The organism is Streptosporangium canum (assembly GCF_900113865.1).
Classification (GTDB): Bacteria; Actinomycetota; Actinomycetes; order Streptosporangiales; family Streptosporangiaceae; genus Streptosporangium; species Streptosporangium canum.
The window spans coordinates 112,732-303,495 of record NZ_FOQY01000008.1; the positions used below are offsets into that span (position 1 = coordinate 112,732).

The window sequence follows — 190,764 nt, forward strand, 5'->3', positions numbered from 1 at the left end:
AGGAGCGCAGGGTCTCGACCGAGACGGGATCCACGGGGATCGGGGGGAGCGGGCCGCCTCGCTCCGGGGTGTCCGGGCCGGGCCCCTCGTCCAGGGCCGTGCAGACCAGGTCCTCCAGGACCGTCAGCACGTCTCTGGCACGGTGCCCGCCGGTGCGGCCCTCGCTCATCATGGCGAGGGTGCGCCAGCGCATCGACGCCGCCGTGGCCGCGGCGGCGATCTCCTCCCGCGAGGCTCCGGCCGGCAGGCCGAGCTGCTCGGCGGGATCGTCGTGGCGGGCCAGGAGGAGGAGCTCGGCGGTCATCTCCTCGTTCAGCACCAGCGTCCCCCGGCCGAGGGCCTCGGCCGCGGCGAAGATCCGCAGGCCGCCCAGGGCGGTCGCGATCGGCCGGTTCTCGTCGAGCTGGGCCGCCAGCGCGTCCAGGGTCGAGCGGTCGGAGCCCATCGCGGGAGAGCGGGCGATCCGGCGGAGCCGGGTCAGGGCGTCGAGCGCCTTGAGCTGGTCGGCGCGGCGGGCGAAGTGGGCCAGGCCCGCCGCGACGGAGCCGGTCGCGGCCTGTCCCGCCGAGGCGTATCCCGAGCGTTCCAGCAGGTGGGCGGCGAGCCGGGCGGGGTCGGGGGCCTCGCCCCGCCGCAGCGCGCCGATCGCGGTGGCGATGCCGTAGCGGTGCAGCCGTTCCACCAGCCGCTGCCGAATCCCGGCGGGCACGGGGAGGTCGGGCGCCGTGCGGAAGTCGTTCAGGTCCAGGAGGTAGTCCTCCAGGTCGTCCTCGTCGAGGTCGGCCAGTTGCGACAGGGCCTTGACCTCCTCGGCGTCCAGCGGGCACGCGCGCGCGGTCTCGGCCAGCAGGCCGATCACCGGGACCACGTCGAAGACGGAGGTGCGCAGGTCCCGGTAGCCCTTGGCCGCCAGCCGCCGCGCGGTCGGCCAGGGATCGTCCTCGTCGCCGCGCCGGTCGACCTGGCCCAGCACGGCGAGGGTGTTGACGCAGCTCATGCCGCACGCGTCGGTGAGGCCACGGAACTCGGCGAGGGCGTTGTCATCGAATTTCTGGACATAACGCAGTACGTAGATCATCGCCTGTGCGCGGTCGTCCTCCTCGCCGGAGCCGAACAGCATGCTCCTGGCGGCCCGCTCGTTGGCGGCCGTCACCGTGTTCATGCCGGGGGTGTCGATGATGGTGACCGTGCGCAGGGACGGCAGGTCCAGCGTGACGCGCAGGCGCCGGATGCGGGCCACGTCGACGCCGAGGTCGGCGGGGAGCCGGTGGCCGGGCAGCAGCCGGGAGTGGGCCACGCCGCCGTCCAGGAGTTCGACGGTGACGCGGCCGTCGTCCTCGCCGTACTCGTACTGGGTGACCACGAAAGTGCACTCGCCCGCGTCCACGGGGGCGACGGGCAGCCCGAGCAGCGCGTTCACCAGGGTGGACTTGCCGCTGCTCACCGCGCCCGCCACCGCGACCCGCAGCGGCGCGTCGAGGCCGGCGCGTACCTGACCGACCCGCTCGCGCAGCTCCGCCCCGGCCAGCCTGGCCGAGGTGGTGTCGCACAGGCGGCGCAGCAGCTCCGCCGGGCCGGCCCTCACGCGGCACCGCCGCGGAGCGGGTCCTCGCGGTGGACGGGGAGGCCCGGACCGGGCGGCGGATCGGGCAGCAGGGAGAGGTCGCCGCCGTCGGACGAGAACGTCTGGTCGAGCATGTGCCGGTACTCCTCCTCGGTCGGTTCCGGGATCGTCTCGAAGAGGAGTCGACGCAGCTCAGTCAGGCCGTCTGACTCCTCGCGAGGAGATCCGAGGTCCGAATTGTCACGGTCCAATATCATGACGTGTCACCTCATGCCGGATGATCGCGCGGCGTGGTGTCATTGGCTGATTTCCACCCCGGGAGGATGTGTGGCCGATGACGAGCGGGTCGCTGAGCAGTACCGCCGAGGACGAGGGTCTTCTCGTCGCCGCAGCGCGGGCGGGTGACGAGCGGGCCTTCGCCGAGCTGTGGTCGACCGCGCAGCGCCAGGCCTTCGGCGTCTGTTATCACCTGACCGGAAACCGCGCCGACGCGCTCGACGCGCTGCAGGAGACGCAGCTCGCCGCGTGGAAGGGACTGGCCTCCTTCGAGGGCAGGGCGTCCTTCCGGTCCTGGGTCCTCGTCATCGCGCGCAACGCCGCCCACGCGGCGGTCCGGCGCCGCTCTCCCGGCGGGGTGCTCTTCGCCGAGGTGGCCGAGGAGTCGGTGCTCGCGGCCCCCTTCGAGGACGCCGTCGCCCAGCTCGCAGACCTGCGCCGGGCGCTGGCCACGCTGCCGGCCTCCCACCGGGAGGCGCTGCTGCTGTGGGCGGGCGGCCTCACCTACGAGCAGGTGGCGGCCTCGCTGGAGGTGCCGCTCAACACGGTGAGGGCCTGGATCCACCGGGCCAGACGGCGGCTTCAGGCCGGGCTCGCCGGCGGCTGAGCGCCTCACGGCGCCGTCCCGGCTCCGGGGGCCCCGTGCCGGTAGACGGCGACCTGCGGCACGCGGATCACACGGTCACCGTCGGCATACCCCCGCTTGACGGTCTCCGCGACGACGTCGTGCAGCTCCGGCCGCTCGGTCGGCTCGATGCCGAACGCCTCGTGCACGCGCGGGTCGAAGCGCTGCCCGTCCGCGACGATCTCCCGGACCCCGGCCCGGTTCAGCCCGTCCAGCAGCGTGCCGGCCAGCCGGGGATGCCGCTCGGCGATCTGGTCCCGGCAGCCGATGCAGGCCTCCACCAGGGCCTCACGCCCCGGAGGACCCTCGGCGAAGAGGCGCTCCACCTGCTGGGCGAGCGCCTGGCTGATCCCGCTCCCGGCGACCTCCGCCAGCGCCTCGGCCATCGGGCCGGACGCGGCGGGGGCGGCCCGCCGCGGCGGCGCCCCGGAGGCCGCGGGCGCCCTGGGTCGGTCTGTCATCGATCGTCTTCCTCGTCGGCGGGCCCGTGTGAACCCGAGTCCGGGTTCCCCCCTGGTGAGATCACACGGGCGCGTGCCGGATCGGGTGATCAGGCGGTCGGGAAGGGCCCCTGGGTCTGGGTGTAGTCGGAGACCCCGTCGCCGTTGACGTCGACCCGGGCCTCGTCGATGTAGCCGTCGCCGTCGTTGTCGAGGTAGACGATGTCGGTGACACCGTCGCCGTCGACGTCGTAGCGCTCCTCGTCGGCGATGCCGTCCCCGTCGATGTCGATCAGCTGGGCGTCGGCGCTGCCGTCACCGTCATAGTCGATCAGGTCCGTGGAGGTCACGTCGAAATCGCTCATTTTCCGATCCTTTCGAATGGTGTTCGTCAGCGGAGAGTCGTGGCCGCGACGGATTGTTACACCGGGACCGGAGAATTCTCGCCGGACGTCCGCCCGGGGACCGCGCCGCCGCCTCAGCTCAGCTCAGCGCGCGGGCGGTGTGGATCAGCGGAACGTGGCTGAAGGCCTGCGGGAAGTTGCCGACCATGCGGCCGTAACGGGGGTCGTACTCCTCGGCGAGCAGGCCGACGTCGTTGCGCAGGGTCAGCAGCCGCTCGAACAGCTCCACCGCCTCGTCCTTGCGGCCGATCATCGACAGGGCCTCGGCCAGCCAGAAGCTGCACGCCAGGAACGCGCCCTCGCCGCCGGGCAGGCCGTCCACGTCGTTGTCGGAGGCCATGGGGTAGCGCAGTACGAAGCCGTCGACCATCAGCTCGCGCTGGACCGCCTCCACGGTGCCGATCACGCGCGGGTCCTCCGGTGGCAGGAAGCCGACGATCGGGATCAGCAGCAGGGAGGCGTCCAGCTCATGCGAGCCGTACGACTGGGTGAAGGTCCGGCGCGTCTGGTCGAAGCCCTTGTCGCAGATCTCGGCGTGGATCTGGTCGCGCACCTCCTTCCAGTGCTCCACCGGGCCGGTGCGGCCGAAGCTCTCCGCCTGCTTGACGGCCCGGTCCAGGGCCACCCAGCACATCACCTTGGAGTGGGTGAAGTGGCGGCGCGGACCGCGGACCTCCCACAGCCCCTCGTCGGGCTCGTCCCAGTGCCGCTCCACGTATTCGATGAGCTCGCGCTGGATGGTCCAGGCCCGATCGTCGGGCTCCATGCCCGACACGCGCGACAGGTACAGGGCGTTCATCACCTCCCCGTAGACGTCCAGCTGGAGCTGGTCGACCGCGCCGTTGCCGATCCGGACCGGCCGGGAGTCCTCGTAGCCGGGCAGCCAGTCAAGCTCCAGCTCCGTCAGCCGGCGCTCACCCGACACGCTGTACATGATCTGCAGGTCCTGCGCCCGGCCCGCGATGGCCCGCAGCAGCCATGCCCTCCAGGCGCGGGCCTCGCCCAGGTATCCGCCGCCGATGAGGGCCTCCAGCGTCATGGTGGCGTCGCGCAGCCAGCAGAAGCGGTAGTCCCAGTTGCGGACCCCGCCGAGGTCCTCGGGCAGGGAGGTGGTGGGGGCGGCGACGATGCCCCCGGTGGGCTCGTAGGTGAGCGCCTTGAGGGTGATGAGGGAGCGGACCACGGCCTCGCGCCACGGGCCCTGGTAGGTGCACTGCTCCACCCATTCGGCCCACAGCGCCTCGGTCTCGGTCAGCTGCTCGAAGGGGTCGATCTCGACCGGCCTGGACTCGTGCGAGGGGTGCCAGGTGAACACGAACGCCAGGCGCTCACCGGCCGAGACCCGGAACCTCGCCTTGTGCGCGTAGTCGCCGCCCTGGAGGGGGACGGGGGAGTGCAGCCACGCGGAGTCGGGCCCGCCGACGGCCTGCAGCAGGCCGTCGGTGCGGCGCACCCAGGGCACGATCCGGCCGTAGTCGAAGCGGATGCGGATCTCGGTGGCCATCTCCACCGTGCCGGACACGCACTCCACGATCCTGACCAGGTCGGGGTTGGCCTGCCGCGCGGGCATGAAGTCGGTTACCCGGACCGTGCCGTCCGGGGTGTCCCACTCGCTCTCCAGCACCAGGGACTCGCCCTTGTAGCGGCGCCGGGTGGCGGCGGTCCGCCCGGCGTCGGCCGGGCCGAGCCACCACTGCCCGTTCTGCTTGTCGCCGAGCAGCGCCGCGAAGCACGCCGGCGAGTCGAACCTGGGCAGGCAGAGCCAGTCGATGGCGCCGTTCCGCCCGACCAGGGCGGCTGACTGCATGTCTCCGATGAGCGCGTAATCCTCGATCCGCATGTCCTTGACGCTAATGCCTCCCTGCGGCCGCCGCTCAGCCCTTGGGGCGCATCCGCGGCATGAAGAACTGGGTCAGGGGTCCGATCGCCAGGGCGAACACCACGGTGCCGATCCCCACGGTCCCGCCGAGCAGCCAGCCGATGGCCAGCACCGTGACCTCGATGCTCGTGCGGGCCGTGCGGATGGACAGGCCGAGGCGGTTGAGGCCGGTCATCAGCCCGTCGCGCGGGCCCGGGCCCAGGCCCGCGCCGAGGTAGAGGCCGGTCGCCGCGCCGGTGGCGACGACGCCGAGCAGTAGGTAGGCCCAGCGCGCGGCCAGCGGTTCCGGGGTCGGGACGAGCCACATGACGGCGTCGGCGAACACGCCGAGCAGGACGACGTTGCTGATGGTGCCGATCCCGGGCTTCTGCCTGAGCGGGATCCACAGCAGCATGACCAGGGCTCCCACCAGGATGATCCAGGTGCCGATCGACAGGCCCAGGTGGATGGACAGGCCCTGGTGGAACACGTCCCAGGGGCTGCCGCCGAGGTGCGACTCGATCTGCAGGCCGATCCCGGCGCCGTAGAGCGCCAGGCCCGCGTAGAGGCGCGTGAGCCGGCTGGGAAGGGAGCCAAGAGTCGGGAGAGAAATTTCGCTCATAATGGCCTTAATCATCTAGGCCACTGGCCTGAACCAAAAGGGCCAATCATGGAAAGTGGCCTTATAGTGGTCGGTATGGACCGGTACCTGAGCGGGCCCCAGCTCGCCCGCCTCGTGGCGATCGACCCCGACACCAGGCCGTACTACAGCGCGCTGGCCGGGGCCGTGCGGCTGTTGATCCTCGACGGCCGGCTGCCCGTGCGGATGCGCGTCCCGGCCGAGCGGCACCTCGCCGAGGCCCTGGGCGTCAGCCGTACCACCGTGACCGCCGCCTACGACCGGCTCCGCGAGCAGGGATACCTGGAGAGCAGGCAGGGGGCGGGGAGCTGGACCGCGCTGCCCGACCCGGGCTCGATGGGCGCGGAGAACCCGTGGATCGCCGCCAACGACGACGGGCTGCTGCCGCTGCACGCCGCCGCCCCGCTGGCGCCCTCGGCGCTCGCCCCGGCGGTCGCCTACGCCGCCGAACACTACCAGCGCCACGCGCTCGGCATCGGCTACGATCCGCTCGGGATCGCGCCGCTGCGCGAGGCGATCGCGGCCCGCTACACCACGCGGGGGCTGGCCACCCGGCCCGAGCAGATCCTGGTCACCACGGGGGCCCAGCAGGCGCTCCACCTGCTGGCCGCGATGCTGCTGCCGGCGGGCGACGCGATCTTGCTGGAGTCGCCCACCTACCCGCACGCGATGGACGTGGCGAGGATGCGCGGCGCCCGGATCGTCCCGGTCGGCATCCCCGACGACGGCTGGCACCTGGACCTGCTCACCTGTGCGATGCGCCAGTCGGCCGCCCGCCTCGCCTACCTGATCCCCGACTTCCAGAACCCGACCGGGCACCTGATGGACGACGCCACGCGGGCCGCCCTGGTCGGTGCCGCCAGGCGGTACGGCACCACGCTGATCGTGGACGAGACCTGGAGCGAGCTGGCGATCGACGAGGTGCCCAAGGCGGCCCCGCTGGCCGCCTTCGACACCGACGGGCGGGTGATCAGCATCGGGTCGGCGTCCAAGCTGTGGTGGGGCGGGCTGCGCATCGGCTGGATCCGCACCACCGCCGCCATGGTCCGCCGCCTGGCCGTGCTCCGCGCGGGCGTGGACATCGCCAGCCCGCTGCTGGAGCAGCTCGCCGTGGCCCGGCTGTTCGAGGACATCGAGGAGACCAGGGCCGAGCGTCGCCGCACCCTCCGCGCCTCCAGGGCCGCCCTGGTGGCGGCGGTGCGGGAGCGGATGCCCGACTGGGACTTCACCGTGCCCAAGGGCGGAGGCTCGCTCTGGGTGCGGCTGGCGGGCCCGTCGGCCACCGCGCTCGCCGACGCGGCGAGCTGCCACGGGGTACGGCTCGCACCCGGCCCCTGGTTCGGCGTGGACGGCACGCTGGAGGGCCGGCTCCGCCTGCCCTTCACCCAGCCGCCGCAGGTCCTCGCCGAGGCGGTGGAGCGCATCGCCGAGGCCAGGATCAGGGGGCCGTACGGCGTCCGTCCCGCCGAGCCGCTCACCCCCGCGCTGTGAGGCCTACTCCGAGGTGACGCCTCTGGCCAGCGGCGCGCGCAGCCGCAGCCGCATGGCCGCGATCCGCAGTCCGAAGGCGAGCACGGCGGCGGCCAGCGTGGCCGGCCAGCCGTGCAGGTCGACGGTGTAGAGGGCGGCCATGACCGCCGAGCCGAGCATGGCGGGCACCGCGTAGAGCTGGCGGTCGTAGAGCAGGTTCGGGATCTGGCCGGCGAGGACGTCACGCAGGATGCCGCCGCCGACCGCCGTGGTGACCCCGAGCAGCGCCCCGTGCAGCGGGCTGAGGCCGAAGTTCATCGCCTTCTCGGTGCCGACCGCGCAGAACAGGCCCAGGCCCGCCGCGTCGAGCACGTCCACGGCGGGCATCACCCGCTGCACGTGCGGATGCCAGAAGAACACGATCACCGTGGCGGCGACCGGCACGAGCACGTAGCCGGTGCTGGAGAAGGCGGCGGGCCGTACGTTGAGGATCAGGTCGCGCAGGATCCCGCCGCCCAGGGCCGTCATCTCGGCGAGTACGGCCATGCCCACCACGTCCAGCCGTTTGCGGACGCCGACGAGGGCGCCGGAGAGGGCGAAGACGAAGATTCCGACAAGGTCCAGCACCTGGTTCACCAGTGAATCATCCCATGACCGGCTCTATGCGCTCTCCGGCAGGGCTACGGGGGCCCGGTCCCCACCGCGTTCTCGTGGTGCTCGCGCATCATGGCCCGGAGCCTGCCGACGGACGCGAGCAGCGCCAGACCCGCCACGACGGCGATCGCCGCGAGCGTCAGGAAGTACGCGGAATCCGACATGTAGTTCTTCAGGCGGCCCGTCTGCCCGCCCACGGCGTCGCCCACCGAGACGGCGATGAACCACACCCCGAGCATCTGGCCCTTGAACGCCTGCGGGGCGAGCTTGGTGGTGACCGACAGGCCGACCGGGCTCAGCGACAGCTCGCCGAAGACCTGGATGAGGTAGACCAGCACCAGCCACCACACCGAGATCCTCCCGCTCTCGGCCAGCCGGGCGGCCAGGGCCATGACCACGAAGCTCAGGGCGATCATGAACAGCGCGAAGGCGAACTTCTGCGGAGCGGTCACCCGGTTGCCCAGCCTGACCCAGAGCGCGGCGAAGACCGGCACGAAGATCATGATGAACAGCGGGTTGAACGACTGCGTGGTCGCGGCCGTGATCCGGACGCCGAACAGCGACAGGTCGGTCCTGTCCTGGGCGAAGAACAGCAGCACCGTCGGGGCCAGGTCGTAGATCATCCAGAAGACGGCGGCGGCGATGAACAGCCAGATGTAGGCCTTCATCCGCGAACGCTCGTCGTCGGTCAGGTTGTGGCTGCCGAACAGGATGTAGGCGAAGTAGGCCACCGGGACGATGACGATGATCACCGTCACCACGAGCGCGAAGGTGTCGAGGTCGAACGTGCCCGAGGCCACCCAGGCGGCCAGGGCGCCGGCGATCACGGCGGCGGCGGCCAGGGCCGACAGCACGAAGTGCCGGTGCTCGCGCGGGGTCAGCCGGTGGCCGGGCTCCTCGCCCACGCCCCCGAGGTGGCGGCGGCCCAGCACGTACTGGACCAGGCCCAGCGCCATGCCGACCGCCGCCGCGCTGAAGCCCAGATGCCAGCGGTTGTCGGCGGCGAGCCAGCCGACGACGAGGGGGGCGATGAAGGCGCCCAGGTTGATGCCGAGGTAGAAGATGGAGAAGCCCGCGTCCCTGCGCGCGTCGTCGTCCTCCGGGTAGAGCTTGCCGACCATCGCGGAGATGTTGGGCTTCAGCAGCCCGGTCCCGATGATGATGAGAAGCAGGCCCAGGGCGACGAAGGCGCCCGTCCTGACCGGGATGGCCATGCTGATGTGGCCGCACATGATGACGAAGCCGCCCCACAGCACCGCCCTGCGGGCGCCGAGCACGCGGTCGGCGACCCAGCCGCCGGGCAGGGCCACCAGATAGATGAGCGCGCCGTAGATGCCGACGATCGCCTGGGCGGTCTGCTGCGTCAGGCCGAGGCCGCCCATGACCGGGGAGGCGGCCATGAAGGTGGCCAGGATGGCCCGGAGGCCGTACCAGCTGAAGCGTTCCCACATCTCGGTGCCGAACAGCGTGGCCAGGCCCCGCGGATGTCCGAAGAAAGTCTTCTCGCGAGCGCCCGTCCCCGATGTCATGTGGCCCCCCGGCGTCATCATGTGATCGGGTTCTAACTCTACGTACGGGTCCCGGCCGGGGATGAGGGAGGTTGTGCATTGTGACGCTTCTTCTCACGCGCAGGGGCTTGTCCGGGGCAACGCCGTGTGGTGCGATGCATGCCACTCATGCAAGTGAGCACTTTCAGGAGGCGTCATGGCCGGTGTCCTTGAAGAGCGTGCGGCGATCGAGCGGGAGATCGCGGGCCGTACCGTTTGCGAGCAGTTGGCGGAGACGGCCGAGCGCGCCCCCGACGCTCCGGCCTACTCCGACCCGGTCGACGGGGGCTGGGCCACCCTCACCTACGCCGAGGCCCGGCAGCGGGTCCTGGAGATCGCCGCCGGCTTCGTCGCCCTCGGGCTGCGACCGGGCGAGGCGGTCGCGCTGATGATGGTCAACCGCAGCGAGCACGTCCTGGCCGACCTGGGCGCCGTGCACGCGGGCGGCGTGTCGTGCTCGGTCTACGCCACCTTCGCCCCGGACCAGGTGGCCTTCGTCGCCGGCGACGTCGGTGCGAGGATCGTCGTGCTGGGCGGGCCGGCCGACCTGGCCAGGTGGGAACCGGTGCTGGACGGGCTTCCCGGGATCGTCAAGATCGTCATGCTGGAGGGCGCCCCGTCCGGCGACCGCTTCCTCGGCTGGGAGGAGTTCCTGGCCCTGGGGCGCGCGCGGCTCGCCGAGGACCCCGCCTCGATCGAGGAGCGCTGGCGGGCCGTGAGCGCCGGCGACACCCTGACGGTCCTCTACACCTCCGGCACCACCGGCAACCCCAAGGGTGTGCCGCTGACCCACGCCAACGTGTTCTTCGAGGTGGCGGCGACCAGCCGGATGGTCTCGCTGCCCGACAGGGGCACCCAGATCTCCTACCTCACCTACGCCCACATCGCCGAGCGGGTGCTCAGCCTCTACCTGCCGCTGTTCAAGATCTCCCACACCCACTTCTGCACCGACCTCGCCCAGCTCGGCGCCACCCTCGGCCAGGTCAAGCCGGTGCTGTTCTTCGGCGTCCCGCGGGTCTGGGAGAAGATGATGGCCCGCCTGCAGGCGCTGCTGGCCACCCAGCCGCAGGAGCAGCAGGAGAACGTGCGCACCGCCATGGCCGCCGGTCTCGCCCACGTCGAGGCCAGCCAGTACGGGCGGACCCCCTCGCCCGAGGTCCAGGCCGCCTACGAGCAGGCCGACGCCGCGCTGCTGTCGATCATCCGTTCGATGATCGGCCTCGACAACGCGGCCTGGCTGGCCAGCGCCGCCGCCCCGATGCCGCTGGAGGTCCAGCGCTTCTTCGCCGGCCTCGGCATGCGCGTGATCGACGTGTACGGCATGACCGAGACGACGGGCGCGTTCACCGCCAACGCCCCCGACCGCTTCAAGCTCGGCACGGTCGGCCAGGCCGGCCCGGGCGTCGAGGTCCGCATAGCCGAGGACGGGGAGATCCTCACCCGCAGCCCCGCCAACGCCGGCGGCTACCTGAACCGGCCCGAGGCGACCGCCGAACTGCTGGACGAGGACGGCTGGCTGCACACCGGCGACGTGGGCTCCATCGACGAGGACGGCTTCGTCCGCATCGTCGACCGCAAGAAGGAGCTCATCATCACCTCCGGCGGCGAGAACATCTCCCCGGCCAACATCGAGAACTACCTCAAGGAGCACCCCCTCGTCGGGCAGGCCCTGGCCTACGGCGACGGCAGGCCGTACCCGGTGGCGGTCCTCACCCTCGACGGCGAGGTCGCCCCCGGCTGGGCGCAGGGCCGCGGCATCGAGTTCACCACCCTGGCCGACCTCGCCGAGCATCCCGACGTGCTCAAGGTCGTCGAGGCCGCGGTCGCCGCGGCCAACGACAAGCTCGCCCGCGTCCAGCAGGTCAAGCGCTGGCGTCTGCTGCCGGCGGAGTGGACGGCCGAGACCGAGGAGCTCACGCCGAGCCTGAAGCTCAAGCGCCGCGTCATCCACGCCAAGTACGCCGAGATCATCGACGGAATGTACGACAGCTAGACAAGCACCGGCCGTGGACGCCGGTGACGGCGACCCGGTCCGACGGGCTCGAAATGGGCGGGGCCTCGCGGCGGGATGCGAGTCGAGCGGGACTCACATCGGCCGGAGGCCCTCACGCCCCGCCGTGACGTCCCGCCGGCCGAGCCGGGCCGTCTCCACCTGGCGCGTCGCCGGCGTCGCGCGGGCGGCGTTTTGCCCAACCAGACGTGTGTCGTCTCCTCGGTCATTACCGGGTGGTTCCTAGCCTCCTAGCCATGACCATGAGAGTCCTTCTTCCCGTCCTGGCGGCGGGGGCCGCCGCTCTGCCGGTGGGGGCCGCCGCCGCCCTGCCGACGCGGGCCGAGCCGCCCGCCACCGTCAAGGACCTGGCGATCCGCTCCATAACCCTGGCCCCCGAAGCCCCCGTGGTCGGACCGTCCGACACGGTGCGCCTGGTGATCGAGGTGGTCGCCCGCGGGGTCTCGGGCCCGCAGGGGATGACGGTCCAGGTCGAACCGGGCGCGCCGCCCGAGTCCGGGACGGGCGCTCTCCCCGGGGCCGGGCCCGGGGTCCAGACGATCTCCGAGCCGGCCCAGCTCCCCGTGCCGCCCGCCCTGACCTACCTCACCCCCGCGGAGCCGGCCGGCCAGGCGCCTGCCGCCTCCGGCCGCGCCGGCCGACGGCACGCGACCGGGCCGGCCGCGCGTGCCGCCCGGGAGTGGGAGACCTGGCGGTTCCGGCCGGAGAAGAGGCTGAGCCGCTGGTACCCCGCCGGGCGCTGGACCGTCGCGGTGACCGCCAGGGGGACGGACGGCGGCACGGTCACCGAGTACGCCGGGTTCTGGCTGAGACGCGAGGCCAAGTTCAGCGCCGTCCAGGCGGTCAGGAAGGCGACGGGGGTGGAGGTCAAAGGCGTGCTCAACCGGGTCGATCCGCAGGGCTACCTGGACTACGCGCCCTTCCCCGGCCAGACCGTCGAGATCCTGCACCGCACGACGGAGCAGGAGGAATGGACGGAGACGGCCGAGGCCACCACCGACCTGCAGGGCCATTTCCTCCAGACCGTGACGGGTCGCCGGGGAGGCGAGTGGCGGGCCCGGTTCGCGGGGACGGCGCACTACGCCCTCAGGCACAGCCGCGTCCACGAGGCCTCCCGGCGGTGACCCCCGACCGCCGGCCGCACCCGCGCCGCCGGCCGCACCCGCGCCGGGGGCGCGGGTGCGGGTTCGGAGCGGCGCGTGCGTCCCCGCGCTCAGGCCGGTGGGCGCGTCGCCGGGCTCAGGCCAGCGCGTGCACCGCCGCGCCGAACAGGGCGGGCAGCCGCTGGGCCGCGGGGACGATCAGCCGCGCGGACGCCCGGTGCCGGCGGGTCTCCAGCAGAGCGCCGGTGAGCAGCCGATGGCGCCGCGACAGCCGCAGCCAGGCACCCTCGTACGCCTGCGGAGCCCCGGCCCGCAGGCAGCCCACCAGGGCCTGCGCGGACAGCAGGGCCAGCGACACCCCCTCGCCGGTGAGCGCGTCGGTGTATCCGGCCGCGTCGCCGACCAGCAGCACCCGCCCGGCGACCCGGGCGCGCACCCGCTGGCGCAGCGGTCCGGCACCGCGCACCGGGGTCGCGGCCGGTCCCTCCAGCCGGGCCAGGAGGTCCGGGAAGTCCGCCAGGTGCTCCCGGTATCCCCGGCGCCGGGAGCTCAGCACGGCCACGCCGACCAGGTCGTCGCCCACCGGGGTCACGTACGCCTCGCCCTCCGCGGCCCAGTGGACCTCGACGAAGTCCGTCCAGGGCGCCACCCGGTAGTGCCGCCGCAGGCCGTACCGGCGCGGGCGGCGGTCGGGCAGCTCCAGCCCGAGCAGGGAGCGCAGCGGGGAGTGCAGGCCGTCCGCGGCCACCAGCCAGCGGGCCCGCAGCCCCGCCGCCTCGACCCCGCCGCCGCTCTGCCGCACCCCCTCCACCTTGTCGGGGACGACCTCCACCCCCAGCTCGGCCGCCCGCCGTGCCAGCGCGGCGTGCAGCGCGGTGCGCCGCACGCCCAGCCCCCGGCCGCCGCGGAACGCGGCGTCCACCCGGCGGCGGCCGTCCAGGTAGCGGATCCCCCGCAGCGGGCGGCCCTCCACCGGCACGCCCAGCGACCGCAGCGCGGCGGCCCCGCTGGGCATCAGCCCCTCGCCGCACGCCTTGTCCACCGGTGTGGGCCGGGGCTCGACGACCACCGCCTCCATCCCGGCCAGGGCCGCGTGGATGGCGGTGGCCAGGCCCGCCGGTCCGCCCCCGGCGACCAGGACGTCGATCACGTGGCCACCCGTCCGGGCGGCGCCGTGGCGAGCGAGGCCAGGGCGCTCTCCTCACACCGGATCCGCACCACCATCAGTGCGGCGTTGAGCACGGTGAAGGTCACCGCGGTGATCCAGGCGCCGTGCACCAGCGGCAGCGCCGCGCCCTCCACGGCCACCGCCACGTAGTTGGGGTGGCGCAGCCAGTGCAGCCGGTAGGGGCCGCGCGTCACCGGCGGCAGGCCGGGCACCACGATCACCTGGGTGTTCCAGCGGTGGCCCAGCGCGGCGATGCACCACCAGCGCAGTCCCTGTGCGGCGACCACCAGGATGAGCATGGGCCAGCCGAGCGCCGGGACGAAGGGGCGGCCGGACAGGCCCGCCTCCAGCAGGCACCCGGCCAGCAGGCCGGTGTGCAGGGCGACCATCCAGGGGTAGTGGCCCTGCCCGGACACCACCCCGCCACGGGCCGTGCTCCACCGCGCGTTGCGGCGCGCGACGACCAGTTCGGCCAGGCGCTCGGCCCCGACGAGCAGCACGAGCAGCAGATACCACGACGAAAGATGCCAGGTCATCGGCCCCTACCAGCGCAGCAGGACGAGTTCGGAACAGAAGCCGGGCCCCATCGCGATCAGCAGCCCCGGCGTGCCCGGCGGCGGCGGCCGCAGGGCGAGGGTGTCCCGCAGGACGTGCAGCACCGAGGAGGAGGACAGGTTGCCGACCTCGGCCAGCGAACGCCAGGTGAGGTCCAGCGCGCCGTCGGGCAGCCGGAGCGTCTCGGCGACGGCCTCCAGGACCTTCGGGCCGCCCGGATGGCACACCCAGGCCGTCACGTCCCGCGTCGTCAGGCCGTGGTCGGCGAGGAAGCCGTGCACGTCGTCGGCCAGGTAGGTGCGCACCACGTCCGGGACGCTCGCGTCGAGCACCACCTGGAAGCCGGTGTCGCGGACGTCCCAGCCCATCACGCCCTCGGAGCCGGGATACAGGTGGCTCCGGGTGGCCAGCACCGACGGGCCCGCCCGTTCGGGCCGCCGCCCGTCGCCGCAGGCCACCACCGCCGTGGCCCCGTCGCCGAACAGCGCGCCGGCGACCAGGTTGGCGGGGGAGGCGTCACCGCGCTGCAGGGTCAGCGAGCACAGCTCGACCGAGAGCAGCACGGCCACGTGGTCCGGCCAGCCGCGCAGGTAGTCGTGCAGGCGGGAGATCCCGGCGGCCCCCGCCACGCAGCCGAGCCCGAACACCGGGATCCGCTTGACGTCGGGACGCAGCCCCAGGCGGCCGACCAGCCTGGCGTCCACCGAGGGCGCGGCGATGCCGGTCACCGAGGTGAAGAGGATCATGTCCACGTCCTCCGGCGCGAGCCCGGCCGCCTCCAGCGCGCCGCCGACCGCCTCGGCGCCCAGGTCGACGGCGGAGCCGACGAAGACGTCGTTGGCCATCCCGAAGCCGTCGAGCTTGGCGTACTGGTCGAGGGGCAGGGCCAGATGGCGGAACTCGACCCGTGCGCCGGCGTGCAGGCGCTCCAGCAGCCGGCGGTCGGCGCCCTCGGGCAGGCATATCCGCGCGAACGCGTCGGTGATCTCGGCCTGGGAGTGGCGGTTAGGCGGAAGAGCGCCGCGTACAGCGGCGATTCGCGTCATGTGAGAGGTACCTCCCGACGGCGGACAGCGGACATCTGGCTTTTGCCCACCTGCGCCTACGGCATGCCTCACCCGGCCTGGACGGTGATGCGGCGCCCGGCCGCCTACGATCGTTCTGTGACGACGAGTGGGCACGCGCGCCGGGACCGGGTACGGCGGTCCGGGCTCCAGGCCGTCGCGGGGCTGTCGCGGGCCTGCCATCCCGGGCCCACCGCGGCGGTGACCGTCCTGGTCACCGCGCTGGCCGTGGCGAGCGGGCGCGACGCGGCGGGATGCGCCCTGGTGGCCGCCGCCGTGCTGACCGGGCAGCTCTCGATCGGCTGGTGCAACGACGCGGTGGACGCCGGGCGGGACGCCGCGGCGGGCCGTACCGGCAAACCGGTCGTCGCCGGCGCGGTGAGCCTCCGGGCGGTGTGGGTCGCCGCCGCCGCGGCCCTGGCGCTCTGCGTGCCGCTCTCCCTGGCCTCCGGCCTGGCGGCCGGGACCGTCCATCTCGTCGGAGTCGCCGCGGCCTGGGCCTACGACCTGTGGCTGAAGGCCACCGTGCTGTCGTGGCTGCCCTACGCCGTGGGATTCGGCGTGCTGCCGCCGTTTGTGACCCTCGGGCTGCCGGGCCACCCGTGGCCCGCGTGGTGGGCGGTCCTCGCCGCGGCGCTCCTCGGCTGCGGGGCGCACCTGGCCAACGTGCTGCCCGACATCCCCGCCGATCTCGCCGCCGGGGTCCGCGGCTGGCCGCAGCGGCTCGGCCCGGCCCGCGTCCGCGCCCTGATCCCGGTGCCGCTGCTCCTGGCCACCGCTCTGCTCGTCTTCGGGCCTCCGGGGCCGGTCGGCGCCGGGGGCTGGGCCGCGCTCGCCGGGGCCGGGGCGTTCGCCGTCGCCGGGCTGCCGGCGGCGGGGCGCTCACCGCGCGCCCCCTTCGCGGCGGCCGTCGCCGTCGCGGCGGTCGACGTGCTGCTCCTGCTCGCCCGGGGCACCGAGATCACCGCGCTCTGATCCGCTTTCGGACGGCGGGCCCGTGGGAGGCCGGCGGCCCGGCCGTACTAAGAGACTTTAAAGGCATTTTTCCTGATAAAGAGGGCTATAGATTTTTAATTCGGTTGCAGGAACGGTGGATCTCTGACGTCATTGTCGTCGTCGGTTGATCGGCTGGAGGGAGGCGATGTGAGGATGGCATACAACGAGGTGATGGGTGGCCGCGCGCCGATCCGCATGTGGGCCGACCCGGCCGAGGTCGAGCCCCAGGTGATGCAGCAGCTGCGCAACGTCGCGAACCTGCCGTGGGTGCAGGGCGTCGCCGTGATGCCGGACGTGCACCACGGGATGGGCGCGACGGTGGGGTCGGTCATCGCGATGCGGGACGCGGTCTCCCCGGCGGCGGTGGGCGTGGACATCGGGTGCGGGATGACCGCGGTGAAGACCTCGTTCAGGGCCGACAACCTGCCCGACAACCTCGCCTACCTGCGTTCGAAGCTGGAGCAGGCGGTCCCCGTCGGGTTCGGCAACCACAACAGGCCCGTCGACCCGACCAAACTGCACGGGCTGAAGACCGCCGACTGGGCGGCCTTCTGGAAGGACTTCGACACCCTGGCCCCGGCCGTGCGCCCGAAGCGGGAGCGCGCCGAGGTGCAGATGGGCACCCTGGGCGGAGGCAACCACTTCCTGGAGGTCTGCGCCGACGACGAGGGCGTGGTCTGGGTCGTGCTGCACTCCGGATCGCGCAACATCGGCAAGGAGCTGGCCGAGTTCCACATCGGGCAGGCCCAGAAGCTGCCGCACAACCAGGACCTGCCCGACCGGAACCTCGCGGTGTTCGTCGGGGGCACGCCGCAGATGGACGCCTACCGGCGGGACCTGTTCTGGGCGCAGGACTACGCGCGGCGCAACCGGGCGGTCATGATGGCCCTGGTCTGCGACGTGCTCAGGCGCCACCTTTCGGGCATCACCTTCGAACAGCCGATCTCCTGCCACCACAACTACGTGGCCGAGGAGCGGTACGACGGCGTGGATGTGCTCGTCACCCGCAAGGGCGCGATCCGTGCGGGATCCGGCGAGTTCGGCATCATCCCCGGCTCGATGGCGACCGGCACCTACATCGTGAAGGGCCGGGGGAACGCCGGTGCGTTCAACTCGGCCTCACACGGTGCCGGTCGCCGGATGAGCCGGAGCAAGGCCAAGAAGACCTTCACGCTGGCGGACCTCAAGGCGCAGACCGACGGCGTCGAGTGCCGTAAGGACACCGGGGTGATCGACGAGATCCCCGGCGCCTACAAGGACATCCAGTCGGTCATGGCGGCCCAGGCCGACCTGGTCGAGGTGGTCGCCCGCCTCCGGCAGCTCGTCTGCATCAAGGGCTGAGGCCCGCGCCGGGGACCGAACGGCGGGCGGTTGGAGGAATCAACCGCTCGATTGCGATGTTGTCGGCGGAGACGACCTGACTATGGGCACGGGAGGGGGCTGGCCTTAGGCTGGCCCCCTGCCCGGATGAGGATGGACGAGAGGAGGTGACGCCCCATGCTGAGGTTGCAAGACTCGTTCGGCCGGGTGGCGACTGATCTGCGGGTGTCCCTCACCGACCGCTGCAACCTGCGGTGCTCCTACTGCATGCCGCCCGAGGGACTCGAATGGCTGCCCAAGCCCGACCTGCTGACCGCCGACGAGATCGTCCGGCTGGTGACCGTCGGGGTGGAACGGCTGGGCATCACCGAGGTCCGCTACACCGGCGGTGAGCCCCTGCTCCGCCGCGAGCTGGTGGAGATCGTGACCCGCACCACCGCCCTCCGTCCCGCCCCCCAGGTCTCGCTGACCACCAACGGCATCGGGCTCGCCCGGCTGGCGGCCCCGCTCGCCGAGGCCGGTCTGCACCGGGTCAACGTCTCCCTCGACACCCTCGACAGGGAGACGTTCAAGCGGCTCGCCCACCGCGACCGGCTGGCCGACGTGCTCGACGGCCTGGCCGCGGCCGACGCCGCCGGGCTGCGCCCGGTCAAGGTCAACACGGTGCTGATGCGCGGGATCAACGATCACGAGGCCGTCTCGCTGCTCCACTACTGCCTGGAGCGGGGCTACGAGCTGCGCTTCATCGAGCAGATGCCGCTGGACGCCCAGCACGGCTGGAGCCGGGAGAACATGGTCACCGCCGACGAGATCCTCGCGCGGCTGCGAGACTCCTTCGACCTGACCGACGACGATCCGGTGGAGCGCGGCAGCGCCCCGGCCGAGCTGTTCCTCGTCGGCGGCGGGCCGGCCAGGGTCGGGGTGATCGGATCGGTCACCAGGCCGTTCTGCGGCGCCTGCGACCGGGTACGGCTCACCGCCGACGGCCAGATCCGCAACTGCCTGTTCGCCACCGACGAGTCCGACCTGCGCGCCGCGCTCCGCTCGGGAGCCGGTGACGACGAGATCGCCGAACGCTGGCTGGCCGCGGTCCAGATCAAGAAGGCCGGGCACGGCATCGACGATCCGGCCTTCCTGCAGCCCTCCCGCCCGATGTCCGCGATCGGCGGCTGACATCCTCCCCACGGCTGAAGCCCGGGATTTCCTGGGGAGTTGCTGATGACCGCCCGCCACGACGCGTGCATCCTGGCGGGCGGCCGTGCCAGCCGGCTCGGCGGGCGCGACAAGCCGGGCCTGCGCGTCGCCGGCCGCCCGCTGATCGAGTCGGTGGCGGCGGCCGTACCTGACGCCGGGAGGCTCATCGTCGTCGGAGCGCCCCGTCCCGGACTGCCTCGGGGGATCTTCGTCCGGGAGGATCCGCCCGGCGACGGCCCGGTCCCGGCGCTGCGGGCGGGGCTGGCGGAGGTGACCGCGCCGTGGGTGGCGCTGCTCGCGGCCGACCTGCCGTTCCTGACCGCCGGGCACGTGTCGGCGCTGTTCGAGGCGGCGGGAGCGGGAGTGGGAGCGGTGCTCGTCGACGACGACGGGCGGGAGCAGTGGCTCGCCGGAGTCTGGCGTACGGCGGAGCTCGCCGAGGCGCTCGCCCGCTACGAGGGTCGGTCGCTGCACGGACTTCTGGCCCCGCTGGCCCCCGCCGGGCTCCACCTCACGGGGCGGCCGTGGTTCGATTGCGACACGGCGGAGGATCTGCGCCGCGCCAGGAACGGTGAACCGGATGAGGAGTGAGAGTTGAACGTGCTGACGGAGTGGACCGAGCTGGTCTGCCGCGAGCTGGGTGTCGATCCCGAGACGGTCGACCGCGACGCGCTGCTTGACCTGACCAAGGAGGTCGCCCACGGCGTGACCCGCCCGGCCGCGCCGCTGACGGCGTACGTGCTGGGACTGGCCCAGGGCGCGGGCTCGGCCCCGCCGGACGCGGTGGAACGGCTCACCGCGCTGGCGCGGGAATGGGAGAGAACGGCCGCCGAGACGACAGGCGACAGATAAAGGCCGGGAAAAGGGCGACGCCGGGTGGTTACGGGGGCAAACCACCCGGCGCCGCTTCATCGGCGTTCCGACGGGGGCCCGGAACGCCGGCACCAGTGCCCCGACGGGGGACCAGGGCACTTGGCTAAAGCGTACACCTCCTACCCCTGAGATGCGTCAAGACTTAGTCACGACCCGATCTCGCGTCGGTGGAGCGGGATCTCGTTCTGGCCGGTTTCTGCCACGTCAGGGGCGCTCGACGCCTCGCGCCGAGGGGCGTTGGCCCCGATAACGGCAACGTATGGTAAAAAGATCGCCCCGGCGAAGAGGAGCAGTTTGACGGGCAGCGGAGCCGGGACCGTGAAGGCGAGAACGAGGCAGACAAGACGGATCCCCATCTTGATGAAATAGTTTCTCTCACGTTTCCCGATGTCCTCGCTCAGCGACGGCTGGGCATCGGTCACCTGATGGACCGTCTGGTGCTTGCGCCATAGCTTCACAATTCCAACCTAGCCCCCGCACGGGGAGGGGCCGACCCCGCCCCGCGACCCGATGGGCGCCGGAGAGCGTGCGATCATGGCCGCCGGGTAAAGATGACGGCATGACGGATCGCACATACCGGGTGACCGAGATAGTCGGCACGTCCGAGGAGAGCATCGAGGCGGCCATTCGCAACGGCGTCCGCCGTGCCTCGCAGACCCTCCGTCACCTCGACTGGTTCGAGGTGACCGAGGTCAGAGGGCACATCGTCGACGGTGAGGTCGGCCACTTCCAGGTCGGGATGAAGGTCGGATTCCGCCTGGAGGACACCTGATCTTGTACGGCGGAGCCCGGCGGCGCAGACTACGGGGATGGAAGATCTACGCCGGACCACCGGAGCCGCGCTGGCCGCGGTGCTGCTGCTCGCCGGATGCTCCTCCCCGGCGGGCGGCGCCCCGGCCCCTCCGGCCGCCTCCGCCTCCCCGGCGGTCTCCGCGGCCGCGCGCGGCTCCGCGCTCGACCAGACCGCCGCCGACATGCGGCGGACGGTGCAGAGCCTGCGCCGGGTGGACGACCTGCCGATGTACGAGATGACCTTCCACGGCTCCTACGACCGCGAGGCCTCCCTGAGCGAGGAGGATCTCGCCGGGCGTGCCGACGGCTGGGCCTGCTCGCTGTTCCACCTGGCGGGGGAGCGGCCGCTGTTCGGCCGGAACTTCGACTGGGACCCCAACCCGGCGATGGTCGTGCACGCCGACCCGCCCGACGGCTACGCCTCGGTCTCCATCGCGGACCTGTTCTACGTGCTCGGCAGCAACGCCGAGCCCGACCCGGCCGACCCGCGGACCCGCCGCCGGCTGGCTCACGCCGTGCTCACCCCCTTCGACGGGGTCAACGAGAAGGGCCTGGCGATCGGCATGGCCGCGGTGCCCGACGGCGAACTGCCCTCCAGGACGCCCGGCCGCCCCTCCGTCGGCAGCGTGCGGATCATCCGGGTGATGCTGGACAAGGCCGCGACCGTGGACGAGGCGGTGGCGATCATGCGCCGCTACGACATCGACTTCACCGGCAGCCCGCAGATCCACTACCTGCTCGCCGACGCCACCGGGAAGTCGGCCGTCGTGGAGTTCTCCGGCGGCAGGCTCAATGTCATCGAGGACCGGGTGCTGACCAACTTCGCCATGACCGGCACCACCCGCGAGCGGCGCATGGCCGACACCCGCTACGGCGAGCTCGCCAGGGGCCTTCCCGCGGCGAAGACCTGGCGGGACGGGATGGACCTGCTCCAGCGGGTGGCCCAGGGGCACACCCGCTGGTCGGTCGTCTACGACCTCACCGACGCCACGGCCCGCGTGGTGACGGGCAAACGGTGGGAGCGGGTGCACACCATCCCGCTGGTCCGGCGCTAGCTCGCCTGGCTGACCGTCGACATGTTGAAGTCGGGCACCCGGATCGCGGGCATGACCGTGCGGGTGAAGTAGTCGCTCCACTCGCGTGGCAGGGTCTGCTCCGAGGCGCCGACCTCCGTGAGGCGGCCGAGCAGGTCCACCGGGCTCTCGTTGAAGCGGAAGTTGTTCACCTCGCCGACGACCTCGCCGTTCTCCACCAGGTAGACGCCGTCACGGGTCAGCCCGGTCAGGAGCAGGCTCTGCGGGTCCACCTCGCGGATGTACCACAGGCAGGTGAGCAGCAGGCCGCGCTCGGTGGAGGCGATCATCTCCTCCAGCGACCGGCCGCCCTCGGGCCCCTGCATGATCAGATTGTCGATCGCCGGGGTCACGGGCAGCTCGGTCAGCTCGGCCGAGTGCCGGGTCTGGATCAGGCTCCTCAGGGTGCCGTCGGCGATCCAGTCGGTGGGCGCCAGCGGCAGGGTGTTGTCGAACACCGAGTTCTGCCTGCTGGAGGCGTGCGCCACCACGGACGGCGCGCACGCGATGCCCGGTGCGGCCGGATCGCTGTACAGGCGGATCGGGAGAGGGGAGAGGGTCTCCCCGACGCGGGTCCCGCCGCCCGGCTTGGAGAAGACCGTCCGGCCCTCGATCGCGTCCCGGGCGCCGGCCGTCCAGTACAGGTAGACCATCAGATCGGCCACCGCCGCCGGCGGCAGCAGCGTCTCGTACCGGCCCGCGGGCAGGTCGATCCGGTTCTTCGCCCACTCCAGCCGCCGGGCCAGCGAGGCGTCCAGCGCCGCCACGTCCACGTCGGAGAAGTCGCGGGTGGCCACGCCCGTCCACGCCGAGCGCTTCATGTCCGGTGACTTGGCGTTGAGCTCAAGCCGGCCGGTGGGCTGGGTGTGCCGGAGCCGGGCCCCGGTCGAGGTGCCCACGAAAGTGGTGGTGACGGTGTGCTCGGCGAAGCCGTACAGCCTGCGCCCGCCCGCCTCGGCCGTGGCGAAGGCCTCGCCCAGGGCGGGGGCGAAGGCGCCGAACACCCCGATGGAGGTGGACTCCGCCGGCAGGTCCCAGTCCGCCGAGCGACCGCCCTCGACCAGCGGCCGGGCGTCCTCGGACGGCGTCGCGTCCTCCGCGGCGTGATCGGCGGCCGCGACGATGTCGGCGAGCTGCTCGGGGCGGACCGCCGCCCGCGACACCACGCCCACCCCCCGGCCCGCGATCGAGATCACGGTGAGCTGCGACGAACGGCCCACGCCGTTGGTGGTGAGCGTGTTGCCCGCGAAACGCAGGTTGGCGCTGGAGCCCTCGTCCACGATCACGACGACGTCGTCGGCCGTGGAGAGGTCCAGAGCCTTCTCGATCATTTCCTGGGGGCTCATCCCGATCCCTTCCCCACGGCCCGTCGAGGCGTCCGCCGAGGTGTGCTGTTCTCCGGTCCGCTCGCTCATGCGATCTCCCCGCCCCGGGCGCGGAGCCCGCGTCCGCGGACGCCGCCGTGCCTGTCGCCGCGCCCGCTCAATTGCCACTCTCCTGCAGGGTGTTGAGGACGCGCACATCGCGGAAGAGCGCCGACGGGCAGCCGTGGCTGACCGGGGCGACCTGGCCGGGCTGGCCCTTGCCGCAGTTGAACGCGCCGCCCAGCACGTAGGTCTGCGGCCCGCCGACGGCCGCCATCGACTGCCAGAAGTCGGTGGTCGTGGCCTGGTAGGCGACGTCGCGGACCTGGCCGGCGATCCTGCCGTTCTCGATCCGGTAGAACCGCTGACCGGTGAACTGGAAGTTGTAGCGCTGCATGTCGATGGACCAGCTCTTGTCGCCCACGACGTAGATGCCGCGCTCCACCCCGGAGATCAGCCCCTCGGTGGAGGGGCCGTCGGGCGCCGGCAGCAACGAGACGTTGGCCATGCGCTGGATCGGCATGTGGCCGGGGGAGTCGGCGAAGGCGCAGCCGTTGGAGGCGCCGAGGCCCTTCAGGCGCGCCATCCGCCGGTCGAGCTGGTAGCCGACCAGGACGCCGTCGGAGACGATGTCGAACCGCTTGGTCGCCACGCCCTCGTCGTCGTAGCCGATCGTGGACAGGCCGTGCTCCGTCGTGCGGTCGCCGACCACGTTCATCACCTGCGAGCCGTACGCCAGCTTGCCGAGCCGGTCGAAGGTGGCGAAGCTGGTCCCGGCGTAGGCCGCCTCGTAGCCGAGGGCCCGGTCCAGCTCGGTGGCGTGCCCGATGGACTCGTGGATCGTCAGCCACAGGTTGGACGGATCGATGACCAGGTCGTACCGCCCCGCTTCGACGGAGGGCGCCTTCAGCTTCTCCTCGAGGAACTCGGGCAGGCGGGCCAGCTCGCCGGGGAAGTCCCAGCCGGTGCCGGTGAGGTATTCGAACCCCCGGCCGACCGGCGGGGCCAGTGTGCGCATCGACTCGAATCGCCCGTCCTCGACCTTCATCACCTCCAGCTCGGGGTGCACGCGCACCCGCTGCTGGGTGGTGGAGGTGCCGGCGGTGTCGGCGTAGAACTTCTGCTCCTTGACCTGCTGCAGCGAGGCCTGGACGTGGTCCACGCGCGGGTCCCTCAGCAGGGCGTCCGACCAGTCGGCGAGCAGGGCGACCTTGTCGCGCAGCGGCACCTCGAAGGGGTCGACCTCGTAGGCCGAGACCCAGGTGACGTCGGAGTGGACCGGTTCGGGGGCCAGCGTGATGGGTTCGCGGTTGACGGCGGCGGAGATGACGGCCACCTCCACCGCCTGCTCGGCGGCCTTCACCGCGGCCTCGGGGGTGAGGTCGATGCCGGAGGCGAAGCCCCAGGTGCCGTTCTTGACGACCCGTACGGCGTAACCGAGATCGTCGGCGTCGATGGAGCCTTCGAGTGAGGCGTCGGACAGGCGCAGGGTCTCCGCGCGGACGCGCTCAAGCCGGAAGTCGGCGTGCTCGGCGCCGAGGTCACGGGCGCGTTGCAGGGCCGCGTCCGCCAGCCGCCTCATGGGCAGAGCGAGGAAATCGGGATCGATCTGGCGCATGTCAACGATCCTAGCCCTGTGATCTTGTCCCTCACGGACAAGAGGTTTACCCCCCGGTAGCCGATAGCGTCAGCTCTATGGCTCGATCTGTTCTCGTAACCGGCGGCAACCGCGGCATCGGCCTCGCGATCGCCCGCCAGCTCGCCCAGGCCGGTGACGCCGTCGCCGTGACCTACCGTTCCGGAGAGCCCCCCGAGGGCCTTTTCGGCGTGCGGTGCGATGTGACCAGCACGGCCGATGTCGACGCGGCGTTCGGGAAGGTCGAGGCCGAGCACGGCCCGGTCGAGGTGCTCGTCGCCAACGCGGGCATCACCAGGGACACGCTGCTGCCGATGATGAAGGAGGAGACCTTCACCGACGTCATCGACGCCAACCTGACCGGCGCCTACCGGGTCGCCAAGCGCGCCACGCGCGGCATGCTGCGGCTCAAGCGCGGCCGGATCGTGCTGGTCTCCTCGGTGGTGGCCATGCTCGGCTCGGCGGGGCAGAGCAACTACGCCGCCTCCAAGGCCGGGCTGATCGGCTTCGCCCGGTCGGTGGCCCGCGAGCTCGGCTCGCGCGGCATCACGGTCAACGTGGTCTCCCCGGGCTTCGTGGAGACCGACATGACCGCCGGTCTGGATGAGGCCCACCAGGAGCAGATCCGCAAGAACATCCCGCTGGGCCGCTACGCGAGCGCCGACGAGATCGCGCGCGTGGTCAAGTTCCTGGCGAGCGAGGACGCCGCCTACATCACCGGGGCCGTCATCCCCGTGGACGGCGGGCTGGGAATGGGGCACTGACGTGACTCCTCCACTCCCCGGAGGGAGTGGCTTCTCGCCTCCGTCCGGAGGGATGGGCGACGGACACGTCCTGCCCGTTGGAACACACGAACGATTCATCAGTTGAGGGGCGGCACCCATGGGAATCCTTGAAGGCAAGCGCATTCTGGTCACCGGCGTCCTGACCGACGCCTCCATCGCCTTCTCCGTCGCCAAGCTGGCCCAGCAGGAGGGCGCGCAGGTCGTGCTGACCGGCTTCGGCCGCCTCAGCCTGGTCGAGCGCATCGCCAAGCGGCTCCCCGAGCCGCCGCCGGTGATCGAGCTGGACGTGCAGAACACCGAGCATCTCGACTCGCTGGCCGACCGCGTCGGCCGGCACCTGGACGGGATCGACGGCGTGGTGCACTCCATCGGCTTCGCCCCGCAGAGCTGCCTCGGCGGAAACTTCCTGAACACCCCGTGGGAGGACGTGGCGACCGCCCTGCACATCTCGACCTACTCGTTCAAGTCGCTGGCGGTCGCCTGCCTGCCCCTGATGAAGGAGGGCGGCGCGGTCGTCGGCCTCGACTTCGACGCGACCAAGGCCTGGCCCGTGTACGACTGGATGGGCGTGGCCAAGGCGGGCCTGGAGTCGTGCTCCCGCTACCTGGCCCGTGATCTCGCCAAACACGGGATCCGCGTCAACCTGGTGGCGGCCGGGCCGCTGCGCACGATGGCGGCCAAGAGCATCCCCGGCTTCAAGGAGTTCGAGGACAGCTGGCCGGAGAAGGCGCCGCTGGGCTGGGACCTGGGCGACACCGTGCCCGCGGCCAAGGCCTGCCTGGCCCTGATGTCGGACTGGTTCCCGGCCACGACCGGTGAGATCGTGCACGTCGACGGCGGCGTGCACGCGATCGGCGCCTGACCTCTGCCCGGCGGGCCTGGCCTCCCCGCGCCGCGGACCAGGCCCCCGGCCGGCACCGGCGGGTGTCCGGCTGACACCGGGCCGGCCCGCCGCTCGATTGACCGCCGGTCCCCGGCCGGCGGGCTTTCGAGCGCGCCGGCTCGCTATAGTCGCGAGCCGTGACGACGATTGACGGATTGATCCGACTCGTGCCGCCGCCCGCGGAACCGGTCGACGCGCAGGGCGACTGGCGTGAGGTCGAGGCCGCCCTCGGGCTTGAGCTGCCGGCTGATTTCAAGACGCTCATCGAGCGGTACGGGCGCGGCCAGTTCGTCGATCTCATCACGCCGCTGACTCCGTTCGGCGCTCATGATCTGCTCATCCAGTGCGCTCAGCGACTGCTGGACAGAGAGCGGTCCTTCCGTGAGAAGTATCCCGACGAATGTCCCTACCCGTTCTACCCGGAGCCCGGTGGCCTGCTGGAGTGGGCCGGCACCGACAACGGTGACTCGCTCTGCTGGCTGACCGAGGGAGAACCGGACGGCTGGCGCGTCGTGGTCTGGAATCCGCGCAGCGTCGCCTACGACGCGTCTGACGTCGGCGCGGTGGAGTTCCTGTACGGCTGGTTGAGCGGGCGGATCGCCACGCCGATATTGCCCGGCGAGGTCGAGCCGTCGCCGTGGTTCGAGCCGTTTCGCGAGCGTGAACACGTCTACGTCAAGCTGTCCGAGGGCGAACTGCCCTACCACGACCGGCTGCGGATCCTGCGCGACGCGCTCGCGCCCACGGCGGACCGGGGCTGCTACAGCGACGAGGACGGCGAGCGGCAGGACCACTTCGCCGCCACAGACCTCGGCTGGTCGCTGACCTACGAGACGGTCTACGGGCACCAGATCCGGGTCGCCTTCCCGCCTGAGGACGGAGAGCGGGCTCGCGTCACGCTGTTCGACGCGGCCCGCCGTATGGGCTGCCGGGTGTTGTCGGCGGCGACGCGCCTCGGAGAGCCTGTCTGGACCTGAGGTTCTGTTCCGCGGGCCGTTGACCGCTGAGCGCTGAGCGCGCGGGTGGACCTCGCGGGGTCTCCGGACTCCGCCCGCCGCTCGGCCGTCACCGTCGCATGCCTGCCGCGCCGGCTCGGATGAGGGCCGCGGAACCTAGGCCGTCCGCTGCCGCCCCATCCGGAGCGGCTCGAACGGCATCGACTCCTCCGTGCCCCGCTTGGCGTAAAGCAGGCGGACGGCGAGGATCGCCACGACCAGCAGGCTGGCGGTGAGCACGGTGCCCAGTGTGTCGGACGACCGGGTGGGCGTGACGGTCCCCGCACCGGTCGCCCGCCCCTGGAGATCCCGCATGCGCCTTTGGAGCTCCTCCATGCCGGGGCGGGGCCACAGCAGCTCGACCCGGGGCGCCTCGGCGTCGATCACGGGGGGCGGCGGAGGGGCCACCGGCTCGCCGACATCCGTGACGGGCGTCCGGGTCTGCGGCGGGCGGAGGGGCTCGGTCGGCAGCGGCACCGGCTTCTTCCCGGCGGAGTCGGGTCTGCCGCTCCGTGAGGGGCGGGGATGTGATCGCGCGGGCGGCTGCTCCGTCTTCTCCGGGGCGGAGATCGCCGACGGGCTCGCGCATTCGGGGGAGGCCACCAGCGGGAGACAGACGTCGTCCAGGACCTCGGGTAGCAGGCCGTCGTCGGCGGGCTTCTCCGTGGCGGCCTTGGTGTCCGGTGCGGGGGCGGACCGGGAGGAGTCGGCGTCGTCCGCGGACGCTCCCTCGGCGGCGCCGGAGCCGGTGGCGCCGGAGTCGTCTTCGGCCGCAGGCGGGGCGTCGTGGCCCGTGAGCCCGCCCACGACGTCGCCGACGGTGCCCACGGCCTTGCAGAGCCCGCCGGTTATCCCACCCAGCAGCCCGCCGTTGTCGCAGTCCACCTGTGCGGCGGCGCTCGCGGTCGTGGCCGCGATCATGGGGATCCCGCCGCCCAGCGCCAGCGCCAGCACACCGGCAGAGATCGTGGTTCGCAATTGCCCCCCTTGCCCATCAACGATCGGACCTCGCTGACCTCCGGGCGCCCCTCCCGCCACTCACTGACAGTTTTGTAGGAGGGCCGGAGTTTTCCAGGTGAAGTTGCGATTCGGTATCGACTAGTGATACGCGAGATGGATTCTCGTTCTGCCGGCCTCCCGTCATCTCCCGGCGTCTCCCGCCTCTCCGGGCCTCAGTCGGCGGAGACGTCGTCGAGCGCCTCCCTGATCTCCATCGGCAGGGTGAGATCCTCGGCCTGGAGCACACCGGCCAGCTGGGCGTGGGTGCGGGCACCGACGATCGCCGAGGTCACCCCGGGCTGGTCGCGGACCCAGGACAGGGCCACCGACAGCGGCGAGACGCCGAGCCCCTCGGCCGCGGTCGTCACCGACTCCACGACCCGGCGGCACCTCTCGTCCAGGTAGGGCTTGACGAAATCGGCGAAGTGCGGGGTCGCGGCCCGCGAGTCGGCGGGGATGCCGGTGCGGTACTTCCCGGTGAGGACCCCACGGCCGAGCGGCGACCAGGCGAGCACCCCGGCGCCGACGTGCTCGGCGGCCGGGACCAGCTCGCGCTCGGCCTCCCTGGCCAGCAGCGAGTATTCGACCTGGGCCGCGACGATCGGCACCCGGCCGGGAACGGTCCGCTGGCCGACGGCGGCGGCCGCCAGCTGCCAGCCGGCGTAGTCGCACACCCCGGCGTAGGCGGCCCGGCCCGAGGACACGATGGCATCCACCGCGGCCAGGGTCTCCTCCAGGGGGACGGCGGGGTCGAAGGCGTGGAGCTGCCACAGATCCACCTCGTTGACCCCGAGGCGGGTCAGCGAGGCGTCGATGGCGGCGATCAGGTGCTTTCTGGAGGCGTCGCGAGGCCGGCGCCCGGTGGGGGTCAGCACGGCCTTGGTGGACAGCACCAGCTCCGAGCGCGGCACCGCGTCGCGGATCAGCCGGCCGAGCAGCCTCTCGGCCTCCCCGCCCGTGTAGACGTCGGCGGTGTCGATGAGAGTGCCGCCGGCCTCGGCGAACGTGCGGAGCTGCGCCGCGGCCTCCTCGGCGCCGGTGTCACGCCCCCATGTCATCGTCCCCAGTCCGAGGCGGGATACCGACAAGCCGCTCCGGCCCACATAGCGCTGCTCCATGATCCGGCCAGATTACCGGTCGGGCAGTTAAAAGTAGTGGAGTGAGGCCTGCAAGACTTGGCCACGTGACGACCTTGTTGCTGGCCAGACACGGCCTTACCCATCTCACCGGTCCGGTGCTGGCCGGCTGGACCCCGGATGTCCATCTCAGCGAGGCGGGACAGGCGCAGGCCGAGGCGCTGGCCACCCGGCTGGCGTCGCTTGAGCTGGACGCGATCGTCTCCAGCCCGCTGGAGCGCTGCCAGGAGACCGCCCAGGCGATCGCCGGCCGGCGGGACGGGCGGGTGGCGGAGGTGCTGACCGACGACCGGTTCGGCGAGTGCCGTTACGGCGAGTGGACGGGCCGCCCGCTGGGCGAGCTCGCCAAGGATCCGCTCTGGCAGGTCGTGCAGACCCATCCGAGCGCCGTGACGTTCCCCGGCGGAGAGTCCCTGCCCGCCGTCCAGCACCGGGCGGTGAGCGCCGTCCGGGAGTGGAACGAGCGCCTGGGGCCGGAGGCGGTCTATCTCGTCTGCAGCCACGGAGACGTGATCAAGGCCATCGTGGCCGACGCCATGGGGCTCCATCTGGACCAGTTCCAGCGGATAGCCGCCGACCCCGCCTCGCTCACCGCGATCCGTTACACCCCTCTGCGCCCCTTCGTGCTCAGGCTCAACGATCTGGGGGGAGATGTGGCCGGACTGAGGCCTCCGGAGGGTTCGGAGCACGAAGACGGGGGAGAAAACCTCACCGGGAGCGATGCCGCAGTCGGCGGCGGAGCCGGGACCACGTAAGGTCGGGCTATGCCGGTCTTCGACTACGACCCACCCGAGAGGTTTGTGGCCGGTGCCGTTGGGCAACCGGGATCACGAGCCTTCTTCCTGCAGGCCCGGGGGCAGGGCCGGTTGACCACCGTCGGCCTGGAGAAGTTCCAGGTCGCCGCGCTGGCCGATCGGCTGGACGAGCTCCTCGACGAGGTGCTGCGGCGCAGCGGCGGGACCGCGCAGGTGCCCGCCACCGCCCCGGCCGCTCTCGCCGACAACGGCCCGCTCGACGTGCCGATCAGCGAGGACTTCAAGGTCGGCACGATGGCCCTGGCCTGGGATTCCGACACCGCGCAGGTGGTGATCGAGGCCCAGGAGATCGTCGCGGAGGGCGAGGAGCCGGAAGCGCCCCCGCTCGCCGAGCCCGCGGTGCTGCGCGTGCACATCAGCCCTGGCGCGGCCAGGGCCTTCACCAAGCGCGCCATGGCCCTCGTCGCGGCAGGACGCCCGCCCTGCCCGCTGTGCGGCCAGCCGCTCGACGCCGAGGGGCATATCTGCGTGCGTCTCAATGGTTACCGGGGTAGTAGCGCTTCATCGGTTGAAGGAGGCGAATGAGTGCCGAAAGCGAGCCCAGGCTGAGCGCGGCGCCCGCGACGGGGCTGGACGACGAGACTGCTCTGCGTCTGCTCCGCGACGGTCAGTTGGAGGTCGCCGGCCGGCTGGTCGAGGCGACCAACATGACGCTCTACTGTTCGGTCCGGCTGGGCGGGCTCGCGGCGGCCTGCGTCTACAAGCCCGTACGCGGGGAGCGTCCGCTCTGGGACTTTCCCGACGGCACCCTGGCCGCCCGTGAGGTGGCCGCCTTCGAGGTCTCGGCGGCGACCGGCTGGCGGATCGTCCCGCCGACGGTCTACCGCGACGGCCCCTTCGGCCCCGGAATGTGCCAGCTCTGGATCGACACCGATCCGGAGGTCGACCTGATGGCGCTCATCCGCAGCCGCCAGCCCGCCCTGCGGCGAATGACCGTGTTCGACGCGGTCGTCAACAACGCCGACCGCAAGGGCGGCCATCTGCTCCCGCTGATCGACGGCCACATCCACGGGGTGGACCACGGCGTCTCCTTCTCCGCCGAGGACAAGCTCCGCACCGTGCTCTGGCAGTGGCGCGGCAAACCCCTGTCCCGTGAGGCCATGAACGTTCTGGCCCGCCTCGAGCGCGATCTGGAGCAGGGCCGCCTGGGCCGCCGTCTGCGCGAGCTCCTCACCCTGGCCGAGGTCGAGGCCACCTGGTCCCGGGTCCGCAGGCTCCTCGACACCGGCCTGCACCCCCTCCCGTCGCAGGACTGGCCCGCCCTCCCCTGGCCCCCGATCTGAGGTCGTCTCCGGCGGGGGCGTACCCTGCCGGGCATGTGCACGGTTGTCGTCAGCATCGATCCGAGCGCCGAGATCCCCCTCATCCTCGTCGGGGTGCGCGATGAGTTCGCCGGCCGGCCGTGGGTCCCCCCGGCCGAGCACTGGCCGGGCCTGATCGGCGGGCGTGATCTCCAGGCGGGCGGCACCTGGCTGGCCGTCGATCCCGCCGCCAGGCGGGCCGGGGCCCTGCTCAACGGCCGGGGCGTGCTCGCCCCGGAGGAGACGCGCCGGTCCCGGGGCGAGCTGCCGCTCCGGGCGGCGGCCGAAGGCGGCCTTCCGGACCTGGACCTGACCTGCTATGACCCTTTCCATCTGGTTCTGGCGGATCCGGGTGGGGCCCGGCTGTGGCACTGGAACGGGGCCGTGCTGAGCGAGGACGAGCTTCCCCCGGGAACCCACATGATCGTCAACAGTGGCTGGGAGCAGGGCGACGAGAACGAGCGCGTCGCGTTCTTCCGCCCCCTCTTCGCCACGGCCGGTCGGCCCCCGGCACTCGACGCCCCCTGGGGGGAATGGCGGGAGCTCGCCACCGGGGCGGGCCTGCCCGCCGGGGATCCCCGCACCATGATCATCCATCACGAGCTGCCCGACGGGCGGGTCTTCGGCTCCCTGTCGGTGACCCTGCTCGCCCTGGCCGCCGGCGGCGTCCGCTACGACTTCACCGGTGATCCACGTGATCCGGCGGCCTTCCGCCGCGTCCTCCCGGGATGATGAACTGGGTTCCGACGGTTGAGACAAATGCCCCTGTAACCACCGCCCCGGGCTGATCGGGGCGGTCTGTCTGCTGGATAGGCTCAATACATGAGATCGTGGTCTGCGCCGAAGGTCCCTCGGCTCCCTGGTGTTGGTGCTCCGCTGCGGCTGTTCGACACCGCCGCCGGAGAGGTCGGCCCCACCCAGCCCGGCCCTACGGCGCGGCTGTACGTCTGCGGCATCACGCCCTACGACGCCACCCATCTGGGCCACGCCAACACCTACCTCGCCTTCGACCTGGTCAACCGGCTCTGGCGGGACGCCGGTCACGAGGTCCACTTCACCCAGAACGCCACCGACGTGGACGACCCCCTCCTGGAGCGCGCCGAGCAGACCGGGCAGGACTGGCGGGAGCTCGCCGAGCGTGAGATCGAGCTGTTCCGGACCGACATGGAGGCGCTGCGGATCCTCCCGCCGCGCGAATACGTCGGCGTCACCGAGGTGATCGACCAGGTGGCCGAGCTGATCGAGCTCCTGCGCGACAAGGGCGCCACCTACGACCTCGACGGGGACGTCTACTTCGACGTCGCCGCGGCGCCCAAGTTCGGCGCCGTCTCCGGATACTCCGAGGAGCGGATGCTCGACCTGTTCGGCCAGCGCGGCGGAGACCCCGACAGGGCCGGCAAGAAGCATCCGCTCGACTGGCTGCTCTGGCGGGCCGAGCGTCCCGGCGAGCCGTCCTGGCCCTCGCCGTTCGGCCAGGGCAGGCCCGGCTGGCACATCGAGTGCACCGCGATCGCGCTGGCCAACCTGGGCAGCGGGTTCGACGTCGCGGGCGGCGGTTCGGACTTGATCTTCCCGCATCACGAGTGCGGCGCGCACGAGGGCCACGTCGCCGGCGGGGAGTGGCCCTTCGCGAAGGCCTACGTGCACGCGGGCATGGTCGCCCTCGACGGCGAGAAGATGTCCAAGTCCAAGGGCAACCTGGTCTTCGTCTCCCGGCTCCGCCAGGAGACCGACCCGATGGCCATCCGGCTGGCCCTGCTGGCGCACCACTACCGCAGCGACTGGGAGTGGACCGCCGACCAGATGGCTTCCGCCGAGGTACGGCTGGCACGCTGGCGCTCGGCCGTCGGCCTGCCGGCCGGACCCGAGGCGGAGACCGTGCTCGCGGAGCTCCGCACCCGAATGACCGACGATCTGGACGCCCCCGGCGCGCTCGCGGTGGTCGACGCCTGGGCGGACCGGGCCCTGGCCGGTGGCGGCACCGACCCCGGGGCGCCCGCGCTCGTCAGGGACATCGTGGACGCGCTGCTCGGCGTCGAGCTCTGAGCGTCGGCAGCCGCCCTGCCGCCCGCCGCCCTGCCGGCGGGCGCGGTCCCGGGGGCGGGGCGGCTGCCGGCGGCGGCCGGACGCCCGCCCCGCGGAGCGCCTGAAGGCGAGGGCGCCCGGGCTCCGGCGCGCCCGGTGCGAGACCGCATCTCGGGCTCAAACCGACGGCGCCGCCGGAGCGGTTCCGCCAGATCGCACCTCGCCATCCTGTCTTCCGGATCCTGGAGCAGCCGGCTCGCACCGTCTGGCCCGGCCCGCTGCCAGGAGTCCCGGGCCGTCAGGACGGTAAAAAAAATCTGGGCCCGTACCGCCGGAGCGGTACGGGCCCAGATAGGAAGCCTTTAGATCGGGTCAGATGACCTGAACCTGGTCGGCCTGCGGGCCCTTCTGGCCCTGCGTGGTGGTGAAACTGACACGCTGGTTCTCCTCCAGGGTGCGGTAACCACCGGAGTTGATAGCCGAGTAGTGCACGAAGACATCGGCGGTGCCGTCATCCGGCGCGATGAATCCGAAGCCCTTTTCGGCGTTGAACCACTTAACAGTGCCCTCAGACAAAACTACTTCTCCTCATTGGGAGCCTCACCGAACCATCAGGTCGAAGGTTCGGGGCTGCGTTGCGGACCCTACCATGCATCCGCGGAAACCATCCGGAGAAACTGTAACGCCCGCTGTCGGCGGTCTTCCTGTGGAGCTTGAGATGACAAGCGCCGTCGAGAACTACGACTGCAACCATCGAAGTCTACAGGGTGGCAGCATCGCGGGCAAATGTTTCCGCGGCGGGTCGGCGCGTAGCGGGATCCGGTGCCGGATCCCGCGGACCGCGGAGCGAGACGAGGGCACGATCGCGCCCGGCGTTCCGGCCGCGGTCGTGGAGGGACACGGAGGCCCCGCAGGGGTCAGGTGGCGGCGGTCTGGAGGAAGCGTTCCCGCTCGTCGGCCGGCAGGCGGTCGATGAAGAGGATGCCGTCGAGATGGTCGGCCTCGTGCTGGAGGACCCGGGCGAGCATGCCCAGGGCGCGGACGGTGACGGGCTTGCCGAACATGTCGCGGCCACGGGCGGTGACCATGTAGGAGCGTTCCAGCGGCCACCACAGGCCCGGAGCGGACAGGCAGGCCTCGTCGGCCACGATCTTCCGCTCGGACGGCTCCAGGCGCGGATTGATCAGATGGCCCGCCCTGCCGTCCAGCTCGTAGGCGAGAACCCGGAGCGGGACGCCGAGCTGGGGGGCGGCGAGGCCCGCGCGGCCGGAGCCGGCGCGCATGGTCGCCTGGAGGGATCTGACCAGGCCGCGCAGCTCGCGATCGAAGGTGGTCACGGGTTCGGCTACGGTCCGTAGCACTGGATCTGCGAACGGTCGGATCGGCTGGACGGCCACGCGCACTCCCCGAGGCGACGAACGGACATGCACACGATTCCCATTGTCGCATTGCCTCAACCGTGACCGGCGGAATCATCGTGTTTCCAGGACGTTACGTCTGTGCGGCCTGTGCATTGCATATTTCAGAGGTTAGTCACACGTAACCCGTGCACCATCACCGAGCGTGAATGTGCGTAACGCCCCCCTCCTAGGGTCTTCCGAATAATCCCCCTTTTGGAAAACTAGGAGGAACGATGGCGAAGCGCTGGATCAGCGAGTGGCGGCCCGACGACCAGGGCTTCTGGGAGAAGCGAGGACGGAAGGTCGCCCGGCGCAACCTGATCTTCTCGGTCTTCGCCGAGCATCTCGGCTTCACGCTCTGGACGGTGTGGAGCATCGTGACCGTGCAGCTCGGCTCCTACGAGTTCTCCACCGACCAGCTCTTCTGGATGGTCGCGCTGCCCAACCTGGTCGGCTCGGCGCTGCGCATCCCCTACACCTTCGCCCCTGCCAGGTTCGGCGGCCGGAACTTCACGGTCGTCAGCGCGCTGCTGCTGCTCGTGCCCGCCGTGCTGCTGGCCGTGGCGGTCGGCGACCCGGGCACGCCGTACTGGGTGTTCCTGCTGATCGCGGCCACCGCGGGGCTGGGCGGCGGCAACTTCGCCTCAAGCATGGCCAACATCACCTACTTCTACCCCCAGTCCAAGCAGGGGGCGGCGCTCGGTCTCAACGCGGCCGGCGGCAACATCGGCGTCAGCTCCGTCCAGCTCGTCATGCCGCTGGTGATCGGCGCCTTCGGGCTGGCCGCCGCCGGGCTGTTCTGGATCCCGTTCATCCTGGCCGCCGCGCTCGGCGCCTACTTCTTCATGGACAACCTGACCTCCGCCAAGGCCGGCCCGAGGGACCAGCTGAAGATCGTCGGGCGGGCCCAGACCTGGATCATGGCGGTCCTCTACATCGGCACCTTCGGCTCCTTCATCGGCTACTCCACCGCGTTCCCGCTGCTCATCAAGAGCCAGTTCCCCGAGCAGGCGTCCCTGGTCGGCCTGGCCTTCCTCGGACCGCTGCTCGGCTCGCTGATCCGCCCGGTCGGAGGGTGGCTGTCGGACCGGCTCGGCGGGGCCCGGGTGACGCTCGTCAACTTCGCCGCCATGGCGGGTGCGGCGGCGCTGGTCTGGCAGGGGGTGACCCAGCACGGCTTCCCCCTCTTCTTCGGCGCCTACATGCTCCTGGTCGCCACCACCGGCATCGGCAACGGCTCCACCTACCGGATGATCCCGGCGATCTTCCGGGCCAAGGCCACCGAGGGGATCGCCCCCGGCACGCCCGCCTACGACACCGCCCTGACCGTCGGCAAGCGCGACGCCTCCGCCGCGATCGGGATCATCTCCGCGATCGGCGCGTTCGGCGGCTTCTTCATCAACCGGGGATTCGGCAGCTCCATCGCCGCGACCGGGGGAGCGGGCGCCGCGCTGGCCGCGTTCGCCGGTTTCTACGCGATGTGCGCGCTCCTGACCTGGGCCTGCTACCTGCGGACGGCGGGCCCGGTACGGAGTCTGGCGGCCGCCCGGGTGTGAGGGGTTCACACCCGGCTCACCGCGAATGTGAACGGCGTTAGTGGCTTGTAGCACATCGGTAACAGAGGGGACCCAGCGGTGAAACCGCTTGAAAGCACCATCGGAGACGTGCCGATCTCACTTTCCGCCCTGACGCCTGTGAAGGCGGCGACGGCGACGCACTGCCCGTACTGCGCGCTGCAGTGCGGCATGAGCGTCACCGTGGACGAAACGGTCACGATCACGCCGAGGAAGGACATCCCCGCCAACGCGGGCGGTCTCTGCCAGAAGGGCTGGACCGCCGGTGAGCTGCTGAGCAGTGGAGATCGGCTCACCACCCCGCTCCTGTACGGCGAGCCGGTCGGCTGGGACGAGGCGCTCGACTTCGTCGCCGCCCGGATCCGCGCGGTCCAGGAAGAGCACGGCCCCAACGGCGTGGCCGTGTTCGGCGGCGGCGGGCTCACCAATGAGAAGGCCTACCAGCTCGGCAAGTTCGCCCGGATGGTGCTGCGGACCAGCCAGATCGACTACAACGGCCGGTTCTGCATGTCCTCGGCCGCCGCGGCCGCCAACCGCGCCTTCGGCATGGACCGCGGCCTGCCCTTCCCGATCACCGACCTCGCCGGGGCCGACGCGGTCCTGATCGCGGGCGGCAACGTGGCCGAGACCATGCCGCCGTTCGTCCGCCACCTGACCGCGATGCGCGACAGGGGCGGCCGATTGGTCGTCATCGACCCCAGGGTCACCGCGACCGCCCGGCAGGCCGACCTCCATCTCCAGCCGGCCCCCGGCACCGACCTGGCGCTCGCCCTGGGCCTGCTGCACATCGTGATCGCCGAGGGCCACGTGGACGAGGACTACGTGGCCGGCCGTACCAGCGGCTTCGACGGGGTCCGCACCTCGGCCGCCGCCTGGTGGCCCGAGCGGGTGGAGCGGATCACCGGCGTGCCGGTCGCCCGGATGCGGCTGGCCGCGGAGATCCTCGCGGACGCCGGACGCGCGGTGATCCTCACCGGACGCGGCGCCGAGCAGCACGCCAAGGGCACCGACACGGTGAGCGCGTTCATCAACCTCGCGCTCGCGCTCGGACTGCCGGGCCGGGAGGGATCCGGCTACGGCTGCGTCACCGGGCAGGGCAACGGGCAGGGCGGGCGCGAGCACGGCCAGAAGGCCGACCAGCTTCCGGGATACCGCAGGATCGACGATCCCGCCGCGCGCGCCCACGTGGCCGCCGTGTGGGGGATCGCGCCGGAGGATCTGCCGGGGCCCGGCCGCTCCGCCTACGAACTGCTGGACGCCCTCGGCACCGCGGCCGGCCCCAGGGCGCTGCTGCTGTTCGGCTCCAACCCGGTGATCTCCGCGCCCCGGGCCGGGCACGTCACCGGGCGGCTGCGCTCGCTGGACCTGCTCGTGGTCTCCGACCTGGTCATGTCGGAGACGGCCGCGCTGGCCGACGTCGTGTTCCCCACCACCCAGTGGGCGGAGGAGAGCGGCACGATGACCAACCTGGAGGGCCGGGTGCTGCTGCGCCGCCAGGCCGCCGCGCCGCCGCCGGGAGTGCGGAGCGATCTGGAGATCCTCCGCGGCCTCGCCGTACGGCTGCGCGGAGCCGAGGGGTTCCCGGCCGACCCGCGCGAGGTCTTCGAGGAGCTGCGGCGGGCCTCGGCCGGGGGGATCGCCGACTACGCGGGCATCACCTACGAGCGGATCGCCGCCGAGACCGGCGTGTTCTGGCCCTGTCCGGCCGAGGACCATCCCGGCACCCCCCGGCCGTTCCTGGACCGCTTCGCCACCCCCGACGGCCGCGCCAGGTTCGTGCCCGTCGAGCACCGGCCGCCCGAGGAGGACATCGACCGGGACTACCCCCTCTACCTGACGACCGGCCGGGTGCTCGCGCACTACCAGAGCGGCGCCCAGACCCGGCGGATCGCCGCCCTGAACGCGGTGGTCCCGGAGGTCTTCGTGGAGCTGCACCCCGATCTCGCCGAGCGGCTGGAGGTGGCGCCGGGCGACCTGCTGCGGGTGGTCGGCCGCCGGGGCGCCGCCGAGGGCGTCGCCAGGGTCACCCCCGCGGTCCGGCCGGACACGGTGTTCATGCCCTTCCACTGGGCCGGGGCCAACCTGCTCACCAACCCCGCGCTCGACCCGGTGTCGCGGATGCCGGAGTTCAAGGTCTGCGCAGTGAAGCTGGAGCGTGTCGGATGACCCGGCTGGTGATCGTGGGGAACGGGATGGCGGGCGCCCGCCTCGTCAGCGAGGTCCGCGCCCGGGACAGGCACGTCAAGGTGACCGTGATCGGCGCCGAGACGTGGCAGCCCTACAACCGGGTGCTGCTGTCGAACGTGGTGGCCGGGACCATGCTGCCCGACCAGGTGCGGCTGCTGGACCCGGCGTGGTACGCCGACCATTCGGTGACGGCCCTGCTCGGCGTCGAGGTGACCGCGATCGACCGGGAGACCCAGGCGGTGCTCACCGCCGACGGCAGGCGCGAGCCGTACGACGTCCTGGTGCTGGCGACCGGCAGCGAGGCGGTGGTGCCGCCGGTGCCCGGGGCGGCCGGGGCCATGGCGTTCCGGACGCTGGACGACTGCCGCGCGATCCTCGCCGCGGCCGGCGCGGCGCGGCGCGCCGTGGTGGTCGGCGGCGGCCTGCTCGGCGTCGAGGCGGCCCGCGGCCTGGCCGGGCGCGGACTGCCGGTCACGCTGCTCCACCTGGCCGGCCACCTGATGGAGCGGCAGCTCGACGCCGAGGCCGGGATGGTGCTGGGGGAGACCCTCGCGGAGCTGGGCGTGGAGGTGCGGACCGGCGTGGTCGTGGAGGAGATCCTCGGCGACGGCGTACGGCTCGCCGGGGGCGAGACGGTCGGGGCCGATCTGGTGGTGCTCGCCTGCGGGGTCCGGCCGGTGACGGGTCTGGCCGGGGACGCGGGCCTGGAGGTGGCGCGCGGGATCGTCGTCGACGACGAGATGCGGACCGACGACCCGTCGATCTTCGCGATCGGGGAGTGCGCCCAGCACGACGGAACGGTCTACGGCCTGGTCGCCCCCGCGTGGGAGCAGGCCGCCGTGGTCGCCGACCTGGTGACCGGGACGGACAAGACCTCCCGCTACCGGGGCTCGCGCCTGGTGACCAGGTTGAAGGCCAGGAGCGTGGAGCTGGCCGCGATGGGCGAGACCCACCTGACCGAGGACGACGCCGAGGTCGTGCGCTTCAGCCACCGGGCCCGGGGCACCTACCGCAAACTCGTCATCCGCGACGGCCGCCTGGTCGGCGCGATCCTCCTCGGGGAGACGTCCGCGGTGGGCACCCTCACCCAGCTCTTCGACCGCGGGTCCCCGGTCCCCGCGGACCCGTCCGGGCTGCTGTTCCCCGGCATCTCCGGCAGCGCGGTCGCCGAGAGCCCGGTCCGGATGCCGGACGCGGCGAAGGTCTGCCAGTGCAACAACGTGACCAAGGGACAGATCCGGGCCTGCTGGGAGTCCGGCGCCCGTGACGTCGAGGCGGTGGCCGCCGCCACACGCGCCACGACCGGCTGCGGCGGCTGCCGCGACGTGGTCGAGGGCATCGTCGGCTGGCTGTGCGAGCAGGAAGGCATCTCCGTATGAAACTTGTCGTGGTGGGACATGGGCCGACGTCCAGCCGGCTGGTCGAGGCACTGGTCGCCAAGGGGTTCGGCGGCCGGATCACGGTGCTGGGGGAGGAGCCCAGGGCCGCCTATGACCGGGTGGCGCTGACCTCCTATCTCACCGGCAGGAGCGCCGAGGACCTCACCTATCCGGTGCCGGAGGGGGTCGTGCTGCGGCTGGCCTCCAGGATCACCGGGATCGACCGGGACAACCGGACCGTGACCACCGCCGACGGCCATGTGGAGCCGTACGACGTGCTGGTGCTGGCCACGGGGTCCAGCCCGTTCGTGCCGCCGGTGCCCGGCAGGGAGCTGGCGGGCTGTTTCGTCTACCGGACGATCGACGACCTGGACGCGATCAGGGAGGCCGCCGCGGGGGCCGGCAGCGGCGTCGTCATCGGCGGCGGGCTGCTGGGGCTGGAGGCCGCCGACGCGCTGCGCGGGCTGGGCCTTTCGACCCACGTCGTGGAGATGGGCGGCTGGCTCATGCCCCGGCAGGTGGACGAGGGCGGCGGAGCCGTCCTGCGGGGCCACGTCGAGGCCCTCGGCTTGACCGTGCACACCGAGGCCGGGGCCAGGGAGATCGTCGCCGGGCCGGACGGACGGGTCGCGGGACTGGTCAAGCCGGACGGGGAGACGATCGAGGCGCAGGTGGTGGTCTTCTCGGCGGGTGTCAGGCCACGCGACGAGCTGGCCAGGCAGGCCGGGCTGGAGGTCGGCGACCGCGGCGGGATCGCCGTGGACGACGGGATGCGCACCAGCGACCCGGCGATCTACGCGGTGGGGGAGTGCGCCCTGCACGACGGCATGGTCTACGGGCTGGTCGGGCCGTGCTTCACGATGGCCGAGGTCGCCGCCGACCGCATCCTCGGCGGCCAGGCGGCCTTCGCCCGCGCGGATCCGTCCACCAAGCTCAAGCTGCTCGGCGTGGAGGTCGCCCAGTTCGGCGCGATGGACGGCGCCCTGGACGTGACCTTCATGGACCCGGTGGGCGGGGTCTACCAGAAGCTGTTCGTCAGCGACGACGCCCGCACCCTGCTCGGCGGGATCTGCGTCGGCGACGCCACGCCGTACAACACCCTCAAGCCGTTCGTCGGCCGGGACCTGCCGGGCGCGCCGAGCGAGCTGCTGTTCACCGGCGGTCCGGCGGGCATGGACCTTCCCGACGACGCGCAGGTCTGCTCCTGCAACAACGTCACCAAGGGGCAGGTGTGCGCGGCCATCGCCGACCACGGCCTCACCGACGTGGCCGGGATCAAGGGCTGCACCCGGGCGGGCACCACCTGCGGCAGCTGCCTGCCGATGCTCAAGCAGATCCTGATCAGGTCCGGCGTCGAGGTCTCCAAAGCCCTGTGCGAGCACTTCGCGCACAGCAGGGCCGAGCTGTTCGACATCGTCCGGGTGCGCGGCATCACGACCTTCTCCCAGCTCATCGACGAGCACGGCGCCGGCCGCGGCTGCGACGTGTGCAAGCCCGTCGTCGCCTCGATCCTGGCCTCGCTCGGCAACGGGCACATCCTCGACGGCGAGCAGGCCGCCCTGCAGGACACCAACGACCACTTCCTGGCCAACATCCAGCGCAACGGCACCTACTCGGTGGTGCCGCGCATCCCCGGCGGGGAGATCACCCCCGACAAGCTGATCGTGATCGGCGAGGTGGCCCGCGACTTCGGCCTCTACACCAAGATCACCGGCGGGCAGCGGATCGACCTGTTCGGGGCGCGGGTGGAGCAGCTCCCGCTGATCTGGAAGCGGCTGGTGGACGCCGGCTTCGAGTCCGGTCACGCCTACGGCAAGGCGCTGCGCACGGTGAAGTCCTGCGTGGGCTCCACCTGGTGCCGATACGGCGTGCAGGACGCCGTCGGCCTGGCCATCTCCCTGGAACTGCGCTACCGGGGCCTGCGCTCGCCGCACAAGCTGAAGTCGGCCGTCTCCGGCTGCGCCCGCGAGTGCGCCGAGGCGCGCGGCAAGGACTTCGGCGTCATCGCCACCGAGCAGGGCTGGAACCTCTACGTCGGCGGCAACGGCGGCTTCACCCCGCGGCACGCCGACCTGTTCGCCTCGGACCTGAGCACCGAGGAGCTGATCCGGACCATCGACCGGTTCCTGATGTTCTACGTCCGTACGGCCGACCGCCTGCAGCGCACCTCGGCCTGGCTGGAGAGCCAGGGCCTGGAGTACGTCAAGCAGGTGGTCCTGGAGGACTCGCTGGGGATCTGCGCCGACCTGGACGCCCAGATGGACCGGCACGTCGCCTCCTACGCCGACGAGTGGCGGACCGCCATCGAGGATCCCGGCAAGCTGCGGCGCTTCGTCTCCTTCGTCAACGCCCCCGCGACCCCGGACCCCTCGATCGCCTTCACGGCCGAACGGGACCAGATCAAGCCCGTCCTCCTCCCCCTGGAGGTGGTCCGCTCCTGAGGTCTCCTCCACGGCCGGAGCCGGGGCGCGCCGCCGGCACCACGAACCCACCGACGAAACCCGAATGGGGGCTCCACCATGACCGTCCTGAGCGAGGCCACGACGACCGTCTGGACCGCGGTCTGCGCCTACACCGACCTGCTGCCCGAGCGCGGAGCCTGCGCGCTCGTCGGCCGTCACCAGATCGCGCTGTTCCGGACCTTCGACGGCGAGCTGTTCGCCATCGGCAACCAGGATCCGTTCAGCGGGGCCCAGGTCCTCTCGCGGGGGATCGTGGGCACCAGGGCGGGCGAGCCCAGCGTCGCCTCGCCCATGCACAAAGAGGTGTTCTCACTGGTCACCGGAGTGTGCCTGGACGATCCGGCGGTGGCCGTGCCGACCTATCCGATCCGGGTCGCCGACGGCACGGTGGAGGTGGGCGTGAGGTGACCCCGCGGAGAGCCGGGCACGGCGGGCGGCGGTCGAGCCCCGGGCAGGTCCGGCACGGTGAGCGGAGCGGCCGGCGAGGGACGACAGGTCCACATGGTGGACGGGGAGTGGTGGACGAAAGATGAGCATCGCCCTTCTGGACGACCCCGGGGGGTCTCCCGAGACGGCGCCCGACGCGCTGGCCGGGTTCACGATCGGGGTGACCGCGACCAGGCGGCGTGAGGAGTTCTGCGCGCTGCTGGAGCGCCGGGGCGCGAGAGTGGTGCGCGCTCCGGCGATCAGGCTGGTGCCGCTGGCCGAGGACGCCGACCTGCTGGCCGCGACCCGGGCCGGCCTGGCCGGCCCGATCGACGACGTGGTGGTCACCACCGGGGTCGGGTTCCGGGGCTGGATGGCCGCGGCCGAGGGCTGGGGCCTGTCCGGCGAGCTGGCGGCGCACCTGACCGCCGCGCGGCTGCTGACGCGCGGGCCCAAGGCGCGCGGCGCGGTCCGGGCCGCCGGGCTGAACGACCACTGGACGCCGGCCACCGAGTCGTGCGAGGAGGTCAAGCAGTACCTTCTCGCCCAGGACCTGCGCGGTCGCCGCATCGCCGTGCAGTTGCACGGGGAGCCGCTGACCGGCTTCGTGGCCGCGCTGCGCGAGGCGGGGGCCGAGGTCATCGAGGTGCCGGTCTACCGGTGGCTGCCCTACCGCGACACCTCGCCGCTGCGCCGTCTGATCAGTCAGGCGATCTCCGGCGGGGTGGACGCGGTGGCCTTCACCAGCGCCCCGGCCGTGCTGGCCATGCTCGCCGCGGCCCGTGCCGACGGTCTGGAGGACGCGCTGGTCGCGGCCTTCGCCGGGCCGGTCGTCGCCGCCTGCGTGGGCTCGGTCACGGCGGCGCCGCTGCGGGCGCGCGGGGTGCCCGCCGTACAGCCCGAGCGTGCCCGCCTGGGCGCGCTGGCCCGGACGCTCGCCCGGCACCTGCCCGAGCACAGTGTCACCCGCCTGGTCGCCGGCGGCCACGGACTGGAGATCCGCGGCCACGCCGTCGCCGTGGACGGTGAGCTCAAGCCGCTGCCGCCCGCCCCGATGGCGGTGCTCAAGCGCCTGGCCGACAAGCCGGGGCACGTGGTGGCCCGCTCCGAGCTGCGCACCGTGCTCCCCGGCGGTCCCTCCCGGGACTCGGCCGAACACGCCGTCGAGATGGCCATCACCCGCCTGCGCCGCGCCCTGGGCCCCTCCGGCATCGTCGAGACGGTCGTCAAGCGCGGCTACCGCCTGGCCTGCGACCGCGGCGAGGGCAGGTGAGGACGCGCGCCGGCGGCCGCTTCCCGGCGCTGCCGGGTGGGGAGGGGGCGTGACGACGCTGGTCCTGGCCGGGCACGGGACCCGCAGCGCGCGAGGCGAGGAGACGATCGCCGGGCTGCGGGATCTCGTACGGCGGGCACGGCCGGGCAGCCGGGTCGAGGCGGCCTTCCTGGAGATCAGCTCGCCCCCGCTGGCGGATGTGCTCCCCGGCCTGCCGGGCCCGGTGGTCGTGGTGCCGCTGCTGCTCGCGGGCGGCTACCACGTCCACATCGACCTGCCGTCGGTGGTCGCCGGGGCCCGGCCCGACGCGGTGGTGGCGGCCCCGCTCGGACCGGACCCGCTGCTCGCCGCCATCCTGGCCAGGCGGCTGGCGGGCGCCGGGCTGCGGCCTGCCGACTCGGTCGTCCTGGGCGCGGCGGGATCCTCCGACCCGGCCGCGCTGGCCGACGTGCGGGCCGCGGCCCGGCTGCTCGCGGTACGGCTGTCGCGCCCGGTCACGGCGGCCTTCGCCGCGACGGGCGCCCCCTCGCTGGGGGAGGCCCTGAAACGCCTGCGGTCCGGTCCCGCGCCCCGGATCGCCGTGGCGTCCTACCTGCTGGCCCCCGGCTTCTTCCAGAGCCGTCTGGAGTCCTCCGGCGCGGACCTGGTCAGCGCCCCGCTGGGAGTGGACGCCGACCTGGCCGCGTTGGTGTGGGCCCGTTTCGATCAGGCCCGCTGGAGATCCAGCCGCAGCTCGCGGACGATCTCCTCGGCGCTGTCGTCCCGCGAGGGCAGGTAGTCGGCGCCGACGAACATCTCGTAGTAGGCGTGGCGCAGGCATCCGGCCAGCAGCAGCCGGGCGCTGGCGAGGGGGTCCACCTCGGGTGGGATCCGGCCCGCCCGCTGCTCGGCCGCCAGGTACTCGGTCAGCGGGACGACCTCCGCCATCGGCCCCAGCTCGCTGTCGCGCAGCGCCTCGCGGAAGCGGACGGTGACCGAGGGGGAGGTGAAGACGGGAACCGCGGCCGACTGGACCTCGGAGTAGTAGTCGATGCCGGCCCGCGCGATGGGCAGCAGGTTGTCGCTGACCCGCCCCTTGCCGACCAGGTGCATCAGGTCGTCGAGGATGCGGAGCCAGACCGGGAGCCGGTCCTGGAGCAGGGCGAGGAACATGTCGACCGCCTGTCCGGGCTGGGCGGTGCCCCGCGGACGCGGGGAGGCGTTCCCGCCGTCCTCGCGCTTCATGAATACGGCCAGCTCGAGAACGCGGCGTCGCGTCTCCTGAGCTTTCTGGTATGGGTCGAGCTGTGGAATCGCCATGGTCGCCCTAACGTGCGCAGTCACATGGACAATGTGCGGCATGGTGATGGGCCGATCACCGGTGTTTACAGAGCCGTGTTTCTCCTGGGTGTGGAATCGTTGCAGGCCGGTCTCCCAACCTGGTGCGACCCGGACGGACCGGGTGGGCACTGATTATTGCCGGGAAGCGCCGGAAAAGGGGGCGAACAATGGTAACTATGCGCTGTGTGTTTCAGCTGTCGCCGTCACGGTCGCGGCGGCGCAGGTAGCGCTCGAACTCCGCGGCGATGGCGTCGCCGCTCGCCTCGGGCAGTTCGGCGGCGTCCTTGCGCTCCTCCAGCTCCTTGACGTATTCGGCGACCTCGCTGTCCTGCGAGGCCAGCTCGTCCACGCCGTGCTCCCAGGCCCGTGACTCCTCGGCCAGGTCGCCCAGCGGCATCGGGATGTCGAGGAGGTCCTCCATCCGGCTGAGCAGCGCCAGGGTGGCCTTGGGGTTGGGCGGCTGGGCGACGTAGTGCGGCACCGACGCCCACAGGGAGACCGCGTGGATCCCGGCGGTCCCCAGGACGTGCTGGAGGACGCCGACGATGCCGGTCGGCCCCTCGTAGCGGCTCAGCTCCAGGTTGATCGCCCGGGCCAGGCCCTCGTCGGTCGCCGAGCCCACGATCGGCACCGGGCGGGTGTGGGGAGAGTCGTTGAGGAGCGCGCCGAGCAGCACCGCCAGCTCCACCCCCAGCTCGCGGCAGACCACGACGATCTCCTCGCAGAAGGCGCGCCACCGCATGTTGGGCTCGATGCCGCGCAGCAATACCACGTCGCGGTCCACGCCCGGCGGCCGGGCCACCGACAGCTTGGTGGTCGGCCAGGTGATGGAGCGGGTCAGCCCCTCGCCCATCTCGACGATCGGACGGGTGACCTGGAAGTCGTAGTATTCCTCCGGGTCGATGGAGACCAGGGGGGTCGCCTTCCACTCGTCCTCGAGGTGTGCGATCACTCCGCTCGAGGCCTCGCCCGCGTCGTTCCACCCCTCGAACGCGGCGATCAGCACCGGGTCGACGAGCTCGGGTAGACCTTCGAGTTCGATCACGCGCCGCCTCCTTCTGGCCTCGCCGTACTATCCGGCTAAGCCTATGCGCTGAGGCGGCCTTTTCGTCACCTTCCCGAAGTGGTGTGAACGATCAGCACATCACAGCCCGCCCGCTGGGAGACGCTGGAGGGCACCGAGCCCAGCAGCCGCCCGGCGAGGCTGTTGAGCCCCCGGTTGCCGATGACCAGCAGATCGGCCTCGCGCCTGCCGGCGAGCGAGACCAGGACGTCCACCGCGTCGCCCTCCTCGGCGGCCAGCTCGATCGTCCGGGCGCCCGCGGCCACCGCGTGCTCCCGGGCGGCGCGCAGGGCGTCGTCGGCGGGCGTGGAACCGCTCACCTTGTAGGACAGCTCGCCCAGGACGTCGGCGGCCGCGCTGCGCTCGCGCTCGCGCATGGGGGCGTAGGCGCAGGCCAGGATCAGGGTGGCGCCGGTCGCGGCGGCGAGGGAGGCCGCCGAGGTGACCGCGCGGAAGGAGGAGGGGGAGCCGTCGGTGCCGACGACAATCGTGCGGTAGGACGCCATCGGATGCCTCGCAAGGTAATTGGACGATGAGTGCAATTGCCACAAGAACAATCAGAGAGAATAACGCCTGGACGGTTCCCAGTAAGCTTTCTCTCATGACTAGCAGACCGTCTTTCCGTGAAGTCCTGGCCGAGCGCGTGATGGTCGCCGACGGGGCCATGGGGACGATGCTGCAGGCGCACGACGTCACCCTCGACGACTTCGAGGGTCACGAAGGCTGCAACGAGGTGCTCAACGCCACCCGCCCCGACATCGTGCGGGCCGTGCACGACGCCTACTTCGAGGTCGGCGTCGACTGCGTCGAGACCAACACCTTCGGCGCGAACCTCGCCGCCCTCGGCGAATACGACATCTCCGAGCGGACCCACGAGCTGTCCGAGGCCGGCGCCCGGGTCGCCCGCGAGGCGGCCGACCACTGGTCCACCCCCGACCACCCCCGCTACGTGCTCGGCTCGATCGGCCCCGGCACCAAGCTCCCCACCCTCGGGCACAAGCCGTACGGCGTGCTGCGCGACGCCTACTACGACAACGCCGCCGGGCTCGTCGCCGGCGGCGCCGACGCCCTGATCATCGAGACCTGCCAGGACCTGCTCCAGGTCAAGGCCGCCGTCATCGGGGCCAAGCGGGCCATCGCCGACTCCGGCCGCGACGTGCCGGTCATCGCCCAGGTCACCGTGGAGACCAACGGCGCGATGCTGCTCGGCTCGGAGATCGGCGCGGCGCTCACCGCGATCGAGCCGCTCGGCGTCGACGTCATCGGCCTCAACTGCGCCACCGGCCCCGCCGAGATGAGCGAGCACCTGCGCTACCTGTCGCGCCACGCCCGTCTGCAGCTTTCCTGCATGCCCAACGCGGGCCTGCCCCAGCTGACCTCCGACGGCGCCTACTACCCGCTCACCCCGGACGAGCTCGCCGACGCCCACGAGAACTTCACCCGCTCCTTCGGCCTGTCGCTGGTCGGCGGCTGCTGCGGCACCACCCCCGAGCACCTGCGCAAGGTGGTGGAGCGGGTGCGCGGCAACGGGCACAGCCCCCGCCGCCCGCGTCCCGAGGCCGGGGCCGCCTCGCTCTACCAGCACGTGCCGTTCCGCCAGGACACCTCCTACCTGGCGATCGGCGAGCGGACCAACGCCAACGGCTCCAAGGCCTTCCGTGAGGCGATGCTCGCCGAGAACTGGGAGGAGTGCGTCGAGATCGCCCGGGCCCAGGCCCGCGACGGCGCGCACATGCTCGACCTGTGCATCGACTACGTGGGCCGCGACGGCGTCAGGGACATGAAGGAGCTGGCGTTCCGCTTCGCCACCGCCTCCACCCTGCCGATCGTGCTCGACTCCACCGAGCCCGCCGTGCTGGAGGCCGGTCTGGAGATGATCGGCGGCCGGGCGATCATCAACTCGGTCAACTACGAGGACGGCGACGGCCCCGACTCGCGCTTCACCAGGATCATGAAGCTGGTCCGGTCGCACGGCGCGGCCGTCATGGCGCTGACCATCGACGAGGAGGGCCAGGCCCGCACGGCCGAGTGGAAGCTCAGGATCGCCACCCGTCTCATCGAGGACCTGACGGCCAACTGGGGCATGAACGTCGAGGACATCATCATCGACGCCCTCACCTTCCCCATCGCCACCGGCCAGGAGGAGACCCGCCGCGACGGCGTCGAGACCATCGAGGCCATCCGCGAGCTCAAGCGGCGCTATCCGGGCGTGCAGACCGTGCTCGGCCTGTCCAACATCTCCTTCGGCCTCAACCCGGCCGCGCGCATCGTCCTCAACAGCGTCTTCCTCAACGAGTGCGTCAACGCGGGCCTCGACTCGGCCATCGTGCACGCCTCCAAGATCCTGCCGATGGCCCGCATCCCCGACGAGCAGCGCCAGGTGGCCCTGGACATGGTCTACGACCGCCGCCGGGAGGGCTACGACCCGCTGCAGCGGTTCATGGAGCTGTTCGAGGGCGTGGACGCCGCCTCGGTCAAGGCCGACCGGGCGGCCGAGCTGCTCGGCCTGCCGCTGTGGGAGCGGCTCAAGCGCCGCATCGTCGACGGCGAGCGCAAGGGCCTGGAGGCCGACCTCGACGAGGCGCTGGCGCAGCGCCCGGCCCTGGAGATCGTCAACGACGTGCTCCTCGACGGCATGAAGACCGTCGGCGAGCTGTTCGGCTCCGGGCAGATGCAGCTGCCGTTCGTGCTCCAGTCGGCCGAGGTCATGAAGACCTCCGTCGCCTACCTGGAGCCGCACATGGACCGGGTCGAGGGGGAGACCAAGGGCCGCATCGTGCTGGCGACCGTCAAGGGCGACGTGCACGACATCGGCAAGAACCTGGTCGACATCATCCTGTCCAACAACGGCTACGAGGTCGTCAACCTCGGCATCAAGCAGCCGGTGTCGGCGATCCTGGAGGCGGCCGAGGAGAAGAAGGCCGACGTCATCGGCATGTCCGGGCTGCTGGTGAAGTCCACGGTCATCATGCGGGAGAACCTCGAGGAGATGAACTCCCGGGGGATGTCCCAGCGGTTCCCGGTCCTGCTCGGCGGCGCCGCCCTGACCCGCGCCTACGTGGAGCAGGACCTCGCCGAGCTGTTCCAGGGCGACGTCCGCTACGCCCGCGACGCCTTCGAGGGCCTGCGCCTGATGGACGCCTTCATGGCGGTCAAGCGCGGCGAGGCCGGCGCCGCGCTGCCGCCGCTGCGCGAGCGGCGGGTCAAGACCGGTGCGACGCTGGTGCGCACCCCGGAGGCGGAGCTGCCCGCCCGGTCCGACGTGGCCGCCGACAACCCCGTCCCGACGGCTCCCTTCCTGGGGGACCGGATCATCAAGGGCATCCCGCTGGCCGACTACGCCGCGTTCCTGGACGAGCGCGCGACGTTCATGGGCCAGTGGGGCCTCAAGGCCGCGCGCGGCGGCGACGGGCCCTCCTACGAGGAGCTCGTCGAGACCGAGGGCCGGCCGCGCCTGCGGATGTGGCTGGAGCGGATGCAGACCGAGGGCCTGCTGGAGGCCGCCGTCGCCTACGGCTACTTCCCCTGCGTCAGCGACGGCGACTCCCTGATCATCCTCGACGACGCGGGCAACGAGCGGACCAGGTTCACCTTCCCGCGCCAGCGCCGCGACCGGCACCTGTGCCTGTCCGACTTCTTCCGGTCGAAGGACTCCGGCGAGGTCGACGTGGTCGCCCTCCAGGTGGCCACCATGGGCAACCGGGTCTCCGAGGCGGCCGCCGAGCTGTTCGCCAAGGACGCCTACCGCGACTACCTGGAGCTGCACGGCCTGTCGGTGCAGCTCACCGAGGCGCTCGCGGAATACTGGCACGCGCGGGTCCGCACCGAGCTCGGGATCGGCGGTGACGAGTCGCTGGAGGACATGCTGAAGGTCAACGTCACCGGCTGCCGTTACTCCTTCGGTTACCCGGCCTGCCCCAACCTGGAGGACCAGGTCCAGCTCATGGAGCTGATCGACCCCTCCCGGATCGGCGTGAACCTGTCGGAGGAGTTCCAGCTCCACCCCGAGCAGTCCACCTCCGCGCTGGTCGTCCACCACCCCGAGGCCAGTTACTTCAACGTCTGACCGTAAGGGGTTTTCGGGGTAATGGACGCGGTCCTGTTCGACATGGACGGGCTTCTCGTGGACAGCGAGAAGATCTGGTTCCAGGTCGAGTCCGAGGTGATGGAACGGCTCGGCGGCGGCTGGGGGCCCGCCGACCAGGAGCGCCTGGTGGGCGGCTCCATGTCGTCCACCGTCACTTACATGCTCACGGCCTCCGGCGCGAGCGCCCATCCGGACGACGTGGCGGCCTGGATGCTGGAGGGCATGATCCACAGGCTCGCCGGCGGCGTGGAGATGATGCCCGGCGCCGCCGAGCTGCTGGCGGCGGTACGGCGGGCGGGCCTGCCCACCGCCCTGGTGACCTCCTCGGTGCGGCCGATCGCCGAGGCGTGCCTGAAGGGCATCGGCAGGGACAACTTCGACCACGTGGTGACCGGCGACGACGTGATGAGGACCAAGCCCCACCCGGAGCCCTACCTGGCGGCCGCCCGGCTGCTGGACGTGGCCGCGGCCCGCTGCGTCGCGCTGGAGGACTCCCCGAACGGGGTGACCGCGGCCACCGCCGCCGGCTGCCGGGTGGTGGCCGTGCCGAGCGTGCTGCCGATCCCCGCCGCCTCCGGCCGCCTCGTCGTGAACTCCCTGCACGAGGTCGACGTCGACGTCCTCAGGGCGCTGGCGGCCCGCGGCGCGGGCCGCTGAGCCGGACCCTCCGGAAGAGCCCCGAGACCGGCTGTCGCCGCCGCACACCTAGGGGACGGCCCCTTCCCGGCCCCTAGGGGATGATCCCTCCCTGGGGAGGAGGAGCCGTTCCGCCACGGCGTGCCAGGATGGATGGGATAAGCCGAGACGAGGGGCGGTCCGCTATGTCGTTCGACCAGATCGCGTGGTTGCCGCTCTGCGCCGGGGTGACCGGTGTGGGGCTGGTGCTGAGTTTCCTGCTGATGCGCCGCCGGGGGGTCGTGGCGGGGCTGCGCGGCGTCGCCTGGTCGCTGCTGCCGCTCGCGGCCTTCCTGACCGGCGCGCTGCCGACCCTGTGGCAGATCGGCACGGCGATCGTCGGGTTCTTCGCCGGGGTGGTCTTCAACCCCACCGTGTGGGCCGGAGTGGCCGTGACCGGGCTCTCCCTGGTGCTGTTCCTGGTCACCGGGGTGCTGCGCGGCCGCCGTACGGCCGCGTCCGCCGAGCCCCGGACCTCCGCGGCGGGCACGCCCGCGGCGCCGGGCGGGCCGATGACGGCCGGTGGGCCCGTGACGGCCGGTGGGGGCGCCACGCAGCCGCTCCCGCAGCGCAAGGCCGCGCCGGCCCAGAAGCCCGCGCCCGCCCGGAAGCCGGCCGCGGACGACGACTTCTCCGACATCGAAGACATCCTCAAGCGTCGTGGGATCGGGTGACGCTGAGTTACCTGTCAGTGCAATGTCACAAATCCGCGACAGAAGGGGGATGGCTTCGGGACATTCGCCCATGGATCAAAACAAATGAATTGCACGTGAATCACAGTTAAGCCACATAGCGCCCCAGGGGCCTAGTCAGCGCAGATCAGCCCATAGATTCTGCGTCACGGGACCGTGAAACGGACTCGTAGACTTCAGGGCGCGCGCCCCCGACCCGGGGGACGCGTCCAATCGGACAACGTCGTCTGGGATCCAGGGGGCCACTGTATGACCGCACCGCTCGATGTTCCTGGCTCGGCTACGGAGGCGGATCCCGAAGCCGTGCTCGCGGGCGCGGATCGGAAGGCCATCCAAGGTCGTTCTCTCGGCCAGATCGCCTGGATGAGGCTGAAGCGTGACAAGGTCGCTCTCGCGGGAGCGGGAGTCATCATCTTCCTCGTCCTGGTGGCGCTCTTCGCGCCGCTCATCGTGAAGTTCCTCGGCCATCCGCCGCTGGAGTTCCACCGGGAGAAGATCGACCAGTCCACGCTGACGCCCACGGGGGCGTTCGGCGGTATGAGCTGGGACTACCTGTTCGGCGTCGAGCCCCTCTGGGGGCGCGACATCTTCAGCCGGATCGTCTACGGCGCCCGGATCTCCCTGCTCATCGCCTTCCTGGCCACCCTGCTCTCGGTGGTCATCGGCACCGTCCTCGGTGTCGTCGCGGGCTACTTCGGCGGCTGGGTCGACACCGTGATCAGCCGGGCGATGGACGTCTTCCTGGCCTTCCCGCTGCTGGTGTTCGCCATCGCCCTCGCCGGCGTCGTCCCCGACCAGGCGTTCGGCATGTCCGGCGACACCCTGCGCGTATCGTTGCTGGTGTTCATCATCGGATTCTTCAGCTGGCCCTACATCGGCCGGATCGTCCGAGGCCAGACACTCTCCCTGCGAGAACGGGAGTTCATCGACGCGGCCAGGAGCCTCGGCGCCCGCGGGCCGTACATCATCTTCCGTGAGCTGCTGCCCAACCTGATCGCGCCGATCCTGATCTACGCGACGCTGGTCATCCCGACCAACATCCTGTTCGAGGCGGCGCTGTCCTTCCTCGGGGTGGGCGTCCGCCCGCCGACACCCACCTGGGGCGGCATGCTCGCCGAGGCGGCGCGCTTCTACACGGTGCCGCACTTCGCGATCTTCCCCGGCTTGGCGATCTTCGTGACCGTGCTGGCCTTCAACCTCTTCGGAGACGGCCTGCGTGACGCGCTCGACCCGCGTGGCCGTTGACGCTTCTCGATCCCCGTAGTTTCCCTGGTTCCTATCCACAAGGGGTGTAGTAACAGATGAAGAGAAAACCCGCAGTCGCGACGTTCGCGGTCACCGCGGCGCTCGCCTTGGGCCTGTCGGCCTGCGGTGGAACCAGCACCGACTCGCCCAAGGAGAGCGCGGGCGCCGGTGGCGGGTCGGCGGCTCCGGCCCAGGCCGAGTTCAACGCCGCGATGAGCAAGGTGTTCAACCCTTCGACCAAGAAGGGCGGCACCCTCAAGTTCGTCAACTCCGGCGACTGGGACTCGCTGGACCCGGCCGACACCTACTACGGCTACTCGTGGAACTTCATGCGCCTGTACGGCCGGGCGCTGACGGTCTTCAAGGCCGCGCCGGGCGCCGAGGGCGCGACCGTCGCACCCGACCTGGCCAAGGACCTCGGCAAGCCGAGCGCCGACTTCAAGACCTGGACCTACACGCTGCGTGAGGGCCTGAAGTACGAGGACGGCACCCCGATCACGTCCAAGGACGTGGCCTACGGCGTGGCGCGCGCGTTCGACAAGGAGACCTTCCCGAACGGTCCCACCTACCTGAACGAGATGCTCGACTGGCCCAAGGACTACAAGGGCGCCTACAAGTCGAAGGACGTCGACTTCAGCTCGGCGATCGAGACGCCGGACGACTCCACGATCGTCTTCCACCTGAAGCAGGCCTACAGCGGCTTCGACTACATCACCCAGATGTCGCCGACCATGCCGGTGCCGAAGGCCAAGGACACGGGCGCGAAGTACCGCGAGCACGTGATCTCCTCCGGCCCGTACATGTTCGAGAAGAACGAGATCGGCAAGGGCTTCGCCCTCGTCCGCAACCCGAACTGGGACGCGGCGACCGACCCCAACCGCCCGGCGCTGCCGGACCGGATCGAGGTCCAGACCAACGTCAACGCCGACGACCTCGACAACCGTCTCCTCTCCGGTGACATCCACGTCGACGTCGCGGGCACCGGTGTCCAGCCGGCCGCGATGAGCAAGATCCTGCCGGACCCCGCCCTCAAGGCGCGGGCCGACAACCCGACGCTGCAGCGTCTGTGGTACACCTCGGTCAGCCCGACGGTGAAGCCGCTGGACAACATCGACTGCCGCAAGGCCGTCCAGTACGCGGCCGACAAGACCGGCTACCAGGCCGCCTACGGCGGTGAGTTCTCCGGTGGCGCGATCGCGACCAGCCTCATGCCGCCGAGCGTCCCGGGCGCCGCGAAGATCGACCTGTACCCCAGCGGTGCGGACGGCAAGGGCGACATAAACAAGGCCAAGGAGCACCTGGCCGCCTGCGGCCAGCCGAACGGCTTCGAGACCAACATCGCCTACCGCGCCGAGCGGCCGAAGGAGAAGGCGACCGCCGAGGCCCTGCAGGAGTCGCTGGCCCGCGTCGGCATCAAGCTGACCCTGAAGCCGTACCCGCAGGCGGACTACTTCTCGCTGTACGCCGGCAAGCCGCCGTTCGTCGTGGAGAACAAGCTCGGCCTGGCCGTCAACGGCTGGGGCTCGGACTACCCCGACGGCTACGGCTTCCTGCAGCAGATGGTCGACAGCCGGGTCATCCGTGAGACCGGTGGCTCCTCCAACATCAGCGTCCGCATCCCCGACGTGGACAAGATGCTCGACGAGTCCCTGCTCGAGGCCGACGCCAAGAAGCGTGAGCCGATGTGGGCCGCCATCGACAAGCGCGTCATGGAAGAGGCGGTCATCCTGCCGGGTGTCTGGGCCAAGAGCCTGCTGGTCCGCGGCCAGGGTGTGACCAACGTCTTCATCAGCGACGGTCAGCAGATGTACGACTACGTCGCGATGGGCGTCGAGTAACACCGCTTCTCATACAACGAGTAGTTAGGCAGGTGAAGGCAGCGGTGGCCGCCGGGAGCAACCCTTCCGGCGGCCACCTGGGCCGGGCACTGTGGTCACATACATCATCAGACGCCTGATCGGCGCAGTGATCATGCTCCTCATCGTGAGCATGGCCACCTTCGCGATCTTCTTCCTCGTGCCCCAACTGGCGGGGGCGACTCCGGAGGGCATGGCCAGCCGGTATGTCGGCCGTACGGCCACGGCGGAGACGGCCAAGCTGGCGGCCGAACGGCTGGGGTTCAACGATCCCCTGGTCGTGCAGTACGGCAGGTTCGTGAAGGGGATCGTCGCGGGCGCTGAGTACGACTACGGCCCCGGGGTCGAGGAGTGCCCGGCCCCCTGCCTGGGGTATTCGTTCATCACCCGGCAACCGGTCTTCCCCGACCTCATGAACCGCCTGCCGATCACGCTGTCCCTCGCGATCGGCGCGGCCGTGATCTGGGTGGTCATGGGCGTGGGCATCGGCGTGCTGTCCGCGTTGCGCAGAGGCAGCGTCTTCGACCGGGCGGCCATGACCGTCGCGCTGGCCGGAGTCTCCCTACCGATCTTCTTCACCGGCCTGGTATCCCTGCTGGTGTTCAGTTACGGCAACCCGTTCTCCTTCGCGGCGCAGGGCGGCCACTACACCACCTTCCTCGACAGTCCGAGCCAGTGGGCCTACAACCTGCTCCTCCCGTGGATCACGCTGGCCTTCCTGTTCGCGGCCACATATGCGCGTCTCACCCGGGCGGGCATGCTGGAGACGATGAACGAGGACTACATCCGCACCGCCCGGGCCAAGGGGCTCCGTGAGAGCACCGTCGTCACCAAGCACGGCCTCCGGGCGGCCCTGACGCCCATCCTCACCGTCTTCGGCCTGGACTTCGGCCTGCTGATCGGCGGCGCGGTCCTCACCGAGAGCGCCTACTCCCTGCCCGGCCTGGGCAAGTACGCCATCGACGCCATCGTCAACCAGGACCTTCCCAAGGTGATGGGTGTGACGTTGCTGGCGGCGCTGTTCGTGGTCGTCGCGAGTCTGATCGTCGACCTGCTCTACGCGGTGGTCGACCCGAGGGTGAGGCTGGCGTGAGCTTCCTTGAACTGAAGGACCTGAAGATCCACTTCCCGACCGACGACGGGCTGGTCAAGTCCGTCGACGGGCTGACCTTCTCGCTGGAGCGGGGCAGCACGCTCGGGATCGTGGGAGAGTCCGGATCCGGAAAGAGCGTGACCAGCCTGGGCATCCTGGGGCTGCACAAGGGCGGCCACGCCAGGATCTCCGGTGAGATCTGGCTGGACGGCGAGGAGCTGGTCAGCGCCTCGCAGGAACACGTGCGCGGGTTGCGCGGCAAGAAGATGGCGATGATCTTCCAGGATCCGCTGTCGGCGATGCACCCCTACTACACGGTCGGCGACCAGATCGTGGAGGCCTACCGGATCCACCACAGCGTGAGCAAGAAGGTCGCCCGCAAGCACGCGATCGACATGCTCGGCCGGGTGGGCATCCCGGAGCCGGGCCGCCGGGTGGACGCCTACCCGCACGAGTTCTCCGGCGGCATGCGGCAGCGCGCGATGATCGCGATGGCGCTGTCGTGCGACCCGGAGCTGCTGATCGCCGACGAGCCGACCACCGCGCTGGACGTGACCGTGCAGGCCCAGATCCTGGACCTGATGCGGGATCTGCAGCGGGAGTTCAACTCCGCCCTCATCATCATCACCCACGATCTGGGCGTCGTGGCCGAGCTGTCGGACGACATCCTGGTCATGTATGGCGGCAAGTGCATCGAGTACGGCGCGGCGGAGGACATCTTCTACCGTCCCGAGCACCCCTACACCTGGGGTTTGCTGGGGTCGATGCCCCGCCTGGACCGGGAGCGCACCGAGCGGCTGATGCCGATCAAGGGCTCCCCGCCCTCACTGATCAACATCCCGCCGGGCTGCGCCTTCCACCCTCGCTGCCCCTATTCCGACCGGACGCAGGGCAAGGCCGACACCGAGGTGCCGGCCCTCCTGGAGACCGAGGGCGGCCACCTGGTGCGCTGCCACCTGCCTCGTGAGGAGCGGCGGTCGCTCTGGGAGAACGAGATCAAGCCGATGCTGGAGACCACGTGACCACTCCTAATGAGCCGCTGCTGTCCGTCCAGGACCTGCAGAAGTACTTCCCGGTGACGAAGGGGCTGCTCAAGCGGCAGGTCGGCGCGGTGAAGGCGGTCGACGGGATCAGTTTCGACGTCTTCAAGGGCGAGACGCTGGGCGTGGTCGGCGAGTCGGGCTGCGGCAAGTCCACCATGGGACGGCTGGTCACCCGGCTGCTGGAGCCGACCGGCGGCAAGGTGCTGTTCGAGGGGCAGGACATCACGCACATGTCGCAGGGCAGGCTCCGCCCGCTCCGGCGTGACATGCAGATGATCTTCCAGGACCCGTTCTCGTCGCTGAACCCGCGCCACACCGTGGGGGCGATCGTGGGAGCGCCGTTCCGGATCCAGGGCATCAAGACCGAGCACGGCACCAAGAAGGCCGTGCAGGAGATCCTGGAGCTGGTGGGGCTCAACCCCGAGCACTACAACCGCTACCCGCACGAGTTCTCCGGCGGTCAGCGCCAGCGGATCGGCATCGCCCGCACCCTCGCGCTCAAGCCGAAGATGATCATCGCGGACGAGCCGGTGTCGGCGCTGGACGTGTCGATCCAGGCGCAGGTGGTGAACCTGCTGGAGGACCTGCAGAACGAGCTGGATCTGACCTATGTGGTGATCGCGCACGACCTGTCGGTGGTCCGGCACATCAGCGACCGGGTCGCCGTCATGTATCTGGGCAAGCTCGTCGAGCTGGCCGACCGGAAAGACCTGTACGAGTCGCCCATGCACCCGTACACCAACGCGCTGATGTCCGCGGTCCCCATCCCCGACCCGGCCCGGCGCAACGACCGCGAGCGCATCCGCCTCCAGGGTGACGTGCCCAGCCCGCTGAGCCCGCCGCCCGCCTGCCGCTTCCACACCCGGTGCTGGAAAGCCCAGGCGATCTGCAAGGTGGAGGAGCCGCCGCTGGTCGAGCTGGCTTCCCGGCACCAGGTGGCCTGCCACTTCCCGGAGAAGGTTCCCCAGGAAGCCGCCGAAGCCGTTTCCGCCTGACCCCGATCGCCGATCGGATTCCGTCGGCGGCGCCTCCCCCCGATGCCGTGGAAGAGCCGGGGGGAGGGCGGGCGTCCCGTCACCCCAGCGCGGACATGACCGGGGCGAAGAACCGGGTCCGGTCGCCGGGGAGCGGTTCGGTTCCGGCGACCATGTCCGAGGTCCTCATCCCCGCCGCCATGCCGTGCCCGGTCAGCCACCCCGCCAGCTCCCGGCGGCTCTCCTCGACCTCGATCCGGGCCGGACCCCCGACCTGGGAGGCGAGGTCGGCGATCAGCCGCCGGGCGTCCGCCGGATCCGCGGCGATCACCGGTCCGACGACCGTGTTTCCCACATTGCGCCACATACCGGCGTAGCCCGTGACCACTCCTCCGTCCTCGATCACCCGGATCTGCTCGGCGAAGCCGAACAGCCTCGTCAGGAGGGCCGACCGGTCGGCGCCGACGACCTCCGCGTCGAGGTCGGCGATCGCCTTCAGATCCTCGGGGGAGGCGGGGCGGGACGCGCCGGCCGCCTGCCCGGTGAAGGTCCCCAGATGCATGGCGACCGGGCTCGTCACCCGGAAGCCGAGCCGCTCGTACAGGGGGCGGCCCGTCGCGGTCGCGTTCAGGAAGACGGTCGCGCCGCGCGCCTGGTCCAGCACGTGGCCGATCAGGCGGCCTCCCAGCCCCCGGCGCCCGTGACGCGAGGCCACCAGCACCATGCTGATCGCGGCGGTGCGGGCGCCGTAGCGGGTCAGGATGGCGGTGGCCACCAGCTCGCCGCCGGGATCCACCATCCCGTAGCCCTCCCCGCCCTGGAGCAGGAACAGCCACTTGCGCTCCTCGCGCGACCACTGCCGGTCCGCCGCGAGTCGCAGGCAGGCGTCGAGGTCGTCAGGGGTCAGTTCACGGATGATCATATGAATTCTCCAATGGTCACAAGCGCTCCGGCGGCGGTGCCGAGGAGCATGGCGGGCAGGGATCCCAGGCGGTGGGCCGCCACGCCCGCCACGGCGGCGGCGACGACCAGGTGGGCCGCCGGGCGGCCGCCCGGCGCGGCCTGGACGGCCACGACGGCGGCCAGCAGCGCCACCGGCAGCAGCGCGGTGAACAGGCTCCGGCGCCCGTCTCCCCCACCCCGCGCGGCTGTGCTCACCCCGGCCAGCCGGAGCAGGTAGGTCACGACGGCCAGGCCCGCGACGAACAGCACGACGTTCATGCCGCCCGCCCCGCGAACGGGACGGCGGCCAGCGCGGCGACGAGGACCGGCAGACCCGGCGGCAGCCACCACGACGCCACCAGCGCCAGGGCGGCCGCCCCGGCGGCGACCGCCGCCTCGCGGCGGCTGCGGAGCAGCGGGACGAGCAGCGCGGCGAAGGCGGCCGCGGCGGCGCCGTCCACCGCCTCCCGCGCCCCGTGGGGCAGCACCGAGCCGAGCACCGCCCCGGCGGCCGTGCCGCCCACCCAGCCGGTGAACAGCAGCGACCCGACCACCAGGAACGTCCGCCTGCGCGTGGCCGGGGTCCCACGCGAGACCGCGGCCGCCACCGACTCGTCGGAGACCAGGTGCGCGGCGAGCCACCGGCCCCACCGGGTCCGGAAGACGTCGCCGAGCGCCAGCCCGAACGCGGTCAGCCGCAGGTTGACCAGCGACGCGGCGATCACCGCCGCGATCACCGCCCCGGTCGCCTGCGACGCGCCGCCCGGGGCTCCGGGGACGCCGCCGCCCAGCGCCGACAGCCCGACGATCTGGCTGCCCCCGGCGTGCACCGCGACGCTGGCCAGCACCGCCTCCCAGGCGGACCAGCCCTGCTCCACCGCCGCCGCCCCGAACACCGCCGAATAGGTGGCCGCCCCGGCCGCCGCGCCCAGCGCGAGCCCGAGATCCGACCGCGTGGTAGCAGGATCGGCCGGATCCCGCGGCCCGGTCTCGAACGCCCGCGCGTTCGGCTGATCTGTCATGGGTGAATCGTGCGGCAGGGACCGCGGCCGCGTTCAATAGTTTACGGCTATGCCGATAGGCGATGGCTATCCTTGCTGGATGGACGTTACGCTGCCGGCCGTACGGGCGTTCGTCGCCGTGGCCCGGACCGGGTCGTTCCGGGACGCGGCCACCTCGCTCGGGGTCAGCCAGCCGACCGTGAGCGCCGCCGTGAAACGCCTGGAGGCCACCGCCGGACGGCCGCTGCTGATCCGCGACCGCGACGGGGTGCGCCTGACCGAGCTGGGCGGCCGGGTGCTGGCCCACGCGGCGGCGGTGACGAGCGCCGCCGACGAGTTGGAGGACCTGCTGGCCGGGGACGCCTCCGGGCTGACCGTGGGATTCATGGGCGAGGCGGCCGGCGCGCGCACCTCCCGGCTGTTCGACGGGGTACGGCGTGCCTCCGGCGGCGAGCTACGGCTGCGCCGCTTCGACTTCGACGACCCGTCGTGCGGCCTGCTGGCCGGGACCAGCGACCTTGCCGTGGTGTGGCCTCCGCTGAGCACCGGAGACGCTCTGGAGGTGCTGGTCCTCGGCAGTGACCGGCGGGCCGTCGCCGTGCCCGCCGGCGACCCGCTCGCCCGGCTGGCCGCGGTCGACCCCGCCGACCTGGCCGGCCGCGTCTGGGTGGTGCCCCGCAGCCCCGACCCGGTCTGGCGGGCCTTCCGTCACCCGGGTTCCATCGGCGTCAGGGACATCGCGGGGGAGGTGGAGTCCCGCGCGATCGAGGAGACCCTGGAGCTGGTCGCGGCCGGCCAGGGCATCGCCCTGCTCTCGCAGAGCACCGACGACCACTACGCCCGCGCCGGAGTGGTGTTCGTCCTGCTCTCCGACGGATGCCGCTGCACCGTCGCCGTCGCCTGGCGACGCGCCGACACCCGGCCGGTGATCGCCCGGATCCTCGCCGGACTCTGATTCGGATCCCTTAGGGAATGGCGCCCGGGGTGATCAGGCCGGTCTCGTAGGCCAGGACCACGGCCTGGACCCGGTCGCGCAGACCGAGCTTGGTGAGGACGTTGCCGACGTGGGTCTTGACCGTCGTCTCGCTCACCACGAGCTCCGCGGCGATCTCCGCGTTGGACATGCCCCGGGCGATCAGCCGCAGCACCTCCATCTCACGCTCGGTGAGCCGGTCCAGGCGGGCCGGGGTGGACTGCTGGTGCGCCGAGGGCAGGCGCGCCCCGAACCTGTCCAGCAGCCGCCGGGTCACGCTCGGCGCGACGATGGCGTCCCCCGCCGCGACCACCCTGATGGCCTGCACCAGCTCGTCCGGCGGCACGTCCTTCAGCAGGAAGCCGCTGGCCCCGGCGCGCAGCGCCTCCACGATGTATTCGTCCAGGTCGAAGGTCGTCAGCACCAGGACCTTGGGCACGTGGGCCCCGCCCACGGCCTCCCGCACGATCCGGCGGGTCGCCTCTATGCCGTCCACACCCGGCATCCGGATGTCCATCAGCACCACGTCGGGCATCAGCGCCCGCGACTGGTCCTGAGCGGCCTTGCCGTCCCCGGCCTCGCCGACCACGGTGACGTCCGGCTCGGCCTCCAGGATGAGACGGAAACCGGTGCGCAGCAGTGGCTGGTCGTCCACCAGTAACACTCTGATCGTCATCACACGTCCTTGAGGGGAAACCGGGCATTGACCTCGAATCCGCCCTCCGGACGCGGGCCGATCCTCAGGCTCCCACCATAGAGGGCCACGCGCTCGCGGATGCCGACCAGCCCGTGGCCGGTCCGGTCGCCGGCCGGTCCGGGGGTGCCGGAGCCGTGACCGTCGTCCTCGACCTGGACGGCCAGCTCGCCCGGCTCCTGCCGTACGGTCACCCAGGCGCGGGCCTGCGGTCCCGCGTGCCGCAGGCTGTTGGTCAGCGCCTCCTGGACCAGCCGGTAGACGGCCAGGTCGACGCCGGGCGGCAGCGGGACGCCCCGGCCCTCGATCCACAGCTGCGTCCGCAGGCCCGCCTCGCGCATCTGGTCGACCAGGGTGGGGATCTCCAGCACCCCCGGCTGAGGGTTGCGCTCGGCGGGCCCCGCGTCGGTCCTGAGCACGCCCACGATGTTGCGCATCTCGGCCATCGCGGTCCGGCCCATCTCCTCGATCGCCGACAGCGCCTCACGGGCGCCGTCGGGGTTGGTGGCCAGCACCCGGCGGGCCGCGGAGGCCTGCACGGTCATCACGCTCACGTGGTGGGCGACCACGTCGTGCAGCTCGCGGGCGATGCGGGAGCGCTCCTCGGCCCTGGCCGCCCGCGTGTCGGCCTCCCGGGCCCGCTCCATCCGCCCGGCCCGGTCGCGCAGCTCGGCGAGGTAGGCCCGGCGCAGCCGGACGCCGCGCCCGGCGATCCACAGGGTCATGGTCAGCAGGGCCACGAACAGGTGCGCCGTCCGGTCGCCGAGGCCGGCGGCCGTCACCGCGAAGACGGCGCGGCAGGTGAGGCTCAGCACCAGCGCGCACAGGCTGAGCGCCAGGCCGCGGTGGGCGGCGATCGTGTAGACCAGCACCAGCGCGGCGACCCAGAGCAGGGAGCCGCTCCGGTTCAGTGACGCCAGCGTCATCTCCGTGACGCCGGCCAGGAAGAGCATCGTGAACGGCATACGCCGGCGCAGCGCCGTGGACAGGCAGCCGGCCACGATCAGGGCGAGCCCCAGCGCGTCGGGCCTGACCGCGCCGGCCGGGGCGTCGAAGCCGGACAGGGAGGTGACGTAGGCGCACGGCACGGCGGCGGCCGCCAGCGCCACCGCCAGGGCGGTGTCGGAGATCAGCGGGCGTCCGTGGAGCCAGGCCCGCAGGCCGCCTGGGGTGTTGCGCACACAATCAATTTAGGCGTCCCATTCCCGCAGCCACCCTGCTACGGGGGGATATCGCCCTCATCCCCACGGATGACCCGCGGGCCCCGGGGCCGTGGAGAGGGGCCGGACATCGCCTCCGGGGGCTCGGTGCCGGGGAGGCGGCGGCCGGCGCCCCCCCGTGACCGGCGGCGGAGTCCCGTGCCCGCGGGCCGCTCAGAGCTCGTCGGTCGCCGCCCTGGACGTGCGGCGGGTGCTGCGCACGGTGTCGCCCGGCTGCCGCTCGGGCAGCGGCGGGGGAGTGCCGCCGAACTGCGGGCACAGCTCCTGGTAGCTGCACCAGTCGCACAGGCGGCTGGGCCGGGGAGGCCACTCGCCGGTCTCCATCGCCCGCTCGATGGCCGTCCACAGGGCCCGCACCTTGCGCTCGGTGGCACGGAGATCGGCCTCGTCCGGGGCGTAGCGGAGCACCTCGCCGCCGCCCCCCAGATACATCAGCTGCAGCAGGCGCGGCACCGAGCCGTGCAGCCGCCACAGCGTCAGCGCGTAGAACTTCATCTGGAACAGGGCCTTGGCCTCGAAGGCCTGCCCCGGCGCGCTGCCGGTCTTGTAGTCGACCACGCGCACCTCGCCGGTGGGCGCGACGTCCAGCCGGTCGATGTAACCGCGCAGCATCAGGCCGTTGTCGAGCACCGCCTCCACGTACAGCTCCCGCTCGGCGGGCTCCAGGCAGGTGGGGTCCTCAAGGGTGAAGTAGCGCTCCAGCATGGAGCGGGCCTGGGCCAGCCACTGGGCCCGCTCCCCGTCGTCGGCGAACATCCCGCCGTAAGCGGGATCCTCGGCCAGCAGCCTGTCCCACTGCGGCTCCAGCAGCTCCTGGGCCGCGGCGACCGTGCGCGCGGTGGCGGGGAGGTCGTAGAGGCGCTCCAGCACCGAGTGGACCATCGTGCCGCGCACCGCGGCGGGCGACGGCGGCTCGGGCAGCCGGTCGATCACCCGGAAGCGGTAGAGCAACGGGCATGTCATGAAGTCACCGGCGCGAGACGGCGACAGCGCTCCGATGATCGTGGGCTCGGTCAGTGACATGTCCGCACTGTAGGTCACAGTGGCGACAGTTTGGGCCGCAGGTGGGCTCGCGGCGTCTGCGGGCGCCCCGATGGCGCGTAGCATCAAGGCCTGAAGGCGGAGTGAACGAGGAGTGGTGAGCCAGCGGTGAGCAGCGAGAGCCCGCGTCAGAACAGCCCGGGACTGCGGATGGGGCGGCCGTTCGGCATTCCGGTGTACGTCTCGCCGACCTGGTTCATCGTGGCGGCGTTCATCACCTTCACCTACCAGCCGATCGTGACCGGCCGGCTGCCCGAGCTGAGCGTCCCGGCGACGTATCTCGTCTCGTTCGTCTTCGCGGTGCTGCTGTACGTGTCGGTGCTGCTGCACGAGCTGGCGCACTGCGTGGTCGCCAGGATGTACGGCCTGCCGGTCCGCCGCATCACCCTCTACCTGCTCGGCGGCGTCTCGGAGATCGAGCGCGAGCCGGAGACCCCCGGCCGGGAGTTCATGGTGGCCTTCGCCGGGCCGCTGCTCTCGCTCGGGCTGGCCGCGATCGGCTTCGCCGCCTCCCTGGTCATCGACCCGGGCACCGTCCTCGGCGTGCTGACCTTCCAGCTCTGGTTCGCCAACCTGATCGTCGGGGTCTTCAACCTCCTGCCGGGGCTGCCGCTCGACGGCGGGCGCATGCTGCGCGCCGGCGTCTGGAAGATCACCCGGAACCCGGGCTCGGGCACGATCGCCGCGGCCTGGGTGGGCCGCGTGCTGGCCGTCGTCATGGTCGCGGTGCCCGTCGGCCTGGCGCTGATGAGCGGGCAGACGCCGGGCTGGGAGCTCATCTGGTCGGTGCTGCTGGCCTCCTTCATCTGGTTCGGCGCCACCCAGGCGCTGCGCGGCGCCCGGGTGCGCGCCCGCATCCCGCAGGTGAACGCCCGAGCCCTGGCCAGGCGGGCCATCGCGGTGACCGGGGACGTGCCGCTGGCCGAGGCCCTGCGCCGGGCCGCGGAGGCCCAGGCGGGGGCGATGGTGGTGGTCGACCACGAGGGCCGCCCGACCGGGATCGTCAACGAGGTCGCGGTGGAGGCCACCCCGGAGAGCCGCCGCCCCTGGGTGACGGCCGGTTCGCTGGCGCGCGGCCTCGAACCGTCACTGGTGCTGGCCGCCGACCTGTCGGGGGAGTCCCTGATCGACGCCATGCGCGAGACCCCCGCGGGGGAATACCTCCTGGTGGAGCGCGGCGGCGAGATCTTCGGGGTGCTGGCCACCTCGGACGTGAACCGGGTGTTCAGCGGGGTCTGAGCGAACCGCCGAGGGGTTTCGTGCGTCACACTGAACGTGTGCCGGGACGAAACAGCGGTGCCGGGGGAAGAACGTACCGTTCTGCCCACTCGTTTTCGGTGCGCGCCACGACTAATGTTCTGGCCAACCGAACCGGTTGGCCATGTAGCTAAGGGACGCATCCATTGGCACCCCCCCACGTGCCGGCCTCGGCCGGTGATCTCACTCCGGAGTTGCTCGGCACGTCCGAATGGAGCGATCAGCTGGTCGCAGCCGCCGGCATCCCCATGTACGACATCCCGTTCCTGACGGTCGGCGGTGGCATGGGCTCCTTCGTGACCCTGGACTACCTGCGGATCTACGGCGTGCCCGCCTCCCAGATGCGGGTGGTGTCCAACATCGACACCCCGTGGCAGACCTACGAGTTCCTGACCAGGTGCTCGCAGATCCCCCGCTCCGAGCGGATCCGCTCCGACTCCGCCTCGCGGCCCGACAACATCTGGGGGTTCCCCTCCTACGCGCTGCAGGAGACCTGGACGGACAAGACGCCGGCCTACCTGTGGCAGCTGCTGACCGAGCCGCTCCTGAACGACTACTGGACGCCGCGCGCCGGCACGGTCTTCCAGAGCCTGGAGCGCGAGGCCAAGCGCATCGACTACTGGGACATGCTGGTCAAGGGCCAGGTCCGGATGGTCCGCCGGCGGGCCGGCGGCGGCTACTTCACCGTGGTCACCCCGCCCGAGGGCTCGGCTCCCACCAAGCGCATCATCTTCCGCTCGCGCTTCGTGCACATCGCGATCGGCTACCCCGGCCTGAAGTTCCTGCCCGACCTTCAGGAGTTCCGTACCAAGCACGGCGACTACCAGCACGTGGTGAACGCCTACGAGCCGCACGAGCAGGTCTACGAGTTCCTCAAGACCCGACCCGGCACGGTGGTCATCCGGGGCGGTGGCATCGTGGCCTCCCGCGTGCTGCAGCGCCTGTTCGACGACCGGGAGAAGTTCCGGCTGCAGACCCAGATCGTGCACATCTTCCGGACCTTCGTCACCGGCTCCCACGGCCCGCACGTCTGGGCGCGGCGCAAGGGCGGCGACGGCTGGGCCTACCAGGGCTTCAACTACCCCAAGTCGGTGTGGGGAGGCCAGCTCAAGGCGCAGATGCGCAGGCTGGAGGGCGCCGAGCGGGCCGCGAAGTACAAGGAGATGGGCGGCACCAACACCCCCTACCGCCGGCGCTGGCAGGAGCAGATGCGGGCGGGCCGCAGCGGCGGCTACTACCACCCCGTGCAGGGCACCGTGGACCGGGTGGAACGCGGCTCCGACGGCCGGCTGGTCAGCTACGTGCGCAGTAGCGACGGCATCGTCCGCGAGCCGGTGGCCGACTACATCATCGACTGCACCGGCCTTGAGGCCGACATCGCCGAGCACCGGATCTACGACGACCTGCTCCGGCACGGCGGGGCCTACCGCAACCCGGTCGGCCGGCTGGAGGTGGAGCGCCACTTCGAGGTGAAGGGGACGGCCAGCGGCGACGGCGTCCTCTACGCCTCCGGCTCCGCGACGCTCGGCGGTTACTTCCCCGGCGTCGACACCTTCCTCGGCCTGCAGATCGCGGCCCAGGAGATCGCCGACGACCTGGCGAGACGGGGGTTCGTCCGCAGGATGGGGCCGTTCCGATCGACCTCGCAGTGGTTCAAATGGGCCTTCAACTCGCCGGTGTAAGGAGTGACCCCCTGTGGTTCCGACTTTGGCGGGGCGCATCCAGACGCGCCTCTTCCTGCTCGCCACCGTGGGCGCGATCATCACGTTGCTGATCGTGCCGGTGCTTCCGGGCTCCTCCGGGGCGCTCGGCGACCGCTACGTCACCGGGTTCCTGGTCCTCGCGGCGGTCGCCGTGCTGGGGGTCGCCTGGGAGCTCGTCTACCACTTCCTCATGCAGTTCCGGTGGGAGAAGGACTGGCCGACGCTGTTCGGTTTGCTGACGCTCGTTCCCGAAGGTCTTCTGCTGTACTTTTTGCTACGGTCCGGTGCAGTCGATGTCATTGATCCGGTGCCGTCGGCCGCGTTCTGGACGCATTTCACCGTCGTCTGGGTAGGCGTGTGGCTGGTGGCGAACGGTCCGATGCGCGTGCCGTTCATCCGATGGCGTTTTCGGGGAGGGAGAGTTTTGTGAACGAGCGAAGCGAAGGAACGATTCAGCACAGCACCTCGGTCATGAAGCCGGCGAAGGAGGTTTCATGACCGACGAGGGTTTCGGAGTGGTGCGTCCGCTTCCGGGCAACGGGCTGGTCGCCCACGTGGGTGGTCTGCTGCTGGTGTGCGACGCGGCCGAGGCCATCGTGGAAGACCTGCTGGGGGCGTTGAGGGAGACCGCGGCCTCGGGCGGGGACGGCCGCGCGCTGGCCCGCCGGGTCGCCCAGGTGCTGGCCGTCATGATGGGCGAGCCCGTGGCGTGCGCCGTCGCCGGTCCCGTCACCGGGGGAGTGGCCGTGCTGGTCAGCGGCCCGGCCTTCGCGTCGGTCACCGGCTCGGGCGGCGAGGTCCAGCTGGCCGGACGTGACGCGCTCACCTGGTCCGACCGGCTGGTGCCCGGCCCGGTGACCCGGGTGGAGCTGCGCCTGCCCGAGGCCGGCGAGGCGCACCCGCTCGCCCGGCTGGACGGCGGTGTCATCGTCGGCGGCGGCGTCTGGTGCGACCTGACCGAGGGCGGCGCGCCACCGGCCGTCCAGCGGCCCGCGCCCCGGACGGAGACCGCTCCGCCGGCCGTCCAGCCGTCCGCGCCGCAGCCGTCCGCGCCCCGGGCGGAGACCGCCTCCCCGGCGGAGCCGTCGCTCCCGCCGGCCTCCGCGCGCCCCGAGTGGTCGGCGCCCCCGGCGGACAGCGCACCGCCGGCGCCCTACCCGATGAGCTCTCCCGAGCACTACCCGCCGGTCCCCGTCCCGACGCCCGCGCCGGAGCCCCAGCTCTCCGCGCCGCCGGCGTGGCAGCCCGACCCCATGCCGGTCCCTCCGCAGGGGCCGCCCTCCGGGCCGGTCCCGCAGGAGGAGGTGGAGACCGCCAGGGCGAGCGGGATCGGCGGTGATCCCGTCGACGTCCGCGACCAGCCGTTCGAGTACGAACTGCTGACCCCTGGCGGTCCGCAGGCCGCGCCCGAGCCGCCGGCCGGGCCGGAGCCGCAGCCGGAGTCGCGACCGCTGGTCTACGGGGTGGACTGCAAGAACGACCACTTCAACGACCCGCGCGTGCCGTACTGCGCGGTCTGCGGCATCGCCCTGGTGCAGCGCACGCTCGTCCCCTACAAGGGGCCGCGACCGCCGCTGGGCGTGCTGCTCCTCGACGACGGCATGACGCTCCGCCTCGACACCGACTACCTGGTCGGCCGCGACCCCGAGCGGGCCCCCGAGGTCGCCGACGGCTCGGTGCGTCCCGCCAAGGTCACCAGCCCCGACGGGTCGGTCTCCCGCCGTCACCTGCGGGTGGCGCTGGACGGCTGGGACGTCAACCTGGTCGACCTGGGGTCGGTCAACGGCACCCAGATCCAGCCGCCGGGCGACCCCAACTTCTACGACATCCCGCCGAACGAGGCGGTCGCGATCCTGCCCGGCACGACCGTGCGGATCGGCGTCTCCCGCACCATGCGCTACGAGTCGCACCGCAACCGCTAGCGGACCCGTCCTTCCGGGCGGCACGGCCGGCGCCGTGCCGCCCGTCCGTTTCCCACAGGCCCCGCGACGCCCCGGTCAGGGGTGGGGGACCGGGGCGCGCAGCGCGGAGACGGCCGCCGCCCAGTCCACCGGGTCGGCGTCCTGCTCGGCGCGGACCAGCAGGTGCGCACCGTCCACGGCGGTGCCGGTGTCGGGAGCCACGACGAGCGCGCCGGCCGGGACCGCGCCGGAGGTGGCCGCCACCCCGAGCCTGGCCAGCCGCTGGGCCAGGGCGGAGGCCCGGCCGCCGCCGACGACGACCAGCGGGCGATCCCGCAGGAGCGCCAGGGTCAGCGCCACATGGGCGGCGGCGTCGCCGCCGGAGCCGTGGTGCACGGCGATCGGCCCCGTCGCGGATCCGGCCGCGGAGGTCCGGGCGGCGGGATCGGCGGAGCCCGGGGAGGTCGCGGCGGTCCGGGCGGGGGAGTCCTGGAGGCCGGAGGCGGCCGCCGGGGAGACGGTCACCACGCGGCAGACGGCGCCGTCGCGGATCCCGGCGTAGCCGCTGACATCGGCCGGCAGCACGACCAGATCGGGCTGCGCGCCGGTGACCAGCTCGGGCAGCTCGGCCGCCACGTCGCCGCTGAACCGGCTCACCACCCTGACCTCCGGGCCGTGGGCGCGGACGGTGCCGGCGAGCCCCTCCAGGTCGTGGAGGGTCTCGGCCAGCTCGGCCAGCTCGGAGGAGAGGCCGCTGCCGACCTCCAGGCGGCCCTGAGGGTAGGGCCGCAGGTGGGCGAGGACCACCTCCGACGGGGACGTGGCCCGCGCCAGGACGGACGCCAGGTCCACCAGCGGAGCCTGCTCGGCGGGGGAGCCCGGCACGACGGTCAGCACCCGGTGGGCGGCGGCCACGCCGAGGGCGGCGCGCTCGGCCTCGGCGATGTCGCGGGCCACGCGCCGGTCGGGGTAGATCCTGCGCAGCAGCGGGCCGGTCATCGCGGTGGTGACGAGGGCCATCACCACCATCAGCGAGTACAGCTCGTCGTCGAGCACGCCCTTCTGCAGGCCGACGGTGAGGATGACGATCTCGGTCAGTCCGCGGGTGTTGAGCAGGACGGCCATCGCCCAGGACGGCCGGTTGGGCAGCCGCTGCGCCCGCGCCGCCGCGTAGGAGCCGAGCAGCTTGCCGCCGACCGCCACCGCCAGGATCGCGGCCAGTGTGCCGAGACTGGACAGGTCCAGCGCGCGCAGGTTGACGTTGAGCCCCGCCACCACGAAGAACATCGGCAGCAGCAACAGCACGGCGAGCTGCTCCAGCCGTTCCAGGATCTCGTGGTTGAGCCGTTCCGCGCCCTCGCGGGGCATCACCGCGCCGAACACGAACGCCCCGAAGATGAAGTGCACGTGCATCCACTCGGTGGCCCAGGCCGAGCCGATGAGGCCGATCAGCACCAGCGACAGCAGGCTCGGCGTCAGCCGTCCCGCCTTCTCGTAGGCGGGCACCAGCCGGGCCAGCAGCGGCCGGACGACCAGGAACATCACCAGCGCGTACGGGACGGTGAGCAGGACCTTCCACTGCCCCTCGGCGTCACCCGCGCCGGCGATGCCCACCACCACGGCCAGCACGGTCCAGGCGAGCACGTCGATCACCGCGGCCGCGGCCAGGGACAGGCCGCCGAGCGAGATGCGCTGCATCCCGCGGTCGGTGAGGATACGTGCCAGCACCGGGAACGCGGTGGCGGACATCGCCGCCCCCATGAACAGCACGAACGGCAGCGTCCTGTCGCCGCCCACGTGGTCGCCCGCGATACCGAGCGCGAGCACGCAGCCCAGGACGAACGGCACCAGGGTGGAGCCGAGCGCCACGGTCACCGCGATCCGGCCCTTGCCCCTGACCAGTTTCTGGTCCAGCTCCAGGCCGACGACGAACATGAACAGCACCAGCCCGACGTTGGCCAGCGCCTGCAGCGGGGGGCGCATCTCCGCGCCGAACAGCTGGTCGCCGATCAGCGGTCCGAGGAGGGTGGGGCCGAGCAGGATGCCCGCCACGATCTCGCCGATGACCGGTGGCTGGCCGAGCCGTCGGGCCACCGCTCCGAGCAGTCGCGCGGCGGCGAGGACGATCACCAGGTCGAGCAGGAGCAGATCTACGTGGAGCACTTTCCAGCACGCTTCCCGTAAGTAAAGAAAAGCCCCGAGAATGACCAGGGCGACGTTACCGCGTGTGGAATGTCGCCGCGAGCGTTGTGAGGCATGGAGGGGAGACGTTGGTGGAAGGCATCGCCGACTACGAGTTCGTCCGCTCGCTGGGGGCGGGTAATCACGGCGAGTTCTATCTGGCGAGGAAACCCGGCCGGCTGCCGGTCGAGGCGGAGTACGTCGCGGTGAAGGTGGTGGGGGGCACCGGGGGTGACGCCTTCCGGCGGGCCACCCGTGAGTTGAAGGCCTTCGCCGCGGTGCGCTCCCCCTATCTGGTGACGCTCTACGACGCGGGGCAGCAGGGCGGTGTCTTCTACTACTCGATGGAGTATCTCCCCGGCGGCTCGCTGGGCCGGCCCGCGGAGCCGCCGTCGAGGGAGAGGGCGCTGCGCTCGATCGCCTGCGTGGCCACCGCCGCGCAGGCGCTGCACGAGGAGGGCATCGTGCACCGTGACATCCGCCCCGGCAACGTGCTGCTCACCGACGCCGGGGGCAAGCTCTCGGATCTGGGCCTGTCGCAGGTGCTGACGCCGGGGGCGACGGTGACCGGGATGGGCGACATCGGATCGGTGGAGTTCACCGATCCGGCGCTGCTGCAGGGGGAGACGCCCACTCCCGCCGGGGACGTGTGGTCGCTCGGCGCGACGTTGCACTGGGCGGTGACCGGCGCCGGCCTGTACGGCGAGCTGCCCGTCCACGACCCGCTGCTGACCCTGCGCAAGGTCTACAGCACGCCGCCGTCGGTCCACGCCGAGCTGGAGCCCGAGCTGTCGGAGCTGGTCCACGCCTGCATCGGGGACGCGGCCAAGCGGCCCACCGCCGGAGGGCTCGCCGACCGCCTCTACGCGCTGGTGGTCTGAAGCCGGTCCAGTTCGGCGCCGAGCAGCCTTTCCAGGCGCTCGGCGCCGAGCCGGTCGGGATAGAGCAGGCTGCGCACGCTCAGCCCGTCGACCAGGGCCAGCAGCCGCTCGGCGACGTCGCCCAGGTCCTCCCCGGTGGTGATCTCCCCGGCCTCGGCGGCCGCGCCGAGCAGGCTGCGCACCAGGTAGCGCAGCTCTCCGGCCTCGGCGCGCTGCGCCTCCAGCATCGCCGGGCTGGTCAGGCTCCGGCTCCAGAAGCCGATCTCCAGCCCGCTCTCCCGGGTGCGTTCGTCGTCCAGCGGCAGGTTGTCGAGCAGGAGCTCACGGAGCGCGGCCAGCCCGCCGCGCCCGGCCAGTTTGCCGCGCAGCCGCTCCACGATGCGCCGGTGCGAGGAGCGCAGCGCCGACAGCATGATGTCGTCCTTGTCGGCGAAGTAGTGGGTGAGCACGCCGTTGGAGTAGCCGGCCTCCTTGGCGATGGCCCTGGTCGTGGCCGCCTCGATGCCCTCGCGCAGGATGATGCGGCGGGCGGCCTCGACGACCTCCTCCCGGCGCTCTCCGTGGTCGACGATCTTCGGCATCCGGCCCCTCCCTCTGCTTTCTCGTTGACATGGTATTCGGGCGCCCGTCTATTATCCGCTGAAGACATGAGGAGGACTCGCTATGACCGTCGTCACCCTCGGGGTGCACATCGTGGACGTGCTCGCCCGGCCCGTGGAGTCGATTCCGGCAGGGCAGGACACCCACCTGCTGGAGCAGATCCGCATCACCGCGGCGGGCGCGGCCGCCGGGACCGCCGTGACCCTGGCCAGGATCGGCGTCCCGGTCGCCTCCGTGGGAGCGGTCGGCGACGACGAACTCGGCGACTTCCTCGTCATGATCATGGAGCGGCGCGGGGTGGACGTCACCGGGATCGTCCGCAAGGGCGGCGAGCAGACCGCCGCCTCGATCCTGCCCATCCGGCCGGACGGGGGGCGCCCGTCCTTCCACGTGCCCGGCGCCAACCTCGGCCTGTCCCTCGCCGACCTCGACCGCGGGCGCGTCACCGGCGCGCGGGTCGTGCACCTGGGCGGCATGGACGTGACCTGGGGCCTGCACGACCCGGCTTTCTTCGCACTCCTGGCCGAGGCGCGGGAGGCGGGCACGATCATCACGATGGACCTACTGTCCAATATGCCGGATCTGATGCAAGGAGCGCGGAGCTTTCTGCCCCACGTGGACTACTTCCTGCCCAACGAGGAGCAGGCGCTCATGATGAGCGGCGCGGCCGACGTGGAACGGGCCGCGCTCACGCTGCTGGAAGAGGGACCCAGGGCCGTGCTCGTCACGCTGGGCGGCGAGGGCAGCCTGATCGCCACCGCCTCGGGGATCACGCGGGTGCCGGCCCTCGACGTCCCGGTGGTGGACACCACCGGCTGCGGCGACGCCTACTGCGCCGGATTCATCGCCGGCCTGGTCGACGGCCGCGAGGTCCTCGCCGCCGCCGGGCTCGGCACCGCGGTGGCCGCCCGGGTCGCGGGCGGCCTCGGCTCCGACGCCGGTCTGGACGGGGCGTCGGAGCTGCGGGCGAGCGGCTGAGCACGCGACCGTCCCCACCTGAAAACCGCGACCGTCCCCACCTGAAAGGGGACACACAGGTGCTCACCCACCGGACGGCCACCGATCACCGAGTCCGCCGCGAGGCGGCTCGCCGACACTGATGAGGACGACACACATGTCCATCGACGCCAACCTCCGGGAGCGGGCCGCCAGGGTCGTCCCCGGCGGCATGTACGGCCACCTCAACGCGGCCCTGCACGGTCCCGGATACCCGCAGTTCTTCGTCGGCGGCCAGGGGTGCCGCCAGCTCGACGCGGACGGCCGCGAGTACATCGACCTCATGTGCTCCTGGGGCCCCGTCGTGCTGGGCCACCGCCATCCCGCGGTGGAGGCCGCCGTCACCGCCCAGCTCGCCGCGGGCGACTGCCTCAACGGTCCGGGCCCGGTCTACGTGGAGCTCGCCGAACTGATGGTGGAGACCATCCCGCAGGCCGACTGGGTGATGTTCTCCAAGAACGGCACCGACGCCACCACCCAGGCGCTGATGGTCGCCCGGGCCGCCACCGGCCGGACCAAGGTGCTCATGGCCCACGGCTCCTACCACGGGGCCGACCCCTGGTGCACGCCCAGCCTGTCGGGCACCACGCCCAGCGAGCGCGCCGACCTGATCGAATACCCCTACAACGACCTGGCAGGCGCCGAGGAGGCCGCGGCCCGGGCCGAGGGCGACGTCGCCGCGATCATCGTGACGCCTTTCAAGCACGACTCCTTCGAGGACCAGGAGTTCGCCGCCCCCGAGTTCGCCCGGGGCCTGCGGGCCCTGGCCGACCGGATCGGCGCCGCGCTGGTGATCGACGACGTGCGCGGCGGCTGGCGGCTCCACCTCGGCGGCTCCTGGGAGACCCTGGGCGTCCGCCCCGACCTGTACGCCTTCAGCAAGGCCATGGCCAACGGCCATCCGATCGCGGCCGTCACCGGAGTGGACTCCCTGCGGGGCCCGGCCCAGACGATCTACTCGACCGGCTCGTTCTGGTTCAACGCCGCCCCGATGGCCGCCGCCAAGGCCACCATCGAGACCCTGCGCGACATCGACGGGGTGGCGCTGATCGAGCGGGCGGGCACCCGCCTGCGCGAGGGCCTCGCCGCGCAGGCCGCCTCCCACGGCTTCGTCATCAACCAGACCGGCCCGGTGCAGATCCCGTGGCTCTCCTTCGAGGGCGACACGACCCTGGACAAGGGCATGTTCTGGTCCTCGGCCTGCCTGCGGGAAGGGGTCTACCTGCATCCCTGGCACAACTGGTTCCTGTCGGCCGCCCACACCGACGCCGACATCGACCGCGCCCTGCAGGGCACCGACGCCGCCTTCGCCAGGCTCAGGGCGGAGTTCGGCGCCGACTGAATCCGCCGCCCGGACCCCGCCGACCGACTCCCGCCGCTCCCCGCCGCAGGCGGGACCGGCGGCGGGGAGCGGCGCGCTCTACGCCCCGGGGCGCAGGCGGTACCACTGCTGGTCGTCCAGACGCGTGCCGTCGGGGCCCGGCAGCATCCCGTGCACGAGGGGGCCCCGGGTGAAGCCGGCGCGCTCCAGCACGCGGTGCGAGGCGACGTTGTCCGGGGAGGTGCCCGCGATGATCCGGGCCAGCGGGGTGTGCTCGAAGGCCCACTCCACCAGCAGGACCACCGCGCGGGCGGTGAAGCCCCTGCCGCGGAACTCCGGCAGCGTGCTGTAGCCCGTCATGGCCTGTCCCAGGGGCGGGATGATCGAGGTGAGCTGGATGTGCCCGGCGAAGGCGCCCGTCCGCGCGTCGCGGACGGCCACCTCGACCCGGTCGCCGGCCAGCCAGCGCATGCCCGCCTCCCGGCAGGACTCCTCGCTCTCCGCCGGGTCGGGGGCCTGCGGCGGCACGCTGTGCGCCACGACCTCCGGAAGGTTCTGCAGCGCGTGGTAGTCGTCGGCGTCGGCCAGGTTCAGCGGCGCCAGCCGTACCACGCCGTCGGACAGCGAGCCGCCGGGGAAGCCGGGCATATACGGCTGGACGCGGTCGCCGGAGTCCTCGGGCAGCCTGGCGAAGGACACCAGGTCGCCGCGGGTGCCGTCGCGCCGGTCCTCCGCCGAGCGCTGCACCCCCTCGCGGCGGAAACCGGCGGCCAGCGCGACCCGCTGGCTGGCCAGGTTCTCCACGGCGGCCAGCAGCTCCATGCGCCGCACCCCGTGGGCGAAGGCCCACTCGGTCAGCGCCCTGGCGGCCGTCGTGGCGACCCCGCGTCCCCGGGCCCACGGCGCGATCAGGTAGCCGATCTCGCCGTTGCCCCGCGGGTCGAGTGCCTTGAGCCCGATGTTGCCCAGCCACTCGCCCGTGCCGGCATCCGCCACGGCGAACGAGGCGCCGCCGCTCTCCCAGAGCCGCTCGGCGACCTTCAGGTAGTGGAGGGCCTCGTCGCGGGTGTACGGCACCGGCACGGTCGGGATGAAACGGGTGATCTCCGGATCGGAGCAGGCACGGGCGATCGGCTCGACGTCGTCGGTGCCGAGCGCTCGCAGGACGATGGGACCGGCGGGAATCACGTCTCGAGGAAACACGCTCCCATTGCTACCAGCTACCCCTATGAGGGGCGAATCGATTTCCGGCCGTCCCGGTAGGGGGGCGGGCCGTGTCCGCGAGGACCGCCGGGCATCCGGAGGGACGGGCCGGGACGGGACGGCTCCACCAGGCCGGAGGGGGGCGCCCGCCCCCGGAGCGGAACCGGCGGCAGCCGTACGCCGATAACCTTGCGGGCATGGGTTTTCGCAGGCATGGGCCGTTTCAGGCCGGGGATCAGGTTCAGCTCACCGATCCCAAGAACAAGCGTCACACGGTGACGTTGAAGGAAGACGGGGTCTTCCACACGCACAAGGGCGGAATCCCGCACAGCGAGCTGATCGGCCAGCCCGAGGGGTCGGTGGTGCGCTCGTCGGGCGGCACCCAGTATCTCGCGTTCAGGCACCTGCTCCAGGACTACACGCTGTCCATGCCCCGTGGCGCGGCGGTCATCTATCCGAAGGACTCGGCGCAGATCGTCGCCATGGCCGACATCTTCCCCGGCGCGCGCGTCGTGGAGGCGGGGGTCGGCTCCGGCGCGCTCACCTGCTTCCTGCTGCGTGCCGTGGGCAGTGAGGGCACCGTCACCTCCTACGAGCGGCGTGAGGACTTCGCCGAGGTCGCCACCAAGAACGTGGAGAAGTTCTACGGCGGTCCGATGGACCAGTGGCGTCTGGTCGTGGGGGACTTCGTGGAGGCGCTCGACGAGAGCGACGTCGACCGGATCATCCTGGACATGCTCGCCCCGTGGGAGTGCGTGGACGCCGCCGCCAAGGCCCTCACGCCCGGTGGCGTCATCTGCTGTTATGTGGCGACCACGACCCAGTTGTCCCGCACCGTCGAAACTCTCCGCGAACACGGGAGTTTCACCGAGCCCCATGCGTGGGAGACCCTGGTTCGCGACTGGCATGTCGAAGGTCTGGCCGTACGACCCGATCACCGGATGGTCGGGCACACCGGCTTCCTCGTCACCGCCCGCCGCATGGCGGACGGGGTGACGCCACCACCTCGTCGCAGACGTCCGGCAAAGGGGGCGCATGGCGAAGAGTCCGGTTCTTCTACCAGATGATGACGATTCGGCCACGACGGTACGTTTACCGGTGACAAGGGAACAGATGGACGTGTTCTCCTGCTCCCAGGACTAAACGCACCATAAGGGATTAATCACTGCCAACTTAATGTAGTCATACGAACACTGCTCGGCCAGGTAAGGGACAGCCCCCAGATGGGTAGGGTTTTGAGTAGTCGGTCTCGACTGGGAAGGAGGTGACGCCGTGGCAGCTCGCGACGACGCTGAGGCTCGAGCCGCGCAGCGCGAACGGGAGGTCGCTGACCTCACAACACAGGTCTCCTTCCTGCAGGAGGAGCTCACCGCGCTACGTCGGAAGTTGACGGAGTCTCCCCGGCAGGCCAGGGTCCTCGAAGAGCGTCTCCATGAAGTGCAGGCGAATCTGGTGGCCGTCACGGGCCAGAACGAGCGTCTGGTGGCCACCCTCAAGGAGGCCAGAGACCAGATCGTCGCGCTGAAGGAGGAAGTCGACCGGCTGGCGCAGCCGCCATCCGGATTCGGCGTGTTCCTCGAAAGCAGGGAAGACGGCACGGTGGAGGTCTTCACCGGTGGCCGCAAACTTCGAGTGAACGTCAGTCCAGCGGTGGACGTCGACTCGCTGAAGCGTGGCCAGGAGGTCATGCTCAACGAGGCGCTCAACGTGGTGGAGGCCCTCGGGTTCGAGGAGCTCGGCGAGATCGTGATGCTCAAGGAGCTCCTTGAGGACGGCCGGCGCGCGCTGGTGATCTCGCACGCCGACGAGGAGCGGGTGGTGAAGCTCGCCGAGTCGTTGGTCGGCCAGCCGATCCGGGCGGGCGACTCGCTGCTGCTGGAGCCGCGCTCGGGCTACGTCTACGAGCGCATTCCCAAGTCCGAGGTCGAAGAGCTCGTGCTGGAGGAGGTGCCCGACATCTCCTACGAGGAGATCGGCGGGCTCATGCGGCAGATCGAGCAGATCCGGGACGCGATCGAGCTTCCCTACCTGCACGCCGACCTCTTCCGCGAGCACAAGCTCCGTCCGCCGAAGGGTGTGCTGCTGTACGGCCCGCCCGGCTGCGGCAAGACCCTGATCGCGAAGGCCGTCGCCAACTCCCTGGCCAAGCAGGTCGCGGAGAAGACCGGCCAGTCCGGTAAGAGTTTCTTCCTCAACATCAAGGGTCCCGAGCTTCTCAACAAGTACGTCGGCGAGACCGAGCGGCACATCCGCCTGGTCTTCCAGCGGGCCCGTGAGAAGGCCTCCGAGGGCACCCCGGTGATCGTGTTCTTCGACGAGATGGACTCGATCTTCCGGACCCGAGGCTCGGGCGTCTCCTCCGACGTCGAGAACACCATCGTTCCCCAGCTCCTGTCGGAGATCGACGGCGTCGAGGGCCTGGAGAACGTGATCGTGATCGGCGCCTCCAACCGCGAGGACATGATCGACCCGGCGATCCTGCGGCCCGGCCGCCTGGACGTCAAGATCAAGATCGAGCGGCCGGACGCCGAGGCGGCCAAGGACATCTTCTCGAAATACCTCATCGAAGACCTCCCCCTCCATCCCGAGGACCTCGCCGAGCACGGCGGAAGCCGCGGGGGCACCATCTCGGGCATGATCCAGCGGGTGGTCGAGCGGATGTACACCGAGAGCGAGGAGAACCGCTTCCTCGAGGTGACCTACGCCAACGGCGACAAGGAGGTCCTGTACTTCAAGGACTTCAACTCCGGCGCCATGATCCAGAACATCGTCGACCGCAGCAAGAAGATGGCGATCAAGCAGTTCCTGGAGTCCGGGCAGAAGGGCCTGCGGATCCAGCATCTGCTGGCGGCCTGCGTGGACGAGTTCTCCGAGAACGAGGACCTGCCCAACACCACCAACCCCGACGACTGGGCCCGCATCTCCGGCAAGAAGGGCGAGCGGATCGTCTACATCCGCACCCTCGTGACGGGCAAGCAGGGCACCGAGGCCGGCCGATCCATCGACACGGTGGCCAACACCGGCCAATACCTCTAGTAACACCTGGCAACGCGCGCGATGGCGCGGTCCCCCTGCCGGGGGCCGCGCCGTCGTCGTTCTCCGGACCCGGCCCCCTGGTTCCCGCCCGTCACAGAAGTGAAGTGACGTCACATGGAACCCAATTGATCAAAATGCCGTCCAAGTGGCGTGCGTGAACATTTCGGCCTGGTCGTCAGGTGACCGGCGCGGGGTCTCGCGGAGCGGCTCGGGGGAGCGGCCGCCTCGCGGAACTCGACCTCCTCCGTTTCGTCGCCGCCATGGCGGTGCTCGCCTTCCACTACTTCATCGCCTTCGCCTCGGTGTGGGGTGATCGCCCGTCCAAGCTGTTCCCCGCGATCTCCACGCTGTCCGGCCTCGGCATCCTGGGTGTCGAGCTGTTCTTCATGATCAGCGGATTCGTCATCCTGATGAGCGTCTGGGGCCGGGGGCTGGGCGCGTTCGCCCTGTCCCGGCTGGTGCGGCTCTTCCCCGCCTACTGGGTCAGCGTCGGGGTGACGGCCGCGGTCTACGGCCTGACCGCCGCCACCGCCCTGGACCCCAAGCTCAGCGCCGGGGAGTACGGGGTCAACCTCACGATGCTCCAGCGGGCCTTCGGCGTCTACGACGCCAACGGCGTCTACTGGTCGCTCTGGGTCGAGCTCCGCTTCTACCTGCTGATCTCGGTCCTGGTGCTCGTCGGGGTGACGCTCAACCGCTGCCTGGTCTTCATGGGCGTCTGGCTGCTGGCCGCCGGGTTCTTCGCGGGCAGCGAGGACAAGTGGGTCGACCTCGTGGTGATGCCCAAGTACGCGGCGTACTTCGTCGGCGGCATGGCCTTCTACCTGATGACCAGGCACGGGCCCAGGCTGATCCTGTGGTGCCTGGCCGGGATCAGCGCCGGCCTGGCGGTCAACTCGGCGATCGACCGGGTCGCCGGGCGGATCGAGAAGGTCGGCTACGCCGCGATGCCCGTGCCCGAATGGGCGGTCGCCGCCACCGTGATCTTCTTCTACGTCCTCATGGCGATGGTGGCGCTCGGCTGGCTGAGCCGGCTGCGCTGGCGCGGCCTGGTCACCCTGGGCGCCCTGACCTACCCGCTCTACCTCTTCCACACCACGGCCGCCGTGGTGATCATCCCCGCCCTGCGGGACACGCTGCCGCCCTGGCTGACCGCCGTGGTCACCACGCTGGCCGCGATGGCCTTCTCCTACCTGGTGTACCGGGTGGCCGAACGGCCCGTTCAGGAATTCGTCAAGGCCAGGCGCCGGCGGCGGGCCGTACCGCCGCCCGCGCCGCCCTCCCCGCCACCCTGGGAGCCCTTCGCGACGGGCGAAAAGGCCTCGGTGCCATAACTGTCCGACCACCGGGCATAGTGAAGGGTCTAGGGTCGGGGATATATACGGCGGAGAAGGCAGTCCTGGATGAACAGAGGGTGCGCATGACGGTACGGCGGGTGATGGGCATCGAGACGGAGTACGGCATCTCCGTGCCCGGACAGCCGGGGGCCAACGCGATGGTGACCTCCTCTCAAGTCGTCAACGCCTACCTGGCCGCCTCGGCGGCCAGGGCGCGGCGGGCACGATGGGACTTCGAGGAGGAGAACCCGCTCCGCGACGCCCGGGGCTTCGACCTGTCCAGGGAGGTGGCCGACCAGAGCCAGCTCACGGACGAGGACCTGGGCCTGGCCAACGTGATCCTCACCAACGGCGCTCGGCTCTACGTCGACCACGCCCATCCCGAATACTCCACTCCCGAGTGCACCAACCCGCGGGCCGCGGTGATCTGGGACAAGGCGGGGGAGCGGGTCATGCACGACGCCGCGGTCCGCGCCTCGGCGATCCCCACCAACGCCCCGATCCAGCTCTACAAGAACAACACCGACAACAAGGGCGCCTCCTACGGCTGCCACGAGAACTACCTGATGCGGCGGGCCACGCCGTTCGCCGACATCGTCAGGCACCTGACGCCCTTCTTCGTCTCCCGGCAGGTCGTCACCGGCGCCGGAAAGGTCGGCATCGGGCAGGACTCCCGGGGCGAGGGCTTCCAGATCAGCCAGCGGGCCGACTTCTTCGAGGTCGAGGTGGGCCTGGAGACCACGCTCAAGAGGCCGATCATCAACACCCGGGACGAGCCGCACGCCGACCCGGAGAAGTACCGCCGCCTGCACGTCATCATCGGCGACGCCAACATGTCGGAGATCTCGACCTACCTGAAGCTGGGCTCCACCGCGCTGGTCCTGGCCATGATCGAGGACGGCTACTTCACCCGCGACCTCGCCGTGGAGAATCCTGTCCAGGCGCTGCGCGCGGTCTCCCACGACCCGACGCTCAAATACGAGATCGCGATGCGCGACGGCCGTAGGCTCACGGCGGTCCAGCTCCAGATGGAGTACCTGGAGCTGGCGCGCAAGTATGCCGAGGAGCGCAGCGGCAACGGCGTGGACGAGCTCACCAAGGACGTCCTGGACCGCTGGGAGTCGGTCCTGACCCGCCTGGCCGAGGACCCGATGCAGCTGTCCAGGGAGCTTGACTGGGTGGCCAAGCTGGAGCTGCTGGAGGGCTACCGCACCCGCGACGGCCTTCCCTGGTCCCATCCGCGCCTGCAGCTCGTCGACCTCCAGTACTCCGACATCCGTCCCGACCGCGGCCTGTACAACCGGCTGGTCGCCCGGGGCCGGATGCAGCGCCTGGTCACCGAGGAAGAGGTCCTGCGGGCCGTCGAGGCCCCGCCCAGCGACACGCGGGCCTACTTCCGGGGCCGTTGCCTGAGCCAGTTCAGCGAGTCGGTCGCGGCCGCCTCCTGGGACTCGGTCATCTTCGACATCCCCGGCCGCGAGTCCCTGCAGCGCGTCCCGACCATGGAGCCGCTGCGCGGTACCAGGGCGCACGTGGGCGAGCTGTTCGACCGCTGCCGTACCGCCGCCGATCTGGTGAACGCGCTCACCGGCGAGTAGCGGCGGTCAGTCCGCGGGGTGGTGGCCGTCAGGGCCGCCGCCCCGCTGTCCGTGCTTCCCGGGACGGCCGCGTGGATCGCGTGTTCCGCCGGGATCTGTCCGGATTGACGGGGGATAGGGAACCGGGATACGTTCCGGGTGTTTTGTGGCGGTGCGAGGGAAATCCGGTGAGATTCCGGTGCGGTCGCGCCACTGTAACCGGCCCTTCGGGCTCGGGAGCCAGGTCACTCGGCCGCCACCGACCTACGAAAAGGGACGCGTCAATCCCGAAGGAGGTGGCCGTGAGCCAGATCTCGGCTCCGCACGCCCAGCCCATCCCATGGATCTCCCTCACCCGCTGGCTGCTCGCCGTACCGGTGCTGCTGCTCATCGCCTACCTGGTCGCCTTCGACCAGGGAGCGATCTCGCAGGCCGGCGACTACCTGCACGAACTCATGCACGACGGGCGTCATCTGCTCGGCGTGCCGTGTCACTGAGCCGCACGTGATCACCAAACTCATCGTCCGGGGCATGCTCGCCGGACTGCTCGCCGGGCTGTTCGCGGCCGTTTTCGCCTACACCGTGGGCGAGCCGCGCATCGACCAGGCCATCGCGCTGGAGGAGGCGGCCGCAGCCGCCGCACCCCACTCCCACCAGGAGGCCGAACCCGCCGGCCACTCCCACGGGGAGGGGGAGGCGCCGGTCAGCAGGGACGGCCAGCGCTTCGGGCTCTTCCTCGCCCTCGGCCTGTACGGCGTGGCCGTCGGCGGGCTGTTCGCCCTCGCCTACGCCGCCGTGCGCGGGCGGGCCGGACCCCGATCGGAGCCGGTGCTCGCGATCACTCTCGCGGCCGCCGCGTTCACCGCGATCGTCCTCGTCCCCTTCCTGAAATATCCCGCCAACCCGCCCGCCGTCGGCGACCCCGAGACGATCAACCAGCGCACCGTGCTGTACCTGGTAGCCGTGGTCATCGGGATCCTGGCCGTCGCCGCGGGCGCCGCCACCCACCGCTACGCCGCCCGGAGCGAGCCCTGGCTGCGCTGGACGGCCACGGGCGCCACGGTGCTCCTCCCGGTGGCGGCGGCCTGGATCCTGCTGCCGGAGATCGACGAGGTGCCCCAGGGGTTCCCCGCCGGCCTGCTGTGGGACTTCCGGATCGCCTCCATCGGCACCCAGGCGGTCTTCTGGCTCGGCGTCGGCGCCCTGTTCGCCTTCGCCGCGCGCAGGCGCAGCCCGGTGTGACGGCCCCCTCGGGGGTCACCCGCCTGCTGCTGGTCTGCCACGCCTCGACCTCGGCCACGGCACGGGCCGCGTTCCCGGGCGACGAACCGCTCGACGGACGCGGCCTGCGCCAGGCCGCCGGTCTGGCCGCGCGGTTCGGCCAGGGCTCCGCGGCCTGCGCCGCCGAGCTGCGCTGCACCCAGACGGCCGCGGCGCTCGGCCTGCGGATCGACCCCGACCCGCTGCTGGCCGACTGCGACTACGGCAGGTGGGCCGGGAAGACGCTGGACGAGGTCGAGGCCGGCGAACCCGAGTCCCTTACCGCCTGGCTCACCGACCCCGCCGCCGCGCCCCACGGGGGGGAGTCGATCGCCGGCCTGCTCGACCGGGTGGCCGGCTGGCTCTCCCGCCGGGCTCCCGGCCGGACCGTCGCCGTCACCCACCCTCCGTTCATCCGCGCCGCGGTCGTCCACGCCGTCGGCGCACCCGCCTCCGCCTTCTGGCGTGTCGACGTCGCGCCGCTGGCCCGCGTCGCGCTCACCGGGCGGAGCGGGCGCTGGCGGCTGAGCTATCCCGCATGACGACATCCAAGGAGATCTCGAAGGTGCGTGACCCGCGCTACCCCTTCACCGCGATCGTGGGATCGGAGGACCTGAAACTCGCGCTCATCCTCAACGCCGTCTCCCCCCGCGTCGGCGGGGTGCTGGTCCGGGGCGAGAAGGGGACCGCCAAGTCCACGATCGTGCGGGCGCTGGCGGCGCTCCTGCCCGCCGTCGAGGTGGTGGATGGCTGCCGCTTCTCGTGCGACCCCGCCGCGCCGGACCCCGAGTGCCCGGACGGGCCGCACGAGGTCCGGACCGGGGCCGTCCGGCCCGCGCGCCTGGTCGAGCTGCCCGTCGGCGCCTCCGAGGACCGCCTGGCCGGCTCGCTCGACATCGAACGCGCCCTCACCGAGGGGGTGAAGGCCTTCGAACCCGGCCTCCTCGCGGCCGCGCACCGGGGCGTCCTGTACGTCGACGAGGTCAACCTGCTCCACGACCACCTGGTCGACCTGCTGCTCGACGCCGCCGCGCTCGGCACCTGCTACGTCGAGCGCGAGGGGGTGTCGGTACGGCACGCCGCCCGGTTCCTGCTGGTGGGCACCATGAACCCCGAGGAGGGGGAGCTGCGGCCGCAGCTCCTGGACCGGTTCGGGCTGACCGTGGAGGTCCGGGCGTCGCGGGAGCCGTCCCAGCGGGCGGAGGTGGTACGGCGGCGCCTGGCGTTCGACGCCGAGCCGGCGGGGTTCGCCACCCGCTGGTCCGAGCGGGAGCGGGCACTGGCGGCGCGCATCGCCGAGGCGCGGGCCCGGGTGGCGAACGTGGTCCTGCCGGACTCCGCGCTCCGGCAGATCGCCACGGTCTGCGCGGCGTTCGAGGTGGACGGCCTCCGCGCCGACCTGGTCACCGCGAACGCGGCGATCGCCCACGCCGCCTGGCGGGGCCGTACCACCGTCACCGCCGACGACGTGCGCGAGGCGGCCAGGCTCGCCCTCCCGCACCGCCGCCGCCGGGACCCGTTCGACGCACCCGGCCTGGACGAGTCCAAGCTGGAGGACCTCCTCAGCCGGGTCCCCGACGAGCCCGACGACGACCCGGACCCCGACGCCCCGGACCCCGGCGGTCCCGGCGGGGGCGGTTGTGCCGAGGACGGCTCCGGCGGTGAAGCCCCCGGAGGGGACGGTTCCGGCGGGGACGGCTCCGGCGGGGAGGGGACCCGTCCCACACCCCCCGGCGCCGCGGACACAGGCGCCGCGCACGCGGGCCCCGGCGCCCCGTCGCCCGACGTCCCGTCGCCCGGGGCCGGGCCGGCCGCGGACCCGGCACGGGAGGCCGGCGCCACCCGTCGCGACCAGGCCTTCGACGCGGATCCGGCGCGGCCGGCCAGGCTGTTCACCGTCCCCGGGATCGGCGCCGGCGCCCCCGGGCGGAGGTCGAGGGCCAGGACCCCTCTGGGCCGGACCACCGGCGCCCGGACCCCCGAGGGCCGTCCCGCCTCCCTGCACCTGAAGGCGACCGTCGGCGCCGCGGCGCCGTACCAGCTCGGCCGCGGCAGGAGCGGCCCCGGCCTGCTGCTGCGGCGCGAGGACCTCAGAGAGGCCGTCCGCGAGGGCCGCGAGGGCAACCTGGTGCTGTTCGTCGTGGACGCGAGCGGATCCATGGCGGCCCGGCAGCGCATGCGCGCCGTCAAGGCGGCCGTGCTGGGCCTGCTGCTCGACGCCTACCAGCGCCGTGACAAGGTCGGGCTGGTCACCTTCCGCGGCACCCGCGCCGACCTGGTCCTGCCGCCCACCTCCTCCGTCGAGGCGGGCGCGGCCCGGCTGCGCGACCTGCCCACCGGCGGCCGCACCCCGCTCGCCGCGGGACTGCTCCGGGCCGCCGAGGTGCTGCGGGTGGAGCGCCTGCGCGACCCCGCCAGGCGTCCGCTGGTGGTCCTCGTCACCGACGGGCGGGCCACCTCCGGCACCGTCGAGGAGTCCCACCGCGCCGCGGGGCTGCTGGCCGGGGTGACGGGCGTGGTGGTGGACTGCGAGAACGGGCACGTCCGCCTCGGCCTGGCCCGTTCCCTGGCGGAACGGATGGGCGCCGAGACCGTGCGCCTCGACGACCTCGCCGACCTCGCCGGGATGATCCGTGAGCGGCGGGCCGCCGCATGACAGTGACCGCATGACAGCGAAAGGTGATTGACGATGCCTCAGGGCAGACCGGTCAGCGTGCCCGAGGACGGCCTGACCACCCGGCAGCGCCGCACCCGGCCGCTGCTGATCGTGCACACCGGGCCCGGCAAGGGCAAGTCCACCGCCGCCTTCGGCCTGGCCCTGCGCGCCTGGAACCAGGGCTGGCCGATCGGGGTGTTCCAGTTCGTCAAGTCCGCCAAGTGGCGCATCGGCGAGGAACGCGCCCTGCGGGTGCTCGGAGACTCCGGCGAGGGGGGAACGGTCTCCTGGCACAAGATGGGGGAGGGCTGGTCCTGGATCCAGCGGCCGGGCAGCGAGGAGGATCACGCCGCCGACGCCCGTGAGGGCTGGGAGCAGATCAAACGCGACCTCGCCGCCGAGACCTTCCGCCTGTACGTGCTCGACGAGTTCACCTACCCGATGAAATGGGGCTGGATCGACGTCGACGAGGTGGTCGGCACCCTGGCCGGGCGTCCGGGCGGTCAGCACGTCGTGGTCACCGGCCGCGACGCCGACCCCCGCCTGCTCGCCGCCGCCGACCTGGTGACGGAGATGGGCAAGGTCAAACACCCCATGGACGCCGGGCAGAAAGGCCAGAAGGGCATCGAATGGTAGCCCGCCTGGTAGTCGCCGCCCCGGCCTCGGGAGCCGGGAAGACCACCGTGGCGACCGGGCTGATGGCCGCCCTCACCCGCCGGGGGATGGCGGTCTCCCCGCACAAGGTGGGCCCCGACTACATCGATCCCGGCTACCACGCCATGGCCACCGGCCGCCCCGGGCGTAACCTCGACCCGTGGCTGGTGGGCGAGGAACTCCTCGCGCCGCTGTTCCTGCACGGCGCGGCCGGGGCCGACCTCGCCGTGGTCGAAGGGGTGATGGGCCTGTACGACGGGGCGGGCGCCAGCGAGTTCGCCTCCACCGCCCATGTCGCCAGGCTGCTCGACGCCCCCGTGGTCCTGGTCGTGGACGCGGCGAAGCAGAGCCGGTCGGTGGCCGCGCTCGTGCACGGGTTCGCCTCCTACGACACCCGGCTCAGGTTCGGCGGGGTGATCCTCAATCGGATCGGCTCCGCCCGGCACGAGGACATCTGCCGCGAGGCCCTCGCCGAGAGCGGCGTCCCGGTGCTGGGCGCGATCCGCCGCAGCGACGCCGTCGCCACCCCCTCCCGGCACCTGGGCCTCGTCCCCGCCGCCGAACGCCGGACGCGCGCCACCCGGGCCATGGACGCCGCCGCCGCCCTCGTCGAGGACTCCTGCGACCTGGAGGAGCTGGTACGGCTCGCACGCACGGCCCCGCCGCTGCGCGCCCGCCCGTGGACGCCCGGTCCGGCCACGGCCCTCACAGGCCCCGCGGCGGCCGGGTCCGGCGCGGCGGTCACGCGGACCGCGCCGGACCCGGAGAGCGCCCGGCCCCCCGGGGCCCCGGTGCGGATCGCGGTCGCGGGCGGTCAGGCGTTCACCTTCGGCTACGCCGAGCAGGCCGAGCTGCTGACGGCCGCCGGAGCGGAGGTCGTCGCCTTCGACCCGCTCACCGACGAGGCCCTGCCCGAAGGGACGCGGGGGATCGTCGTCGGCGGCGGCTTCCCCGAGGTCCACGCGGCCGAGCTGTCCGCCAACGAGCCGCTGCGCGGGGAGGTCGCCGCCTTCGGCGGGCCGATCTCCGCCGAGTGCGCGGGCCTGCTGTATCTCGCCAGGGAGCTGGACGGCCGGCCGATGTGCGGGGTCCTGGACGTGGAGGCCGGGATGACCGGCTCGCTCACCCTCGGCTACCGGGACGCGGTGGCCGTCCGGGACTCGGCGCTGACCAGGGACGGCGAGCGGTATCGCGGGCACGAGTTCCACCGCACCGCCGTACGGCCCGCGCCGGAGCGGCCCCTGTTCCGCTGGCGGGGCGGCGCCGACGGGTTCGCCGACGACCGGGTGGTCGCCTCCTACCTGCACCTGCACTGGGCCGGCAGCCCCCAGCTGGCCGCCCGGTTCGTGCGGGCGTGTCACCGGGTCCCCGCGACCCCCGTGCGCGGTTCCGCGCCCCCCGCGCCGGGGACGAGCCGGCCTACGAGGTGAAGGGCCCGGCGGCGGGGAAGCGCGCCGCCGGCAGCTGCGGCGGCGCCACCGCGACCCCCTCCAGCCGGAGGATCTCCGACAGCAGACGCGCCGCCTGGCCGGCGGGCATGCGGGCCGCCGGATCGCGCCGGAGCAGCCCTTCGAGGACCGTCCAGAGCGGCCCGGCCTTCGCCGGCGGATCCGGATTCCTGGTCATCGCCGTGCTCAGCACCGCCAGTGAGTCGGACTCGGGGTACGGCGAGCGCCCCTCCACCGCGAAATACAGGCACGCCCCGAACGACCACAGGTCGGCCGCCGGGGTGGCCGCCCTGCCCCGCAGCCGTTCCGGCGCCGTGTAGGCGGGCGCGCAGCCGATCGGCACGGTCGTCGACGCGCTCGCCTCCCCGCTCAGCGCCGCGATGCCGAAATCCGACAGCACCACCCGGTCGCCGGTCAGCAGGATGTTGCCCGGGTTGATGTCCCGGTGCAGCACGCCGGCGCCGTGCGCGTGCCGTAGCCCCGACAGCAGCTGGAAGCCGATCCAGGCCGCCCAGTGGACCGGCAGATGACCCAGGTGCCGCACCGTCTCCTTCAGCGTGAGGGCCTCCAGCAGCTCCATCACGATCCAGAGCCGGCCGCCCTCCTCCAGCAGGTCGTGCACGGAGACCACCGCCGGGTGGCTCAGCCGCCCGGCCGAGCGCGCCTCGCGCAGCGCCCGGCGGCGCGCCTCCTCCAGGTCCGCCCCGTGCTCCCGGAAGTACGGCTGAATTTCCTTGATCGCCACATTCCGGCGGAGCCGTGAATCGTGGGCGCGCCACATGATGCCCACGCCGTCCCGGCCCATCGGTGAAGTCAGCTGATAACGACCGCCCAGCAGGCGCGTCTTTCCCGTTCCCGTTCCCATGAACCACCCGTTGAAGTAGAAGCCGGGCCCCTCAGCTGATTCATATTTTCATCTGGAACGGTGCACCATGTCGCCGCGATACGTAATTGCGCATAACGATTGAGTAGCACGGATGTGGTGAAGTATTGATTTGACTTCTTAAACTCCGCACAACAATCGGACGGGCCGCCGGCGTGTCCGCGGCGCGGCGGGGACGGGCCGGATCGGGCCGTCCCCGCCGCGCCGGATCAGGCCGCGCTGGAACAGCGGACACCGGCCAGCATGGCCGAGGTCTGCTCGGCGCTCAGCCGCGCCCTGGGGTCCTTGCGCAGCAGCCCGCGCAGGATCGGCTCCAGGGGGCCCGCCCGGCGCGGCGCGCGCGCCGGCTCCCGCAACGCCTCCACCAGGGCGGCCATCGAGGTGACCGTCCGGAACGGGGTCCGCCCCTCCACCGCCATGTAGAGGGTCGCCCCGAACGACCACATGTCCGCCTCGCGGGTGCCGCCCCGGCCGTGCAGGGCCTCCGGTGCGATGAACGCCGGCGTGCCCCGCATCGAGGTGCTCGCCGTCCCCTCCGGTGCGGCGAAGCCGAAGTCGGCCAGCACCACCCGGTCCCCGGTCAGCATGATGTTGGCCGGTTTGATGTCGCGGTGGATCACCCCGCCGTCGTGCGCGTGCCGCAGCGCCTCCAGCAGCCGGCGTCCCATCGCGGCGACCAGGTCCGCCGGGAGCGGCCCCGCCTGCACCAGCGTGTCGTGCAGGGTCAGGGCCTCCAGGAACTCCATGACGATCCAGAGCCGTTCGGCCTCCTCGGCCAGGTTGTGCACCGTGACGATGCCCCGGTGGCTCAGCCGCGCCGCCATCCGGGCCTCGCGCACCACCCGCCGCCGCCGCTCGGCGGCCTCGGGGCCGGGAGGCAGGGCGATCTCCTTGAGCGCCACTTCCCGCTCCAGTAGCAGGTCGTAGGCACGCCAGACGACGCCGGTCGCTCCGCGGCCGACGGGGGAGGCGAGTTTGTACCGGCTGGCGACGATGGTGCTCACCGGTCAATGATCGCAGTTTCGCACCCCCTCGGCCTAACTGGAACGGTCCGGGCGTGTCAGAAAAGCTCTGAAATATGCGAATCTACATAGTGAAGGCGGTCAGATGAGGCCGATGCCCAGCGTCAGCGTCCCGGCGCCCAGCGACACGCCGCCGAGGGCCACCAGCCAGATCAGCTTGTTCGGCTTGGTGTCCGAGGGGCGCACGACCGACAGGAAGAAGCCGATCGGCATGAGGATCGGCGCCGCCACGATCAGGGCGCGGGTCAGGGTCTTCAGGTCGCCGGACAGGTCGGCCTGGTCGATGTAGACCATCGCGACCAGCGCGAAGAGCACCAGGATGCCCGCGTGGGCGTGCCCGGCCCGCCACAGGCCCCGCCGTACCGGGTTGTCCAGGTAGCCGGGGATGTCGCGCATGATGTGCGCGAGCAGGGAGAGCCCGCCGAAGGCGATGGTGGGCACGGTGATCAGGAGCACGCCGGCGGTGCTCAGCGATGACGGCGACATGGGGGTCCCTTCATTGGATAGTGACGCTAGCCAATTATTGGATAGAGGTGCTATCCAGTCAACTGGGAAGGATTTGCCTCAGGGAGAGGGAGAGGGTTCCCTTGCAGGCAGGACCTCGGGGGCGGCCTCGGCGGGCTCCCGCAAAGATCGCGGGACGATCCGCGCGCAATGTCCGCCGGTTCGGGGAAGATATGAAGCACAAGCGTCCCCCAAGCGGAGGTGCCACAGATGGCGAGCAAGGACACCGGCGGCCAGAAGCACACCAGCCGGAGCGACAAGGAGGTGGAGGAGACCACCGCGGTGGACTCCTCCGACGTCCAGGAGCGCAACGAGAAGCTCTCGGACGACGTCGACGCGATCCTCGACGAGATCGACGAGGTGCTCGAGGAGAACGCCGAGGAGTTCGTGAGGAGCTACGTGCAAAAGGGCGGGCAGTAGAGGAGGAGTCCGCTTTCCGGGGCAGGGGTGGGAGCGGATTCGCCGCCGAGTCCGAAAACCCGTCCCGGCCGCGGGCCGGCCGGCCCGCTCTCCGAGTCCGGGTCCGACACGCGGACGGCGGACGGCCGCGCCCGCTGCCGCGAGGAGTGCGTCAAGAGGCGCCCCGCCGAGAGTCCCGAAAAACGCGCGGCAGGGCAAGGCGAGCCGTCCGGAAACGGCCCGCGGTTTCCGAGGGCACAAATGCCATCCGAAATGCCGAGAGATCAAAACGCGAGCCGAATTCACCGATAAACGATCCCAATCGCACAGACCGGCCGGCGCGCTCAGCCCGCTCTCGTCAGGTGAAGGGTCGCGATCTCGAAGGGGCGCAGCGGTAGCCGTACGACACCGCCGGTGACTTCCAGCCGCTCGCCCGCCACGCCGAGCACGTCGGCGCGGCGGGCGGCATCGAACGGCCCGCGGACGACGGCCTCGGTGACCGAGGGGTGCTCGGCCACGACACGGATCTCCAGCACGTCGCCGCGCTCGCGCAGCGCCGTGAGCACCACGCCCGTGCCCTCGACGGCGAGGGACGCGCCGGCGTGCTCCGGGGACCTGCCCGGCCCCCCGGCGGCCGGGGAGGCGGCCGGGGCGCGGCCCGACCCCGGCACGGCCAGCAGCGCGTGCCGATACTCCTCCGCCAGGCGCGGCAGTCCCGCCTGGTGCCAGGTGCCCGTGTGGGGCAGTACGGCCAGGCGCGTCGTGACCGGTCCGGGGCACTGGGCGGCGGGGGTGGGCAGCTGGGGCCCGGCGGGCTCGTCGCGGTAGGCGTTGCGGTTCCTGGACAGCAGGCCCACCGAGCGGATCAGGGTGAGGGCCAGCTCGCCGCCGGTCAGCTCGTACTCGGTCACCTGGTCCAGCAGGACCGCCAGGCCGCCGGCGGTGACGAAGCCCTCGGCGGGGAAGGTGGGCAGGGGCTCCTCGCCGCAGCCGCCCTCACCGGTCAGGCCGCGCCGTACGACCGACAGCTGCCCTTCGGAGAAGGACTCCGCGGCGGGGGAGGGGAGGGGGGCGTGCCAGCGGACCCGGTGGTCGCGGCAGCGGTTGTCGAAGGACATCTCCAGGCGCAGGTAGGGCTCGCCCGCGCGGAGCTCGGCCCTGGTGGTGACGGTGACGTTCTCGGTGACCGGGGAGCGGCCGTCCGGGGTGGCGCCGGACGGCCAGGCGTAGTCGCGGCGGATCTCCAGCACCGACACCAGCGGTCCGGCGCAGACGCTCTCGACCTCGACCCGGCCGGGGGTGTCGACGAGGGTGTCGGGGCGGGGCGGGGCGTGGTTGTAGGTGTCGCCGGCGTCGCCGCCGTCGACGACGCGGCCCACGCCGTGGGCCTCGGCGCCGTCCGCGAACAGCGACAGGGTGCCGTCGGGGGCGACGGTGACGCGCAGCAGGCCGTTGTCGAGCGTGCCCTCGGCGGGGCGTGCCCAGCCGGGGGAGTCCGGAGCCGGAGCCGGTTGCGAGGCGGGGACGGAGGTGAGGACGGTGCGGCCGAACGGCGCGACGGTGACCTGGGCGGCGACGGTGACGACCGGTTCGGCGCGGGTGCGCACCCGCCAGGGGCCGGGCCGGGCGGCGGCGCCGTCCAGGACCGCCGCGCGCAGGTCGGCGTAGTCGTAGCCGGGGGTGGCGTGGCGGCCGACGACGACGGTGAAGACGTCGCCGTCGGCGGACCAGGAGACGATCTCCTGGCCGAAGAGCTCGCGTTCGTGGATCCGGCCGAGGAGCTGGGTGAGGTCGTCCATGACGGTCTCGTCGAGGAGGGTGGGGGCCAGCTCCAGCCGCTGTGCCGGCACCCGGCCGCCGTCCGGGGCGGACAGGGCGGCACGGCTCTCGGGCAGGTCGGCCAGGACGAGGGCCGTGCGCGGGAAGGGGGAGGGGTTGACGACGACGAGGGCGTCGCGGGAGGCCCGGTCGGCGAGGGAGGCGCTGACCATGTCGACGACGGCCTGGCCGATCTGCTCGGCCTCGGCGATGCGGGCGGCGACCTGCTGGGCGGTCTCGTCGGCGCCGCAGCCGGTGATGGAGTCGTGGCCGCTGCAGGCGATGAGGCGGCGCCAGGCCATGTCGAGTAGTTTCGCGGCGGCGGTGCCGCCGGGCAGCCAGAGCGCAGACAGGGGCTCGGCGTAGCGGGTGACGACGCGCTCGGCGCGGGCCATGGCCTGCTTGGCGGGCATGCGCGCGGAGATGACGCCGGGCAGGATGTTGGCGCGGGCGTGGGAGCGCAGCTCGCCGTGGACGGCCGGCAGGCCCGTGACGGAGGGGTCCTGGGCGGTGACGTAGTCGTGGAGGGTGGCGATGCGCAGCCCGGCGGCGGTGATGTCGGCGGCGGGGGCGCTGTGGTCGGCGCCGTACATGGCGAGCAGGGGGCCGGCGGGGTGCCAGGGGCGCAGGGTCTCGGTGAAGGCGGCGAGGCGGTCGGCGAGGGCCTCCGGGGGGCCGCTGAACAGCGCGACGGCGTTGCCGTACCCGCCGGGCAGGTACTGGGTGCGGACGGCGGTGCCGTCGGCGCCGATCCAGGCGAAGGCGTCGCGGTCGACCGAGGCGGGCACGCCGCGCCACAGGCAGGCGTGTTCGAGGCCGGCCTGGCGCAGGATCTGCGGCATCTGGGCGCAGTGGCCGAACTGGTCGGGCAGGTATCCGACGTGCATGACGCCGCCGAGTTCGGCGGCGCCGCGCATGCCGTACTCCAGATTGCGGATCAGCGTCTCCCCCGAGCAGAGGAACTCGTCGGCGAGGATGAGCCACGGTCCGGCGGCGAAGCGGCCCTCGGCGACGAGCCGCCTGACGGCGGGGAGCCGTTCGGGGCGGATCTCCAGGTAGTCCTCCAGGGCGGCGAGCTGGCCGTCCATGGTGAAGCGGTAGCCGGGGTCGGCGGCCATGGTGTCGAGGACCTCGTCGAGCATGCGGACCAGGCCGAGCCGGAACCGCTGGAAGGGCAGGTACCACTCGCGGTCCCAGTGGGTGTGGGGGACGACCACGATGTCAGGCGTCATGCGCCTCGCCTCCGATGGACGGTCCGGCGACCGATTTGATGATCTTCTGGGCTGTCACGATGTCCGCCAGGCCGCCGGCGAGCCCGGTGAGCGGGGGAGTGCCCTCGGTGACGAGGGCGTGGAAGGCCTCAAGCTGGCGTTCGAAGGCCTCGGACACGTCGCGATGGACCGTCCTGACCTCCGTGGTTCCGTCCAGGGAGCTGGAGGTCAGGACGGTGGGGGCGTTCATCAGGTAGGGGGAGGGGAAGACCAGCTCCAGCGTGCCGTCCTCGTGGTGGACGCTGACGGTCTCCCGGTAGGCGGGGTGGCCGGGCAGGTAGTGCCAGCGCAGGCTGTAGCGGCCCCGCTCCAGGGCCCCGCCGACCTCCAGGGAGGGCCCGTCCCACACGGCGGTGTGCTCGACGGTGGCGGGCGGGCCGCTGAAGGTGCGCATCAGCGCCAGGTCGTGGCTGAGGCTGCCGAGCACGACTCCGGAGTACAGCGATCTGATCGGCGCGGAGGCGGCCCCCAGGGCGGCGTCCAGGGCCTCCTCGTCGGCTCTGAGCCACGGTTCGAGCGCCGCCGGGGAGGGGCGTGAGGGCCGGACGCGGGCGAAGGCGAGCTGTGCCTCGCCGGTGGGGTGCAGCACGGTGACGTCCAGGTGCCGGACGGCGTGGCCTTCCAGGAGCGCGACGGCCCGCCGTACGGCCGGGTCGTACTGCTTCATGTAGCCCACCATCAGCCGCGCCGTGTTCCTCAACGCGCGCGCCTCGGCCTGGCTGTAGGCGAGGGGTTTCTCGCACAGCACGGCCAGGCCGCGCTCCAGCGCGGCGGCCACGAGGGCCCCGTGGGATCCGGCGGTGAGCACGACGAGCGCGTCGAAGCCCCCGTGGTCGAGCATCGCCGCGGGGTCGGAGAACCAGCGCGCCCCGGTCTGCCGGCCGGCGGACTCCGCCTGCGCGGGGTCGAGGTCGCATACGGCGTCCACCTCGAACAGCTCCCGGCGTCTGGCCAGCAGTGGCAGGTAGATGGCCTGCGCGGCGACCCCCAGCCCCACGATCGCGATCTTCATCGGTACCTCCGCAGGATGTCCTGGCCTTCGGGTCGGGTGGCCGCCCCCGCCCTCAGGCGGGGGCGGCGGTCACGTGCACAGGGCCATCACCTCGTTGCGGTGGGTCTCCAGCCGGTGGGGTCCGGGCCGGGCCGGGACGGTGACCCGGTCGCCGATGACGGCCCGCCGCATGTCCGGTCCCCACAGCACCAGCCCGTCGCCGCCGACGATGAGGAAGTCGTCGCCGTGGCGGAGCAGCAGCGGCCCGTCGGGAGTGGCGGACACGGCGGTGCGGCCGGCGCGCAGCCCTTCGAGGGGGTCGTCGGCGAGCACCCAGGTGGTGGGGTCGCCGGGCGGGTGGCCCTCCTCGGGCCGGTGGTAGTCGCTGCCGCCGATCATCGTGGCCCCGGCCGACCAGAGCTGCGTCCAGGCCAGCGGCGCGCCCCAGGTCCGGTCCCACCAGCTCCAGTGCCACACCTCGACGGCGGGCGGCCGCGCGGTCATGGCGTGGCGCCACGCGCAGTCGCCGGCGACGGGATGGTTGATCGACAGCACCCCGCCCCTGTCCCGCACGGTCCGCGCCCACAGGTCGGGGCTGTCGCGGAAGTCGATCCAGCCGATGTCGCCGAAGGCGTTGGCGTGGCCGAGGTCGGTGGTGACCTCCTGGCCGGGGAGGAGGGTGATGGCCGCGTAGGTGGCGGCGGCGGGCAGCTCCGCGTGGTGGCTGACGGTGTTGTGGTCGGTGACGGCGAGGAAGTCCAGGCCCCGGTCGGCGGCCAGGCAGGCGAGCTCGGAGACGCTGAGCGAGCCGTCGGAGTGGACGGTGTGGGCGTGCAGGTCTCCGGCGAGCCAGCGCAGCCCGCCGAGCGGGGGCAGGCCGCGCCTGGTCGCGGCCGGCTCGCGGGGCGGGGGAGGGGGCCGCAGGCCGGGCCGGGCCGGCGGCCTGACGGGCGGGGACAGGTGCGGGATGACGCTCAGCTCGTACGGCAGGCCGCCCGGCGGGACGCGGTGGAGGCCGAGCAGGATCCGCCACACGCCGGGTTCGGGCTCGCCGGACAGGTAGCCGGGGGTGGCCCAGGCGGGAGTGACCGTGTATTCGGAGCGGGCGCCACCGGACCAGCCGCGGAAGCCCAGTGGCCCGTGGCAGCCGAGGTCCAGCACGCCCGCGGAGCGGTCGTAGGAGAGCCGGACGGTGAAACCGCGGGCGTCGGCGGGCAGCTCGAACGGGACGTCGTGGACGGGGGCGGTGAGGCGGTCCTCCAGGGTCCAGCGGCCGGTGACGCGCAGCGCCCTCATGCCTGGCCCGCCAGCCGGCCGTCGTGGTAGACGAGGGCGCGTCCGCGCCGGGGGACCGCCCAGGCGGCCGTGCCGACGGCGGGCTCGTGACCTTCGCCGACGACGGCCTGGACGAGGTGGTCCGGGCCTTCCAGGGTGACGAGGGTGGCGGTGCCGAGGTTCTCCAGGACGGCGACCTCGCCGGGGAAGCCGTCGTCCCGGCGGGTGGCCGACAGGTCGGTGTACTCCGGACGCACGCCGTACACGATCGGTTCCCCCTCGGGCAGGTCCCCGGGTGCGGGCAGTGCGGCCCCCGCCACGTGGAGCACGCCGTCGCCGGCCCTGCCGGGCAGCAGGTTCATCGGGGTCGAGCCGATGAAGGAGGCGACGAAGGTCGTGGCGGGCCGGTGGAAGATCTCGGCCGGGGTGCCGACCTGGACGATCCGCCCGGCGTCCATGACGGCGATCCGGTGGGCCAGCGCCAGGGCCTCGCCCTGGTCGTGGGTGACGAACACGGTGGTGACGCCGAGCTCGTCCTGCAGGCGTTTGAGGAAGGTGCGGGCCTCCAGGCGGAGCCGGGCGTCGAGGTTGGACAGGGGCTCGTCGAACAGGAACACCCGGGGGCGGCAGGCGACGGCCCGGGCGAGCGCGACCCGCTGCTGCTGGCCGCCCGACAGCTGCCCGGGGCGCCTGCCGAGCAGTCCGGTCAGGCTGAGCCGGTCGGCGACCTCGGCCGCCCTGGCCTCCCGCCGGGCGCGGGGCGTCTTTCTGATCCGCAGCGGGTAGGCGATGTTGGCGGCGACGTCCATGTGAGGGAAGAGGGCGTAGTCCTGGAACACCATGGCGACGTCGCGGCGGCCGGGCGCGAGCGTGGTCACGTCGGTCCCGCCGATGCCGATCCTCCCGGAGGTGGGGGTCTCGAGGCCGGCGATGCTCCGCAGCAGCGTGGTCTTGCCGCAGCCGGAGGGGCCCAGCAGCGCGAAGAACTCGCCCTCCCCGATGTCGAGGTCGAGGGAGTCGAGCGCCCGCACTCCTCCGGGGAACACCTTGGTCAGGCCGTGCACGGAGATCACCGCTTGATCCCTCCATGGAAGCGGAAGCCGTACCTGCTGCTGACGAACAGGTACATCAGTACCACCGGCAGCGAGTAGAGCAGGGAGAACGTCGAGATGAGCGAGAGGTTGGGCTGGCCGCCCTCGGTGTAGAGGGTGTAGAGGACGACCGAACCGGGGGATTTCTCCGGGTCGCGCAGCAGGATGTACTGGAGCAGGAAGCCGCCCCACACGTTGGCCACCGCCCACACCGCGATCGTGGCCAGGCCCGGCCGCACCACCGGGACGACGATGTGCCGCAGGATCTGCAGCGGCGAGGCGCCGAAGACCCGCGCGGACTCCTCGTAGGAGGTGGGGGTGGCGTCCATGAAGTCCTTCAGGATGAAGATCGCCGCGGGCAGCAGGCCGCCGGAGACGGTGAGGACGACCCCCAGATGGGTGTCGACCAGCTCCAGCCGGGAGGCCAGCTCGAAGATCGGCACCATCGCCGCGGTCCCGGTGACCACCGACGAAAGCAGCAGCAGCACGTAGAGCAGCGCGTCGCGGCCGGGCACCCTGACCCGGGACAGGGCGTAGGCGGCCAGCGCGGCCAGGACGACCACGAGTGCCGCCGCGCCGCCCGCCTGGATGATCGAGTTGCCGACGGAGCCGAGCGCGTAGGGGTTGTCGAGGATGGCCCGGAAGTTGTCCAGTGTGAACTCCGGGAGCGACACCGTGATGGAGGGGTGCGCGTCGAACGGCGCCGAGGCCAGCCAGAGCATCGGCAGTGCGAAGAAGGCGGCGACGACCGCGAGGAGGACGGCCGAGGCGATCCGGCCGAGCACGTGCCCGACGAGACTCATCCGGAGACCTCCCCGCGGTCGCGGAGCAGGCGCAGGTAGGCCAGGGCGAAGACGAGGTTGATCAGGAGGATGAGGAGGGAGACGGCCGCGCCGAAGCCGAGCTGCCCGTCGCGCAGGGCCACGTTGTAGACGTAGACGGGCAGGATCTCCGTGCGTCCCTCGGGGCCGCCGGCGGTGAGCAGGAAGGGGGTGAAGTCGTTGAACGTCCACAGGCTGGTCAGCAGCACGTTGGTGAGGACGTGGCCCTTGATCCGGGGCAGGACCACGTCGCGCAGCTGCTGGAAGGCGGACGCCCCGGCCAGGCGGGCGGTCTCCAGATGGGACGGGGGCACGTTCTCCAGGGCCGCGGAGTAGAGCATCATCGAGAAGGCGGTGCCCCGCCAGGTGTTGAACACGATGATCGACAGCATCGGGTGGTCGAGCAGCCAGGCCGCGCCGGGGGTGCCGAGCAGGGCGTTGAGCGTGCCGCCGTCGCGGTCCAGCAGGGCGATCCACAGGAACGCCACCACCGAGCCCGGCAGGATCCACGACAGCAGCACCAGTGCCTCGACGAGCCGGCGTACGGGCCCGCGCCGGTCGCGCATGATCCACGCGAGGGCGAATCCCAGTCCCGCCTGCCCGATGATCGCCGACCCCAGCACGAACTGCACGGTCAGCCAGACCGAGCCCCGGAACCGCTCGTCGCCCAGGGCGGTGGCGTAGTTGCCGGCCCCCACCAGCCGGGGATCCGCCGCCGCCGTCCCGGTCAGCCGGTAGTCGGTGAGCCCGAGGTAGATGGTCCAGATCGCCGGGAACACCAGGAAGACCCCGATGAGCACGAGCGCGGGCAGCGCGAACGCGACCGCCCGCCCCCGCCCCAGCCCCGCCGCGTCAGTTCGCGACGTTGCCGGAGCCACCGACCAGCCTCTCCACCTTGGCCCGGTAGGCGGCGGCGGCCTCCTGGACGGGCTTGCCGGAGACGACGTCCGCCGTCGCCTCCTGCAAGGCGGCCGACACCTGGGGGTAGACGGCCAGGCCGGGGCGGTAGACGGTGATCGGCAGGACCTCCTCGGAGACGAACTTCAGCATCGGGTCGGCGGCGAGGACCTCGGCGTTGACGTCGGAGCGGGAGGTGACGCGGGCGGCTCCGGCCAGCTCGGCCTTGACCGCCTCGGCGGAGTGCATGAAGGACAGCAGTTCCCAAGCCTGCCGGGGATGCTCGGAGAAGGGGTTCAGCACCCGTACGGCCCCGCCGGACATGCTGACGAAGTCCTGGCCGCGGACCCCGGCCCCGGGCTGCTTGGCCGGGATCCTGGTGTAGCCCACCACCCGGTCGCGCTCGGCCATCGGGGCCACGCCCGTCTTGGGGTCGACCACCGCCCGCCAGAAGTAGTCGCCCTCCGCCAGGATGCCGATCCTGCCGTCGGCGAACTCGGCGAAGGACTTGTCGCGGCCCTTGGCCTCCTGCTGGAGCTTCGGGTCGCCCAGGCCGCCGGAGTAGATCTGCCGGTAGAACTCCAGCACGTCCTTGACCGCCTGCGAGGAGCCGGCCCACTTGCCGCCGGAGTAGATCTCCGTACCGGTGCCGGCCAGCAGGGGCAGCGCGCCCTGCATCGTGGTCGCCTCACCCATCGCGGTGCCCGCGTTGATCTGGATCGGCGTCACGCCGGGCAGTCTCTTCAGCGCCGCCCCCGCGTCGAGGATCTCCTGCCAGCTCTTCGGCTGCCAGGGCTCCGGCAGGCCGGCTCTGCCGAACAGCTCCTTGTTGTAGTACAGGACCCGTCCGTCGGTCCCCTGCGGCAGCCCGTACTTCCTGCCGTCGAAGATGCCCAGGCCCTGCACGGCCTGGGGGATCTGCTGCCACCCCTCCCACGTCTCGACGGCCGTCCCGCCCAGCTCGGTGAGGGGTTTGAGATACCCGGCCTGGGCGAACTCCCCGACCCAGATCCCGTCGAGGTCGATCACGTCGGCGCCGGTCCTCGACTTCAGGTCCAGTGCGACCTTGGTCTTGTACTGCTCGTCGCCCACGCCGTTCGGCTGGAACAGCACGTGGACCTCGCGCCCCGCCGCCTTCTGCGCGGCCTCGAACCTGGGGATCACCCACTGTTTGATCCATTCGGCGGCTGCCGCGTTCTTGCCGCCGGAGATGGCGTTGGCGGTGATGGTCAAGGTGATGCCGTCCTCCCCGGCGGGGGTGCCGGAGCCGCAGGCGGGCAGCGCGAGGACGGCGGTCGTCAGTGTCGCAATCAGGACAGGTCGGTGGAAGAGTCTCACGGTGACCTCTGCTGGGTGGAGGCATGTCACGACAACTCGACAATTACACGGGCTTACTCGGGCGTAAAGATTCAATGATCCGGTCGGAGGGGGTTCGCGCTGAGCTGATCCAGGGAAGTGCATGCAGCACGGCAAGATGAGTAAGGTCGGGCCTTAAAGGACCGCACCTTTGGAGGGAGTCGCGTGGGATCGCACAGGGACCTGCCCGCCGGCATGGTGAATCACATCTTCACGAACAGCGGCATTTCCTCGTTCACCGAGTTCGTCGGCTCCTACGCGCCGGACTTGTTGCCCGGCCGAAACGAGACCCTGGCAGCCCCGGTCGGCGACCGGATTCCACACGCCACCACGATCGTCGCGGCGACCTGCGCGGGTGGCGTGGTGATGGCCGGTGACCGCCGGGCGACCTCGGGGAACATCATCTCCCAGCGAGACATGGAGAAGGTGTTCCGAACCGACGACTACTCGTGCATGGGCATCGCCGGGACGGCGAGCACCGGCATCGAGATGGCCCGGCTCTACCGGGTCGAGCTCGAGCACTACGAGAAGATGGAAGGCCGCACGCTCTCCGTGGCGGGCAAGGCCAACCGGCTCGCCACCATGATCCGCGGCAATCTCGGCATGGCGATGCAGGGCCTGGTCGTGGTGCCGCTGTTCGCCGCCTACGATCCCGAGATCGACGGCGGCCGGATCTTCGGCTACGACGTGGGAGGCGGCCCCTACGAGCAGCAGCAGTACCACTCGATCGGCTCCGGCTCGATCTTCGCGCGCGGCTCGCTGAAGAAGCTCTACCGGGAGAACGCCTCGCCCGAGGAGGTCGTGCTGGCGCTCATCCACGCCCTGTACGACGCCGCCGACGACGACTCGGCGACCGGCGGCCCCGACGTCACCCGTAAGATCTGGCCCGTCGTAGCGCAGATCACCGCCGACGGCTTCCACCGTCTGTCCGACGAGGAGGTGGGCGGACACGTCCAGACCGTCCTCCAGGAGCGGATGAGTTCCCCCGACGGCCCCGTCGCCCCGCTGCGCTAACACGAGAGGATCACCCCAGGTGTCCATGCCTTTTGGATATGTCTCGCCCGAGCAGCAGATGCGGGACAAGGCGGATTACGCGCGAAAGGGGATCGCGCGGGGCCGTAGCGTCGTCGTTCTGCAGTACGAGCACGGCATCCTGTTCGTCGCCCCCAACCCCTCCCGGGCCCTGCACAAGATCAGCGAGATCTACGACAGGATCGGGTTCGCCGCGGTCGGCCGCTACAACGAGTTCGAGGCGCTGCGTCTCGGCGGCATCCGCTACGCCGACATCAACGGCTACAACTACGCGCGCGACGACGTCACCGCGCGTGGCCTGGCCAACCTCTACGCGCAGAACCTCGGCCAGATCTTCACCGAGTCGATGAAGCCCTTCGAGGTGGAGATCGTGGTGGCCGAGGTCGGCGACTCCTCCGACGAGGACCACATCTACCGCCTCACCTTCGACGGCTCGGTCTTCGACGAGACCGGTCTGGTGGCGATGGGCGGTCAGGCCGAGGCGGTGGCGGGCCGGCTCAAGGAGCGTTACCGCGACGGCCTGCCACTGGCCGAGGCGCTGGAGGCGGCGCTGTTCGCGCTGACCGAGCCGGGCGGTGAGCGCTCCCCGGCCGGCCAGCTGGAGGTCGCGGTGCTCGACCGCAACCGGCCGCACCGCAAGTTCCTGCGGCTCGCCGGCCCGAGGCTGGAGCGCCTGCTGGCCGAGGGGGCCGCGACGCCCCCGCCGTCCGGGGAGGCCGCGCCGTCCGGGGAGGCCGAGGCTCCGGCCACCGCCCCCGAGGGAGACGTCGACACCGGCTCGAACGGCTGATCGCCCACCGGCGGAGCGCCGTCCCCCACGGGGGACGGCGCTCCGCCGGTGTGATGTAGATCACCTGCCCGGCGGACAACCGTGCTCGTGCCGCCGTCGTCGTAACCGACATGAAGCGCTCCCTGACGGCCGCCGCCGCCGTGCTCTCCGTCGCCCTGGCGGGCGCGGTCCCCGCCGACGCCGCGGCGATCCCCGCCTTCCCCGTGCCGAAGATCTTCGGTACGGCGTTCCAGCCCGACCCGGGCCACGATTTCACCAAGCGCATCAGTTCCCGCAAGGACGGCGTCCTGCGCGGCTGGATCACCCATGTGGCCCCCGGCCAGGTGGAGTACGAGCCGATCAAGTGGGTGAAGGACAAATACAGCGAGGGCCACTTCGTGGGCCCGGCGGAGGGGGACGTCGCCGCTTACGCCTCACCCGTCGCCAAGAACGTCGTCTTCCTCAGCGCCCTGGGCTGTTCGGCCACCCTGGCGGGCTTCACGGTGAACAAGCAGGGCCTGGGGAGCAAGCGCTGCTCCCGCACGGCGTTGCTGACCAGGGCCAAGAAGTACCAGCGCCCCTCGCTGATCACGGTCTACCGTAGTGAGATCGTCAAGCTTCAGGAGATCTACACCCCCTGAGCCCTCCGAAGGGGCCTCGCCGGGCGGCGGAGCCTCGCACGTGCCGCGAGACGTCCGCCCCATGATTGCGATCACATTTTTCCGGGCAGCCGAATCGAGGCCCCGGCGGTCTGACGCGGTGTGCGCCGCGCCGCTCCCCGGCCCGGTCCCGGCGGCCACGGCCGCTCCGCGGCCCGCGACGGCCGGATCGCCGGGGGCGTCGAGATCTTCCGGCGGGGCGGCTGACGCGCCCGGGATGCCCGGGGATCCGGTACGGCTCGCACCCCGGAGGACCCGGGTGTGAGCCGTGCTCGCGCTTAGCAGTTCATCGCCGGGGGCATAAGCCGTACGACCGAAAACCCCATTGATCCCTCCCGCAAGAGGGGTTCGGCGAATAGTGTGAGGCAATGGATCGTCGCATCTTCGGGCTTGAGAACGAGTACGGCGTCACCTGCACGTTCAGGGGGCAGCGGCGGCTGTCACCCGACGAGGTCGCGCGTTATCTATTCCGCCGGGTCGTCTCCTGGGGCCGATCGAGCAACGTCTTTCTGCGCAACGGCGCCCGCCTCTACCTGGACGTGGGCAGCCACCCCGAATACGCCACCCCCGAGTGTGACAACGTCGTGGAGCTCGTCACCCACGACAAGGCGGGGGAGCGCATCCTGGAGGGCCTCCTCGTCGACGCCGAGAAGCGGCTCCGCGAGGAGGGCATCGCCGGCGACATCTACCTGTTCAAGAACAACACCGACTCGGCCGGAAACTCCTACGGCTGCCACGAGAACTACCTGGTCGGGCGGCACGGGGAGTTCGGCCGCCTGGCGGATGTGCTCATCCCCTTCCTGGTGACCCGGCAGATCGTCTGCGGCGCCGGGAAGGTGCTGCAGACCCCCCGCGGCGCGGTCTACTGCGTCTCCCAGCGGGCCGAGCACATCTGGGAGGGCGTCTCCAGCGCGACCACCCGGTCGCGCCCGATCATCAACACCCGTGACGAGCCGCACGCCGACGCCGAGCGCTTCCGCCGCCTGCACGTCATCGTCGGCGACTCCAACATGAGCGAGACGACCATGCTGCTCAAGGTCGGCGCCACCGACCTGGTGCTGCGCATGATCGAGGCGGGCACGGTGATGCGCGACCTGTCGCTGGAGAACCCGATCCGGGCGATCCGGGAGGTCTCCCACGACATGACCGGGCGGCGGCGCGTGCGGCTGGCCAACGGCCGGGAGGCGTCCTCGCTGGAGATCCAGCAGGAATACCTCTCCAAGGCCCGCGACTTCGTCGACCGCCGCGGCGGCGACGAGACCAGCCACCGGGTGCTGGAGCTGTGGGAGCGGACGCTCAACGCCGTCGAGACCGGCAACCTGGACCTGGTCGCCCGGGAGATCGACTGGGTGACCAAATACCAGCTGATCGAGCGCTACCGCAAGAAGTACGACCTTCCCCTGTCGAGCCCCCGGGTCGCCCAGCTCGACCTGGCCTACCACGACGTGCACCGCCGCCGTGGCCTGTTCTACCTGCTGCAGAAGCGCGGCGCGGTGGAGCGGGTGGCCTCCGACCTGAAGATCTTCGAGGCCAAGTCCGTGCCGCCGCAGACCACCCGGGCGCGGCTGCGCGGGGAGTTCATCCGCAAGGCGCAGGAGAAGCGCCGCGACTTCACCGTCGACTGGGTGCATCTGAAGCTCAACGATCAGGCGCAGCGCACCGTGCTGTGCAAGGACCCCTTCCGCAGCGTGGACGAGAGAGTGGACAAACTGATCGCCGGAATGTGATGGTCACGCTTCGGCAAGATCGGTCTGCGGCTTAACTCATCCGTATGTCCGGACGGGTAGTGTGGCGCGAACCTGACGTCTGCTAGAGGGATATCTATGCGCCGCCGCAGCCTGGCCGTACTGGCCTCAGTGCCTTTGTTGTTCGCCGCAGCCTGCGGCTCCGGAGGGGGTGCCGGCACCGCTTCCACCGCCTCCAGCAGCCCCGCCGGTGCGGTTCCGGCGCTGAAGGTGACGGGCGCGGCGAACGCGAAGCCCACTGTGGCCTTCCCCGCCAAGGTCGTCGAGACCTCCTCCTACCAGGTCATCACGCCCGGCACCGTCGGCGCCGCCGCCAAGGACGGCGGCAGCGTGGTGGCCAACTTCACCGTCTACACCTGGGACGGCAAGGAGAACAAGCTGGCCGGCTCGACCTACGACGAGGGCGGCCCGCAGCTCATCACGATGAACGAGCAGGTCCCCTCGATCCTGCGCAAGGGCTTCGCCGAGACCAAGGGGGGCGGCCGGTTCCTGTCCGTCGTCGGCAAGGACGCGTTGCCCGCCGAGCAGCAGGCGCAGGCGCCCGCGGGCCAGTCGCAGGTCTTCGTGGTCGACGTCGTCGGCGTCCCCGAGGGCAAGGCGGCCCAGGGCGCGGCGGCCGACCCGGGCGTCAAGGGCGTCAAGGTGGAGAACCCCGGCGGCGACGCCGCGCCCAAGCTGACCACCAAGACCAAGGAGAAGGCGCCCAAGGAGCTCGTCGTCAAGACGGTGATCAAGGGCACCGGGCCGGAGGTCAAGTCCGGCCAGTCGATCCTGGTCCAGTACGCCGGGAAGATCTGGGGCTCGGACCTCGAGTTCGACAGCAGCTGGGCGCGCGGCGCAGAGCCGATCATGTTCCAGATCGGCACCGGCAAGGTCATCAAGGGCTGGGACCAGGGCCTGGTCGGCGTCCCGGTCGGCAGCCGGGTGCTGCTGAGCATCCCGCCGGACCTCGGCTACGGCAAGCAGGGCTCCGGCGACAAGATCAAGGGGACCGACACCCTGGTCTTCCTCGTGGACGTCGTCGCCGCCTACTGACGGCTCCGGACGGACCCGGGCCACCCCGGGGGATCCGCGGACCTCACGGAGCCCGGCCATGCGGACGCATGGCCGGGCTCCGCCTGTTACTGACAACCCTCCCAATAGGGCGTTAGGGTGGGCGCATCCCCGGCCTAGGGAGTCGCATGCGCATCCCGCCACTGCTCGCCGCGTTCTCGCTCATGCTGGTCGCCGCCTGCACCTCCGCAAGCGGTCAGGGCGGCCCGGAGATCGAGGTGCTCGGAGACTTCGGGGTGAAGCCGAAGGTCGTCTTCCCGGACGGCGAGCCCGCCGGCGACCTGCGGGTCCGCGAGCAGATGGTCGGCACCGGGAGCGTGATCAAGGGTGACGACCTGGTCGTGGCCCACTACACCGCGCATGTGTGGGACGGCGAGGACAACCGGTTGCTGGCCTCCAGCTTCAACCAGGGCGCTCCCGCCTCCTTCCCGCTGGCCCACTCCATCGCCGGCGTGGGCAAGGCTCTGCGGGGGCACAGGGTCGGCAGCCGTGTCGTCGCCGCCATCCCGCCCGGCGAGGGCTACGGCCCCAATCCGCCCGGCGGGATGACCGCCGACGACGAGCTGTTCTACGTGGTCGACGTCCTGGGCGCCTTCCCGCCGGACGCCGCCGCCCGGGGCAGGGGCGGTGGCGGCACCCTCGCCGGGGTGAGGGTCACCGGCGGCCCCGGCGAGCGCCCGGCCCTCACCCTGCCGCGTGAGCGGCCTCCCGGGCGGCTGCAGAGCAAGATCCTCATCCAGGGCGCCGGCCCCAGGACCCAGGCGGGCCAGCTCCTGGTCACCCAGTACGAGGGCAGGATCTGGGGCAGCGGAGCCTCCGCCGACTCCACCTGGGAGGCCGGGCAGCCCAAGGCCTTCCAGATCGGCACCGGCAGCGTCATCTCCGGCTGGGACAAGGCCCTGGTCGGCGTCCCGGTCGGCAGCCGGGTCGCCGTGGTCGTCCCGCCGGGACTCGGCTACGGGAAGGGCCTGCCGCCGCTGATCAAGCCCACCGACACCCTCGTCTTCGTCGTCGACGTCCTCGCCGCCTACTGATCCGCATACGCCGCCGTTCGCCGGGAATTCGTCTACCGCAGCGCGCACCTGGGCGTCCTGCAGCGGCGCAGGGAGTGGTTCCTGCGCGTGGCGGAGCCGTACACGGTGATGTGGTGGGTCCCGGAGGGGCACATCCCGACGCTGGAGGAGGTGATGGAGCGCCTGGAGCTGCTCAAGGCGGAAGGCCCCACCCCGCAGGCCTTCACCTTCAAGGACTTCTACGACAGCAGCGAGGCCGCGTGGCGGCCGGCGGCGGCCGAGGCCAGGAAGTAGGCCAGGTCCTCCTCCAGGGTCCTGCCCATCGTCGACAGCCGCACCGGAGAGCCCCGGAGCGCCTCGTGGAGCCCGTCCACGGCCACCGCCACCAGCTCGTGACGGGCGGCCAGCGGCTCGGACTGCTCGGCCACCCGCCTGCCGAACTCGCCCGGCAGCTCCGGCACGACGACCTGGGCCGGGGCCAGGGCGACCCGGCCGTAGGCGGTCAGCGAGTGGTGGGAGACGCCGATGTGGCGCTCACGCCGGTCGCCCTCGCTGACCCGCAGCGCCGCGACCGGGCGTCCCCCCAGGACGGCGACGGCGTTGACCGCCTCGCCGGCCGAGACGCCGGAGAAGCCCCAGCGGGTGCCGGTGCCCAGGTTGCCCGGCCCCTGGGTGACGATCGCCACGTCGGCGCCCAGGACGTGCCGGGCCGCCAGCAGGCCCGTGTGCGGCGTCACGGCCTCCACGTCGCCGCCGAAGGCCTGGCCCACCGTGACCACCCCGCCCAGCCAGCCGGCCTCCCGGAGCTGGGCGCACGACATGGAGAACCAGGCGGGCAGCGCCCCGCCGTCGAGCATCACGTAGGCGACCCGGGGGATCCCCGTCTCCGCCGCCCCGGCCCGCGGCCCCGGGGGGCGCGAGCCGTACAGGCCGCAGAGGATCGCCGGGAGCGCCGAGTGCAGGTCGGCGACGATCACCGGCATGCCGTCCAGGGAGTCGGCCTCGCGCAGCGCCTCGTGGAAGGGGGAGTCCTGCTCGTCCGCGCCGAGCACGGTGGTCTGCAAGGGGGTGTAACGTGCCTTCACCAGGTGTCCGGGGCCTTGCGGATCTTCTGGTAAACGGTCGGGGAGCGCCACCACCATGGCGTAACCTCCCGTACCGAGACCCATCGCGAGCGCGGTCGTGTTGAGCAGCACCACGTCACCGGGCTCCGGACGTCCCACCAGGGCGGGATAGGCCAGCGCACGCGCGCTGCCGTCCTCGGTGGTGACGTCGAGTTCCACCGCCCCCGGCCACTCGCGCCGGATCCGTACGACCTCGCCCCTGCGCCATCTGATCACGCGGGGAAGAGTAGCGTCACCTGGACGTAGAGTCACTTGAACAGGGAGGGAGGCCGGATGTCGCGCCGGAAGACCGAGCGGTTGCTGAACCTTGTGATCTGCCTGCTGGCCACGCGGCGGCCGCTCAGCGCCGAGCACATCCGCCAGGCGGTGCCCGGCTACGACGCCGCCAACGACGAGGCCTTCCAGCGGATGTTCGAGCGTGACAAGAACGAGCTGCGGGAGATCGGCATCCCGATCGAGGTCCACAAGGACCCGTGGGAGGAGGATCCGGGCTACCGGATCGTCCCGCAGGCCTACGAGCTGCCCGAGATCACCCTGGAGCCCGACGAGGCGGCCGTGGTGGGCCTGGCGGCCCAGGTGTGGCAGCGGGCCAGCCTGGCCGAGGCGGCCAGCGGGGCGCTGCTGAAGCTGCGCGCCGGGGGAGTGGAGACCGACGAGGCGGGCGGGATGCTCGGCAGCGCGCTGGAGCTGCGGGTCGACACCCAGGACCCGGCCTTCCCCGCGCTCTGGGAGGCCGTGCGCGACCGGCGCGTGGTCCGCTTCGCCTACCGGGCGGCGGCCAGCGAGAGCGTGCTGACCCGCACGGTGGAGCCGTGGGGCGTGGTCAGCCGCCGCGGCCGGTGGTACGTGGTGGGCCACGACCGCGACCGTGACGCGGCCCGGGCGTTCCGGCTCAGCCGGATCAGCGGCCCGGTCACCCCGGTGGGCCGCCCGGGGACGGTGGTGGTGCCCGAGGGCGTCGACATCAGATCGATGGTCGGCTACCGCGAGGAGCCGGTCCAGGAGCGCACCGCCCTCATCCGGGTCCGCGAGGGCACCTGCCAGGGGCTGCGCCAGGTGGCGCGGGCCGTACGGCCCGGAACCGGCGGGTGGGACGAGCTGGACGTCGACTTCACCGACCCCGGGCGGCTGGCCGGATGGGTCGTCGGCTTCGCCGCCGACGCCGAGGTGGTCGGACCGCCGGACGCCCGCGACGCCGTGATCTGCCGTCTGAAGGGGGTCCTGGCGTGACGGGCAGGGGAGCAGCGGAGGCCGGGCGGGGGCCGGGCCCGGCGAGGACGTGGCAAGTGAGCGAGCGGGGCGTCGCCGACGCGGAGTGGAGCGGAGCATGAGCACGGCCGACCGGTTGCCCAGGCTGCTGGCACTGGTGCCCTACCTGATGTCGCACCCCGGGGCCCAGGTGCCCGAGGTGGCGAAGATCTTCGGGCTCAGCGAGAAGCAGCTCATCGACGACCTGCAACTGGTGTGGATGTGCGGGCTGCCCGGCCACACCCCCGGCGACCTGATCGACGTGTCATGGGACGGCGGCGAGATCGTCATCGACAACGCCGACACCATCGCCCGCCCGCTGCGGCTGGGCGTCGACGAGGCCAGCGCGCTGCTGGTGGCCCTGCGGATGCTCGCCGAGATGCCCGAGTTCGGCGAGCGCGACGCGCTGGCCCGGGTCATCGCCAAGTTCGAGCAGGCGTCGGTGGAGGGCGCGGCCGCGGTCAGCAGCCAGGTCGCGGTCGAGGTGGACGCCACGCCCGACGCGCTGCCCACCGTGAACGAGGCGCTGCGGCGCGGCAGGCGGCTGTCGCTGCGCTACTACGTGCCGGGCCGCGACGAGGTGACCCCGCGCGAGGTCGACCCGATGCGCCTGGTCGTGGTGGACGGCCGCTCCTACCTGTCGGGCTGGTGCTACCGGGCCGAGGCGGTGCGGCTGTTCCGGCTGGACCGGATGATCACCGTCGAGGTGCTCGACGTGGCCGCCGATCCGCCCGCCGGCGCGGTGCCCGACGAGGTCACCTCCGGGGTGTTCCGGCCCTCTCCGACAGACGAGCTGGTGGAGCTGGAGCTGACCCCGGCGGGCCGCTGGGTCGCCGAATACTACCCGTGCGAGCAGGTGGAGGAGCTCGGCGAGGGCCGCCTGCGGGTGGCGCTGCGGGCGCGCGACCAGGGCTGGCTGGTACGGCTGGCGCTGCGCCTGGGCGACACCGGGCGGGTGCTCTCCCCGGACTCGCTGGCGGCGAGCGTGCGGGAGGCCGCGACGTCGGCGTTGAATCGTTACGAGTCGGTTTCCTGACGTCCAGGTTAAGATCTCACGACATGAGCTGGATCTTCGCCGCGGTCGCGCTGGCCACCACCGGACTGGTCGTCCTCGGTTTCCTGGGGGTCCGCGTGCTGCTGGCGGCCCGGGAGCTGGGCCGGGAGGTGGACAGGACCCGGCGGCGGCTGGAGCCGGCACATACCCTGTTCAGGGGGCAGGCCGGGACAATACGGGTTCCGAAGGGATGAGTCTGTGCCCCGGGGAGCGTACGATCGGGATCAGAGATTGCATGTCGCTCGGCTTAAGGATGTGTCATGCCCAACCTGGGACCCACTGAGCTGATCATCATCGGGTTGATCCTGGTGCTGCTGTTCGGTGCCAAGAAACTGCCCGACGCCGCTCGCGGACTGGGCCGGTCGCTGCGCATTTTCAAGGCGGAGACCTCCAAGCTCCGCGACGACGACGACGCCGACGCCCCGACGGCCACGGTCGTCCAGGCGCAGCCCCAGCCCGCGGCCCCGGCCCCGCAGCCGCTCACCACCGCGGCGCCCGCGCCGTCGGCGGAGGAGCAGGCCCGCGCCCTGGAGGAGCAGGCCGCCAGGCTGCGCGCTCAGGCGGGTGCTCCGAAGCCTCAGTAGGCTTCAGTCCGCCTCTGATCACTTCACCTCTCGGACCGGGATTCGCGAATGGCGCTGCTGAAATGGCCCAAGCCGGGCCAGAACGGGTCGGTGTCCACCGATTCGGCCGAGGGGCGCATGCCGCTCATGGAGCATCTCCGTGAGCTGCGCAACCGGTTGGTGATCGTCCTGCTCGCCATGGTCGTGGGCATCATCGTGGGGTTCGTCTTCTTCGACCCCATCTGGACCTTCATCACCGAGCCCTACTGCAGCCTGCCCGTCTCGCACCTGCTGCGGGAGGGCGAGTGCACGTTCGCCATCCGCGGAGTCTTCGAGGCCTTCTTCGTCAACCTGAAGGTCGCGGCGATGTTCGCGATGGTGCTCTCCTCGCCGGTGTGGCTGTACCAGATCTGGGCCTTCGTGACCCCCGGCCTGTACCGCAACGAGAAGCGCTACTCGATCTCGTTCCTCGCCCTGGCGATCCCGCTGTTCCTGGCCGGCGCCGCGCTGGCCTACTTCATCATGGACACCGGTCTGGCGATCCTGCTCGGCTTCGCGCCCACCAACGCGATCCCGCTGCTGGAGATGGACGACTACCTGAGCTACGCGCTGGTGATGCTCATCATCTTCGGTGTCTCCTTCGAGCTGCCGCTGCTGATGGTGTTCCTGAACGTGATCGGCGTCCTGCCGCGTGCGACGGTGGCCAAGCACCGCCGCATGGTCATCTTCATCATGTTCCTCTTCGCCGCGCTCGCCACCCCGAGCACCGACCCGTTCTCGATGATCGCGCTGGCCATCCCCATGGTCGTGCTGTTCGCCCTCGCCGAGGGGTTCATGTATCTACGGGAGCGCAGGGCGCCGAAGGGCGAGGACTTCTCCCACCTGTCGGATGACGAGGCGTCCCCGCTCGCGGAGGATCTTTCTCCTCTCGATTTGAACACGACGGATACTGATCCGATCAAATAGGCGATAAGTTCCGGTCTGTGCCCGGAGAGATCGCTGTTCTCGTCAACCCCCTCGCCCGCGGCGGCCGCTCGCGAGGCCTGCTCGCTCCGGTGCTCAACAGGCTCCGGCAGGGGGGCTCCGAGGTCTCGGTGATCGTCGGGGAGTCGGCGGACGACGCTCTGGAACGCGCCTGCACCGCTGTCGCCGAGGGCCCCGAGGCGCTGGTGGCCTTCGGCGGGGACGGCCTGGTCCACCTGGCGGTCCAGGCGGTCGCCGGGACCGACGTCCCGCTGGGCATCATCCCCGCCGGGACCGGCAACGACATCGCCGGCGCGCTCGGCCTGCCGAAGAAGGACACCCTCGCCGCCGCCGACGTCGTGCTCAGGGCCGAGGTCCGCACGATCGACGCCGCGAAGATCGGCAAGGACGAGTGGTTCGCCGGGGTGGTCTCCTGCGGCTTCGACTCCCGCGTCAACGAGCGGGCCAACCGGATGTCCTGGCCGCCCGGCATGGCGAAGTACCTGCTCGCGCTGGCCGAGGAGCTCTGCTCCTTCCGGCCGATCCCGTTCCGGCTGGAACTCGACGGAGAGGTGATCGAGCGCGAGGCCATGCTGATCGCGGTCGGCAACACCCGCTCCTACGGCGCCGGGATGCGGGTATGCCCGGACGCCCTCCCCGACGACGGCCTGCTGGACGTGACGATCCTCGGGGCGGTGCCCAGGGGGGAGTTCCTGCGCGCCTTCCCCCGCGTCTACAAGGGGTCCCACGCGGGTCACCCCGCCGTCACCATGCGCCGCGCCCGCCGGGTCACCCTGGAGGCCCCCGGCGCGATCGTCTACGCCGACGGCGAGCGGGTCGGGCCCGCCCCGCTCACCTGCGAGATCGTCCCGGGCTCGCTGCGCGTGCTCGCCTGAGCGGCCCCGCGCCGTCCCCGCGGCCCGGCCCCCGGTCCCCTGGCGCCGCCCCCGCGGCCCGGATCGCGTCCTTGGCGATCACTTGACGCGTTGCGTACTCGGGGGCGGACCGGAATCCCGATATCGGTAGGGTGGAGGGTATGACGACCCCAGCGGAACGCTACGCTGCTTTCCGTCAGAGCCAGGCTGACAGCGGGCCGGCACTGACCTCGTTCCGCGGTCTGTACGACTTCGATCTGGATGACTTCCAGCTGGACGCCTGCCGGGCGCTGGAGGCGGGCGACGGAGTCCTCGTGGCCGCCCCGACCGGATCCGGCAAGACCGTCGTGGGTGAGTTCGCGGTCCACCTCGCGCTGGAGCAGGGCCGCAAGTGCTTCTACACCACCCCGATCAAGGCGCTGTCCAACCAGAAGTACAACGACCTGGTCAGACGGTACGGCGCGGCCAATGTCGGCCTGCTCACCGGCGACAACAGCATCAACGGCGACGCCCCGATCGTCATCATGACGACCGAGGTCCTGCGCAACATGCTCTACGCCGGGTCCGGCACCCTGGCGGGCCTCGGATTCGTCGTCATGGACGAGGTGCACTACCTGGCCGACCGGTTCCGCGGCGCGGTCTGGGAAGAAGTGATCATCCATCTGCCCGAGTCGGTGCGGCTGGTCGCCCTCTCGGCCACGGTCAGCAACGCCGAGGAGTTCGGCGAGTGGATGGGTGAGGTCCGCGGCGACACCAGCGTCATCGTCGACGAGCACCGCCCGGTCCCGCTCTGGCAGCACATGCTCGTCGGCAACCGCCTGTACGACCTGTTCGTGGCGGACGAGGACGGCCGGCGGCCGCAGGTCAACCCCCACCTGATGCGGATCGCCAAGGACGAGGAGCGTCAGTCGTACGGCAGGGGCCGCCGCGGCTACTCCCGCCCGCGCAGGGCCGCCCCGCCCGACCGGGCGGCGGCCATCGAGCGCCTCGACGCCGGCGGCCTGCTCCCGGCGATCACCTTCATCTTCTCCCGCGCCGGCTGCGACGCGGCCGTCATGCAGTGCCTGCACACCGGCATCCGGCTCACCACCGACGCCGAACGCCACCAGATCCGGCAGATCGTCGACGAGCGCACCGCGCACCTGCCGGACGAGGATCTGGCCGTGCTGGGCTACCTCGAATGGCGCGACGGCCTCGAGCGCGGCCTGGCCGCCCACCACGCGGGCATGCTCCCGGCCTTCAAGGAGGTCGTCGAGGAGCTGTTCACCCGCAACCTGGTCAAGGCCGTGTTCGCCACCGAGACCCTGGCGCTGGGCATCAACATGCCCGCCCGATCCGTGGTGATCGAGAAGCTCGACAAGTGGAACGGCGAGACCCACGCCGACCTCACGCCCGGCGAATACACCCAGCTCACCGGTAGGGCCGGGCGGCGCGGCATCGACGTGGAGGGCCACGCGGTCGTCCAGTGGCAGCCGGGCATGGACCCGCTGCAGGTCGCGGGGCTGGCCAGCACCCGCACCTACCCGCTGCGCTCCAGCTTCCGCCCCTCCTACAACATGGCGGTCAACCTGGTCGGCCAGGTGGGCAGGGAACGCGCCAGGACGCTCCTGGAGTCCTCCTTCGCCCAGTTCCAGGCCGACCGGGCCGTGGTGGGCATCGCCAAGCAGGTGCGCCGCGCAGAGGAGGCCCTGGAGGGCTACCGCGAGGCGATGACCTGCCACCTGGGCGACTTCGAGGAGTACGCCGCGATGCGCAGGGCGCTGTCCGACCGGGAGGCCGAGCTGTCACGCCAGCGCGGCGCGGCCCGCAGGGCGCAGGCGCTGCGCTCGCTGGAGGTGCTCAAGCCGGGTGACATCATCCGTATCCCGGGCGGGCGCCGCGCCGGTCTGGCGGTCGTCCTCGACCCCGGTCTCAACTCCCGGGGAGAGGGGCCCGCCCCGCTGGTGCTGACCATCGGCAAGCAGGTCAAGAAGCTGTCGCCGGCCGACTTCCCGGTCCCGGTGGAGCCGGTCGAGCATCTGCGCATCCCGAAGAACTTCAACGCGCGCTCGCCGAAGGAGCGGGCCAACCTGGTCGCCTCCGTCCACGCCAAGATCGGCGACCGTGACTTCGGCAAGCCGGCCAGGGCACGCGACCACGCGGCCGAGGACGACGAGATCAACCGCCTGCGCAAGGGGATCCGCCAGCACCCCTGCCACGGCTGCGACGAGCGCGAGGACCACGCCCGCTGGGCCGAGCGCTACTACAAGCTGCTGCGCGAGACCGAGGGACTGCGCCGCCGGGTCGAGGGCCGCTCCCACGTCATCGCCCGCACCTTCGACAAGGTCTGCGGGGTGCTCGACCAGCTCGGCTACCTGGAGGGCGAGAGCGTCACCGCCGAGGGCCGCCGCCTGGCCCAGCTCTACACCGAGCTGGACCTGCTCACCGCCGAGTGCCTGCGCGCCGGGCTCTGGGAGGAGCTGGACCCGGCCGAGCTGGCCGCCGTCGTGTCCTCGCTGGTCTTCGAGTCCAGGCAGGCTGACGACGCCCGCCAGCCGAGGATCCCGGCGGGCGGCGTGCAGAAGGCGCTGGGGGACATGGTCAGGCTCTGGGGCGAGCTGGAGTCGATCGAGGGCGACCACGGCCTGTCCTTCATCAGGGAGCCCGACTTCGGGTTCGCCTGGGCGGCCTTCCGCTGGGCCAAGGGCCAGAACCTGGACGCCGTGCTGAGGGACGGGGTCAACGGGGCCGAGCTGGCCGCCGGCGACTTCGTCCGCTGGATCAAGCAGCTGCTCGACCTGCTCGGCCAGATCTCCGACGCCGCTCCCAGGAGCAGCAAGGTCAAGCAGAACGCCGGCAAGGCGATGGACGCGCTCCGGCGCGGGGTGGTGGCTTACTCCTCCCTCAGCTGAGAGCCCGCCGTCCCCGCCTCCCTCCACGCGGGACCGGCGGCCCTGCCGTCTCGCCCCCGTGGCGTCCCTCGGGCCGGGAGGTCCGCCGGACCGGCCGGTTAACTGACCGCCCGGTCAATACCTTGTGACGGTTGGTGCGCGCAACGTAACCTCGCGGGCTGTTTCCCAGGTGATCGCGGTGGACATCCCTATGGCGAACCCTTTGGATCCCTGCCCAGGGAGGTAGGAATGTTCGCCCTCGCCGCAGCATTGCTGTTCGTCCTCGCACTGATCTTCCAGCTCGCCGGTGTGGCCGTCGGCAGCGTCGTGACCGTCACCACGCTCGCCCTCGCGGGACTGGTCGCCGTCGCGCTGCACCTGGCGGGTGTCGGCGCAGGCTGGAGCCTGAAGAAGTAAAAGCCGTCCTCCCGCGGCTGAGGCCGCGCCCGAGCCCCCCGGGCGCGGCCTCCCCGCGTGTCCGGAGCCGATCAGGCCAGGCTGAAGCGGACCTCTCGGGTGGCGGGGTCGGCACGCGTCAGCCGTACCCGGACCGCCTCACCCAGCACGAGCCCCTCGCCGTCGCAGCGGGCCACCACCGCGGGATCGGTGACCTGCACCTGCCCCCAGGAGTGGTTCCCGTCCACGTCGATCACCACCGCGTCGAACGCCTGGCCCACCCGCTCGCGCAGCACGAACGCCTCCACCAGGTCCACGCAGGCCCGCTCGACGGCGTTCGCGCGCCGCCCGGTCGTGTGCATGATGCCGGGCAGGTCGCCCATCGCCTTCTGGATCTCCTCGGGCACCGGCTCGCCCGCCGCGATCGACAGGCAGATCTCGGTGGCGTAGCGGTCGATGAGCCGGCGCAGCGGCGCGGTCACGTGCGCGTACGGCGCGGCCACCGCGGCGTGGTCCGCCTGGACGGGCGGCTCGCCGTTGAAGGCCACGTATCCGGCCCCGCGCAGCAGCACCGTGGACTCCTCCAGGAACGCGGCCTGCTCGGGGATCTTCGGGTCGAGCCCGTGCACGACGTCACCGTAGGAGGCGCCCTCCGGCCACGGCACGTCGAGCGCGGCGGCCACCCGCCGGACCTGGGCGACCTTCTCGGCGGGGGCGGGCGGCAGCACCCGCAGCAGACCGATCTCGGCGTCCAGCATCATCGAGGCGGCGGCCATGCCGGTCAGCAGCGAGATCTGCGCGTTCCAGGCCTCGGCCTCAAGCGCGGCGCGCAGCTCCACCCGGTAGCCGTCCCCGTCGGGGACGACCTCCTGCTCGGGGGTGGGCAGGGTGACTCCGCCCCGGGCCCGCTCCAGGGCGAGCCGGAGCCGGCCGATCTCGGCCAGCAGCCGCAACGTGCCGTCGGCGGTGCCGGTGTCCACCGCCGCCTGCACGTAGTCGTAGTCGAGCCGCTCCCGGCTGCGCACCAGCGCCCGGATCACGTCGGCGCCGACGATCTGGCCGTCGGCGTCCAGGTCGACGCACCACAGCGCGGCCGGCCTGGTCACCCCGGGCAGCAGGCTGGCGGCGCCCTCCGACAGGATCGCCGGATGCAGCGGCACCCGGCCGTCGGGCATGTAGACGGTCTCGCCGCGGCTGCGGGCCTCGGCGTCGATCGCCCCGCCTGGCCGTACGAACGCCGCGACGTCGGCGATGGCGTACCAGACGCGGTAGCCGCCGGGACGCTCCTCCAGGTGCATGGCCTGGTCCAGGTCCATGGAGCCGGGCGGGTCGACGGTGATCAGCGGCAGGTCGGTCCGGTCCAGCGCGGGCAGCGCGGGCACCTCGGCGACCCACTCGGCCTCGGCGGTCACGGCCCGGGGGAACCCCTCCGGCAGCTTCAGCTCCCGGCGGATCCGGTCGAAACCGTCGTCGAGCCGCGGATGGGACTCTCCGGGCACCCGGATGCTCTTATGAGGCACGGGCATCAACCTACCGTCACCCGTCATGGCGGCCTCACCGGATGCTCCGGCGGGCCGCCGTGGACAGGCCGCCGGACCGGTGGCCGTGCTCGAACCCGATCGATCCGTCCATTCCGTCATCCTCCGCGCGCGGGCGCCGAAGTACTACGTCTTCCCCGGATACGGCCGGACAATCGGGTCAGGCGGGCGAGGCCGGCGAGAGGGCCTCCGACAGGCGGCCCACGGGGCCGCCCAGGCCGTAGCGCTCGACCAGGGCCGCCAGCGCCCGTGGATCGCGGGCCCGGCGGGGGAGGGCGAGATCCAGCTCCGGGATCGGCACGTCGCGGGCGACCTGGACCACCGCGGGGGCGACCCGGAGGTAGTCGCGGGCCGCGCTCAGCTTGGCGCGCTGGCCCGCGGTCAGGTCGCCGTCCTCGTCCACGGCCCGGAGCAGCGCCTCCAGCGAACCGAACCGGGTGATCAGCGCGGCGGCGGTCTTGTCGCCGACCCCGGGCACGCCCGGCAGGCCGTCGCTCGGGTCGCCGCGCAGGGTGGCGAAGTCGGCGTAGGAGCGGCCGGGGACGCCGTACTTGGCGGCGACGGCGGCCTCGTCGACGAGGTCGAGGTTCTTGACCCCTCTGGCGGTGTAGAGGACGCGGATGGGCTGGGCGTCGTCCACGAGCTGGAACATGTCCCGATCGCCGGTGACGATGTCGACCTGCCCCTTGGCGCTGACGGCGAGCGTGCCCATCACGTCGTCGGCCTCGTAGCCGGGCACGCCGAGCCGGGCGATGCCCACCGCGTCGAGCACCTGCTCGATCACGGGCACCTGCGGGGCGAGCGTGTCGGGGACCTCCTCGACGTCGCCCGTGGCGACCCGGTGCGCCTTGTAGGTCGGGATCGCCGCCACGCGGAAGGCCGGACGCCAGTCGGCGTCCATGCAGGCGACCAGCTCGCCGGGGGAGTGCTGCCGGATCAGCGTGGCGATCATGTCGATCAGGCCGCGGACCGCGTTGACCGGCATGCCGTCAGGGGCGGTCATCGACTCCGGCACCCCGTAGAAGGCGCGGAAGTAGAGGGAAGGGGTGTCGAGAAGCATCAGGCCGGGCATGGCGACCATTTAACCAAGCACGCCGATCGCCAGCACGCACGTGTCGTCTTCGGGGTTCGGGCCGCCGACCTTCTGGATCAGCCTGTCCAGCCCGGCCTCCAGGTCGTCTCCGGTGAGGTCCGCCGCCGCCGTCAGGGCCAGCGCGAGCCCCTCGTCGATGTCACGGGAGCGCCGCTCGACCAGCCCGTCGGTGAACAGCAGCAGCAGGTCTCCCTCCAGCAGCCGCACGCTGGCCGGTTCGTACGGCACGGTGAGCGTGGCGCCGAGCAGCACCCCGGCGGGCGGATCGAGCTGGACGGCCACCCCGTCGCGGATCAGGATCGGCGCGGGGTGGCCGGCCTGACTCCAGGTGAACACGCGGGTGGCCGGGTCGAGATGGCCGATCACCGCGGTCGCGGTGGTCTCCGCCAGCCGGTGCATCACCAAGGTGTTGAGCCAGGTCAGCAGCTTGTCCGCGGGCTCGCCGGTCATCGCCAGCCCGATCAGCGAGTGCCGTAGCCGGGCCATCTGGGCGATCGCGGGCAGGCCGTGCCCGGACACGTCGCCGATGGTCAGCACCACCCGGCCGTCGGGCAGGGAGCTGGCGTCGTACCAGTCGCCGCCGAGGCCCGCCTTCATGCCCGCCGGGACGTAGCGGACCTCGATCCGCGCGTGGGGCAGCTCGACGGCGGCCCCGAGGTCGGGCATGATCGCGTCCCGCAGGGCCACGCTGAGGTGCCGTTCCTCGGCGGCCTGCTCGCGGACCTCCAGGAGCTGGCGCCGGGACTCCGACATGATCCGCTCGGCCCGGCGCCGGCCGGTGATGTCCTGGATCACGCCGTGCACGGCGGTGCGCCCGCCGGTCGCGACGGGTTCGAGGGCCGCGCGCAGGTTGCGGACCTCTCCTTGGCGGCGGATGCGGAACTCGGCCTGCCCGGCCTCGGCGCCGTGCACGACGGCCCGCAGCAGCCGGTCCAGGTCGGCCTGGTCCACGGCCTCGACGTAGGCGACCAGATCGCGCAGGGGGATGGGCCCCTCGCCGGGATCGCGGCCGAAGATGGCGTAGGCGCGGTCGGACCAGACGGACTCTCCGGTATGGAGGTTCCACTCGGCCCAGCCCAGGTTGCCCAGCCGCTCGGCGTGCGCCAGCCGTGCGGTGAGAAGTTGTCGTTCCACGGCCATGTGCTCGTCCAGCTCTCCGCGCAACCGCTGCACCATCTCTGCCGCGGTCAGCGGGGCGGAACCGGTCACGAGGTCGTTTCGTGGGGGGAGGGGTGGCTGGTGGCCGCCCACTACGCCGACCATGTAGCTCGCTCTCGAAATGTGGGGCCTTACGGACATCCTGTCGACAAAATGTGATCGTCCTTCAACGGAGTGTAGTGACGTCGTCGCCGCTCCGGTGGTTTTTCCGGGACTTTCTCGCGCGCTCCGGGGCCGGGTGTGATCCGGATCCGTCCACGATTAGATTGGTCGGTGTGACAATGGAGTCCTCTGACCTGTATCCCGTCGCCCGCCTGGCCGCCGCCCGGGAGGCGACCGCCGCGGCCGGCCTCGACGCGCTGCTGCTGACGCCGAGCCCCGATCTCCGCTACGTGACCGGCTACGAGGCGTTGCCGCTGGAGCGGCTCACCTGCCTGGTGCTGCCGGCGGAGGGCGAGGCCTTCCTGATGGTGCCTCGCCTGGAGCTGCCCGCCGCCGAGCACTCCCCGGCGTCGAGGCTCGGCATCGAGTTCGTGCCCTGGGACGAGACCGACGACCCCTATGCGGTCGTCGGCGCGCGGCTGGGCAAGGTGGGCAAGGTGGGCCTGGCCGACCGCATGTGGGCGATGCAGTCGCTGCGCTTCCGCGACGCGATCCCCGGAGCGGAGCAGGTGCTCGCCGGGACGGTCCTGCGCGGGCTGCGCATGCGCAAGAGCCCGGCGGAGGTGGCCGCGCTGCGCGAGGCGGGCGCCGCGATCGACGCCGTGCACGCCCAGGTGCCCGGATTCCTGCGGGCGGGCCGGACCGAGCGCGAGGTCGGCCGGGACATCGCCGAGGCGATCATCGCGACCGGGCACTCGACGGTCGACTTCGTCATCGTCGGCTCCGGGCCCAACGGCGCCAGCCCGCACCACGAGCTGTCCGACCGGGTCATCCGGGCGGGCGAGCCGGTCGTGGTCGACATCGGCGGCCAGATGCCCAGCGGCTACTGCTCCGACTCCACCCGGGTCTACTCCGTCGGGGAGCCCCCCGCCGACTTCGTGAAGTACTACGAGGTGCTCCAGCGTGCCCAGGAAGCCGCCTGCGCGGCCGTACGGCCCGGCGTGTCGTGCGAGTCCATCGACGCCGCGGCGCGCGAGGTGATCGCCGCCGAGGGCTACGGAGAGCACTTCATCCACCGCACCGGCCACGGGATCGGCCTGGAGACCCACGAGGAGCCCTACATCGTCGCGGGCAACACCGAGCCGCTGGCGCCGGGCTTCGCCTTCTCCGTCGAGCCGGGCATCTACCTGCGCGGAGCGCACGGCGCCCGCATCGAGGACATCCTGGTCTGCACCGAGGAGGGGGGCGAGCGGGTCAACCACCGGCCTCGCGGACTCGTCATCGTGTAACAAGTGCCACAATCGGGGTGGCCGGTGACCCCGGTCACCCCTTTTGTCGTCCACGTCCATGACCTGGAGTGTGCGGAAATGACCGTTGAGCGTGTGATGCCTACCGCCGAGGCCCGCGACCTGCTGGAGCTGGTCCGTGAGCTGATCGCCAAGGAGGTGGCGCCCCGGGCGCCGGGCGACGAGTCCGCGGGCCGCTTCCCGCGCGAGGTGTTCACCACCCTGGGCCGGGCCGGGCTGCTCGGACTGCCCTACCCCGAGGAGCACGGCGGCGCCGCGCAGCCGTACGAGGTCTATCTCCAGGTGGTCGAGGAGCTCGCGGCGGGCTGGCTGGCGGTCGGTCTCGGCCTGTCGGTGCACACCCTGTCCTGCTTCCCGGTGGCCGCCTACGGCACCGGCGCGCAGCGCGCCGCGCTGCTGCCGGAGATGCTCGGCGGCGAGTGGCTGGGCGCCTACTGCCTGTCGGAGCCCCAGTCCGGGTCCGACGCCGCCGCCCTGGTCACCCGCGCGGTGCCCGACGCCGACGGCTACGTCGTCGACGGGGTCAAGGCCTGGATCACCCACGGCGGCGTCGCCGACTTCTACACCCTGATGGCCCGCACCTCCGACGACGGCGGGCGGGGCATCTCCTGCTTCCACGTTCCCGCCGGGACCGAGGGGCTGTCGTACGGCCTGCCCGAGCGGAAGATGGGGATGAGGTCCTCACCGACCGCCCAGGTCCGCTTCGACTCGGTACGGCTCGCCTCCGACGCGCTGCTGGGCGCGGAGGGGGAGGGCTTCCGCATCGCCATGGCCGCTCTGGACGGCGGCAGGCTCGGTATCGCCGCCTGCGCCGTCGGCGTGGCCCAGGCGGCTCTCGACGCCGCCACCGGCTACGCCAAGGAGCGCCGCCAGTTCGGCTCGCGCATCGCCGACTTCCAGGGGATCGGCTTCATGCTCGCCGACATGGCCACCCAGATCGCCGCCGCGCGCGCCCTCTATCTCGACGCCGCCCGCCTGCGTGACGCGGGCCGGCCGTACGGGACGCAGGCGGCCATGGCCAAGCTGTTCGCCACCGACGTGTGCATGAAGGTCACCACCGACGCCGTCCAGGTCCTCGGCGGCTACGGCTACGTCGAGGACTTCCCGGTCGAGCGCTACATGCGGGAGGCGAAGGTCCTGCAGATCGTCGAGGGCACCAACCAGGTCCAGCGTGTGGTGATCAGCCGCGCTCTCGCGCGGTAGGCGGCCCCGCCACCGGTACGGCCCCCGCGCGGGAGGTCTCCCGTGCGGGCCCGTCAGGTCGGACGCCGGACGGCGCCGAAGGCGACCTCGCGGATCGCGGGGATGTCGCGCTCGGTCTCGGGCCGGGTGTTCCAGGTGCGGGACATGAGGGTGGCTGTTCCTTCGACGTTCGCGGGCACGGAGGGGCCGCCCGGCCGGGGTCTCGGCGGCCCTACTGGAGGAGGGGCGGCAGGAGGAGGGCAGCGCTGGAGGCGGCGACACAGGTGAGGGCGGTGAGGGCGGTACGGGCGCGCGCCCCGGTGGTCGGGCGCAGCAGGAACGGTATCGACAGGCCGAGGACCAGCGGGGTGAGGAGCGCCCATGACCCGGCGGCCGGGAAGACGTCCGGGGACGGGCTCGCCGCCCGCTGGGCGACCAGGGTGAACAGCAGCAGGCCGCTGAGCAGTCCCACGGTGATGTCGCCGGCGGTGTCCGGCCGGCGGCTGAGATATCCGGTCAGGCCGAAGGCGATCAGTGTGACGCCCAGCGAGACCTTCCAGTCGCCGGCGTGGCTGAGCATGCTCTCGGAGTGGTCGAGGGCGTGGGCGGTGAAATGGCCGGCCGCGAGCCCGGCGACGGTCAGGGCGCCGTTGAGGGCCGCCCACCCGGCCTGTGGCGAGCCGCGCGTCATGGCCAGGACCAGCAGTCCGTACAGGTAGGGGTCGTAGGCCGCGACGACGTCGCCGGGCAGCACACGGGTGAGTGATCCGCCGGCCAGGGCGAGGATCATGCCCAGTGCCAGTTCGGCGGGCATCCGGCTCATGAAGAGGCGTTCCCGCCGGTCCAGGGCCCGGAAGTCGACCTGCCCGTGCGTCTCGCGCCGGCCCATGTGCATGGCCCTGTCCATGGCTGCCATGTCGCCCCCTGCCTGTCGCGGGAATCCGCCTGTCCGGCCTCGTGACTTTCACATTGCCTCTCTGCCGTGTCGAAATTATGACAAATAAGTCAAACAATTGTCTTTTCTCATGGTCAAGTCATGAACATCGCCGGGGAGAACCTTTGGTGAGCAGGGGAACGGCCCGATGACACGGGACTTTCCGCCCGCGCCGCCGACCGGGGCCACCGTGGGGTTCCCGGTTCCGCAGGGCAGGCGGGGCAGGCGGGGCAGGCGGAGCAGGCAGGGCAGGGAGCGGCGACGGCACTCGGCGCCGGTTGCCGGGAGAGGCGGGCGCCGGGCGGCGTCGCCGCTCCCTGATCATCACCCCCGGCCACGGGCCTGCTCGCTCAGGGTGGGGTAGTCGGTGTAGCCCTCCGCGCCGCCGCCGTAGACGCCGGTGGCGGCGGGGCGGTTCAGGGGGCTCCGATACGCAGCCGTTCGACCAGGTCGGGATTCGCGACGAAGGCGCCTCCGAAGGCCACCATGTCGGCGCCGCGTTTCAACCACCACGCGGCCGGATGGGTCTTGGCCAGGTCGCACGGGTTGTTCTGCGGGGTGACGATCAGGGCGGACGGCCACAGCGCGCGGACCCGCCCGTCCAGCGCGGCGTTCCCGGTCTCGCTCAGATGCAGGTAGGCGGTCCGGTCGTCGGCGAGCTCGCGGATCAGCGCGGTGTAGACCTCCTCCGGCCCGTGCTCGGCCATATCGCCGTAGTGGTTGCCGGGGGAGATCCGCAGTCCCACCCGCTCCGGCCCGACGGCCGCGGCGACCGCGCGCACGACTGCGGCCGGCGGGGCTGGGATGGGTGCCTTCGGCGATGATGAGGCCGGCGGAGGCGCGCTGGGCGTAGTAGGTGGCCATGAGCGGGGTGGGAGTGCCGTCGGCCTCCGCCCTGGAACGGGTCATCGGCGCCATGGCGACGCGGTTGGGCAGGGTCACCGTGCCCAGCTGTACGGGATCGAACAGCGTGGGCGCGGCGTCCATGCGGCGTCCCCCTCCGGGGGGTCGGGGAAATATGGACGAATACCTGGTTGTCGACCACGGTACTCCTCGCGCCGGAGCGGCCGGCCGCCAGGCGGTCACCGCCTTGGGCGGGGGCCGGACGGCGCGACACCACGGGGCCGGACCGCCTCGCCTCGTCCGTGCCGCCCCGCCGTGCCGCGCCCGCGGGTCAGAGCCCGTACTCCTCCAGCAGCCGCAGCCAGACCTCGCTCACCGTCGGGAAGGACGGGACGGCGTGCCAGAGCCGGTCCAGCGTCACCTCGGCGGTGACCGCGACCGTCGCGGAGTGCAGCAGCTCGGCCACGTCCGGCCCGGCGAACGTCACGCCCAGCAGGACGCGCCGGTCCTCGTCCACGACGGCCTTGGCCCTGCCCCGGTAGCCGTCGCCGAGCAGGTAGGCCCCCGACACCGCGCCCAGGTCGTACTCGATCACGCGCACGTCGAACCCCTCGGCCCTGGCGGCGGCCTCGGTCCGGCCGACGGCGCAGACCTGCGGGTCGGTGAAGACCACCTGCGGCGCCCCGTACCCGTCCGCCGCGTCCCGCATCGCGGGCAGGTCGTCACGCTCCCCCCGCGCCCGTGCCGCGATGACGTCGCCGCACACCCGGGCCTGGTACTTGCCCATGTGGGTGAGCAGGTTGCGGCCGTTGACGTCGCCCACGGCGTACAGCCAGCCGTCGGCGACGCCGGTCGCGCGCATGCTGTCGTCGACCCGGACCGGATCGGTGTCCGGCAGGCCGACGGCGCCGAGCCCGAGATCACCGGTCGCGGGCCTGCGGCCGGTGGCCACCAGCAGTTCGTCGGCCTCCACCGGCGCGCCCTCGGCGAGGTGGACGGTCACCGGGCCGCCCGGCTCGCGCCGTTCGACCCCGGTCACCTGGGCGCCGGTGCGCACCCGGACGCCGCCGTCGCGGAGCGAGGCCGCCAGGAGCTCTCCGGCGAACGGTTCCATCCGGCCGAGCAGCGCGTGCCCGCGCACCAGCATCGTCGTCTCCTCGGCGCCGAGCCCGTGCAGGGCCTGCGCCATCTCGCAGGCCACCACGCCTCCGCCCAGCACGGCCAGCCGTCTCGGGACGGCGCGGACGCCGGTCGCCTCGCGGCTCGTCCACGGTGAGGCCTCCGCCAGCCCGGGGATCGGCGGGATCACCGGGCGGCTGCCGGTGGCCAGCACGACGGCGTGCCGGGCGCGCAGCAGGCGGGTGGAGCCGTCGGAGGCGGTCACCTCGACCTGCCTGGGGCCCCGCAGCCGCCCGCGTCCCCGGAAGAACTCCGCCGGGACGTCCTTGATCCACTGCACCTGCCTGCCGTCGTCCAGGTGCGACACGGCCTCGTCGCGCCGGGCGAGCACGGCGTCGACGTCGATCGGCCGCAGAGCCAGGCCGGGCACCCGGCCGACGTCCGCCGCCAGCTCCACCGGGCGGAGCAGGGCCTTGCTGGGGATGCAGGCCCAGTAGGCGCACTCCCCGCCCGCCCGCTCCTCCTCCACCACCGCGGCGCTCAGCCCGCCGCGGGCCGCGCGGGCCACGACGTTCTCGCCCGCGGGGCCGGCGCCTATCACGATCACGTCGAACTCGTCGGACACGACTACCTCCCAGAGCATACGAGCCGATCACCGTGGTCAGTGTGACGGCGCCGGCCGCACCAGCTTCGCAGCCTCGCCGTGGCGGGCGCGTGGCGGAGGGCGGTCGAAGGGGACGAACGCATGCTGGAGAAGCGCCCCGTTCCGGTATCTTTCGTCAGTCGCCGGGTTTCCGTGGCTTCAGGCACACAAAGCTTCTGTGAGATGGGAATTCGATGACCACCGACCATGCGCGCCCGGCCGGCTCCGGGCGGCGCCGCTGGAGCGCGCAGACGTGGTTCAACGTCGTGCTGCTGGCCATGGCGGTGCTCCTCGGCCTGTCGGCGGTGATCGGCGCCACCGTCCTGCGGAACGCCGCGCAGGCGTCCGACCGCCTCATCGACGAGATCTCGGTGGGCAGGATCCAGGCGGAACGCATGCAGACGGCCCTGGTGAACCAGGAGACCGGGCTGCGGGGTTTCGTCCTCACCGGCAAGGAGGAGTTCCTCCAGCCGTACGAGGACGGGCAGCGTAGCCAGCTCGTCGCGTCGTCGCAGATCCGGACGGTGGCGCCGAGGGCGCGAGCGCTGCCGGCGCTGGAGGCGGTCGACCGGCTGAGCGCCCAGTGGCGCTCCGGTTACGCGGAACCGATGATCGAGCACGTGCGCGCCGCCGGGCCGGAGACCGTCAGCGCCGGGCAGGCCGAGGGCGGCAAGCGGGCCTTCGACGCCGTCCGCGGCGCGCTCGACGACCAGAACGCCGCCTGGGACCGGGCCAGGGACACCGCGCGCGCCGAGCTGGCCGCCGCCCGCACCGTCCGGGACGTGACCTTCTTCGCCATCCTGGTCGCCTTCCTGGTCACCGTCATCACGGTGGCGATGCTGCTGCGGATCGCGGTGTTCCGCCCCCTCGCCCGCCTGGGCGACGCCTCGCGCCGCGTCACCAGCGGTGACTTCGACTACCACGTCGACACCGGCGGGCCCGCGGACCTCGCCGCGCTGGCCGGTGACATGGAGGCGATGCGCCGGCGGATCGTCAGCGAGCTGGAGGAGGCCCGCGCCTCCCGGCAGCAGATCGCGGCGCAGGCCGAGGAACTGAAGCGCTCCAACGCCGAGCTTGAGCAGTTCGCCTACGTGGCCTCCCACGACCTGCAGGAACCGCTGCGCAAGATCGCCTCCTTCTGCCAGATGCTCCAGCAGCGCTACGCCTCCCAGCTCGACGACAGGGCCAACACCTACATCGACTTCGCCGTCGACGGCGCCAAGCGCATGCAGGTGCTCATCAACGAGCTGCTCACCTTCTCCCGGGTGGGGCGCGTCCATCAGGAGCCCGTCGAGATGGACCTCAACGACGTGGTCGACCGGGCGCTGGTCAACCTCTCCGCCGCCGTGGAGGAGTCCGAGGCCGAGATCGACGTCGGCGACCTGCCGGTGATCGTCGGTGACCGGACCCAGTTCGTGATGTTCTGGCAGAACCTGATCGGCAACTCCCTGAAGTTCCGCGACGCGGACCGCAGGCCGCACATCCGGATCGAGGCCGAGGAACAGGACGGGCAGTGGCGGATGACCCTGACCGACAACGGCATCGGTATCGCCCCCAACTTCGCCGAGAAGATCTTCATCATCTTCCAGCGGCTCCACCACCGCGACGCCTACGAGGGCACCGGGATCGGCCTGGCGCTCTGCCGGAAGATCGTCGAACAGCATCAGGGGAGGATCTGGCTCGACACCGACCACACCGGCGGGGCCCGCTTCGTCGTCACCCTGCCCGTCACGGTGCCGCCGCAAGAGACGTCGAAGGAGACGCCGCAGGAGACGGTGCCGGTGGCCGCCGGTGAGGACGGCTGAGCCCGGTGACGGCCGGGCGGAAGACGATCCTGGTTGGGACCATGCCGTGACCATGGGGCGGCGCGGGCGGCCACCGGGTGCCGTTACCGTTGATCGGGTGGAGGAGATCGACCGCCGAATCGTGACATTGCTGGCCAGGGATGGCCGGATGAGCTTCACCGACCTTGCCAGGGAGACCGGGCTGTCGGTGTCGGCGGTGCATCAGAGGGTGCGTCGGCTGGAGAAGCGCGGGGTGGTGCGGGGATACGCCGCGCTGGTCGACTACGACGCGATCGGCCTGTCGCTCACCGCGTTCGTGTCCATCAAGCCGATCGACCCGGCCGCCGCCGACGACGCCCCCGAACGGCTGGCCCACCTGAGCGCCATCGAGGCCTGCCACAGCGTGGCCGGGGACGAGAGCTACATCCTCAAGGTGCGGGTGGCGTCGCCGCTCGCCCTGGAGGAGCTGCTCAACCAGATCCGCAGCGCGGCCAATGTCTCGACCCGGACGACGGTGGTGCTCAGCACGCCGTACGAACACCGTGCCCCCGAGCTGGTCGACCCGGACACCGGCAAGCCCGACGACCCCGCCTGAGACCTCCCCGCCTCTCCGGCGCGCCTCACCGTGCCCTGACGCGGCACGGGTACGGCTCCCGCCGCGGCGGGAACCGTACCCGGCACGCTCACGCCATGGCGTGGAAGTGGGCGCGGAGGCGGGTCTTGGCCTCCTCGGTGGCGCCGAGGGCGTCCAGGCCGAGCAGGGCCGCGCCCATGATGGGCGGGACATCGGCGACGATCAGCTTGGCCTGGGGCGCCTGCTCGGCGAAACGCCGCTCGATCAGGTCGCTCAGCAGCGGGTCGCGGGCGGTCAGCACGCCGCCGCCCAGGACCACTTCCATCGGGGTGCCCAGCAGGTCCAGGCGGCGCAGCGCGACCACGGCGAGGACGGTGACCTCGTCGGCCATCCGGACCACGATCGAGCGGGCCACCTCGTCGCCGGTGGCGGCGACGGCCATCAGCACCGGCACCAGCTCGTGCAGCCTGAACGGGGACAGGTCGCCGAAGTGGATGGCCAGTGCCGCCTCCTCGACGGTGCGGGTGCCGAAGTGCTCGCGGACCGCGCGGTCCAGCGCGGTGGCCGGGCCCCGGCCGTCCTCGGCCCGGACGGCGTGCCAGAGCGCCTCCTCGCCCAGCCCCATCCCGCCGCCCCAGTCGCCGGTGAGCCGGCCGAGGGCCGGATACCTGGCGACCTCCCCGGTGGGGGAGACCCCCACGGCGTTGATGCCCGCACCGCACACCACGGCCACGCCCGCGGGCCCGGAGGCGCCGGCGCGCAGGAGCGCGAAGGTGTCGTTGCCGACCACCACGTCCCGGCCGTACTCGCGGGCGAGGATCTCGTCGCGGATGGCCTCCTCCTCGACCGGCAGGTCGGCGCCGGCGACATAGGCGGCCACGTGGTCGGCGAACGGCGGCACGAGGTCCGATCCGAGCAGCCGTACGGCGTCGCCGACCACGTCGATCGCGACGCCCACCCCCGCGCTCTGCGGCTCGAAGGCCGCGCCGCGGCCGGTGGCCAGGACGGAGCCGTCCTCGCCGACCAGCGCGACGTCGGTCTTGCTGTTGCCGCCGTCCACGGCCAGGACGGTTCTCACGTGGTCGCCCAGGGCAGGTGCCGGCGGTTGGCGTCGACGAGGCGCCGGGCCAGGTCGTCCGAGAGCGAGGCCTGACCGATCAGCGGATGGGCCAGCAGCGCGTCCGAGACGCGCTCCTCGCCGCCGTGCAGGGCCGCCTCCAGCGCCAGCGTCTCATAGGCCGTGACGTGGGCGACGAGCCCGGCGAAGAGCGGCTCGACGGGGTCCACCGGCAGCGCCGCCGCCCCCGTGGCGGTGATCCTGGCCGGGACCTCGATGACCGCGTCGTCGGCCAGGAACGGCAGCGTGCCGTCGTTGCGCAGGTTGACCACCTGGGTGTCGCCGCGGTCGCCGAGCAGCGAGGCGATCAGCGCCACCGCGGCCTCGGAGTAGAACGCCCCGCCGCGCTTCTCCAGCAGTTCGGGCTTGGTGTCCACCGACGGGTCGGCGTACATCTCCAGCAGCGTCGCCTCCATCGCCGCGACCTCCGCCGCCCGCGAGGGCTTGGTCCGCTGCTCCTCCACCACGAGGTCGTGCTCGTAGAAGTAGCGCAGGTAGTAGGAGGGCACCACGCCGAGGCGGCGGATCAGGCCGGCCGTCAGGCCGACGTCCTGGGCGATCTCCTCGCCGTGGCTCTCCAGCAGCCGCGGGAGCACGTCCACCCCGTCCAGGTGGACGGCCCGCTCCCAGGTCAGGTGGTTCAGGCCCACGTGGCCCAGGGAGATCCGCTCCGGGGCGACCCCCAGCTTCGCGGCGAAGCGGCGCTGGAAGCCGATGGCCACGTTGCACAGGCCGATGGCCCGGTGGCCGGCCTCCAGCAGCGCCCTGGTGACGATGCCCACCGGGTTGGTGAAGTCGACGATCCAGGCGTCGGGCGCGTGCCGGCGGATCTTCTCGGCGATGTCCAGCACCACCGGGACCGTGCGCAGCGCCTTGGCCAGGCCGCCCGCGCCGGTGGTCTCCTGGCCGACGCAGCCGCACTCCAGCGGCAGCGTCTCGTCCACGTCGCGCGCCGCCTGGCCGCCGACGCGCAGCTGGAGCAGGACGGCCTGCGCCCCGCTCACGCCCTCCTCGACCGAGGTGGTCGCGACGACCCCGGCCGGGTGACCGGCGCGCGCCAGCATGCGCCGGGCCATCCCGGCGACCGGCTCCAGCCGGCGGACGTCCGGGTCGACCAGCGCGATCTCGGTGAGGGGGAGCTCGTCCCGGAGCCGCGCGAATCCGTCGATCAGCTCCGGCGTATACGTCGAGCCGCCCCCGACAACGGCGAGTTTCACCCTTTTACTCCTGTCAGCGTTACGCCCTCGATGAAGACTCTCTGGGCGAAGAAGAACACGATGATCACCGGGGCCATGACGAGAAGGGTCGCCGCCATGGTGAGGTTCCACTGCACGCTGTGCAGCGCCCGGAAGGACGCCAGCCCGAGGGAGAGCGTCCAGTTTTCCTCGTTGATCTGGGCGTAAAGCAGCGGCCCATAGTAGTCGTTCCAGCAGTAGAAGAACTGGAACAGGGCCACCGCCGCGATCGCCGGCCGTGCCATCGGCAGGATCACCCTGACCAGGGTCCGGAAGTCCGAGCAGCCGTCCACGCGGGCGGCCTCGGTGTACTCCCTGGGGATCGTGATCAGGAACTGCCGGAGCAGGAAGATCGAGAAGGCGTCGCCGAGCAGCATCGGCAGGATCAGCGGCCACAGCGTGCCGGTGAGCTCGAAGCGTGCCCAGATGAGATAGACGGGGACGGCGATGACCTGCGGGGGCAGCATCATCATCGTGATGACCGCCAGGAAGGCCAGTTTCCGGCCCCGGAAGCGGAACCGGGCCATCGCGTAGGCCACCGGGACCGACGACAGCAGCATGAACAGGGTGCCGAGCCCGGCGTACATGAACGTGTTGCCCAGCCAGCCCAGCAGGTGCGACCTGGCGAACACCTCGGCGAAGTTGCCCCAGTTCCAGCTGTCCGGCCACAGCTCGCCGGTGAGCGCCTGGTCGTCGGTCATCAGCGCGGTCAGCGCCACGAACACCAGCGGGCCGATGAACATCAGCGACAGCGCCACGGCGAGGGCGTGGGTGGCGATCCAGTACAGCGTCCTGCGGACGCGGCCGCCGCGCGTATCCGTACGGCGGGCGGGGGAGGCGGCGGCGGGCGGCCTGGTGGCCAGGGTGGTCGTCACCGGTTGCCTCCTTCGTCGTCGGTGAACGCGCGGAACTGGCGGAGCAGGACGAGGGTGAAGATCATGGAGGCCGCGAACAGCAGCAGCGCCAGCACACAGGCGTAACCCATGCTGAAGTCGCGGAAGCCCGCGTGGAACAGCCACTGGGGCAGCGTCAGCGTGGACATCTCGGGGTAGCCCGGCACGAAGCTGCTGCCGGGGGAGTCGGTGACCCCGGCGGCGACCCGGGAGGCGATCATCGCCTGGGTGAAGTACTGCAGGGCGTAGATGACGCCGGTGACCGTGGAGAACATCAGCACCGGGGAGATCATCGGCAGCGTGATGCTCCGGAACTGCCGCCACCCGCCCGCCCCGTCGATGGCCGCGGCCTCGTACAGGTGCTTGGGCACGTCCAGCAGCGCCGCGAGGAAGATCATCATCGTGTTGCCGATGCCCCACATGGCCAGCAGGGTCAGGCCGGGCTTGGCCCAGTCCCTGTCGCCGAACCAGTCGGGGGCGGCGATCCCGAAGAACTCGATGATCTGGTTGAGCGGCCCCGAGGGGTTCATCAGGAAGACGAAGGAGACGGTCCCGGCCACCAGCGGCACCAGCGACGGCAGGTAGAACACCGTGCGGAAGAAGCCCGCCCCCGCCTTCAGGCGGGTGAGGAGCTGGGCCACGGCCAGGCCGAAGAGAACCTGCGCGGGGACCATGAACACCACCAGCCACAGCGTGTTCCTGATGGAGATCCAGGCCCGGTCGTCATGGAAGAAGTAGCGGTAGTTGTCCAGGCCGGTGAACTCCAGCGTGAACAGGTCGTAGCGGTGGAAGGAGAAGTAGGCCGTCGCCACGAGGGGGTAGACGAAGAAGACCGCGAACCCGATCAGCCAGGGTGACATCCAGAGGAGGGCCTTGCGGCCCTCGCGGCGCGCCCGCGGGGGCGGCGCCGCGTGGGTGACGCTCATCGAGGATCAGCCCCCGGAGAGCTTCAGCTTGTCGTTGACACGCTTGTCGACCCCGGCGAGCCCGGCGTCGATGTCCTTGACCGAGCCCTTCTCCCACTGGTGCATGAACTCCTGGATCGCCTCCTGGTTGAAGGTGCTGTTGACGCTGGAGGGCATCGTGCTGGTCCTGGGGTGGGAGAAGATGTCGATGAAGGTCTGGAAGTTCGCGTCCTTCTTCAGGTCCGGCGACTCCAGCGAGGCCTTGGTGGTGGGCACGTTGCGCAGGGCGTTGGAGAGGGTGACCAGGGCGGCGGTGTCGGTGGTCAGATACTTCACCAGCTCCCAGGCGGCCTGCGGGTTCTTGGCGCCCTTGGGCACGCCGATCACCGTGCCGGCGGTGAAGCCGCTGCCGTACAGGTCGGGCTTGTCGTCGGCGACCGGGAGCGGAGCGGTGCCGTACTCCAGGTCCTCGGCCTCATTGGCGATCATGGCGTTGCGCCATTCGCCGTCGAGCACCATGGCGACCTTGCCCTTGTAGAACGGGTGGTCGGCCGACCACTCCTGGCCCAGGCTCTTGCGGAACTTGTCGAGCTTGTCGTAGCCGTACCAGTCGACGAGCTCCTTCTGCCACTGCAGGAGCCGCTTCCAGGCGGGGTCGGAGCCGATCGCCGAGGTGCCGTCCGGGTTGTACCACTTGGCGCCGACCATGGGGGCCAGGTGCGAGGCGGTGTTCTCGTAGTACTCGAAGCTCGGGATGAAACCGGCGACCTTGATGGTCCCGTCCGCGTCGCGGACCGTGAGCTTCTTGGTGAGCTCGGTCAGCTCCGACAGCGTCTTGGGCGGCTGGGCGCCCTTCATCAGGGCCTTGTTGTAGTAGAGCCCGTAGGCGTCGGCGAGCAGCGGCATCACGCAGCGTCTGCCGTCGAACTCGGTGTAGGAGCGCGAAGCCTCCGGCAGCACCGACAGGTCGATGCCGTCCTGCCGGATCACCGGGGTGAGGTCCTGGAACGTTCCGCTCTTGCACCACTGGGCGACGTTGTCGGTGGTGAAGGAGGACGCGACGTCCGGGGCCTTCCCGCCGCGCACCGCCTGGGTGATCTGGTCGTCCTGGACGCCCTTGACCAGCTTGACGGTGATCTGCGGGAACTTCTGGCGGAACCCGGCCACGGCGTCCTCGAACGCCTTCACCTCGGCGGGCGCCGAGAAACCGTGCCACAGCTCGATGGCGACGGCCGGGAGGGAGGCGGAGGCGGAGCTCGAGGGCTTGGGCTGGGCCCCGAGCGCGGGCGCGCTCTCCTTGCCCGCGGTGCAGGCGGTCAGTGCCGCGGCCGTGAGGGCGGCGGTGGCGGGAATGAGAAAGCGTCGGTGCACGACGGCTGCCTCCATGCGTGTGGGGGGATCACGAGGGGACGGGGGTCAGGAGGGGACGGTGGAGCTGAAGACCTCGTCGCGGGTGGCGGCGAGGGCGAGGTCGAGCGCCCCGGCGAGGACGGGGTTGCCCTCGACGGTCGACAGCAGCAGGGGAGGCCGGGGGATGGTCAGCGCGTGGAGCTCGTGCTCGACGAGCTCGCGCAGGGTCTCGCCGCCGGCCAGGAGGGTGCCGCCGGTCAGCACGATGATCTCCGGGTCGACGACCGAGGTGATCGAGGCCAGGCCGATCGCCAGGCGGGCGGCGATGTCACGCAGCCCGGCGCGGGCGTCGTCGGCGCGCTTGCCGGTGGTCTGCGAGGTCTGCACGGCGTTCCGCACGGCCTGGGCGGGGGCGGTGCCGCGCACGCCGTAGGACCTGAGGATCTTGAGTACGGCGGGCCCGCCGGTGAGGGCCTGGTAGCCGTGGTTGGCGTAACGCCCCGCCTCGCGGGCGGTCGGCGCGCCGGGGGCGGGCATGTAGCCGACCTCGCCGGCGCCCCCGGTGGCGCCGCGGTGCAGCCGCCCGCCCAGGACCAGCGCCGAGCCGAGGCCCTCGTCGGCCCAGAGCAGCACGAAGTCCTGGTGGCCGTGGGCCACGCCGTGCGCCTGCTCGGCCTGGGCGACGAGGTTGACGTTGTTCTCCACGGCGACCTGGAGGCCGAGCCCCCTGCTGAGGGTGGGCACCAGGTCGGGGATGTGCCAGCCGGGCATGTCCTTGCTGGTGGCGTAGCCCAGCTTGCCGGTGCCCGGGTCGATCGCGCCCTGCACGCCGATGACCGCGCGCCGCAGGTCGGCGGGGGCGCCGGCGCCCTCCAGCGCGGCCCGGACCCGCTCCACCACGTCACCGGCGGAGCGGCCGGGGGTGGGCAGCCGGTGCTCGCCGATCACGGCGCCGGTGATGTCGGCGACCCTGGCGTCGATGTGCGCGGGGGTGACATCCAGGGCGGCGACGTGCGCGGCGGCCGGGTTGAGCCGGTAGACCTCGGCGGTCCGGCCGGGCAGTCCCTCGCGGATGCCGTTCAGGACGACCAGACCCGCCTCCTGGAGCCGGGCGAGCAACTGAGATGCTGTGGGCTTGGACAGGCCGGTCAGGGCGCCGATCTCCGGGCGGGTCAGCGGTCCGCGCTCCAGCAGTGCCTGCAGGGCGGCGCGGTCGTTGATCGCACGCAGCAGGCTTGGGGTGCCCGGCGTCGGCTGAGTCACAGGTCCTCCGTGTCCGCACACGTCATACAGTCGCCCGTAAAACGGAGTTAGGAAACTTTCCTAACTCGGAGTGAATCTAAGGAACCCGTGCGAATTCCGTCAAGCGTGAAGGGCGCGCCGCAATCAACCTGTGATGGCGAGGGGAGGGGCGAACATCTCGACGGACCTGCTAAGGTGATGGTTTGTCATAACAACCAGCCAATGGCCCGGAGTATCCCATTACTATCAACGATAATGGAGCGACGGCGACCCGTCAACTCGAGCTCGCCAAGGAGCAGGAGTACGTCTCCGGTCTCTACGAACGGCTCGACCTGTTGCGTGAGCGCACCAAGCGGCAGCTGGACGGGGTGCTGGCGCAGGGCGGGAGCGGTGGGACGCACCAGAACCGCTCCGAGCGCGACACCTTCGCCGGGATGTACGCCGAGCGGCTGGGCCGCCTGTGGGCGGTCGAGAACGGCCTGTGCTTCGGGCGGCTCGACAACGCCGACCACACCTCCCTGTACATCGGCCGCATCGGCCTCGCCGACGACGAGCAGCGGCGGCTGCTGATCGACTGGCGGGCCCCCGTCGCCCAGCCGTTCTACGGCGCCACCCCCGCCGCCTCGATGGGCGTCACCCGCCGCCGCCACCTGCAGACCAAGGGGCGCAAGGTGATCGGGATCGACGACGACCTGCTTGACCTCGACAACCTCACCGACGACGACGTGGCCACCCTCAACGGCGAGGCGGCGCTGCTGGCCTCCATCGCCGCCAGGCGCACCGGGCGGATGCGCGACATCGTGGCCACCATCCAGTCCGAGCAGGACCGCATCATCCGCTCGGACCTCAACGGCGTGCTCGTCGTGCAGGGCGGCCCCGGCACGGGCAAGACCGTGGTGGCCCTGCACCGGGCCGCCTACCTGCTCTACACCCACCGGGAGAAGCTGGCCCGCCGGGGCGTGCTCATCCTCGGGCCCAACCTGACCTTCCTGCGCTACATCGAGCAGGTGCTGCCCTCCCTGGGCGAGACCGACGTGCTGCTGTCCACGGTCGCCGAGCTGTATCCGGGAGTCGTCCCCACGGTCAGGGAGCGGCCCGAGGTCGCCGCGATCAAGGGCGACGGGCGGATGGCCGAGGTCGTGGCGCGGGCCGTACGGGAACGGCAGCGGGTGCCGCGCCAGCCGCTCGAGATCCGCCTCGACCGCTACACCCTCAAACTCGACGGCCGCGTCCTGGACGCCGCCCGCACCCGGGCGACCCGCTCCAGGAAGCCGCACAACGAGGCGCGCGGGATCTTCGTCCGCCACCTGCTCAACGCCCTCGCCCGGCAGGCCGCCAAGCAGCTCGGCAAGGGCATGATCGACGACGACGAGCTGGCCGACATCCGCGAGGACCTCCGCACGGAGCGTCCCGTCAAGGCCGCGCTGAACAGGCTGTGGCCCTACACCACCCCGCAGCAGCTCCTCATCGGGCTGTTCACCTCGCGCGAGCGGCTGGACTACGCCGCCGGCGACCTCGGCGCCGCCGAGCGCGAACTGCTGCTGCGCCAACCCCCCCGCCAGGGGGAGAACTGGTGGGCCGAGTCGGACGTGCCGCTGCTGGACGAGGCCGCCGAACTGCTCGGCGACATCGACCCGGCGGTGCTGCGGGCCGGGGCGTGGATCGCCGAGGAGGAGCAGGCCGCCAGGCGTGCCGCCGCCCTGGACGAGCGCCAGCACCAGCTCACCTATGCCAAGGAGGTGCTGGAGCTGACCGGGCTGTCCGACATCATGGACGCCGAGAAGTTCGCCGCCCGGCACCTGGGCGACGACGTGTACCTGACCACCGCCGAGCGCGCCGCCGCCGACCGCACCTGGGCCTTCGGCCACGTCATCGTGGACGAGGCGCAGGAGCTGTCCGCGATGGACTGGCGGATGGTGATGCGGCGGGTCCCGACCCGGTCGATGACGATCGTCGGCGACCTGGCGCAGACCGGGTCCTCGGCCGGCGCGCACTCCTGGGGCCGGGCGCTCGACCCCTACGTGGCCGGGCGCTGGCGCGAGGAGCACCTCAGCGTCAACTACCGCACCCCCGCCGAGCTGATGGCCGTGGCCGCCGACGTGCTCACGCTGGTCGGCCCCGGCCTCGTCGCGCCCACCTCGGTCCGGGAGACGGGGGCGGCGCCCTGGGCCGCCTCCCCGGTGGAGGCCCTCGCCGACGTCGTCAAGGCCGAGCTCGTCGAGGGCGGCCGGCTGGTCGTGATCGTGCCCGAGTCCGGCATGGGCGAGTTCGGGGAGATCGTGACCCGGGCCGTCGACGGCGCGGTCGCGGGGCCGGGAGCCGCGGCCCTGGACGCCCCGGTGGCGGTCCTGACGGTCACCCAGGCCAAGGGGCTGGAGTTCGACGCGGTCATCGTGGTGGAGCCCGAGGCGATCCTGCGGGAATCGCCCCGCGGGGCGAGCGACCTTTACGTCGCGATGACCCGTGCGACACAGCGTCTTGGCGTCGTGCACAGCGGCCCGCTCCCCGAAGCGCTTGCTCGACTTGAGCGACATCCGATCACATGAGAGCATTGACGGCTCTCGTCGATCATGTCCCAGCTGCGAAAACTTGATGTTTCCGCTGTTAGTGACACGGTTGACATCTGCGCTGGGGTCGGTAGTTTGCTGCCCAGTCCAGCACGGGACTGGCCGGTTGGCCGCCTTTCGACATCGTCGGTTCCTGCGCCCGTGACGGGGGTCACCCCGTCCGTACAGCCAGACGCAGGGCCGGCGTTCCGTCGAGGCGGGGCACCCTGACCGGGCGGGGGGTTGGACCCAGGAGGGGTCCGGGCACCCAGTAGACAACGGCAATCCGCGCTCGCCGCCGACGGGACGGAACCGGTCCGAAGGGTCGTCCGGGCCCTCTTCCCGCTCCCGTGCCGAGCATCGCAAGCGTCGGGGTGATCTCCAGGACATCCGTCCGCTCTGGGGGTCACCCCGTTGCCGCGTCCACGGCCCCCGCTTTTTGGGATGCGCCCGGGTGAGCGGTACCGTTCGGGCTAGAAAGCCGGGCGAGAGAGCCGGTCCCAGCGACCGGCCGGCGGACCGGCCTGGAAAGACCGGGCGTCACCGTCCGCACGACATCGCGAGGAGCCCCGCCCGTGGCGCAGGAGAAGACGGCCGCCCCGGCGCCGCGAGCGGCCGCCACGGACGGCGCCGCCGGCCCGCCCCGCGGGCGGACGGGCACGGACACCGCGCGCCGCGCGCTCGCCGGGCGGATCGCGGGCGCGGTCGCGGGCGGCCTGCTGCTGTTCCTCTCCTTCCCACCGCTGGGGCTGTGGTTCCTGGCGCCCCTCGGCCTGGCGCTCACCGTCCTGTCGGTCCACGGCTCGCGCCCCCGCCGCGCCCTGTGGCTCGGCCTGCTCACCGGCCTGGCCTTCCTGCTGCCCGCCCTGCACTGGGTCAGCCCGATCGGGACGGACGCCTGGCTGGGCCTGGTGGCGCTGGAGAGCCTCTTCTACGCCGCCTGGGCCGCCGGCGCCGCCCTGGCCGTCCGGCTGCCTCTGTGGCCGTTGTGGAGCGCCGCGCTCTGGGTGGCGATGGAGTGGGCCCGGGGGCAGTTCCCGTTCGGCGGATTCCCCTGGGCGCGGGTGGCCTTCAGCCAGGGGGAGTCGGTCTTCACCCCCTACGCCGCTCTCGGCGGCGCGCCGCTGGTGACCTTCGCGGTGGCCCTGTGCGGCGGCCTGGTCGCGCTGCTGGTCCTGCGCCTCCTGGCCGCCCCCCGCTGGGACCGGGCGATCGCCCTGCCGCTCGCCGGGATGCTGGCCGTGCCGGCCGCGGCGTTCGCCGTCCCCCGCTTCGGCGACGAGGGCAGGACCGTGACCATCGGCGTCATCCAGGGCAACGTCCCGGGGCGGGGCATGCACCCCCTGGGGGACGAACCCGCGGTGGTCCTCGGGAACCACACCCGCATGCTCCACGAGATGGCGCGGGCCGTACGGGAGGGCCGGACCCCCCGGCCGGACCTGGTCGTGCTGCCGGAGAACTCCACCGACATCGACCCCTACCGCAGCGACTTCGCCCGCGCCGAGATCGACGCGGCGGTGAAGGACATCGGGGTGCCCGTCCTGGTCGGCGCCGTGGTCGGCATCGGGGAGAACAACCGCGCGACGCGCAGCCTGGTGTGGGACCCGGTCACCGGGCCCGGCGCCTACTACGACAAGCAGCAGCTCGTCCCGTTCGGCGAGTACACCCCGCTCAAGGAGCTCGTGCTGGCCCTGTTCGAGCGGGCGGGCCTGGTCGGCAAGCAGTCGGTGGCCGGCACCCGCGACGGGGACCTGAAGGTGGGCCCGGTGACGGTCGGCGCGATCAACTGCTACGAGGTGGCCTTCGACGGCATCGTCGGCGACACCGCCCGGACCGGCGCCACCCCGCTGGTGGTGCAGACCAACAACGCCACCTACGCGCTGACCGGCCTGCCGGCCCAGCAGCTCGCCATGTCCCAGCTCCGCGCCGTCGAGCACAACCGGGCGGTGGTAACTTCCGCGATCACGGGTATATCCGCCTACGTGACCCCCGATGGCACGGTCGCCTGGCGCACCGGCGAGCTCGTCCCCGCGGCGAACGTCCTGCGCATTCCGGTCAGGACAGCTGAAACGGTAGCCACGCGCGTGGGCGCACTGCCCGAATGGGCCCTGATACTTGTGAGTGTGGGCGCGTTGGCCGCCGCTTGGCGGCGCGGGCCCCGTAGCCTGGTGCACTCTGCGAACCAGGACGGCGACCGGCAGGTGGGAGACGAATGATGGAGCGGATGCTTGGCCGGGTGCTCGTCATCGTCCCGACGTACAACGAGCGGGAGAACCTGCCGGCCATCGCCGCGCGGGTGCGCGCCGCGGTGCCCGAGGCGCACCTGCTGATCGCCGACGACAACAGCCCCGACGGCACCGGCGCGATCGCCGACGAGCTGGCGGCCGGGGACGACCACGTCCACGTGCTGCACCGGCCGGGCAAGCAGGGCCTGGGCGCCGCATACATCGCCGGCTTCCGCTGGGGGCTGGAGGAGGGCTTCGACGTCCTGGTGGAGATGGACGCCGACGGCTCCCACCAGCCCGAGGAGCTGCCCAAGCTGCTGGAGGCGCTGGCCGACGGGGCCGACCTGGTGATCGGCTCCCGGTGGGTGCCCGGCGGCAAGGTGGTCAACTGGCCCGGCTCGCGGGAGTTCCTCTCCCGCGGCGCCAACGTCTACACCCGGGTGATGCTCGGCGTCCCGGTCCGCGACGCCACCGCCGGGTTCCGCGTCTACCGCGCCGGCACCCTGGAGAAGATCGGCCTGGACGACGTGGAGTCGCAGGGCTACTGCTTCCAGGTGGACCTGACCCTGCGCACGGTCCGGCACGGCCTGCGCGTCGCCGAGGTGCCGATCACGTTCGTGGACCGCACCGTCGGCGCCAGCAAGATGAGCCGGGCCATCGTGGGGGAGGCGCTGTGGCGGGTCACCCTGTGGGGCTTCTCCGGCCTTCCCCAGCGCCTGCGCCGTCCGCGCTGAGCGGAAGCGGAACGCGGCGGCGATCCGGGGCGTTGTCACTGTCGTACGGCTGTCGCGTGAGTTGAGGAAATGATGCGCCTTCTGCTGGCCCTCGCCTTCCTGGCGGTCCCCGTCCTGGAGATCCTGGTGTTCGTCCAGGTCAATCAGGCCATCGGCGTGTGGCCCGCGATCGCCCTGCTGGCCGCCGGCAGCCTCCTCGGCTCCTGGATCGTCCGCAGGGAGGGCCGCAAGGCCTGGCGGAAGCTCCAGGAGGCGGCGCGGAGCGGCCGGATGCCCGAGCCGGGCGCCCCCGGCGGCGCCATGACCGTCGCGGGCGGGGTGCTGCTGATGATCCCGGGCTTCATCACCGACGTCGTCGGCCTGCTGTTCCTCCTGCCGTTCACCCGGCCGTTGATGCGCGGGCTCGGCGCCCGGTTCCTCGCCCGCCGGATCCGCACCCTCGCCGAGAAGACGGCCGGCCCCGGCCTCGGCTCGCCGTTCGGCGGCGCGGGCTCCCCCTTCCAGGCCATGCGCGACCAGCCCTCCGGCTCCGGGCCGGTCATCCACGGCGAGGTCATCCGGGACGAGCCGGGCCGACCGGCCGCCCGCGACTCCAGCCGCGACCTCACCGACCGCTGAGCTCGGCCAGGCGGCGGAGCGAGAGCCGCAACAGCGCCGCGTTCACCGGCCTGACCAGCGGCCAGCCGAGCCGCCCGACCGGGCCGAACGGCAGGTCGAGCTCCTCCTCCCAGACGATCGTGCTGCCGCCGCCCTCGCGGGGCAGCACGCGGAAGACCCCGGTGCCGCGCACCAGCCGCCCGGTGTGCCGGACCGCCACGGTGGTGGGCGGATCCCACTCGGTGATCTCCATGGTGTCCAGGAACCCGACCGGGCCCACCCCGGTGAAGGCCGCCAGCCGGCTCCCCTGACTCCGGCCGTCCCCGGCGGCGACGTGCGCGCGGGTCAGGACCATCCACTCGCCGTGGCGGGGCCAGTCGGTCAGCACGGAGAACACCTGCCACGGCCCGGCGGCCGCCTCGACCGAGACGCTGATGCGCGAGTGAGTCACCTTCCGATCCTTCCGCGCGGCCGGCACCCCCCAAACCACCTCCCCGCCCGGCAGGCGTGCCCGGGGGCGGCCGGCGTGCTGACTATATAGTTGACACTGACTAGAAATTGTTTAATAGTTGGAACTGACTAAAGAGATGGGGGCGTCGTGGAGAAGCGACGCAAGGTGACCAACCCGCTGGCGCTGGCGGTGCTCGCCGAACTGCTGGTGGAGTCGATGCATCCGTATGAGATGGGGCGGCGGCTCAAGGAGAACGGCAAGGACCGCAGCTTCAAATACAACCGGGGCTCGCTCTACATGGTGGTGGAGCAACTGAGGAAAGCCGGCTTCATCATCGAGCAGGAGACCGTGCGCGACACCCAGCGGCCGGAGCGCACGGTCTACGCGCTCACCGACGAGGGCCGGCATGAGTTCTACGACTGGATGCGCGAGCTGGTCGCGCAGCCACGGCATGAATACCCGCAGTTCGGGGTCGCCCTGTCGTTGCTGAGCGTGCTCTCTCCGGCCGATTCGGTCGAGTTGCTCACCCAGAGGTCGACGGCGTTGACCGAGGAGGCCGACGAGATCCGCGCCGTCGTGCAGTCAGCCCTCGACGACGGGGTCCGCTGGGTGTTCCTGGTCGAGGACGAATACCGGCTCACGGTGCTGGAGGCGGAGCGCCGCTTCGTCGCGGGCCTCATCGAGTCGCTCAAGCAGCCGGACTACATCCGGGCATGGCAGGAGATATTCGGGAGCCAGACATGACAGCAGTCAAGACAGCACTGGTCATCGGCGGCGGGATCGCCGGGCCGGTCACGGCACTGGCGTTACGCAAGGCGGGCATCGAGGCGACCGTCTACGAGGCGTACGAAACCACCGCCGACGGCGTCGGCGGCCAGCTCACGATCGCTCCGAACGGCCTCGCCGCGCTGGACGTCGTCGGCGCGGGCGACGCCGTGCGGGCCGTCGGCCTGCCGATGAACCGCACCATCATGACCGACGGCAAGGGCAAGCGGATGGGGGAGTTCCCCGGACTGACTGGCCTGCCCCCCAGCCGGGCCCTGTGGCGTCCGGACCTCTACCGCGCCCTGCACGACCACGCCCTGGCCCAGGGCGTCCCCACCGAGTACGGCAAGCGGCTGGTCGGGGTGGACGAGTCGCCGACCGGCGTCACCGCGCGCTTCGCCGACGGCACCACCGCCACCGGGGACGTGCTCGTCGGCGCCGACGGCATCCGTTCCACGGTCCGCACCCTGATCGACCCGAAAGCCCCCGATCCCGACCACGTCCCCCTCCTGAACTTCGGCGGCGCGGCCGACGTCGCGGTGCCCCTGGCATCCGACGCCGCCTACTTCTCCTTCGGGAAGAAGGCGTTTTTGGGTTACTGGTCGCAGCCCGACGGCACCACCGCGTGGTTCGGCAACGTCCCGCACAAGGAGCCGATGTCGATCGCCCAGGCCCGTCGGACGCCGGCGGCCGAGTGGCTCAAGCGGCTGCGGGAGGTCTTCGCCGACGACGCGCCGGGCAGGGAGCTGCTCCAGCGCACCAGCGTCGAGCAGCTGGTCGTGCTGGGGTCGCTGGAGATCATGCCGAAGGTGCCGCACTGGTATCGCGACCGGATGGTGCTGGTGGGCGACTCGGTGCACGCGCCCTCCTCCAGTTCGGGGCAGGGGGCGTCGCTGGCGATGGAGAGCGCGATCCAGCTGGCGCGCTGCCTGCGGGACCTGCCCGATGTGGCGGGTGCGTTCGCCGCCTATGAGGGGCTGCGCCGGGAGCGGGTGGAGAAGGTGGCCTGGCGGGCGTCCAAGACCAACAACAGCAAGGCGCTGGGGCCGGTGGCCATCGCGATGATGGGGCTGATGATGCCGCTGGCGATGAGGACCTTCCTCAATCCGGAGAAGACGCTGGGCGCCGAGCAGCGTTACCGGATCGACTGGCAGGCCCCGGTCACGGCGGACGCCTCGCGCGCGGCGGGCAACCGGAGCTAGGCCGTGCCACCTTCCGTTCGGGGGGCGGTACGGGTTCCGCCGTGTCCGGGGCGCCGCCGTGCGGGGTCCGGGCCGGTGGAGAGGGGTCCGGTCCCGCGCGCACCCGCGCACCGGGGCCGGACCGGCAGATCACGCCCCCCGGGAGGCTGCCGGTCTGCGACGACATCACCGGCGGCGGCTGGTGGCAGCCGCCCCGCCAACGGGCCCGATGAGGACAAGGACATTGACCGAGCCGTCTGAGGATCCGGGGGAGCCGGCGGGACCGCCCCCCGCCGCGCCGCCCGCCGGGCCCACGCCGCGACGGGGACTCACCCGGCGGCGCCTGCTCAAGGCCGGGCTGATCGGGGTGCCGGCGGTGGCCGCGATCAGCGCGGGCGGGGCGGCGTGGCTGTGGGCCACCGCCGACGTCGACACCGCCGGCAGGGTCCGGTTCGTCAACCGCCTGGCCATCCCGCCACTGGCCACCGGCCGCCGCGACGGGTCCGGACGCCGGGTGTTCGAGCTGCGCGCCCGCGCCGGAAACCGGCGACTGCGGCCCGGCCGGCCGACTCCGACGTGGGGGTTCGACGACGGCCACCTCGGGCCGACGCTGCGCGTCGACCGGGGGGAGACGGTCGTGGTCAACGTGCGCAACGAGCTGGCCGAGGCGACCACCGTGCACTGGCACGGCATGCACCTGCCCGCCGTGATGGACGGCGGACCGCACCAGCCGATCCGCCCCGGCGCGACCTGGTCTCCGACCTGGAGGCTGGACCAGCCCGCCGCCACGCTCTGGTACCACCCCCACCCGCACGGCCGGACCGGGCAGCACGTCTACCGCGGCATGGCCGGGCTGTTCATCGTCGACGACCCCGCGGCCGGATCGCCGGACCTGCCCGGCCGGTACGGGGTCGACGACGTCCCGGTCATCGTGCAGGACAAGAACTTCGGCGACGACAACCGGTTCGACGAGAGCACCCCGCTGATCGGCGGTGTCGGGATCCTCGGCGACACCCTCCTGGTCAACGGCACGGTCGCGCCGTACCACGACGTCACCGCCGAGCGGACGCGGCTGCGGCTGCTCAACGCCTCCAACGCGCGCACCTATGGGTTCGGCCTCTCCGACGGGCGGCCGTTCGCGCTCATCGGCACCGACGGCGGCCTGCTGCCCGCGCCGCACCTCACCGACCGGGTCCGGCTCTCCCCCGGAGAGCGCGCCGAGATCGTGGTGACCATGCGGCCGGACGAGCGGGTGGTGCTGCGGAGTTACCCGCCCGACCTCGGCGCCGACTTCTGGACCTCCCGCGTCACCGGCGGCGACGACACGATGGACGTTCTCGAACTGCGCGCCGCCGGCGGCCTGACGCCGTCCCCCGCCCTGCCCGGCACCCTCGCGGAAGCGCCCGGCCTCGGCTCGGCGGGCGGCCGGGTCGACCGCGGATTCGAGCTGTCCGGCTTCGAGATCAACGGCAGGGCGATGGACATGAGCCGGATCGACTTCGGGGTCGGCAGGGACACCACCGAGATCTGGGAGGTCACCAACCTCGACGTCCTCCCCCACAACTTCCACGTGCACGGCACCCGGTTCCAGGTCCTGTCGGTGAACGGCGCCGCCCCGCCCCCCGAGCTGGGCGGCTGGAAGGACACGATCTACACCCCGCGGGAGACACCGGTGCGCATCGCCATCCGCTTCGGCGGCCACGCGGATCCGGACAGCCCCTACATGTTCCACTGCCATCTCCTCTTCCACGAGGACCTGGGCATGATGGGCCAGTTCGTCGTCACCGAGCCCGGCGTGCTCCCCGGCAGGCCCGTCATGCCCCACGACGCCGGCCACGGCTGACGACCTCCGGCCCCACTCCGGCCCGGAGCCGGCCGCGACACGCCGGGCGGAGTCGGCTCCGTCCGGTCGGCGGGGCGTTACGGTGGGTCATGAGGGCCTCCGGCGGGTGTGGGTCCCGGTCGACTCACACCGGGCCATGAGGCCCTCACCATTTCGGAACCGCCCGATCGCGTGTCCCTAGTGGTGGTCCTGGGGCGGGGCCTTGCGCGGCAGGAGCCGGACGAGGCCGCAGCAGGCGAGGGTGATGGCGGCGACGGCGGCGAGGCTGTACACCACGGCCCGGGTCTCGCCGCCGGTGGCGAGGGTCCTGAAGTAGAGGGTGGTGACCACGGCCGCGCCGATGGCGTTGGCCAGCTGCTGGACCGCGCTGAGCGAGCCGCCGGCGCTGCCCGCCTCTTCCGGGGCGATGTCGCCGATGGTGACGTCGTAGACGGTCCCGAAGCAGGTCCCCATGCCCAGGCCGATGATCAGGGCCGGCGGCAGGAGGGCCCAGGGGCCCGTCGAGGTCCCGGCCGTCAGGACGAGGACGAGCAGCCAGCCGGTGCCCGTCAGGGTGATGATCAGGCCGATCAGTACGAGGCCGCGCCCGAGTCCGCCGATGAGCCGGTAGCCGGCGACGGAGGCGATGACGATGCCCGCCGCGACCGGCACCAGCCCGAGTGCCGCCTTCATGGGGGTGTAGCCGAGGCCGTTCTGCATGAAGAGGGACAGGACGTAGAGCAGGCCGGACACGGCGGCGAAGAAGGCGACGCCGAGGATGAGGCCCGAGGTGAACCCCCGGTTCCTCAGCAGCGACGGTTCGATCAGCGGGCTCGCGGCTGTCAGCTGGCGCCGGCAGAACAGGCCGGAGAAGACGGCGCCGCCGGTGACGGACAGGATCGGGACGGGGGTCCATCCGTGGGCGGACCCGTCGATCAGGCCGAACAGCAGCCCGAGCATGGCCGCGGCCAGCAGGCCGGAGCCGATGCCGTCGACGGGGGTGCTCCTGTTGCCGGCGTCCTTCGGCAGCAGCCTCGCCGCGGCGAGGATCGTGACGCCGCCGAGCACGAGGTTGATCAGGAACATGGAGCGCCAGCCGAGTCCGAGGATGTCGGCGTCGATGAGGGCTCCGGCCAGGATGGGGCCGCCGACGGCGGAGATTCCCATGGTCGGGGCGAACGCGCTGAAGGCCCTGCCGATCTGGTCGCGCGGGAAGACGGAGCCGAGGATGCCGAATCCCTGGGGGATCAGCAGGGCGCCGAAGGCTCCCTGGGCGAGCCGGGCGATGATGATCGATCCGGGGTCGAAGGCCAGGCCGCAGGCGATCGAGGCGAGCGTGAAGCCGGTGATCCCGATGAGGAAGAGGCGCCGGCGACCGTATCTGTCGCCGAGCCGCCCGCCGACCACGAGGAGGACGCCGAGGGCGAGGGCGTAGCCGGCTCCCAGCCACTGGATGAGGGCCTCGCCCCCGTGGAGGTCCTCGGCGATGGTCGGGGCGGCGATGTTGGTGATCGTCGCGTCGAGGAGGTCCAGGACGTCGGCGCTGAGGATGACGGCGAGGATGGCCCACCGTTTCCCGGGGGAGACCGCCTCCGGTTCTGCCGGGGAGGCCGGCTCCGTGGCCATGGCGGTGGAGTGGGCGGGCGTGGACAAGGGCATCGCTCTTTCGGGAGTGAGTCCGGGAGGGAACTCAGACGGGAGGTGGGCGGACCGCGGCAAAAGCAGTCGCAACACATATGTTGTGTGACGCAGATATTGTGTCACGCAGATAATGTGAGGCGTGAGGACCTCGGTGTCAAGCCGGATTCCTGGCCGCCCCGTCCAGGTGGCCGGTTGGCAGAAAAACCCAATTTTCCTACTTTTTAAATTGGCATTTTGGGCGGGAGTCTCCCGAGTCAAGGATGCGGTGGCGTGACGTACGACGTGGGGGCATCGGCCATGGGTTCGAGCTCGCCCCCGCCTGGGGAGGTCACGTGGCGCGGCTGCTCGTCGGCGACGGCGTCGACCCCCGGCCGGCGGCCTTCGCGCCCTCCGGGTTCGAGACGGGGGCGGAGCCGGCCGCGAGGTTCGGTGCTGCCAGGATTCTCGGACAGCCGCAACCGGAGACAGGGGAGTTCGCATGACCGCACCCGCGGAGAGGGCCGGCGTGATCGTCGTCAGGTCCGTCGGCTGGGACGACGCCGCGGCCGTCGCGCTGCGCGGGGCGATGGGGGAGGAGATGGGCGCCCGCTACGCCGACCGGCTCGCCTCGGCGCCGGACTACCTGCCGCGCGGCATGAACGTCGAGCCGGAGTCCGTCGCCTACACCGGGGTCGCCTACGCCGGCGCGGTGCCGGTCGGGCACGTCGCGCTGCGCCGGCTCGGCGCGGACCTGGAGATCAAGCGGATGTTCGTCACCCTCTCCCATCGGGGCGCGGGCGTGGCGCGCGCGCTGCTGGCCGCGGCCGAGGACGCCGCCCGCGCGCTCGGCGGATCACGGATCATCCTGCAGACCGGAGACCGTCAGCCGGACGCCGTCCGGGTCTACGAGCGGGAGGGGTACACCCCCATCCCGCGCTTCCCTCCCTATGAGCGGCTCGAGGGCTCCTACTGTTTCGAGAAGTTCCTGGCCTGAGCCGCGGTGGCACGCCGAGCCCCTCCCGAAGGGCCCGCGTGCGGACCTTCCGGAAGGGGCTCGATGCCGCCGGTCTCCCGCGAGGGGAGAGGGGGGTGGAGCCCGTCCGGCCCGGTCGCGCCGGACCGGACGGGCCCGCCGGCGCTTACGGCAGGGCGGCCTCGGGACTGTCGGTGTAGATCTCACCGAAGTCGAGGGTCGGGGCGAAGCCGGCGAAGTACCGCTCGACCTCGGCCTTCTCGGCCGCGTTCGGATAGGGGTTGGTGCAGGTCGTGCCCGCGCTGGCGCCGGACATCAGGTCCGTGCACCGGCCGGTGCGACGGTCGGGCAGTCCCAGGATGTGGCCGATCTCGTGGGCGGAGATGCGCAGCGGGTTGTGCCCCTGGGCGGTCGCCTGCCTGCCGATCCACACGGTCCCACGGCCCAGGCTGGTGGGCTGGGCGCGGGGCCAGCCGTTGTCGGCCAGCACCACGAAGTCCGCCGGGCTGCCGGCCACCAGGCGCACGTTGGTCACGCTGGAGTTCCAGATCTGTGCCGCCTGGTCCACCACGGAGCGGAACTCGGCTGCCCGGCTGGCGTCGTACCGGAGCACGCGCACCGCGGCCGCGTTCTGCGCGCCGGTCCCGTCAGCCTGGGCGGGGAAAGCCGTCGCCAGGAAGGCGAGCCCCAGGATGAAGGCGACGCTGAAACGGATGATTCTTGACACTTCTGTCAGGCCTCCTCGGCCGTTGGGGGGTGCTCGTCAAGACGAGGTGCTGAGGAGGGCGATCAGCCGACGGTCAGGGTCAGCCCGTAGACGGACAGGGGCTCGTTGACCGGCTGGTGGTAGGTCGTGCCGCCCGAGGTGCAGTTGCCGGAGCCGCCCGAGGTCGTGCCCTGGGCCTGGCTGCCGGAGATGAACGACCCGCCGGAGTCGCCCGGCTGGGCGCACGCGCTGGTGCGGGTCAGGCCGCTGACCGTGCCCTGCGGGTAGGTCACGCTGGCGTTGTGCTGCTGGATGGTGCCGCAGCGCCAGCCGGTGGTGGAGCCGGAGCGGCAGATGGAGGAACCGACCACGGCCTGCGTGGATCCGCGGACGATGACGTTGGCGCCGCCGGACCCCTTCACCCACGGCCTGGGGGTGTTGCCGGGGGCGGCCACCCACGCGTAGTCGTTACCGGGGAACGAGGAGCCCTGGAAGGTGCCGGTCGGGTTGGTGGTCCTGGAGCCCGCCCTGCCGCAGTGGCCCGCGGTGACGAAGCCCGGCGTGCCGCCCTTGGTCACGGAGAAGCCGATGCTGCACCGGCTGGAGCCGATGTAGTAAGGGTTGCCGCCGATGATGTCGATGAAGGGCTGGGGCCGCTCGGTGGTCACCGCCACCCGGACCGCGTCCTTGTCGACGCCGGCGGCGGCGACGAGGGCCTCGCCGCCGGCCTGCTGGGCGGCCTGGATCACGACGCTGTTGGTGGGCAGGTCGACGTACCACAGGGACGCGCCGGCCTTGGCCTGGGCCGGAGCCTGGTCGAGCCGGTCCTTGACCGCGTTGAGCTGCTCCAGGGACCGGCTGACGATCACGGGCTGGGCGCCCTGGGCCCTGATGGCGTCGGCCGTGGTGGCGTCGTTGGTGCCGACGAGGAGCTGGGTGGCGTCGCCGTTGAGCCAGGCGCCGGCGTACTTGCCGCCGAGCGTGCCGCTCAGGGTGGATTCCGTGGTCATGGCGCGTTCTTCGTTGGCCAGCCGTGTCACGGCCTGCTCGGCGGTGAGGCCGAGGTCGCGCTGGAGGGCGTCGACGATCACGGGCGACGGGGGCTTGGGGGAGAGGGGAGCGGGTGCTGCGGTGGCGGGTGTCACGCTGGCGGCCAGGTACAGCGCCACGGTGGCGGCTCCGGCCAGGAGGGGACCTCGACTTAACATGCGCACTCCTTGTGAGGGGTGCTGTCAAAATATTTGGCCGTGCCCTACCGGGGAATGTGGCAAAAAGCACCTATCGCGGTGTTATGGGCCTTCGATTGGCCGGGGTTGCCGGCCGTCACCGGGGACGGCGTCCCGGCGGAGCCGGTGACGGAGGGGAGCCGGGAGACGTCGGGCCCGGCTCACGACCTCTCCCGCGAAGGTCCGGGCGGGCTCCTCCCCGCCTCGGCACCTCCCCCGGCGACTACCTTGTCGCGGTGCTCCCGCTCCGGGGCCTCACGTCCCGGCGACTACCTTGTCGCGGTGCTCCCGCTCCGGGGCCTCACGTCCTGGCGGCCACCTTGTCGGGGTGCTCCCGCCCCGGTCACCACCTGCCCGGGCGGGCCGCTCCCGGCGCCGGGAGCGGCCCGCCCGGACATCACTCCTCTTCCTCCTCGCCCTCGAAGAAGTCGCCGATCTCGTCGATCGCCTCGGCGGCCACGAACCCGCCGACCACACCCGCGGCTCCGGCCGCCACGACCGCGCCCATGCCGGGCCCGCTGCGGTGACCGTGCTGCTCGTGGTGCCCGTAGTGCCCATGCTGCTCGTGGTGCCCGTGATGGCCGTGGTGGCCGTCGTCGTGCCCGCCGTAGGAGACGCCGTGGGACCCGCCGTGGTGCTGTCCGGCCAGACCGTCCAGCCAGGCGGTGATCTCGGCGGGCCAGTCCATCTGGAGGGCCTGCTCGTGGGTCACCTGGAAACGCCCGAAGGAGTCGTGTCCGGAACCGTGGCCGCCGCGCTTGTCGGCCTCCAGGATGATGTCCAGCCTGCCGGCGTCGGCCACGAAGGTCAGCTCGACCTCGTTGATCCGGCCCGAGTACTGGGCGGGCGGGTAGAACTCGATCTCCTGGTAGAACGGCAGCCGCTGCTGCACGCCGTACAGGTGGCCGGTTTCCAGGTCGGCGCTCTTGAAGTGGAAGCCGAGCTGGGAGAAGGCCACCAGCACGGCCTCCTGCGAGGGCAGGGCCGCGACGGAGAAGGGGTCGAGGTCGCCCTTGTCGACCGCCTTGGCGATCGCCAGCTCGGTGCGCACGCCCATGGCCATGCCGTTCAGCGGCTGACCCTGCACCTCGGTGAGCGGGGTCTCCCAGGGCACCGGCACCCGGAAGGGGACGGTGCGCTCCTCGCCGATGCCCAGCTTGAAGGGGCCGGAGACCTCGGTGCGGAAGAACTCCCCGAGACCGGTGTGCTCACCCTCGCTGTGCTCGGTCTCGATCCTGGTGACCAGCCCCAGGCTGATGTGCTCGATCTCCGCCTCGAAATCGCCTCCCTTGACCCGGACCTCTCCGGTGAGGAACCCGCCGGGCGAGACGCGCGACACGGCCAGGACGGTGTCCACCGACGGACCTCCGACGCCGAAGGCTCCCAGCAGCCGTTTGAAGACCACGGATACCTCTCTTCTCCTGTTGTGATGACGTAACCGAAACGGCGAACGAGTGATCGTCGCCGGTGGTTCCCGAGATCACGCAGTTGAGAGCTCTTCGGCGGCGGGCCGCCCCGCATTTGGGAGACAAATCTCGATCTCTGACAGTGATCAACCCGGCCGGCGTCAAATCATTGGTTCTGGGCAGCCGGAACTCGCGGAGATAGATTGCTGCATCGCACGGGCGGCCGATCGGCCGGTCACCGTCCACCGTCGCCTCCACTCCGGTCTCCCGGGATTGGAGCGTTCCGTCCCGTGTGCCGCCGGCCTGCCTTCCGCACGCGCTGGTACGTCACCGCCCGCATGCCGCAGGAGGACACGCGCTCATGACTCATGACCTCGCCGACAACGATGGATCCGGGTGGGAGGCGGAGGATCCGGCGTCGCTGCCGCGCCGCAGCGACGCGCTCCGGTGCCCGCACACCGAGACCGGCCGCCGCTGCGTTCTCCCGCCCCGCCACGAGCTGGAGCATGTCTACCCCCACCAGAAGGCCACCGCCCTGTGATCGGAGGCGGCCGCGGTCCGGGACTCCCTACGGGAGGCGACGCAGCGCGGGCAGGAGTTCCTTCTCCGACCAGTCGAAGAACTCCCGCTGGTGCTCGTGACCGATCTGGACCAGGGCGACATGGGTGAATCCGGCATCGGTGTACTTGCGTACCGCCTCCACGACCGCGTCCACGTCGGAGCCGCACGGCACCTTCTCCGCGACGTCCTCCGGGCGTACGGTCTCGGCGTAGGCGGCGAAGTTGACCGGGGCGGGCAGCTCGGCCATGACCTTCCAGCCCGCCGCGGACCAGCGCCACAGCCGGTGTGCCCGCTCCAGGGCCGCCTTGGGATCGGAGTCGTAGCAGACGGGAAGCTGGCCGTAGACGGGCTTGCCCTCGCCGCCGGAGGCGGCGAAACGCCTGACCAGCTCGCCGTCCGGGTCGGTCGCCACCAGGCCGTCGCCGTACTCGGCGGCGATGTCCCCCGAGCCGCCGCCGGAGGCGGCGATCGCCAGGGGCACCGGCCGCTCCGGCAGGTCGAACAGCTTGGCCGAGTCGACGTCGAAGAACTCGCCCCGGTAGGTCGTGTAGCCGCCCTCGAACAGCTCCTTGATGATCTCGATCGCCTCGCGGAACATCTCGTGCCGGGTGTTGACCGGCGGCCAGCCGTGGCCGACCACGTGCTCGTTGAGGTTCTCCCCGGAGCCCAGCCCCAGCGTGAACCGGCCCTCCGTCAGAGCCCCCATCGTGGCGGCCTTCTGGGCCACGACCGCGGGGTGGTAGCGCATGATCGGGCAGGTCACGTAGGTCATCAGCGGCAGACGCTCGGTGGCGTGCGCGGCCGCGCCGAGCACCGACCAGGCATACGGTGAATGCCCCATCTCCTCAAGCCACGGAAAGTAGTGGTCGGAGATGACCGCGTAGTCGAATCCGATCCGCTCCGCCGTGGCGACGTCGTCCACCAGCTGCCGCGCCGGCGTCTGCTCACACATCATCGTGTAACCGATCTCAGCCATGTCTCCTCCCTACCCAGCCCCCTCCGCGTCTCGCCGGGGACCGGGGAAACTTGGCCTTCTTTGCCGCATCCGTGGATACGACTGCCGCATCCGTGGATACGACCTGGGAGAACGGGCCGGAGCGCGGTCATCCGGATCGTTTCCCGGCGGCGCCGCCACGTCCGAGGCGCCCGTCCCGCCGGCCTGCGGGACGGGCCGTCCGGGGACACGGCCGCGTCAGGGCGTCACCGGCTCAGGACCGGGTAGTTGCCGCGGAAGACGCCGTGGGGGTCGCGTGCGCGCTTGACGTCGCGCAGCCGGGCCAGGACCTCGCCGGGGAAGGCCGTCGCGGCCTCGTCCCCGGGGGAGAGGAAGGTGTACGGCCTGCGCCCGCTGGTGTGCGGCGCGAGCGCGTCGGCGATCCCGTTCTGCCGGGCGCCCATGGCGGCGGCGACCTCGGGGGTGGACGGGATGCCGACCATGTAGAGCGAGTACGGCTCGGCCAGGTGCCCGCAGGCGCCGCCGTCGCGCGCCGGCCGGGCCAGTGCCCCGCCCAGGTGGCGCACCTGCACGCTGAGCAGCGGGTCGATGGGGCCGGCCAGCAGCGCCGCGGTCACCGCGTCGTCGAGGCCGGTCAGCAGCTCCGCGCGTGCCAGGACGGGCGCCGGGTCGGTCGGCTCGGCGCAGATGCCGCCCAGCTCGGCCACCGGCAGCGTGCCCCGGCTGTCCATGACGAGCCCGTCGATCTTGTCGAAGCGGCGCAGCAGATCCTGGGCCTGGCCGGCCTCGCCCAGGAAGGTGGCATCCACCGTCACCAGGGCCCTGCCGCGCAGGAAGTCGGGGAGGCCGGGGAGCGGCGGGAAGTTCAGCAGGTGGAACCAGACGGTGAGCTCGTCGGGGGCCTCCGCGGTGACCTCCTGGAAGGCCGCCAGCACCTCCCGGGCCCGCTCGGCCGGCCACATCATGCGCCCGCCGTACAGGTGGGGCGCCGGGTGCAGGTCGAACTCGACGCCGGTCACCAGGACGCTGTCGCCGCCACCGCCGCGCAGCGCCCAGAACAGCTCGGGGTCGGAGCCGGCGTCCACCGTGGCCCGGTCGCCCCCGGCGTCGACGACGTCGAAGGCGCGGACGCTGTCGGCGGCGAAGCCGTGGCGGCGGCTGAACCAGCTCAATCCGCCGCCCAGGGTGTAGCCGACCACGCTCACCACGGGAGAGCTGCCGGCCAGCCCGGTCAGCCCGTGCGGGCTCGCGGCGGCCAGCACCTCGCCCCACTTCACCCCCGCCCCCACCCGGGCGACCCGCGCCTCGGGCCGGACGTCGACCCCGTCCAGCCTCCCGGTGCGCAGCAGGATCACCCCGTCCACGTCGCCGCCGGCGCCGTGGCCGCTCGGCTGGGCGGAGACGGCCAGCCCTGCCCGGCGGGCGTAGCCGACCAGCGCGGCCACGTCGTCGGCGTCCTGTGCCTCGACCACGGCTCTGACCGGCTGCTCCACCGCGAGGTTCCACGGCTGCCGGGCCTGCTCGAAGCCGTCGTCGCCGGCCACCAGCACCCGGCCCCGGACGGCACGCTGAAGATCGTTCCCAATCGTCATGATCTCTCCTCCATGTAGGTGCGCCCACCTTGGCGCACCCGACTTGGAAGCAGGTTGGGATCCGGTTGGGGACGACCGCACACGTCGGGGTGCCGGCCCGCGCGCCCGCCGAGGCCCGCCTCCCGGCGGATGCCGTACCGGCGGGCCCGTGCGTGCCGGCTCAATCCGGGCCTTCCCCGAACTCCGGACCGGTCCCGACCAGCCGGGCCAGCTCGGTGCGGGTGGTGATGCCGAGCTTCGGATAGACCTTGTAGAGGTGATACTCGACGGTGCGCGGGCTGAGGAACAGCCGGGCCGCCACATCCCGGTTGGAGGCGCCCTCGGCGACGAGCCGGGCGATCCGCAGCTCCTGCGGGGTCAGGGCGTTCAGGGCCGCCGGGCCGGGCCGGGCCACGCTCTCTCCGGCGGCGCGCAGCTCGCTGTGCGCCCGCTCGGCCCACGGCTCGGCGCCGAGACGCTGGAACGTCTCCAGGGCGGACCGCAGGGGCTGCCGCGCGTCGCCGGCCCGGTGGGTACGGCGGAGCCGCTCGCCGTACAGCAGCGACGTCCGGGCCTGCTCGAAAGGGGCGGGCCCGCCCTCGGCGTGCAGGCGCAGCGCCTCCTCGTACAGCGGGACGGCTCTGTCGCCGTCTTCGAGCAGCGCGCGGCACCGGGCCAGCAGGGCCCGCGAGGCAGGGGTCCCGGCGTGCACCGACCACTGTTCGAGGGAGGACACCGTGGCACGGGCCGCGCCGTGGTCACCGCACGCGACCGCCGCCTCGACCCGGTCCGGAGCCGACCTCCAGACGACCGTGGGGTGCCCGGCCCCGGGCCCCGCGGTGGTGAGCGCGGAGAAACGCGCGTGGGCCGCGGCGAACCGGCCCATCCCCAGATCGAGCAGTCCCAGCGCGTAGGACGCCGTGCCCGCGCGCAGGCCGATCCGGTGGGGGACGGCGATGGCCAGCGCCTCCTGGGCGTACTCGCGGCAGGCGTCCTCCTGGCCGCGCACGGCCGCGACCGCCGCGAGGTTCGCCAGATGCGCGGCGGCGGAGTTGGTGTAGCCCGCCTCGCGGGCGAGCGTCAGGCCCTCTTCGGCGATCGCGGCGCTGATGCCGAGCCGGCCGTTGATCCGCTCGGCCGTCGAGACGAACTCCAGCACCACCGGGAGCTGGCCGACCAGCCCGGAGACCCTGGCGGCCCGGCCGGCCCGGACGCCGAATCCCGCCGCCACATCCGCTTCGCCCAGATAGCTCGCCGCCGCGCAGGCCCACAGCAGCTCGGACGCGCCGGACAGCCCGTCCGCCCGGAGCAGTGCCCGCCGCAGCGTCTGCCCGCCCCGGCGGGCGTCCCCGGCGAGCATCGCGCCGATCCCGATCAGCACCGCCCGCAGGAAGGAGTCGTCCCCGCCGGGAAGCGACTCCGCCCGCCGGCCGATGTCGACGATGGCCGCGACGTCTCCGACGTAGGAGGCGGCCTCGGAGGCGTCGGCCAGCATCTCCAGGGCCCTGCCCGGATCCGCGTCGCGCACCCGGTCGGCGCCTTCGAGGAAGGCCCGCTGGGCCTCGGTCGCGTCTCCGCCGTTCAGCTCGAAACGTCCCCGTAGCTGGGCGAGCTCGGCGATCAGGAGCGGCTCCCGGGCCAGTTCGCGCGCCCCGGCCAGGCAGGTCTCCGCCTGGCCGGGACGTCCGCCGAGCCAGGCGGCGGTGGCCGCGTCGGTGAGCCGCCGCGCCCGGACGGCGCGGTCCGGGGTGAGGTCCGCCGACCGGGCCAGCGCGACGGCGGCGTCGGCGTACCCGCCCCGCGCCCGCGCCCGCCCGGCCGACGCGGCGAGCTCGGCGGCGACGCCCTCGTCCCGGCCCACCGAGGCGGCGGCCCGGTGCCAGGCCCGCCTGTCGGCGTCCTCGGCCCCGTCCAGCAGCTCGGCGAGCGCGGTGTGGACCAGGCGCCGCTGCACGGAGCTCGACCGCGCGTACACCGCGGATCGGACCAGAGGGTGCCGGAACCGGATCGAGGTCCCCTCCACCTCGACGAGCCCGGCGGCCTCGACCGGATGCAGCTCCGCCGGGTCCACCCCCAGCCGGCCGGCCGCGCGCAGGATCAAACCCAGGTCGCCGAGCCCCTCCACCGCCGCGATGAGCGCTATCAGCCGGCCGGCTTCGGCAAGCCGCTCCACCTGGTCGCCGAAGATCTGCCCGATGCCCGCTCCCACGGGCAGGGGGTCCGGCAGCGGGGTCCGGCCCGCGAGCTGATCCGCCGTGAGCAGCCCGACCACCTCGCGCAGAGCCAGGGGATTACCGCCGGTCAGCGCCACGAGCCGGTCGCCGACCTCCTGGGCCGGCGGCACCGCCGACCGGGAGGCGAGCAGTTCCGCCGCGCTCCGCGCGTCGAGGCCGGTGAGGCGGAGGTCCGGGACACCGCGCAGGTGCGCCCCGGCGTCACCGCGTACGGCGATCAGCATCCCCACCCCCTCGGTCCGCAGGCGACGGGCGGAGAACAGCAGAGCGTCCGCGGAGGCCTGATCGATCCACTGGAAGTCGTCGATCAGGCAGAGCAGGCCGTCCGGCACCGCCGCCTCGGTGAGCAGGGACAGCACACCCGCCGAAACGAGGAAACGGTCGTCGGTGGGGGAGGAGGCCAGGCCGAGCGCCCCGCCGACGGCGTCGCGCTGCGGGCCGGGCAGCAGGTCCAGCAGCCCGGTCTCCGCGCGCAGCAGCTGGTGGAGCGCGCCGAAGGCCAGCCCGGTCTCCGGCTCGGTGCCCGTCGCCCGCAGCACCCGCATCGGGGCGCCGCAGGCGGCGGCGAGATCCAGCAGCGCCGACTTGCCGACTCCCGGCTCGCCGTGCAGGACGAGGGCCTGGCCGGCACCCGCCCGCGCGGCGGCCACGAGCTCGCCGATCGCGGCGCGCTCGGCCACCCGCCCGTGCAACATGAGATGGTCTTCCCGCCGCCGGGCCTGCTCCGGAGTCTTCTCGCGCACCTCGATGAGCTCAGGGATTCCCGTGCCCGAGGAGCACCGCACCCCCTCCGCCGCCGGACCCGACGAGCTCGCCCCCTCTCGTTTCCGGGCCAGACTTTACCTTCCCCGCCTTCGTGGCCCGTCTCGGCCGCGGCGTCGCCGGAACCGCCGAGCGCCGGGAACGTCCGCCGGCGGGGAGCGCAGAGCCATATGAGTGTTTTGTGAAGAATATACAAGAAGGCGGTACCGGTCGGTGATGATCCAAAAGCGGGAGCGGGAAGGCCTGTGCCGGCACCTCCGTTTAAATGTAATAAATAACGGCTCTATTACGCTTTGGCAGCAGTTTTCGTTATATATGGATTAATGTCGGTGCAGAACGTGAATTGGCCGGTAGGCCTTCCGGATACGTGGGGCCGTATGTGAAAGGCGCCCGGCTTCCACGGCCCCGATTGCCGGCCGGAGTCCCGGGGGCGGCCGCCCGGCCGTGGCTTCGGCCGCGCGAACACGGTGTGCGCTTCACGGCCGCGTGAAACGGCCCGGTCTCCGGGGCATGGGGCGGCCCCGGCTCCAGGTGCGGAGCCGGGGCCTGTGGAGCGGTGGTTATTTCGCGTTACGGGGCGTTGTAGCCCAGGGTGTAGGAGCCGCTGCCGCTGTAGGCGTAGACGCGGTAGCGGTAGAAGCCGGCGGTGCCGTTGTAGGTGAAGGACTCATCCGGGTTGGCCGAGGTGCCGCTGGCCACGGTCGACCAGGTGCCCAAGCTGTTGCGCTTTTGCAGGTACAGGTCGAAGTCGGTGCCGTTCGGGCCGTCCAGGCAGGCCGAGTGCGTTCCCGACGTGGTGGTCTGGAAGCCGGCCGTGCTCGGCTGGTAGACGCTGGCTCCCGAGGAGAGGGTGCCGGTGTAGGTGTGCTGCCTGCCGGCGCACGTACCGCTGCCGCCGACGCTCAGGGTGAAGGTGGCCGTCCTGTCGACGCTGGTCCCGTCACCTGTGACGATCACGTTGTAGGTGCCGGACGCGGTGCCCGCCGGGACCGTGATCGCCAGGGTGGAGGAGGCGCCGGAGGTCACCGACGGCGGGGTGAAGGCGGCGGTCGCGCCCGAGGGCAGGCCGGACGCCGAGAACGTCACGCTCTGCGCGGTGCCCGAGGTCGTCTGCGTGCTGACCGTCGTGGTCGCCTGCTGGCCGGGCTGCACGCTCGCCGACGTCGGGTTGAGCGTCAGGGAGAAGTCGGGGCCCGTCGAGCACCCGGTGGGCTCGTTCGCCGCCGCGGGGACGCTGACCGCGGTCCAGGCCGCCTTGGTCGCGTTGAACTCGGTGCAGGAGCCGGGGAACAGCTGGATCGCCGCCTCCAGCGAGGCCTTGCGGACGAGCGAGTGGGTCCAGGTCGAGGTCTTGCGCAGCAGCGCGCCCATGAAGATCTGGCCGGCCTTCTGGATGCCGAGGCCGGTGAGGGTGGAGCCGTTGCAGGTCGGGCTGACCGGCTGGCCGTCGGTCGGGTTCGTGCCCTGGGCGAGCAGGTAGAACCAGTGGTTCTGGACGCCCGCTCCCGCGTGCACCTCCAGGTTCGGCACCGAGGCGGAGTAGCAGTCGGGGTGGCCGGAGATCTGCGACGGCTTGTGCATGTAGCGGATCGGCCCGCTGCCGACCAGGTTGACCTCCTCGCCCACGCTGAAGTCCGGCGGGTCGTACTGGGCCGGCTCGTTGGCGTAGTACTCGGTCAGCGCGCCGAAGATGTCACCGGTGGACTCGTTGAGCCCGCCCTTCTCGTTGCTGCCGGTCGAGCCGCCGGGCGTGGTCTGGAAGATGGCGTGGCCGTACTCGTGGGCCACCACGTCGATCGGGGTCGCCTGGCGCTGGCTGTCCTGCGAGCGGCCGAAGTTGGTGTAGCTGCCGTTCCAGTAGGCGTTGACGTCGGACAGGCCGACCCTGGCGGGGAAGCCGCCGCCGGTGCCGTTGAACCCGCTGCGGCCGAGCCAGGCGCTCAGCATGTCCCATTCCTTGCCCGCGGCGTGGAGCGCGTCCACGCAGGCGGTCTCCAGGTCGGTGCCCGAGCCGTTGCCCCAGGTGTCGTCGGGGCCGGTGTAGGCGCTGCCGTTCTGGCCGCCGCAGCGGACGCCCGTGCGGACCGGGTCGGTCATGGAGGACGTCGTGCCGGACGTGGTGCCGATGGTGACCGGGCCGTTGTAGTAGCCCGTCCCCTGACCGGCCATGACCTCGTCCGACTTCTCGACGACCGCGCCGGTCAGCGCGTCGACGAAGACGTGCATCTTGCTCTCGCGGCCGTTGTTCGTGCCGCTGACGACCACCTCGTAGGCGAGCCGCCCGGAGCCCTGGGCCATCACCGACAGCTTGGGCGTGGAGACCTCGGCGGCGTCGGTGATCTCGGCCTTGGCGATCTCCGCGGCCTTCTGCGCCTCCACCTTCGGGGTGGTCCCGACGGTCAGCGTCTCGGTCTGGGCGACCGACGTGCTCAGCACGCCGCCGGTGGAGTTGGTGACGACGACGAAGTCGCCGCCGTAGACGGGCAGGCCGGCGTAGGTACGGGTGTAGGAGACGTAGTTGAGTCCCCCCTTGCCCGAGATCGCGTTGCGGCGCTGGAACTGGTCCTTGACCGAGGCCTGCAGGAACGCGGGCTCGGCTTCGACCAGGCGGTCGGCCGACTGGGAGGGGGAGTCGGGAGGGGCGGTCGACGGGGCGAGGACGGTCAGTCCTGCGGCTCCCGCCGATGCGGTGGACAGTGCCACGACCATGCTTGTCGCCGTGGCCACTAGCGCAAACGCGACAGAGCGTTTCACGCAGTACTCCTTCTGCTGAGCGACGGCCACGAGTTCTTTTGGGAGGTAGCCGTGGTCCGTCGAATTGCCTGGATGCGAACCTCGTCGACGCGTTCACACATGCCGCGCGCTGGCGATGGTGAACGGCCGGGCGGAGAGGCTCGCGGGTAATAGTGGGACTGAGAGGCATTTGACGCCTTCCAGGCGGAGTCGTCAATATTTAGGTCAATAATGTGAAATTCACAGTTTGGCGGTCAATTGTAGGATTTATGAACAATGCCTGTTCAGTACGGCGGCGGCCTCTCCGGCCGGGGGCCGGTCTCGCGGCCGGCTGGACCACCGGCGCCCGGCCGTTGGCCGTCGGGCAGCGCCCGGACGGCGATCAGGTGTTCCTTGCCGGAGCCCTGCCGCCCCCGCCGGAGGTCCCGGTGACGCCTCGGTGAACGGCCGCCCGTCGCCCGGACTGCCCCGATCCCGGCGTCCGGCCAGGTCGGCGTCTCCGGAGGGTGGTGCGCGAGTGGTTCTCCCGGCGTCCCGGGCGGTTCCGCGCCGGCGGGCCGAGAGGCTGAAATTTTCTTTTAGGACACCTCGAAGTCTTGAAACTTGTAACCATTGCGCGATTGAGTTCGCTCGTGTCCCCAAGTCACCACCCCCGCATAATGGCCGCGGCCCTGCTCGCCCCGTTACTCGCGTTCAGCGCGGCAGGACCCGCCCAGGCCGATCCGTCGCCGTCACCCTCACCGACGCGACCGGAGCAGACCCTCGTAGAGGACGCGCCCCAGGCGTCGTCCTACCAGGCCCCCTCCACGCTGCTCGTCGCCCCCGGCACGCGGCAGCTGGACACGGCCAAGAAGACCCGGCCCGTCGCGCCGGGGATCACCCTCACCTCCTTCGACCGCTACGACACCGCGGGCTGGCTCCGCGCCGACGCGATCGCCGCGGACCTCACGGCCGGCGCGAGCGTCGACTACGTGTACTCGGGCGAGGTGTCGAAGACCGAGCCGCTGTCCGGGCCGGCGAAGCGGTCCCGGGCCGTCGCCGCCGTCAACGGCGACTTCTTCGACATCAACAGCTCCGGCGCGGCGCAGGGCATCGGCATCCACAGCGGAGACCTCGTCCAGACCCCGATCGCGGGACACAACAACGCCGTCGCGGTCACCGCCGACGGGGTCGGACGCGTGCTGCAGATGCACTTCGACGGCACCGCGACGCCCGCCGGCGGCACCCCGATCACGCTGACCCAGTTCAACCAGCTCATCCAGGGCAACGGCGTCGGCCTGTTCACCCCCCTGTGGGGTTCCTACGGCCGCGGGCGCGCGGTCGAGGGCGCGGCCGCGGTCACCGAGGTCGTGCTGGAGGGCGGCGTCGTCACCGAGGTGCGCACCTCCGCGGGCAGCGGCCCGATCCCGTCGGGCACCGCGATCCTGCTCGGCAGGGACGCCGGAGCGAGCGCGCTCGCCGCGCTGAAGCCGGGCGACCGCGTCGAGGTGAGATACCAGCCCAAGCCCTCCGAGGGCGGCGCGGTCAGGGCGGCCGTCGGCGGCAGCCAGATCCTCGTCAAGGACGGCGTCGCGCAGACCTCCGCCGACACCACCGCCCACCCGCGCACCGCCGTCGGCTTCTCCGCCGACGGCCGGAAGATGTACCTGCTGACGGTCGACGGCAGGCAGGCCGACAGCAGGGGCGTCACGCTCACCGAGCTCGGCGCGATGATGGCCGAGCTCGGCGCGCACGACGCGCTGAACCTCGACGGCGGCGGCTCCTCGACGATGCTCGCCCGGGAGCCCGGCTCCGCCGACGTGCAGGTGGAGAACAGTCCCTCCGACGGCGGCGAGCGGCACGTCCCCAACGGCCTCGCGCTCTACGCGCCCGCGGGCAGCGGCAAGCTCAAGGGCTTCTGGGTGGAGACGGCCACCGACCCGGCGCGGGCCCCCGGAGCCGGTCCGGTCGGCGGCGGCCGTCCCGACCGCGTCTTCCCGGGTCTCACCCGCAAGCTCACGGCCGCCGGCTACGACGAGACGTACGGCCCGGCGGCGGGCACCCCGTCCTGGCGGGCCTCCCGGGCGGTGCACGGGCTCGTCGGCCGCGACGGCACCTTCCGCGCCCTCGTGCCCGGCCAGACGACCGTCACCGCCTCCCGCGGCGGCGCGAAGGGCGAGATCGCCCTCACCGTCCTGCAGCCCCTCGTGCGTCTCGGTGCGACGTCCGACCGGGTCGGCCTGGCGGGCACGGACGCCTCGGGCACGTTCGGCGTGGTCGGCTACGACCGCAACGGCAACTCCGCTCCCGTCGAACCCTCCGACGTGCGGCTCGACTACGACAGGGAACTGCTCGACGTCGCCGCCTCCGAGCACGGCTTCTTCACGGTGAAGGCGAAGAAGGCGACCGGTTCGGGCCTGGTGACCGTACGGGTCGGCGGTTCGAGCACGGCGGTGCCGGTGACCGTCGGGTACGAGGACGTCCCGGTCGCCGGCTTCGACGACGCGGCGTCGTGGACGTTCGCGGCCGCGCGTGCGACGGGCTCGCTGTCGGCGGCACCGGGCCAGAGCAGCGGCGGGCTCAAGCTCGCCTACGACTTCGCCCAGTCGACGGCGACGCGGGCCGCCTACGCGAACCCGCCCCAGCAGATCACCGTTGCGGGCCAGCCGCAGGCGTTCGGCCTCTGGATCCACTCCAGCGGCAAGGGGGAGTGGCCGAGCCTGGAGTTCTACGACGCCCAGGGGCAGTCGCAGATCCTCCGCGGCCCGTATCTCACCTGGACGGGCTGGAAGTTCGTCGAGTTCGCGGTGCCGCCCGGGGTGAACTACCCGCTGAAGCTCCGGCGCTTCTACGTCGCCGAGACCAGGACCGACCAGAAGTACACCGGTGAGATCACGATCGACGGGCTCGTCGCGAAGGTGCCGCCGTCGGTGGACGCCCCGGCCGCCCCGAAGACGGCCGACCCGGTCATCCGTCCTGGGGCCGAGGTCGCGGCGATGCCGTGGCGGTTCGCGGTCATGTCGGACGCGCAGTTCGTGGCACGCGCCCCCGACAGCGACATCGTCGCCAACGCCCGCCGCACCCTGCGGGAGATCCGGGCCGCCAAGCCCGACTTCCTGCTCATCAACGGCGACCTTGTGGACGAGGCGTCGCCGGAGGACTTCGCGCTCGCCAAGCGGATCCTGGACGAAGAGCTCCGCGGCGAGCTGCCCGTCCACTACGTGCCCGGCAACCACGAGGTCATGGGCGGCAGGATCGACAACTTCACGTCGGTCTTCGGCGACACCTACGGCGGCTTCGACCACAAGGGGACCCGTTTCGTGACCCTCGACACCTCGCGGCTGAACCTGCGCGGCGGAGGGTTCGAGCAGGTGGCCATGTTGCGTGAGCGTCTCGACGCGGCGGAGAAGGACCCGTCGGTCGGCTCGGTCGCCGTGCTGTTCCACGTACCGCCGCGCGACCCGACGCCCGGCAAGGGCAGCCAGCTCGGCGACCGCAAGGAGGCCGCGCTGGTCGAGGGCTGGCTCGCGGACTTCCAGCGCACCACCGGCAAGGGGGTCGCCTACATCGGCGCCCACGTCGGGACCTTCCACGCCTCGCGGGTCGACGCCGTGCCGTACTTCATCAACGGCAACTCCGGCAAGAACCCGGCCACGGCGGCCGACGACGGCGGCTTCACCGGCTGGTCCCTGTGGGGGGTCGACCCGGTGACCGAGCGGGAGGCGGACCACGTCCGGCGCAACTGGTTCGCCGACGCGCCGGCCTGGATCGGCGCGCAGGTCCGCCCGCACGTCGACGCGCTGACCCTCACGGTCCCCGCGTCGGTGGAGGTCGGCAAGCCCGGCCAGGTCTCGGCGACCCTGGCGCAGGGCGACCGCGCGGTGCCCGTCGCCTACCCCGCCTCGGCGGACTGGTCGGGCTCACCGAACCTTCACATCGGCACCCGCGCCGGCGCGAAGGCGCGCCACGTCGCGGTGCTCGATCCCGCCACCGGGACGCTCACGGCGCTGCGCGCGGGACAGGTCGTCGTCGCGGTCACCGTGAACGGCGTCACCCGGCAGGCGACGGTCGCACTGTCGGCGCGGGCCGCGGCCTGACCCGGTCCGCCCCCGGTCCGACCCCGGCCTGATCCCGGCCGATCTGCACACCCTGACCCTGCGCGTCCTGCCCGGAGCAGGACGCGCAGGGTCAGGGGACGCCCGCGGAGGAGGTCAGCGGCCGGGCAGGGCGTAGGCGCGGATCACCTCCTGGGTGATGCCGCCGCCCTGCGCGTCCGACGCGCGCAGCCGCAGCGAGACGGCTCCGGCGCCCGGTGCGGGCCGCTCCAGCAGCGCCTTGTAGGAGCCGCCGCCCGACGAGGTCAGGCGCCGTACGGCCCGCCAGGTCGCGCCGTCGTCGTAGGAGACCTCAAGCGAGACGTCCTTGATCGCGCTCGTGGGAGCGCCCGGCTGGTGGCGCAGCGTCAGGCCGATCGACGCCGGGGCGCCGCGGTTCTTCAGGTCGACGGGGACGTCGTAGCCGGCGAGCAGCAGGGGGATCACCCCGGTCGCCCCGTCGGCGGTGCGCTCGGAGGTGAACGTCCAGGCCGTCTTCGTCCGGGTGGACAGCTTCGCCCACGTCGCGCGGTTCTCGATCTCGTACTCGATCCGGTAGTCCGACTTCTCCGGGGGCAGGGTGGCCCGTCCCGAGGGCAGGCCGGTCATCTGGCCGATCAGCGTCGTGCCCTGGTAGAGGCGGAAGTCGGTGCGCAGGCCCTGCTCGAAGTCACTGGTGTAGGCCGGGCCGAAGTTGCCGCCCGCGTCGACGAAACCCTGCATGGAGACGCGCAGCGTGTCCCCCTGCCTGCGCAGCGGGCTGTGCGGGTTGACGCCCGGCACCAGCGGCTGCCTGAACCAGGTCCGGTGGGATTTCTCCCCTTCCCGGTAGGGGCGGAGCTCGGGGTCGGACAGCTCCACCCGCGGCGTCCGGGGGTGCTCCCACATGTGGTTGTAGGCCAGTTCGGGGGCGCCCGCCGCGCTGTTCCAGCGGACCTCGGGGTCGGGGGTGACGTAGGTGACCTGGGTCCGCGGGGTCCGGTGCACCGGCCGGTTCGTGGTGAGGGAGGTGGCGTCCCACGGCTCGAAGGCCCACCGCGCCTCGTTGACCGTCACGTCGTCAGCGAGCTGGCTGTAGAAGTCGGTCTCCTCCCTGGCCAGTGACTTGGCGCGGACGACGTAGTGCAGCTTCTCCGGGACCCGGCCCTTCTCACGCAGGAACAGCTCGTACTGGTAGGGGCTGGCGACGACGCCCTCGGCCAGGACGGGGACGGGCAGGTGCCGCAGCCGGGAGAGCAGCTTGAGGCCCTCCTCCTGCGACAGCCGGACCGTCGGGACGGAGAGCTTCACCCCCGACCCGCCGGGCTCGTTGTCGACGCCCGGGCGGTCGTTGTAGATCGCCACCATCCTGGCCCCGGCCGCCGCGGCGCCGTTGGACTGCGCCGAGACCGGGATCCCGTCGGTGCGCCGGATGAGGGCCAGCTTCCCGCGCAGGTCCTTGCCCTTGAGGTCCTCGGGCCTGCCCTGGCCGGCGTCGGCGAGCTGGAGGAGCGCCGGCCCGTCCAGGCGGGGGAACTCGGGGGACAGGTCGCTGAACCAGATCGGGTCGTAGTACTCAGGGTTCAGCGTGATCCCGAGCGCCCGCATCGTGATGGCCGGCGCGTCCAGCCGCCACCGGGTGGCGACCGAGAACACGCCCTTGGTGACGCGCCGGGTCGGCTGGATGAAGAGCCGCTCCTCCAGCTGCGCGCCCGGCCTGATGAGGGTGCCGCCGCGCAGGGCGCCCGCACCCTCGGCCGGCGCCCGGTACCACAGGAGGTGTTCGGCGGCTCCGGTGTTCCGCTTGGTCCTGTGGTCGGGCGTCTCGACGCGCACCTCGACGGCCTTGCGGGCGTCGAGCATGACCTCGGTGTTCTTGGTGATGGTCATCTCGGGGTCGCCGACGAGGCTCTCGTTCAGCACCTGCCCGCTCTCGGTGCTGTCCTGCCATGACGGCGCCGTGAAGATGTGGCCCAGCACGGAGTAGCTCCCCGGCCGCACGCGCAGGCAGGTGCCCGAGCCGTAGCGCTCGTCGGTGCAGGGGGCGGCGGCGTCGCCGGGCAGCAGGCGTCCGGCGAGGGTGCCGTCATCCAGGTTGAGCACGGTGAAGCCGCCGCGCGCCGGCCGGCCGTCCCGGGCGATGCCGCTCACGCGGAGCTCGACGCGGGCCTCCCGCACGTCCGCGGTGAGCAGTGTGCGCACGTTCCGGCCCTGGGCCGTGGTGGCGACCAGCTCCTTCCGGAGGCGCTCCTCAGGGATCTTCGCGGCGTCGAGGGAGACCCGCGCCTCGGCGCTGCCCCCGGCCGGCACGGTGAGCGTCGCCGGGGAGACGGTGAAGGCGCCGGTGCTCTTCAGGGTCAGCGAGACCGGCGCGCCGGAGAGGTTGCGGTAGGAGACCTGCCGGGTCACGGGGGCGGACCCCGTGGCGGGGCTCTCGACCGTTCCGAAGTTCACCGACCCCAGGGAGGCCACGACCGGGTCGGCGAGCGCGGCGGCGACGTCGACGCGCCCGCTGCCCTGCTCGTCGACGGAGTTGCCCTCCTGGTGCCTGGCCGACCCCATCAGCAGGGCCTTGAGCTCGCCGGCCCGGATGCCGGGCCGGGCCTGGCGCAGCAGTGCGGCGGCCCCCGCCACGTGCGGAGTGGCCATGGACGTGCCGGACAGCCGGGTATGGGAGGCGTCGACCGGCTCGCCGAGGGAGGTCCCCTCCGCCCGCGCCGCGACGATGCCCACGCCCGGCGCGGTGACGTCGGGCTTGACGGCGCCGTCGGGGCCGACGGGACCGCGGCTGGAGAACTCCGCCAGTCTGTCCTGGGCGTCGACGGCTCCGACGGTCAGGGCGGCCGGGGCGTCGCCGGGGCTTCCGACGCAGCCGTCACAGCCCAGGTTGCCCGCCGCGATCACGAAGAGCGTGCCGTGCTGTTCGGTGAGACTGTCCACGGCCTCGGTGAGCGGGCCGCCGGTCTCCGGGCTGCCGAGGCTCATGTTCACGATGTCGGCGTGCTTGTCGGCGGCGGCCCACTCCATGCCGTCGATGATCCACGACAGGGCCCCCTCGCCGTCGCCGTTGAGCACCCTGCCGTTGAGCAGCTTGGCGCCCGGCGCGACGCCCTTGAGCCGCCCGCCCGAGGCGGCGCCGCTGCCGGCGATGGTGGAGGCCACGTGCGTGCCGTGTCCCTGGGTGTCGCGGACGCTGTTCTCGCCGGTGAAGTCGCGCTCGTCGGCGATCTTTCCGGCCAGGTCGGGGTGGCGGGAGTCGAACCCGGTGTCGAGCACGGCCACGGTCGTGCCGGATCCGTCGTATCCGGCGGCCCAGGCGGCGGGTGCGGAGATCTGCGGGACGCTGCGGTCGAGCACGGCCTCCACCCGGCGGTCGAGCCAGATCTTCTCGACGCCGGCGAGCGGCCCGGTCAGGTGTCTGTCACCGGAGCCGCCCCCGGAGCGGGCGAGTTCGGCCAGCGCCGCGCCGAGCCGTGCCGCCTGCTTCTTGTCCATGGCGGCGCCGGCCCCGCCGATGCTCTCCAGCCGCCGCGTGGGCTCCGTCGCCGGGACCGCGGGGGCCGCCGCCAGGGAGGCGGGCTCGGTGTAGGTCAGGATGAGCGGGAGGGTGCCGCTGGCCGGGTCGGCGTAGCCCTGCTCCGCGAGCGCCGTCACGTCGAACAGCTGCGGGTCGAGGCGGCGCGGGACGAGGCTCGCCACGTCGTCCGGGACCACGCTCAGCCTGCCCCCGGTCTCCAGTGTCTGGAAGGCGGGGACGGAGCCGTCGGCGCGCGGGGCGGCGGTGATCGTCGCGGTCCTGCGGCCGTTCCCCAGCTCGGTGACGTGCACGCGGTCGCCGGTGACCAGCGTGACGTCGTAGGTGTCCGAGGTGGCCGTGAGCTGGGACGCGGGCGCGGATCCCGCTGGAGCGCGGATGGGACCCGCCGAGGCGGGGACACCCGGTACGACGGCGCACGCCGCCGTCAACGCGACGGCCGTCGCCACCCAACGTCGCATGAACGGACCTCCGAAATTCATATAAGTGGATGGTCCGAATTCCTAAAGGTCGCGCTGTGCCGCTGTCCATGATTTTCGACTGGCTGGATCGCGACTTGTCGTAAATCCGCCCCGGAGCCATGCGGCAGTGGTCTACGTTCGGCGTGTGCTCGACTCAGAAGACGGACAACCCCGCCGGGATCCGGCGGCCTGGGACATCCCTCGCGCCCGCCCGGGGACGGCCGACGTGGTGGATCGGCGGCTTCTCGAGGGGCTCGGGATCACCGCCACCGAGGAGACGGCCTACCGGGCGCTGCTGCGTAACGGACCCTCCTCCCTCGCGGAGCTCGCGGCCGAGGCCGCCGTCTCCGCCGCGGCCCTCCGCCGTACGGTTCCCCGGCTTGAGGACCTCGGCCTGGTCACCCGCCTCGTCGGCCGGCCCCTGCGGCTGATCGCGACCCCGCCGCAGGTCGCGGTGGACGCCCTGGTGGCGCGGCGCCAGGAGGAGATCGCCCACAGCAGGATGGCCGCCGCCCTGCTGGCCGTCGAGACCGCCGAGCGCACCGGGCCGCAGCCGGAGGAGCTTCTGGAGGTCATCACCGGGCAGGCCGCGGTGGCCCGGCGATTCCTCCAGATCGAGCGGGGCGCGACCGAGGAGATGCTCGTGCTCGTGCATCCGCCGTACGCCATAGACGTCTCCCACGACCTGGAGGAAGAACAGCGGGCGACGCGGCGGCGGGCGGCCACCCGGGCGATCTACGGCCCCCGGGCGTTCGAGCACCCCGGCCTGTTCGAACACACCCGCCGGGCGATCGCCGACGGCGAGCAGGCGCGCCTGGGCCACGTTCCGGTGAAGCTGGCCATCGCCGACGGCGCCACCGCCATCCTGCCGCTGGTCTCCGACCAGGACAGGGCCATCGAAAGCGCGCTCGTCGTCCACCCCTCCGCCCTCCTCGACGCCCTCGTCGGGCTGTTCGAGGTGCTGTGGCGGGCCGCCATCCCGCTGCGTCCCCCCCAAGCAGCCGAGTCGCCGTCCTCGCGGGAGCCGGACGCCTGGCCCGGCGAGCCCGACGCCGACGTCCTCGCGCTGCTGGCGGCGGGGATGCAGGACGACGCGATCGCGCGGCAGCTCGGTGTCAGCCTGCGCACGGTTCAGCGGCGGGTGCGGCGGCTCTGCGAACACCTGGGCGCCCGGACCAGGTTCCAGGCGGGCCTGTCCGCCGCACGGCGCAACCTGCTGGACGACTGACCCACCACGCCCGGCCCGCCGCGGGACGGTGGGCGGACCGTACGGAGGCTCTCCGGCCAAGGCGGGTCCGCGCCCGATGGTGCGACACCCCGATGACTGGGCATGTCCATGCCGGGCCCGATGCGGGCCCCCCGCCGGCCATGACCATCTACCGTGTCCGGTGCGCCCGGGTTCCCGATGGTCGCCGGCGCGGCGGGGAAGGTCATCGAACAGAGGGGGCACGGCGCGAGATGCCGACGATCTGCCTGGTGGGGACACTGGATACCAAGGGCCGGGAGTACGCCTGGCTCCGCGACCGCCTGCGCGACCTCGGATGCGAGGCCGTCCTGGTCGACGCGGGGGTGGGCCGGGCACAGGTGGACGCCGACGTCGGCAACGACCGCGTGGCCCGGGCCGCCGGAGCCGAGGTCGAGGCGCTCCGCGCGGCGGGCGACCGGGGCGCGGCCGTCGCAGCGATGGGTGAGGGCGCCGCCGCGATCCTCGCGGAGCTGCACGGCGCGGGCCGGCTCGACGCCGTGCTCGCCGTCGGCGGCAGCGGCGGAACCTCGATCGCGGCGCGGGCCGTACGGGATCTGCCGATCGGCCTGCCCAAGCTCATCGTCTCGACCATGGCCTCCGGTGACGTCTCCCCCTACGTGGGGGCCAAGGACGTGACGCTGATGTACAGCGTCGTCGACATCGCGGGCGTCAACCGGCTCTCCCGGCGCATCCTCGGCAACGCGGCCGCCGCCGTGGCGGGCATGGCGAGCGCCGCCCTCCCGGCCGGCGCCGAGGACCGCCCGCTCGTCGCCGCGTCGATGTTCGGCGTGACCACGCCCGCGGTGGACGCGGCCAGGGAACGCCTGGAGGAGCTCGGCTACGAAACGCTCGTCTTCCACGCGACCGGATCCGGCGGCCGGGCGCTGGAGGGGCTCGCCGGCAGCGGGCTGCTCGCGGGAGTCCTCGACCTCACCACCACCGAGCTGGCCGACGACCTGGTCGGCGGCGTGCTGTCGGCCGGTCCGGAGCGGCTGACCGCGGCCGGCGCGGCCGGCGTGCCCCAGGTGGTCGCCCCGGGCGCGCTGGACATGGTCAACTTCGGCCCCCGGGACACCGTGCCCGAACGCTTCGAGGGACGCACGTTCCACGTGCACAACCCGGCCGTGACGCTGATGCGGACCACGGCCGGGGAGATGGGCGAGCTCGGCCGCCGGGTGGCCGCCAAGCTGCGCGGGGCGCTCGGTCCGACCGCGCTGTTCGTCCCGCGCGGCGGAGTGTCCGCCCTCGACGCCCCCGGCGCGGCCTTCCACGACCCGAAGGCCGACGAGGCCTGTTTCGAGGCGCTGTCGGACGGCCTGCGCGGCACGGACGTCGAGGTCGAGGAGCTCGACCTGCACGTCAACGATCCCGGATTCGGCCGCGCCATGGCCGACCGGCTGCACCGGATGATCTCCTCGGGAGGGGCGAATTGAACCGCCGGGACATCCTTGCCAGGCTCGGCCGGACCGTCGCCGAGGGCCGCCCGGTCATCGGCGCCGGCGCCGGCACCGGCCTGTCCGCGAAGTGCGCCGAGGCCGGCGGCGTCGACATGATCATCATCTACAACTCCGGCCGCTACCGGATGGCGGGCCGCGGTTCGCTGGCGGGGCTGCTGCCGTACGGCGACGCCAACCAGATCGTCGTCGAGATGGCGGCGGAGGTGCTCCCCGTCGTCGAGGACACCCCGGTCCTGGCCGGGGTCTGCGGTACCGACCCGTTCCGGCTGATGCCCAGGTTCCTCGACCAGCTCGCCGCCATGGGCTTCGCCGGCGTGCAGAACTTCCCGACCGTGGGGCTGTACGACGGGGTCTTCCGCCAGAACCTGGAGGAGACCGGCATGGGCTACGACCTCGAGGTCGAGATGGTCCGGCTGGCCCGCGAGCGCGACCTGCTGACCGCGCCCTACGTCTTCGATGAGGAGCAGGCGCGCGCGATGGCCGAGGCGGGCGCCGACGTCCTGGTCCCGCACGTCGGGCTGACCACCAAGGGCAGCATCGGCGCGGGGACCGCGCTGACCCTGGACGAGGCCGTGGAGCGGGTCCAGGCGATGCGCGACGCCGCGGTCGCCGTCCGGCCCGACGTCTTCGTGCTCTGCCACGGCGGCCCGATCGCCGAACCCGGGGACGCGGCTTACGTGCTGTCGCGCACCGAGGGGGTCGTGGGCTTCTTCGGGGCGTCGTCGGTCGAGCGGCTGCCGACCGAGCGCGCCATCACCGAGCAGGTCAGGGCCTTCAAGTCGCTGGAGTTCTGACAACCCGAGGAAATGAGGAGACGTCATGCACGTCAGTCCCGACGCGGTTCCCACGATGGCCTTCGACTGGGGGTCCATCAAGTGGTTCGTCACCCCCTCCAGCGTGGAGGGGGCGGGCAGCTCGCTGGGCGAGGTGATCGTGAACCCGGGCCGCGGCCACGCCCGGCACAACCATCCGAACGCCGAGGAGATCATCTACGTGATCTCCGGTGCGGCGGTGCAGATGGTCGACGACGGCGAGCCGTTCCCGATCAGGGAGGGCGACACCGTGCACATCCCGGCCGGCGCCTACCACTCGACCTTCAACGCGACCTGGCGCCCGCTGCGGCTCATCGTCACCTACACCCCCGGCGGCGAGGAGAAGGCCCTGGAGGCCGCGCCGGACCTCCGAGTGCACGGCCCCGGCACCGTGGCGGAGTGGCGCCAGGCCTGAGGGCGCGGAGACGGTACGCCGCGCCCGCCCGGTCCGCGCCACGGCTCGTGCGGCGCGACGGGGTCCGGTCGGGGCCTGTCCGGTGAGTCTTCGGCCGGCGCATCAGGCATGGTCGCCGATGCTGGATACATGGTTCATCGAGGAGAGCTCACCGATCAGCAGTCGGCCACCTGCCGGTCGACCGGCGGCCGGACGCGCTGGCGGCGATCGTGGACTCCTCCTGGACCCAGGGGCCAGGAGGGAGTCCCGCCGCCGCTTCCACGAGCAGGGGGGCGGCGGCGCCCCGCCTGACCCCGACTCAACGGTCCGCGGGCCTGACGGCGCCGGCCGCGAGCTCCGCCAGATGTACCACGCGCACCGAGGACTTCCTGCGGCGCAGGCCCTGTTCGAGCTGGCGGTGACAGCCGGGGTTGACCACCGCCAGGTAGTCGATCCCGGCCGCCTCGATCTCGTCGAGCTTGGCATCGAGGATCCGTGCGCTGTCCCGGGGCCGGACGAGGGCGTAGCTGCCGGCCGCCCCGCAGCAGCTCCCCGCCGAGGGCAGTTCGACGTACTCACCCATCCGTTCCAGCAGCGCCCGGGGCTCGCGCCAGACGCCGAGGCCGTTGCGGAGGTGGCAGGAGTCCTGCAGGGCGATGCGCGCGCCGGTCTCGGGGAGGTCCTCGCCGGTCGAATACTCCGAGATCTCCTTGACCCTGTCTCGGCCGAGCACGTCGGCGAGGTGGGCGGCGCAGCCGCCGGAAGTGGTGACGATCGTGCCGGGCAGCCGCTCGCCCAGTTCGGCGGCCATCTGCCGGCCGCGGGCGGAGTCGCCGTTGTGCGCGTGCAGCGCTCCGCAGCATCCCTGCGCCGCCGGGGCCGCGAGCTCGGGGTGGAGTCGCCGGGCGGCCCGGCTCACCTCCGGGTAGAGGGCGCGTTCGAAGCAGCCGAGCATCAGGTGCGGGCCGGAGGGGGAGGGGCGGGTGCGGGCATGGCGGCGGAACAGGCCGAGCAGCCGTACCCGCCAGGGGGAGTTCACCGCGGACATCAGCAGCCAGACGATCAGGGGACGGCGGGTGCCCTGCCACTGCCGGTCCCGCCATTCCTCAAGCAGCGCGCCGTACTGGACACCCGCCGGGCAGACGGTCTCGCAGGCCCGGCAGCCGAGGCAGAAGCTCGACTCCTCCTGGAGCCGCAGGTCGTTGCCCGGCAGGGTGCCCTCCTCCAGGGCGCGCATCAGCGTGATCCGGCCCCGCGGGGAGGACGTCTCGTCCTTGGTGAGCGCGTAGGTGGGGCAGGCGGGGAGGCAGAAGCCGCAGGAGATGCAGCGGTCGAGCAGTTCGGGGGTGAAGCCGTTCACGAGCCCAGCTTTCCAGGGTTGAGGATGCCTGCGGGGTCGAAGGCGGCCTTGATCCGGCGGAGCAGCGCCATCTGCCCGGCGCCCAGCCGCTCGGTGAGATAGGGCAGTTTGGCGGCGCCGACGCCGTGCTCTCCGGTGATGGTGCCGCCGAGCTCCATCGCGGTGCGGAAGATGTCGCCGAAGGCGTGGTGCGCGCGCTCGGTCGCGTCGGTGTCGCCGGCGTCCACGATGCAGGTGGGGTGGAGGTTGCCGTCTCCCGCGTGGCCGAAGGTGGCGATCGTGAGATCATGCCGGCCGGCGATGGCGTCGATGCGGTCGACCATCTCGGCGATGCGCGGGCGCGGCACGCTGGCGTCCTCCAGAATGGTGACCGAGCCCAGCCGCGACAGCGCCGGCAGCGCGCACCGCCGTGCGGCGAGCAGCGCCTCCGACTCGGCCGCCGCGCCCGCGACGGTGGCGTCGAGGGCGCCCTCGACGAGGCAGAGCTCGGCCATGCGAGCGAGATGGCGGCCGACCGGTGAGGCGTCGCCGTCGTCGCCGAAGAGCAGCAGCGCCCCCGCGTCGGTCCTGAGCCCGAGCCGGGCATAGGACTCGACCGCGTCGATGCATCTGGCGTCCAGGAACTCCAGCGTCGCCGGGAGGAGACCGGAGCCGATGATCCGTGCCACGGCCCGCCCGGCGTCGGCCAGGGTGGCGAAGTACGCCAGGCCGGTGCCGCTGGCCTCCGGGGCGGGAGTGAGCGCGACCGTCGCCTCGGTGATCACGCCGAGGGTGCCTTCGGAGCCGGTGAGCAGGCGGGTGAGGTCGTAGCCCGCGACGTCCTTCCACAGCCGCCCGCCGGTCCGGACGACCTCGCCGGTCGCGAGCACCGCTTGCAGTCCGAGCACGTAGTTGCGCGTGACGCCGTACTTGAGACCGCGCAGTCCCCCCGCGCAGGTGGCGATGGTGCCGCCGATCGTGGCCACGGTCCTGCTGCCGGGGTCGGGCGCGTACAACAGGCCGTGCGCGGCGACGGCTCCGGACAGTTCGGCCGTGGTGACGCCCGGCTGGCAGACCGCGAGCAGCTCGTCGGCGCTGATCTCCAGGATGCGGTCGAGCCGGGTCAGCACCAGCACGATGCCGCCGCTGAGGGGGACGGTGGCGGCGCACAGGTTGGACCCGGCTCCGCGGGGGACGACCGGGACGGACCGCGCGCCGGCCAGCTTGAGCACGGCCGAGACCTCCTCGGTGGAACCGGGGTGGACGACGGCGCCGGGTCTGGCGGAGAAGAGCGGGGTGGCGTCCCTGGCGTAGGCGGCGACGTCTCCGTCCGCGTGCCGTACATGATCTGCGCCGACGATCGCGCGCAGCTCCCGCAGCACGGTGGCGTCCATCGGTTCTCCGCGTGAGACGGTCTTCATGGGTTCTCTCCCTGACGTACGGCGGTGCGGTGTCACATGATCGCCAGCTGGCCGCCGTCGATCACCAGCTCGGTGCCGTGGATGAACGCCGCGTCGTCGGAGGCCAGGAAGGCGTATCCGGCGGCGACCTCCTCGGCCAGGCCCGCCCGGCCGAGCGGGATGTGGTCGCGCTCGTAGGCGGAGACGAAGTCGTCGGCGAGCCCGGCCGAGATCGCCGAGTTCAGCGGGGTGCGGATGTAGCCGGGGCAGAGCGCGTTGACGCGGATGCCGTGCCTGCCGAGCTCCACCGCCATGGTCTTGGTGAGAAGGAGCACGCCGCCCTTGGAGGCGTTGTAGTGGGCGTAGTCCGCCTCTCCGCCGAGCCCGTTGGTGGACGACATGTTGAGGATCACCCCGCTGGAGCCCCGTGCCACCAGGTGCTTCGCCACGGCCTGGGCGGTCAGGAACATGCCGCGCAGGTTCACCGCGATGATCCGGTCCCAGTGGCCGGGGGTGATCTCCAGGAACGGCTCGCGCCAGGCGGTGCCCGCGTTGTTGATCAGCACGTCGACGCCGCCCAGCGCCACGACTGCGCCGTCGACCAGCCGGGCGACGTCGGCCTCGGAGCCGACGTCGCCCGCCAGCCCGCTCACCTCGCCCAGCGGGGCGAGCTCGGCCACCGTCCGGTCGACCTCGGCCTGGTCCAGCCCGCCGATGAACAGCCGGGAGCCCTCCTGGAGGAACCTCCGTGCCGTGGCGGCGCCGATGCCGCTGCTGCCACCGCTGACCAGCACCCGCTTCCCGGTCAATCCTCGCATCGTGTGCCTCCTTTTCAGAGCACGGCGCCGCGGGCGGCGACGCGCAGTTCGGTGACGACCCGGCCGCCCTCGACGCCGTGGGCGACGTCGAAGAGGTTGACGACAGGGCAGGCGTGGCCCGGGATGAGCTGCATCCGCGTGCCGATGGGCAGCTCGCCGTCGCGGGCGTGACCCGGTCCGAGGTGTGCCACGCCGTGTTCCTCGTTGAGGAACTCCATGTGCAGGTACGGCAGGCCGACGGCCCTGATCCAGCCGGGGGTGCCGGTCCCGTCGGAGGTGAGGCACTTGGTGCCGGCGTCGAGCACCACCCGCTCCGGCGACGGGCGTCCGACCACCGTGGTCAGCACCCGGGCGCCCGTGGTCTCCTCGGTGGCCACGCCGAGCCGCATCATCGCCGTGTCGTTGAAGATGTAGGTGCCGGGCCTGATCTCGGTCACTCCGGCGACCCCGGCGACGTGCCGGGCGGTGGGGGTGGAGCCGACGCTGATCTCGCGGATCTCGATCCCCTCGCGGGCGCACAGCTCGGCGGTGGCCACCAGGTCGGCGCCCTCGCGGCGGGCGGTCTCGGCCAGCTCCTCCGGCGAGCGCGAGTGGTAGGCGTGGCCCGCGAGGGTAAGCAGGCCCACGACCTCGACGCCGGGAATCGCGGCGATCTCGGCGACCAGGTCGGCGGTGGGGCGACCGGGCGGGCGGCCCAGCCGGTGCATCCCGGTGTCGACCTCCACCAGCACCTCGACGGGCGCCCCCGTCTGGCGGCCCAGCCGGCCGAGGCCGGCGGCGACCTCGGGGGAGTCGAGGCTGACCCGCACCCTGGCGCGCTCGCGGAGCGCGGCGAGGCGGCGCAGTTTGGGTTCGCCCCAGATCGGATAGGCAATCAGGATGTCGTCGATCCCGGCGTCGGCCATGACCTCGGCCTCTCCGAGCTTCGCGCAGGTGATGCCGGTCGCGCCGGCCTCCAGCTGTATCCGGGCCAGCTCGGGGATCTTGTGGGTCTTGATGTGAGGGCGGAGTCCGACGCCGTGCGCGGCGGCCGCCTTCGCCATCTCGGCCACGTTGGCGCGGACCACGTCGAGGTCGATGACCAGGGCCGGGGTGTCGAGTTCGGGATACATCGGTGGGGCCGCCCCTCTCGGCTGTACGGCGAGTTCTGACCGAAAGTAGCACCAGTTCCGTAATGCGGTCTAGCATTCTGTTATCCGGAATTGATGGTGCGGAGCGTGATCTCCGGTGGGCGTCATCGGCCGGGACCCGGCGACCTCACGGGAGGCAAGGGGGCGGTGAAGAGCGACGCCGGATCCGGCCGGCCCGCCGCGCGTTCCACCGCGTTTCCTGAGCCGCGACCCAGAAGTACCGCCCTCATCTGGGATATTTCCGAAGGCTCTTGACAGCCGCTCTCCTCGATGGTGTTCTATCGCCTATTCAGAATTGCATTCTGCAATGCGGAATGAGGAGAGTGCATGAGACTCGGTACGGTGCGCGTCGACGGGATCCGGTCCGCAGCGGTGGAACGCGAGGGAATCTGGTACGCGCTGGGCGTCCCCACCGGCACTCCGCTGGAGACGGTGCTGGCCGGGGGAGCCGAGCAGACCCTGCGGCTGGCCGCCTCGGCGTCCGAGCGGCTCGCGGGCGCGGCGCCCGTCGCGCCGCTGCGGCCCGGCAAGATCGTGGCGATCGGGTTGAACTACCTGGACCACATCCGTGAAGCCGGGATGGACAAGCCGGAGCGCCCGCTGATGTTCGCCAAGTTCCCCTCCAGCGTGATCGGCCCCGGCGAGCCGATCGTCATCGACGGCGAGCTGACCGAGCGGGTCGACTGGGAGGTCGAGCTGGCCGCCGTCATCGGCGCGCCGCTCCGGCGCGCGAGCCCGGCCGAGGCGCTGTCGGGTGTGGCGGGATACACCGTGGCCAACGACGTCTCCGCCCGCGACCTGCAGTTCGCCGACGGCCAGTGGACGCGCGGCAAGAGCCTGGACACCTTCTGCCCGCTCGGCCCCGTCGTCGTGACGCCCGACGAGCTGGGTGACCCGCAGTCGCTCCGGCTGCGGACGGTCGTCAACGGCGAGACCGTGCAGGACTCCAGCACCAAGGAGATGCTCTTCGGCGTCGCCGAGCTGCTGTCCTACTGCTCCCGCGCCTTCACCCTCGAACCCGGCGACGTGGTGCTGACCGGCACCCCCTGGGGCTGCGGCGAGTTCATGGACCCGCGCCGCTCGCTCCGGCCGGGAGACGTCGTCGAGGTGACCGTCGAGGGCATCGGCACCCTGCGCAACCCCGTCGTGGGCCTGTGACGGCCACGGTGCCGGAGCATCCCCGCACGGCCGTCCCCGAATCACGCCCGACCCCCGAGACAGGAGTTTCCGTGAGACACGCGCATCCGACCAGTGGCGGGCCCCGATGAGGGCGCTGGTGTTCACCGGGCCCGGCGTCGTGGAGATGTGGGACGTGCCGGAGCCCGAGCCCGGACCCGGCGACGTGCTGGTGCACGTGGTCGCCTCCGGCATCTGCGGCAGCGAGCTGCACGGCGTCAAGACGCCGGGCTTCCGGGTGCCGCCGCTGGTGATGGGGCACGAGTTCGCCGGCCGCACGGAGGACGGCGCCCCCGTCATCGTGAACCCGATCCTCTCCTGCGGTCACTGCGACCTGTGCGCGCTGGGCACGCGCAACGTGTGCCGGCAGCGCCGGATCATCGGGGTGCACACGCCGGGCGGGTTCGCCGAACGGGTCGCGGTGCCGGCCGGCGCGCTGACCCCGCTGCCCGAGGGACTCGGCTGGACGGCGGCGGGCATCGTCGAACCGGCGGCCAACGCCGTCCACGCCTGGGCGCTGGCCGGCGCTCCGGCGGGGGCACGGGTGGGCGTCATCGGCGCCGGCGCCATCGGCCTGGCCTGCCTGCAGGTCGCCCTGTCGGGCGGGGCCGCGAGCGTGGAGATCGCCGACCGGTCCGACAGCCGCCGCGCGATCGCCGGCCGTCTGGGCGCCGCCGCGGCCGTGCCCCAGCTGACCGGCGAGTATGACGTGGTCTTCGACGCGGTGGGCGCGGCCGCCACCCACGAACAGTCGCTCGCCCGGCTGCGCCCCGGCGGGGCCGCGGTCTGGCTGGGCCTGGCCGACAGCACCGCCGGGTTCGACGCCGCCGACCTCGTACGTGGCGAGAAGCGGGTGCTCGGCTCCTTCGCCTACCGCGACGACGACTTCGCCGCCGCGGTGGACCTGGTCGGCGGCTGGGACCTGAGCTGGGTCGACACCTTTCCGCTCGCCGAGGGCGCCGAGATCTTCACCACGCTCATGAACGGCCGGGCAACCCCCGTCAAAGCACTGCTCACCCCCTGAATCGAGGTATCCCATGGCACGGATCGTCCTGGTGGGCGCCGGTAGCATCACCTTCGCCAAGAACCTGCTCTCCGACATCCTGACCTTCCCCGAGCTGGCCGAGTCGACGATCGTCCTGCACGACATCGACCCCGAGCGGCTGGCCACGGCCGAGGCGATGGCCACCTGGATGGTCGCCGAGCTGGGCGTCGGAGCCAGAATCGAGGCGCACATCGACCGCAGGGCCGCGCTCGACGGCGCCGATTACGTCATCAACGAGATCGCCGTCGGCGGGCTGGCCGCCGTACAGCGTGACTTCGAGATCCCCGCCAGGTACGGCGTCCGCCAGACGATCGCCGACACCCTGGGCATCGGCGGGATCTTCCGGGCGCTGCGCACCATCCCCGTGATGGTCTCCATAGGGAACGACCTGGCCGAACTCGCGCCCGGCGCGGTGCTGTTCAACTACACCAACCCGATGTCGATGATCCCGTGGGCGGTCTACGCGGGCACGCCCTTCCGCAACGTGGTGGGCGTCTGCCATGCCGCGCGCGACACCCAGGCGACCCTGGCCAGGATGGTCGGCGTGCCGGAGAAGGAGATCTCCTTCGTCACCGCCGGGGTCAACCACCAGGCGTTCGTGCTCCGCTTCGAACGGGACGGGGAGAACCTGTACCGGCGGCTGGACGAGCTCATCGAGGCCAGCCCCGAGCTGCGGCGCAGAGTCCGCGTGGAGATATACCGAAATTTCGGTTATTTTCCGACGGAGTCGAGCGAGCACGGCTCGGAGTACCTGCCCTGGTTCCTCTCGCGGGCCGACCAGGTCGAGCGCTACCGCATCCCGGTCGGCGTCTACCTGGACTGGCTGGCCGACGGCTTCGCCGAGTACGAGTCGCAGAAGCACTCCCTCGACCAGGGCAAGGGCGTGACCATCGAGCGCGGCGACGAGCTGGCCTCGCTGGCCATCCACTCCATCGAGACCGGCACCCCCCGTCTCATCCACGGCAACGTCCGCAACGCGGGGCTCATCGCCAACCTCCCCGCCGACGCCTGTGTCGAAGTGCCCTGTCACGTGGACCGGGCGGGGGTGCAGCCGACCAGGATCGGCGAGCTGCCCACCCAGCTCGCCGCGCTCAACAGAGCCACCCTCAACGTGAGCGAGCTGACCGTGAAGGCCGCCCTGGAAGGCCGCCGCGACCACGTCTACCAGGCCGCCCTGCTCGATCCGAACACCGCGGCCAGCCTGCCGGTCCACCGGATCCGCGAGCTCGTCGACGAGCTCATCGCCGCTCACGGGGACCTGCTGCCCGAAGGAGTCAGGAGCTGATCATGTGCACCCCGGATCTCCCGCTCTCCCGCTACCGTCCGGTCTCCCAGCTCCGGGTCTCCGTCCACCACGTCGACCGCGCCCGCCTGCCCGCCGTGGACGCCCACATCCACCTCGGCCGCTGGCTCACCGAGGACGGCGACTGGATGGTCAAGGACGTGCCGGCGCTGCTGGACACGATGGACGAGCTCAACCTGCGCGGCATGGTCAACCTCGACGGACGCTGGGGCAGGGAACTGGCCGAGAACCTCCAGCGCTACGACGCCGCCCACCCCGGGAGGTTCGCCACCTTCTGCCACGTCGACTGGTCGCAGACCGCCGAGCCCGGGTTCGGCGAGCGGCTGGCCGCCCAGCTGCGCGCGTCGGTCGCCGAGGGCGCCGTAGGGCTGAAGGTCTGGAAGGACGTCGGCCTGCACGTGCGCGACCACCACGGCGAGCTGGTCATGCTCGACGACGCGCGGCTGGGCCCGCTCTGGGCGGCCGCCGCCGAGCTGGGCATCCCGATCGCCCTGCACACCGCCGATCCGGTCGCCTTCTTCGAGCCGATCGACGAGCGTAACGAACGCCTCGAACTGCTGGCCGCCCGCCCCGACTGGGCCTTCTCCGGGCCGGGCTTCCCGCCCTTCGAGCGGCTGATGGAGGCCATGGAGGCGATGGTCGCCGCCCACCCCGCCACCACCGTGATCGGCGTGCACGCCGGGTGCTGGCCGGAGAACCTGGGCTGGGTCGGCCGGATGCTCGACGAGCACCCCAACTTCCACATCGACATCGCCGCCCGCATCGCCGAGCTCGGCAGGGCGCCGCGCGCGACCCGCGAGCTGATCCTCCGCCACCCGGACCGCGTGCTGTTCGGCACCGACGAGATCCCGCCCGACCCGGAGGTCTACCGGATCCACTTCCGCTTCATGGAGACCGCCGACGAGGCGTTCGCCCACTCCCTGGACGACCCGCCGCTGATGGGCCGCTGGACCATCTCCGGGCTCGACCTTCCCGACGACGTGCTGAGCCGGGTCTACACCGGCAACGCGCTCAGGCTCGTACCGAGGCTGGCATGAACGTCCAGGCGCTGACGCGGGCCGTACCGGCACTGCGGCGGCGGCACAGCGCCGGGGGCGGGCAGGGCGGGGCGGAGAAGAACCGGCCCCGCCCGCCTCCGGGTGTCCGGAAGCGGGCGGGGCGAGCCGCCTCGGTGAGGAGGGGCTTCATGGCGTTTCTTCGGGCCTCTTCACGGCGTTGCGGGGGCGGCGAGAGGACGGCGGGGTCAGCGGCAGGGCTTGTACGGCAGGTCCTTCAGGGAGTAGTCGGCGGCCTTCTTGATGGAGTTGAAGTTGAGCGTGGCGGCGTTCGCCTTGGTGCAGAAGGTCGACGGCGAGGTCTTGTACTCCACCTGGAACACTGGCTTGCCCGCCTTGACGAAGAGCTTGAGGGCGTCGCACTCCTTCCACTCCATGCACTCCTCGTTGACCGCGTAGTCGAAGCTCGACACCAGGTCGGGGATCTGGCTCAGGTCGTTCTTGAGCGCCACCGACAGGCCGCTCTTGTGCGCCATGTCGGCCAGCGCCCGGTTGTAGACGAGCTGGGTGGCCGGGCTGATGTTCCAGCCGGTGACGGATTTTCCCTCCTCGTGGGCGTGCACGACGTCGAACTCCACGCCGTCGAACCCGGCGGCGGCGCACTTGGCGACCCTGGCCTCCATCATCCGCAGGAGGAAGTCGCGCTGGCCCTTGTCGTTGTTGATGTTCGCCCAGCGCTCGTTGGGAAACTCCTCGCTGAACGGCTTGCCCAGCAGGGAGTTGCCGTGGCTCTTGTGCCAGTCGACGAACTGCTGGTAGTCGGGGCGGAACTCCTCGATCGACCCGGCGTCGACGTAGCAGATCGCCTTGGCGCCCCGCGCGTGGATCGCCTTGACGGCCGCCGTGTTGATGGTCGTGTTGTTGCCCGCGACGGCGGCGTCCACGTAGAGGTCGATGTCGAACACGCTCGGCCGGACGCAGGCGCCGCCCGTCTGCGGGGTCACGCAGATGCCGACGTTGATACCTCCGGTGGAGGCGTAGGCCGGGTTGCCTTCGAGCTGGTACTGCCAGCGGCTCTGCACTGGCGGCCGCCAGACGGCCATGCTCGTGGTGCCCGTGCTCGCGGTGGCATCAGCCGTCGCGGCGGAGGCGGAGGCGGGGGCGCCGAAGGCCGCGGCCGGAGCCAGGGTCAGGACCATGGCCGCGGCCAGGCGGGTGATGAGGCGGAACGGGGTCGAGCATAGGGCTCGGGGAATGACCACCACTTACCTGCTTTCCATATAGCGGAACACTGTTCTGTGATCAAGAGGATCGGTGAAGAAGGGAGGTTGTCAACACCTCAGCCGACATCGGGGCGCTCCGAAGAGAGCCGCATCGCCCCGGGCTGTCAGTGATTATGCCGTTCCCTGAGCGCTAATGATCAATTTTCTGCAGTTAATTCCGTATTGCGGAACTCTAGTCTGCATAGCGGATAGTCGCTACAATCGCCGCACGCAGCGGCTCCCCCAGGCCGCCGTGCTCCGTGGAAGGAAAAGGTCCATGGCACGCATCGTGTTCATCGGCGCGGGCAGCGTTGAGCCCCCCAAGAACGTCCTCTCCGACATCCCGATATTTCCAGAACCAGCTGATTCCACCCCCGTTCTGTATGGCATCGCCGCCCGCGGTGACCTGCTGTCCGAGGGGGGCCGATGAAGCGCGCACTGACCGCCGCCGTGGCCGTGGCGCTGGCCGTGACCGGCTGCTCGGCAGCGGGGGAGCGGGCGGCCGGACCGGTGGAGATCACCATCTGGCACGGCCAGGAGGACGAGTCCGCCAAGTCCATCGAGAAGCTGGTCGCCCGGTTCAACCAGACCCACCGGGACGTCAGGGTGCGCACCGAGTCAGGCGGGGCGACCGCCGACGGCATGCTCCCCAAGATCACCGCTGCCCTCGCCTCCGACGCCTACCCCGACATCGCCTACCTCTACGGCTCCTGGGCCGCCAACGTCGCCCGCAGCCCGAAGGTGGCCGACCTCTCGGAACACGTGAAGGACCCGGCGGTCGGCTGGACGGACTTCTGGGCCAACGAGCGCGAGGCGGTCACCGTCCAGGGGAAGGTCATCGGCTTCCCCGCGGTGGTCGACAACATGGTGGTCCTCTACAACAGGAAGCTGCTGGCCAAGGCCGGGGTCACGCCGCCGGAGCCCGGCTGGACCTGGGCCGACTTCCGGGCGACGGCGAAGAAGACGACCGACGCGAGCGCCGGCGTCTTCGGTACCACCTGGGCGATCAGCGGTGGTGAGGAGGCCGTCTGGGGCCTGTGGCCGATGATCTGGCAGGCGGGCGGCGACATCCTCTCTCCCGACCACAAGAAGGCCGTCTTCAACTCCTCTGCCGGGCAGCGGTCGCTCGACCTACTGCGGGCCATGACGATCGACGACAAGTCGGTCTACCTCGACTCCAGCCCGGCCGAGAAGGGCCAGAAGCTGTTCGAGTCCGGGCGGCTCGGCCTCTTCATGTCCGGTCCGTGGGTCCTTCCTGACCTGCAGGAGGCGGGGATCGACTACGGCGTCGCGCAGCTGCCCGGCACGGACGGCAACCACGAGACGGTCTCGGGGCCCGACAACTGGGTCGTGTTCGAGCACGACGAGCGGCGCGTCAAGGCCGCCGCCACGTTCCTGAGCTGGTTGACGGCGGCCGAGCAGCAGCTGGTGTGGATGACCGACACGGGGTCACTGCCGATCCGCGAGTCGATCACCAAGCTGCCCGGCTATCAGGACTACCTGAAGAAGTATCCGGGCATCGACGTGGTCTCGGCCAACCTCGCCAACGCCAAGCGGATCAGACCGCCGACGACCAAGTATCCACGGGTGTCCTCCTTCGTGGCCGACGCGATCGCACAGACCCTGCTCGGCAAGTCCGACGCCAAGACGGCACTGGACCAGGCTGTCGCCAAGACCGACGCGGCGCTCGCCGTACCAGGGTCATGAGCACCACCGCGCCGCCCCTGAGCCGCGCCGGCGCCGCCGCCCGCGGGCGGCGGCCGGACCGCCGGAAGCCGGCCGACAACGTCGCCGGATGGTCCTTCGCGGGCCCGGCCACGCTGGTCATCCTCGGCTTCTCGCTGATCCCCATGGCGTGGGCTCTCGCGCTCTCCTTCACCGACTCCGACCTGATGTCGCCCGGCCGCAACGTCGGGCTCGACAACTACCGGGCACTGGTCCAGGACCCGGTCTTCCACCAGGCGCTCAGGAACACCGGGCTGCTGGTGCTCCTCTACATCCCGGCCTCGCTGGCCGCGGGCCTGCTCGTGGCGGTGTTGCTGAACAGGAAGGTGCGGGGCATCGGTTTCTACCGGACCTGCTTCCTGGTGCCCTACATCGCCTCGGCCACCTCGGCCGGGCTGCTCATGGGCTACATCTTCGACCGCGACTTCGGCCTGATGAACGGGCTGTTCGTCAAGCTCGGCCTGCCGGTGCAGGGCCTGCTGAGCAGTCCTTCACAGGCGATGTTCGTGCTCACCCTCATTTTCTTCTGGACCCGCTTCGGGTTCTCGGTGGTGATCTATCTGGCCGCGATCCAGGAGATCAGCAAGGAGGTCCTGGAGGCCGCCGCCATCGACGGGGCGAGTAGGTGGGCCACGTTCCGGCACATCATCGTGCCGTCGGTGCGGCGGATGACGGTCTTCCTCGCGGTCTGGGGGCTGATCGACGCGCTGCAGTTCTTCGACCTGGTGATGACCACCACCAAGGGCGGTCCGGCCAGCTCGACGGTGACGATCGTTTACTACGTCTGGCAGCTCGCCTTCAACTTCTTCACCGCCGGGTACGGCGCGGCCGTGGCGTACGTCCTGTTCGTCGGCACCCTGCTGCTCATCGTCGCGGGTCTGCTGTTCGCGCGGTGGAAGGGAGCCATGCGATGAGACGCCGTCTCCCCAGCGGGTGGCATCTGGTGCTCGCGCCGATGTCGGCGGTGACCGTGCTGCCGTTCGTCTGGATGGTCCTCAGCTCGGTGATGACCCAGGGCGAGCTCAACCGGTTTCCGCCGGCGATCTGGCCGGAAGGCATCGACCTGGGCGGCTACCGCACGGTGCTCGAAGGTTCCGACTTCCCCCGCTGGTTCCTCAACAGCGTGATCGTGTCGGGCGCGATCGTCCTGGCCCAGCTGGCACTCTGCAGCATGGCGGGTTACGCGTTCGCCAGGATCAGGTTCATCGGGTCCAGGGTCACCCTGATCCTGGTGATCGCCACCGCGCTGATCCCGTTCCAGCTCACGGTGATCCCGACATTCCTGATCTTCAACAAGATCAACCTGACCGACACGTTGGGCGCGCTCATCGTGCCGCAGCTCAGCTCGGCGGTGGGCATCTACCTGATGACCGCCTTCTTCCAGTCGTTCCCGAAGGAGCTGGAGGAGGCCGCGCGGATCGACGGCTGCTCGCGCTTCGCCGTGTTCTTCAGGGTGGTCCTGCCGGTGGCCAAGCCCGCCCTCGCCGCCCTGGCCGTCATCACGTTCATCACGGCCTGGAACGACCTGTTCTGGCCACTGGTGGCGACCAGCTCGGAGGCGAACTACACCGTTCAGGTGGGGCTGACGACGTTCCAGGGCCAGCACCGCGCCGACTGGCCGGCGATCATGGCGGGCACGGTGCTCACGACGCTTCCCGTCCTCGGGGTGTTCCTCTTCGGCCAGCGGCGGTTCGTCCAGGCGCTGACCGGCGCGGTCAAGGGCTGAGCCGGGGGTGAGCCCGGGGCGCGGCCCGCGCGGATCTCGCGGAGCACGTCCCCGTACGGGCCGGAGCCGCCGACGGTCCACCGGACCATCGGCGGCGGCGGTCCGTCCGCGCCCGGCGCGGTGGCCGGCCGGGCCCTCAGCGGAGCGCCCGGCCGGTCACCGCGACCGTCACGCGTGCTCTCGGTAGGGGTTGGCCGGCAGTCCCTCCACGGATGTGCGGCAGCGCAGCAGCTCGCCGCCGGCCGTGCCGTCCCAAGCGGTGGTCACGTACAGCACGTCGAGGTCGGGCCCGCCGAACGCGCAGCTCGTCACGTTGGTGGCGGGGATCTCGACGGCCAGGTCGAGCCGTCCGTCGGGGCGCAGGCGCAGGATCGCCCCGCCGCCCCACAGCGCGACCCACACGTGGCCGAGGGCGTCCACGGTGATTCCGTCGGGCATCCCCCGCGAGATCTCGGCGAACACCCGGCGCCCCCCGAGCCGCCCGTCGGCCGGGTCGTATTCGAAGACGTCCACCCGTCCGGTGGGCGTGTCCACGTAGTAGAGCAGCCGTCCGTCCGGGCTCCAGGCGATGCCGTTGGAGACCGTGACCCCGTCCAGCACCCGCTCGCAGCGGTGGTCGGGGCCGAGCCGGTAGAGCGCGCCCGCTCCGGGGGTGTCGTCCTCCGCCTTGGTGCCCGCGAAGAACCTGCCCGCGCGGTCGCAGGCGCCGTCGTTCATCCGGTTCCCCGGCCGCTCACCGGCCGTCACCGGCACGATCAGCTCCAGGCCGAGACCGTCCGGCCGCACGGCGGAGCCGCTCCCGCCCACGGGCGCCGCCCATCGGGTCTCCGGGAGTACGGCGAAGCCGTCCCTGACGGCGAGCGCCAGCCCGCCCGCGGCCCGGGGGACCGCCACCCCGACCGGCTGGCCCACGTCGATCACGCCGTGCGAGCCGTCGGCGGGGTCGAGGCGGTGCACCCGGCCCGCCGGGATGTCGACCCACAGCAGCGTTCCCGTACGGTCGTCCCAGCGCGGCCCCTCGCCCAGCCGGGCGGGGGGCACGGGGACGATCTCCGGCTCCGACACCGAGGTCGTCACAGCTCCCCCGGCGAGGTGCGCGGAGCGTCGATGCCCCTGACGTCCACGACGACGGCCTCTCCCGGCCACGCCGCCGCCAGCGGGGTGCCCTCACGTGCGTACCGGGAGCCGTCACGCTCTCCGGCGGTGGTCCCGCTCTCACCGACGGGTACGGCGCCGAATCTCATTTACGTCCCTTCTGTTCCGTACTGCAGAATGACGTTCCAAAGAGCATTCAGAACATCATCACGGAGGTCGCGTGTCAAGGGTCAGACCTGCTCGGCGACCGCCTGTCGCAGGGCGTTGCCGAGCCCCTCCGTCCTGGCCGGCGGCATGCGGTCCTTCAGCGCCGTCACACTCACCGCGGCGACCGGGGCTGTCTTGCCCATGAAGACGGGTGCCGCGACGCAGCGCACGCCGGGCTCGTTCTCCTCCAGGTCCAGCGCGTAGCCCCGCTCCCGGATCTGGGCCAGGTGCGCGGCCAGCTTGGCCGGGTTCGTGATCGTGCTGCGGGTCCGGGCCGTGAGCGGGCCGTATCTCTCCGCCCACGCCCTGATCGCCTCGTCGGTCGGATAGGTCCAGGCCAGCAGCGCCTTGCCCACGCCCGTGCAGTGCGCGGCATTGCGCCCGCCCACGACCGAGGTCATCGTGATCGATCGCACCGCCTCGACCTTGTCCAGGTAGACGACCTCCGCTCCGTCGAGCATGGCCATGTGCACGGTCTCGGAGAACTCGTTGCTCAGCCGCAGCAGAAGAGGGTGGATGATGGTGCGCAGGTCCATGGTCTCGTAGAACCTGAAGGCCGTGGCGAGCATCTCGGTGCCGAGGAAGTAGGGTCCGCTGGGCTCGGGCTGTGCGGCGAACCCGCGGTGCTTCAGCGCGCTGAGGAGGCGGTGGAGTGAGCTCTTGGGCAGTCCGAGCCGGGTAGCCAGCTCGTCGAGGGTCACTCCCCTGCTGTGCTTGCCGATCTCCTGCAGGATCAGCAGGGCGCGATCGACGCTTCCCACCGGTGACTGGGCCTCACCCATAGATTCTCCTCGCCTATTCCGAATAATGGAATGCTATAGCGTTATACGGAACCCTTGCCACTTTCTGAGGGAGAAATCGGGAGGGGCCGCTGTCATATTCCGGACACGCGCCGGGCGTGCGGTCCATTCGGAGCTCCGCATGCTCGGAGCCTCGCGTCCCCGGCCGTCGGCCTGGCCGTTATCGCCTACGGTATCGAGATCATCACCGGTCCGCCGCCGCGGTGCGCCGAAAGGACGCGTGGATCGGTCCGGCGTGCGGCCTCCTCCATCCTCGTCGAGGAGTGGTCGCAAACGCGATCACGGCTTGAGGGCCGGCCGGCCTTCGGGCCGCCGCGGTCTTGGGAACGCATCACCGTACCGTGACGCTCCCGATCTCAGCCGTCGCTCTCCAGTAGGGCGAGAGTGTCACGTAGCCAGCGGATCTCGGCGCGGCTGGTGGCGGTGGCGATGGTGAACAGCCCCTGCCGGAACGGGTCGTCGAAGTCGGCGGCGCGCAGGGGGCGGTCGCCGTCCCAGAAGAAGCTGGCCGGCTGGGTGAGGAAGGTCAGCCGGCGGCGCAGGACCGTCGCCTGCTCGGCCGGGTCGCGGAGGTGGCGCAGGAAGGCCAGCAGGGTGAACCAGCGGTTCTCGTCGGTGAGGAACAACTCCTCCGGCTCGCGCAGCCGGCGCAGCAGTTCTCCGCGTCCGGCGGGGCTGAGGGTCAGCACGTGGCGGGGAGCGGCGAGGGTGCCCGGCTGGAGGTCGCGACCGAGCAGCCCGGCGCGTTCGAGGCGTTTGATCGCCGGATAGAGCGTGCCGTCGGCGATCGGCCGCACGTGGCCGGTCAGCGCGGCGATGCGTTTGCGCAGCTCGTAACCGTGCAGCGGCTCGTCGTGCAGGAATCCGAGGATGGCCAGCTCCAACATGCCCACCAATATAGCTTGCCATCGATATATATCGATGACTTAGTATACGGCCATCGATGTGTCGAAGAAGGTGATCGCCATCGACCTCCGGGGCACGGGCGGCTGGGGAGTAAGCAAGGTAACGACCCTGCTGTTCGAACACCCGGGCAGGTTGCCGTGGCGGTGACACGCCTCTTGACGGCCAGGTCGGCGACCCGCCCGTCAACGGTATTCCAGGTCATGCCGGGTGCCTCGGATCGGCGGTCGGCATCGGGCCGGGGGTCAGCGGCGGTGCGACATGGGCGGTTCGAAGCGGCCGAACACCCAGGTGCCAGGCGCCTGCGGGTCGTCACCGGCCCAGAACTGCGTCCAGAGCCGGGTGAACTCCTTCTCGCAGAGATAGCCGTCACCGTCGAGGTCGAGCAGCGGGAAGATCTCGTCGGTGTCGGTGGCGCAGCCGTTCCACGCCTCGATGAGCCGGTGGTATTCGGCCGAGGAGATCCGCCCGTCGCCGTCCTCGTCGATGGCCTCGAACATCGCCTGGGCGGTCACGGCGACCGCGTCGGGCATGACCCCCAGCCGGTCGACGACCAGCAGGACCTCCTCCAGAGTGACCTTGTCGTCGCGATCGAGGTCGGAGGCGGCCAGCAGGGTGGCCCACCAGCCCATCATGATCGAGATCAGCCGGGTGTGATCCACCGAGCCGGGCGCCGCGCCGCGGATCGCGGCCCACCGCGCGGTCAGTGCCGCGAAGTCCTGTTCTCGCAGGAAACCGTCGCCGTCGGCGTCCATCGCGCCGAACACCCTGCCGACCTTGCTTCGCTGGAACTCACTCGCCACGGGTCTGTCCTTCCAGCCGGTCTGCGCGGACAAGGTAGCGCGGTTCCATGGTGTCCAGACGGCACTCCAGGCGACAATCGCCACTGCGGTCGACTGACGTAACAGCCGGGTGACGCTCTGGTTGCCTTTGGTGACCAGAGCGGACGATAACCGTCACCGCCGTCGGGCCGTCCCCGGTGGCCAGGATCGTGCCGTCCGGGCTGAACGCCACCGAGTTCACCTCGCCGGTGCGCCCGTCCAGTACGGCCCTGCCCGACGTGGCCAAGGTGGCGAGCATGCCCAACCCGGCCAGCCGTCCGGCCAGCGTGTCGGCCAGCTCGGCGGTGACCTGCTCACGGCCGTAGAACACCTCGGCGTCCACTTCGCCGAACGGTGCCGGCCCCCGATAGGGGCTGCCGCCCGCCCATCCCGGCGGAGCGGACGCGGCCGTCGTGGGGTAGTGGTGGTGATGCTCGTGACGGACGCCGGCGACCGTCCAGAAGCAGTCCCCGCAGGTAGGTCAGGCCCTTGACCCGCTGGTCGGAGCGGGTCAAGGGGGTGACCACCTCAGTAGCGAACGTCTTCAGCCGCTGACGGATGTGAACGAGTTGTTCGGGGGGCACGCCCGGATCGAACCACCACCCGGCCAACTCGACCAGCCACAACAGGCTGACCTGAAAAGCACTAACTAGCTGCCGCAGTGTTCGAAGGGGCTGTCGTAGCTGGAGGAACCGGCCTTGCCGCCCCACTTGACGCACTTGCCGGCCGCCGGCGCGCGCACCGGGCCGGCGTAGTAGGCGAAGCTGCCGCTGTCGGTGGCGCGGGTCTTGCCCTGCACCTCCAGGTAGGCGGCGGTGGCGGTCGCCGTGCCGATCGAGGTGCTCTTGACGGTGGCCACGCAGTTGTAGCCGTTGGAGCTGTTGTACAGCAGGTAGACGGTGCCGGCCGAGCCCAGCGCCGCGGAGTCGACGGTCTCGTAGCCGGCGCCGCAGATCGACTGCGGGGTGTGCGGGTTCGTGCCGCCACCGCCGCCGTTGACGTACTGCATGTATCTGGTCCAGTCCCAGTTGGGGCCGGGGTCGGTGTGGTCGTTGCCCGGCACCTCGACGTGGCCGACGATGTGGG

Annotated in this window: 168 protein-coding genes, 4 pseudogenes and 1 riboswitch (1 of these 173 only partly in view); of the genes and pseudogenes, 95 read left to right on the forward strand and 77 right to left on the reverse strand. The window is 71.9% G+C overall.

The genetic code is table 11. The annotated features are described in order from the left end of the window. Together BM085_RS14365 and BM085_RS14370 are read right to left on the reverse strand one after the other, a co-directional pair. A protein-coding gene (locus tag BM085_RS14365) for a dynamin family protein (protein WP_093887497.1) crosses the window boundary here: on the reverse strand, nt 1-1,585 show its 5' portion. Its footprint begins 248 nt before the window's first position; only the first 1,585 of its 1,833 coding nucleotides appear in the window; the start codon lies at nt 1,583-1,585; its stop codon lies off the left edge, out of view. Next, a complete protein-coding gene (locus tag BM085_RS14370) occupies nt 1,582-1,821 on the reverse strand; it encodes a hypothetical protein (RefSeq protein ID WP_143120918.1) in 240 nt (79 codons plus the stop codon). Before BM085_RS14370 ends, BM085_RS14365 begins: the two co-directional genes overlap by 4 nt. 77 nt (nt 1,822-1,898) lie before the next feature. Here BM085_RS14370 and BM085_RS14375 point away from each other — a divergent pair, with 77 nt between their 5' ends. Then, nucleotides 1,899-2,447 carry an RNA polymerase sigma factor gene (locus BM085_RS14375; protein ID WP_093887499.1) on the forward strand — a complete coding sequence of 183 codons (549 nt, stop codon included), beginning with the start codon at nt 1,899-1,901 and terminating at the stop codon, nt 2,445-2,447. Between the two features lie 5 nt (nt 2,448-2,452). On the opposite strand, the gene grpE is transcribed toward BM085_RS14375, so the two are convergent. The 4 genes from grpE to yczE form a co-directional block, all read right to left on the reverse strand. After that, nucleotides 2,453-2,926 (reverse strand): nucleotide exchange factor GrpE, encoded by a 474-nt coding sequence (gene grpE / locus BM085_RS14380; protein ID WP_093887500.1) that lies wholly within the window; start codon nt 2,924-2,926, stop codon nt 2,453-2,455. Between the two features lie 89 nt (nt 2,927-3,015). After that, entirely contained in the window at nt 3,016-3,270 is a 255-nt protein-coding gene (locus BM085_RS14385) for a hypothetical protein (RefSeq protein WP_093887501.1), read from the reverse strand. A gap of 118 nt (nt 3,271-3,388) precedes the next feature. Beyond that, on the reverse strand, nt 3,389-5,149 hold the full coding sequence (locus BM085_RS14390; protein ID WP_093887502.1) for a glycoside hydrolase family 15 protein: 1,761 nt from the start codon (nt 5,147-5,149) through the stop codon (nt 3,389-3,391). A 34-nt stretch (nt 5,150-5,183) separates the two neighbouring features. After that, nucleotides 5,184-5,789, reverse strand: coding sequence for a membrane protein YczE (gene yczE, locus BM085_RS14395; protein WP_245789314.1), 606 nt, complete (start codon nt 5,787-5,789; stop codon nt 5,184-5,186). A gap of 75 nt (nt 5,790-5,864) precedes the next feature. On the opposite strand from yczE, the gene yczR reads away from it, so the two are divergent. Continuing rightward, nucleotides 5,865-7,298, forward strand: coding sequence for a MocR-like transcription factor YczR (gene yczR, locus BM085_RS14400; protein ID WP_093887504.1), 1,434 nt, complete (start codon nt 5,865-5,867; stop codon nt 7,296-7,298). A gap of 3 nt (nt 7,299-7,301) precedes the next feature. Here yczR and BM085_RS14405 read toward each other — a convergent pair whose 3' ends face one another. Continuing rightward, entirely contained in the window at nt 7,302-7,913 is a 612-nt protein-coding gene (locus tag BM085_RS14405) for a trimeric intracellular cation channel family protein (RefSeq protein WP_093887505.1), read from the reverse strand. Nucleotides 7,914-7,957: 44 nt separating this feature from the next. Beyond that, nucleotides 7,958-9,460, reverse strand: a complete 1,503-nt coding sequence (locus tag BM085_RS14410) for a peptide MFS transporter (protein WP_093887506.1) — start codon at nt 9,458-9,460, stop codon at nt 7,958-7,960. A 175-nt stretch (nt 9,461-9,635) separates the two neighbouring features. On the opposite strand from BM085_RS14410, the gene BM085_RS14415 reads away from it, so the two are divergent. Together BM085_RS14415 and BM085_RS14420 are read left to right on the forward strand one after the other, a co-directional pair. Then, nucleotides 9,636-11,471, forward strand: coding sequence for an AMP-dependent synthetase/ligase (locus tag BM085_RS14415; protein WP_093887507.1), 1,836 nt, complete (start codon nt 9,636-9,638; stop codon nt 11,469-11,471). 254 nt (nt 11,472-11,725) lie between these two features. Continuing rightward, complete coding sequence (locus BM085_RS14420; protein WP_093887508.1) at nt 11,726-12,613, forward strand: hypothetical protein; 888 nt, start codon at nt 11,726-11,728, stop codon at nt 12,611-12,613. Nucleotides 12,614-12,728: 115 nt separating this feature from the next. Here BM085_RS14420 and BM085_RS14425 read toward each other — a convergent pair whose 3' ends face one another. The 3 genes from BM085_RS14425 to BM085_RS14435 are packed head-to-tail and all read right to left on the reverse strand — an operon-like array spanning nt 12,729 to nt 15,361. Continuing rightward, nucleotides 12,729-13,742 (reverse strand): NAD(P)/FAD-dependent oxidoreductase, encoded by a 1,014-nt coding sequence (locus BM085_RS14425; RefSeq protein ID WP_093887509.1) that lies wholly within the window; start codon nt 13,740-13,742, stop codon nt 12,729-12,731. Continuing rightward, complete coding sequence (locus BM085_RS14430; protein ID WP_093887510.1) at nt 13,739-14,296, reverse strand: isoprenylcysteine carboxyl methyltransferase family protein; 558 nt, start codon at nt 14,294-14,296, stop codon at nt 13,739-13,741. The genes BM085_RS14425 and BM085_RS14430 overlap by 4 nt, the downstream gene beginning before the upstream one ends. A 6-nt stretch (nt 14,297-14,302) precedes the next feature. Continuing rightward, nucleotides 14,303-15,361: a type III polyketide synthase gene (locus BM085_RS14435; protein ID WP_093887511.1), complete on the reverse strand. Its 1,059-nt coding sequence runs from the start codon at nt 15,359-15,361 to the stop codon at nt 14,303-14,305. A gap of 117 nt (nt 15,362-15,478) precedes the next feature. Here BM085_RS14435 and BM085_RS14440 point away from each other — a divergent pair, with 117 nt between their 5' ends. The 5 genes from BM085_RS14440 (at nt 15,479) to BM085_RS14460 (ending at nt 19,741) form a co-directional block, all read left to right on the forward strand. Beyond that, on the forward strand, nt 15,479-16,354 hold the full coding sequence (locus BM085_RS14440; protein WP_245789315.1) for a UbiA family prenyltransferase: 876 nt from the start codon (nt 15,479-15,481) through the stop codon (nt 16,352-16,354). Between the two features lie 174 nt (nt 16,355-16,528). After that, complete coding sequence (locus tag BM085_RS14445) at nt 16,529-17,716, forward strand: RtcB family protein (RefSeq protein WP_093887634.1); 1,188 nt, start codon at nt 16,529-16,531, stop codon at nt 17,714-17,716. Between the two features lie 156 nt (nt 17,717-17,872). After that, nucleotides 17,873-18,868 carry a GTP 3',8-cyclase MoaA gene (gene moaA, locus BM085_RS14450; protein WP_093887512.1) on the forward strand — a complete coding sequence of 332 codons (996 nt, stop codon included), beginning with the start codon at nt 17,873-17,875 and terminating at the stop codon, nt 18,866-18,868. Between the two features lie 45 nt (nt 18,869-18,913). Then, on the forward strand, nt 18,914-19,480 hold the full coding sequence (mobA, locus tag BM085_RS14455; RefSeq protein WP_093887513.1) for a molybdenum cofactor guanylyltransferase: 567 nt from the start codon (nt 18,914-18,916) through the stop codon (nt 19,478-19,480). 9 nt (nt 19,481-19,489) lie between these two features. Then, a complete protein-coding gene (locus BM085_RS14460) occupies nt 19,490-19,741 on the forward strand; it encodes a DUF6457 domain-containing protein (RefSeq protein WP_245789333.1) in 252 nt (83 codons plus the stop codon). 167 nt (nt 19,742-19,908) lie between these two features. Here BM085_RS14460 and BM085_RS14465 read toward each other — a convergent pair whose 3' ends face one another. Continuing rightward, nucleotides 19,909-20,220, reverse strand: coding sequence for a DUF3099 domain-containing protein (locus tag BM085_RS14465; protein WP_093887515.1), 312 nt, complete (start codon nt 20,218-20,220; stop codon nt 19,909-19,911). Nucleotides 20,221-20,321: 101 nt separating this feature from the next. Between BM085_RS14465 and BM085_RS14470 the strand changes: the two genes are divergently transcribed. Further along, nucleotides 20,322-20,534: a dodecin gene (locus tag BM085_RS14470; protein WP_012892412.1), complete on the forward strand. Its 213-nt coding sequence runs from the start codon at nt 20,322-20,324 to the stop codon at nt 20,532-20,534. Between the two features lie 37 nt (nt 20,535-20,571). After that, the gene (locus BM085_RS14475) at nt 20,572-21,609 is read left to right on the forward strand and encodes a carcinine hydrolase/isopenicillin-N N-acyltransferase family protein (RefSeq protein ID WP_093887516.1); all 1,038 of its coding nucleotides are present in this window, start codon (nt 20,572-20,574) and stop codon (nt 21,607-21,609) included. Here BM085_RS14475 and BM085_RS14480 read toward each other — a convergent pair. Beyond that, nucleotides 21,606-22,973, reverse strand: coding sequence for a metallopeptidase TldD-related protein (locus BM085_RS14480; protein ID WP_093887635.1), 1,368 nt, complete (start codon nt 22,971-22,973; stop codon nt 21,606-21,608). The genes BM085_RS14475 and BM085_RS14480 overlap by 4 nt on opposite strands. Nucleotides 22,974-23,109: 136 nt before the next feature. After that, entirely contained in the window at nt 23,110-24,609 is a 1,500-nt protein-coding gene (locus tag BM085_RS14485) for a TldD/PmbA family protein (RefSeq protein WP_093887517.1), read from the reverse strand. 77 nt (nt 24,610-24,686) lie between these two features. Between BM085_RS14485 and BM085_RS14490 the strand changes: the two genes are divergently transcribed. The 3 genes from BM085_RS14490 to BM085_RS14500 all read left to right on the forward strand — a co-directional run bounded on the left by BM085_RS14490 (nt 24,687) and on the right by BM085_RS14500 (nt 27,272). Next, entirely contained in the window at nt 24,687-25,391 is a 705-nt protein-coding gene (locus BM085_RS14490) for a beta-ketoacyl-ACP reductase (protein WP_093887518.1), read from the forward strand. A gap of 118 nt (nt 25,392-25,509) precedes the next feature. Next, entirely contained in the window at nt 25,510-26,274 is a 765-nt protein-coding gene (gene fabI, locus BM085_RS14495) for an enoyl-ACP reductase FabI (protein ID WP_031161609.1), read from the forward strand. A gap of 158 nt (nt 26,275-26,432) precedes the next feature. Next, a complete protein-coding gene (locus BM085_RS14500; protein WP_093887519.1) occupies nt 26,433-27,272 on the forward strand; it encodes an SMI1/KNR4 family protein in 840 nt (279 codons plus the stop codon). Between the two features lie 135 nt (nt 27,273-27,407). On the opposite strand, the gene BM085_RS14505 is transcribed toward BM085_RS14500, so the two are convergent. Then, on the reverse strand, nt 27,408-28,268 hold the full coding sequence (locus tag BM085_RS14505) for a hypothetical protein (protein ID WP_143120919.1): 861 nt from the start codon (nt 28,266-28,268) through the stop codon (nt 27,408-27,410). 194 nt (nt 28,269-28,462) lie between these two features. Next, nucleotides 28,463-29,407, reverse strand: coding sequence for an aldo/keto reductase (locus tag BM085_RS14510; RefSeq protein ID WP_086576813.1), 945 nt, complete (start codon nt 29,405-29,407; stop codon nt 28,463-28,465). A 65-nt stretch (nt 29,408-29,472) separates the two neighbouring features. On the opposite strand from BM085_RS14510, the gene BM085_RS14515 reads away from it, so the two are divergent. The 5 genes from BM085_RS14515 (at nt 29,473) to mshC (ending at nt 33,587) form a co-directional block, all read left to right on the forward strand. Continuing rightward, nucleotides 29,473-30,180, forward strand: a complete 708-nt coding sequence (locus BM085_RS14515) for a histidine phosphatase family protein (RefSeq protein WP_093887521.1) — start codon at nt 29,473-29,475, stop codon at nt 30,178-30,180. Nucleotides 30,181-30,189: 9 nt separating this feature from the next. Next, nucleotides 30,190-30,765: a DUF3090 domain-containing protein gene (locus tag BM085_RS14520; RefSeq protein ID WP_093887522.1), complete on the forward strand. Its 576-nt coding sequence runs from the start codon at nt 30,190-30,192 to the stop codon at nt 30,763-30,765. After that, entirely contained in the window at nt 30,762-31,523 is a 762-nt protein-coding gene (locus BM085_RS14525) for an SCO1664 family protein (protein ID WP_093887523.1), read from the forward strand. Before BM085_RS14520 ends, BM085_RS14525 begins: the two co-directional genes overlap by 4 nt. A 33-nt stretch (nt 31,524-31,556) precedes the next feature. Next, on the forward strand, nt 31,557-32,273 hold the full coding sequence (locus BM085_RS14530) for an NRDE family protein (protein WP_093887524.1): 717 nt from the start codon (nt 31,557-31,559) through the stop codon (nt 32,271-32,273). Nucleotides 32,274-32,363: 90 nt separating this feature from the next. Then, nucleotides 32,364-33,587 carry a cysteine--1-D-myo-inosityl 2-amino-2-deoxy-alpha-D-glucopyranoside ligase gene (mshC, locus tag BM085_RS14535; RefSeq protein WP_093887525.1) on the forward strand — a complete coding sequence of 408 codons (1,224 nt, stop codon included), beginning with the start codon at nt 32,364-32,366 and terminating at the stop codon, nt 33,585-33,587. A gap of 351 nt (nt 33,588-33,938) precedes the next feature. Here the strand turns inward: mshC and BM085_RS14540 are convergent, their stop codons facing one another. Together BM085_RS14540 and def are read right to left on the reverse strand one after the other, a co-directional pair. Continuing rightward, on the reverse strand, nt 33,939-34,142 hold the full coding sequence (locus tag BM085_RS14540) for a cold-shock protein (RefSeq protein WP_012892399.1): 204 nt from the start codon (nt 34,140-34,142) through the stop codon (nt 33,939-33,941). A 341-nt stretch (nt 34,143-34,483) separates the two neighbouring features. Further along, nucleotides 34,484-34,996, reverse strand: coding sequence for a peptide deformylase (gene def, locus BM085_RS14545; protein WP_342742884.1), 513 nt, complete (start codon nt 34,994-34,996; stop codon nt 34,484-34,486). 203 nt (nt 34,997-35,199) lie between these two features. Between def and BM085_RS14550 the strand changes: the two genes are divergently transcribed. The 7 genes from BM085_RS14550 to BM085_RS14580 all read left to right on the forward strand — a co-directional run bounded on the left by BM085_RS14550 (nt 35,200) and on the right by BM085_RS14580 (nt 45,045). Next, entirely contained in the window at nt 35,200-36,522 is a 1,323-nt protein-coding gene (locus BM085_RS14550; RefSeq protein WP_093887527.1) for an MFS transporter, read from the forward strand. Nucleotides 36,523-36,630: 108 nt separating this feature from the next. Beyond that, nucleotides 36,631-38,706, forward strand: coding sequence for a molybdopterin oxidoreductase family protein (locus tag BM085_RS14555; RefSeq protein ID WP_218158715.1), 2,076 nt, complete (start codon nt 36,631-36,633; stop codon nt 38,704-38,706). Further along, a complete protein-coding gene (locus tag BM085_RS14560) occupies nt 38,703-40,106 on the forward strand; it encodes an FAD-dependent oxidoreductase (protein WP_093887528.1) in 1,404 nt (467 codons plus the stop codon). Before BM085_RS14555 ends, BM085_RS14560 begins: the two co-directional genes overlap by 4 nt. Next, nucleotides 40,103-42,547 carry a nitrite reductase large subunit NirB gene (gene nirB / locus BM085_RS14565; protein ID WP_093887529.1) on the forward strand — a complete coding sequence of 815 codons (2,445 nt, stop codon included), beginning with the start codon at nt 40,103-40,105 and terminating at the stop codon, nt 42,545-42,547. The genes BM085_RS14560 and nirB overlap by 4 nt, the downstream gene beginning before the upstream one ends. Nucleotides 42,548-42,625: 78 nt before the next feature. Then, nucleotides 42,626-42,976 (forward strand): nitrite reductase small subunit NirD, encoded by a 351-nt coding sequence (gene nirD, locus BM085_RS14570; RefSeq protein ID WP_031161578.1) that lies wholly within the window; start codon nt 42,626-42,628, stop codon nt 42,974-42,976. A gap of 121 nt (nt 42,977-43,097) precedes the next feature. Then, nucleotides 43,098-44,267: a uroporphyrinogen-III synthase gene (locus BM085_RS14575; RefSeq protein WP_093887530.1), complete on the forward strand. Its 1,170-nt coding sequence runs from the start codon at nt 43,098-43,100 to the stop codon at nt 44,265-44,267. 49 nt (nt 44,268-44,316) lie between these two features. Next, nucleotides 44,317-45,045: a sirohydrochlorin chelatase gene (locus BM085_RS14580; RefSeq protein ID WP_093887531.1), complete on the forward strand. Its 729-nt coding sequence runs from the start codon at nt 44,317-44,319 to the stop codon at nt 45,043-45,045. Here the strand turns inward: BM085_RS14580 and BM085_RS14585 are convergent. The 3 genes from BM085_RS14585 to BM085_RS14595 all read right to left on the reverse strand — a co-directional run bounded on the left by BM085_RS14585 (nt 44,973) and on the right by BM085_RS14595 (nt 47,156). Next, a complete protein-coding gene (locus BM085_RS14585; RefSeq protein WP_143120920.1) occupies nt 44,973-45,590 on the reverse strand; it encodes a hypothetical protein in 618 nt (205 codons plus the stop codon). The two genes, BM085_RS14580 and BM085_RS14585, sit on opposite strands and share 73 nt — an antisense overlap. Nucleotides 45,591-45,777: 187 nt before the next feature. Next, a complete protein-coding gene (locus BM085_RS14590) occupies nt 45,778-46,632 on the reverse strand; it encodes a PAC2 family protein (protein WP_093887533.1) in 855 nt (284 codons plus the stop codon). A 65-nt stretch (nt 46,633-46,697) separates the two neighbouring features. Further along, nucleotides 46,698-47,156, reverse strand: coding sequence for a universal stress protein (locus BM085_RS14595; protein ID WP_031161570.1), 459 nt, complete (start codon nt 47,154-47,156; stop codon nt 46,698-46,700). A gap of 95 nt (nt 47,157-47,251) precedes the next feature. On the opposite strand from BM085_RS14595, the gene metH reads away from it, so the two are divergent. From metH to BM085_RS14635, 8 genes are all read left to right on the forward strand, one after another. Further along, nucleotides 47,252-50,716 (forward strand): methionine synthase, encoded by a 3,465-nt coding sequence (metH, locus tag BM085_RS14600; protein ID WP_093887534.1) that lies wholly within the window; start codon nt 47,252-47,254, stop codon nt 50,714-50,716. A 21-nt stretch (nt 50,717-50,737) separates the two neighbouring features. Then, nucleotides 50,738-51,394, forward strand: a complete 657-nt coding sequence (locus BM085_RS14605; RefSeq protein ID WP_093887535.1) for an HAD family hydrolase — start codon at nt 50,738-50,740, stop codon at nt 51,392-51,394. Between the two features lie 164 nt (nt 51,395-51,558). Next, nucleotides 51,559-52,086: a cellulose synthase gene (locus BM085_RS14610; protein ID WP_093887536.1), complete on the forward strand. Its 528-nt coding sequence runs from the start codon at nt 51,559-51,561 to the stop codon at nt 52,084-52,086. A 267-nt stretch (nt 52,087-52,353) separates the two neighbouring features. Next, nucleotides 52,354-53,349, forward strand: a complete 996-nt coding sequence (locus BM085_RS14615; RefSeq protein WP_093887537.1) for an ABC transporter permease — start codon at nt 52,354-52,356, stop codon at nt 53,347-53,349. Nucleotides 53,350-53,405: 56 nt separating this feature from the next. Beyond that, nucleotides 53,406-55,187, forward strand: a complete 1,782-nt coding sequence (locus tag BM085_RS14620; protein ID WP_093887538.1) for an ABC transporter substrate-binding protein — start codon at nt 53,406-53,408, stop codon at nt 55,185-55,187. 91 nt (nt 55,188-55,278) lie between these two features. Next, nucleotides 55,279-56,298 carry an ABC transporter permease gene (locus BM085_RS14625; protein WP_093887539.1) on the forward strand — a complete coding sequence of 340 codons (1,020 nt, stop codon included), beginning with the start codon at nt 55,279-55,281 and terminating at the stop codon, nt 56,296-56,298. Further along, nucleotides 56,295-57,320, forward strand: coding sequence for an ABC transporter ATP-binding protein (locus tag BM085_RS14630; protein WP_031161557.1), 1,026 nt, complete (start codon nt 56,295-56,297; stop codon nt 57,318-57,320). The genes BM085_RS14625 and BM085_RS14630 overlap by 4 nt, the downstream gene beginning before the upstream one ends. Further along, a complete protein-coding gene (locus BM085_RS14635) occupies nt 57,317-58,336 on the forward strand; it encodes an ABC transporter ATP-binding protein (RefSeq protein ID WP_093887540.1) in 1,020 nt (339 codons plus the stop codon). Before BM085_RS14630 ends, BM085_RS14635 begins: the two co-directional genes overlap by 4 nt. Before the next feature lie 79 nt (nt 58,337-58,415). On the opposite strand, the gene BM085_RS14640 is transcribed toward BM085_RS14635, so the two are convergent. Genes BM085_RS14640 through BM085_RS14650 form a run of 3 tightly spaced genes read right to left on the reverse strand, consistent with a single transcriptional unit; the run spans nt 58,416 to nt 60,279 of the window. Next, nucleotides 58,416-59,237: a GNAT family N-acetyltransferase gene (locus BM085_RS14640; RefSeq protein ID WP_093887541.1), complete on the reverse strand. Its 822-nt coding sequence runs from the start codon at nt 59,235-59,237 to the stop codon at nt 58,416-58,418. Beyond that, nucleotides 59,234-59,536 (reverse strand): AzlD domain-containing protein, encoded by a 303-nt coding sequence (locus tag BM085_RS14645; protein WP_143120921.1) that lies wholly within the window; start codon nt 59,534-59,536, stop codon nt 59,234-59,236. Before BM085_RS14645 ends, BM085_RS14640 begins: the two co-directional genes overlap by 4 nt. Beyond that, nucleotides 59,533-60,279 (reverse strand): AzlC family ABC transporter permease, encoded by a 747-nt coding sequence (locus tag BM085_RS14650; protein WP_093887543.1) that lies wholly within the window; start codon nt 60,277-60,279, stop codon nt 59,533-59,535. Before BM085_RS14650 ends, BM085_RS14645 begins: the two co-directional genes overlap by 4 nt. Before the next feature lie 79 nt (nt 60,280-60,358). Here BM085_RS14650 and BM085_RS14655 point away from each other — a divergent pair, with 79 nt between their 5' ends. Then, nucleotides 60,359-61,213, forward strand: a complete 855-nt coding sequence (locus BM085_RS14655) for a LysR family transcriptional regulator (protein WP_093887544.1) — start codon at nt 60,359-60,361, stop codon at nt 61,211-61,213. A 10-nt stretch (nt 61,214-61,223) separates the two neighbouring features. On the opposite strand, the gene BM085_RS14660 is transcribed toward BM085_RS14655, so the two are convergent. The 3 genes from BM085_RS14660 to BM085_RS14670 form a co-directional block, all read right to left on the reverse strand. Continuing rightward, nucleotides 61,224-61,907: a response regulator gene (locus BM085_RS14660; RefSeq protein ID WP_031161546.1), complete on the reverse strand. Its 684-nt coding sequence runs from the start codon at nt 61,905-61,907 to the stop codon at nt 61,224-61,226. After that, nucleotides 61,907-63,106, reverse strand: a complete 1,200-nt coding sequence (locus tag BM085_RS14665) for a sensor histidine kinase (protein WP_093887545.1) — start codon at nt 63,104-63,106, stop codon at nt 61,907-61,909. The genes BM085_RS14660 and BM085_RS14665 overlap by 1 nt, the downstream gene beginning before the upstream one ends. Nucleotides 63,107-63,298: 192 nt before the next feature. After that, the gene (locus tag BM085_RS14670) at nt 63,299-64,168 is read right to left on the reverse strand and encodes a RecB family exonuclease (RefSeq protein WP_037933893.1); all 870 of its coding nucleotides are present in this window, start codon (nt 64,166-64,168) and stop codon (nt 63,299-63,301) included. 168 nt (nt 64,169-64,336) lie between these two features. Here BM085_RS14670 and BM085_RS14675 point away from each other — a divergent pair, with 168 nt between their 5' ends. The 4 genes from BM085_RS14675 to BM085_RS14690 all read left to right on the forward strand — a co-directional run bounded on the left by BM085_RS14675 (nt 64,337) and on the right by BM085_RS14690 (nt 69,068). Then, on the forward strand, nt 64,337-65,425 hold the full coding sequence (locus BM085_RS14675; RefSeq protein ID WP_081937378.1) for a site-2 protease family protein: 1,089 nt from the start codon (nt 64,337-64,339) through the stop codon (nt 65,423-65,425). Nucleotides 65,426-65,589: 164 nt separating this feature from the next. Beyond that, complete coding sequence (locus BM085_RS14680; RefSeq protein WP_093887546.1) at nt 65,590-67,125, forward strand: hypothetical protein; 1,536 nt, start codon at nt 65,590-65,592, stop codon at nt 67,123-67,125. Between the two features lie 13 nt (nt 67,126-67,138). After that, nucleotides 67,139-67,576, forward strand: coding sequence for a hypothetical protein (locus BM085_RS14685; protein WP_093887547.1), 438 nt, complete (start codon nt 67,139-67,141; stop codon nt 67,574-67,576). A 64-nt stretch (nt 67,577-67,640) separates the two neighbouring features. After that, entirely contained in the window at nt 67,641-69,068 is a 1,428-nt protein-coding gene (locus BM085_RS14690) for an FHA domain-containing protein (RefSeq protein WP_093887548.1), read from the forward strand. Between the two features lie 75 nt (nt 69,069-69,143). Here BM085_RS14690 and BM085_RS14695 read toward each other — a convergent pair whose 3' ends face one another. After that, nucleotides 69,144-71,210: a cation:proton antiporter domain-containing protein gene (locus BM085_RS14695; protein ID WP_093887549.1), complete on the reverse strand. Its 2,067-nt coding sequence runs from the start codon at nt 71,208-71,210 to the stop codon at nt 69,144-69,146. 110 nt (nt 71,211-71,320) lie between these two features. On the opposite strand from BM085_RS14695, the gene BM085_RS14700 reads away from it, so the two are divergent. Beyond that, on the forward strand, nt 71,321-72,109 hold the full coding sequence (locus BM085_RS14700; RefSeq protein ID WP_093887637.1) for a serine/threonine-protein kinase: 789 nt from the start codon (nt 71,321-71,323) through the stop codon (nt 72,107-72,109). Here BM085_RS14700 and BM085_RS14705 read toward each other — a convergent pair. Then, nucleotides 72,091-72,690, reverse strand: coding sequence for a TetR/AcrR family transcriptional regulator (locus BM085_RS14705; protein WP_012892366.1), 600 nt, complete (start codon nt 72,688-72,690; stop codon nt 72,091-72,093). The genes BM085_RS14700 and BM085_RS14705 overlap by 19 nt on opposite strands. Nucleotides 72,691-72,772: 82 nt before the next feature. On the opposite strand from BM085_RS14705, the gene BM085_RS14710 reads away from it, so the two are divergent. Next, the gene (locus BM085_RS14710; RefSeq protein ID WP_093887550.1) at nt 72,773-73,687 is read left to right on the forward strand and encodes a carbohydrate kinase family protein; all 915 of its coding nucleotides are present in this window, start codon (nt 72,773-72,775) and stop codon (nt 73,685-73,687) included. A 136-nt stretch (nt 73,688-73,823) separates the two neighbouring features. Then, nucleotides 73,824-75,047, forward strand: a complete 1,224-nt coding sequence (locus BM085_RS14715; protein ID WP_093887551.1) for an aminotransferase class III-fold pyridoxal phosphate-dependent enzyme — start codon at nt 73,824-73,826, stop codon at nt 75,045-75,047. A gap of 78 nt (nt 75,048-75,125) precedes the next feature. Here the strand turns inward: BM085_RS14715 and BM085_RS14720 are convergent, their stop codons facing one another. Next, nucleotides 75,126-76,214 (reverse strand): GNAT family N-acetyltransferase, encoded by a 1,089-nt coding sequence (locus BM085_RS14720; protein WP_245789317.1) that lies wholly within the window; start codon nt 76,212-76,214, stop codon nt 75,126-75,128. A 212-nt stretch (nt 76,215-76,426) separates the two neighbouring features. On the opposite strand from BM085_RS14720, the gene BM085_RS14725 reads away from it, so the two are divergent. The 10 genes from BM085_RS14725 (at nt 76,427) to BM085_RS14770 (ending at nt 88,179) form a co-directional block, all read left to right on the forward strand. Continuing rightward, nucleotides 76,427-77,296 carry a tRNA (adenine-N1)-methyltransferase gene (locus BM085_RS14725; RefSeq protein WP_031161524.1) on the forward strand — a complete coding sequence of 290 codons (870 nt, stop codon included), beginning with the start codon at nt 76,427-76,429 and terminating at the stop codon, nt 77,294-77,296. Nucleotides 77,297-77,501: 205 nt separating this feature from the next. Next, on the forward strand, nt 77,502-79,265 hold the full coding sequence (gene arc, locus BM085_RS14730; protein WP_093887552.1) for a proteasome ATPase: 1,764 nt from the start codon (nt 77,502-77,504) through the stop codon (nt 79,263-79,265). Between the two features lie 179 nt (nt 79,266-79,444). Next, entirely contained in the window at nt 79,445-80,599 is a 1,155-nt protein-coding gene (locus BM085_RS14735) for an acyltransferase family protein (protein ID WP_093887553.1), read from the forward strand. An 86-nt stretch (nt 80,600-80,685) separates the two neighbouring features. Beyond that, a complete protein-coding gene (dop, locus tag BM085_RS14740; protein WP_093887554.1) occupies nt 80,686-82,200 on the forward strand; it encodes a depupylase/deamidase Dop in 1,515 nt (504 codons plus the stop codon). Between the two features lie 132 nt (nt 82,201-82,332). Continuing rightward, nucleotides 82,333-82,451, forward strand: a riboswitch (cobalamin riboswitch). Nucleotides 82,452-82,481: 30 nt separating this feature from the next. Continuing rightward, nucleotides 82,482-82,676, forward strand: coding sequence for a CbtB domain-containing protein (locus BM085_RS14745; RefSeq protein WP_031161517.1), 195 nt, complete (start codon nt 82,482-82,484; stop codon nt 82,674-82,676). 7 nt (nt 82,677-82,683) lie between these two features. Continuing rightward, nucleotides 82,684-83,421 carry a CbtA family protein gene (locus BM085_RS14750; RefSeq protein ID WP_093887555.1) on the forward strand — a complete coding sequence of 246 codons (738 nt, stop codon included), beginning with the start codon at nt 82,684-82,686 and terminating at the stop codon, nt 83,419-83,421. Further along, a complete protein-coding gene (locus tag BM085_RS14755) occupies nt 83,418-83,981 on the forward strand; it encodes a histidine phosphatase family protein (protein ID WP_093887556.1) in 564 nt (187 codons plus the stop codon). Before BM085_RS14750 ends, BM085_RS14755 begins: the two co-directional genes overlap by 4 nt. Continuing rightward, nucleotides 83,978-86,095: a putative cobaltochelatase gene (locus tag BM085_RS14760; protein ID WP_093887557.1), complete on the forward strand. Its 2,118-nt coding sequence runs from the start codon at nt 83,978-83,980 to the stop codon at nt 86,093-86,095. Before BM085_RS14755 ends, BM085_RS14760 begins: the two co-directional genes overlap by 4 nt. Before the next feature lie 33 nt (nt 86,096-86,128). Further along, entirely contained in the window at nt 86,129-86,731 is a 603-nt protein-coding gene (gene cobO / locus BM085_RS14765) for a cob(I)yrinic acid a,c-diamide adenosyltransferase (RefSeq protein WP_031161511.1), read from the forward strand. Next, nucleotides 86,725-88,179, forward strand: a complete 1,455-nt coding sequence (locus BM085_RS14770; protein WP_093887558.1) for a cobyrinic acid a,c-diamide synthase CobB — start codon at nt 86,725-86,727, stop codon at nt 88,177-88,179. Before cobO ends, BM085_RS14770 begins: the two co-directional genes overlap by 7 nt. Here the strand turns inward: BM085_RS14770 and BM085_RS14775 are convergent. From BM085_RS14775 to BM085_RS14785, 3 genes are all read right to left on the reverse strand, one after another. After that, nucleotides 88,169-89,062, reverse strand: coding sequence for a serine/threonine-protein kinase (locus BM085_RS14775; RefSeq protein ID WP_093887559.1), 894 nt, complete (start codon nt 89,060-89,062; stop codon nt 88,169-88,171). The two genes, BM085_RS14770 and BM085_RS14775, sit on opposite strands and share 11 nt — an antisense overlap. Before the next feature lie 227 nt (nt 89,063-89,289). Further along, on the reverse strand, nt 89,290-90,084 hold the full coding sequence (locus tag BM085_RS14780) for a serine/threonine-protein kinase (RefSeq protein ID WP_093887560.1): 795 nt from the start codon (nt 90,082-90,084) through the stop codon (nt 89,290-89,292). A 99-nt stretch (nt 90,085-90,183) separates the two neighbouring features. Next, entirely contained in the window at nt 90,184-90,588 is a 405-nt protein-coding gene (locus BM085_RS14785; RefSeq protein ID WP_093887561.1) for a hypothetical protein, read from the reverse strand. 228 nt (nt 90,589-90,816) lie between these two features. On the opposite strand from BM085_RS14785, the gene BM085_RS14790 reads away from it, so the two are divergent. Then, on the forward strand, nt 90,817-91,026 hold the full coding sequence (locus BM085_RS14790) for a ubiquitin-like protein Pup (protein ID WP_012892349.1): 210 nt from the start codon (nt 90,817-90,819) through the stop codon (nt 91,024-91,026). Between the two features lie 323 nt (nt 91,027-91,349). On the opposite strand, the gene BM085_RS14795 is transcribed toward BM085_RS14790, so the two are convergent. The 7 genes from BM085_RS14795 to BM085_RS14825 form a co-directional block, all read right to left on the reverse strand. Then, nucleotides 91,350-94,055, reverse strand: coding sequence for a glycoside hydrolase family 38 N-terminal domain-containing protein (locus BM085_RS14795; RefSeq protein WP_093887562.1), 2,706 nt, complete (start codon nt 94,053-94,055; stop codon nt 91,350-91,352). Next, the gene (locus BM085_RS14800; protein ID WP_093887563.1) at nt 94,045-95,106 is read right to left on the reverse strand and encodes a Gfo/Idh/MocA family protein; all 1,062 of its coding nucleotides are present in this window, start codon (nt 95,104-95,106) and stop codon (nt 94,045-94,047) included. Before BM085_RS14800 ends, BM085_RS14795 begins: the two co-directional genes overlap by 11 nt. Nucleotides 95,107-95,175: 69 nt before the next feature. Continuing rightward, on the reverse strand, nt 95,176-96,381 hold the full coding sequence (locus BM085_RS14805) for a CehA/McbA family metallohydrolase (RefSeq protein ID WP_093887564.1): 1,206 nt from the start codon (nt 96,379-96,381) through the stop codon (nt 95,176-95,178). After that, the gene (locus BM085_RS14810) at nt 96,378-97,433 is read right to left on the reverse strand and encodes an ABC transporter ATP-binding protein (RefSeq protein ID WP_093887565.1); all 1,056 of its coding nucleotides are present in this window, start codon (nt 97,431-97,433) and stop codon (nt 96,378-96,380) included. The genes BM085_RS14805 and BM085_RS14810 overlap by 4 nt, the downstream gene beginning before the upstream one ends. Then, nucleotides 97,430-98,254, reverse strand: coding sequence for a carbohydrate ABC transporter permease (locus BM085_RS14815; RefSeq protein WP_093887566.1), 825 nt, complete (start codon nt 98,252-98,254; stop codon nt 97,430-97,432). Before BM085_RS14815 ends, BM085_RS14810 begins: the two co-directional genes overlap by 4 nt. Continuing rightward, nucleotides 98,251-99,150: a carbohydrate ABC transporter permease gene (locus BM085_RS14820; protein ID WP_093887567.1), complete on the reverse strand. Its 900-nt coding sequence runs from the start codon at nt 99,148-99,150 to the stop codon at nt 98,251-98,253. The genes BM085_RS14815 and BM085_RS14820 overlap by 4 nt, the downstream gene beginning before the upstream one ends. Next, complete coding sequence (locus tag BM085_RS14825; protein WP_093887568.1) at nt 99,125-100,507, reverse strand: extracellular solute-binding protein; 1,383 nt, start codon at nt 100,505-100,507, stop codon at nt 99,125-99,127. The genes BM085_RS14820 and BM085_RS14825 overlap by 26 nt, the downstream gene beginning before the upstream one ends. A 183-nt stretch (nt 100,508-100,690) precedes the next feature. Here BM085_RS14825 and prcB point away from each other — a divergent pair, with 183 nt between their 5' ends. From prcB to BM085_RS14860, 7 genes and pseudogenes are all read left to right on the forward strand, one after another. Further along, nucleotides 100,691-101,539, forward strand: coding sequence for a proteasome subunit beta (gene prcB / locus BM085_RS14830; RefSeq protein ID WP_093887569.1), 849 nt, complete (start codon nt 100,691-100,693; stop codon nt 101,537-101,539). A 25-nt stretch (nt 101,540-101,564) separates the two neighbouring features. Further along, nucleotides 101,565-102,347: a proteasome subunit alpha gene (prcA, locus tag BM085_RS14835; protein ID WP_177245107.1), complete on the forward strand. Its 783-nt coding sequence runs from the start codon at nt 101,565-101,567 to the stop codon at nt 102,345-102,347. A 110-nt stretch (nt 102,348-102,457) separates the two neighbouring features. Continuing rightward, nucleotides 102,458-102,967 (forward strand): hypothetical protein, encoded by a 510-nt coding sequence (locus BM085_RS14840; RefSeq protein ID WP_093887571.1) that lies wholly within the window; start codon nt 102,458-102,460, stop codon nt 102,965-102,967. Nucleotides 102,968-103,353: 386 nt separating this feature from the next. Further along, nucleotides 103,354-104,712 carry a Pup--protein ligase gene (pafA, locus tag BM085_RS14845; RefSeq protein WP_031161482.1) on the forward strand — a complete coding sequence of 453 codons (1,359 nt, stop codon included), beginning with the start codon at nt 103,354-103,356 and terminating at the stop codon, nt 104,710-104,712. A gap of 129 nt (nt 104,713-104,841) precedes the next feature. Beyond that, the gene (locus BM085_RS14850) at nt 104,842-105,765 is read left to right on the forward strand and encodes an FKBP-type peptidyl-prolyl cis-trans isomerase (RefSeq protein ID WP_143120922.1); all 924 of its coding nucleotides are present in this window, start codon (nt 104,842-104,844) and stop codon (nt 105,763-105,765) included. A gap of 146 nt (nt 105,766-105,911) precedes the next feature. After that, nucleotides 105,912-106,817, forward strand: coding sequence for an FKBP-type peptidyl-prolyl cis-trans isomerase (locus BM085_RS14855; protein ID WP_093887573.1), 906 nt, complete (start codon nt 105,912-105,914; stop codon nt 106,815-106,817). A 33-nt stretch (nt 106,818-106,850) separates the two neighbouring features. Beyond that, nucleotides 106,851-107,090 (forward strand): annotated as a pseudogene (locus BM085_RS14860) (DUF3291 domain-containing protein); the annotation flags it as partial. On the opposite strand, the gene BM085_RS14865 reads toward BM085_RS14860, so the two are convergent. After that, nucleotides 107,036-108,136: a DUF3866 family protein gene (locus BM085_RS14865; RefSeq protein ID WP_093887574.1), complete on the reverse strand. Its 1,101-nt coding sequence runs from the start codon at nt 108,134-108,136 to the stop codon at nt 107,036-107,038. The pseudogene BM085_RS14860 and the gene BM085_RS14865 overlap by 55 nt on opposite strands. A gap of 57 nt (nt 108,137-108,193) precedes the next feature. On the opposite strand from BM085_RS14865, the gene BM085_RS14870 reads away from it, so the two are divergent. From BM085_RS14870 to BM085_RS44395, 8 genes are all read left to right on the forward strand, one after another. Beyond that, the gene (locus BM085_RS14870) at nt 108,194-109,150 is read left to right on the forward strand and encodes a helix-turn-helix transcriptional regulator (RefSeq protein WP_093887575.1); all 957 of its coding nucleotides are present in this window, start codon (nt 108,194-108,196) and stop codon (nt 109,148-109,150) included. 97 nt (nt 109,151-109,247) lie between these two features. Next, complete coding sequence (locus BM085_RS14875) at nt 109,248-110,204, forward strand: helix-turn-helix transcriptional regulator (RefSeq protein ID WP_086576346.1); 957 nt, start codon at nt 109,248-109,250, stop codon at nt 110,202-110,204. 23 nt (nt 110,205-110,227) lie between these two features. Further along, nucleotides 110,228-110,416, forward strand: a complete 189-nt coding sequence (locus BM085_RS14880) for a hypothetical protein (RefSeq protein WP_093887576.1) — start codon at nt 110,228-110,230, stop codon at nt 110,414-110,416. Nucleotides 110,417-110,482: 66 nt separating this feature from the next. Then, nucleotides 110,483-110,806: a Sec-independent protein translocase subunit TatA gene (tatA, locus tag BM085_RS14885; RefSeq protein ID WP_031161467.1), complete on the forward strand. Its 324-nt coding sequence runs from the start codon at nt 110,483-110,485 to the stop codon at nt 110,804-110,806. 48 nt (nt 110,807-110,854) lie between these two features. Then, nucleotides 110,855-111,751: a twin-arginine translocase subunit TatC gene (gene tatC / locus BM085_RS14890; protein ID WP_081937374.1), complete on the forward strand. Its 897-nt coding sequence runs from the start codon at nt 110,855-110,857 to the stop codon at nt 111,749-111,751. A gap of 17 nt (nt 111,752-111,768) precedes the next feature. Then, complete coding sequence (locus BM085_RS14895; protein ID WP_093887577.1) at nt 111,769-112,644, forward strand: diacylglycerol kinase; 876 nt, start codon at nt 111,769-111,771, stop codon at nt 112,642-112,644. A gap of 140 nt (nt 112,645-112,784) precedes the next feature. After that, nucleotides 112,785-115,514: a DEAD/DEAH box helicase gene (locus tag BM085_RS14900; RefSeq protein WP_093887578.1), complete on the forward strand. Its 2,730-nt coding sequence runs from the start codon at nt 112,785-112,787 to the stop codon at nt 115,512-115,514. A gap of 228 nt (nt 115,515-115,742) precedes the next feature. Continuing rightward, nucleotides 115,743-115,910: a hypothetical protein gene (locus BM085_RS44395; protein ID WP_093887579.1), complete on the forward strand. Its 168-nt coding sequence runs from the start codon at nt 115,743-115,745 to the stop codon at nt 115,908-115,910. 71 nt (nt 115,911-115,981) lie between these two features. Here BM085_RS44395 and BM085_RS14910 read toward each other — a convergent pair whose 3' ends face one another. The 3 genes from BM085_RS14910 to BM085_RS14920 form a co-directional block, all read right to left on the reverse strand. Next, the gene (locus BM085_RS14910; RefSeq protein WP_245789319.1) at nt 115,982-117,415 is read right to left on the reverse strand and encodes an RNB domain-containing ribonuclease; all 1,434 of its coding nucleotides are present in this window, start codon (nt 117,413-117,415) and stop codon (nt 115,982-115,984) included. Between the two features lie 172 nt (nt 117,416-117,587). Further along, complete coding sequence (locus BM085_RS14915) at nt 117,588-118,499, reverse strand: 5'-3' exonuclease (protein WP_342742886.1); 912 nt, start codon at nt 118,497-118,499, stop codon at nt 117,588-117,590. Nucleotides 118,500-118,508: 9 nt separating this feature from the next. After that, nucleotides 118,509-119,729 (reverse strand): PP2C family protein-serine/threonine phosphatase, encoded by a 1,221-nt coding sequence (locus BM085_RS14920; RefSeq protein ID WP_245789320.1) that lies wholly within the window; start codon nt 119,727-119,729, stop codon nt 118,509-118,511. Between the two features lie 230 nt (nt 119,730-119,959). Between BM085_RS14920 and BM085_RS14925 the strand changes: the two genes are divergently transcribed. Continuing rightward, nucleotides 119,960-121,069 (forward strand): M24 family metallopeptidase, encoded by a 1,110-nt coding sequence (locus tag BM085_RS14925; RefSeq protein WP_093887583.1) that lies wholly within the window; start codon nt 119,960-119,962, stop codon nt 121,067-121,069. A 78-nt stretch (nt 121,070-121,147) separates the two neighbouring features. Next, entirely contained in the window at nt 121,148-122,290 is a 1,143-nt protein-coding gene (locus tag BM085_RS14930; protein ID WP_093887584.1) for an acyl-CoA dehydrogenase family protein, read from the forward strand. A gap of 211 nt (nt 122,291-122,501) precedes the next feature. Here the strand turns inward: BM085_RS14930 and BM085_RS14935 are convergent, their stop codons facing one another. The 4 genes and pseudogenes from BM085_RS14935 to BM085_RS14945 all read right to left on the reverse strand — a co-directional run bounded on the left by BM085_RS14935 (nt 122,502) and on the right by BM085_RS14945 (nt 125,790). Beyond that, on the reverse strand, nt 122,502-123,185 hold the full coding sequence (locus BM085_RS14935; protein WP_143120923.1) for a hypothetical protein: 684 nt from the start codon (nt 123,183-123,185) through the stop codon (nt 122,502-122,504). 434 nt (nt 123,186-123,619) lie between these two features. Continuing rightward, complete coding sequence (locus tag BM085_RS45905; protein WP_245789321.1) at nt 123,620-123,985, reverse strand: oxidoreductase; 366 nt, start codon at nt 123,983-123,985, stop codon at nt 123,620-123,622. Between the two features lie 13 nt (nt 123,986-123,998). After that, a pseudogene (locus tag BM085_RS46805) lies at nt 123,999-124,190 on the reverse strand (oxidoreductase); the annotation flags it as partial. Nucleotides 124,191-124,377: 187 nt separating this feature from the next. Beyond that, the gene (locus tag BM085_RS14945) at nt 124,378-125,790 is read right to left on the reverse strand and encodes a dihydrolipoyl dehydrogenase family protein (protein WP_218158716.1); all 1,413 of its coding nucleotides are present in this window, start codon (nt 125,788-125,790) and stop codon (nt 124,378-124,380) included. A 212-nt stretch (nt 125,791-126,002) separates the two neighbouring features. On the opposite strand from BM085_RS14945, the gene BM085_RS14950 reads away from it, so the two are divergent. Both BM085_RS14950 and BM085_RS14955 read left to right on the forward strand, forming a co-directional pair. Beyond that, nucleotides 126,003-127,613 (forward strand): sensor histidine kinase, encoded by a 1,611-nt coding sequence (locus BM085_RS14950; protein ID WP_093887587.1) that lies wholly within the window; start codon nt 126,003-126,005, stop codon nt 127,611-127,613. 97 nt (nt 127,614-127,710) lie between these two features. Further along, nucleotides 127,711-128,187 (forward strand): Lrp/AsnC family transcriptional regulator, encoded by a 477-nt coding sequence (locus BM085_RS14955; RefSeq protein WP_031161448.1) that lies wholly within the window; start codon nt 127,711-127,713, stop codon nt 128,185-128,187. 88 nt (nt 128,188-128,275) lie between these two features. Here BM085_RS14955 and BM085_RS14960 read toward each other — a convergent pair whose 3' ends face one another. Genes BM085_RS14960 through BM085_RS14985 form a run of 6 tightly spaced genes read right to left on the reverse strand, consistent with a single transcriptional unit; the run spans nt 128,276 to nt 134,929 of the window. Next, nucleotides 128,276-129,244, reverse strand: coding sequence for an N-acetylglucosamine kinase (locus tag BM085_RS14960; RefSeq protein ID WP_093887588.1), 969 nt, complete (start codon nt 129,242-129,244; stop codon nt 128,276-128,278). Continuing rightward, complete coding sequence (locus tag BM085_RS14965; protein ID WP_093887589.1) at nt 129,241-130,500, reverse strand: 6-phospho-beta-glucosidase; 1,260 nt, start codon at nt 130,498-130,500, stop codon at nt 129,241-129,243. Before BM085_RS14965 ends, BM085_RS14960 begins: the two co-directional genes overlap by 4 nt. Then, a complete protein-coding gene (locus BM085_RS14970; protein WP_093887590.1) occupies nt 130,497-131,393 on the reverse strand; it encodes a carbohydrate ABC transporter permease in 897 nt (298 codons plus the stop codon). Before BM085_RS14970 ends, BM085_RS14965 begins: the two co-directional genes overlap by 4 nt. Then, nucleotides 131,390-132,337, reverse strand: coding sequence for a carbohydrate ABC transporter permease (locus tag BM085_RS14975; protein ID WP_093887591.1), 948 nt, complete (start codon nt 132,335-132,337; stop codon nt 131,390-131,392). The genes BM085_RS14970 and BM085_RS14975 overlap by 4 nt, the downstream gene beginning before the upstream one ends. Before the next feature lie 6 nt (nt 132,338-132,343). After that, nucleotides 132,344-133,687, reverse strand: a complete 1,344-nt coding sequence (locus tag BM085_RS14980; RefSeq protein ID WP_093887639.1) for an ABC transporter substrate-binding protein — start codon at nt 133,685-133,687, stop codon at nt 132,344-132,346. Between the two features lie 45 nt (nt 133,688-133,732). Continuing rightward, entirely contained in the window at nt 133,733-134,929 is a 1,197-nt protein-coding gene (locus BM085_RS14985; protein ID WP_093887592.1) for an ROK family transcriptional regulator, read from the reverse strand. Nucleotides 134,930-135,153: 224 nt separating this feature from the next. Here BM085_RS14985 and BM085_RS14990 point away from each other — a divergent pair, with 224 nt between their 5' ends. The 4 genes from BM085_RS14990 to BM085_RS15005 all read left to right on the forward strand — a co-directional run bounded on the left by BM085_RS14990 (nt 135,154) and on the right by BM085_RS15005 (nt 141,031). Further along, the gene (locus BM085_RS14990) at nt 135,154-137,454 is read left to right on the forward strand and encodes a HelD family protein (protein ID WP_093887593.1); all 2,301 of its coding nucleotides are present in this window, start codon (nt 135,154-135,156) and stop codon (nt 137,452-137,454) included. A gap of 575 nt (nt 137,455-138,029) precedes the next feature. Further along, nucleotides 138,030-139,670, forward strand: a complete 1,641-nt coding sequence (gene lnt, locus BM085_RS14995) for an apolipoprotein N-acyltransferase (protein ID WP_093887594.1) — start codon at nt 138,030-138,032, stop codon at nt 139,668-139,670. Further along, nucleotides 139,670-140,413, forward strand: a complete 744-nt coding sequence (locus BM085_RS15000; RefSeq protein WP_093887595.1) for a polyprenol monophosphomannose synthase — start codon at nt 139,670-139,672, stop codon at nt 140,411-140,413. Before lnt ends, BM085_RS15000 begins: the two co-directional genes overlap by 1 nt. A 69-nt stretch (nt 140,414-140,482) precedes the next feature. After that, nucleotides 140,483-141,031 (forward strand): FxsA family protein, encoded by a 549-nt coding sequence (locus tag BM085_RS15005; RefSeq protein ID WP_245789322.1) that lies wholly within the window; start codon nt 140,483-140,485, stop codon nt 141,029-141,031. On the opposite strand, the gene BM085_RS15010 is transcribed toward BM085_RS15005, so the two are convergent. Further along, nucleotides 141,018-141,461 carry an SRPBCC family protein gene (locus tag BM085_RS15010; protein WP_218158717.1) on the reverse strand — a complete coding sequence of 148 codons (444 nt, stop codon included), beginning with the start codon at nt 141,459-141,461 and terminating at the stop codon, nt 141,018-141,020. The genes BM085_RS15005 and BM085_RS15010 overlap by 14 nt on opposite strands. Nucleotides 141,462-141,608: 147 nt before the next feature. Here BM085_RS15010 and BM085_RS15015 point away from each other — a divergent pair, with 147 nt between their 5' ends. From BM085_RS15015 to BM085_RS15025, 3 genes are all read left to right on the forward strand, one after another. Continuing rightward, nucleotides 141,609-142,205 carry a PadR family transcriptional regulator gene (locus BM085_RS15015; RefSeq protein WP_093887596.1) on the forward strand — a complete coding sequence of 199 codons (597 nt, stop codon included), beginning with the start codon at nt 141,609-141,611 and terminating at the stop codon, nt 142,203-142,205. Continuing rightward, nucleotides 142,202-143,428 carry an FAD-dependent monooxygenase gene (locus BM085_RS15020; protein WP_093887597.1) on the forward strand — a complete coding sequence of 409 codons (1,227 nt, stop codon included), beginning with the start codon at nt 142,202-142,204 and terminating at the stop codon, nt 143,426-143,428. The genes BM085_RS15015 and BM085_RS15020 overlap by 4 nt, the downstream gene beginning before the upstream one ends. A 223-nt stretch (nt 143,429-143,651) precedes the next feature. Next, the gene (locus tag BM085_RS15025; RefSeq protein ID WP_218158718.1) at nt 143,652-145,250 is read left to right on the forward strand and encodes a multicopper oxidase family protein; all 1,599 of its coding nucleotides are present in this window, start codon (nt 143,652-143,654) and stop codon (nt 145,248-145,250) included. Between the two features lie 177 nt (nt 145,251-145,427). Here the strand turns inward: BM085_RS15025 and BM085_RS15030 are convergent, their stop codons facing one another. After that, complete coding sequence (locus BM085_RS15030) at nt 145,428-146,888, reverse strand: MFS transporter (RefSeq protein WP_245789323.1); 1,461 nt, start codon at nt 146,886-146,888, stop codon at nt 145,428-145,430. A 242-nt stretch (nt 146,889-147,130) separates the two neighbouring features. Between BM085_RS15030 and BM085_RS43000 the strand changes: the two genes are divergently transcribed. Beyond that, on the forward strand, nt 147,131-147,352 hold the full coding sequence (locus BM085_RS43000) for a hypothetical protein (protein WP_143120924.1): 222 nt from the start codon (nt 147,131-147,133) through the stop codon (nt 147,350-147,352). Further along, nucleotides 147,349-147,843 (forward strand): GNAT family N-acetyltransferase, encoded by a 495-nt coding sequence (locus BM085_RS15035; RefSeq protein WP_093887599.1) that lies wholly within the window; start codon nt 147,349-147,351, stop codon nt 147,841-147,843. The genes BM085_RS43000 and BM085_RS15035 overlap by 4 nt, the downstream gene beginning before the upstream one ends. A 145-nt stretch (nt 147,844-147,988) precedes the next feature. On the opposite strand, the gene BM085_RS15040 is transcribed toward BM085_RS15035, so the two are convergent. From BM085_RS15040 to BM085_RS15050, 3 genes are all read right to left on the reverse strand, one after another. Beyond that, nucleotides 147,989-148,549 (reverse strand): snapalysin family zinc-dependent metalloprotease, encoded by a 561-nt coding sequence (locus BM085_RS15040; RefSeq protein ID WP_093887600.1) that lies wholly within the window; start codon nt 148,547-148,549, stop codon nt 147,989-147,991. 62 nt (nt 148,550-148,611) lie between these two features. Beyond that, nucleotides 148,612-149,736 (reverse strand): S1 family peptidase, encoded by a 1,125-nt coding sequence (locus tag BM085_RS15045; RefSeq protein ID WP_093887601.1) that lies wholly within the window; start codon nt 149,734-149,736, stop codon nt 148,612-148,614. Between the two features lie 415 nt (nt 149,737-150,151). Beyond that, nucleotides 150,152-151,159 carry a sporulation protein gene (locus BM085_RS15050; protein ID WP_093887602.1) on the reverse strand — a complete coding sequence of 336 codons (1,008 nt, stop codon included), beginning with the start codon at nt 151,157-151,159 and terminating at the stop codon, nt 150,152-150,154. Between the two features lie 362 nt (nt 151,160-151,521). On the opposite strand from BM085_RS15050, the gene BM085_RS15055 reads away from it, so the two are divergent. Next, nucleotides 151,522-151,701 (forward strand): hypothetical protein, encoded by a 180-nt coding sequence (locus BM085_RS15055; protein WP_093887603.1) that lies wholly within the window; start codon nt 151,522-151,524, stop codon nt 151,699-151,701. A gap of 27 nt (nt 151,702-151,728) precedes the next feature. Here BM085_RS15055 and BM085_RS15060 read toward each other — a convergent pair whose 3' ends face one another. From BM085_RS15060 to BM085_RS15075, 4 genes are all read right to left on the reverse strand, one after another. After that, nucleotides 151,729-152,697 (reverse strand): LLM class F420-dependent oxidoreductase, encoded by a 969-nt coding sequence (locus BM085_RS15060; protein ID WP_093887604.1) that lies wholly within the window; start codon nt 152,695-152,697, stop codon nt 151,729-151,731. Between the two features lie 224 nt (nt 152,698-152,921). Continuing rightward, a complete protein-coding gene (locus BM085_RS15065; RefSeq protein WP_093887605.1) occupies nt 152,922-154,268 on the reverse strand; it encodes an FAD-binding oxidoreductase in 1,347 nt (448 codons plus the stop codon). Nucleotides 154,269-154,428: 160 nt separating this feature from the next. Further along, nucleotides 154,429-157,224, reverse strand: a complete 2,796-nt coding sequence (locus BM085_RS15070; protein ID WP_245789324.1) for an ATP-binding protein — start codon at nt 157,222-157,224, stop codon at nt 154,429-154,431. 589 nt (nt 157,225-157,813) lie between these two features. Next, a complete protein-coding gene (locus BM085_RS15075; RefSeq protein WP_093887606.1) occupies nt 157,814-159,997 on the reverse strand; it encodes a M4 family metallopeptidase in 2,184 nt (727 codons plus the stop codon). Between the two features lie 599 nt (nt 159,998-160,596). Here BM085_RS15075 and BM085_RS15080 point away from each other — a divergent pair. Then, a complete protein-coding gene (locus BM085_RS15080; RefSeq protein WP_245789325.1) occupies nt 160,597-164,052 on the forward strand; it encodes a phosphodiester glycosidase family protein in 3,456 nt (1,151 codons plus the stop codon). Nucleotides 164,053-164,166: 114 nt separating this feature from the next. Here BM085_RS15080 and BM085_RS15085 read toward each other — a convergent pair whose 3' ends face one another. Next, nucleotides 164,167-168,024 carry a S8 family peptidase gene (locus BM085_RS15085; RefSeq protein ID WP_093887644.1) on the reverse strand — a complete coding sequence of 1,286 codons (3,858 nt, stop codon included), beginning with the start codon at nt 168,022-168,024 and terminating at the stop codon, nt 164,167-164,169. 145 nt (nt 168,025-168,169) lie between these two features. On the opposite strand from BM085_RS15085, the gene BM085_RS15090 reads away from it, so the two are divergent. The 4 genes from BM085_RS15090 to BM085_RS15105 all read left to right on the forward strand — a co-directional run bounded on the left by BM085_RS15090 (nt 168,170) and on the right by BM085_RS15105 (nt 171,954). Then, on the forward strand, nt 168,170-169,252 hold the full coding sequence (locus tag BM085_RS15090) for a helix-turn-helix domain-containing protein (protein WP_245789326.1): 1,083 nt from the start codon (nt 168,170-168,172) through the stop codon (nt 169,250-169,252). Between the two features lie 230 nt (nt 169,253-169,482). After that, entirely contained in the window at nt 169,483-170,703 is a 1,221-nt protein-coding gene (locus tag BM085_RS15095; protein ID WP_093887609.1) for a Tm-1-like ATP-binding domain-containing protein, read from the forward strand. After that, nucleotides 170,700-171,521 carry a phosphoenolpyruvate hydrolase family protein gene (locus BM085_RS15100; RefSeq protein ID WP_093887610.1) on the forward strand — a complete coding sequence of 274 codons (822 nt, stop codon included), beginning with the start codon at nt 170,700-170,702 and terminating at the stop codon, nt 171,519-171,521. The genes BM085_RS15095 and BM085_RS15100 overlap by 4 nt, the downstream gene beginning before the upstream one ends. A gap of 25 nt (nt 171,522-171,546) precedes the next feature. Further along, nucleotides 171,547-171,954, forward strand: a complete 408-nt coding sequence (locus BM085_RS15105) for a cupin domain-containing protein (RefSeq protein WP_093887611.1) — start codon at nt 171,547-171,549, stop codon at nt 171,952-171,954. 298 nt (nt 171,955-172,252) lie between these two features. On the opposite strand, the gene BM085_RS15110 is transcribed toward BM085_RS15105, so the two are convergent. The 4 genes from BM085_RS15110 to BM085_RS15125 are packed head-to-tail and all read right to left on the reverse strand — an operon-like array spanning nt 172,253 to nt 176,602. Continuing rightward, the gene (locus tag BM085_RS15110; protein WP_093887612.1) at nt 172,253-173,293 is read right to left on the reverse strand and encodes a (Fe-S)-binding protein; all 1,041 of its coding nucleotides are present in this window, start codon (nt 173,291-173,293) and stop codon (nt 172,253-172,255) included. Beyond that, nucleotides 173,290-174,693, reverse strand: a complete 1,404-nt coding sequence (locus BM085_RS15115; RefSeq protein WP_218158719.1) for an FAD-binding oxidoreductase — start codon at nt 174,691-174,693, stop codon at nt 173,290-173,292. Before BM085_RS15115 ends, BM085_RS15110 begins: the two co-directional genes overlap by 4 nt. 32 nt (nt 174,694-174,725) lie before the next feature. After that, nucleotides 174,726-175,490, reverse strand: a complete 765-nt coding sequence (locus tag BM085_RS15120) for an SDR family NAD(P)-dependent oxidoreductase (RefSeq protein ID WP_093887613.1) — start codon at nt 175,488-175,490, stop codon at nt 174,726-174,728. 14 nt (nt 175,491-175,504) lie between these two features. Further along, nucleotides 175,505-176,602: an alanine racemase gene (locus tag BM085_RS15125; protein WP_093887614.1), complete on the reverse strand. Its 1,098-nt coding sequence runs from the start codon at nt 176,600-176,602 to the stop codon at nt 175,505-175,507. Nucleotides 176,603-176,947: 345 nt separating this feature from the next. Between BM085_RS15125 and BM085_RS15130 the strand changes: the two genes are divergently transcribed. The 4 genes from BM085_RS15130 (at nt 176,948) to BM085_RS15145 (ending at nt 181,181) form a co-directional block, all read left to right on the forward strand. Beyond that, the gene (locus BM085_RS15130; RefSeq protein ID WP_093887615.1) at nt 176,948-177,778 is read left to right on the forward strand and encodes a fumarylacetoacetate hydrolase family protein; all 831 of its coding nucleotides are present in this window, start codon (nt 176,948-176,950) and stop codon (nt 177,776-177,778) included. A 106-nt stretch (nt 177,779-177,884) separates the two neighbouring features. Then, nucleotides 177,885-178,820 carry a zinc-binding dehydrogenase gene (locus BM085_RS15135; RefSeq protein WP_093887616.1) on the forward strand — a complete coding sequence of 312 codons (936 nt, stop codon included), beginning with the start codon at nt 177,885-177,887 and terminating at the stop codon, nt 178,818-178,820. A gap of 13 nt (nt 178,821-178,833) precedes the next feature. Next, nucleotides 178,834-180,126: an alpha-glucosidase/alpha-galactosidase gene (melA, locus tag BM085_RS15140; RefSeq protein ID WP_093887617.1), complete on the forward strand. Its 1,293-nt coding sequence runs from the start codon at nt 178,834-178,836 to the stop codon at nt 180,124-180,126. A gap of 2 nt (nt 180,127-180,128) precedes the next feature. Further along, on the forward strand, nt 180,129-181,181 hold the full coding sequence (locus BM085_RS15145) for an amidohydrolase family protein (protein WP_093887618.1): 1,053 nt from the start codon (nt 180,129-180,131) through the stop codon (nt 181,179-181,181). Between the two features lie 206 nt (nt 181,182-181,387). Here the strand turns inward: BM085_RS15145 and BM085_RS15150 are convergent, their stop codons facing one another. Further along, nucleotides 181,388-182,338: an endo alpha-1,4 polygalactosaminidase gene (locus BM085_RS15150; RefSeq protein WP_143120925.1), complete on the reverse strand. Its 951-nt coding sequence runs from the start codon at nt 182,336-182,338 to the stop codon at nt 181,388-181,390. 340 nt (nt 182,339-182,678) lie between these two features. On the opposite strand from BM085_RS15150, the gene BM085_RS44400 reads away from it, so the two are divergent. The 4 genes from BM085_RS44400 to BM085_RS15165 are packed head-to-tail and all read left to right on the forward strand — an operon-like array spanning nt 182,679 to nt 185,852. After that, nucleotides 182,679-182,831 carry a hypothetical protein gene (locus BM085_RS44400; protein ID WP_177245108.1) on the forward strand — a complete coding sequence of 51 codons (153 nt, stop codon included), beginning with the start codon at nt 182,679-182,681 and terminating at the stop codon, nt 182,829-182,831. Then, nucleotides 182,828-184,108 carry an ABC transporter substrate-binding protein gene (locus BM085_RS15155; protein WP_093887620.1) on the forward strand — a complete coding sequence of 427 codons (1,281 nt, stop codon included), beginning with the start codon at nt 182,828-182,830 and terminating at the stop codon, nt 184,106-184,108. The genes BM085_RS44400 and BM085_RS15155 overlap by 4 nt, the downstream gene beginning before the upstream one ends. Next, nucleotides 184,105-185,040: a carbohydrate ABC transporter permease gene (locus tag BM085_RS15160; RefSeq protein WP_093887621.1), complete on the forward strand. Its 936-nt coding sequence runs from the start codon at nt 184,105-184,107 to the stop codon at nt 185,038-185,040. The genes BM085_RS15155 and BM085_RS15160 overlap by 4 nt, the downstream gene beginning before the upstream one ends. Next, on the forward strand, nt 185,037-185,852 hold the full coding sequence (locus BM085_RS15165; protein WP_093887622.1) for a carbohydrate ABC transporter permease: 816 nt from the start codon (nt 185,037-185,039) through the stop codon (nt 185,850-185,852). The genes BM085_RS15160 and BM085_RS15165 overlap by 4 nt, the downstream gene beginning before the upstream one ends. Before the next feature lie 168 nt (nt 185,853-186,020). Here BM085_RS15165 and BM085_RS15170 read toward each other — a convergent pair whose 3' ends face one another. From BM085_RS15170 to BM085_RS15200, 8 genes and pseudogenes are all read right to left on the reverse strand, one after another. Beyond that, on the reverse strand, nt 186,021-186,929 hold the full coding sequence (locus BM085_RS15170) for an SMP-30/gluconolactonase/LRE family protein (RefSeq protein WP_177245109.1): 909 nt from the start codon (nt 186,927-186,929) through the stop codon (nt 186,021-186,023). Further along, the gene (locus BM085_RS44405; RefSeq protein WP_177245110.1) at nt 186,926-187,096 is read right to left on the reverse strand and encodes a hypothetical protein; all 171 of its coding nucleotides are present in this window, start codon (nt 187,094-187,096) and stop codon (nt 186,926-186,928) included. Before BM085_RS44405 ends, BM085_RS15170 begins: the two co-directional genes overlap by 4 nt. A gap of 81 nt (nt 187,097-187,177) precedes the next feature. Next, the gene (locus tag BM085_RS15175; RefSeq protein WP_093887624.1) at nt 187,178-187,936 is read right to left on the reverse strand and encodes an IclR family transcriptional regulator; all 759 of its coding nucleotides are present in this window, start codon (nt 187,934-187,936) and stop codon (nt 187,178-187,180) included. A 374-nt stretch (nt 187,937-188,310) separates the two neighbouring features. Further along, nucleotides 188,311-188,841, reverse strand: a complete 531-nt coding sequence (locus BM085_RS15180; RefSeq protein ID WP_093887625.1) for a PadR family transcriptional regulator — start codon at nt 188,839-188,841, stop codon at nt 188,311-188,313. Nucleotides 188,842-189,102: 261 nt separating this feature from the next. After that, entirely contained in the window at nt 189,103-189,660 is a 558-nt protein-coding gene (locus BM085_RS15185) for an EF-hand domain-containing protein (RefSeq protein WP_245789328.1), read from the reverse strand. Next, complete coding sequence (locus tag BM085_RS15190; RefSeq protein WP_143120926.1) at nt 189,650-190,021, reverse strand: WD40 repeat domain-containing protein; 372 nt, start codon at nt 190,019-190,021, stop codon at nt 189,650-189,652. The genes BM085_RS15185 and BM085_RS15190 overlap by 11 nt, the downstream gene beginning before the upstream one ends. Before the next feature lie 100 nt (nt 190,022-190,121). Then, nucleotides 190,122-190,262 (reverse strand): annotated as a pseudogene (locus BM085_RS47415) (IS701 family transposase); the annotation flags it as partial. Nucleotides 190,263-190,327: 65 nt separating this feature from the next. Then, nucleotides 190,328-190,764: pseudogene (locus BM085_RS15200) on the reverse strand (N-acetylmuramoyl-L-alanine amidase); the annotation flags it as partial.

Excerpts from the sequence above, each read along its gene's own strand:
- BM085_RS14370 (WP_143120918.1), bottom strand. The coding sequence starts at position 1,821 with ATGATATTGGACCGTGACAATTCGGACCTCGGATCTCCTCGCGAGGAG.
- BM085_RS14375 (WP_093887499.1), top strand. The coding sequence starts at position 1,899 with ATGACGAGCGGGTCGCTGAGCAGTACCGCCGAGGACGAGGGTCTTCTC.
- grpE (WP_093887500.1), bottom strand. The coding sequence starts at position 2,926 with ATGACAGACCGACCCAGGGCGCCCGCGGCCTCCGGGGCGCCGCCGCGG.
- BM085_RS14385 (WP_093887501.1), bottom strand. The coding sequence starts at position 3,270 with ATGAGCGATTTCGACGTGACCTCCACGGACCTGATCGACTATGACGGT.
- BM085_RS14390 (WP_093887502.1), bottom strand. The coding sequence starts at position 5,149 with ATGCGGATCGAGGATTACGCGCTCATCGGAGACATGCAGTCAGCCGCC.
- yczE (WP_245789314.1), bottom strand. The coding sequence starts at position 5,789 with ATGAGCGAAATTTCTCTCCCGACTCTTGGCTCCCTTCCCAGCCGGCTC.
- yczR (WP_093887504.1), top strand. The coding sequence starts at position 5,865 with ATGGACCGGTACCTGAGCGGGCCCCAGCTCGCCCGCCTCGTGGCGATC.
- BM085_RS14410 (WP_093887506.1), bottom strand. The coding sequence starts at position 9,460 with ATGACATCGGGGACGGGCGCTCGCGAGAAGACTTTCTTCGGACATCCG.
- BM085_RS14415 (WP_093887507.1), top strand. The coding sequence starts at position 9,636 with ATGGCCGGTGTCCTTGAAGAGCGTGCGGCGATCGAGCGGGAGATCGCG.
- BM085_RS14420 (WP_093887508.1), top strand. The coding sequence starts at position 11,726 with ATGACCATGAGAGTCCTTCTTCCCGTCCTGGCGGCGGGGGCCGCCGCT.
- BM085_RS14430 (WP_093887510.1), bottom strand. The coding sequence starts at position 14,296 with ATGACCTGGCATCTTTCGTCGTGGTATCTGCTGCTCGTGCTGCTCGTC.
- BM085_RS14435 (WP_093887511.1), bottom strand. The coding sequence starts at position 15,361 with ATGACGCGAATCGCCGCTGTACGCGGCGCTCTTCCGCCTAACCGCCAC.
- BM085_RS14445 (WP_093887634.1), top strand. The coding sequence starts at position 16,529 with ATGGCATACAACGAGGTGATGGGTGGCCGCGCGCCGATCCGCATGTGG.
- moaA (WP_093887512.1), top strand. The coding sequence starts at position 17,873 with ATGCTGAGGTTGCAAGACTCGTTCGGCCGGGTGGCGACTGATCTGCGG.
- mobA (WP_093887513.1), top strand. The coding sequence starts at position 18,914 with ATGACCGCCCGCCACGACGCGTGCATCCTGGCGGGCGGCCGTGCCAGC.
- BM085_RS14470 (WP_012892412.1), top strand. The coding sequence starts at position 20,322 with ATGACGGATCGCACATACCGGGTGACCGAGATAGTCGGCACGTCCGAG.
- BM085_RS14475 (WP_093887516.1), top strand. The coding sequence starts at position 20,572 with ATGGAAGATCTACGCCGGACCACCGGAGCCGCGCTGGCCGCGGTGCTG.
- BM085_RS14480 (WP_093887635.1), bottom strand. The coding sequence starts at position 22,973 with ATGAGCCCCCAGGAAATGATCGAGAAGGCTCTGGACCTCTCCACGGCC.
- BM085_RS14485 (WP_093887517.1), bottom strand. The coding sequence starts at position 24,609 with ATGCGCCAGATCGATCCCGATTTCCTCGCTCTGCCCATGAGGCGGCTG.
- BM085_RS14490 (WP_093887518.1), top strand. The coding sequence starts at position 24,687 with ATGGCTCGATCTGTTCTCGTAACCGGCGGCAACCGCGGCATCGGCCTC.
- fabI (WP_031161609.1), top strand. The coding sequence starts at position 25,510 with ATGGGAATCCTTGAAGGCAAGCGCATTCTGGTCACCGGCGTCCTGACC.
- BM085_RS14510 (WP_086576813.1), bottom strand. The coding sequence starts at position 29,407 with ATGGAGCAGCGCTATGTGGGCCGGAGCGGCTTGTCGGTATCCCGCCTC.
- BM085_RS14520 (WP_093887522.1), top strand. The coding sequence starts at position 30,190 with ATGCCGGTCTTCGACTACGACCCACCCGAGAGGTTTGTGGCCGGTGCC.
- BM085_RS14525 (WP_093887523.1), top strand. The coding sequence starts at position 30,762 with ATGAGTGCCGAAAGCGAGCCCAGGCTGAGCGCGGCGCCCGCGACGGGG.
- BM085_RS14530 (WP_093887524.1), top strand. The coding sequence starts at position 31,557 with ATGTGCACGGTTGTCGTCAGCATCGATCCGAGCGCCGAGATCCCCCTC.
- mshC (WP_093887525.1), top strand. The coding sequence starts at position 32,364 with ATGAGATCGTGGTCTGCGCCGAAGGTCCCTCGGCTCCCTGGTGTTGGT.
- BM085_RS14550 (WP_093887527.1), top strand. The coding sequence starts at position 35,200 with ATGGCGAAGCGCTGGATCAGCGAGTGGCGGCCCGACGACCAGGGCTTC.
- BM085_RS14560 (WP_093887528.1), top strand. The coding sequence starts at position 38,703 with ATGACCCGGCTGGTGATCGTGGGGAACGGGATGGCGGGCGCCCGCCTC.
- nirB (WP_093887529.1), top strand. The coding sequence starts at position 40,103 with ATGAAACTTGTCGTGGTGGGACATGGGCCGACGTCCAGCCGGCTGGTC.
- nirD (WP_031161578.1), top strand. The coding sequence starts at position 42,626 with ATGACCGTCCTGAGCGAGGCCACGACGACCGTCTGGACCGCGGTCTGC.
- BM085_RS14575 (WP_093887530.1), top strand. The coding sequence starts at position 43,098 with ATGAGCATCGCCCTTCTGGACGACCCCGGGGGGTCTCCCGAGACGGCG.
- BM085_RS14595 (WP_031161570.1), bottom strand. The coding sequence starts at position 47,156 with ATGGCGTCCTACCGCACGATTGTCGTCGGCACCGACGGCTCCCCCTCC.
- metH (WP_093887534.1), top strand. The coding sequence starts at position 47,252 with ATGACTAGCAGACCGTCTTTCCGTGAAGTCCTGGCCGAGCGCGTGATG.
- BM085_RS14605 (WP_093887535.1), top strand. The coding sequence starts at position 50,738 with ATGGACGCGGTCCTGTTCGACATGGACGGGCTTCTCGTGGACAGCGAG.
- BM085_RS14610 (WP_093887536.1), top strand. The coding sequence starts at position 51,559 with ATGTCGTTCGACCAGATCGCGTGGTTGCCGCTCTGCGCCGGGGTGACC.
- BM085_RS14615 (WP_093887537.1), top strand. The coding sequence starts at position 52,354 with ATGACCGCACCGCTCGATGTTCCTGGCTCGGCTACGGAGGCGGATCCC.
- BM085_RS14620 (WP_093887538.1), top strand. The coding sequence starts at position 53,406 with ATGAAGAGAAAACCCGCAGTCGCGACGTTCGCGGTCACCGCGGCGCTC.
- BM085_RS14640 (WP_093887541.1), bottom strand. The coding sequence starts at position 59,237 with ATGATCATCCGTGAACTGACCCCTGACGACCTCGACGCCTGCCTGCGA.
- BM085_RS14645 (WP_143120921.1), bottom strand. The coding sequence starts at position 59,536 with ATGAACGTCGTGCTGTTCGTCGCGGGCCTGGCCGTCGTGACCTACCTG.
- BM085_RS14650 (WP_093887543.1), bottom strand. The coding sequence starts at position 60,279 with ATGACAGATCAGCCGAACGCGCGGGCGTTCGAGACCGGGCCGCGGGAT.
- BM085_RS14655 (WP_093887544.1), top strand. The coding sequence starts at position 60,359 with ATGGACGTTACGCTGCCGGCCGTACGGGCGTTCGTCGCCGTGGCCCGG.
- BM085_RS14660 (WP_031161546.1), bottom strand. The coding sequence starts at position 61,907 with ATGACGATCAGAGTGTTACTGGTGGACGACCAGCCACTGCTGCGCACC.
- BM085_RS14670 (WP_037933893.1), bottom strand. The coding sequence starts at position 64,168 with ATGTCACTGACCGAGCCCACGATCATCGGAGCGCTGTCGCCGTCTCGC.
- BM085_RS14675 (WP_081937378.1), top strand. The coding sequence starts at position 64,337 with ATGGGGCGGCCGTTCGGCATTCCGGTGTACGTCTCGCCGACCTGGTTC.
- BM085_RS14690 (WP_093887548.1), top strand. The coding sequence starts at position 67,641 with ATGACCGACGAGGGTTTCGGAGTGGTGCGTCCGCTTCCGGGCAACGGG.
- BM085_RS14705 (WP_012892366.1), bottom strand. The coding sequence starts at position 72,690 with ATGCCGAAGATCGTCGACCACGGAGAGCGCCGGGAGGAGGTCGTCGAG.
- BM085_RS14710 (WP_093887550.1), top strand. The coding sequence starts at position 72,773 with ATGACCGTCGTCACCCTCGGGGTGCACATCGTGGACGTGCTCGCCCGG.
- BM085_RS14715 (WP_093887551.1), top strand. The coding sequence starts at position 73,824 with ATGTCCATCGACGCCAACCTCCGGGAGCGGGCCGCCAGGGTCGTCCCC.
- BM085_RS14725 (WP_031161524.1), top strand. The coding sequence starts at position 76,427 with ATGGGTTTTCGCAGGCATGGGCCGTTTCAGGCCGGGGATCAGGTTCAG.
- dop (WP_093887554.1), top strand. The coding sequence starts at position 80,686 with ATGACGGTACGGCGGGTGATGGGCATCGAGACGGAGTACGGCATCTCC.
- BM085_RS14760 (WP_093887557.1), top strand. The coding sequence starts at position 83,978 with ATGACGACATCCAAGGAGATCTCGAAGGTGCGTGACCCGCGCTACCCC.
- cobO (WP_031161511.1), top strand. The coding sequence starts at position 86,129 with ATGCCTCAGGGCAGACCGGTCAGCGTGCCCGAGGACGGCCTGACCACC.
- BM085_RS14770 (WP_093887558.1), top strand. The coding sequence starts at position 86,725 with ATGGTAGCCCGCCTGGTAGTCGCCGCCCCGGCCTCGGGAGCCGGGAAG.
- BM085_RS14775 (WP_093887559.1), bottom strand. The coding sequence starts at position 89,062 with ATGGGAACGGGAACGGGAAAGACGCGCCTGCTGGGCGGTCGTTATCAG.
- BM085_RS14785 (WP_093887561.1), bottom strand. The coding sequence starts at position 90,588 with ATGTCGCCGTCATCGCTGAGCACCGCCGGCGTGCTCCTGATCACCGTG.
- BM085_RS14790 (WP_012892349.1), top strand. The coding sequence starts at position 90,817 with ATGGCGAGCAAGGACACCGGCGGCCAGAAGCACACCAGCCGGAGCGAC.
- BM085_RS14795 (WP_093887562.1), bottom strand. The coding sequence starts at position 94,055 with ATGACGCCTGACATCGTGGTCGTCCCCCACACCCACTGGGACCGCGAG.
- BM085_RS14800 (WP_093887563.1), bottom strand. The coding sequence starts at position 95,106 with ATGAAGATCGCGATCGTGGGGCTGGGGGTCGCCGCGCAGGCCATCTAC.
- BM085_RS14805 (WP_093887564.1), bottom strand. The coding sequence starts at position 96,381 with ATGAGGGCGCTGCGCGTCACCGGCCGCTGGACCCTGGAGGACCGCCTC.
- BM085_RS14815 (WP_093887566.1), bottom strand. The coding sequence starts at position 98,254 with ATGAGTCTCGTCGGGCACGTGCTCGGCCGGATCGCCTCGGCCGTCCTC.
- prcA (WP_177245107.1), top strand. The coding sequence starts at position 101,565 with ATGCCTTTTGGATATGTCTCGCCCGAGCAGCAGATGCGGGACAAGGCG.
- BM085_RS14840 (WP_093887571.1), top strand. The coding sequence starts at position 102,458 with ATGAAGCGCTCCCTGACGGCCGCCGCCGCCGTGCTCTCCGTCGCCCTG.
- pafA (WP_031161482.1), top strand. The coding sequence starts at position 103,354 with ATGGATCGTCGCATCTTCGGGCTTGAGAACGAGTACGGCGTCACCTGC.
- BM085_RS14855 (WP_093887573.1), top strand. The coding sequence starts at position 105,912 with ATGCGCATCCCGCCACTGCTCGCCGCGTTCTCGCTCATGCTGGTCGCC.
- BM085_RS14870 (WP_093887575.1), top strand. The coding sequence starts at position 108,194 with ATGTCGCGCCGGAAGACCGAGCGGTTGCTGAACCTTGTGATCTGCCTG.
- BM085_RS14875 (WP_086576346.1), top strand. The coding sequence starts at position 109,248 with ATGAGCACGGCCGACCGGTTGCCCAGGCTGCTGGCACTGGTGCCCTAC.
- BM085_RS14880 (WP_093887576.1), top strand. The coding sequence starts at position 110,228 with ATGAGCTGGATCTTCGCCGCGGTCGCGCTGGCCACCACCGGACTGGTC.
- tatA (WP_031161467.1), top strand. The coding sequence starts at position 110,483 with ATGCCCAACCTGGGACCCACTGAGCTGATCATCATCGGGTTGATCCTG.
- tatC (WP_081937374.1), top strand. The coding sequence starts at position 110,855 with ATGGCGCTGCTGAAATGGCCCAAGCCGGGCCAGAACGGGTCGGTGTCC.
- BM085_RS14900 (WP_093887578.1), top strand. The coding sequence starts at position 112,785 with ATGACGACCCCAGCGGAACGCTACGCTGCTTTCCGTCAGAGCCAGGCT.
- BM085_RS44395 (WP_093887579.1), top strand. The coding sequence starts at position 115,743 with ATGTTCGCCCTCGCCGCAGCATTGCTGTTCGTCCTCGCACTGATCTTC.
- BM085_RS14910 (WP_245789319.1), bottom strand. The coding sequence starts at position 117,415 with ATGCCCGTGCCTCATAAGAGCATCCGGGTGCCCGGAGAGTCCCATCCG.
- BM085_RS14915 (WP_342742886.1), bottom strand. The coding sequence starts at position 118,499 with ATGCCCGGCCTGATGCTTCTCGACACCCCTTCCCTCTACTTCCGCGCC.
- BM085_RS14925 (WP_093887583.1), top strand. The coding sequence starts at position 119,960 with ATGGAGTCCTCTGACCTGTATCCCGTCGCCCGCCTGGCCGCCGCCCGG.
- BM085_RS14930 (WP_093887584.1), top strand. The coding sequence starts at position 121,148 with ATGACCGTTGAGCGTGTGATGCCTACCGCCGAGGCCCGCGACCTGCTG.
- BM085_RS14935 (WP_143120923.1), bottom strand. The coding sequence starts at position 123,185 with ATGGCAGCCATGGACAGGGCCATGCACATGGGCCGGCGCGAGACGCAC.
- BM085_RS14950 (WP_093887587.1), top strand. The coding sequence starts at position 126,003 with ATGACCACCGACCATGCGCGCCCGGCCGGCTCCGGGCGGCGCCGCTGG.
- BM085_RS14975 (WP_093887591.1), bottom strand. The coding sequence starts at position 132,337 with ATGAGCGTCACCCACGCGGCGCCGCCCCCGCGGGCGCGCCGCGAGGGC.
- BM085_RS15000 (WP_093887595.1), top strand. The coding sequence starts at position 139,670 with ATGGAGCGGATGCTTGGCCGGGTGCTCGTCATCGTCCCGACGTACAAC.
- BM085_RS15005 (WP_245789322.1), top strand. The coding sequence starts at position 140,483 with ATGATGCGCCTTCTGCTGGCCCTCGCCTTCCTGGCGGTCCCCGTCCTG.
- BM085_RS15020 (WP_093887597.1), top strand. The coding sequence starts at position 142,202 with ATGACAGCAGTCAAGACAGCACTGGTCATCGGCGGCGGGATCGCCGGG.
- BM085_RS15030 (WP_245789323.1), bottom strand. The coding sequence starts at position 146,888 with ATGCCCTTGTCCACGCCCGCCCACTCCACCGCCATGGCCACGGAGCCG.
- BM085_RS43000 (WP_143120924.1), top strand. The coding sequence starts at position 147,131 with ATGCGGTGGCGTGACGTACGACGTGGGGGCATCGGCCATGGGTTCGAG.
- BM085_RS15035 (WP_093887599.1), top strand. The coding sequence starts at position 147,349 with ATGACCGCACCCGCGGAGAGGGCCGGCGTGATCGTCGTCAGGTCCGTC.
- BM085_RS15045 (WP_093887601.1), bottom strand. The coding sequence starts at position 149,736 with ATGTTAAGTCGAGGTCCCCTCCTGGCCGGAGCCGCCACCGTGGCGCTG.
- BM085_RS15055 (WP_093887603.1), top strand. The coding sequence starts at position 151,522 with ATGACTCATGACCTCGCCGACAACGATGGATCCGGGTGGGAGGCGGAG.
- BM085_RS15060 (WP_093887604.1), bottom strand. The coding sequence starts at position 152,697 with ATGGCTGAGATCGGTTACACGATGATGTGTGAGCAGACGCCGGCGCGG.
- BM085_RS15065 (WP_093887605.1), bottom strand. The coding sequence starts at position 154,268 with ATGACGATTGGGAACGATCTTCAGCGTGCCGTCCGGGGCCGGGTGCTG.
- BM085_RS15085 (WP_093887644.1), bottom strand. The coding sequence starts at position 168,024 with ATGCGACGTTGGGTGGCGACGGCCGTCGCGTTGACGGCGGCGTGCGCC.
- BM085_RS15095 (WP_093887609.1), top strand. The coding sequence starts at position 169,483 with ATGCCGACGATCTGCCTGGTGGGGACACTGGATACCAAGGGCCGGGAG.
- BM085_RS15105 (WP_093887611.1), top strand. The coding sequence starts at position 171,547 with ATGCACGTCAGTCCCGACGCGGTTCCCACGATGGCCTTCGACTGGGGG.
- BM085_RS15115 (WP_218158719.1), bottom strand. The coding sequence starts at position 174,693 with ATGAAGACCGTCTCACGCGGAGAACCGATGGACGCCACCGTGCTGCGG.
- BM085_RS15120 (WP_093887613.1), bottom strand. The coding sequence starts at position 175,490 with ATGCGAGGATTGACCGGGAAGCGGGTGCTGGTCAGCGGTGGCAGCAGC.
- BM085_RS15125 (WP_093887614.1), bottom strand. The coding sequence starts at position 176,602 with ATGTATCCCGAACTCGACACCCCGGCCCTGGTCATCGACCTCGACGTG.
- BM085_RS15130 (WP_093887615.1), top strand. The coding sequence starts at position 176,948 with ATGAGACTCGGTACGGTGCGCGTCGACGGGATCCGGTCCGCAGCGGTG.
- BM085_RS15135 (WP_093887616.1), top strand. The coding sequence starts at position 177,885 with ATGAGGGCGCTGGTGTTCACCGGGCCCGGCGTCGTGGAGATGTGGGAC.
- melA (WP_093887617.1), top strand. The coding sequence starts at position 178,834 with ATGGCACGGATCGTCCTGGTGGGCGCCGGTAGCATCACCTTCGCCAAG.
- BM085_RS15145 (WP_093887618.1), top strand. The coding sequence starts at position 180,129 with ATGTGCACCCCGGATCTCCCGCTCTCCCGCTACCGTCCGGTCTCCCAG.
- BM085_RS15150 (WP_143120925.1), bottom strand. The coding sequence starts at position 182,338 with ATGGTCCTGACCCTGGCTCCGGCCGCGGCCTTCGGCGCCCCCGCCTCC.
- BM085_RS44400 (WP_177245108.1), top strand. The coding sequence starts at position 182,679 with ATGGCACGCATCGTGTTCATCGGCGCGGGCAGCGTTGAGCCCCCCAAG.
- BM085_RS15155 (WP_093887620.1), top strand. The coding sequence starts at position 182,828 with ATGAAGCGCGCACTGACCGCCGCCGTGGCCGTGGCGCTGGCCGTGACC.
- BM085_RS15160 (WP_093887621.1), top strand. The coding sequence starts at position 184,105 with ATGAGCACCACCGCGCCGCCCCTGAGCCGCGCCGGCGCCGCCGCCCGC.
- BM085_RS15165 (WP_093887622.1), top strand. The coding sequence starts at position 185,037 with ATGAGACGCCGTCTCCCCAGCGGGTGGCATCTGGTGCTCGCGCCGATG.
- BM085_RS44405 (WP_177245110.1), bottom strand. The coding sequence starts at position 187,096 with ATGAGATTCGGCGCCGTACCCGTCGGTGAGAGCGGGACCACCGCCGGA.
- BM085_RS15175 (WP_093887624.1), bottom strand. The coding sequence starts at position 187,936 with ATGGGTGAGGCCCAGTCACCGGTGGGAAGCGTCGATCGCGCCCTGCTG.
- BM085_RS15180 (WP_093887625.1), bottom strand. The coding sequence starts at position 188,841 with ATGTTGGAGCTGGCCATCCTCGGATTCCTGCACGACGAGCCGCTGCAC.